We start from the raw sequence: 230686 nt of genomic DNA, 5'->3' as shown, positions 1-230686 counted from the left end.
ATCTTTATAATCAAATCGTTCTTTTTGGCCGGTTAATTCATTAACAGCATTAATAAGACCAATCACCCCTGAAGTTAAAACCTCTTGATAATTCATATTTTTATAAATTGAATCATCGAAAGCATCACGAAAGGCAAGTAACGTATTTTGATTTAATAAATCATTTGCAAATCTTAAGATTGTTGGTGATAAAAACTCTGACAATAAGTTTCCATCAACAACTAATGATAAAACCCCCGCTAAACCTTGTTTCGCAATCATGTCTAAAACTGTTGATCCCAATGATGCAATTTGATTGATTGTGCTATTTGCACTCTCAGGTTTAACAGTATTTGTTAAAACTAAGTTAGTTGTTAAATCATTTTTTAAATAACTTTCATCATAATAACGGTTAAACAATTCAGCATAACGATTATAGTCATGGAGATTTTCAATTTCATCAGGTTGTTGTGGCAAATCTTTTAAATACATTGGTTGAACAAAATTATTCATTAAGTAATTAAAATCATACTTATTTTCATTACTAATATAAGCAACTTTAGCAATTTGACTATTTAAAGCCAACAAACTAGTTTGTGAATGATAAACATTTGAATTAATAATTTCATCAATTTGTACAAGCAACAACTGGCACCGTTGAAGTTGTTAATAACGAAATGGTCCCTAAATATGCTAATAACTTCTTCATCTTATGTTCACCCCTTTACCATCGCATAATAATGCTCCATTGCTAACTGGTGAACTTTACTAGTTGGATGAACATTATCAAAAAAGAAATAATTATTAATATTTGCATCCACGGGGATATTAACATTTCGTTTCGCATTCAAAAGACCTGTTGCTAAAATATTCATAAAATCCATATCTAAGGTATTAAAATTAACCTTAAGTTCTGCTTGTGCCTGCTTAGTTTTAAATTCTTCCATTAAAACTGGTAAATTATTATACAATCCTCATTCACGCACAGCATGTTCATAATAACGATTAGCTACTTCAATCACATTCTTAACCCGGAAATGAAATTCTGTTGAAAGATCATTTGCCCGTTGTTTTAGTTTAGGAGAACTATTAACATATCGTGGTACTAAACTAACGTTTGGCGCATCAGAAAAAATAATTTTTCGAATCCCATTATTTAATAAAGTAAATAAGGCTTCTTGAACACGTTCAACACTTTGTTCCATTAATGCCAACTCTGTCTAGGGATCAGTAGTATCAATTAATTGAAATAAATCATTCCCACCAATTTCCATAAAAACTAAGTTGGAATGGCAACACTTTTTAGGACACTTTTTATGTAGACTTCTGATTTCTAAATTCAACTGGAGTTAAGTAATTCAAACTACCATGAATTCGAATATTGTTGTATCAATTAATGAAATTAAATAGTTCCAACTTTAATTGTTCTAAATTTTTAAATTTTCGACCATTAATAAATTCAGTTTTAAAAGCTTTATAGGTTGTTTCAGCTACTGCGTTATCGTAAGGGCAACCTTTTGCACTTAATGATCTTTAAATATTAAATGTTAATAAAATTTCTTCAATAATTTTATTTTTAAATTCATTACCACGATCTGTATGAAACAACCTAATTTAATTTAGTGGTCATGTTATTTTATAAAATGCCTGCTGAACTAGTTCAGCAGTTTTATTTGTTCCAGCGCTATAGCCAATTACTTCACGGTTAAATAAATCAATTAGTAAGCAAATATAATGTCATTTTGAACCAACTTGAACATAGGTTAAATCGCTCACAATAACTTCATTTTGTCTTTTATTACTAAACTCACGATTTAGAATATTACTATTTTGATCATTATTTACAGGAGATTTATGATTGCGATATTTTAATTTAGTATATTTTGATACTAAATTATTTATTGCCATAATTCTTCTAATTTTTTGTCGAGATAAAATAATGTTCTTTCTTGCTAAAATAATTTTAATTTTTCTAGCACCATAAACTTTATAGCTTTCTTTAAATGTACTGATAACTTCATTTTCATAAATATTAATTTCAGTTTTAGTGATCTTATTAATTTGATAATAATACTTTGATTTTGCTATCTTTAATATTTGACACATTTTCCTCACTGAATATTTGTCTTTATTGTTAGTAATTAATATTACTTTTTGCCGATTATCAGTGCTGCTTGCTTTAAAATATCATTTTCCATTCGTAATTGTTTGTTTTCTTTTCGCAACTGAATAAGTTCATTTTCTTCAACAGAGCGATTGTCTTTAGCTTTAAAAGAACCAGAATTCTCATTTTTTTACTCATTGATAAAGAACTGCCTTTGAAATTTTATATTCGTTAACAATTTCAATATTACTTTTACCATTTTTATATAACATTACGATTTGTTTCTTGAATTCATCGGTGTACTGGTTTTTTGCCATTTTTATATTCCTGCTTTCCTAATAATTTTAGCTTATTTTTTTACAGTCTACATAAATATGGTCCAAGTTATTGTAACCTATCCATTAATTATAAATTATTAATTTTATATTTTAATAAATATTATTAAAAATTAAATAGTATTTTTCAGTGGCACACTAGCTTTTATGTGAATTGAATAAATAATTTTGTTATTTATTTTTGCATTATACACTGTCTACAAAGTTAACAAGATGAAAAATCCTGTTTAAAGAAACTAAGGCACACTAGTTTTTTATGTGATATTTAAGGTATTATTATGGTTTTCTCTCTGTATAAAATATTTATAAATTTGTTAATTTATTAAAAATTCAAATAATAAAGTTAAAAGTTGTTATTAAAACTATTATTATTGAAATAATTGTTTTAATTGGTGATACCATTCATGATAAGCAAAAAATAGATGGTATCACGTTTGTAAAAAATGAATTTATTAAATAGAAAAATGAATTTATTATTTCTTCGATATTTTATTTCTCCTTTCTATTTAAAATAATTTATACAGAGTGGATAGGTTACAATAACTTGGACCATATTTATGTAGACTGTAAAAAAATAAGTTAAAATTATTAGGAAAGCAGGAATATAAAAATGGCAAAAAACCAGTACACCGATGAATTCAAGAAACAAATCGTAATGTTATATAAAAATGGTAAAAGTAATATTGAAATTGTTAACGAATATAAAATTTCAAAGGCAGTTCTTTATCAATGAGTAAAAAAATGAGAATTCTGGTTCTTTTAAAGCTAAAGACAATCGCTCTGTTGAAGAAAATGAACTTATTCAGTTGCGAAAAGAAAACAAACAATTACGAATGGAAAATGATATTTTAAAGCAAGCAGCACTGATAATCGGCAAAAAGTAATATTAATTACTAACAATAAAGACAAATATTCAGTGAGGAAAATGTGTCAAATATTAAAGATAGCAAAATCAAAGTATTATTATCAAATTAATAAGATCACTAAAACTGAAATTAATATTTATGAAAATGAAGTTATCAGTACATTTAAAGAAAGCTATAAAGTTTATGGTGCTAGAAAAATTAAAATTATTTTAGCAAGAAAGAACATTATTTTATCTCGACAAAAAATTAGAAGAATTATGGCAATAAATAATTTAGTATCAAAATATACTAAATTAAAATATCGCAATCATAAATCTCCTGTAAATAATGATCAAAATAGTAATATTCTAAATCGTGAGTTTAGTAATAAAAGACAAAATGAAGTTATTGTGAGCGATTTAACCTATGTTCAAGTTGGTTCAAAATGACATTATATTTGCTTACTAATTGATTTATTTAACCGTGAAGTAATTGGCTATAGCGCTGGAACAAATAAAACTGCTGAACTAGTTCAGCAGGCATTTTATAAAATAACACGACCACTAAATCAAATTAGGTTGTTTCATACAGATCGTGGTAATGAATTTAAAAATAAAATTATTGAAGAAATTTTATTAACATTTAATATTAAAAGATCATTAAGTGCAAAAGGTTGCCCTTACGATAACGCAGTAGCTGAAACAACCTATAAAGCTTTTAAAACTGAATTTATTAATGGTCGAAAATTTAAAAATTTAGAACAATTAAAGTTGGAACTATTTAATTTCATTAATTGATACAACAATATTCGAATTCATGGTAGTTTGAATTATTTAACTCCAGTTGAATTTAGAAATCAGAAGTCTACATAAAAAGTGTCCTAAAAAGTGTTGCCATTCCACTCTTGGTTTTGAGACAGGTGTAAATTCTTTTTAATGGCACTATAATGATGTTTTTGAAAAAAAAGCTACTGTTGGCAAATAAGCATCAACAGTAAGATCTAAAAAACCATTTGCTTGTGCAGCTGTTTCTAATTGTTGCAACATTTTTTTGCAGCTAAAATTTTATTGTCAAAGACAATAAAATAACCTTCTTCTTCACTTAACACTTTACAAAAATCTTCGTTTTGTCATTGTTGTAAAATTGCTGTCTGTTGTAACAAACTATAGTCCTCAATGCTAATTTTACTCAATGCTTTTTGTCCTAATTCTTCAATTTGTTTTTAATCTAAGATTGTTGCGCGTCGAATCATTATCTCTTACCCCTTATTGATTATTTCTATTTAAAATTTTTGGTTATTAAAATCATCTGTAAAATTTTATCCTTTTTTACATTAAATTTTACTCTTAATAATCATAACACAAAATTATCTAATCCTAATGGCATAAAAAAATAGCACCTGATAAGGAACTATTTTTTTTCTTTATGTAAAGTATGTTGGTTACATTTTGAACAATATTTTTTTACTTCTAATTTTTCTTGTTGTTTCTTTTTATCACGTTTTGCAATATAGTTTTCTTCTTTACATTGTTCACAACGTAAAATTATTCCTTCGCGCATTTACTTACTCCTCTTTTCTGTTTAAACATAATTCTTTGCTAAATTTTGCAACAAATATATCATAGCAAAATAATTTCCTTTTGCCAATTAATTTTGACTTCTTTTTTTGCAATATTTTAATTATCTCATCGAAAAATCCTAATAATTAACCATGTTAAAAGTCCTGTTATAAGGATTGATCCTAAAATAATTCCCAAACTAATACTTAAACCAGTTAAGGATAATAAAGCGTGCTTATAATTGCTACCAAATAAAGCTGGAATAAAAGCTGCGATAATAAATGATCCTCCAACGAACAAAATACTAAAAATTCCTGTCACTAATGATTGCACAGTTCGTGAATTTATTAAAATGACAGCAATCATCATTAAACTAACTGCAAGAGCAGTAATAAAAATTGAGATAAAGAAAAAGAGAAAAATAACAAAATTATAAATCTCTCCAAAATCAATTTTTAAAGCAGCAGTAATAATAAAACTAGCAATTAACACTAACAAATCAGCAATTAATACCAAAGTAAAACAATAGGCATAAACAATAACAATAAATCCAAAAGGCTTAATACCTAATAGCCCAATTCGTTTATAAACAACAGACATTTTTAAATCAATTAAAAATCCCATCATCATATACATTGCAACACTAGCACCAGTTGCAATAAAAGTAATTCCAATTGATAAAGCCATTACTTCTGGACCATGACGATTAGCAAAAATTGCTTGACAAAGAATTCCAATTGGAATAATAACAATGGCAAAAGCCAGAACTAATTTTTGGCGGCGTAAATAATTTAGAAAAAAACTATATAGTGAAAATAAATTAATTTTTTCACTAACTAAGCAATTATTTTTTGTTTTTATCGATGTATTTTGCTCAGTTTTTTGCTCATTTGTCATTTTCTATTGCTCCTGTTCTATAATTTTGATTGTAAGCACCAATTTGATATTCTTTAAATTGATCTTTAACAAATTTTTCAACATTACCATATTCAGCAATAATTTCATCAACTTTTGATATTTTTATAATTTCGCCATCAATCATAAAAATTAAAGTGTCACAAAATTTCTCAATTTCTTCCATATTATGTGAGATTAATAATAATGCTTTATCTTGATTTGCTAAAAAGGTACTTAATATCTCATATATTTTATCTTTAATTTCTAAATCTAATCCCGTTGCTAATTCATCAAGAATAATTAAGTCTGGTTCAATAATTAAGGCTAATAAAATATTAATTTTTTGTTGTTGTCCACCAGATAATTTAGTAATATCTTTATTCATTATTTTTTCTATTTGTAAGTCTAATAACAATTGATAAATTTCATTTGGTGAAATAAATAAATTATAAGCTTTTAAATATAAATTTAAAATATTATAACCAGTAACTCCTTTTGGATATTTTGATTCTTGTAATTGCATCCCAATGCGAACACCAAATTTCTTTTCACTAGTCCCATCCGAAACACGACGAAGTTGTGCTAAAATTTCACATAAAGTTGTTTTTCCAGTTCCATTTGGGCCAACAATTCCAATTCGATCGCCGGTTTTAACCGTTAAATTAACATTTTTTAAAACATGTTGTTTGCGATAAAATTTATTGATATTAACACCTTTGACTAAAAAGTCTTCTGTTAAATTAGCCATTTCTGATCGCTCCCATTTCTATTTATCAGATTATTAAAATTATATAATAAAAATCAGTCATAATTTGACTGATTTTTATTATTTTTTATTTTTATCAAGAAGATCATTCATTGTTATTTTTAATTCTTTTGTTTCCTCAATTTCCAAATCCTTTTTGAATTTATTTTTATCAATTTGTTTCTTTTTTGGTTTAGTAAAATCAACTTTTTGCATTGTTTGTTGTTGATTACTTGTCTTAACATCTTTTAATCCAACAATGATTGTTCCTGGTGGTGCTTTTTCAATGGCCTTTAATCGGGCTAAACGAGAATCATCTTTTTGTAATGGTTCTTGTTTGATTAATGTTGTTGGTGATAAATGATCCAAGTTTTTACTTTCGGCTTCTTTATCGTTTTTCTTTTTAATTAAAGTTTCAACAATAGTAACTGTTTTGCCAAGATTTGGTTTTATATTCTGATTAGCATTTTGAACTGGTTTGTTTTTCAATACCTGTTTATTTTGTTCTTCCTCTTCTTGTTTTTTCAATGCTATTTGTGCTTTTGCTAATTCTTTTTTCTCAAGTAAGATATCAACTGTTGTTTTAATCTTACCAAAAGTTTTCAAAGGAAAAGATGATAATTGTGTTTCAACAAGGATTGGTTCGTTTTCCTTCGTAACTATTGGTAGTTCTTTTGATGTTTGTTTCACACTTGCTTTTTTTTGAACTGATTTTTTCTTTTTCTTTTGTGATGGTTTAGTAATTTTTAATTCAGGTTCTGGTTTTGTTTGATTTTCTTGGATATCAGGCGTTAATAAATTTATTGTAGTTTCATCAGTAGAAATTGGATCTATTTTTTCTGCTGGTGGCTCCAAACTTGGCACTAAAACTGGGTTTATTGCAATAACGAGGTGACTTTCATCATCGTTAGTACTATCGTTTAATGTTTTTTCTTTTTCCTTACTTTCTTGGACAGGAGCTGTTTTATTAACCACGGAATTAACTGTTTTAGGTATATTATCTACTATTTTGAAATTATGATGTTGCTTTTTCTGGCCATGATGAAAAAGATGATTTTTTGTTGGTTTTTCATCATGATGTTCTACCATCTTTTTAGAATGAATTAATTTTAAATTATAATATTGTGGAATGACAATATCAACAATATTTTCAAAACCTAATGCATCTGTTGTGCGATCTAATTTATGAACATGTAATTTATCGGTATTAAATAAGACAATTTCATCTTGTTGATTTAACATATGTAAAGTATCATTTGGTTTTGCAATAAAAATTCATTTTACCAATTCTGTTACTTTTTTATTAATTATAAACATCCTTGTTCCTTTAACTGGTCGTGTTGATACTGGTAAGTCTTTTATTATAATTTTCTTACCAGTATTAAGATTTGTAATTAAGACAAGATTATCTTCTTTACAATAGCCAGCCCCAACAACAGTATCATCACGTAGATTAATTGATTTAACTCCTGCTGTTCGTAATCCTAATGCTGGGATTTCTTTTGCCTTATATTTAACAATAAAACCATTTGCTGTTGTTATAACAACAAATGAATGTTTATCAACTAATTGGCTAGCAATAACTTCATCATCACCTTTTAGATTAATCGCTTTAATTGTTTTACTAATTCGTGTTGCTTCAAAATCTTTTACTGCTGTTTTTTTAATCATTCCATTTTTTGTTGCTAACATAATATATTGCTCTGGTTTATTAAAGTCGTTTAGTAAAAAGGCACTAATAATTTTTTCTTCGCCAGGTAATTCAGAAATAGTGTTAACATGTTCACCAATATCTTTAATTCGAACTGATTTAATTTTATAAACGGGAATAATAACATAATTTCCTTTTGAAGTGATTAATAAAATTTTATCTAAACTATTAGCTTGAAAATCAGCAATTCATAAATCACCTGGTTTACGTTTAAATTCTTCTGTTGTTAATTTTACAAGTTGGTTATTTTCTAACGCTTTTAAATAACCATCACGAGAAACTCAAATATTTAAATCTTTTTCAATAATTGTTTCTGTCTTTTCAAGTTCGATTGCTTCAATTTCATCTTCAATAACACTACGACGAGGACTATGAAATCGTTTTCTAATTAATTCTAATTGGTGAATAATCACCTGGTTTAATTTATTAATATCACTTAAAATTGCTTTTAAATTAGCGATTGTGGCAATTAATTCTTTTTGTTCTGCTTCTAATTGTAAAATGTCTGTTGAAGTTAAACGATATAAACGTAATTGGACAATAGCTTCTGCTTGTACTTTACTAAAGGCAAATTTGGCAACCAAATTATTTATCGCATCCGTACGGTCCTTTGAGTGGCGAATTGTGGCAATAACTTCATCTAAAATACTAATTGTTTTAATTAATCCTGCCACAATCTCTAAACGTTTTTCAGCACAAGCTAATTCAAATTGTGATCGATTAGTGACAACTTCATGTTGATGTTCAACATAATAAGTTAAGATTTCTTTTAATCCTAATTGTAATGGTTGTTTTTTAGCAATTCCAACAATATTAAAATTATATGAAATTTGTAAATTAGTATTTTTTAATAAGAATTTACGAACAATTTCAAAATTAGCTTGTTTTCCTAGTTCAACAACAATTCGCAATCCTTCACGGTCAGTTTCATCACGAACTTCTTTAATATTTAACCCCGGTTCATTATATTTAATATCATCAATTTTTTTAACTAAATCTTGTTTAACAACTTCATATGGAATTTCAGTAATAACTAAGGTATTATTCTCATTTTTAATTTTGCTTCGAATAATAATTTTTCCTTTTCCAGTTTGATAGGCTTCTAAAATTCCATTTTTTCCTTGAATAATACCACCCGTTGGAAAATCTGGACCTTTAATATATTTTATTAAGTCAGTAATTTTACTTTTTGGTTTTGTAATAAAATGAATTGTTGCGTCAATGATTTCATGTAAATTATGTGGTGGAATATTTGTGGCATAACCAGCTGCAATTCCAGTCGAACCATTAACTAATAAATTTGGAAATAACGCAGGTAAAACAACTGGTTCTTGTTCCGAATCATCAAAATTGGGAGCAAAAGCGACTGTTTTTTTATCAAGATCTTGTAATAAAAATGATGAAATTTCACTTAACCGTGTTTCAGTATAACGCATTGCCGCAGCAGGGTCACCATCAATTGAACCATTATTACCATGCATATCAATTAACGGATAACGTACTTTTCAATTTTGTGATAATCGAACCATGGCATCATAAACAGAAGTATCACCATGGGGATGATACTTCCCAATTACTTCTCCAACAATCCGTGCTGATTTTTTATAACTACTATTAAAAGTTAACCGTAATTCATTCATAGCAAATAAAATTCGCCGCTGCACTGGTTTTAAACCATCACGAACATCAGGCAAAGCACGGTCCTGAATAATATATTTTGCATAACGACCAAAACGTTCAGCCATAATATCATTTAAGGTATAAATTAATTCATTTGTCTTTTCACTATTGCTCATGTTTATATTCCTTTCTCTAATTTAAATTTCATCATGTCCTGATTAATGACAAATTTTGGATAATCAATCTGATAAAATAATTTTTGTCCTAGGGTTGTTAAGGCTCAACAATCTGACTGCTTGTGATAAATAAATAGTTGTTGGTTATGTGTTAACAATAATAATGTTCGAAAATATTCTAATGTTTGTTCATTGACCGTATTAATTAACCTAATTAAAGACAGTGACTAAGTTTGACATTAGTTTGATTCAAATCAGTAATTAATGTTTTAATTGCTGGTAGTAACATCATCACCCTTATCGATTGATAATTGGTTGAAAATCATCTTCTAACGTAAACTTAACATTTTCATCAATTCAATCTTTTCGTTTTCTAGCATCATCACCCATTAAAGTTACAATTCGTTTTTCAGCCATAAGAGCATCATCAATTGTTACTAAAATTAATTGGCGTGTTTCAGGGTCCATTGTTGTTTCTCATAACTGTTCAGCATTCATTTCCCCTAATCCTTTGTAACGTTGTAATTCAAACTTATCTTTTAAAGTACTTAGTTTTGTTTTCAATTCATTTTCATCTCAAGCATAATCAATTTTTTTATTTTTAGTATTCAAAATTTTAAATAATGGTGGTAAGGCAATATAAACACGATGATTTTCAATTAATGGACGCATATAACGATAAAAGAATGTTAATAATAATGTTTGAATATGAGCCCCATCGGTATCAGCATCGGTCATAATAATAACTTTCCCATAATTAGCATCTTCAATATCAAAGGCATTTCCAACGCCAGCGCCAATGGCATTAATCATTACATTAATTTCTTCATTATTCATTAAGTCTTGCATTTTTGCTTTTTCAGCATTAATAACTTTTCCTCGCAACGGTAAAATTGCTTGGAAACGACGATCACGTCCTAATTTTGCACTTCCGCCGGCTGAATCTCCTTCCACTAAAAAGATTTCATTGCTTAATTTATTCCGGTTTTGGGCTGGTGTTAATTTTCCAGTTAATAATCGATCACTATTCCCCCGTTTTTTATTGTTTCGTGCTGCTTCACGAGCTTTTCGCGCTTCTTCACGAACATTTCGTGCTAATAATGCCTTTTCAATAATGGCATAAGCACTTGTTTTATTTTCTGTTAATCAAAAACCAAATTGTTTTGTGACAATTATTTCTACCGCTGTTCGTGCATCATAAGTTCCTAATTTTCCTTTTGTTTGTCCTTCATATTGAATTAAACTTTCTGGTACTTTTACGGAAATAATTGCTGTTAAACCCTCGCGAGTATCGGTTGAATCCAAGTTTTTATCTTTTTCTTTTAATAATCCTTCTTTTCGCGCATAATCATTAATAACTTTTGTTAGTCCGCTACGGAACCCAACAACATGACTTCCTCCTTCACTTGTTTTAACATTATTGGCAAAACTAAGTAAATTTTCATTAAATTCAGTTGAATATTGTAAAGCAACTTCAACTTCAATTTCCTTTTCGAGACCTTTCATCATTACAATTGGGGTAATGTTTTTCCCCCCTTCATTCATATAACTGATGAATTCTTCTAAACCATTATTAAATAAATATTCTACTGTTTTGTCAGCGCGATCATCAGTTAACGTAATTTTAACCCCACTATTTAAAAATGCTGATTCACGAATTCGTTCTGAAATTGTTGAAAAAGAAAAATCAATTACTTTAAAAATCTTTGAATCAGGTAAAAAAGTAACCGTTGTTCCTGTTTCATTTGTTGTCCCAATTTGTGTTAATGGTTGTTTTACTTGACCACCATTACCAAATTTAATATGTCAAATTTTTTGATCACGATAAATTTTAACATCAAAAACGGATGATAAGGCATTAACAACCGAAGAACCAACCCCATGTAATCCTCCCGATGTTTTATATCCGTCACCACCAAATTTTCCCCCAGCATGAAGAACTGAAAAAATAATTTCAGGGGTTGATTTTCCCGAAACATGTTTTCCCGTTGGCACACCACGACCATTGTCTTGAACGGTAATGGCATTGTTTTTATGAATAGTAACATTAATTTCAGTACAATACCCGGCTAATGCTTCATCAATTGAATTATCAACAATTTCTCATACTAAATGATGTAATCCACGTACATCAGTTGACCCAATATACATCCCAGGACGTTTCCGAACAGCATCTAATCCTTCTAGAATTTGAATTGATGATTCATCATATTTTAAAGTGTTATTTTCTGTACTCATATTTTAATCATTCCTTTTAATTCTAATTTTCACTATAACTATCATATATTATAATAGTTTTATTTACAATTATTTACAAAATTATTTCTAATATACTATATAATAGTAAAAGAGAGGTGACAAAATGACATTATATGGATATCTAGGAACAATAATTGCTGCAATTATTGGATACTTAATTGGATCTTTTAGTTGATCAATTTTTATTAGTAAAACCCTTTATAAAATTGATGTTCGAAAATATCATTCAAAAAATGCTGGAGCCACAAATACTAGTCGTGTCCTAGGCAAAAAATGAGGTTTTGGGATTATGTTTTTAGACATGTTAAAAGTGACAATAACAATGTTTATTGCGTTTGGAATTAGTTGTATTAATATTAACGGTGTTAATTTTGGGTCAACTAGTTATTATATTCCAGCTTTTTTTGTTTTAATTGGACATTCATATCCAATTTATTATAAGTTTAAAGGAGGGAAAACAGTTTCTTCTTTTTTGGGGTTATTATGAATGACTAATCCTTACTATTTTTTAATTGCAACTGTCGTATGATGAACTACAATCTTTATTTGAAAACGTGTTTCTGTTTCTTCAATTTTAGCTGCTTTATTTACGGATGCTTTATGCTGAATTCCTCAATTAAGTGGAATTGATATCATTAATTTTAATGGTGATTTATTACAGAATTCACATGTTGTTTGAATGAATTACTTACATTATGTTAATTATCATAATTATTATGATAGTTTAGCATTAATTAATATTGTTATTACTTTAAGTGCTATTTTCTTAATTTTTAAACATCATCAAAATATTGTTTGTTTATTCAAAGGAACTGAAAAGCCTTATGATTTTAAAGGTAAATCTGATTTGGCAGCAGGAAATATTACAACCAATAATGAGAATAATTCGGTAAAAAAAGCATAATTAATAATTGTAAATTACTTAGTAATTTACAATTATTTTTTTGGACTGTAGTTTTATCACCATAATGATAAAATGGCGTATAATGAAACACTGCTTTGCCAAAAGTAAAAGTACCATCATAGCCCCCACCATTAGCAAAAATACGATCAATACCATTATAATTTTAATCGGTATTGTATTATCCTGTTACTTGCTGATAATTAAATAAATTAAGATCTAATATTTTTTATTCTTTTTAGTTAAAAACAAGATATAATCTTGTTTTTTCTTTTATTGGAATGGCAACACTTTTTAGAACACTTTTTATGTAGACTTCTGATTTCTAAATTCAACTGGAGTTAAGTAATTCAAACTACCATGAATTCGAATATTGTTGTATCAATTAATGAAATTAAATAGTTCCAACTTTAATTGTTCTAAATTTTTAAATTTTCGACCATTAATAAATTCAGTTTTAAAAGCTTTATAGGTTGTTTCAGCTACTGCGTTATCGTAAGGGCAACCTTTTGCACTTAAAATTTCTTCAATAATTTTATTTTTAAATTCATTACCACGATCTGTATGAAACAACCTAATTTGATTTAGTGGTCATGTTATTTTATAAAATGCCTGCTGAACTAGTTCAGCAGTTTTATTTGTTCCAGCGCTATAGCCAATTACTTCACGGTTAAATAAATCAATTAGTAAGCAAATATAATGTCATTTTGAACCAACTTGAACATAGGTTAAATCGCTCACAATAACTTCATTTTGTCTTTTATTACTAAACTCACGATTTAGAATATTACTAATTTGATCATTATTTACAGGAGATTTATGATTGCGATATTTTAATTTAGTATATTTTGATACTAAATTATTTATTGCCATAATTCTTCTAATTTTTTGTCGAGATAAAATAATGTTCTTTCTTGCTAAAATAATTTTAATTTTTCTAGCACCATAAACTTTATAGCTTTCTTTAAATGCACTGATAACTTCATTTTCATAAATATTAATTTCAGTTTTAGTGATCTTATTAATTTGATAATAATACTTTGATTTTGCTATTTTTAATATTTGACACATTTTCCTCACTGAATATTTGTCTTTATTGTTAGTAATTAATATTACTTTTTGCCGATTATCAGTGCTGCTTGCTTTAAAATATCATTTTCCATTCGTAATTGTTTGTTTTCTTTTCGCAACTGAATAAGTTCATTTTCTTCAACAGAGCGATTGTCTTTAGCTTTAAAAGAACCAGAATTCTCAAATTTTTTTACTCATTGATAAAGAACTGCCTTTGAAATTTTATATTCGTTAACAATTTCAATATTACTTTTACCATTTTTATATAACATTACGATTTGTTTCTTGAATTCATCGGTGTACTGGTTTTTTGCCATTTTTATATTCCTGCTTTCCTAATAATTTTAGCTTATTTTTTTACAGTCTACATAAATATGGTCCAAGTTATTGTAACCTATCCAAAAAATCTTTACTCTATATAAAATTTGTCCAAAAAACCCTTGCCATTCCAATTAGAATTTTAATTTTATTACAAATAATTTGATATAACAAATCTAATTTATTTAAGTCAAGTTTAACTTTATTTTATTTAACTATAGAGCATTTTCAATTGCTGTTAATAAATATTGTTTCAATGTTGTTTGATTTTCATAAGTATTTTGAAGTGTACTAGAAAAAGTATTCATTCCAATGGGAGGATGATTATCAATTCCATCCTTATATGCTTGTTGCAATACGTTTACCATTTTATCAAACGAAGTATTTTTTGTCTGATCATCAGTTACATTATGCAAAAAATTAACTAAGTTTGTTTTGACTCACTTTGTTGTTTCAATTCTCGTTCATGATGGATGGTCAATAGAACTTTGGTCAGTATTAATTCAACAATTTTTTGTACGATTATTTTCATTTCAATCATTATTTTTTGGATCATAACCACATTCTGATGAATAAATATTTTCTAAAGCATCAAAAGTTGAGGTTGAAATTTGTTTTAATGCACTTGTTACAACAATATCTTCACCATAAATTTTTGATTGTTCAGTATCAACGCCAACAATCTTTGCATTAATTTTATTAATCCTAATTTGATTAACAGTATCTTGAACTTGTGCACCAGCAACAGGAAAAATAATTTTAGCACCACGAGATAATAATTCATCACTAATAATTTTCCCATCCCCAGCTTGAAACGATTGTGAAAACCATGATTCATTTTTATTTAAAACGTTTTGAACTTTAGCAACTGGTTGTAAATTAGTAATATTGCTATTAATAACTTGAACCTGCTTTAAAATTTCATCTTTTAAATAATTCATTTTTTCGCCTGGCACCGAATTAATAATTGCATTAAAAACATCAGCGCCAACTAAAAACCCTCACATATAATTTGAAACGGCAATTGGATTATCCATTCCACCATAACTTCCAATTTTTAATTGATTATCATATTCTTTTTGATGCGCATTCAAATAAATACTTGCTGCTAAACTCGCATAAAACCCTGACGCCTCTGCTTGATAAGTAATGCCAATAATATTTTTTGCTAATGGTCCACTTGGATCCATATTAATATGAACACCTTGACCACTTCCATCAATATAAATAATATTATCAACCAAACCTGCTGCTCAACCAATTGTATTGCCATGATTAAAACCAGGCAACACTAATGTCTTTGCACCAGCAATAGATGAAGTAATATAAGCACTTTTAAAATCTCCCGGAGTTTGACTAACTGGTTCAAAATAGCTTGCTCGTCATTTTGAGTTCTTTCATTGTGCTAATGGTGTTGTTGGGTTTACTCTTGAAACAACATACTTACTAGCACCTTCTCATGTTGCTTGGTTAAAAGCAAGATCACTTGTGGTTCCACCATCAGTGATGACTCAAATGCTACTATCAAAAATATATTTCTTTGCACAAGCAACAACACTAACAATAGATGTTCCAACAACAACAATTGTTGCAAAAATTTGTAAAAGCCTTTTCATTTCTTTGCTCCTTTTTTAAATTTAATATTTCTAAAAAAATAAAAAACATTAGCCCGTTATTTTCAATTAAAATGTGAAGGGTTAATGTTTAAAAAGCAAAACCATTAACCTATAGAGTCTTTTTCCCATGGTAAGACGTAGAAACGCTAGACCATATTTCTAGCATATACAGGTATATTATTTATTTTCATATCTACATCATAACTCTTTTTCTTATAAAATGCAATTTAAAAAAACAAAAATTAAAATAGAAATGAAAAAAACAATCCGGGTGAGATTGTTTTTTTAGGGTATCCATGAAGTATAAGATAAATATAATACAAAGTATGGTCATATTGATAGGGCTAAACTTGTGCTATTTATTATAATTAATAAATGTACAAATTCTTATACTTCTCTAGACATTTATAATTATATAGTTCAAAAAATAAAATTCAACAATATTCAATTAACTTTTTATATTTTTTTCCATATTTGGAAAAAAATGGAATATAATTGGAATAACATAAAAAACCCTGATTTTACTGGGTTTTAATAATATTTAAAATACCTAATAATGCTTCTATTTCGGCTAACATCTAAAATAATTAATTTGAGCAAACGATCAAAAAGAACCAGAATAACACAAAAACTAACTTTAATATTGAATTTATCTGCTTTTAGTCGTATGATTATTGTGAAATTATCTAAAGGGATAATCCAATAATTATAATTTATGTAAAACTTAAAAACCCTGATTTTACTGGGTTTTTTCAACTCCCCTACCGATAGACCCAACTCCCCTACCGTTCTACTTTTACATAAATATATTATTGCAAAGATAAGGAATGTTTAAACAATGAATAAACGAAATAACACGAGAAAAGTAATGATTGGTAATGTCCAAATTGGTGGGCAAAATAAAGTTGTTATTCAATCAATGACCAATACAAAAACACATGATATTAACGCTACATTAGCTCAAATTAACCAATTATATCAAGAAGGCTGTGAAATTGTTCGAGTAGCAGTATTAGGAAAAAATGATGCGGCAGCGCTAAAAACAATTGCTGAACATGCTCCGTGTCCTTTAGTGGCAGATATTCACTTTAACCATGAATTTGCTTTAATTGCAGCTGATGCTGGAATTAGTAAAATTCGAATTAATCCTGGAAATATTGGCAGTATTGAAAATACCAAAAAAGTTGTTGCAAAATGTCAAGAAAAAAAGATTCCAATTCGAATTGGTGTTAACTCAGGGAGTCTCCCTTTAGATCTAGTCAACAAATACGGTTGAACTCCAAAAGCAATGATTGAAAGTGCTCGACGTCATATTGAAATTTTAGAAAATCTAGGATTTTATGATATTATTTTATCGTTAAAAGCAACCGAGGCATTAATGGCAATTGAAGCTTATACCTTAGCTAGTCAAGAATGAAACTATCCACTCCATTTGGGAATTACTGAAGCTGGTAGCCATCATACCGGAACAATTAAGTCATGTAGTGGATTATCGCCCCTTCTCTTTAATGGTATTGGTGATACAATTCGGATTAGTTTATCAACCGACCCAATTGCTGAAGTTGAAGTTGCAAAACGAATGTTAAATGCGCTTGGACTTTATGACAATGTTGTTGATGTCATTGCTTGTCCAACTTGTGGACGTCTTGAATATAATCTCTTTCCTGTTGTAAAGGAAATTGAAGAATATACCAAAGATATGAAGTTCCCATTAAAAATCGCCATCTTAGGTTGTGTTGTTAATGGTCCTGGTGAAGCAAAACAAGCTGATCTTGGAATTGCTGGGGGAAAAAACGGTGGCATTATTTTTAAAAAAGGTAAGATTTATAAATCATGTAAACAAGAAGAACTTGTTCCTGAATTAAAATTACTTATTGATGAATATCATCGGGACTGACAAGAAAAAAATCAGTCTAATAAAACTAAGTTATAATTTATGTTACAATTAAAAAGTGGTAAAGAAAATAGAGGTGAAGAATAATGGATGTATGTTGTCCCACAAAAAACCATGATTGTATGTCATGTCGTACCTGTAGTAAACCAAAAGTAGGATGTCGTTCTTGTTTAATTTGTATTTCTTGCACAGATTGTGTTAATAAGAAATGTGAGTGTTGTAAAGACAAACGTTAATAAAATAAAAATCTAAGTGAATATCACTTAGATTTTTATTTTATTAATTTGAAATTAAATGCGTATAAGGAAATTCATTAAGTAAAAAATCAAATCATCCTGGATTTGGATTAATATATGGATAGATTCGTTCAAACTGTTCTAAAGCACTATCAAAATAATCATCATTAATATATCCTTTGGCAACTAAGTACATAAAAACAATTGAAGCACTACGATTAACACCCCAAATACAATGAACATAAATTTTTTTAGTCTTAATATTATTATCAATAACTTTTAATGCTTGAATGACAACATTAACATCTAACTCTTGCAAAGTTGGATAATCTTTAAAATTAAAATAAATATGTTGGTCATCAATTCAAATAAATTCTTGATTATCATTTTTGATATTGTGCTTTTGAATTTGCTCACGATAAATTTCAGCCGCACAACCAATTACTAAGTTTGCATCTTGTGGAATACTATGACGGTCACCAAGATATAAATTGGTGATAATTTTTTTTGCTGACATTTTTTATTCTCCTACATCTATTATTACTTTACCATTTACTTGAAACGGGTCTGTAAACTGTTTTGCCTTTATCATTGCAATTTCAGCTCTATATGGCGCAAAAGCTTTTCCTTTTTCGCCAACATATGGTGTTTCTAAAATTTTTATCATTCCATTTAACTTTGGATGATAAATAATTTTTAAAATTATCTCAAATCCTAAATAACCATAACCAATGTTCTCATGTCGATCTTTATGTGCATTCAAAGGATTTTTACTATCATTAATATGTAAACATAACAAACGGTCTAAACCAATTAATTGGTCAAATTGATTGATAATATCATCCAAGTCTTCTTTAAACTGATAACCAGCATCATGCATATGACAAGTATCTCAACAAACCCCAATTTTATCCTTCAGTGTTACATTATCAATAATATATTTTAATTGCTCAAAGGTAGTCCCTAATTCACTACCCTTTCCAGCCATTGTCTCTAAAGCAATTTTTGCTTTTTGATTTGGACTTAACACTAAGTTTAAACCTTCAACAATTCGGTCTAAACCAACTTGCTCTGGAGCACCAACAGCACTACCTGGGTGCAAAACAATTGTTTTAATTCCCATTTCATCAGCACGAATAATTTCTTTTTTTAAGAACTCAACAGCAATTTCAAATGTACTAGGATTTGTTGTATTACCTAAATTAATAATATATGGGGCATGAATAATAACATTATCAATTGAAAAATGTTGTACCGCTAATTGCTGATAAAATTCTGAAATAAAAAAATGATCAGTACTAACACGAATCGTGTTTTGAGGTGGTCCAGTATAAATCATCATCGCATTAGCATCATTATTTAAACTTTCTGTTAATGCACCTAACAAATAATCTTGTTGTTTGTTCATACTAACATGACTTCCAATAATTAAATTATAATCTTTCATTTTTTAATTTCTCCCTTTCTTTCTCGTTGATTTTATAATATCATATATAAAGATAAGAAAAAATAATTTATTAATAATGAAAGAATTATAATGGTTAACGAAGAAAATATTAAACAAATTGAAGCAACAATTGATAATGTTTATCAAAAAGTAATTACAAAAAAGAAAGATAAAATTGTTACTTGACAATGAATTAATTTATTTTGTTATCTTTTCATTATGGTTAGTTTATTTCTTGCTATTTTTAGCTTTGTTGTTACATATGATTTTCATTTTCAACTAAAAAAAGCATTTTGTTACCAGTTGGAATTGTGGCGTTACTTTGTTTTATAGCAAGTACTATTCTCATTATTTTTATTAAAAAACAACAAAAACATTTAACACAACAAATTAGAAACAATATTGACATTAAATTGTTAATTAACTTATATAATGATATTTTTAGCAAAATAATACCCGATTTAACAATTAGCGACATTACAACAGCATTAACAATCACCCCCACTAATCATTATCCAATTAACGAATTTAAAGTGAATGATAAAATTATGGTTGGACAATATCAAAAATTAAACTTTAATATTGGTTCTATTAGTCAAGCAACAACAACCGTTGTTGATAACTTGCAACCAAATTTAATACCAAAACCATATAACATTCAATACTACCGTTATTTATTTTTAACAATCACAACACCACAACTTCAAAATAATAATTTTGAAATTAATCGAAAAAATAAATATCATAAAAATAATTTAACCTTTGATATTTTTTTTTGATATGATCAAACTAATCCAAATATTACTACAAGTTTAAAAAAACTTATTTTCGATAATATGGTGACTACTAACTTAATTCCAAATATTAAAGTTGCAGCACAGACATTGTCACTACAATTAGCAACCATTTCAACAAATAGTTGAATTGATAACTACGATAGTTTTTTTAATTTTAATATTAGTTTAAATAAAAACGTCATGCTTGATAATATGATTGAAACCATTAAGCATGACTATCAAACTTTACAAAAAAGTTTTGTTTGATTAAATTTAATTTTAGAAAATAATTAATATTTATCAACTTTATAATTGGCAATAATCTTATCTAATTTATGCGATAAGATTTTAGCATCTGGATCAGAAACAACAATTGCGGCTTTGACCCATTTATATTCTAACAAAGATGTTGAAACAATAATTACTTCATTATTGATATCATTTCCTTCATAATGATCACGAGCAGGAATACGAACAATATCATTTGGATAACGAACATACTGTAACCCCGAAACAACCGCATCCCCTTTTGAAGTAATAATCATTAAACTACGATATTTAAATTTTGGGAAAATAATGTCAATTGTAATTGATTGAACCACCACAAATAAGTATGACGCAAATAAAACTGGTCCAAAGAAGTATTTCGCTTTATGACTTGCAAAATCAAGACCATACAACCCATTTTCATCAATATTAAAACCAAGTTTTTTAATTGCATCAAGATGGCTTGCTCAATCTTTTCCGAAATAAACCCTAGTAATTTCACTACGATTTAACAGTACCGTATGAATTGCTAACATTACAATAACAATAATATAATTAACAATGCGATTATAATTTGCAATTGATGTTTTCTTTTTCACAGAATAATAAGCTAAGACAAAGTCCGTTCCAGCCGTTGAAGCACCACCCTTATAAACTAATCCATAAGCTATTCCGTTTAAAATCCCAGCCACCGCGGCAAAGACAAATAATCAAATTTGATACATTCCACCATAATTACTAAAAACATTTAAACTATTATAATTAGTAATAAAAAACAGTTCTTGTGGATTAATCAGTGGGATGTAAGCAAAAGCAAAGTGAAAACCATTTTGTAATGCAATATAAACAATTGTTCGAATCGAAAACCGAATCCCAACTTTAATTACTCCAAAAATAAATAATGGTAAATTAAGAATAAAGAAAAAAGCTCAATACATGCTTGTTTGAAATGCCAGTTGATCTTGGCTTGGCCAAATTGCAACGACAACCCCCCTTGCAATCGCTCCAATTCCACTTGGCATAATTCCGTAACTTGTTGTTGCGGCAATAAAATAATCATAACTAACCATTGCTAAAAACGCGGCAAAAGTAATATAACCATAATCACGAAATAATCGTGATTTAAAATAAGATTTAAATCGTAAATTAAATTCTTTTCGTGAAATCCGTTCACGACTTCTTGTTTTCCGATGGCCCTCTTTATATGCGTCGATTGTTTTACTTTCAACATCTTCTGGGCCAACTCCCGAGGTATTATTATTTTGTACTACATCTGTTTCTTCATCATATGTCATACTTTACATTTCCTTATCCTTTCTTAACCTTAATTACAAATAAGTATAACACTATCTTACAAAATAAAAACAACCCTTGGGTTGTTTTTTAATAAAATTAATAATTATTCACTTCTTAAACGAATTGTAACTTTGAATGAACCAACTTTAATTGGATCATAATCGTTTCTAGTAATATCCACAACTGTATAATCTTTTTGTAATTTTTGGTTTAAGTTTCCAAATTTAACTCCTCTGTTTGCTCCTTTATTTGAAGGAATAAACACTGGGATTTTACGATAGTCTAATGCTGGGATTGTCATATAAACAACGATTTGTTGATATGGTGAGTCAACATCTTTTAATGCTTCATTTAAATACTTAATAAATTCATTGCTTACTAATTGTGCACCAAAGTTTTTATCTTCAACAAATTCATGTGATTGGTTATGTGTAATGTAAAATGAAATTCTAGCATCAACATTTACTAATAAATATTTTTCTTGTACTGTTGCACCATTATATGTATATGATGATTTATCTTGACATTTTTCAGCAACTGCGGCTGCAATTTCATTAGCAACTGTTTCAATTTTATATAATTTTTCATTATTTAAATCATATTTTGCTGATTTATTTCATAATAATTCATCATCATTAACACGAACTTGTTCTAAGAATAATAATTTACGTAATCATTTTTTCGGAGCATTTTTTCATTCATCTTCTCCTAAGATTACTTTACTTGGTCCTTCGTTTTCCTTAGTTTTTGATCTCATTACTTGAATGATATCTAACGCAACAGGCGTTCTTTCTTGTTTATCAACTAGCATTAATGAAGGTCCAAATCCCGATAATACTTTATGCGTATTTAGTTTAAATAATTTAATTCATTGGTCATGTTTGATTTCAAATAATTCATTAATTGAATCTAAATCATCTTGTGATGATTGTGATAAATCAATAATGTAATTTGAACTTAATAAGTTAAATAATCTTCTTAATAAGTATTTTAAAGTATTTACTGTTTCATACATTTTAAATTTATGAATTGGATCATTATCTCATGGTGATAATGCGTTATTGTAAATAATTTTTAAAGCAATATAATTAATGCTTGATTTTTTAGCAACTTGTGCAATTGCACCAGCTTCAGTATCAATCACATCAATTGTGTGACCATATTTGTCAACCATTTCTTTAAATTGTTTTGAGTTATAAATCAACATATCTGCTGTTCCAGTAACTCCTTCATTCAACCCTAATTTAAAGTCTTTAACAACCTTAGCAAATTCACCATCGAATTGGAATGACTCAGGTTCATTAACAATTTGTCCATATTTAATATCTTTGAAAACTGTTAAGTCTGCATCACGATAAATAAATTTTGTTGAAATTGTTGTATCTCCTGTATCATGTTTGTCATTTGTTGACAAGGCTAAATCTATGTTTAAAATTGTTTGTAAGCCAGGATATTTTTCTAATAAGTAAGTAATAGCCATTGCAGCATTTGCTTTACCATAACCTACTGTTGCAATAATGAAAGTTTTTCCATGGTACTTAACATGTTGGATAACACAGTTTTTTCATCAATATTTTTTTACTGTTTTGATACTGTGCTTATCTTTCATTGTAAAATATGCCGTTGAAATAACACCGATCATTTAATTTCCACCTCTATTTTCTTAATAATTAATTTCCAAAATTGATTATTTTTAGTGTATCTTACTATAATTAATATTTGACTATATGCAAAATACAACTAAAATCATTGTATCGTATTTTTAATAAATTAGCAATGGATAATGTTAAAATGTTAAAAATTATTAAATTAATAAAAATTATTTTGTTTTTTATTTTTAAAATCAATAAAAATTATTTTCTATAAAGAATATTAAAATAACAATTATTTTTATTTAATATTTAACATTAAACATTAAACATAAAGAATATCTCATTTCTGTCTTAAACTTCTTGTTCCTGTTTCTTCAATTCCCTTCGTTATTTCATTTTGATTTGGTTGTTATGAATGTTGAGCAATCTGATAACTATCTAAACTAATTTTAACAATATCAAAAAAACTAATTAAAACTAACGCTCCAATAATTCAAGCCGCTCCACCTGTAGTTTCTTTTTGTTCTTTTATCGTTAATAGTTTCATAAAATTAGGGGAGTGTTGCATATAAACGGGTATTATTTAATTTATTTAAAAACAAGAAACTTTTTTCTTTTATAAAAATATAATAACACAAAAAAATAAAAATACAAAAAATAATTTCATATTTTAACATACTAAAAAATAATAACTTTAATATTAATAATTTCTATGTATAAAAGAAAAAACAAGATTATATCTTGTTTTTAACTAAAACCCGTATCTTTGCAACGGGCCCAAAATTAGACAAATAAGATTTGTCCATAATTAGCATGATTTAAATTATTATGTTTATCTGATCAAGTAAGATGAGACCCGTTTGTTGCTTTATAACCACCTTCAGTGCCGGTTAAAAAAGCACCCGAAATTTTTCCTCCAGATAGTTGTTTCGTTTGTTTTATTGTTAATTTTGTCATTTCGTTTCCTCCTTGTTAATACTTAACCTTTTTTTGAATAAATTCCTTGTAAAAAAAGTAATTATTTAATTACTTTCCATTATTCCACAGTTACAATTTTAACTTTATATGGGGCTTGAATTCCTTTAATTTCAACTAAATCGCCTGCTTTTTGACCAATAATAGCTTTGGCAATCGGGGATTCATTTGAAATCGTATTTTCAAATGGATTTGCTTCAACAGCACCTACAATTTTAATTTCAAAATTTTTGTTAATTAATAAATTAGTAAAAATAACTTTACTTCCTAATTTAATAATTCCTGTTTTTGATTTTACTTCTTTAATTTCTTTTGCTTTTGTTAATAACGATTCAATCTCTTTAATTCGTCCTTCAACTTCAGCTTGTCGATTTCGTGCTGCATCATAGTCAGCATTTTCTGATAAGTCCCCTTGTGCACGGGCTTCTTTTAGTTCTTCAATAACTTCTGGTCGAACGACATTAATTAAATTATCTAATTCTTCTTGTAAATCCTTAATTCCCTCTTTGGTCAATAAAATTTCTTCATTCATTTGATATTCCCGTTCCTCTCCACTTTTGATTACAACAATAATTATTATACCTTAAAAAATAAGATAGTTAAGATTTTTTTACTTTTTGCCAGCTTGTTCTGTTAATAAAGTTTTAATTTTAGTTGCAATCATATCAATTGCAATTTCGTTACCTTCATAATATGGCACAATAATATCCGCATATTTAATGCTTGGTTCAACAAAATATTCATACATTGGTTTAACCGTTGTTAAATATTGGGTAATAATATTATCAATTGTTCGTGCACGTTCATTTAAATCTCGGGTTAAACGCCGAATAAAACGAATGTCATCTTCGGTTTTAATAAATATTTTAATATCTGATAATTGCCGAATTTCTTCTAATGCTAAACCTAAAATCCCATCTAAGATAATAACATCACCAGCCACAACACTATTTGTTGTTTCTAACCGATTATAGACAGTAAAATCATAAATGGGTGTTTCAATTAATTGATGTTGTTTTAATAATGTTAAATGTTCTACTAGTAAGTCTAAATCAAGCGCATTGGGATGATCAAAGTTAATTTGCTGACGTTCTGCTAAAGTTAAATGATCTAACTTTTTATAATAATGATCCATTTTTAAGTAAGCAATTTTTTGCCTCGTAAGATTTCAGCAATTTTAGTTGCAACTGTTGTCTTTCCACTCGCTATTCCCCCAGCAATTGTTACTAACTGAACGTTATTTTCCTTTTTTAGTTTCATTATCTACCCTCCCCCGCTGGTTCTCTAATGTTAGTATATCACAAAGAAAAACAACTTAACTATTGTTAAGTTGTTTTATTGATAATGTTCTTCTGCGTCTTCATCAATCTCAAGTTGCTTATATTTATCAAATCCTGTTATCGTAACGATATTATTAATCAAACTATTAGTAATGTCAAACAAAGACAAAACACAAAATAATAAATACTATTGGAAAAGCAATATGCTCTCATAATCGCATTTTAATTTTTTGTTGATATCCCAACTTCAAAGTAACCGCAATTACCATTGCATAAATAAAAATTGTAATTGCTGAAGAAGCTTCTGTTAACGAAGAAATATCAAATGGCTGTTTATATGTCATTGCTTGACCGGGGGTTGCCATAAACCCAAATTCTTTTGTTAAACTAATTCCTTTAATAATATCTGGAATTGCTAATCAAATGATAACGGTTATAAGGAAGTTCCCCCATACAATGCATTTTGCATTGCAACATTAACCTTTAATGCCAAAGCACTAATAATCATAATAATAGGACCACCATATAAAATAATTTTATTATTAAATCCTAAACTTCATGTCCCCATGTTCATATTTTGCACAAAGTGATTAAAAGCAGCAAAGAAAATAATTGAAATAACAATATAGAAAATTGTGCTAATTAACATAATTAAAATAATTCCGCGCCCAATATTTTTTTCTGGATTACTAATATTTCATCCTGCTGTTGAAAATACTTCAAAACCAGCAAAGAAGAAAAAGCAAGAATTAAAAGCTTTAATAAATCCTGGTAATGAAAATTTAGTATTATATCCTCAATAACTTAAGTTCTCGCCACCATGTTGAACAGCTAAAACTAATCCAGCTAGAATTAAAAAACCAGCGGTAATTCATTTAATAATTCCTGTCCCATTTGCTAGTTTTTTATATAATTTAATACCCCCAAAGATAATTGCCGCCGCTGCCATATAAATGGCAATCCCAATAAAATCTAACCATAAGTCCCCAAATGATCCTCAATCAGCAGCATATCACGGAACACTAACACTTCCATCAGGATTGACTTGTGAAATTCAATCCGCTCCAAATGAACCACAAATCAACATCATTACTTGAATCGTAATTAAAAATGGTAATGAAACATATTGCATAAAAGCAACAAAAATTCCTCAAAACTTTCCGAAAGTTGTTCGAACATAAATATATGAGGCTCCATTATTGTTTGAATGATGAATTCGTGCCATTTTAGCAAATGCTCATGCACATATTCCAGCAATTAGTCCTTCCACTGCAAATAACCATACAGCATGAATCCCAATTGAGTCAGGTTCTGAAATATTTGCTAAAATAGCAAAATTACCGATAAAACTAATTCCAACAGTATAATTAAAGCCTAATCAAACAAAATCCGCCAAACTGAATTTTTTGTTTTGTTCTTTTTTAAGCATAAAATAATTTTTTCCTTCCTAGTTAAAAAACAGCGTTAATATTTAATTGATGATATTTACATAAAAATTAAAGGGAGTGTTGCAAAGATACGGGTTTTAGTTAAAAACAAGATTATATCTTGTTTTTTCTTTTATACATAGAAATTATTAATATTAAAGTTATTATTTTTTAAAAATTTTAAGGAGTTGAAATTATGCAAACAAAGCAATATTTTATTTTGCGGTCGTTAGTGAAAAAGTATGGTAAAGATAATGTTATTAATACTGTCAATAAGATTGCAAATGATATTGAAATTAAAAAGTAAAAGAATAAATTATTCCGCGTAATTTATTAGCGGATAATTTATTCAATAATGTTTTTTAAGTGGAGCAAAGCGACAACGAGCGGAGCGAGTTTGCAAATTTCAATTTTTTAATTTATTGAAAGGAGATATATTATGCCAGTTTGATTAACGACAATATTTAGTGTTGTTATTATATTAGGTATTTTTGCTTGAATTGGTTTGTCAATTTATCAAAAAATTCGCCAAATTCGAGGAAAGAAAAAAGATAAAAAAGAAATTGAAAATAAGGAGGATAAGAAATAATGTTAGGGATGTATTTAACAACAGCAATTAATTTTTTAGCAGTTGGTGATAAACCTACTATTCCAGATGGAATGGGTTCTATTTGAACTGGATTGGGTAATGCAATGATGAAAGTTAAAGAAGCAATTTATGCTGTATTACCACAATTAATGACCTTTTTAGGTGATGCGTGAATTATTTTAATTCCATTTGGTATTTTTGTTATTGTTAAGATATTAAACTTTTTCCGTGTTATGGTTAAAGGATTTTAATATTTATTATAATCAATGATATATCTTAGCTGTACACTGTCTACAAAGTTAACAAGATGAAAAATCCTGTTTAAAGAAACTAAGGCACACTAGTTTTTTATGTGATATTTAAGGTATTATTATGGTTTTCTCTCTGTATAAAATATTTATAAATTTGTTAATTTATTAAAAATTCAAATAATAAAGTTAAAAGTTGTTATTAAAACTATTATTATTGAAATAATTGTTTTAATTGGTGATACCATTCATGATAAGCAAAAAATAGTTGGTATCACGTTTGTAAAAAATGAATTTATTAAATAGAAAAATGAATTTATTATTTCTTCGATATTTTATTTCTCCTTTCTATTTAAAATAATTTATACAGAGAGAAAACCATAATAATATCAACTTAATTATAAACTTATGATTTTATATTTTAATAGTTATTGTTAAAAATTAAATAGTATTTTTCAGTGTGCCAATTTTGTATTTTTGTTTTTTATTACATTGTTTATTAACATTGTTTATTAAACATTAAATAAACAATATATTAACATTATGTATAACATTGTTAATAATCAATGTTTTTATCAATAAATAAGCAATATATAAACATTAAATATAACATTGTTAATTAGAAACAATGTTTATTAAGGAGTTGATAAAATTGAGTAGTTTTGTTAAGAAAAATCAAAATATAGAAAATTATTTTATTAGCAAGGAACTTATTCCTTTTGAAACAGATAAAGCAAGTTTTATAAATTTACCTAATCATAATCGTCATATTGGTTTTTGACTAAGTAATAAGTTTATTTATCCGAGTGAAAAACATTCTGATCAAGTAGCTATTGGTTTGATTTATGATAATTCTTATCCTATTGTAAAATATGATGAAAATTTAAAACGTCATATTTGAAAGTATTTAACTGGAACAGAATTAATTAATTTGTATAATCAATATAAACAAAATTATTTTAATCGTATGCACAAAGCATTATTTTCAAATGAACCTAAAAAAGTAAAAGTAAATAATAACAATAATAATTTAACAAATTGAAGTGTTGAAAAAGAGCAAGAATTAATTAATGATTTAGAAAGTTTAAATTAAATGAGTTTATATGACTATTGAGTTCAATTTGTTAGTTATATTATTGGTTCAAATGCTCCTGAATTTTTATATGTTATATCGTTTGTATTATTTATTGTTTTATTTTTTGGGATGTTTTTTAAACTTATTCAAAAAATGTGGAGTTTTTAAAAATGCAAAATGATTGAGAAAAATTAAAAGAGTTTTTTATTCATATATTTTTGTTTATAGATAAAATAAATGTTGAAACTATTACAACTTGGACTTTGACACAGAATGAATATTTAACTTTGATGGTTGGTGTTTGAATTGTTATATTATTTTTAACTTGGTTTTTGTTATGAATGGTTTTTAAAATAGTTGGGTATTTTAAGTAATGAAAAAGTTTGTATTTTTCTTAAAAAATTATTGTTATATTAGTGGTTCAATGATTTTGTTTAGTTTAATTGATTTATTATTTTGAATAATTTCATTAAATTATACTGGTTTAGTATTCTGATTATTGTTTGCTTTGCAGTGTGTTTATTTTGTGTGATGAGTATGAAAAAACATATTTTATCAGTTAAATGCTTTTCGACTAGTAAATTTTGTTTGAGATAATCCGTTATCAGTTATTATTGGTAAATTAGGAACCGGAAAAACATTACTTTTAACTTATTTATCACAAACTATGAAATTATTAACAGATAAAATTTATAGTAATTATCCGTTAGAAGATGAGAAAGTTAAAGTTTTAACATTTAAAAATTTAGATTTTACCGATAGAACAAAACCAGTTCCCCCTGATGATAGTGTTATTTTATTTGATGAAAGTTATTTATATATTGATGGAACTAGTCCTCACGATGAGAAAAAAAGTTCATAGTGGTAAGATACCGTGAATTGTTTTAGCAAGACATTTTGGTAATCGTGCTTTGTTTACAGCACAGCGTGAGGGTATGATTTGAAATAATATTCGCCAATTAGCAAGTGGTATTATTATTCCAATTTCACTGAAAAAACCGATTGCTAAAAAAGGATTTAATTTTTTTAATCGTTTCTTTATTATGCGAATTGGTATTTTTCAAGATATTACTGATTATGAAATTTGAAAAACAAAATCAGTAGAACGAACAGCAGAAGGTAAACGAGCAAAACATAAGTCAGATGTCGGGTTAGGAATTCGGTTTTTTAAAATAATTATTCCGTTAGAATTTGCACAGAAATATGATAGTCAATGATTAAAGTTTGTGCGTGATTTAAAAAATGATGAAATAGTTAATTATAAAGAATATTACTGGTCAGAAATTACTAAATTGAGTGTTAAAGAGCGTTTAGAATTGTTTGATATTGATATTTTGAAAAAGAATTTAAAACCTAAAAAAGAAAAAGGAAGTGGTAAAAATGATTAATTTATTATCAGAAAGTAGTAATTGAGATAAGATTTTTAGTTTTATTTTTGATGTATTTTTGTTTATTTTTGATGTAATTTGAAATACAAAATTACCAATGACAAATACAACGATTGCTTATTTTATTATCTTTTTTATGGTTGTTAAGTTATCGATTTATGCAATTCACGGTACAAGAACTCAATACAACGAATTAGGTTCAACAGTACAAACAGGTGTATCAAATATTTATTCTGCAACTGCTCGTGGAGTTTCAGATACTAAACAAGGTATGCAAAAACATATTAAAGAGCGTAAACAGTTTAAAATTAATCGTAATAAACAACAATTATCGAATTTAGCAAAACAAGCAAAAACAAGAGAACAAGGATATCGGAGAGTAAATAAATAATGATTAGATTAGTTTTATTAGTTGCGGCAATCGCTATTTTTGGTACAGGTTTTATAACAGTTATTATAAATCAACTTACATCAGCAAAAAATATTATTATGGATTTATATAACTCAGATACTTTTTTACTTTCTTTGTTTGGTAAAATGGCAATTTTGTTTAGTCATCCATTAATGTTAACGATATCAAGTTTATATATTGTTGGGTTTATTGTTTCAAAAACATTGTATAGTTAGGAGTTGAATTTATGAAAAATAAAATTTTAAAGTTTTTAAAAGAAAAATGATGAAAAGTATTATTATATTTTTTGATAATCAGTTTAGGAATGTTTGTACCTTTTCTTTATATTGATATTAAAGAATTTCAATTATTTTTGAGTAAATTTGGTTCAGTTTCTTCAATTATGTGTATCGGATATATAATTTTTTGAATTTTAACTGCTGCGGGAATTATTGATTTAATATTATGAATTAAGAAAAAAATTAATAAAGATATAGTTAAAGGTGGTAAAGAATAATGCGTAAGTCATTATCTTTATTTGCGATATCTATTTTAGGGATTTTAGGGTTAATTATTCCTTTTATTACTTTAACAGCATTTAAGCCATTACATCAGCAAAATTATACTGTTAATCAACAAACAACGGGAATGAATGAAACTGATTTTATTAATACAATGTTTTTACGCAGTAGTTTTTTTTGAAAATTGGTCTGAAACAAATTATTTTATTAATCCGACTTTAAAAACATCACAATCATTAACTTATAATGATAAGTGATATTTAGATTTTTTAAAGGATAGTTATTCAACGGGAATTTCATTTGATAAACCTAGTGATGAATTTATGGATTTATATAAAAATTGAGATACTTATACTAAACAATATAACATTGATAAATTTTATGACGTTGATAAAAAACAATTTTTAAAAGAATTAACTAATTTTTCTTATTCATTTGCTAAGTATTTTAATACAATTGAAGTTATTAATAAGTTAGAAAAAAGTGTTGATAATTTACAACAAGTTAATTTAAAGTTTCAAAATTGAAAGTTAATTCCATTAGATAAATTGAATAGGAATCCAGATAATAAATGATATATTGGAATTGTAAAAAAGAAACAAAATGATAATTTTTCTATTATAAAATTTAATTTTTCAAATAAATCAATTTGAAATAATAGTGGTGTACCTTATCATATTATTAATGGAGTATGATATTTTTTTAAATCATATTACTGTTGAGATGGTTTAAATGAACCTGAAACGCCAGAAATAGATATTAATGACAATCTAATTTTTTGAACTAATAATGAATATCAAAATGTTCGTTCTTGATATTATTGTGCAAGAAAATATTCGAGTTCAGCAAGGTGGTAACCCCGATTATGATGATCCAAATTTAGGTAGTCAAAGAATAATTTTTGATTTTGAAATTATTAATAATATGGAAAAATTAGATTGAAAACTTGATATTATTTTAACTAGAAAATTAATTTATCGAATGATTTTAACGATTGATGAACAAAAAAAATATTATTGCTGGTAGTTTAGAGTTGACACACTTTAAAAAATATTGGAATGGATATGATTATAATAGTTATCGATATACTGATGATTTAGGGTTTTTATTTTCTTTTATGAAAGAAAAAGAAAATATCTTTAATTTTAGTGCTGAAACTTATAATTATAATCAAAGTAGTACTCCTAATACTGGTAAAAAGGTTTTTGAATGGATGAAAGGTCAAATTGATATTAATAAGTTTTTAAAAGCATTTTTTGCACATGCTTTGGTGCCTGTATTTCAAAATCGTAGTAATTTTATTGAAAGTGGGTATATTGATAATTTACAATATGATACGGTTTTAATTAACTTTTTTGGTTTGAAATTAGTTAATTTTAAAAATGTTTTAATTGATGAAAATAATACTAATAAAAATCAATTTGAAAGATTATTAAATAGTATGTTTACAGTTTCGCAGAACTTTTATAAAGATTATTTACGAACAATTTTTGACTTGGAAAATAATACTTATGTACAAGGATATAATAAAAAGTATGGTTTATTAGCAAATAATGGTTTTAAGATTTATCCTCGTTATTTTTATTTTTCTGATAAATATAAGCAATTAGATATTAAATTGTATTCAGCATTTAAAAATCGGTTTTATAACACAAATTATGGTAATGTATTTAATTATGATTTTTCAGTTGCAAATGATTATAATATTAATCAAAATGAGGGTTATATTTTTGAAGGTGCTTTAAAAGATAAATATGGTTTAAAATATAAAAAGATTGAAGAACAAAAAATTGGTTATAATGTTTTTGAATTGCAAGCACAAAAAGAAAATGATATGTATCGTTATTATGATTTTAATTTTGGAATTTATAACTGACAAGAGATTAATAATGGTGGGTTGTTTCCAGACGGTCAATGATGACAAGCACAATATGAAAGTTGTAGTTGATATAATATTGCGTGTCATATCAGAAATACTGCAATTTGAGTTGTAAATAATATTCCCGGTGTTAAACAAGTGAATGAATTAGCAAGTGGTGTTGGTCAAATTTTTCAAACAATATATAGTTTTTTTAATCAAACATTTGAGGTGTGAAAATTTAGTCCAGCATTATATAACACAATAACAAATATATTCCTATTAATTATTTTTATGAAATTTGTACGATTAATATAAATAAAAGGAACTACAAAGTTCCTTTTATTCTTTTCAATCAGTAATTTTACCTGTTTTATTATCAATTGTTGGTATTTCTGGTTCACTATTGCCATCTCAACAGTAATATGATTTAAAAAAATATCATACTCCATTAATAATATGATAAGGTACACCACTATTATTTCAAATTGATTTATTTGAAAAATTAAATTTTATAATAGAAAAATTATCATTTTGTTTCTTTTTTACAATTCCAATATATCATTTATTATCTGGATTCCTATTCAATTTATCTAATGGAATTAACTTTCAATTACTTCCAATTGGCGGTTGTTGTGGATTATATGGTAGTTCTGGTTTATTGCCCTCGTTTTCATTGTTATTTGGTTTTTCACAACTAATTAATGTTGTTGTACTTGTTGCTGTTAATCCGATTACTCCTAAAATACTTAATAACTTTTTCATATATTTATTCCTTTCTGTGAAATGTTATAATTAACATAATTATACTATACATTTTTTAAGTATGTGTAAATTTATGAAATATATTAATTAATAATTTTAATTTAATAAAGAAAGGAAATAATAAAATGTTTAATTTTAATAAATTTAGTGAAAATATTTATGAAAATGCTTTAAATCAGTTAAAAGAAAAGATAGAAAGAACTGATGATATAATTTTTAAAAAACGAGATAAAACAAAATATTTTGTAAAAGAAATAAAAACTAGAAAAATTAAAACAGAATTTGGAATATTAATTTATAAGAGAAGAATTTACAAATATCTTTATAAGGGTAAGTGAAAATATGTTTCTCTTGTTGATAAACAATTTGGAGTTAAAAAATGGCAAAGAATAATTAATGATTTAAAACTAAAAATAACTGCTGAAATAGTAAAAAATAAAAGATATAATGATATATTAGATATGTTTAATTGCAAATTACATTGTTCATCTATTTCGCGTATTTTACGAAAAGCATTAATAAAAAGAAAAGATAAAAGAATAGATTGGAATTATATAAAATGAAGTGCAATAAATCTTATTAAAAAAATCAATTATAAATTTTCAAAAATTAAAATATTTATAATTTTTATTTTATTTTAAACACAACTTAACCATACTAAAAAATAATTTATTAAGTTAAGTAATAAATTTATTTAAAAATTCTGTAAAAATATTTCTTTTGCACTTATTCAATTTAAACAAGGCCTTAATTTATCATTTATAACATTAACTACTCAATTTATTTTTTGTTGACTAACATTATTAAAATCAGTTCCCTTAGGATATCATTCTCTAAGTTCAGAATTCATATATTCAATTAAAGGTTTTTGTTGTGGTTTACCAGGATCACAAAAATAAACTTGTGTTTCAACAAATATTTCTAATTCTCTTCATTTACTAAATTCTTTTCCTCTATCTGTTATTATTCCTTTAATTTTTCCAATTAAATTATTACTTATAACAATATCTTTAAACTTTTCCACAACTTCATTAGCAGTATGATTTTTTAATTTCATTACAAAGTAATTTTTACTTAATTTTTCAACCAAAACTAAACAACTAGATTGATGATTTTTACCAACTACAGTGTCCATTTCAAATCAACCAGCATCAGATTTTTTATTTTCAATATCTCACATATTGATTTAAAATTATTTAATTTACCACGATTATCAAATTTTCCTTTTGTTTTATATTTTTTACCACGATGACGTAAATTCTGTTTTAAAAAACCATAAAAACCCAAATAAATTCATTTATACAATGTTTTAACACAAACAGGAAATTTAATACCAAACTTTATAAAATAACGATGAATAAGTTGTGATGGAGAATCACGATAAACATTAAATCTTATATTAATAAATTTTAATTGTTCTTCTGTAAACTTATATCTTTTATTATTCTTTTTTCTTTTCTCATAATACATTTTATCTGACTTATAAGCACTATATTCATCAATAGTTTTAAAACGCTTAATTTCTCGTAAAATAGTACTACGATTTTTGTTCAAACATTTAGCAATTTGTGAAATATTTATTTCACCATTCTTTTTTAAAAATAATTTTGATAATAATAATTTTTCCAATTTAACCTTATCAATAAAACTTAAATGACTATACATAACATTTATATACCTTTCATTAATTTATAAATTTAATATTAAAATTATTTAATACATTATTGATATATGATAAGATTAATTATAGCATTCAAGTAATTTTAATAAAGGAGAAGTAAAATATATAAAGGAGAAGTAAAATATGAAAAAATGACTTAGCATTTTAGGAACAATCGGATTAACAGCAACAAGTACAACAACATTAATTAGTTGTGAAAAACCAAATAACAATAAAAACGGTGTGGGTAATAAACCCGAACCTTGAAATCCACAACAACCACCAGAAAATAGTAATTGAAAGTTGATTACTGATGTTGAAAGAGAAAAAAAGAAGGACGTTGAACAAAAACTTATATAAAAATTTTTAGACGTTATTCGAATGTAAATTATGAAATTTTAAATAGTAAAGGAATATCTGGCACATATACTAATTTAAAAGCGGTTTATCGATGAGATGGAACTGATGAACCCCAAACACCAACAATTAATCCTAATACTGGTGAAATTACAAATTGAAAAGATTAAAAAGGAACTATTTTTAAGTTCCTTTTTATATTAATCTTACAAATTTCATAAAAATAATTAATAGGAATATATTTGTTATTGTGTTATATAATGCTGGACTAAATTTTCACACCTCAAATGTTTGATTAAAAAAACTATATATTGTTTGAAAAATTTTACCAACACCACTTGCTAATTCATTCACTTGTTTAACACCGGGAATATTATTTACAACTCAAATTGCAGCATTTCTGATATGACACGCAATATTATATCAACTACAACTTTCATATTGTGCTTGTCATCATTGACCGTCTGGAAACAACCCACCATTATTAATCTCTTGTCAGTTATAAATACCAAAATTAAAATCATAATAACGATAGATATCATTTTCTTTTTGTGCTTGCAATTCAAAAACATTATAACCAATTTTTTGTTCTTCAATCTTTTTATATTTTAAACCATATTTATCTTTTAAAGCACCTTCAAAAATATAACCCTCATTTTGATTAATATTATAATCATTTGCAACTGAAAAATCATAATTAAATACATTACCATAATTTGTGTTATAAAACCGATTTTTAAATGCTGAATACAATTTAATATCTAATTGCTTATATTTATCAGAAAAATAAAAATAACGAGGATAAATCTTAAAACCATTATTTGCTAATAAACCATATTTTTTATTATATCCTTGTACATAAGTATTATTTTCCAAGTCAAAAATTGTTCGTAAATAATCTTTATAAAAGTTCTGCGAAACTGTAAACATACTATTTAATAATTTTTCAAATTGACTTTTATTAGTATTATTTTCTTCAATTAATACATCTCTAAAATTAACTAATTTTAAACCAAAAAAGTTAATTAAAACAGTATCATATTGTAAATTATCAATATATCCACTTTCAATAAAATTACTACGATTTTGAAAGACAGGAACTAAAGCATGAGCAAAAAAAGATTTTAGAAATTTATTAATATCAATTTGTCCATTCATTTTTTCATAATATTTAATATTTCCACTTTCCAAATACGAATTAGTATTTGCATCAAAATTAAATATATTATCTTTTTCTTTCATCAATTGTTAAAATCATCCGATAAATTGACTTAAAACTGTTTCTTACTAAACTTTCATCTATAATTTCAAAATCAAAAATAATTCTTTCACTACCTAAATTTGGATCATCATAATCAGGGTTACCACCTTGTTGAACTCTAATATTTTCTTGAATAATAACATCTAAATATAGATTTAAAAAATCCTTAACTTTATTTTGATTTTCAACACTTCAATCTGTAATTTCACCAGTATTAGGATTAATTGTTGGTGTTTGGGGTTCATCAGTTCCATCTCATCGATAAACCGCTTTTAAATTAGTATATGTGCCAGATATTCCTTTACTATTTAAAATTTCATAATTTACATTCGAATAACGTCTAAAAATTTTTATATAAGTTTTTGTTCAACGTCCTTCTTTTTTTCTCTTTCAACATCAGTAATCAACTTTCAATTATCTTCAATTAAATTAACTACTTGTAAATCAGTTATATTTGTTTTTAATTTATTTAACATTTGCATTAAATTATATTTATTTGCAAATGAATAAACAAAATTAGTTAATTCTTTTAAAAATTGTTTTTTGTCAGCATCATAAAATTTATCAATACTATATTGTTTAGCATAACTATCTCAATTTTTATATAAGTCCATAAACTCATCACTAGACTTATCAAATGAAATTCCTGTTGAATAACTATCTTTCAAAAAATCTAAATACCATTTATCATTGTAAGTTAATGTTTGTGATGTTTTTAAAGTCGGATTAATAAAATAATTTGTTTCAGACCAATTTTCAAAAAAAGTACTACGTAAAAACATTGTATTAATAAAATCAGTTTCATTCATTCCCGTTGTTTGTTGATTAACAGTATAATTTTGCTGATTTAAGGGTTTAAATGCTGTTAAAGTAATAAAAGGAATAATTAAACCTAAAATACCTAAAATAGATATTGCAAATAAAGATAATGATTTTTTCATATTTATAATTCAACTCCTAACTATACAATGTTTTTGAAACAATAAACCCAACTATATATAAACTTGATATCGTTAAGATTAATGGATGACTAAACAAAATTGCCATTTTGCCAAACAAAGAAAGTAAAAAAATATCTGAGTTATATAAATCCATAATGATATTTTTTGCTGATGTAAGTTGGTTTATAATAACTGTTATAAAACCTGTACCAAAAATAGCGATTGCTGCAACTAATAAAACTAATCTAATCATTATTTATTCACTCTCCGATATCCTTGTTCTCTTGTTTTTGCTTGTTTTGCTAAACTTGATAATTGCTGTTTATTACGATTAATTTTAAACTGTTTACGCTCTTTAAAATGTTTTTGCATACCTTGTTTAGTATCTGAAACTCCACGAGCAGTCGCAGAATAAATACTTGATACACCCGTTTGTACTGTTGACCCTAATTCGTTATATTGTGTTCTTGTGCCGTGAATTGCATAAATAGATAACTTAACAACCATAAAAAAGATAATAAAATAAGCAATCGTTGTATTTGTCATTGGTAATTTTGTATTTCAAATTACATCAAAAATAAACAAAAATACATCAAAAATAAAACTAAAAATCTTATCTCAATTACTACTTTCTGATAATAAATTAATCATTTTTACCACTTCCTTTTTCTTTTTTAGGTTTTAAATTCTTTTTCAAAATATCAATATCAAACAATTCTAAACGCTCTTTAACACTCAATTTAGTAATTTCTGACCAGTAATATTCTTTATAATTAACTATTTCATCATTTTTTAAATCACGAACAAACTTTAATCATTGACTATCATATTTCTGTGCAAATTCTAAAGGAATAATTATCTTAAAAAACCGAATTCCTAACCCAACATCCGACTTATGTTTTGCTCGTTTACCTTCTGCTGTTCTTTCTACTGATTTTGTTTTTCAAATTTCATAATCCGTAATATCTTGAAAAATACCAATTCGCATAATAAAGAAACGATTAAAAAAATTAAATCCTTTTTTAGCAATCGGTTTTTTCAATGAAATAGGAATAATAATACCACTTGCTAATTGTCGGATATTATTTCAAATCATACCCTCACGCTGTGCTGTAAACAAAGCACGATTACCAAAATGTCTTGCTAAAACAATTCACGGAATTTTACCACTATGAACTTTTTTCTCATCGTGCGGACTAGTTCCATCAATATATAAATAACTTTCATCAAATAAAATAACACTATCATCAGGGGGAACTGGTTTTGTTCGATCGGTAAAATCTAAATTTTTAAATGTTAAAACTTTAACTTTATCATCTTCTAACGGATAATTACTATAAATTTTATCTGTTAATAATTTCATAGTTTGTGATAAATAAGTTAAAAGTAAAGTTTTTCCAGTTCCTAATTTACCAATAATAACTGATAACGGATTATCTCAAACAAAATTAACTAACCGAAAAGCATTTAACTGATAAAATATGTTTTTTCAAACTCATCATACAAAATAAACACATTGCAAAGCAAACAATAATCAGAATACTAAACCAGTATAATTTAATGAAATTATTCAAAGTAATAAATCAATTAAACTAAACAAAATCATTGAACCACTAATATAACAATAATTTTTTAAGAAAAATATAAACTTTTTCATTACTTAAAATACCCAACTATTTTAAAAATCATTCATAACAAAAACCAAGTTAAAAACAAAATCACAATTCAAACACCAACAGTTATTAAAAAAGCAATAAAAATAATTAATATTGTTAAAATACTAAAAAATATTTGTTCTCTTTAATAATATTCTTTCAATTAGAAATTTGCATAATTAATGAATTCTACTTTAAATATTTTTTTAATAATTAAATTGTTATTAAAGAACATATTATAACGATAATACAAAAAGTTATTATTAATTTGTTGAGTAATAACTCTATTTTTTCTTTGATCATTTTTATTAATTTTCCTTTCTCCTTAAACATGATTTGTTTTATCTTCTTTAAAATTTTAAATATTATTTCTTCATTAGTTATTTCTAAGTATAAGTAATTGATACTTACACAATTATATTATAATGAAAAAAGAAAAATTTTTAGACTTTATAAAAAATTATTTTTAATATAAATACAAAAAAAAAAAAAAAAATCTGAAGATTTTCGTAAATAATAATTTATCTGCTAATTTTTTAAAACTATAACTTAGTGACGATAAGCAATACTAATATTTTTTGGTTTAATTTGTAATGAGTAACTTAATTCTTTCATAATTGCTTCATTAATTTCTTCGGTTAACTCATTTAAGCCTTCTTCTCGTAATATTTTTCCACTAATATAAATGTGTAAAATTGAATTATCAATCATTCGGCATTCAACTTTATCAACAAAATATTGATGGGTAATATTACGAATTGCATATAAAATAATTTTTTTAATTGTCAACAAACTAACAACAATGCTACCACGATAATTACTATCAATTGTTAACTCATTAAAATTATTAGTCATTTTAATCACTCCTTACATTTATTTTATTTTTTCTGCTCGACCAGAATATTTCCCATCACTTGTTGAAACAGTAATTAGTTCCCCTTCTTTAATAAACAACGGTACTTGTAATTCTAATCCGGTTTCTAAAACAGCCTTTTTCATTGCTCCAGAACTAGTATCACCTTTGACTGCCGCTTCAGCTTCCGTAATTATTAAATCAACTTTATCAGGTAAAATAATTCCTAAAACTTCCCCATCATATTTTGTTACCGAAACCATTATGCCTTCTTTTAAAAAGTTTTTTTCTCATGTTAATCTGCTTGATGGCACTTCTAATTGTTCATAACTTTGGGTATCCATAAAAATAACATTGGCCCCATCGTCATATAAATATTGCATTTCAACCTTGTCAATCATTGCTTTCTCAACTTTATCGCCCCCTGTAAAGGTAATCATTGTTGTAGCATTGCTACGAAGATTTTTTACTTTTGTTTTAACATGTGCTTGCCCACGCCCCGACTTTGAATGTTGGGCTTCAACTACAGCATAAATATTGCCTTCATATTGAAACGTTAACCCTGGACGGAAATCATTTACACTAATCATTTTCTTCTTCCTTTTCTATCTTATCTTTTTTATAACAATGATTATAACCTAATTGTTATAATCTTAATAATAAATAAAGATAGTAAGACAACTTGTTAATTTTTTTCTTATCTTTTTAAGCCCTAATTTTTTAAAAAAGAAAAAGATGTTAATTCTTGCATTGAATTGCACCAACATGGGTTAACTTCAAGTAATAACACTTGTCCCAATATAACGTTCTGAATTTTTAGCAGCACTAATCTCAACAGCGGTTGCTGTTTTTTTAATCTCAAAATGACGAGCCGTAAAATAAAAGGTTGGATTTAAAACAGCAAAATATTGCATCATTTCCGTAACTGGTAATGTTTTTAAAATTTTTTCTTCATAATTAAATTTAATTGTTGCTAAATCAGTTGGTTGTGTTCGATATAATGCCATTGTAATAATTTCAGTTGAATTAGCAAAATGAACACTCGTTGCCGTTGCCGTAATCTTTACCTTAATTAAAGTTGTCTTTTCTCTCCCATTAGGGATTGCCTGTCAACTTAAATCAGTTCAACTAGTTGGGGTTGTTCCTTGTTTATAATAAGTAAATTCTAATTCATTACTAACCACTTCGCCACGATATTCATTTGTTTCTAACGCTCCATAAATTGCGTTTTGAAAAATTGGTTCAGTTACGGTTGTAATTGTTCCGGTTTTATCAAAAACAGGAATTAATGCTAATTGTGTTTTAAATAACGTTAATGAAATCTTACTACGATCACGAGTTTCAAAATTGCCACAACTAACAGCTGTTATCGGAGCACTGAACACCGTTAAAGCACTAAACATTGTTAATAACTTTTTCATTCTAATAATCCTCCCTAAAAGCAGCATAATCAGTTTGAATAATTGCTAATTGTTGTTGATAACGTGCCTCAATAATTTGACGTTCACGAGCAGTTAATAAGTACCAATTTAATTCCATTCCTCAGTGTTTATATTTTGAACTTCCATATCCAACAGTAATTTGTGTGCGAGGGGTAACATATGAAATTCGAATTTGATATGAACCATTGGGAACATAAGCTGGAATAAAGATAAAATCCGTATAAATTGAATTAAACTCTGCTTTGGCAAAACCTTTATAACGATCAGTTAGCAATTTTGGATCAGTAATATGACCAGCATCTGTAACTTCATTTGTATAATTTTTAAAAACATTATAAAAACTTTCAATTGCTGTGGTGTTTTTTAACTGATTTCAATATGGATTATTTAATTTATTTTTAATATCAGCAAAATCAGGGGCTTGATTATTTACTAATTTTAAATCGCTAAAGATTCGTGATGTTCCTGAATAATATTGTAAATCCCCCCCCAGAGAAAATGTATGTAAGTAGGTATATGGATCAGCATAATCTGGTGACCAACCTCCAATAAGCATATCTCAATCTGCTTTTTTTGTTCGACTATTATATTCTGTTGCATCAACGGTAATATCAGGAATAATTTTAATGACATTATTTTCCGCATTAAACGAATCAATCATATTTAATAAAAAACGATTAGTTGTTAAAGTTGATGCTCCGTTCATTAAAATTTTAATTGCCACACTTGATGAACCAGTGTTTTGTTGTAACCAAGTTCGAATTTCATCTAAAATGTTCTGATCATTTTTTAACAAATCTTGGTTAAGATACAAGGCATCACTGCCATCTTTTAATAACTGGCTGCTTGCTTGCTTATCACTATTTAAATACTTATTAGCATATTCTTCTTCAACATAGCTAGCATAATCAACATTACCATTCTTAACAAAATAACGGGCAGTATAAACATTTCGTAAAAATTTTGATGTTGGTGAATCATCTAAGGCTTCTGAATAATATTTTACAAACTTACTACGGTCTAAATGAGTTGCTAAGTATTTTCGAATTTTATCATATTGTAGTGCTTTACTAGCATTTAAGGCTTGTTGCACCAAACTACTGTTATTACTTAAAATATTAGCATTAGCATAATTAAACATTATGGTATAAGTTGTTGGATCCGGATTAATAATACTTGAAGCACCACTAAAGATTGGATTAGCTGGATTTGGACCAACATATTTCCCTCACCCATTCGTATCAGTTGGTTGAACAATAAAATCATTAACATCACCTGATTCAAATAACACTCGTTCACGCGAAACATCATTGTTTGCTAAATATGTATAATTTAACTTATCAATATAAGTTAAATTTGCATGGCGGTATTCAGAGTTTTTTCGTAATAAAATTTGCGAAGTTGAACTATATTTTTCAACTAAATATGCTCCCGAATATCAAATATTTTTAAAGTTTGTTCCATAATTATAACCTTGTAATACTGCTTTTTCTGGCATTGGCGCAAATGCTAAATAAGTCATCAAAGTATCAAAATACTCTGCTGGTTTTGCTAATTTAATTGTAATTTCATCATCTGTCGCATTAACACTCATCCCTAATTTACTTCAAATTGGGTCATTATAATAATCAGGTTGATATTTACCAGCTTGAAAATAATCTCAAATTTCTTGTGCTCCAGCGATAAAAGTTCGTCAAATCCCAGCTGTTGCGGATAAGTTTTTTGGAAATAAAACAAACTTAGCGGTATTAATCATATCGCTTGCTTTAATATTGCGTTGAAAATTACCGCGATAATCAAACCATTTTGCTGCAGAAGAAATTTGATATTTTCATTCACTCGCATTAGCATTTGGTTGGCCAACATATTTTGATGATTTATCTGTTTGAACAGCAATGTCCCCAAAACTACGATTATACTTATCTGTTGCGACTAGGGTTCCAACTAAATCTGCTAAAATTTTGTTATCTTCTACTTTCATTGTTGTCCCACTTGATCATGATGTTAAAGGATATTTAAACATCGAACGAAAAACATTATCATAATTTAAACGATTAGCTAACCGATCCAAACTAATTCCACATGATACTACCAAGGGAGTTACAGTTGTAATTGCTGTTAAACTTGCAAAAAGCGCTAATTTCTTTTTTAACATGGTTATGCCTCCTTCTCTTTTGCGACAATTATTTTATTTTTTGCCGCAGCAATTTCACGAGAGTTACCAAATAAATAATGCCCTGTTTTAATTTCAGTAAACTCGGGTAAATCAAACAAATAATCTCAATGTTCTTTTTCTGGTTCATAAATAAAATGAACTTTCTCCTTTTCATAATTTGGATTAGGTAATGGAATTGCTGATAATAATGCTCGAGTGTAAGGATGCAATGGATTTGCAAATAATTCTTCTGCTGGCGCTAATTCAACTAACTGACCATGATAAATTACCGCAATCCGATCAGCAACAAAGCGAACAACAGATAAATCATGAGCAACAAAAATATAAGTTAAATTATATTTTTGTTGAAATTTTTTTAATAAATTTAAAACTTGGGCACGAATTGAAACATCTAACGCTGAGATTGGTTCATCAGCAATAATAAATTGTGGTTTCATAATTAAAGCTCGTGCAATCCCAATTCGTTGGCGTTGTCCACCAGAAAATTCATGTGAATAACGTGATAAGTGTTCTGGTAGTAAACCAACTTCTTTTAAAATATTTAAAATTAAAAAATTCTTTACATTCTTATCATTAACCGCTTCTAATGTTAATGGTTTTTCGTTTTTACCTAAATTATTATTATAATAATTTAAATATAAATTTCGAGCTTCATCAGTTTTATATAATTCAGGAAAATTAGTTAACCCTTCACCAACAATTTCAGCAACAGAAATCCGATCGTTTAATGACGAGGATGGATCTTGAAAAATCATTTGAATTTTTTTCTTCTGTTCACGATTTTCACGTTGTGTTGGTAATTTAAAAAGTTCAGATTCCTTCACAATTTCATCAATTAATGGTAAATCTAATAAATCTAACAATCGATTTGAATCAGCAATTTCAGCACCTGAATATTTATATTCCTTTTTAATTCATGAATAATATAATTTAATTGTTGCTTGATCACGAAAAACATCATGTCTGGCTAAATAAGATAAATCATTTAACGTTACTTGTAATTGGTCCTTATCTTTTATCGCTGTCAAAATATCTTTTAACGCCAAACTACACTCATCATCAGATAGTGCAACTAACGTTGTTTTAAAATCAGAGGCTGTTAATAAATTGGCACAAGCAGATACTGAAATAGATGTTTTTACCAAACTATTAGCATATTTTTCTTGTAAACTATTAATTGCTTGTGCATTTGCTACTGAATCTAGTTGTAACTTTTTTAACTGTTTCAAGTATTCTTTTTCAAAATCTTTTTTAAAAACATTATAACGTTTATTATAAGCAAAAATATATTTCATTCGTTTTGATATTGGAACAAAAAGAATAAAAGCTTTACGTTGATTTTTAGTAATATTTTTAACATTATCTAATAACTTATTATGAACTGGCAACAACTTTTCTAATTCTTGAAAAGATTCGTCATAATATTTTTTTGTTTGGATAAGAACAAAGTTATCTTTTAATTCATTTCGAATTTGATCTAATTTTAATAGAATTTTATAAATTTGATGTCCTAATAAAATACATTTTTCAATAATTTCAATATTTTCTTGTACTCGCATTTTAATTTCTGTTTCTAACTCTAACGATAAAGTTGGAATTCATTCGTATAAATTAGTAACAAATCGTAAAATTCGTTGGTAGTTTTTTAAAATTTCTTTTAATAAAATTAAATTATTTTCATACATTTCTTTTAATAAAATTAAATTATTTTTACTATGATTAAAATTTAATAAATCAACTTTACTTAAAACATTATCACTAGTAATTGTATGTTGCTTTGCTTCATAAGGAATTAATTCCTTTGTACTAACCACATAGTGCTTATTTTCAAAATAGCGATAATAACTAATTTTTAAATTATTAATATAATTACTTAAGTTTTTATTTAGTAACATATTATTACTTTTTAAAAGACGAAATTGTTCATTAATATGTAAATTAATTTTATATAATTGCGGTGGTTTTCCTCGTAGTACTCGACGATTCATATAAACAGTTCCATCTTTAATTGCCTGAACCCCAGCAATGGCACGACCAATTGTTGTCTTACCACTTCCCGATTCTCCAACAATACTAAAAACTTCCCCCCGATAAATATCAAAATTTGCTCTTTTAACAGCATTTACTTTTTTATTTTTTTGGCGAAATTGAATTAACAAATCGCGAACCATAATAAATTGTTCTTGTTCGTTCCTGTTCATCTTAATCACCTACCTTTGCATCATTTTTAAGTTCTTCCAACTGTCGTAATTGTTTTGGTTTTTCCACTTTTGTTGCTCGTGGATCTAATAATCATGTTTTTGCATAATGAGTTTCAGTTACTTTAAACATTGGTGGTTCTAATAAATAATCAATTTTCATCGCATATTGATTTCGTGGTGCAAAGGGGTCACCATAAACTTTAGCATATAGCGACGGTGGTGAACCAGGAATTGAATAAAGTTCTTCACCTTTTTCTCCAAATTGTGGTAATGAAGATAATAAAGCTCATGTATAAGGATGTTTTGGATCAAAAAAGATTTCATTAACAGTACCATATTCAATAATTTGTCCAGCATACATTACAGCTACCCGATCAGCGATATTCGCAACAACTCCTAAGTCATGAGTAATAAAAATAATTGTAAATTTATACTCTTTTTGTAATTCTTTAATTAAATCTAAAATTTGAGCTTGAATTGTTACATCCAAAGCAGTTGTTGGTTCATCACAAATTAAAACCTTTGGTTGACAAGCTAATGCAATCGCAATAACAACCCGTTGACGCATTCCCCCTGAATACATTCCTGGAATATCATAGTAACGTTTTTTTGCATTTGGAATTCCAACTTTTTGTAATAATTCAATCACAAGTTTTTTTGCTGCTGTCCGAGAAAACTTACGATGTTTTCGTAATACTTCTGAAATTTGAAACCCAACCGATAATAATGGGTTCAAAGATGTCATTGGATCTTGAAAAATTGTTGCAATTGTTTGTCCTCGTAACTTACTAATTTGTTTTGCCGCTTTTAATTTATTAATAAATCCAAAATTTTTAATTAGACTTCATTCTTCTCACAAATTATTAAAATCACGAACATTTAATGGTTGTTCTGAAAACATTAAAAGATTCATTTTATTAATTCGATAACGAACACCATCAGTAAAAATTGTTTTACTAAAATAAGTTCTAATATTTTTAAATTCTTCATCGGTTGGAACTATTTGCTCTTCAAAATATTTTTTTAAAAACAACATATTTTTATTTAATAAATGTTTTTCTGCTCATGTTAAATTTTTCATTTTACTAATTTCATTAGCATAATCAGTAATTCGACTTTGCAATAATTCAATATTTTTCGCTTTAAGTTCAGAATCCAATAACATTGTTTGATTCTTTTGCATACTTTTTAATTGAGTACTAATTTTTACTAATTTATTATTCAAACGATTTGAATGTGTAAAATTAATTTGCTTTTTTAATTCTTGCTCTTTTGTTTTTAACTGTGTAAGTTCTGTTTTAACTGTCTCTAATTGTAAACTATTGATTATTTTAATCTTTTGTTCTGTTTTTGCAATTAATTTTTTATTATATTTAATAATACTTTTTCGTAAGCTACTATCCAATAAAATTTTATGAAAATCAACTAAGTGGACTGGTTTTTTAAAGTAAGTTAACTCGTCGGCTAAAATATTAGTTGATGGTGAATATACAATTGCCCCATTACTAATTCAGCCATTATTTTCTAACATATTTGTAAAAGTTTTTGTCATTACTGACTTTCCACTTCCCGATTCTCCAACAATTGCCAATGTTTCACCATCATAAATATCAAATGAAATGTTACGAATTGCTGTTAAAACATTCGCTCGAGTTTTAAACTTTATAACTAATTTTTTAATTGAAATTACAATTTCTTTTTTCATAACGCGATATCTCCTTTAATACTTTTTTATTTATAATGGTTTTTTGGATCTAGTGAATCAGCAAATACTTTCCCAAATAAGAAAAATAAAACCGATGTTCCAGCAATGAAACAAACTGGAATAATTAATAAATGGGAAAAATCTTGTCATTTATTTGACGCTAATACTTCGTTTAAAATAAATCCTAATGTTGTATTTTCACGTCCTTGAATAAAGCCAAAATTAAAGTAATTTAAAGTTGAATCAATTGCAATTGCCATTGGCACAGCAAATGATGCAGTTTGAATAATTAATGGCAAAATACGAGGCATAATATTTTTTGCGACAATTTTTGGCCCTGATGTTCCTAACATCTTTGAAGCAAGATTATACTCTGTATTACGAACTAGAATAATTTGAATCCTAATAACTTCGGCCAAAGTAATCCAGCTCGTCAAGGATACAGCAAAGATAATTATAATCATTGATTTCCCTAAGGCAAAAATAATAATTAATCATAAAATTAAAGTTGGTACTAAATTTAAAAATCTAGTAATTTCAATAAATAAAATATCAAATTTTTTATAAAATCCTCAAATTGAACCAATAATGACTCCTAATAAAATTTGGATTAAGGCAATAATTAAAGTAAATAATAAAGTAGTCCGCATTCCAATTCAGATTTTATCTCAATAATTTTCTCCATTCATTCCTAAACCAAATAAATAAGTCACACTTGGTGCTAATGGTTGTTGATAATTTGGAATTGGTAAATCCGCTGGTAACGGATTAGCAATTTTGCCAATTGGGACAATTGCAGTTAATAAAACAATAGCAATTAATAATAATAAACAAATAATAAATGTTTTTTTAGCAATTAAGATTCTTCCAACGACTTTTCAATAACTATATGACTTCGTTGAAATTCGTTCATTTTCTTCGATTTGAGGACCGACAATTTCAAATAAACTTGAATCTAAATTATCCACATCATAGTTTTGAAAATCAAATAATTCTTCGTCTGTAATTCTTTTCATCATCTTGTTCCTCTCTCTATTTTGTTAATTTTACACGGGGATCTAAAACCGCCATAATGATATCTGCTAATAAACTAGTAACAATTCCAGAAGTTGCTGTTAATAAGATATAACCCATGACGACAAAGGAGTCTTTATTTCCGACTCCAGAAACAATGAATTTACTCATTCCCGGAATTGATCAGTTTTGTTCTGCAAAAATACTTGCTCCAAAAATAGTTGTTACAAAAGCAGTTGGTAATAATCGAAAGATTCGAATTCCAGCATTACGGAAAATATGAATATAAAAAATATAACGATTAGTCATCCCTTTTGATAACGCAAAATTGGTATAATCAGCGGTCATTTCATCAATGACATACCGTCTTGTGTTAAGTACAATTGGCGGTGTAATCATTAGAAAAATCGCAAAAACTGGTCAAAATTTAGTATCAAAAGTGCCTGAACTAAATAATCCATGAGCATAGAAAACATTAATTGAAATTAGATAAACCCCCACCACCAAAACAACTGGCGGAATTGCTAAAAAGATAATCGAAGCAGCATTAATGGTATTATCAACGCTACGTTCCTTATGTTTAGCAGAAATGATTCCTAATGGAACACCAATTAAATAAGCTAATAAAACGGCAATTGAACCAAAAGCAAACGAATATGGAATTGCTCTAGCAAAAATTTCGGATACTAATTCACCTGGTTGTGCAACAGCAGTTGAAAAAACTACCCCCAAGTAAAAAAATGTTGTAATTTTATCCCCAACTAATTGTCCAGTTACTGGGTCAAAAGCACTATTAACAATAATTGTTTTTTTAATAAAAGGCATAATATTATATAAATATGTCCCTAATTGGGTCCAAATTGAACCATATACACCAAAGATTTTCATTCTTTGCTCTAATAAATTATTATATTCTGGCGTTCCTGGTAGAATATTTAATTTATTAATATCAATATCGGAAATATAAATATCATCTGGTGTTACTAATCGTAATAAAATAAAAATAACACAAATTGCTAATAATAATGTAATGATGGCAAAAAAGATTCTTTTTAACGAATAACCTAATAATGGAAAATGATCAAAAAACTCACGCCGATGATGATTAAACATAGTAGTTCTATATTTCATCTCAGCAAGCCACGACGTTCGTTTATCTACCCTTTGATAATCTAACTCAACATTACTAAATTTTTGGTCATACTCTTTTGCAACTAAAATATTGGTTTCGGAAATATTTTTCCTCGTGTTAATCCCTTTCATATATTTTTTCCCCTCCTTATATTAAGGAAAAATAAAATGTCCCTTTTTTAAATTTTTAATAAAATAATGTACTTAAAATAATTCGTTCAAATAATGTGCTTGATACAAAATATAATTTTATATTATGTTATTATATTTTACTTTTGTAAAAAATACAATATAATTTAATAATAAATTTAAAAAATATTAATAAAGAGGGATAAAATGGCAAAAAAGAAAAATATTTTTAAACAATTACACGAATTAAAGCAAGAACAAAAAAAAAACCACCAAAAAGAAGTGGCAGAAATTGTTGACGATACATATCAAAATCACACTTTAAAATTAGAAACTTATCAAAAACTAAAAAGAATCACTTGATTTCATTGCTTAATTGCTGTGCTAATTAGTGCAATTATTGTTTGTTTTAGTTTTTTATTAGGTATTTTTGCATTTAAAGACATTAAAAAAACTGAATGAATTGTTGTTAGTTTTTTAGTTATTATTCTCTTGATTTGATTTATCTTAGGATGATATAAAAATAAAACAGCTGCTGGTTATTTTAATGATCATCGCCGTCGTTATCAACCAACTTTAACTGATGATGAAGCAAACATTAAAAAAATTCGTAATATTTTATTGATTATTGCCGCAATCTTATTAATTTCCTCGTTAATTATCTTTTTTACCGTATAATTGAATTAAAAAACCTTGCTTATAAGCAAGGTTTTTTAAAACCAAATCAATCATTAAAAAGTTGATTAATAATTCTTAAAAGTTGTTTTTTAAGTTCACACCAATAATTTAACATTATACATTTTCATTTTTTATTGTTCTTTTAACATATCATCAGTGTGCATTCAACTAATACTTACCATTTTTTCAAGAAGCATTTTATTAAACTTCTCTTTATATTTCTGATAATAATTTTCTGTCTGGGTCCTATTTAAATTAATATTTTCTTTCCGTAAATCTAAGTATTTCTTAAATAACATAAATGCGGCATAGTACATAACCCCAACGGCGAATCATTTTAAGTAATAGATAAAATCATTCATTTTAACGCCTAATCCACCTTGAATTCCGACAAAAACAACGAAGAAAGCCGTAACAGTTCCAGCAACGCCGCCAAGTAAAAGACCATAAGCAACTTTCGGACTATAATTATTATCACGATGAAATGTTCACGCTGTTGTTGGTAATGCAAACCCAGCTGCACAAGTCATAATTGGAAAAACAATAATTGTTTCCATTCCTAATAATGACACAATTGCTAAAGCTGGTGCATACAATCCAACCCCAAAACTTTGTAATCCACCAATGACAAAAAAAGCAATAATACCAACGGCTAATTTTCAACCGCTAAGTCCTTTTGTCCCAACAGTATTAAATAACCCAACTTGGCCTAAAATCATTAAAATTCCAGCCGCTGCTAAGGAAACAGCTACGAATAAAGCAACAAATTTTTTATTAACTTTATTAACAATTTTTGCGGCACAAAACGCACCAACCATTGCTGCGATTACTAAAGTCACTAAGGTTACTAGTTCAACTTGAATAGCACTAACAAACAATGTTCCTGCTAATAAATTAGGAATTGTTAAACCAACATTTAATGTTCCTGGTAACTTCTTAACATCGGGAACACTATTTGTCGCATTTAAAGCAGCAACTGTTACAACAAAACTACCAACACCAATCGTATCAGTAAAACTACCAAAAAAACCAATTGTTGAAGTTTTAAAAAGGTTCTCTTGTTTATCTAAGAAAATTCGTTTTGTTGTATTACAAACAATAAATCCTAAAAATCCTAAAATTAAAACAATTCCAATACACATAAAAATAAAGGCTGTTAAATGGTTTTTATTAGTAAAAGTGAACTCCTGTCCATCATTTGCAATTTTAAAATAAAATAAGTAATTTACTAATAAACTAACTAATAATAACAATAATGTTAAGCTAACCGCAATTATCGCAATTGTTTTGCCACTTAAGCTTCGTTTCATCATGTTATATTCTGTTTTAATATTTTTTAATTGTTGCTTTTTGTCTTGTTTAGTTTCTGTCTCATCTTGCAAAACACTAGTGATTTTTGTTTTAAATTCTTGGTGTAATGCTCAATAGTCCAAATCACTTTTTAACTTGTTTGTTTCTTGATATTCTCACATTGCCAATGAATAATTTAAATTTAAATATTCTTGGATCTTTTAGCAATATTCATGATAAGCTTCTTTAATATATTTTTCTTTTAATTCAAAATCAGCTTTGGTAAGATTATTTTTTTTAAGCGCTTGTTTTAAAAACGAAATTTGTTGCTTATAAAACGTTTCCAACTCCCCTTGCCGACCAGTTCATTGATAAATATTTTCTGTGTGATGAAATAAATCATTCTCATTTTTAATAATTTTTGCTAATTGAGCTTGATTTTCCATATTTTATTTAAAAGCGATAATTTCAATTTCAACAAGGCCAGCTTTTGGTAAGTCTTTCACCACAAAAGTACTTCTTGCTGATTTATGTAAACCAAAGAATGTTTCATAAACTTCATTAACAACAGAAAAATCATTAATATCTTTTAATAAAATTGTTGTCTTAACAACATTATTTTTATTATAGTTTGCTGCGATTAAGATCGCATTAATATTTGCTAAAACTTGGCTAGCCTGAGTTTGAATATCAGTTCCTAACACCATTGTTTTCGGGTCAAAACCTAATTGTCCCGAAATATATAAAAAACCATTAGAAAGTTGTACTGCTTGAGAATATGGACCCACTGCTGCGGGTGCTTGATCCGTATAAATTAATTTCATTATTATTTAGTAATTAAATTAATAAATTCTTTTTTCATAACAGTATATCCTAAATTCTCTAAGTCAGTAACAATGTTTGCTAATTCAGCTTTTATATTAATATCAACTACTAATCGAATAATTTCGCGATTAATTTCTAAACTATTTTCTAATTGTGAATCAGAAATTTTATGAATTTGAACTCCATGGGAATCAACAACATTAGTAATTTTTGTTAAATGTCTTCCCCTAACGGAGCATCAATTTTTAAAATAACCCGACGGCGTTGATTAATCAAAGCACGGTTTATAATATTTAAAAAGGTTGTTACATCAATATTTCCGCCTGATAAAACACAAACAATTTTTTTATTTTTAACATTTAATTTATTAAATAACATTGCCGCAGTTGTTACTGCTCCTGCTCCTTCAACAACAATTTTACAATTTTCAAATAAAAATAAAATTGTTTCAGCAATTTCGGCTTCTGATACAAGGATAACATCATCAACATATTTATTTAAAATATTAAAGGTAATATCCCCAGTTTGCTTAACCGCAATCCCATCGGCAATTGATAATTTACCGTGAACTGAAAACGATTTATTGGTTTTCCTTGCTTCATAATAACTCGGAACATTTTGACTTTGCACACCGATTAATTTACAATTGGGATTTACAGCTTTGACATAGCTTGCAATTCCTGAAAGAATTCCCCCCCCCCGCCAATTGGGACGAGAATATAATCAACATCTTTCAATTCTTCTAATATTTCTATTGCAATTGTTCCCTGACCAATAATAACATCGAGATCATTAAAAGCATAGACAAATACTTTATCTTCTGCTTTTGCAATCTCTAACGCTTTTTTATTGGCATCGTCAAAAAAATCACCATGCAAAATCACTTCTACACCATAATTTTTAGTTGCATTAATTTTACTAATTGGAGCTGTTTTTGGCATCACAATTGTTGCTGGAACATTTAATAAATTAGCTTCAAAACTAACTCCTTGGGAATGATTTCCAGCGCTTGCCGTAACAACACCCTTTTTAATTGTTGCTGGCTCAAGAGCCATCATTTTTGACAAGGCCCCCCGTAATTTAAATGAGCCTGCACGTTGTAAGTTTTCTAATTTTAAATAGACATCGTTATCAGTAATATTACTTAATTTCGTTGCATAAATTACTGGAGTTTTAATAATATGATTTTTAATTTTGTTATATGTACTTTCAATTTGTTCTCTTGAAATATCATATTCCATTATTGTTCCTTCTTTCTTCGAATTTGTTTGGACCTAATTTAATTATAAACAAAAAAAAAAAAAAAATTCTTAAATTTTTTTGATTCCTTTAAAAATATTTCGCTTAACTTTAATATCTGCTATCGCCCATACCCACCAGGGCCTTGGCCGGGACCCATTCCCGGTCCTGGAAAAAATTTTTGACTCTTTTGAATTTGTTTTTTTCGTAATTTTCGGTTTGTTGTTATATTGGGCGGCAAAGTAATATTTAATTTTTGTAGTAAGAAGTCAAATGAAAACTCAACTTCACTAATTTTTGTAATCTTAATTCGTTTCTTTAAAGCATATTGCGTAACATAATATAAATGCAACGGTGAATTTAAAACAAAATTTAAATAATTATTGGCCTTGTCATATCAATTTGGCACCCGATTAGAGTTAAAATAGCGCATCATCGCCGGTGGATTATTAGTAACAAGATAATAACTGTTTTTAATATTAAAAGCCGCTAATTGACCGCTATAAATTTGGGTCCCATTCATTACCATTGTAAATTCATCAATATATTCTTTAATTTCATCTAGTAAATGCGATGAAAAAAAGACTGTTTTTCCTCGTAAGGTTAATTGTTTTAAATAAAAAATAATTTTTTTTCGATTATTAATATCTAATCCAGCTTCAGGTTCATCTAAAATTAAAATCTCTGGATCATGGATAATTCCTTGAATAATCATAACTCGTTTTTTCATTCCTGATGAAAAAGAATTAACATCTTTATCACGGTGTTCTCAAATTTCTAAGGACTTCATTAAGTATTCAATTCGCTCACGTAAATATCTTCCTCGTAAACCATTTGTTTTCCCCATATATTTTAAAAAATTATAAGAACTAATGTTTTCTGGAAAAGTAATAAATTCTGGAACATAACCAATCATTTTTTTCATCCCAACTTTGGTTGCTTTTTTTCCAAAAATAGAAATATCACCCTTAAAACCTTTTAATCCACCAATTAAAGATTTAATAAAAACGGTTTTTCCACTCCCAGAAGCTCCTAAAATTGCATGCAATTTACCCCGTCCAACATTAAAATTAAAAGGACCAACAATACTATTTTTAAATTTTTTGGTAAAATTTCGTGATGAAATTGCAACTTCACTAACTACTAATGCATTATTATTCATTTTTGAGCATCCCCCCTTTCACCTTTTAAGTAATATTTTTACGACGTAAGATTAAATAAGAACATATTAAGAAAACCCCAGATAAAGCTAAATAAATGTATTTAATTAAACTAATGTTTAAGAATGGCGCTGGGTTAACATCAATTTTCTTATCAGCTCCTAAAGATAACCGGAAATCTTGATAACTCATTAAATAGTTATTTTGAACTTCAAAGTCAATGTTACTTCGCTGTAATGGTTCAAATCAATATGGTGTGAAGTTTAACGAAGCAGTTCAAATTTGGTTTCAATGTTCAATGATATTAAACTTCGAAATTAACCCATAAGTGTTCATTAAATCATCATATTTAATTCACTCAGAGGTAATTTTTATTGGTTGTTCTTCAAGTAATTTATAGTCCATTATTTTCTTTAAAAGATCAATTTCAATTTCACGAAGAACAAAAAGGGTTGGAATATCAAAATAATCTAAGATTCATCCTCTAAAATCACTACTATTGTTGTAATCTGACAATTGTCCTTTATATTCATTATTATATTCTTGTGTAAAAACATCCGTTGGATTAAATGCATTTCCTTCTGATAATTTACGATCAACTGATACTAATTTACTATCACCCGGAGCTGATAAACTATAATATGAAGTTTCACGATTAAAATAAAATAACGATGATGCTCCACTATAAAGATTCATACTAATATAAGGTTGTCATGAATGAGCTGCTTTTAAAACAACTTTCATATAATCTGCAAGTTCTTTTTGGATTGGGTCATTTTGGTCTAATTCTTGCTCTGATTTAAAAAAATAATCTGTTGCAAAATTAACTTTCATTGAAACATCTTTCCCAGTCGCTGATCCAACATTAAGGATAATTGTTTTAAGATCTTGAAGTTTGTTATCATAAAGATACCTTGTTGATGAATCTCATACTTTAAGGGTTTTAATTTCAAATTCTTCTTCCTTTGGAACAGTTAACCCTAAACTTTTATAAAATTCTAATCGACGAACTCGTAATGTTGGATCAATAGTAATATCTTTATAATCATCATTTTTAAAGACTGTATTTAAATCATTATAACTTCATTGATCATAAAAGTTTCAAATCGCATTTGTTAAATGGGGATATTTAATTAAATCCTTTTTAAAATTCTTTTTAAAATTAATCGTACTTTTAATAATTGGAACTGGATAGTTTTGAGTAATACTATCATTAGCAAATGATAATTCAACTGTTTTTGCTAAACTCATAATTAATGAATATGGCATCCCACCAACTAAAAACAAACTACAGAAAATAACAACAATTAATAAAACAACTTGTGAGTTTAAAAATGTTACCGCAAATAAAATCCCACTTGAAGCAAAAAATGATAATGTCATTGAATAAAGAAATAATTTTAGTAATAAGTTTTGATAAACGCGTAAATATTCAGGATCCTTATTAAATATATTGCCTAAATAACCAATTCCAAAGGCAAAAAGAATAATTGTTCCTAAAAAAAGAATAATTAAGATTCAAAGTGCAATTAATTTTAATAAAAATAGAACAAAACGTGAGTATGGTTTTGAAATTAATAATAAATATGTTCCATCTTCAAATTCACGACCAAAAATCTTAATAATTACTAATAAAATAAATAACAATAATAAAATATTATTAAAAATAAAAACTCCATACTGAAAATTCTTAAAAAATTCGTAAACATTTTTTGAAGAAGAAAATAAAGTAATGGCAATTGCTCCAAACAAAACAACTGATAAAATAAATAAAACTCAAACCGCCATTGAACGACGTATTTTAAAAATTGAAAAAGAAATCAATGACCATCATGAATTTGATTTGCCTGATCTTAATACTCTATTTGTCACCTACACCCCTCAAATCTTTTAATACGTATATATTATATAACATTTTAATGATTTTTAATACTGCTTTTTTACTTCAAAAAAACAAAGCCAAAATCAAAGAAAAATAAAAAATATTACCTAAAGAGTAATATTTTCTGTGTATTTAATTTTCAAATTATATTTAAAATCTAATTGAAAATGTGATTGATCAAAAGGTTGTTCTGAAGCATATGGCATAAGTTCAATAATTTTGTCTTTATTGTTTTCTTTGCTAAATATTCATTGAATTCGTAAATTTTGAATATTTCCATTTTTACGAATTTGAACAATCTCACGAATTGGAAGGTATCTCTCATTTAAAGCTGACATTAAAACATTTTTTTTAGTTTTGGGACAGGGCAATTGGTAATCCAAGTGTAGGTAAATATCCAGTTCATGTTTCAACTGTAAATTTAACTGGTTTTTCATATAAATTTAATAATGGTTCAAAATGTTTTTTAAAATTAGTTGTTTCATAAACATCATTAACACCTTTATTTAAATTAGTAATACCCTTAATTTGAATAGCACCATTAAGCACTTCTTGCTTGATTTTAACTGCAAGACGAAGAATAGCTTGTCCAGTATAACCTTCTAGTTCTGTAGCATCTAATTGTAAATTAACAACAATTACATCCTTTTCTGCTAATATTTCATGTTCTTGCGCTAAAACTATTTTAAGGTTATTATTTTTAAATAAGTTTTGTAATGAATCAGAAACATCTTCTAATTTTAATAATTTTGGTTTAATTAAATTAATTTCTAATTTTTCTACTTCAATCAAGTTACTTTTATTTTGGGTAAAATCAAAACTATATTTTGAAATATCGATATCTTGAATTTGTTTTTGAATCTCCTTGCTGTCTTTATTATCTTTGTCTTGTTCATCCTTGTTATCTTGAATTTGATTATCTTTGTCATCTTGATCATCTTTATTCTTTTTGATAACTTGGTCCTGACCATCCTTAGGATCTTTAGCATCCTGATCTTGTCCCTCTTTATTATCTTGGATTTGATCATCATTATTATCTTTAATAATTTGATCTTGACCATCAACATCAATTTCAATCACAACATCTCCAATAATGTTAGAATTAATTAAACTAGTACGCGCTGATATACGATAAAACTCATATCCAATTGCATCACCACCAGCTAATAATATTAATAATAAAATAGCAAGAATGATTCATACTCAACGATAGATCTTTCTTTTTGAATCCTTAATTTGTACTAATTGTTGGTTTGAGTTTGCAATTGGGTACGATGATGATCCTACATTTTTTATCGCAAGTTTTTGATCGGCTGCAAAAACATCCGTCAATCTTTCATTATTAAAATAATATAAACTATTATTACTTTAACTAGCTGTTGTCATCCCATTTGCTAACATTTTATTAAAAGCTAAAACTTCAGCAACATATTCTGGTTTAATTTCGCTATCTTCAAAAGATGCATCTTTTGATTTTAATAAATCTTGTTTTCAAAACAAAGCATAAAACTTATTACGACATTTTATGACAAGAACTGTATCAGTCGTAATTGTTGGCATTTATAAAAGCCTCCTTAAATAATTAAATCAAATAAAATCTCTCAAAAAGTGCCTTATATTTTGCTATCATAGTATTTTTTGTATAAATGTTTTTCTTATAATACATTATATCATATTTTTAAATAAAAAAAATAAAAAAACCTTAAAATTAAGATTTTTTTTAAAATACTTTTTCCTAATTAACTAAAAGTTACGTTAACCTCACCAATATAATATTGTGATTTATCATAAGCCCAAATTTCTGCTCCTGTTTTATCATCATTAACTGTAACATATAAATCATTTAATAAAGCACTTAAGCGGTTTAACTGGCTAACAAAGTTAGCACTAATAAACATCATCATTATTTGCAAAATTGTAACTTTTGGTAATTTTCCTAAATCTGTCGTTAATTTCATTGTACCTAAATCTTCTTTTTCGGTTGGAGGAACTGGTGTTTTAACCGTAAAATGAATAGCCACTGATCCATAATATTCCTTCGTTGGATCATCATGTTCGGTTCAATGGTCTTTCCCTGTTTTTAAAGTAGCTCCACTTTGATCTTTATTAACTGTGATTTTTGGTACTGATGCAATTTGTTGATTTCAAACATCACTTTCTTGTGGACCAATAAAAAATTCTCCAAATTTGTCTAATTCTGAAATAAGTTGCATATTGTTAAAAACAATTGCAATTAAAATTGTTTTTGGTCGTCTATCATCAATAACCCCCAAATCAGTACTTTTGATTTTATCAACAAGATGATTTGAAGTTATAACCGTCTTATTAATCTTTAAAGTATTAACTGTTGTTCCATCATTAAAATTTAATTCATAATCACCATTTCGATATAAATCAATCTCGGTTGGTGATTTTGTCTGATTATTAAATTTATATTTTTTAGCTAATTGATTAAAATCTCATTTTGATCCTTGAAATAACTGTGCTAACTGATTTAATAATTTGGGAATTGTTTGTTTAGAATCTTGCGGATTGATTGTTTTAAAATTAATGCCTTCAAATCCAGTTACTTCTAATGGCAATACCGGTGGGTCAACTGGAATATTATTTCAATCATTATTTTTATTGCAACTAATGATTGTTGTTACTGGTGTTATTACTAAAACACTAGTTGTTAAAATTGCTAACAGTTTTTTCATCCTAATCCCCTCCTTAATCCGCATTCATAATCGCAATTAATGGATTAATCCGATTCATACTAAATCAACTAATTAAATAAGCAATAAAGTACAGTAATAACCCACTCCCAATTGCAATAATTGGAATAACTATATTCATAAATAATGGTAGTACTAACCCAATTTTAATCAAAATCATATTGGAAATCGTTAAGAAAAGTCACCCAAAACCAAATCCGGCAATTGTCATAATGATAATGATTGGAATATACATTCCAATAACTAATTTTGTAATATACCGATTACGATATCCTAAAACTTTCATTGTTGCAATAATGGTTTGGTTTTCAGCAATTACAATATTACTTGTTAAAATAATAATCATAAAACTTAACACAAAGGAAATTCCAATAATAAAGAATACAACTCCGTTAACAGCTTTTGCAATATTTCCTAAGATTTCTTTCGCTTGCTCAATTGGCATTAAAGTGCCAAACGCACTATTTGAATATGATGGATAAGAAATTCCTGTTACTGGTTTAATTCCACCATTTAGACCATAGAAACTATAATCACCAAATAATTGACTTGTTCCTAAACCCGCTTCAATATCATCAACTTTACTACTATTTGAAATTTTATAGTTAAAAATAGGATATTCATTTTGAAAAACAGCAATTCAATCAATCTTACTTGGCACTGTTTTTCAATATTTGACAAATTCATCTCATAAATGATTATTCCCTGCTGTAGCAGGATGTTGTTGAATAAAAGTTTCTAACATATTTAAACTAGCTTTATTTGCTGGTGAAAACTCCTTATCTGTAGCAAATTTAACAAAAGAATTTGTTCACTCATTTAAGAATAACCGTAATAAATAATCCCTGGTTTTATCATATCCCAACAATTGTTGAGCACGTTCTTCGTTAACTCAAGCACGAGCGGCACCAAATTGATTAGTAATCCCAGTAACCTTAAATTGTGATGAATTCGTTTGATTAGTAATTGTGTAACTTCCATTAACAATTTTATCGTTTAAAATTGTTGATTTTGTAAAGTTAGGGTCAGTTATATCAATGCCACTTTTTAAAACATATTCATTAGTGTTTTCTTTTAAAACACTATTTTTATAGTTATTATCTCCATTAAACATTAATTTTCCGACATTACCAACAGCACTAGTCCCGGTTACCTCACTTGCGTCTCATTCTTGTAAAATACTATCAGCTGTGACACTAGGATCACTTGCCAGCAATGCTCTTTGAATAATACGCGGTTCAATCGTATCTCCAACTTTAACTCCTAATCGTTTTGCTAATGTTTCGTTTAAAATGATGTTATTATTTGATTCTAATAGTTTTTGTTTTAAATCTTCCTTATTTTTATTAGTTAATACTTGATTTTTAAAGGTTTGATTAATTCCATAAATTTTAAAATCAATGCTGTTAAGTTCAGCATTAACCATTGTTCCTCGATCATCAAATAATGGGTTAAAAGGAATTACCCCAAAAGTTAAGTTAAAATTACTGTTTGGTGTTTTAAAAGCTTCTTGCATTTTAACACGAACTATTTGTGGTGAACGTGAATAAACTCCTTGAATAAAACATTGATTAACATTGTCAACAAAATAAGCATAAATTCAATTATATAAATCATACATTGGTTTTTTTAAACGAGTATTAAAGTCACTTCCTGTTCCTGAATCTAACACATCATAAAATGACGTTGATAAGGGTTGTTCTAAAGCTGGACGAAAATGATTATTATCTAATACAATAACAGCATTTCCTTGCCCAAAATCTCTTTGATAATCACTTTGTGTAAACATTTCTTGGTCTAGAGTATTATTTAAACTAATATTTCCAGTTTGATCAAAATACTTGTCGCGTTTAATATTTAAAGCTACCGTATCTCGATATTTTCAATAAAATAATCGATAATTTTCTAAAGCACTAATATTTTCGCGTGCCGTTTCTGTTGTTCGTAAATATTGTTCAATTGTTGTTTTTGTTAAACTATTTAAACCATAATCCTTATAATCACCTCATGATGTTGTACAAATTGCTCTTGATAAACCAGCATCCTTTGATTGTAGTTTTTTACTTTCTAAAAACTCTTTTGAAATGTTACGATATAATAATGACCGCATATCTTCAGCATCATATGTTGGCGCATAATTTTCAGGATTAATTTGACCAGTTTCAAAATCTCTTAAATATTGGTTTAAATCACTTGTCATATTCGTATTTGGTAAAAAACTATTTTTACTATCTCATGATTTTTGACTTGGATCATAAGTTTTTAAAAAAGTTGTTGGTAAATTATAAATTGGACTATTATATTCAACTAATGTTTTGTAATTATCTCCTTCATATGAGTAACGAATATTGTTTTGTAAAATAATTGGAATTGTCGTTGACATTGTAATCATAATCGTACTAATAATCATTGTTAACGAAACACCAACCATTTTTCCTAATGAATTTGATAATTGCACCGCTTGAAAACGAGCATCAAATGTTTTACGAATTGCAAACATTTTATAAACTGCTTTTTTCAACCGTCCATTTGAAAACGATTTTTCCTTACGAATTAATTGTAATGGTGTTCGTGATACCATCATAATTGTCCCACTAATCATTGTGACACAAGTCAATAAAACAAAGATAAACAAAACACAAGTTAATAATGCCATTGGTGCAAAAACAAAATTGCCATATGGTAAATTAAAATATGAACCAAATAAGTATTTAATTGTAAATTGGCCGCTAATTCCACTGGCATAACCAATTACACCACCAATTAATGCAATCATTAATGGATATGAAATATAACTAAGGGTTAATACTCGACGACGATATCCTAATGCCCGTAATAACCCGTTCTGCGGTCCGGTTGCATCAATTTGACGACGAACAACTAAGATTAAGACAAAAAAGCAAATAATTAATAAAACGGTAATTAAAATATATGACCCATTAATAAAGGCATTTAGTGTTGTTGTAAAATAAGTAATCCGTTTTGCAAATTCATAACGGTTATCAGTTCGAAAAGTAGCAACTGGCAAACCAATTGATAATGTTTTAACATAATATGAATGTAACCCAATATGTTGACCCTGCTCACTATTAAGATAATTATTAATCGTTTGACTATAGACGCTGCGAATTTGATCTTTGTTAGTCTGTTTAAATTTTCCAACATAATAAATTTCACGATCTAACTGACTTTCTGGAATTAACACCTGTCTTGTTAAATCTAACGCTGTTACTTGATAATGTTTTCCTGTTGTATCAGTCGCTTCTGTTTCAACTAGTCCAAATAACCGCGGATCCAAATAAGCAATTCCTTCGTTGTGCATGTTCGGAAATGGATGAGATGCATCAATGATTGGCGTAATATAATCTGCAGATTGACCAAGACCAACCACCCGAAATCAATTCTCATTACTATATGGTGATGTTGGCAATCATTTATTAATATCTTGATGCGCATATGGCTCTAAATTAACTTTTTGCAGTTCACTATCCGCAACTTTAATTGTCGTTCCATAACGATCTGTTTGTAACCGAATAATATCATTAATTTTAATATTATTTTTCTGCGCAAATTGTGGCGTTAAATAAATTCAATGCATTGTTTCACGATTAATTGATTCTCAATATTGTTCATAAAAAGCGATTGGCATTCCATCAGAAACAACAAACCGGTCAATTGTTTGCTTCGGATTTAATGTTACCGCTTTAATAACCTTATTATTCCCCAAACTAAATGTCCGTGCTTCAACACGATTATAAGAAAAACTTTCATCCTTATTATTAACTTGTTGTTTAATAAACTCTAAAATAGCATTCTGACGAATATTCCCATCAGTAATATTTTCAAACTGATCAGCACCCCCATTCAGATTTTTAACATAATTAGTTTCATTAAAATTAACAACAAAATCATGTTGATTACTTACTTGTTCAGAAATAAAATTATTATAATTATTTCCAACACGCTGTTTTGAAACTTCAATAATTGTAAAAATAAAACTAGTTAAAAACACCAAAATAACTAATCCAACAAACTGAATTTTATTTTTAACTGTGTTTTTAAAATTGTTTTTAAATAATAACTTAAAACCAGGCATTTTTTCACACTCTTTCTTTTATTTTTTGATATTTGAATTTAGTTAAAAATAAAACTAGGTGGTGTTGATTGTTTTTTAAATTGTGTTAGTAACTCTGTTTTACGCAAATTATCAATAAGACAAGTGCATTTCAAAAATCAGCAATTTCGTACAAACCCTTTAAATAATAACATTAATAAAAAAGAAAATGACAATTGTTGATTCTGATAAAAAATATTATTTGCTAATGTTATTTCTCAAAAGGTTTGATAACTAGAAAAAATAATATCATTAATGTTTTTTAAATAACCAATATATAGACGAAACAGTAATAACATTGCAATAAAACTAAGGGTAAAAATCGCATAAAAGACATAACAAAAAATTATAAGAAAAGAATATATCGCTTTATAACTAATTATTATTTTTAATTGCATCATTAATGAAGTTTCGCCAAAAAATAAAAAACCAGAAATTAAGAAGATATTTCCTAATCATAAAATAATAATTTGTCAATTTGAATATAAGATTACTTTTCAAGTAAAAAGCGTTTCTCTTTTAATTTGTTGAAAATTAACTAAGATTTGTGCTAGAATTCCAATAAAAAAAAGAAAAATAATACTTGATAAAAATAAATATAATAAATTTAAAGTAATATTTAAGAAACTATAATTATTTTCAAGGTTAATAATTGAAAAAGATGATGAGAAAAAAATATATCCTAAAAAAAGAATAAAGAAAGCATTAATAAATTTCTGATATTTTGTAATAAAATTTATCTTCATTTTCATCACCATTGCTTTCATCGTATTTTGCTCATTTTATTATAACATTATTTTCCCCTTTAAAACCGCAGTGCATAACACTATTGGTGCAATTTGAACTGATCCGATTAGTAAGTACAAAATGGCAGCTAATGTTCCAAAAGGAGCAAAATAACCAGTTGTCATAACAAAAGACAATAATGCAAAAAGAACAAAAAGTCCCAATACTATTGATGATATAACAATTGATAAAATACAACCAGCACGACATAAACTATCTGGTTTTTTCCCTTCAAAAGAATTTTCTGAATTTCCTTGGATATAATTTGAATCCATTTATTTTTAATATCCTCCTTTAATATTTTCTAATTTATAAATTAAAAGTTTAATTTATTCCTATTCTATTTTTTGTTTATTGTTTATCAATATTATTTAAATAATGACATTAAAATAACTTAAACAATTGATGAAAATTAGTTTTTTCATAATTAATTTGTAATCAAATGTTTGACACAATTAAACCATAACATTTTAACATTAAAAAAGCAATATTTTATTTTTTTAATTCTAAAATATTGCTTTTTATTTAAATAATTTTACTTTAAAACAACTAAGTTAAATATGACAATCAAAGCCATGATACAATTTATCTTCTTTAAAGATTTCTTTTATATCATATTTCTGGCGATAATTTGTTATATCTCCTGTTTCAATTGCTTTAATTGCCGCACATGCCATTGCATGTGAACTACATAAAGTAATTTGTGGAACATTGCCACTATTTAACTGTTCATAATATAATGCTCCAGTTAGCATTTCATTTAAACCGAAACCAGGGCATTCTCCTCTTAAAATCCCCTGTTGTAATCGAAAATCAGAAATAATTGGAAATAGATATTTTTTCTTATTATGGATTGCTTGTTCTACCATTAATCCAAATTCCATATGCGTTCCAGAATCTCAGCCATCTAATTCAAAAATAACATAATCAGCGGCGGTCAAACCAGCATAATCTAATTCAAAAATTGCTTTATTAGTTGGACGAACTGTTTGATTTGTTTCAAAATCAACTGGATTTCCAATAATAAAATCTGGAAACATTGCTCGTAACCGATCTCCTTCTGTTTTTCGTGTATTTCATTGTGCTTCAGTGAACATACTCCCAGCATTATAAATTACTTTTTTATTATCTTGCATTATTATCCTCCTTCTTGGCTAATTGTGCTAATCATTGTTTGTATTTTTTCTTGTTCAAGAATTTTGGTATTAATATCACCCGTTACAAAAGCACCAACCGCTACTAAGTCATACCCCAAATCTTTTGCTTCTTTTAAATTTGTTAAATTAATCCCACCAGAAGCCATATATATTTTTGTTGGAAAAAAGGTTTTTAACGTTTGAATAAAATTTAATTTAAAAGCATTTGCTGGAAAAATTTTAATAATTTCTCAATTGGCATTAACAATATTTGTGACTTCTTGTAACGTCATTGCTCCAGGAATATATAATAATCCTTTTTGATGACAAAAATCACTAACCGCACGGTTAAAAACGGGCCCGACTAAAAAGTGTGCTCCTGCTTCTGCCGCTAATATTGCCTCTGCTAATGTTAAAACGGTCCCAGCCCCAATTAAAATTGTTGGGTATTTTTTACGTAATGCTTTAATTAATAATTCAACCTTTGGAATTGTAAAAGTTAATTCTAAACATGTTACTTGCAAATTTATTAGCATTTCACAAATTTGTTGAGCAACATTATAATCTTGATTACGAATAACATAAAAAACTTTCTGTTCTAAAACTTTGGGTAAATTATTCATGGTCTAACCTAAATATTTTTCAATTCTTTGAATAATAGCACCTTGATCTAAACCCTTGTATTTAATAACAGCATCAGCACTACCTGATAAACCATAATCATTAACACCAATCACTAAACCAGTTTTACCAACAAATTTATATCAAACATAATCATTAGAAAACTCAATGGCAATAACTTTTGAAAAGTTTTTTGGAATTACTTTTTCTTGATAAGCTGGTGGCTGTTGTTCAAATAATTCAACACAAGGCATTGAAACAACACGAATATTCGCTTTCATTGTTTTAGCAGCAGTAATAGCAATCGGCACTTCTGTCCCCGTTGCAATAATAATTGCCGTTAATGGTTTTGCCTTATCTTCTTCAACAATAATATATCCTCCTTGTAAGGTTTGTTTATAACAAGTTTCAGCTAATTGATATGGGGTATCTTGTCGCGATAAAATTAATGCTGAAGGTGTTGTTTTTGTTTCCACAACAAGTTTTAAACAACCAATTGCTTCATTAATATCGGCTGGTCGCAAAACATTTAAATTTGGACAATTTCGTAACATTGCTAATTGTTCAACTGGTTGGTGTGACTTCCCATCAAAACCAACCCCAATTGAGTCATGTGAAAAAGCAAAAATAACGGGTAAGTTTTGAATACACGCCATTCTAATACATGGTTTCATATAATCAGAAAAAATTAGAAACGTTGAATTAAAACTTTTTAAACCTTGATGTAATTCAATCCCAATGCTAATTGTTCCAGCCGCAAATTCTCGAACACCAAAATGAATGTTATTATTTTGGGGACTATTAATTGTTCATGACCCATTATAACCAATAATTTTTGTCGCTGTGCCCAAATCAGCACTACCACCAAACATATTATTATGACATTTTTGTTGATAATATTTAAAAACATCACCCATAATAATTCTTGTTCCTGCTTTTTTATTTTTATCAGTTGTTAACAAAGACTGAAAAGCATCTAATTCAACAACGGGAATAGCAAATAGTTGTTCGTATTCTTTTGGAAAAGCAGTTTGATAAGCTGCTAATTTTGTTGATCATGTTTGATATACTTCTTGACCACGTTTAATAAAAGTATCTTTTCAATAAGTTTTTACATCCGGGTCAACATAAAATTGGGGATGTTCAAAATCATAGAAAGTTTGAACTTGTTGCATTTCCTCGGGAGTAAATGGTGACGAATGCATTGGTGAACCTTGTTTTGGATGACCATAACCAATAATTGTTTTACACTCAATTAAAGTTGGTTTATCACTCTTTTGCGCTGTTGCAATTGCTTTTTTAATTGCTGTCAAATTTTCATCAGCATTATCCACTCGAATATAATTTCAATTTTGTGCTTCAAAAAACTGTTGATAGTTTACTTTTAAAACTTCATCACACTTTGTATCTAGTTGACAATCGTTTGAATCATACAACATAATTAACTTATTTAACTTTCATACCCCAGCTAGTTGGATTGCCTCAAGCGCTCCCCCCTCTTGTAAGTCACCATCACTACACAAAACATAAGTATAGTGATCAATAATGTCATATCCTGGTTTATTAAATTTTGCTGCTAAATGTTGTTCTGCTAATGCCATCCCAACACCATAACCAACACCTTGTCCTAATGGCCCCGATGAGTTATCAACTCCTGGTGTTATTCCATATTCGGGATGAGCTGGTGTTTTTGAATTAATATGACGATAATTTTTTAAGTCATCAATTGATAAATCATAACCAGCAAAGTGTAAAATGGCATATTGAAGCGTTGAAGCATGCCCTGGTGATAAAACAAAACGATCACGGTTAATTCAATCAGGGACAGCTGGATTAGCAATTAAATTGTTTAAGTAAATTGCTTGTATCATTGGGGCCGCACTTAAAACAATTCCCGGGTGGCCAGTTTTATTATAAATGATTGGATCTAAGCCTAAAATTCGTAAATTACTTAGGCTTTTTGTTTCAATATTATTATTTGTATCTTTCATTTAATTTTCCTCCTAATAAATTTAAAATATCAACGATAATTATTTTTAAATTAAACAAGGAACTTTATTATCTATCATTAATAATTTCTGCATAATAAAGGTCATCTTTTCCGCAAAATTATCGTTATCAGCATCAACAACAATGAAATAATAATCATCCTTTAGTTCATCATATAAGACCTCATATTGTTCATTTAATTTTTCCCAATAATGGTATGGTGTTTCTAATTCTAATATCCGGCCACGTTTATTAATCCGTTCAACTGCTTTTGCTGTTGAGACTTTTAAATAAATAATGACATCAAAGCCTAATTTTTGTTTTAAAATTGGCGTAATAACATTTTGAAAAAAACGATTGTAAACTTTAAAATCAACATCATTCATAATTTCTAACAAATGTGAAACCCGAACAAAAACAGGATCTTCTAAAATTGTGCGGTCAAAAACAGTATCTGCTAAATTATCAATTTCAAAAAATTGTTCAATTCTGGTTGTTAACATATAAATTTGCATCTTAAATGCAAATCCCTTCATATCCTGATAAAAATCATTAAAATATGGGTTTTCTTCTAAGGGTTCTTTAAATAAATTATAGTTTAACTGTTGACATAATGCTTCACTAACTTTTGTTTTACCAGCACCAACAGTACCAAAAACAGCGATTTTCATCTTTTCTCCTCCATTAGGCTATTTAATTAATTGCACTGCCGTTGCTAATGCTAATTGCACCATTGCCATAAAATTATTTTGACGTTCCATTGCTGAAGCTGCTTGTTTTGTAACAAGATTGTCAGAAATAGTTAGCAATGTTGCTGCTTGTTTTTTTAGTAACAATTGCATTAGCAAACAAGGCATATGTTTCCATTTCAACAACATCTAAATTATGTTTTTCGGTAAATGATAATGAATCATCATAACGATAAAAAACATCAGCAGCATGGGCAATACCAGTATGTGTCTTAATTCCTTGCTTTAGCGCCACTTCTTCAATGGTGTTAAATAAGTTTTCACTTGCTGAAATCAGATTATCATCAATATTTGCGGCAATCTTTGCATAATTACTTTCCCCAAACGCTGCACGAACATTAAAAATATCATATAGTTTAAGTTCTGACTTATAACTACCTGCTGAGCCAATGCGAATAATATAGTCAACATCATAAAATTTAAATAATTCATATGAATAAATTCCAATACTTGGACAACCCATCCCACTTCCAGCAATTGTAATTTCAATGTTCTGATATTTCCCCGTATACATAAACATATTCCGAACCTCATTATCTAACTTATAATCTGTTAAATATTTTTCAGCAATTGCTTTTGCTCGTAGCGGGTCACCAGGCATTAAAACAACCTTTGCAATATCAGTTTGTTTTGCATTAATATGTGGTGTCATTTTTTATTTCCTTCCTTTATTGGATTTACGTTCCTATTAATTAGGTTATTATTTAAAATGTTTTTTATTAAAAATAAATTTAAACAAAACGAAAAGGAATATTTTAATATATTCATATAAGAAATGTTTAATTAAGAATTTTATTTAATAAATTAAGTTAACAAAAAATTAAAATTATAAAATATTTTAAAATTAGTTTTATTAACTTAAAAATTTTTTAATTATTATTATTTCAAATAATGCCCTAATAGGATTATCGCTTTAAATTAACAACTAAAAAACGCTTTTTGACGTCTTTCAAATTATTATTTAATAGTTTTCCACTAATAAATAATTAATTATCCAACCCCAGGGATAATAACTATAAAGGCAGCACCGATAAATATCAATGTTTTTTAGATCGGTCTACTGGCTCAGTTTCACTTTACTCGCTATTCCTTCTCAAGAAGTATCTTCTCAATGGCATATGTTAGCTTTCATCCACTTTACAGTTGCTGGGACAGCCTAGGATTTGCACCTAATTCCCGTAACATCCAAAATTGCTTTTTAAAGTTGTTAAAGTAATAATATAAAGTTTAATTTTAAAATGCAAGTTAAAATTAAACTTTTTCCTAAAACAAAAAACTTATTTTAAAATTATTTATTACTTATCAAATATTCATACGAAACAACTAGTTTTATTTTAAATAAATAAAAAAGCAAGAATTTTCTTGCTTTTTTAGGTTATCCTTATTTTTTAGTAAATTGCAATATAAATAATGTTGATGTTCAACCCGTATAATACACAGCATTATTTGTTCCAAATATTAAATCAAAATTTCAATCAGCACGACGACGCAATGAAAAAGTATCTTTGGCATCATTTAAAGTAAGATTATACTGTTTTTTTGCTCAATTACCCGTTGTAAAAATATTTAATCCTGATAAATTTTTGGCAGCATCAGTTGCTTTAAAATCATCAATTAAAATTTTTAAGACTTTTCGATAATCATATTTTGGTAAAGCTAAGATCTTATTAAATGCATCCTTACTAAGATGCCAAACCCCTGAATTTTTATTTGATTCAAGACGGAAATGTTTATAGAAAGCAGTTACTAACTTACCATATTCCATTAATTTTTTATCCAAACCATCTTTTGGAATTTCAACTTGAACTTTTAAAGCTTCACCATTATTCATAACGGCGCCAGATAATGGAAATCCAGCAACTTGGATTTTTGCTAAATTAACATTAAAATATGCTAAATTCAAATTATTATCCCCGGTATTAAAAATATTAACTAATGAACGATAAAATTTAACAAAATTTTCTGGCGTAATTTTATCTGGTTGATAACCCATTCCGGTTCAAACATAAGAAGCTGTTTTTTCATTCACAACATCAACCCCATTTGTAGTATTGTTAATAGCACTTGTTAATAACGTTAATAATGATATTGAAGAATTATATTTAATACTTTCAACAAGGTTCTTTAAATCAGGATCTTGCTCAATTGCTGTTTTTAATTTATTAAAAATAATACTATCTAAATCAGCAAATCCTTGTGTATAATTAATATTAAAATTATCATAAATTGATTTAAAACCATCAGTTTTATCAATTTGAAATGTTCCTTCATTAATGAAAAAATTCACAATTACTTTCGACAGTTTTTGTACAATCCCATTTAAGACGTCTTTCATTATTTTTGGATTATCAGTAATAACATATTGAATAAAGTAATTTGAAGTTGTTGATAAATTTTTAAAATTAACCTTAAAATTAAAACTAAAATCTAAGCGCGCCGCCTTAGTATCTTTCACAGTTGAATTATTAGATACCTTTGCCAATTCTTCTGTATCAATAAAATTCAAATTATATTTGAAACTATCTTCAAATAAATCAATTGGTTTTGTATCAATATAATAATTTGAATAATCATTAATAATTTGCTGACTTACATTATTTAAAGTTGCCATAAAACTAGTTTTTAAAATTTGTAAAGCAGCAACAACTTTGGAATCAGTTGGATCCAAGTCTTTACTTTGGCTGTCCTTATTCACCATGGCATATAACTCATCAAATGTTGTTTGATAATCTTTACTATCAATTGTATTTTTAGTACGTGCATATTCTAAAAAGGCATTTGAAACCCGTTGCGAAATTTTATTTAAAGTCTCAGCATCCTTTGCCGCTCCAGTATTTGAATCATCTGATTCGTTCCCATGGTGACAACTAACAATTGTGCTAGCCCCCGTTACAGTAAAAGCAGAAATACCCAACACCGCCAATAGTTTTTTTATTTTTTAACTCTCCTCTTTGTATATATTTTCGCTATATAATCATTAATTATGACCCAAAAAAAAAAAAAAAAAGCAAGTAGGTAGGTCCCTATCTTGCTAGCAATATTACTGCGCCCAATTTTGTTCAATTCCATAATACTAAAAGACGAGAAGTATCTCATTTCATCTAGTACAAATTCACACATAATTATAGAAAAATATTAGAATTGAAATCCCTTTTGCTTTTTGTTACTTGCTTTAATAATAAAAAAATACATTATATTAGTTAAATAGCGCATAAGGAAAAATAATATCATAGGGAATATTTTTCAGTAACGGATCATTTAAGTACATTCCAAATCGAGACGATAAATAACCAGTATATAAAAGCGGATAAATTAAATAAAGACAAAAGACTTTCTTAAAATATTGGCGATTAGTCATTGTTATTTTTTCTTGATGCATAAATAAATAAACAATCATTAGGATTGGTGTTATTAAGTGAAAAAATAACCCCCCTAAAATACCACCAACATTAATTGTCTTGGCTATTAATTCAATATAATTTTAAAAAGTAAACTAACTTATCTTTTAATAGTTTTTAATAACTTCTTGTAATGTTGTTCGTCGTTTTTGTGGCAAATTATTAACTCCATACAAAAAAGCATTTTGCTGTCCAATTAAATATAAGTTTGTTTTTGCTCGGGTAATTGCAGTATATATTAGATTTCGTTTTAACATAATTCAAAAACTTTTGGTAATAACAAAAATAATATTATCGTACTCACTTCCTTGTAATTTATGAACACTACATGCATAAGCTAAAGTAATATCATAGTACATTTCTTTATTATATTCAACAATGTTGTCATATTTTACTAGTAAAACATCATTAAAGTTTTTATCTTTTTTAATATCAATAATAACGCCAACATCACCATTATAAATTTCTAATTCGGGACGATTTTTCAATTGCATTACTTTATCATTAACACGAAAAGTTCGATAACCAATTTTAAGTTCTTTTTGACCATAAGAACGATTTAGTTTATCTTGTAAATAAGTGTTTAACATGTTAATGCCAACAGGACCATTATACATTGGAGCAATCACTTGAATTGCATTATAATCTCCCGCTTTTTCTTCATTAAGTTTTTGATATAAATCACCAATTGTCGTTAATAATAAATGGGGATCAGTTTCTTCAATAAAAGTTAAGTCTCTTTTATTTAATAAATCATATTCAAAATGATCTTGTTCAATCGCATAACTTAATTCTAAAATATCGTTCCCCGCCTCTTGCCGATAAACTTCTTCTAACTTAATAACATTAAAAGCATCACTCTGGATAATATCACGTAAAATATCACCGCAAGCAACAGAAGGTAACTGATTTGGATCACCAATTAAAATTAATTTTCGTAAATTTAAACTAGCTTTAGCAATCTGAGATAATAATAAACTATCAACCATACTAACTTCATCTAAAATTAAAATGTCATTTTCTAATGGATTATTTTCATTATAAAAAAACTGATTTGTAATTGCATCATATTTTAATAACTTATGAATTGTTAATGCTTTTTGTCCTGTTTTCTCTCGTAATCGTTTTGCTGCTTTTCCGGTTGGGGCTGCTAAAACAATTTTTGATTGTTGATAAACTTTTTTTAAAATGTTAACAATTCCATCAACGACAGTTGTTTTTCCAGTTCCTGGGCCACCAATAATTACTAAAAAATTCGAATCAACAGCAGCTTTAATCGCCTTCGTTTGATTTATATTGTAACTAATTTGTTTTTTACTTGTTAACTCCTGAACATATTTTTCTAGTTTTTCTTCATCATATTGTTCTGTTGAATTTAAACCGCCTAACATTGCGGAAATATTTAGTTCACTATGATATATTTCAGCAACATAAATTTTATCGTTTTTAAAAATTAATAAATTAATTTCTTTACTATATTTTAATCCAGTTAAAATAGATTCCTTTGTTAAATTATCAAAATGTTTTTGCAAAATAGTTGTTAATTGTTCTAATGTTAAATAAGTATCCCCAGTATTATTACAAAATTCTTTTGCTAAATACCAAGCATAATAAGCAATTCGAATATTACTAAGCGGATTTTGTTCAAATGCCAAGTAGATTTTATCAATTGTTTTAAACGAAATATTATCTTTTAATAACAATGAATAAGGGTCCTTTGTTAATAACGCATAAATTTGGTCAACATTGTACTTTGTCTTTAATAATGACAAAACTTGTAAAGATAACCCTTTTTGATTAAACTGATGATTTAATTCATCATCCCGACTCATTGTCTGAAATGCTTTTGCTATAATATCGGCTTGCTTAGAAGTAACCCCCGGGATTTGCTTTAACGCTAATACATTTGCTTTAATTTTACTAACAACATCGTTTTCATAATAATCAATAATACTTTGTGCTGTCTTTGGCCCAATCGTTGGAAACAAACTACTTGTTAAATATTTTAAAACTTCATCATTACTTTGAGGAGCAATTTGTTTTAATTCGTTAACTTCAAAACTTTCTCCATAACGATTATTATAAACAAATTCACCAGTTAATTCATATAATTGATCAGGTTGTAAAGCTGATAAAAACCCTTTAATAAAAATAAAATGTGTTTTATCTTTTTCTAATTGAAATTTACAAATCCGATAACCATTCTTTGATTCAAAAACAATTAATTTTAAATAACCACGTAACTTTTCAGCCATTACAAAACTCCTTTCTTATAAATAACATAGTTTTTGATCATCTAAATAAACTTCATCGATTATTCCCCCGCCAAGACAAACATCACCATTATAAAAAACAGCCGCTTGTCCAGGAGTTATTGCTTTAACTTTACTATCAAAATGAACAAGACATTTATCATCACTTAAAATTGTTACTTTCACTGGAATATCTTTTTGACGATAACGAAATTTCGCCGTACAATTAAATTCATTAGTTTTAAGAGTGTTAATTCAATTAACATCTGTTACAAAACAACTAGTTGAATATAATCATTTTTCTTCACTACTTTTTGCAACATATAAAATATTTTTCTCAACATTTTTCCCAGCAACAAAATATGGTTCTGTCATGCCACCTAAATTTAGTCCTCGTCGTTGACCAATTGTATAATACATAATACCATTATGGGTTCCAACAACTTCTTTTGTTTCAATATCAACAATTTCACCATTTTGATTTGGAATATAATTTTGTAAAAAACTTTTAAAATCACGTTCACCAATAAAACAAATTCCTGTTGAATCTTTTTTATTTGCTGTTATTAAATTTTGACTATTAGCAATTGCTCGAACTTCTTTTTTTGTTAAATTTCCTAACGGAAAAATTGTTTTTGCTAATTGTTGTTGATTTAATTGACTTAAAAAATAAGTCTGATCTTTATCAGCATCAACTCCCCGTAATAATTGATATTCATTTATGGTTTCATTAAATTGCACTCGTGCATAATGTCCCATTGCAATAAAATCAGCTTGATAATTATTAATCGCATATTTTAAAAAATAATCAAATTTAATATATTTATTACATAAAATATCTGGATTTGGAGTACGCCCCTTTTGATATTCACTAATAAAATATTTAAAGACATATTCTCAATACTCTTTAATAAAATCAACACGATGCAATGGAACTTTCAAAGCATCGCTAACTTTTGCAGCATCATTATAATCAACTTCTTGTGGACAAATCGGATTATTAATTGCTTTATTCCCTAAGATATCATTATTTAATTGACTATCCCAATTTCGCATAAACAGACCCTTAACTTGATAGCCTGCTTGTTGTAACAAATATAGGCTGACAGAAGAATCAACGCCTCCTGACAAGCCAACAACAACTTTTTGCATTTATATTCACTTCCCTTATTAATAATATAATTAGCAATATTATTTTAACATTATAACACTAAGTTTAAAAAACTTAGTGTTATCTTTTTTGACGTTTTAAGTATAAAATTTCTATTAGCATCAGGATATTTGCTAATATTAAAAAACTATAACTAACAATTTGCATAATACTACTTGTTAAAACAAAATTATTATTCTTATAAAAATAACCATACAAGGCGATTCCCATTATTGCTCCTAAAAATAATAAACCAAGCGGTAAAAAAAGAAACAATTGGATTTTAAAGTTAGGAATAACACTAAATGGCAAAATAATCACAATAGCATAAACACTAAGTAATATAATCATAAACAACCGATTACTCAAAAGATAATCTTCGTTAGTTTGAATAAAATCAAATTTGCCAAAAGTTGTTGTAATAAAATTATATAAATCCAATGATGAATTATTAATTCAATTATTAAATATTAAAAAAGTACTACATAAAAGAATTAGACCAACAATAGCGATAATCCGTGCCGTTAAAATAACTGGATTTCGTCAAGTAATAATATTGTTTTTTCTAATTTTGCTAATTTTTTGCCTTTCGTTTGGGAGTTGTTGAATTTTATAACTATTACTAAAAAATGTTGTTGCTTGAACAGTATTTTTTTTATTTTCTTGCGTTAGTTCTTCATCATTAGAATTAACATGCTTGTCTTGCTTTTTTCCGCGGATTCGTTTAATTTTAACATTTGCAGCTGGTTTTACTGATTTAGCAGCAGGCAACGGGGTATCAAATAAACTAGTATAAAAATTATTTATTCGATAACTTCCTACTGGTTCATCAATTTCAATTGCTCGTGATGTTTCAGAATCATCTTTTTGCTCTAACGACAAATCAGTTACCGTATCTTCTTCTTTTTTAGGAGTTTCCTCTTGATGATAATATTTATTAGTAGTGTGATCAAGACCTAAATTTGGACGTTTTGTAATATCTCATTCCATAACATCAGTCTCATCATAAACCTGTGAAGCACAATCAAGTGAAACTTTTAAATTAATGCCCTTATCTTCTGGCTTAGCTGTTGATTGTTCAGAGGTATTTGTCTGCTCAAATTTTGGTTCTTGTTTACCTAAATTTATTGTATTAGCAAAAAAGGGTTGTGATTTTGCTCAAGAAGAATTTTGTTGCTTTTGCGTTTTATTATTATAGCTTTGTGTTACAATGATATCTTTTTTGGGCGCTGGGTTTATAGTTGTAACCTTAGGAAAATGCGCTGCTAAAATTGATTTTGGTTCTGAAACAGTTTCATTTTTAACAACTATTTCAGTTGTTTTATCAGGTGATTCCTGCTCAGTTTTTTGTACAATTTTTTGTGCAATAGCACGTGCTTGTGCTTTTAACAATGTACGATCAACATTAATCCGTTCATCTTTAAGAGGACGATGGCCTGGATTATAATTAAAATGATTTAAATCAACCTTTTTGGTTATTACTGGTGGTTCTTGCAAATAACTGTCATAATGAAAAAGTGCTTTTTCATCAAATGTTGCTTTAATTTTATCTAACCGCTGATGAAAATTTGTTTTTTCTTGTTCTAACTTCTTTACTTGATTATGTAACACTCTTAATGCATCAGGGTTATCAAGATTTAAATTTAATTCTCGACATTGGGTTAATGAAAAAGAATAATTTTGTTCAAGCATTTGTTTTTGAAGAGATGGTTTTGTTGCAAAAAAACCATTATTAAAAAAATGGCTATTTTCACCACTAAAAAAATGCGACTTAGTAATTAAAGAAGGCTCTTGATAATCAGTATCCTGATTATCAAGAAGGCCTTGCTTAATTGGTTTAATTTTTAAAATTTTAATGTCATTGCTCTTCATTATTTAGCACCCACTTTAATTAACCCCAAAATCTATATAATAATTATATCCTAAAACCACTAAAAAATAAAGCGTTATTAGTGTTTTAAACGCTTTATTGTTATCCTTAATTATGTCACAATTATTTTTAATAATTTAGATTTTTAGTTTAATAAAATCTAATTATAAACAATTTTTGTCATTTCATTATTAAATATTAAAGTAACTATTATCGATAATGATGTTCATTTTTTATTTAATTTTTTAATTTGAAATGAAAGTTTAAAATAAGTTGCTGTCCATGGTGTATAAAAAATTGAATTTCTATCATATTTATTTTTTGATTAATAGATTATTGCTTTAAAAAATAAAAAAAGTGGTTTGGAATGGCAAGGGTTTTTTGGACAAATTTTATATAGAGTAAAGATTTTTATATCAGTATGAAATATTTTAATATTTTCTAAAGAAAAATTAAGTTTGTTAAAAGTACTCTCAACTAATTTTGCATCTTTATGAGAACTAACATCATAGCTAATAATTTCACGATTAAACAAATCAATCAATAAACATACATAATATCATTGATTATTAATTCAAACATAAGTTAAATCACTAACAACAACTTCATGTAATTTATAATTATCAAAATCTTGATTTAACAAATTATTATATTTGTAAGTGATATCTTTGTTATTATGATGTTTATATTTAATTTTTGTATAATTTGAAATTAAATTATATTTTTGCATTATTTGACTAATTTTTATTCGTGACAATATAATATTTTGTTGTGCTAACATAACTTTAATTTTTCTTGTACCATAGTTTTTTCTACTTTTTAAGAAAATACTGATAATAGTATTATCAATATGTTGGGCTTGACTAAGTTTATTTGATTTTAATTGATAATAAAATGTTGATCTAGCAACTTTTAGTGTTTTACATAAATTAGTAATTTTATACTTTTCTTTGTTATTTTTTATAATTACTATTTTTTGCCTATTATCAGTGCTGCTTGCTTTAAAATATCATTTTCCATTCGTAATTGTTTGTTTTCTTTTCGCAACTGAATAAGTTCATTTTCTTCAACAGAGCAATTGTCTTTAGCTTTAAAAGAACCTGAATTGTTAAATTCATGCACTCATTTTCAAACAGTGGATTTACCAATTTGATAGTCATTAGATAATTGACCAGATGTTTTGCCTGATTTATAAAGACCAACAATTTGTTGTTTAAAATTGTAACTTAATTATAATCTTTTACTCTACATTATTGTTGTCCAATTTATCTTAACTCATCCAATATAATAATACTCGTATTCATAGCAAATTAAATTATTTATCACCAATCCAATATAAAAATCTTTACTCTATATAAAATTTGTCCAAAAAACCCTTGTCATTCCAGATCCTGAATTGTTAAATTCATGCACTCATTTTCAAACAGTGGATTTACCAATTTGATAGTCATTAGATAATTGACCAGATGTTTTGCCTGATTTATAAAGACCAACAATTTGTTGTTTAAATTCATCGGTATAATGATTCTTTGCCATATAATTACACCTCCATTGTAACTTAATTATAATCTTTTACTCTACATTATTGTTGTCCAATTTATCTTAACCCATCCAATATCCATTTTTATTTAATCATAGTTTTTTAAATTATTTAGATGAAACAGATTATAACTTCCAGGTTAAACTTTCGAAAAAAAACACTAATAAAATATCAGTGTAAGTTGTTAATTAATGTGAAACTTGATCTAATAATTTTTGTCATTTTTGTGACTCTTTTTCTCATGATTCTTTTGACAAAATCACTTTTCGATCACGCATTGCACTTTTAACTCGGGCAATATTTGTTAAACGTACTTGTTTTTTAGCACGTTCTTCATATAATGCATTATTTTTTACAATTTCTTCTTTGCGTTTTTGTTCTAATATATGAATTCGTTCTTGTTCAATTTTATCAACATCTTTTATTTTTGCCGAAGCTTTAATTTCTTTTTGCTTTGCTAAAGCAATTTTTGCTTCTCATTTCTTTGCAGCCGCAATAGATGCTTCATTATTTCTTTTGATTCATTCTTCACGGATTACTTTTTCTTTTGCTTCTTTTTCATCAGTTTTAGTAGTTAAATCTTTTCCCTCTTCAAGAATTTGTTTTATTAAATCAACTACTGGTAACTCTTCTTGCATAACAACTTTCTTTTTTACTGTCATAAATAAACTCCTCATCTTTTTATGTTTCGTTCCTATATAAGAATACTTCTTGATATTTTTACATAGACTATTCTAATTATATCAAAAAATGACAAAAATTAAAGAAAAATACCCATTTTAACAAAATAAAGTTTTAAAAAAATATTTTGATTAAGTAAAAAATGATAAAATTATTCTTAGTAAGAAGGAGATAAATTATGTTAAATTTTAACGATGAAAAACTAAATAAGTTAGTAGCAAATTTTATTCATTATATGGTCGACCCAAAACATGATGATGGAAAGCAATTTATTGAAATTGATTATAAAAATTTCTTTCATCACATTGATTCGCGTGAATCAAAAAGTAATTTAAATATTGTTATTAGTTCTCACTTAACAACTGCCGACCAGTTTGCTAAAGCAGGTGAAATTATTGATCAATATCACGTTAATAAAACCCCTTTTACTTGATGTACGATTACAGTTGACAATAACCAAGTTGAAAAATCATTTTTTGAAAAAAGTGGTTTACAACACTTTGAAACCGCACTAGGAATGCTAATTGATTTAGCAACTTTTAACACACCTAATCGTGAAAACTCTGATGAACAATTCCAGGAAGTAACATCACAAACAACCGTTCATGATGTTGTCAAAGTTGTTAATGATGCCTTTGATTTATCACTAATTGACCTGGCAAAATACCAATCAATTTGAGAATTAAATCAAGTACAAAAAATTAGTTACTTAACAATTTTAACAAAAAATAACATTCCAGTTTCAACCGGAAACTTATACTTTGAACCGGAATTAGCAATTATTGATGATATTGCAACCCATAGTGATCATCAAAAACAAGGTTATGCAAAGGAAATGTTAATTCATTTATTAAACCAAGCAAAACAAGCAAATTATCAAACTGCTGGTTTAGTTGCCACTCCCGATGGGCTACCATTATATGAAAAACTTGGTTTTAAAACTCAAAAGTTATATTTTAATGTTTATACAATGCATTATTCAAAATAATAATGCATTTTTTAATGCCAAATTTATCAAATTAAAAAAGGCTTTAAATAAGCCTTTTTTAACCTGGCACTGCCCTATTTTCACCTTGCGGCTATCGTCGGCGTGATAGTGCTTAACTTCCGTGTTCGGGATGGGAACGGGTGTGTCCACTATGCCATAAGCACCAGATCACTTGAGTGGAATTATCCTCTCAAAACTAGATAATAAACATTCTAAAATTTGTAAATAAGCTCTCGCTTGTTTGAAGTCCTCGACCTATTAGTATTGGTTAGCTGAACACGTCACCGTGCTTACACACCCAACCTATCAACCTTGTCGTCTTCAAGGGGTCTTACTCCATAAAGGATGGGAAATCTCATCTTAAAGTATGCTTCTCGCTTAGATGCCTTCAGCGATTATCATTTCCACACATAGCTACCCAGCTGTGCCACTGGCGTGACAACTGGAGCACCAGAGGTGTGTCCATCCCGGTCCTCTCGTACTAGGGACAGATCTCTTCAAATTTCCTACGCCCACAACAGATAGGGACCAAACTGTCTCACGACGTTCTGAACCCAGCTCGCGTACCGCTTTAATGGGCGAACAGCCCAACCCTTGGAACCAACTTCAGCTCCAGGATGCGATGAGCCGACATCGAGGTGCCAAACCTCCCCGTCGATGTGAACTCTTGGGGGAGATCAGCCTGTTATCCCCAGGGTAACTTTTATCCGTTGAGCGACGGCCCTTCCACACGGGACCGCCGGATCACTAAGCCCAGCTTTCGCTCCTGTTCGACTTGTAAGTCTCACAGTCAAGCACCCTTCTACCTTTGCGCTCTATGTATGATTTCCGACCATACTGAGGGTACCTTTGGGCGCCTCCGTTACATTTTAGGAGGCGACCGCCCCAGTCAAACTACCCACCTGACACTGTCTCTGATCTGGCTTACAGATCTAGGTTAGGATTTCGACATAGCAAGGGTGGTATTCCAAGGATAACTCCACAACAACTAGCGTCGCTGCTTCAAAGTCTCCCACCTATCCTATACATGCTATATCAAAACCCAATATCAAGCTATAGTAAAGCTCCATGGGGTCTTTCCGTCTAGTTGCGGGTAACCTGCATCTTCACAGGTACTAAAATTTCACCGAGTCTGCAGCCGAGACAGCGAAGGGATCATTACGCCTTTCGTGCGGGTCAGAACTTACCTGACAAGGAATTTCGCTACCTTAGGACCGTTATAGTTACGGCCGCCGTTCACTGGGGCTTCGGTTCAAAGCTTCGCTAATGCTAACTAATCCCCTTAACCTTCCAGCACTGGGCAGGCGTCACCCCCTATACGTCGTCTTACGACTTTGCAGAGAGCTGTGTTTTTGCTAAACAGTTGCCCCTTCCTCTTCACTGCGGCTCATATTGCTATGAGCACCCCTTCTCGCTAACTTACGGGGTTATTTTGCAGAGTTCCTTAGCTACAGTTATCTCGCTTGCCTTAGGATTCTCTCCTTGACCACGTGTGTTCGTTCTAGGTACAGGCACCATATAAATAGTGCTAGAAGCTTTTCTTGGAAGCATGGAGTCATATACTTCGCTACTAGGCGAACCGTTCGCTCCCCATCACACTTCAAGGTTATGCAAGGCGGATTTGCCAACCTTACCCTCTTTGTGCTTAGCCCGGAATCCAATAACCGGGATATACTATCCTTCTCCGTCACTCCATCGCTCTATATGGTGGTACAGGAATATCAACCTGTTGTCCATCGACTACGCCTTTCGGCCTCGCCTTAGGTCCTGACTAACCCTGGGTGGACGAACCTTGCCCAGGAAACCTTGGTCAAACGGCATGAGGGATTCTCACCCTCAAACGTTACTCATGCCGGCATTCTCACTTCTAACCAGTCCAGCAGTCCTCACGGTCTACCTTCATCCCTGTTAGAACGCTCCCCTACCGCCCTGTATATAAATATACAAAACCCATAGCTTCGGTATTATGCTTAGCCCCGGTACATTTTCGGCGCAAAGTTACTCGACTAGTGAGCTGTTACGCACTCTTTAAAGGGTGGCTGCTTCTAAGCCAACCTCCTAGCTGTCTAAGCGACTTCACATCCTTACACACTTAGCATAAATTTTGGGACCTTAGCTGATGATCTGGGCTGTTTCCCTCACGTACACGGACCTTATCACCCATGTACTGACTGCCGAGTATACAAAATTGGCATTCGGAGTTTAATTGCATTCAGTACCCCTAGGTGGGGCCATCATACATTTAGTGCTCTACCTCCAACTTGCTAACCTCGACGCTAGCCCTAAAGCTATATCGGGGAGAACCAGCTATCTCCAGGTTCGATTGGAATTTCACCCCTAGCCACAAGTCATCCGCGGTCTTTTCAACGAACGTCGGTTCGGTCCTCCATTAAGTTTTACCTCAACTTCAACCTGCTCATGGCTAGATCACCTGGTTTCGGGTCTATGACAACATACTAAACGCCCTATTAAGGCTCGCTTTCACTACGGCTCCGTATCTTCTACTTAACCTTGCATGCTATCATAACTCGCCGGCTCATTCTACAAAAGGCACGCCGTCACCCATTAACGGGCTCCGACTTCTTGTAGGCATATGGTTTCAGGTACTATTTCACTCCCCTCCCGGGGTGCTTTTCACCTTTCCCTCACGGTACTGGTTCACTATCGGTGAATAGGTAGTATTTAGCCTTACGCGGTGGTCCGCGTTGATTCCGACAAGATTTCACGTGTCTCGCCGTACTCAGGATTCCATTTCGAGTCTTGTTCATTTCGTATACGGGGCTATCACCCTCTGTGGCATGGTTTCCCAACCATTTCTACTATAAACAAGTTTTGTAACTCTACTCATATGGTCCTACAACCCCAGATAAATCTGGTTTGGGCTGTTCCCCGTTCGCTCGCCGCTACTAAGAGAATCGCATTCGCTTTCTTTTCCTCTAGGTACTGAGATGTTTCAATTCCCTAGGTATACCTTCACTATAACTATTTATTCATTATAGGATGATGAGAGATTAATCTCACCGGGTTTCCCCATTCGGACATGTCCGGATCAAAGCTTACTTCCAGCTCCCCGAACCTTATCGCAGGTAGTCACGTCCTTCATCGTCTCCTATTCCCAAGGCATTCACCATACGCCCTTTGTAACTTCAAAGTTTTATTAATTTAATTATTTGACCTGATTTTAAATCAGTTTTGAGAATCATTTACAAATATAACTGTGAAATTTTAGTTATTTTTTTAAAAATAACAGAAATTTTGAATTATTGTTATTTTAATCATATGATTAAAATAACTAGATGTCTATTATCCAGTTTTCAAAGAACAATTTCAATAACATTTTTCTTGTTATTGTCAGAGAAACTAACCTCTGAAAACTAAACATAACGGTCATTAAAACTAATTAAATTACTATAAAGTAATAACTCCATAGAAAGGAGGTGATCCATCCGCACGTTCTCGTACGGATACCTTGTTACGACTTCACCCTAATCATCAATCCTACCTTGGGCGGCTTCCTCCTTACGGTTAGAATATCGACTTCTGGTATTATCAACTCTCATGGTGTGACGGGCGGTGTGTACAAGACCCGAGAACGTATTCACCGCGACATTGCTGATTCGCGATTACTAGCGATTCCGGCTTCATGAGGGCAAGTTGCAGCCCTCAATCCGAACTGAGACCGGCTTTTTCAGATTAGCTCCCCCTTACGAGATCGCAACTGTTTGTACCGGCCATTGTAGCACGTGTGTAGCCCAAGACATAAGGGGCATGATGATTTGACGTCATCCCCACCTTCCTCTAGCTTACACTAGCAGTCCCGTTAGAGTATCTCAACTTAATGGAGTAACTAACGGCAAGGGTTGCGCTCGTTACTGGACTTAACCAAACACCTCACGGCACGAGCTGACGACAACCATGCACCACCTGTCTCAATGTTAACCTCCACTGTATTTCTACAGCTTTGCACTGGATGTCAAGCCTTGGTAAGGTTCTTCGCGTTGCTTCGAATTAAACCACATGCTCCACCGCTTGTGCGGGTCCCCGTCAATTCCTTTGAGTTTCACTCTTGCGAGCATACTACTCAGGCGGAGTACTTAATGCGTTAGCTGCAGCACCGAACTTAGTCCGACACTTAGTACTCATCGTTTACGGCGTAGACTACTAGGGTATCTAATCCTATTTGCTCCCTACGCTTTCGTGCCTAAACGTCAGTAATAGGCCAGTCGACCGCCTTCGCCACTGGTGTTCCTCCATATATCTACGCATTTCACCGCTACACATGGAATTCCATCGACCTCTCCTACACTCTAGCTTAACAGTTTTCAAGGCGAACTGGAGTTAAGCTCCAGAATTTGACCCCAAACTTGTTAAACCGTCTGCGCACGCTTTACGCCCAATAAATCCGGATAACGCTTGCCACCTATGTATTACCGCGGCTGCTGGCACATAGTTAGCCGTGGCTTTCTGGTAAGGTACCGTCAAATAAGTATCATTTCCTATACTTACTGTTCTTCCCTTACAACAGACCTTTACAATCCGAAGACCGTCTTCAGTCACGCGGCATTGCTCCATCAGGCTTTCGCCCATTGTGAAAAATTCCCTACTGCTGCCTCCCGTAGGAGTTCAGGCCGTGTCTCAGTCCCGATGTGGCCGTTCAACCTCTCAGTTCGGCTACGTATCATTGTCTTGGTAGGCCATTACCCCACCAACTAACTAATACGCCGCACCCTCATCCATTAGTGGTCCAAACGGACCTTTTAACATTCTCTGATGCCAGAAAATGTCGTATGCGGTATTAGCAGTCGTTTCCAACTGTTATCCCCCGCTAATGGGTAGATTAGATACGTGTTACTCACCCGTTCGCCACTGGGTGCAAGCACCCCGTTCGACTTGCATGTATTAGGCATGCCGCCAGCGTTCATCCTGAGCCAGGATCAAACTCTCATTAAAAAAATCTTGATTTTGTTCCTAGCTTTAATGACGGATATTCATTGATTAAATGATTATCTTTGTTGTTGTTATGTTTAGTTTTCAAAGATCGTTTTTGTGTCAACAAAACACCTTTCAAATCATACAAAAATTACTGATTATTGTCAATAACTTTTACCTTTTTTTGCAATAATTTTTTACGATATTGTGTGAAAATATTCATTCTTCATTAATAATAAGTATTACTAACTGACACCTTTATAAGTATATAAAATCCATATTTTTTTGCAAGTGTTTTTACTAAAAATATTAATATTTTTTTCATAAAAAATAACTACTTAACAATAGTTATTTTAATCTTGTTTTTTCCGAAAAATCTTAGTTATTCCTTTTCATCATGATGCTGTTAAATAGCGTTCTAAACGACTAAAGGTAATAAAGATAATTGCTGAAAAAAATAGTAAATATAAATATCAAGCATATTTTCAAACATCAAGAAAGGAAATTGTCATTTGATTAACACCAACATAGTTATTTGCCATACTAACTAAAATTAACATTTGTGCCCCATATGGAATTAGACCTTGAAACACAGCTGGAAAAATTGATACAAAAGCAGCAACCTTATTTTTATTTAAATCATATTTTTGACGAATCTCTTTTACCATTGGTCCAACAACAATAATAGCAATAGTATTATTAGCCAAAGCAATATCAACAACACTTGTTAAAGTTGCAATCCCAAATTGAGCACTTTTTTTGCCTTTAATTCTTTGATTAATTTTCGCTGTTGCTCATTCCAGACCCCCAGATAGTTCGCTTAAACCTGCTAACCCACCAGTAAAAAGCGCTAAAAAGGCAATTTCCGCCATTGATAACATTCCGGATTTAATCGCATCAGTTGCTACTAAAAACTTATCTAAACCGCTTAGTAAATGACCATTTGGATTTAAATTACCATTTAGCATATGAGCTAGTGTTAAACTTGGTAAATAAGAGGATGTTAAATCACCAGTTGCTGTTACCCATTGATTAAATTGGCTTAAACTAAAACCAACAATAATTGCACAAAAAATACCACTAATTAAAACAATAAAAACATTAACCCCACATAGAGCAACAACCAATACAACTAAGAATGGTAAAATTGTTAACAATGCTCGCCATCAAATTCATGTTTCACTATTTACTTTTGCATCTTTGACATAAGTAACCGTAAAGAAAAGAATAATGGTAATAATTGCGGCAAAAAGGAGAATTTTTCAATTAAATAAAAACCGACTTTGTGGCGTAACATCTTGTGTTCGACATGATGCAATTGCTGTATCAGATATAATTGACAAATCATCACCAAACATTGCTCCACATAATAGTGCTCCACCAATCATTGCTAAATTTAAATTTGCTTGCGACGCCATTCCAAACGCAATTGGTCCAAATGCAACAATTGTTCCAACACTAGTTCCCATTGCGGTTGAAATAACAGCACTAATTAGAAAAACACCTCCAACTAAAATTGCTGGGGGAATAACCTTAAACCCTAAAAAGGCAATTGCGGAAGAAGCCCCAATTGTGTTCATTAATTGTGCAAATGAACCAGATAATAAGTAAATAAAAACCATAATTAAAATGTTCTGATCAGCACTTCCTTTTAAAAAGGCATTTAATTTGGTTGTAAAATTCCCTTTAATAATTAAAAAACCAATAATCGTTGGAATTAAAATAATAATTGGAGCAAATATTAAATAAAACCCCATTGAATTGTTTTTTGAAAAAATTTCTTTTTTAAAAATATCTAAAATAATTCCCACTAAAATAAATAACATAACAAATAATAACAATGGTACTAAACCACAAAAAGAAACTTCTTTCTTTAAGTCTAATAAATTTGTTGTTAAGGTTTGCTCTTGTAATAATTTTTCAACTTTTTTTTGTTTTTTCTTCATATTAATCAACTACTTTCTTTTTTTAAAATAATTGATTATTGATTTTTAACATTATTAAATTTATGTAAATTAACGGCACATCATCATGTTATTGGTGCGAGCAGAAAATAATCATTTATGAAAATCTTGATTTTTAGTATTACTTAATGCCATTGTTCTGCTCCTTTACCTAATTTCTTCTTTATTTATTATATTATAAATTTATTAAATTTTTAAAATAAAAAAGCCATTATCTGAAAAATGGCTAATTTGTATTAAGTTAATAATGTTAAGTAATTCTAGTTAAAACTGCTTAAATAAGTGACACGATCAGCAATTATATCGTTATAATAATTTTCTTCATCAAAATTATTGGAACGAAACGATTGAATCCGTTCTTTAACTGCAATAATTGCTTTATCTCGTAAACTAATATCTAAATCATCAATATTATTTGTTCATACTTTAACATTAACTAAATCACTATCATAGTTACCATCTTTATTTTTAAAAAGGCGTTGAATCTTTAGCAAAAATTTCATTAGTTTTCTTTCTGCTTCTTTTTTATCATAAATAATCTCATAAGTTCCTTCTACTTGCCCAACCAACATCACTTGATTCATTTTTTAATCATCCTTTCTAAAAACATCAATATAACTCAATACTAAAAGAATTATAAGAAAATTTTTTCAAAAACAAGAAAAAAATTCACAAAGTGCATTCTTAATCTTGTTCTAAGAAATCAGCCCCTTTTTGAATTTCAACTTTTGATAAACCGGGATAATCTAACTGACGCATTATTTCATAACCAACAATCCCAACCGTATTGGCAATATTTAAACTACGCACATGTTTAGACATTGGAATTCGAAAAGTTCGGTTTAAATTTGCCTTTAATATTGCGGTTGGAATCCCCGTTGATTCTCGTCCAAACAGAACAAAAATATTTTCATCTTTGGTAAAATCAACATCACTATGTGGTTGTTTTGCATAACGAGTTGCACAATATAAATTTAAGTTCGGATTCAACTGCAAAAAATGGTTTCAATCATTATATAACTCATAATCAGCGTACTCAATATAATTTGCGCTACTACGTGCAATAAAGCGTTCATCAAAGATAAAACCAAATGGTTCAATTAAATATAGTTTCGCATTTATTGCAACACATGTTCGCATAATGGCCCCAACATTTTGGGCAATTTCTGGTTCAAATAAAACAATGTTAATTTTTTTAGTTGTCTTCATCTTACTCTCCTAATCATCATTTTTTAAAAGCATAAAATGCTTTTGCTCGATGAGAATATTTATTTTTTTCTGGTAAAGTTAATTCGGCATATGTTTGACCAATTTCTGGTAATAAAAAAATTGGATCGGAAGCAAAAGCATTCGCTCCAACTGGCTTATCAGTAATAACCCCTTTTGTAACTCCCCGAAAGTACATCGTTACTTTTTTAACTGGGTCAATATAACATAAGACACAAACAGCTTGTGCATCACGGCGCTCTAATGGTTTACATTTTTCAATTAATAAATCATTAATAATTCTACTGTCAGTAATTGGATATGCTCATCGACGTGTATTAACACCCGGAAAATGATCTAACTCAATAATCTCTAAACCAGAGTCATCAGCTAAGACTGGTTGATTAATCATTCGGCTCAAAAAATCTGCTTTATAAAAAGCATTTTCTTCAAAGGTAGTTCCTGTTTCTGGAATGTCAGGAATAAGATTTTCTAAGTCTAATAATGATTTAACTGTTATATTGGCATCTTGAAACATTTCTTTAAATTCTCGAACTTTATTTTTATTACTAGTTGCAATTCAAATCTCTTTCATTTCCTACTTCCTCACTTTTCTTAATTATAAATATTGTATAATAAAATTAGAAAATCGCAGAATGGAAGTTAAGGAAATGATGAAATACAAAATTAAAACAAAATTAAATTTAGGAATTACTAATCAAAATTATCAAACAGTTGATAACCTTTTTATTCGATATAGTAACCCTTTTACCAATTTATTTATTGATCATCAAAATGAAATGCTAGTGTTAGAAAAAATTAAAAATAGCAAGTTAACTCTTCCAATTATTGATTATGGTTATGATAATGACCACTTTTTCTTAGTAACACCATACTATTCAACATTACAACCAATTAGTGCTGTTAAACTTACTAAAGAAGTTCTCAAAAGCATTGCAACAATAATTAAACAGTTATGAGAAATTAAAATTACTCCAAATGATCAAATTAAGATTTTTCAACCACAACAATTTTTAGAAACTTTTAAAAATGCTATAAAAAAACCATTAGTAGACTTACAACGATATGAAGCAAACCTTGATTATATTAAATTGCAAACAGATGATCTTGTTTTATGTCATAATGACTTAAATGGTGGCAATTTAGTTTTTGTTGAGCAAAACCTGTATTTAATTGATTTTGAATATGCAATGCAAAATGATAAGTTTTTTGATATTGCTTCTTTTGCTTCCGAAACTTTAACAACTAAAGCAAAACAAACATATTGGTTTAGTCTCTTTAAGCTAACACCAACACAACAACAAAAAGTTAATGCATGAATGTATTATCAAAATATTGTATGAATTGCTTGAGCTAACTATATGTATGAACAAACAAACAATGACATTTTCTTAGCAATTATTGATTTAAAATTACTTAATTTACAAAACAATAATTAGGGACCAAGTGTTGAGGATGGTGGAACTTGTTCTTCATCCTTTTCTTTTTTCTTTTTAGCATCAATTGCTAGTTCTTGGGGACTAGTCTTTTTCATTTGTAAATAACCGCGTAAATTGCGCATTCATACTGTTATAAAAGTTCCAAAAAAAATAGCAAACAATAAGAACAATAAGGCAACTAAACAACGGTATAAAATCTTATCTCATCCTCATCAATAACCAGTTAAATAAATTCCATATAAAGTTCAAGATAACGTAATTGTATAAGTAAATTGATCAGCTTGATGAAACTTTAGTCAAAAACCAGCACAAGTTAATAGAAAGACTCCTAGAACCATTGCTAAACCAAAACCAATCCCCGCTCCAACATCATAATGGCGGGTAAAATTCAAATCTGGTGAAGTTAAAAAAAACAATAACAAAAATGGTCCTACTGCTTCAATGATTAAAAATAAAAAACTTTTTCAAAAAACAGTTCGTGAAGCATGAAACTCTAAATCATTTTGTACTTCCGGTGGTAAATGTTCTCAATTATTATCAGTAACACCGCTTTTGTTATCCTTCTTAATTACTTTCATATTATTAATTACTCCTCTTAAGATTATTGTATTCCTATTTTAGCATAAAAAAATTGTTAAACTAACAACTTATATTTTAATGGAGCGGGTGAAGGGAATCGAACCCTCACAGTCAGCTTGGAAGGCTGAAGTTCTACCATTAAACTACACCCGCATTTTTAATTTTTATAATTAATGACAATAATATATATACCACTGTCTTAATTTGATGTCAATTGTTTTTAAATAAAATGGTACCCGAGACCGGACTTGAACCGGTACAGTTGTAAAACCGACGGATTTTAAGTCCGTTGCGTCTACCTATTCCGCCACTCGGGCATATATATCTAATAAATGGTCTCCTGTAAAGGACTTGAACCTTTGACCCACTGGTTAAAAGCCAGATGCTCTACCAACTGAGCTAACAGGAGACTTAAATGGCTGGGCTAGCTGGATTTGAACCAGCGCATGAAGGAGTCAAAGTCCTTTGCCTTACCGCTTGGCTATAGCCCAATGTTTTAACAAAGATGGTGGAGGGGGAGGGATTCGAACCCCCGAACCCGAAGGAGCTGAGTTACAGTCAGATGTGTTTGGCCACTTCACTACCCCTCCAAAAATGGTGCTGGCTAGAAGAATCGAACTCCCAACCTACTGATTACAAGTCAGTTGCTCTACCAGTTGAGCTAAGCCAGCTTATCATTAAAAATGGTCGGGTGTAACGGACTTGAACCGCTGACCACCTGCTTGTAAGGCAGACGCTCCCCCAACTGAGCTAACACCCGATTACACAATACATGTATTGTGTTAAAACCTTTATAATTTTATATAAAACAATAATTTTTGTCAATTAAAATAATTACTAATTAATTATTTTTTTAAAAAAGACAAAGACTCTATTGAAAAAAATAAAAAAGACAAAAGTTTAAAATGCAATATATAAATATTATTGAAAGTTAGATAATAATTATTGTTATACTATAAATGGTTATAAAATAAAGACCATATATTTCCAATGCTTTTTATTTAAACATCCCAGTTTCTAATATTAAAAGGTTTTTGTTTTATTACTAAAAGAAGCGGAAAATTAATATCATAAATTGCAATATGGTGGTTATTACTTTTAAAATTAATAAAAGCTTCAAATATGAGGCTCATCTCTTTTTGCAAAATATTAAAATAACTAAAACTTTTATAAAAAATTAAAAACAAGATTTCTTAAAATAACATTACAATAGTAACATAATTAATTCCAAAATATTACAAATGCCTCGGAACCTACCATTCCAACCACCTAACTATTTATTGTAAAAAAGTAAGGAATGGTTAAGAAAAAAAGAATGTATTTAATAAATACATTCTTTTTTATACTTAATAATGTGTTAAATATCTTGGTTATTAATTTAAATAAAATAATTACTAATTATTTTGTTTCTTGTAATAATTAATTTTCTGAAAGGTTTTTTGATTAAAAATGGATTTTATTAATTAATAAAATCCATTGTTTTAAGTTTCATTAAAATTGACGTTGCGCACGATCTTCGGTTTTATATTGGGGGATATTAACCATATATCCATCTTCACGGCGTCATAATCCTTTAATTACTTTTGTTATTAAGTAAACCATAAAGATTGTCCCAATTAGGGTTGACGTAAAGTTTAAGATGTTAGCAAAAATTGATAGACCATTTTGTCCCTTTTGAAACATACGGCCAAATGCTTCAATTAGTTTTAATAATGCGGTAATAATTTGAATTATTAACATTATTGTTACTAAAACAGTATAAACAGTTGACACAAAGCGTAATCATTTTCCAAAAGAAGTTTCTGCCATCATATTAACAACAACTCTACTACTATAAAATCCAGGAACTAAAATTAAGCTTATAACACTAACGGCAGCTAACACTCCCATCATAATCGCAAAATTTCGCTGTGAGTCGCCTACTCAAACTTTATTTGTTGCTGAATTATAAAAAATCATAACTGCAGCAATACTAACAAGCGCTGATACTAATCACGCAGTTCCTAAATAACGGACAATTACAACACGAGCATTTTTTGTTGCTTTAACATCAGTATCTGGTAATCATGTTAAGGCAAAAGGTGCAAAAAATCCACCAAGTGATAATGATAGTACAGCTAAACTTCATTTGTTAGCACATAATTCAGCATCATTACTGCCAATTGCATAACGGATTAACCCAATATTACAGATAATTGTTGTAAAAAACGAGAAGATTACAGCAAGTAAAATTACTACCTTATAACTTGCTAAATCTGCATATGAATTCATTAATCAAGTATTTGCGGTATCTATGTCGCCAACAAAAGTTCCATTGTTATATTTACCTAAGAAATAAAAATAAGCACTTGCAGCAATGGTAATTCCAACAATACCGACGATACTTGACAATACAATTCAAAAACGAGTAAATCCAAAATTTCTTGTCATCATTTGTATAATCACTGTTCCTTTCTAGAATTATGTAAATAATTATATGCTTTTCTAGTTTTATTACAAGATGTTTTTTTAAATATTTTTAAAAATAAAACTAACCTTTTCCCCTTGCTTTTATGATACATTTAAATAGTGAGGTGAAATAAATAGTGAAAGCATTTGATTATGAAGACATTCAATTAATTCCAGAATTATGTGTTGTTGATTCTCGAAAAGAATGTGATACAACCGTTAAACTAGGAAAACATACTTTTAATTTACCTGTTGTGCCATCAAATATGGCAACAGTGGTAAATGAAGAATTATGCGAAAAACTAGCTGAAAAAAACTACTTTTACATTATGCATCGGTTTAATGTTGATCAAGTTAAATTTATTAAACATATGAAAAGTAAAAACTTAATTACTTCGATTTCAGTTGGAGTTAAACCAAATGATTTTGAATTAATTGAAACATTAAAAAAAGAACAGTTAATTCCCGATTATATTACAATCGACATTGCTCATGGCCATACCTTTAGTGTTAAAAAAATGATCGAACATATCCGCACCCATTTAGGCCACGAAACCTTTATTATTGCCGGAAATGTTGGAACACCAAAAACAGTTCGTGATTTGGAACAATGAGGTGCTGATGCAACCAAAGTTGGAATTGGACCAGGAAAAGTATGTATTACCAAACTAAAAACAGGATTTGGAAATGGTGGCTGACAATTCTCGGCTGTTAAATGATGCAGTAAAGGAAGCTCAAAACCAATTATTGCTGATGGTGGATTACGCGTTAACGGTGACATTGCTAAATCAATTCGGATGGGAGCCACAATGTGTATGGTTGGTAGTTTATTTGCTGCCCACCAAGAATCACCCGGAAAACAGGTTGAAATTGATGGTGTTAAATATAAAGAATACTTTGGATCGGCCAGTGAATACAATAAAAGGGGAAAAACGCTATGTTGAAGGAAAAAAAGAATTAATTGAAATTCGTGGTAGCATTTTTGAAACCCTTCGAGAAATGACTGAAGATTTACAATCATCAATTTCTTATGCTGGTGGCAAAGATTTGGACGCAATTAAAAAAGTTGATTATGTTATTTTAAAAGAAAGTAATTTTTAAGAAAAAAATCCCATTTATATGGGATTTTTTTAACGAAAACTACGAGATTGCTCTTGTTTATAGCGTCTTTTTTCCTTTTTGCTCATTCAGTGCTCTCGCTTACGGGCTTCTTTTCGTTTTACCGAAGAAACCTTGTTAAAACGCTTTAAAGCTTTGTCTAGCGGTTCTCCTGCTTTGACAACAACAGTAGCCATAATATTTCAACTCCTAAAACTATATAAATTAACAATACTATATTATCATATTTTTTGAGACAAAACAAATTTTTATTATTTATCTCTAAATTAATCACATTTTCTTTTAATTTCCCCCATTTCTTCCAAATTATTAATATTATTTTAAATATTTGTTAAAAGATTATAATTACTATTCCCAACAGTTGATGCATCCTTCGTTAATGTTGTAGAATAAAGGATGAAGTAGGAAAAATCAACTCTTATTAAAGAGTTGATTTTTTTATTTGAAAATTAACTCTAAAAATTAAATATATTGGCTCTACAAGTGTTTAATTTTACAATTACATATTTTTTAAGGGAAGATTCCCCAGCAAGGCATTTTGCCGGTATGAAATCATTAGAGCTGTTAACTTGTTTTTTTGCGATTTTGTAAATTATTAATAACTTTGATTAAGATAAACAGATAGTGCTGTATTCATAACTTTTAATTAACAAGAAAAAAATAAAATCGTGTGCGTAGAGGTTGAAGAACTTTTAAGAACTGGGCAAGGATTTCTTAATTAATCTACTAGTGGGGACTTGATGAGGAGGTACTTACAACTACAAACAACTACAAATTGTAGAACATTGTAGTTAATTTAAAAAGTCGGAGGTATATATGAAAAAGTTAAATAAAAAAACTATTAATAAATTAAATGAATTAATGCTTAAAAGTTATTCAGTATCATTTGAAGATATGACTGATGAACATTAAGCATTAGGTAAACAGAATTAGGAGAATTAAATTATGAATAAAAGATATTTATTAGTAATTAAACAAGCATATAGCATTGATACTTTATCATTTTATACAAAAAAAAGAAGCTGAAATTAATAGCAAAAATTATAACCTTTATGGAAATAAGGTTGTGATTTTAGATTTAGAAGATAAAAATATTGAATGATTATGTGAAAAAGGATGTGAATAATATGAACTTAAAAGATTTATTAAATGAAATGTTTGATAATTACCCAGATTGTTATAGAGATTATGGTTTAGCAATTATGGATCGTTATGAAATTGAAGTTGAAAAGAAAAAATTAACACCTGAAGAAAATGAGTTAATTGAACTAAGAAAACGAAATAAGCAACTAGAAATGGAAAATGATATTTTAAAGCAAGCAGCACTGATAATCGGCAAAAAGTAATATTAATTACTAACAATAAAGACAAATATTCAGTGAGGAAAATGTGTCAAATATTAAAGATAGCAAAATCAAAGTATTATTATCAAATTAATAAGAACACTAAAACTGAAATTAATATTTATGAAAATGAAGTTATCAGTGCATTTAAAGAAAGCTATAAAGTTTATGGTGCTAGAAAAATTAAAATTATTTTAGCACGAAAGAACATTATTTTATCTCGACAAAAAATTAGAAGAATTATGGCAATAAATAATTTAGTATCAAAATATACTAAATTAAAATATCGCAATCATAAATCTCCTGTAAATAATGATCAAATTAGTAATATTCTAAATCGTGAGTTTAGTAATAAAAGACAAAATGAAGTTATTGTCAGCGATTTAACCTATGTTCAAGTTGGTCCAAAATGACATTATATTTGCTTACTAATTGATTTATTTAACCGTGAAGTAATTGGCTATAGCGCTGGAACAAATAAAACTGCTGAACTAGTTCAGCAGGCATTTTATAAAATAACACGACCACTAAATTAAATTAGGTTGTTTCATACAGATCGTGGTAATGAATTTAAAAATAAAATTATTGAAGAAATTTTATTAACATTTAATATTTAAAGATCATTAAGTGCAAAAGGTTGCCCTTACGATAACGCAGTAGCTGAAACAACCTATAAAGCTTTTAAAACTGAATTTATTAATGGTCGAAAATTTAAAAATTTAGAACAATTAAAGTTGGAACTATTTAATTTCATTAATTGATACAACAATATTCGAATTCATGGTAGTTTGAATTACTTAACTCCAGTTGAATTTAGAAATCAGAAGTCTACATAAAAAGTGTCCTAAAAAGTGTTGTCATTCCAATATAAATGTTATGTATAGTCATTTAAGTTTTATTGATAAGGTTAAATTGGAAAAATTATTATTATCCAAATTATTTTTAAAAAAGAATGGTGAAATAAATATTTCACAAATTGCTAAATGTTTGAACAGACATCGTAGTACTATTTTACGAGAAATTAAGCGTTTTAAAACTATTGATGAATATAGTGCTTATAAGTCAGATAAAATGTATTATGAGAAAAGAAAAAAGAATAATAAAAGATATAAGTTTACAGAAAAACAATTAAATTTTATTAATATAAGATTTAATGTTTATCGTGATTCTCCATCACAACTTATCCATCGTTATTTTTTAAAGTTTGGTATTAAATTTCCTGTTTGTGTTAAAACATTGTATAAATGAATTTATTTAGGTTTTTATGGTTTTTTAAAACAGAATTTACGTCATCATGGTAAAAAATATAAAACAAAAGGAAAATTTGATAATCGTGGTAAATTAACTAATTTTAAATCAATATGAGATATTGAAAATAAAAAAATTAATGCTGGTTGATTTGAAATGGATACAGTAGTTGGTAAAGACCATCAATCTAGTAATTTAGTTTTAGTAGAACAATTAAGTAAAAATTACTTTGTAATGAAATTAAAAAATCATACTGCTAATGAAGTTGTAGAAAAGTTTAAAGATATTGTTATAAGTAATAATTTAATTGGGAAAATTAAAGGAATAATAACCGATAGAGGAAAAGAATTTAGTAAATGAAGAGAATTAGAAATATTTGCTGAAACACAAGTTTATTTTTGCGATCCGGGTTCACCACAGCAAAAACCACTAATTGAATATATGAATTCTGAACTTAGAGAATGATATCCTAAGGGAACTGATTTTAATAATGTTAGTCAACAAAAAATAAATTGAGTAGTTAATGTTATAAATGATAAATTAAGGCCTATTTTAAATTGAAGAACATCAAAAGAGGTATTTTTAGAGAATTTTTAAATAAATTTATTACTTAACTTAATAAATTATTTTTTAGTATGGCTAAGTGTGCTTAAAATAAAGTAAAAATTATAAATATTTTAATTTTTGAAAATTTATAATTGATTTTTTATGATTTTTATTATATTATTTGATTAATAAGATTTGTTGCATTTCATTTTACATGATTCCTATTCATTCCTAACAAATGTCACCGGAAGATTTCATTAAACATGTTAATATAGTAGCGACGACCACAATAAAATAAAATAATTGTCGCAAAAGTTAATTGTAATCATTGGTTATGTAAAATACTTAAACTGGGAATCATCCCCAACAATAACGGTATATCTAAGATAATCGCAATAATTAATTCATATAAATCACGAATTTGCCGTTTTGTTAATTTTGTTTTTGGTTGTTTTTTCATTTGTCAAAACTAAATTACAACTGTTCAGTTGCAATTTCATCAAAATCATAACCAGCTTTTTTAATTTGTTGAAAAATCACTTCTTTTGTAACAAGAGTTTCATCATAAGTAATTTTAACAGTTCGTGTTACAATCCCAATTTGAAATTCAATATTAGGAATTTTTTTAATCTTTTTTCAATTGCCATTGAACAACTACTACATATAAGTTCAGGCACATGAATTTTAACGAGTGTCATTATCCTCATCTCCATTTCTAATACCTTAATTTTAACACTGCTAAAAAATAAACCAAGAAGTTACTTTAAAGTAACTTCTTGGTTTTATTCCTAAAACGATGATATAACTCATTGATTCGTTTCTCATACACACTATGTAATTTGGGATGATAATAAACAGTTCCTAGCATTTCTTTTGGCAAGTATTGCTGAACAACATAATCATTTGGAAAATCATGGGGATATTGATAACCAACCCCATTTCCTAATTTTACTGCTGAAGCGTAACTTGTATCACGTAAATGATGCGAAATTGGATAAATTTTACCATTTAAAACATCGTCATAAGCTTGGTCCGTTGCTAAATAAGCACTATTTGATTTTTCACTTAAACACATTTCAACAATTGCTAATCCTAATGGAATTCGTCCTTCGGGTAACCCAATTTGACGAAAACTATCAACAGCAGCTTTCACATGAATTGCAATCGAGGGATTAGCTAAGCCAATATCTTCATACGCAATAATTAGCATTCGTCGTAACAAAGCTTCATGATCCCCACTTGCCAATAAGCGAGCAAAATAATACAATGCCGCATCAACATCACTGCCATGAATTGCTTTCTGTAACGCTGATTTTAAATCATGGTGTTTATCACCATTGGCAAAATTAATTAAATTTGCTGTTGGTGCAATACTTGTAATAATTGCGGTGGTAATTTCTTCTTTAGGGTATAAGTTTAAACATAATTCTAAGATATTAATTGCAATCCGTAAATCATCACTAGCTAATTGGCAAATTAATTCCAATGCTTCAGTGGTAATTGTTAATGCTAATTTTTTTGTGGCAATTAACTTTTTTAACTCGATTAACATTTCATCAGTAGTAATCCGCTCTAATTTAATAATATTTGCCCGTGATCGTAACGCTGGATTAATGACAAAATAGGAATTCTCAGTCGTACAAGCAAACATAATTAAGTGCCCATTTTCTAAATATTGTAACAAAATATCTTGGCGATCTTTATTCATTCGGTGAACTTCTTCAACAATAATAATAAAACGATCAACATTTTGAGCTTTTTTAATTATGTTTTCTAAATCTTGTTTCTTATCAATTTCAGCATTAAAAACAGCATATTCTAATTGCAAATCATTTGCCAAAGCACGCGCAATACTACTTTTCCCAACACCAGGATCACCATAAAAAATTAATGAACTAGCATAGTTATATTTTAACATTCGAGAAATAAGACCATTTTGATCATTAATAATATGACTTTGTCCAATAATATCAGTAATTGCTGTTGGGCGTAACAAAAACGCTAACGGTTGTTGCATTAATCTTCCCTCCTATTTTTTAAATCATAACATAAAAAACTGATAATAAATCAGTTTTATTGAATCCCAATTGCTTGAAAAGCAACAATTACGGCCTCATGAATTTTTTGACAAGATTTATTAAATTGTTCTTGTTCTTCATTATTAATATGTAATTTAATAATTCGTTCCCACCCATAGTTGCTAACCACAGCTGGAACACCGGTATAAATTCCATTCTGCCCATATTCGCCGCTTAAGTATGCACCAATTAAGATTGCTTGGTTCTCCCCACGAATAATAATACGAGCAATATGGGCTAAAACAACACCAATGCCATAAAAAGTTGATTTTTTCTTTTCAATAATTTTGTATGCCATGTTAATGACATCACTTTGACATTCTTTTAGATCTTCAAGTGTTAAGCGTCCTTCTTCTACATAGTCGCTAATTCGTTTCCCTAAAATTGAAGCGCAGCTTCACGCTGTCATTGCTGAATCGCCATGTTCACCCATAATATAAGCGTGAACTGAACTAGGATGGACATTTAACTTTTTTCCAATCAGACGACGTAAACGAGCAGAATCCAAACTAGTCCCCGACCCTAAAATTGTGTGCGGATTAAAACCAGTTACCTTTTGATATACAGTAGTTAAAATATCTACGGGATTAGATGCAATTAAAGAAATGCCCTCAAAACCAGAAGCTTTAATTGCTAAAGCAACTTCTTGCATAATCTTAGCATTATCAGCAATCATTTCTAATCTTGTTTCACCTTCTTTTTGTGGACGTCCCGCCGTTACCACAACCATATCAGCATCAGCACAGTCTTGATAAGTACCGGCATTAACGCTATAAAATGGTCGCTCTAAGACAGGATTACAATCATCTAAATCCAAGGCGTGCCCTTCTGCTCATTCATAATTAATATCAATTAAAACATATTCTTGAGCTAAACCTTGATTGATTGCAGCATAAAGGAACGATGTCCCTACTGCGCCACAACCGACTAAAACAATTTTACGATTCTTCATTATTAACTTCAGCCAATAACAATTAATAATCCAATTCTTTTGTTTTTTGGTGCTCTTGACGAATAATGTCATAAATATCTGATTCAAATTTTTTTGTTCCATTAATAACCGCTAATAATGGTTGTTCTCCAATTTTAGCTGGTAATTGTAAAGTTTCTTCAAAGTAGTGGTCAATTCCTTTGATTAAACCACCACCACCACAGATAGTAATTCCGTTTCGGAAGATGTCTCCCGCTAGTTCTGGTGGTGTTTCTTCTAAGACTTGGACGGCTAAATCAATAATCCGTGAGACTGGAACTTTTAACACTTCACGAACTTCTTCTGGCGTTAATTCAATTTCACGTGGTAACCCTGAAACAACATCTCGTCCATATACTTTCATTTTACGTTCATCGCCATGTTTTGCTAATGAACCAATTTCAATTTTAATCATTTCTGCTGTTTTAATTCCAATTTCTAAACCATATTGTGAACGAACATATTTTAAAATTTCATCGTTTAAATAGTTCCCAGCAACTTTTACTGATTTTGATAACACAATATCTCCTGAAGCAAGAACAGCAATATCAGTGGTTCCTCCACCCATATCAATAACTAAGTTTCCAAAAGGTTTATAAATATCAACCCCGCCACCTAAAGCAGCCATTTTAACTTCTTCTTCAACAAAAACCCTTGTTGCACCTAAATTCATTGCAATTTTCTTTAAAGCATTTTTTTCTAATTCCGTAATTACTGACGGAGTAGCTAATAACATAATTGAATTAGCTAATTGTTTACTAATCCGTAAACGGTTAAAAATATATTTTAATTGGGCTTCTGTTGCACGAATATCGGTAATAACCCCATCGACCATTGGCCGCACAATTCTAATTGTCTTATTTCCTTTTCCAATCATCTTATATGCTTCATTTCCAACAGCAATAATTCTATTTTCTTTAATTTTATAAGCCACAATCGATGGTTCATTATAAACAATTCCGCTTCCTGATATATAAACCAAGGTATAAGCTGTTCCTAAATCCATTGATATGAAAGTTGGCTTTTTATTATTAAACATCGCCATATCCAATCCTCCTTAATAGTAATTATATGCTTTTTAAAAAATAAAAACAATAATTAATACTAATGTTCCGATATTATTTTAATCTCCAAGTTAATAAAATTTTTTTCTGGAATGGCAACACTTTTTAGGACACTTTTTATGTAGACTTCTGATTTTTAAATTCAACTGGAGTTAAGTAATTCAAACTACCATGAATTCGAATATTGTTGTATCAATTAATGAAATTAAATAGTTCCAACTTTAATTGTTCTAAATTTTTAAATTTTCGACCATTAATAAATTCAGTTTTAAAAGCTTTATAGGTTGTTTCAGCTACTGCGTTATCGTAAGGGCAACCTTTTGCACTTAATGATCTTTTAATATTAAATGTTAATAAAATTTCTTCAATAATTTTATTTTTAAATTCATTACCACGATCTGTATGAAACAACCTAATTTGATTTAGTGGTCATGTTATTTTATAAAATGCCTGCTGAACTAGTTCAGCAGTTTTATTTGTTCCAGCGCTATAGCCAATTACTTCACGGTTAAATAAATCAATTAGTAAGCAAATATAATGTCATTTTGAACCAACTTGAACATAGGTTAAATCGCTCACAATAACTTCATTTTGTCTTTTATTACTAAACTCACGATTTAGAATATTACTAATTTGATCATTATTTACAGGAGATTTATGATTGCGATATTTTAATTTAGTATATTTTGATACTAAATTATTTATTGCCATAATTCTTCTAATTTTTCGTCGAGATAAAATAATGTTCTTTCTTGCTAAAATAATTTTAATTTTTCTAGCACCATAAACTTTATAGCTTTCTTTAAATGCACTGATAACTTCATTTTCATAAATATTAATTTCAGTTTTAGTGATCTTATTAATTTGATAATAATACTTTGATTTTGCTATCTTTAATATTTGACACATTTTCCTCACTGAATATTTGTCTTTATTATTAGTAATTAATATTACTTTTTGCCGATTATCAGTGCTGCTTGCTTTAAAATATCATTTTCCATTCGTAATTGTTTGTTTTCTTTTCGCAACTGAATAAGTTCATTTTCTTCAACAGAACGATTGTCTTTAGCTTTAAAAGAACCAGAATTCTCAAATTTTTTTACTCATGGAATCATGTAAAATGAAATGCAACAAATCTTATTAATCAAATAATATGGAATCATGTAAAATGAAATGCAACAAATCTTATTAATCAAATAATATAATAAAAATCATAAAAAATCAATTATAAATTTTCAAAAATTAAAATATTTATAATTTTTACTTTATTTTAAGCACACTTAGCCATACTAAAAAATAATTTATTAAGTTAAGTAATAAATTTATTTAAAAATTCTCTAAAAATACCTCTTTTGATGTTCTTCAATTTAAAATAGGCCTTAATTTATCATTTATAACATTAACTACTCAATTTATTTTTTGTTGACTAACATTATTAAAATCAGTTCCCTTAGGATATCATTCTCTAAGTTCAGAATTCATATATTCAATTAGTGGTTTTTGCTGTGGTGAACCCGGATCGCAAAAATAAACTTGTGTTTCAGCAAATATTTCTAATTCTCTTCATTTACTAAATTCTTTTCCTCTATCGGTTATTATTCCTTTAATTTTCCCAATTAAATTATTACTTATAACAATATCTTTAAACTTTTCTACAACTTCATTAGCAGTATGATTTTTTAATTTAATTACAAAGTAATTTTTACTTAATTGTTCTACTAAAACTAAATTACTAGATTGATGGTCTTTACCAACTACTGTATCCATTTCAAATCAACCAGCATTAATTTTTTTATTTTCAATATCTCATATTGATTTAAAATTAGTTAATTTACCACGATTATCAAATTTTCCTTTTGTTTTATATTTTTTACCATGATGACGTAAATTCTGCTTTAAAAAACCATAAAAACCTAAATAAATTCATTTATACAATGTTTTAACACAAACAGGAAATTTAATACCAAACTTTAAAAAATAACGATGGATAAGTTGTGATGGAGAATCACGATAAACATTAAATCTTATATTAATAAAATTTAATTGTTTTTCTGTAAACTTATATCTTTTATTATTCTTTTTTCTTTTCTCATAATACATTTTATCTGACTTATAAGCACTATATTCATCAATAGTTTTAAAACGCTTAATTTCTCGTAAAATAGTACTACGATGTCTGTTCAAACATTTAGCAATTTGTGAAATATTTATTTCACCATTCTTTTTTAAAAATAATTTGGATAATAATAATTTTTCCAATTTAACCTTATCAATAAAACTTAAATGACTATACATAACATTTATATACCTTTCATTAATTTATAAATTTAATATTAAAATTATTTAATACATTATTGATATATGATATAATTAATTATAGTATTCAAGTAATTTTAATAAAGGAGAAGTAAAATATGAAAAAATGACTTAGCATTTTAGGAACAATCGGATTAACAGCAACAAGTACAACAACATTAATTAGTTGTGAAAAACCAAATAACAATGAAAACGGGGGCAATAAACCAGAACTACCATATAATCCACAACAACCACCAGAAAATAGTAATTGAAAGTTAATAACATCTGTTATTGGTGAAGGAAATACTGGTAAAACTTATATTGGTATTTTTGGAAGTAAAACAAACTGAAATATTATAGATTGAAAAGGAATTGAAGGAGAAGGAAAATGACATTTATATGAGTATAAATCAATTTATCGTTGAGATGGTGAAGGTGAGCCTGAAATACCAACAGTTGACAATAAAACAGGAAAAATTACAGATTGAAAAGAATAAAAGGAACTTAATAGTTCCTTTTTAAATTAATCGTACAAATTTCATAAATATAATTAATAGGAATATATTTGTTATTGTGTTATATAATGCTGGACTAAATTTTCATACCTCAAATGTTTGATTAAAAAAACTATATATTGTTTGAAAAATCTTACCAACACCACTTGCTAATTCATTCACTTGTTTAACACCGGGAATATTATTTACAACTCAAATTGCAGCATTTCTGATATGACACGCAATATTATATCAACTACAACTTTCATATTGTGCTTGTCATCATTGACCGTCTGGAAACAACCCACCATTATTAATCTCTTGTCAGTTATAAATTCCAAAATTAAAATCATAATAACGATACATATCATTTTCTTTTTGTGCTTGCAATTCAAAAACATTATAACCAATTTTTTGTTCTTCAATCTTTTTATATTTTAAACCATATTTATCTTTTAAAGCACCTTCAAAAATATAACCCTCATTTTGATTAATATTATAATCATTTGCAACTGAAAAATCATAATTAAATACATTACCATAATTTGTGTTATAAAACCGATTTTTAAATGCTGAATACAATTTAATATCTAATTGCTTATATTTATCAGAAAAATAAAAATAACGAGGATAAATCTTAAAACCATTATTTGCTAATAAACCATATTTTTTATTATATCCTTGTACATAAGTATTATTTTCCAAGTCAAAAATTGTTCGTAAATAATCTTTATAAAAGTTCTGCGAAACTGTAAACATACTATTTAATAATCTTTCAAATTGATTTTTATTAGTATTTTTTTCATCAATTAAAACATTTTTAAAATTAACTAATTTCAAACCAAAAAAGTTAATTAAAACCGTATCATATTGTAAATTATCAATATACCCACTTTCAATAAAATTACTACGATTTTGAAATACAGGCACCAAAGCATGTGCAAAAAATGCTTTTAAAAACTTATTAATATCAATTTGACCTTTCATCCATTCAAAAACCTTTTTACCAGTATTAGGAGTACTACTTTGATTATAATTATAAGTTTCAGCACTAAAATTAAAGATATTTTCTTTTTCTTTCATAAAAGAAAATAAAAACCCTAAATCATCAGTATATCGATAACTATTATAATCATATCCATTCCAATATTTTTTAAAGTGTGTCAACTCTAAACTACCAGCAATAATATTTTTTTGTTCATCAATCGTTAAAATCATTCGATAAATTAATTTTCTAGTTAAAATAATATCAAGTTTTCAATCTAATTTTTCCATATTATTAATAATTTCAAAATCAAAAATTATTCTTTGACTACCTAAATTTGGATCATCATAATCAGGGTTACCACCTTGCTGAACTCGAATATTTTCTTGCACAATAATATCAATATATTTTAATAAAAAAGAACGAGTATTTTGATATTGATTGTCAGTCCAAAAACTAGGATTGCCATTATTGTCAACTGTTGGTATTTCAGGCTCACCTTCACCATCTCAACGATAAATTGATTTATACTCATATAAATGTCATTTTCCTTCTCCTTCAATTCCTTTTCAATCTATAATATTTCAGTTTGTTTTACTTCCAAAAATACCAATATAAGTTTTACCAGTATTTCCTTCACCAATAACAGATGTTATTAACTTTCAATTTTGAAACTTTAAATTAACTTGTTGTAAATTATCAACACTTTTTTCTAACTTATTAATAACTTCAATTGTATTAAAATACTTAGCAAATGAATAAGAAAAATTAGTTAATTCTTTTAAAAATTGTTTTTTATCAGCATCATAAAATTTATCAATACTATATTGTTTAGCATAACTATCTCAATTTTTATATAAATCCATAAATTCATCACTAGGTTTATCAAATGAAATTCCCGTTGAATAACTATCCTTTAAAAAATCTAAATACCATTTATCATTGTAAGTTAATGTTTGTGATGTTTTTAAAGTCGGATTAATAAAATAATTTGTTTCAGACCAATTTTCAAAAAAAGTACTACGTAAAAACATTGTATTAATAAAATCAGTTTCATTCATTCCCGTTGTTTGTTGATTAACAGTATAATTTTGCTGATTTAAGGGTTTAAATGCTGTTAAAGTAATAAAAGGAATAATTAAACCTAAAATACCTAAAATAGATATTGCAAATAAAGATAATGATTTTTTCATATTTATAATTCAACTCCTAACTATACAATGTTTTTGAAACAATAAACCCAACAATATATAAACTTGATATCGTTAACATTAACGGATGAGAAAACAAAATTGCCATTTTGCCAAACAACGAAAGCAAAAAAGTGTCTGAGTTATATAAATCCATAATGATATTTTTTGCTGATGTTAATTGATTTATGATTACTGTTATAAAACCAGTACCAAAAATAGCGATTGCCGCAACTAATAAAACTAATCTAATCATTATTTATTCACTCTCCGATATCCTTGTTCTCTTGTTTTTGCTTGTTTTGCTAAATTTGATAATTGTTGTTTATTACGATTAATTTTAAACTGTTTACGATCTTTAATATGTTTTTGCATACCTTGTTTAGTATCTGAAACTCCACGAGCAGTTGCAGAATAAATATTTGATACACCACTTTGTACTGTTGAACCTAATTCGTTGTATTGAGTTCTTGTACCGTGAATTGCATAAATCGATAACTTAACAACCATAAAAAAGATAATAAAATAAGCAATTGTCGTATTTGTCATTGGTAATTTTGTATTTCAAATTACATCAAAAATAAACAAAAATACATCAAAAATAAAACTAAAAATCTTATCTCAATTACTACTTTCTGATAATAAATTAATCATCTTTACCACTTCCTTTTTCTTTTTTAGGTTTTAAATTTTTTTTCAAAATATCAATATCAAACAATTCTAAACGCTCTTTAACACTCAATTTAGTAATTTCTGACCAGTAATATTCTTTATAATTAACTATTTCATCATTTTTTAAATCACGAACAAACTTTAATCATTGACTATCATATTTCTGTGCAAATTCTAACGGAATAATTATCTTAAAAAACCGAATTCCTAACCCAACATCCGACTTATGTTTTGCTCGTTTACCTTCTGCTGTTCTTTCTACTAATTTTGTTTTTCAAATTTCATAATCCGTAATATCTTGAAAAATACCAATTCGCATAATAAAGAAACGATTAAAAAAATTAAATCCTTTTTTAGCAATTGGTTTTTTCAATGAAATAGGAATAATAATACCACTTGCTAATTGTCGGATATTATTTCAAATCATACCCTCACGCTGTGCTGTAAACAAAGCACGATTACCAAAATGTCTTGCTAAAACAATTCACGGAATTTTACCACTATGAACTTTTTTCTCATCGTGCGGACTAGTTCCATCAATATATAAATAACTTTCATCAAATAAAATAACACTATCATCAGGGGGAACTGGTTTTGTTCGATCGGTAAACTCTAAATTTTTAAATGTTAAAACTTTAACTTTATCATCTTCTAACGGATAATTACTATAAATTTTATCTGTTAATAATTTCATAGTTTGTGATAAATAAGTTAAAAGTAAAGTTTTTCCCGTTCCTAATTTACCAATAATAACTGATAACGGATTATCTCAAACAAAATTAACTAACCGAAAAGCATTTAACTGATAAAATATGTTTTTTCAAACTCATCATACAAAATAAACACATTGCAAAGCAAACAATAATCAGAATACTAAACCAGTATAATTTAATGAAATTATTCAAAGTAATAAATCAATTAAACTAAACAAAATCATTGAACCACTAATATAACAATAATTTTTTAAGAAAAATATAAACTTTTTCATTACTTAAAATACCCAACTATTTTAAAAATCATTCATAACAAAAACCAAGTTAAAAACAAAATCACAATTCAAACACCAACCATCAGAGTTAAATATTCATTTTGAGTCAAAGTCCAAGTTGTAATACTTTCAACATTTATTTTATCTATAAACAAAAATATATGAATAAAAAACTCTTTTAATTTTTCTCAATCATTTTGCATATTTAAAAACTCCACATTTTTTGAATAAGTTTAAAAAACATCCCAAAAAATAAAACAATAAATAATACAAACGATATCACATATAAAAATTCAGGGGCATTTGAACCAATAATATAACTAACAAATTGAACTCAATAGTCATATAAACTCATTTAATTTAAATCTTTCAAATCATTAATCAATTCTTGTTCTTTTTCAACAGTTCAATTTGTTAAATTATTTTTAGTTGTTTTTACTTTTTTAGGTTCATTTGAAAATAATGCTTTGTGCATATTGTTAAAATAATTTTGTTTATATTGATTATACAAATTAATTAATTCTGTTCCAGTTAAATATTTTCAAATATGGCGTTTTAAATTTTCATCATATTTTACAATAGGATAAGAATTATCATAAATTAAACCAATAGCAACTTGATCAGAATGTTTTTCACTCGGATAAATAAACTTATTACTTAATCAAAAACCAATATGGCGATTATGATTAGGCAAATTTATAAAACTTGCTTTATCTGTTTCAAAAACTATTAACTCTTTACGAATAAAATAATTTTCTATATTTTTATTTTTCTTAACAAAATTACTCAATTTTATCAACTCCTTAATAAACATTGTTTCTAATTAACAATGTTATATTTAATGTTCATATATTGCTTATTTATTGATAAAAACATTGATTATTAACAATGTTATACATAATGCTAATATATTGTTTATTTAATGTTTAATAAACAATGTTATTAACAATGTTAAATATATAAAATAGTAAAAATTGGCACACTGAAAAATACTATTTAATTTATAACAATAACTATTAAAATATAAAATCATAAGTTTATAATTAAGTTGATATTATTATGGTTTTCTCTCTGTATAAATTATTTTAAATAGAAAGGAGAAATAAAATATCGAAGAAATAATAAATTCATTTTTCTATTTAATAAATTCATTTTTTACAAACGTGATACCATCTATTTTTTGCTTATCATAATGGTATCACCAATTAAAACAATTATTTCAATAATAATAGTTTTAATAACAACTTTTAACTTTATTATTTGAATTTTTAATAAATTAACAAATTTATAAATATTTTATACAGAGAGAAAACCATAATAATACCTTAAATATCACATAAAAAACTAGTGTGCCTTAGTTTCTTTAAACAGGATTTTTCATCTTGTTAACTTTGTAGACAGTGTATAATGCAAAAATAAACAACAAAATTATTTATTCAATTCACATAAAAACTAGTGTGCCACTGAAAAATACTATTTAATTTTTAATAATATTTATTAAAATATAAAATTAATAATTTATAATTAAATTGATATTTTTACACTATACACTGTTTACAAATTTTAAAGAAAGTAGGTGTATTTATAAAAAATATTATAAAAATTTATTTTCCAAATCTATTACTAATATGACCTTTAATAGAAATATTCTTATTTTTATTAAATCCTACTAAAAAAATATTTTTCATAATAGACTCAATATTATGAATAATAAACAATATAGATTTATCCACTATAGAAAATATAGTTAAACTTATATGTATAATAGGAATTTTTATTATTCCAATATTAACAATAATAAAGTTTATTAAAAAATAAATTTGTAAACAGTGTATAGTGTAAAAATAAACAATAAAATTATTTAATAAAATCACATAACAAAGTTAGTGTGCCACAGCTAAAATATATAATCAGTTATACTAAATATTAAAATCCTTTAACCATAACACGGAAAAAGTTTAATATCTTAACAATAACAAAAATACCAAATGGAATTAAAATAATTCACGCATCACCTAAAAAGGTCATTAATTGTGGTAATACAGCATAAATTGCTTCTTTAACTTTCATCATTGCTTGTCCTAAACCACTTCAAATCGAACCCATTCCATCTGAAATAGTAGGCTTATCACCAACTGCTAAAAAATTAATTGCTGTTGTTAAATACATCCCTAACATTATTTTTTATCCTCCTTGTTTTCAATTTCTTTTTTATCTTTTTTCTTACCTCGAATTTGGCAAATTTTTTGATAAATTGACAAACCAATTCAAGCAAAAATCCCTAATATAATAACAACACTAAATATTGTCGTTAATCAAAATGGCATAATTTAATCCTCCTAAAAATCTAATTTTACGACACGCTTCGCGTGTTCGCTACGCTCAAAATAAACAATATTGAATAAATTACCGCTAATAAATTACGCGGATAATTTATTCATCTTCTTTTTCATTATTAATTACAATGTTATTAACAGTATTAATAACATTATCTTTCCCATACCTAGTTACTAAGGACCGCAAAATAAAATAATGTTTCTTTTCAATAAAAAATCAACCCCTTTCTGAGTTGATTTGTTGCACTTCACTTACACGATGCCAAATAAAAAATGTATCAAAACTGATACATTTTATCCTTTAGTTTGTGCCAAAAACATTATTAAAGACTTCATCATATGTTGCAACAGGAATTATTTTTAAAGTCTCTTGAACTTCTTTTGGAATATCTTCAATATCTTTAATGTTTTTATTTGGAATTAAAATTGTTTTTAAACCACTTCGGTTAGCTGAGATTGATTTTTCTCGTAATCCCCCGATCGGTAAGACTTGTCCTCGTAAGGTAATTTCACCAGTCATTCCAATATCTTTTGAAACCGGGCGATTACTTAAAGCACTAATAATTGCCGTTGTTAAAGTAATTCCTGCTGATGGACCATCTTTTGGTACTGCTCCTTCTGGAACATGAATATGAATATCATGGGTTTCAAAGAATTTTGCACTAATGCCAAATTTATCAGAATTTGCTTTAACATAATCTAAGGCAATTGAGGCTGATTCTTTCATTACATCCCCCAGTTTTCCAGTTAGAACTAATGAACCTTTTCCTAAAAAACTATTAACTTCAATTGGCAGAATATCACCCCCAAATTGAGTATATGCTAAGCCAGTAACAACCCCAACTTGTGATTCTTTTTCTTTTTCGGTATGTTCAAATCGACGTTTTCCTAGTAACTCATTAACAATTTTAGCTGTGACAGTTAAATTAGTCATTTCTTTATTTAAAAATTTAACAATAAATTTCCGGGCAATCGCATTTAAATCTCGTTCTAACTGACGAACTCCAGCTTCACGAGTATAATGTTTAATTACTTCGTTAACTGCATCATCAGTAATAGTTAATTGGCCATCGGCTAACCCATTATTGCTTAATACTTTTGGTACTAAATAATCTCTTGCAATATGGAATTTTTCTAATTCAGTATATAATGATAACTGAATAATTTCCATACGATCAATTAATGCTTCTGGAATATTATCATAATAATTTGCTGTTGCAATAAACATAACATTACTTAAATCATAATTTTCTTCTAAATAATGGTCAGAAAATGTTGCGTTTTGTTCGGGATCTAGTACTTCTAACATTGCACTAGCTGGGTCACCACGATAGTCAGATGCCATTTTATCAATTTCATCTAATAAAAATAATGGATTTGTTGTTTTAGCACGTTTCATTGATTGAATAATTCGTCCTGGCATTGCCCCAATATATGTTTTACGATGTCCACGAATTTCTGATTCGTCTTTCACACCACCCAAGGCCATTTTAACAAAATTACGACCAGTTGCTTCCGCAATTGATTTTGCTAAACTAGTTTTTCCAACCCCTGGTGGGCCAACTAAACAAATAATTTGTCCTTTTAAAGAATTAGTCATTGTTTTTACTGCTAAGTATTCAATAATACGTTCTTTAACTTTGTCTAAACCAAAGTGATATTTATCTAACACTTCTTGTGCAAATTTTAAATCATTTTTTTCTTCAGTTTTTTCTCATCATGGCACTTGCATCATTCAGTCAATGTAAGTTCGAATAATATTTGATTCACTCGATGCTTGTGGCAATGCTTCATAACGCGTAATTTCTTGCTCAATTCGTTCTTTAATATTTTTAGGGAATGGTTCTTTTGCTAAACGTTCTTTGTATGTTTTCATTTCATCAGCAGCATCATCAAATTCGCCTAATTCATCTTTAATAGCTTTCAACTTTTCACGTAAATAATATTCTCGTTGTTGTTCATCAACACGTTCCTTAATTTTTTTGCTAATTTTATTATCAATATCATTTGCTTGTTGTTTATTAACTAAATGATCAAAAATAATTTGTAATCTTTTTTCAACATCTAATTGTTCTAAGATTTCTTGTTTTTTCGCCACGGGAATAAATGGTAAAAATTGGGCAATTGTATCAACAACTTCATTACCATCAACTGAATCACCAATTTGATCTAATAAATCTTCTGGTAAAATATCTTGTAATTCCATTAACTCTTTAATGTTAGCGGTAATTTTTTCTGCAATTTTATCTTCTGATTTAACAATTGATTTTAAAATATCAATGTCCGCAATATACAGTTCACCTTCACGTAGGTCTAAAATTTTTACCCGATCAACTGCTTTAAAGTTAACAGTTAAACTACCATCTTCTCATACCTTCCGAATTTTTAATTCCGTCAAAATTCCAATTCGATAAATTTCAGATAATTTTAGATCATCCTCTAGTGGCTTTTTTTGACTAACTAAAACAATATGATTATCAAAATCCTTGTTTGCTGTATTCACCGCTAAAATTGATTTATCTCGTCCTACTTCTAATACCTGTTCAAAGCCTGGAAAAATATAACTACCACGTGTTACTAAAACTGGTACATTTTTTAATTGGGTTATCTTTGAATCCATCTTCAAAACACCTCCTGTTTCTTTCCTTCACTTTATATTGACAATATCTTATCACATTTTAAAGCATATCGGAATATAATTTGAACTACAAAAAGATTATAACAAAAAAAATAGCACTTGCAATAGATAAGTGCTAATTTTTATAAATTATTGTATTTATTTATTATGCCTCTAAAAATACCATTTTTTAAAGTTTTAACCTCAATAATGATAAGATTATCCTAATCAAAGAAAGAAGGATCGCAATGAAAAAACCTTGAACCACAATACAAATTGCTAATTTAACACCATTAGAATATGAAGTAACCCAAAATGCCGGAACAGAACCGCCTTTTCAAAATAAGTACTGAAATAATCAAGAAAAAGGCATTTATGTTGATATTTTATCAGGAGAACCCCTATTTGTTTCTTCTGATCAATATGATGCTGGTTGTGGTTGACCCAGTTTTACCAAACCAATTGATAAAACCGTACTCCAAGAAAAACCAGATCATTCTTTGCGAATATCACGAACAGAAGTCCGTACTAACAAAACAAATATTCATTTAGGCCATGTTTTTAATGATGGCCCCCAAGCTGATGGTGGTTTACGCTATTGTATTAATTCTGCTGCTTTACGTTTTATTCCCTTATCAAAAATGATTGATGCTGGTTATGAAGAATATCTTCCTTTAATAAAATAAAACTAACAATCTGTTAGTTTTATTTTATTCACCGTTATTTTCATATAAAAAGGCAAATACTTTATCATGAATAACTTGCTCTTTCACTTGTTGTTCTGATACTAATTTTGTTTCTTTTAAGGTTTTACCATCAATCCCAAATTGTTTTCCTAATTTTTCGTATTGGACTTCACATTCGGCAGGAGTTGCTGTAATTTTTTCTGCTTGAACAACAGCATCAACAATAACCCCATTCTCTAACCGATTTTTAGCATCTTTAAATAATTCTTCAAAAATATCTTCTTCCACCATTCCTGTTCGTTTTTTATAAGTCTTCATATCCATTTGTTGAGCTTGTAATTTTTGTTCAAACTCATGTTTTAACTGGTTAGCTTCTTTTCGAATAATTGATTCTGGCAACGCAATTTCAGAATCTTCCGCAATTAAACGGAATAAGTGTCCAATAAAATGATCATATTCTTGTTTTAATAATTGTTCTCGAATATTATTTTTAACATGGTCTTCTAATTTAGCTAAAGTATCAATTCCTTTTAAATTAATATCTTTTGCTAATTCATCATTTAATTCTGGTAATTCTTTGGCCTTTACTTCTTTAATATTTAATTTAAAAACTGCAGGAGTTGATTTCAATTCTTCAACTTGATAATCGGCAGGAAAAGTAACATTAATATCTTTTTGATCTCCTGTTTTTAACCCAATCATTGCATCTTCAAAACCAGGAATAAATTGACCACTACCAATTTCTAAGGTAAAATCAGTCGCTTTTCCCCCTTTAAATGGTTTACCATCAACAAATCCTTCAAAATCAAAAATAACTGTATCTCCTTTTGCAATTGCGGTTGTTTTTGGTTTAAAAATTGCAAAACGATTCCGTAATTGATCAATATTATTTTCAATATCTTCTTTTTTAATTTTAATTTCTTCTTTTTTTAAGTGGTCATGCTTAAACCCAGTATATTTATTAATTTTAACTTCTGGTTTCAAGTCAAATTCTAATTCTAAAATATATTCTGTTTTAGTAATTTTTTTAACTCTTGGTGTTGGCGAAGAAAATGGTTCAATCTCTGATTTTTGGTCAAAAGCAAATTGGTAAGCTTTATTAACAACTGAATGATGCGCTGCATCTAAAATTTTTGCCTCTGTTAAATGTTTTTTTAGTAAATCAGTTGGAACTTTTCCTTTTCGAAAACCAGGGACTTCTAATTCATTAGCTGCCTTGGTTTCTGCTTTTTTAACACAATCTGTTCATTCTGCCCCATCAATAGTTACATATCATTTTCCAATTCCTTTATCTTGAATTTTTTCTGCTTTAAATTTCATATTTTACTCCTTACCTAACTATTTTCACATAAACCATTATAACAAAAAGAATGGTTTAAAATACTTTTTTATATATTTTTCTTTTATTTTTATTTGTTTTATTGCAATATTTCGCCTACAAATTTTTATTATTTAAGTATAATAAATATTTTTGAACTGTTGGAACAACAACATCAAATTGTCGTGCTAATTCTTCAACATTAATTTTTTCATTATACATTACTTGCCCCTGATAAATAATTGCAACCGCTAACGCTTGAATTTCATTATCTACAATAAAATATGGATATAAATCATAATAATATGTTTCTAATAAATACAAGCAAGTATGATATAAACTAGGATTATCATTATAGACTCATTGATCTAATAATTGTATCACTAACTTAACTTGTTTTTCTTCTTTATAAGGAATCATTTCCTGTGGATTTAGTTTAAAAAAACCATTTGTTTTTTGAACCTGAAAGACTTCGTTAATTTCTTGTTCTTTTAATAAATATAATAAATAAATCTTAGTGAAATTTGAAACCTTTTTATTAACAAAATATTTTCGAATTATTGGTAAAATTTTACGTAAATTTTGATCTTTTAAATAATGAAAGGCCAATAATTGTGTTTCTTCATCAGTTGGATGTGTTAAAATTTCACTAATCTTTGCTAATGATCAAACTGAATTAGGTTTTGGCTGTTGTTCAATCATTTTCGCAGCAACATCTTTTAATAGTGTTTCTAACATCTTTTCAATATGTTGAGGAATATATGGCATTGTTAACTCCGTTTTAAGTTTAATCAGAGCTTCATTATAATCATTATTATCAATTAATCCTTCAATCTCATTAATTAATTCATCGTAATAATTTAATGATGTTGACATTTAATACCTCCTCCTTATATTATTGATTCTTTAGTAATATTATTATAACAATTTTAAAAAAATAAAACCTTATTTAAATTATTAAATAAGGTACTCTTTATTGCAATTTAAATGGCGCCCACGGAGAGATTCGAACTCACGACCCTACGCTTAGAAGGCGCATGCTCTATCCTATTGAGCTACGTGGGCATACCATAAAAATTATAACATATATTAAAGATTATTTTCAATAAAATAAATTTGCTTTTTAAAAATAAATTTCATCAACAATATCAAAATCATAAAATGGTTGTTTTAGTTTCATACTTTCTTTTACAACAGCAAATTGTTTTTCCAAATGAATAACAGCACGATAAATTGCAATAAAAATTGCGCCATTAATTGTAAATTTTAATAAATTAAATGAAATAATTATTGGAACTAAAATACTTTTAAATCATTGAATTGCCTCTGGTGTATAATTTAAGAAACGTGCGTACATATCATAAATAAATAATCAATTAAACAAAGTCATTAAGAATGAAACAATTATAATTGCTAAAATAACATTGCTTGTTGTTATTAAATAATCCACCTTTTTTGAAGTTTTATTTTTAATTAAACGATTAATTCCTTTGCGAAGAAAAATATCGCCTAATCAAAACACAATTAAAAAGATTAAATCAGCTAACATTAAAGCAAAAACATCGATTGGGCCATTACCTAAATAAGCCATTCGTAATCAACTAACACTAATTGTTAAAAGACTAGCATAAATAATTCCAACCAACCGCACAGCTAATAACATTAAAAAATCAGTTAATTCTATTTTTAAAAATGGAGCAACAGGAAAAACTGCTAAGTTTAATATTTTACTTAGCCATGATAGCAAAATATACAACGCAATAATAATTGCCATTGCTGCAACTCTTTTAGTATCTAAATAGAATAATCTTTTTGTTCTTGCTTGCATTTTATCACCTTATATAATTATAAATTGTTTTAAAAAATAAGCAAAATAAAATGTAATGTCCGAATATTATTTTAGATACCAGTTTAACAACAATTTTAAACTATTTTCAAAAATAGTTAATCATTAAACCGCTTAATTTAAAAGTGGAATGGCAAGGGTTTTTTGGACAAATTTTATATAGAGTAAAGATTTTTATATTGGATTGGTGATAAATAATTTAATTTGCTATGAATACGAGTATTATTATATCAATTAACATAATCAAATAATTCTAATTTAAATTCTTCAATACTTTTAAATTTTTTATTTTTGACTAATTCAGTTTTTAAAATTTTATAAGTAGATTCAGCTACTGCATTGTCATAAAGATATCCAGGTTTACTATAAGATTTTTGTACATTGTTCTTAGTCAAAAGTTTATAAATAGTACTATTGTTAAATTCACTTTCTTGGTCAGTATGAAATATTTTAATATTTTCTAAAGAAAAATTAAGTTTGTTAAAAGTACTTTCAACTAATTTTGCATCTTTATGAGAACTAACATCATAGCTAATAATTTCACGATTAAACAAATCAATCAATAAACATACATAATATCATTGATTATTAATTCAAACATAAGTTAAATCACTAACAACAACTTCATGTAATTTATAATTATCAAAATCTTGATTTAACAAATTATTATATTTGTAAGTGATATCTTTGTTATTATGATGTTTATATTTAATTTTTGTATAATTTGAAATTAAATTATATTTTTGCATTATTTGACTAATTTTTATTCGTGACAATATAATATTTTGTTGTGCTAACATAACTTTAATTTTTCTTGTACCATAGTTTTTTCTACTTTTTAAGAAAATACTGATAATAGTATTATCAATATGTTGGGCTTGACTAAGTTTATTTGATTTTAATTGATAATAAAATGTTGATCTAGCAACTTTTAGTGTTTTACATAAATTAGTAATTTTATACTTTTCTTTGTTATTTTTTATAATTACTATTTTTTGCCTATTATCAGTGCTGCTTGCTTTAAAATATCATTTTCCATTCGTAATTGTTTGTTTTCTTTTCGCAACTGAATAAGTTCATTTTCTTCAACAGAGCAATTGTCTTTAGCTTTAAATGATCCTGAATTGTTAAATTCATGCACTCATTTTCAAACAGTGGATTTACCAATTTGATAGTCATTAGATAATCGACCAGATGTTTTGCCTGATTTATAAAGACCAACAATTTGTTGTTTAAATTCATCGGTATAATGATTCTTTGCCATATAATTACACCTCCATTGTAACTTAATTATAATCTTTTACTCTACATTATTGTTGTCCAATTTATCTTAACCCATCCAATATAGTAATTTTTAAACCTATAGACCAAAGAAATTATATTGTTAAATTTAATTCAAAATGAGATGTTTTAACTCCTGGTGGTAATATATCTTTTCAGAATTATTATATTAATTTTGAATATATTAAATCTCTTTATCGTTATGATAATAATACTAATGAACCTGAATTACCCGAAATTGATAATAACGGTAAATTAATTTTTTATACTCATAACAATTATCAAAATATTTGTTCTTTTTTATTAAAATATATTGATGTTATTGTACAAGAAAATATTAGAGTTCAGCAAGGTGGAAATCCAAATTATGATGATACAAATTTGGGTAGTCAAATAATTTATTTTTATGTTTCATATCATAAATTTTTTCTCATTCAATTTGAAAAAAATTACTAAACAAATTTTTAATATATTCACAATTATTTAAACTTAAAATAAATTTTCCTTTTATATTTTTTAAATAATACAATAATTCTTTATAATCAAATTTATAATGCTTATATATTGCAGAAATATTCGCAATATAATAAGGCGGATCTAAATAAAAAAAGTATTCTCATCATCATAAATTTTAATAATTTCAAAATAATTTTTATTTTCTAAAATTGCATTATATTTATTTAGTAAATATTCACATAATTTAACACGCTCTAAACAATCATAATATTTTAATTCATAACGTGTAATTGAAAAAGTAGTATTTTCACGGCCACTTCAACCCAAACAATTTTGAAATAAAGTTTCTCATCCTTTTTTGCCAAATTTAGGTAATGAATTATAAATATTTTTAGCTTCTTCAACAGAATTTAATTTGGGATATTTATTAATAATATTATTGGTTTTTACATCATTTCAAAAAGCCATTAAATCAGAATTAATATCATTTAATATTACTTCATCTACTTTGTCATTAAACATTAAACGCAAACCAATCGCAGCTGAACCAGCAAATAATTCTACATATCTTTTTATTTTGTTGGGGAAAAAGGAAGATATAAATTTATCAGCTTCAGTTTTTCCACCAACTCATGATAAAGGACTTAAAAATTGCATAAACTATTTCACAATATTACTTTCTAACTGTTCTGCAATATGCTGATAAAAACTCATTTCTTTTCGAATAATATTTATTGATTCATGATGAATTTCATACTCATTTAATTGAATTAAAGTAGCTTGCATTGTCTTAATCTTCATTTTAATTACATCTAATAAATCTTGCATTATATTTTTATAAAAATTTTTTACTTTCTCTAAAATATTTTCACGCTCTTGTCGAGAAAATATTTTATCATTACCAACATTTATTTTTTTCATAAATACTCCTTTACTGTTACTGAAAAAAACATTGTTATATCTAATGTCTAAAAAATGTATATGTACTGTAATAAACACTGTTAATTACATTGTTAAATATATAAAAATAAAAATTAAGGCACACTGAAAAATACTATTAACAACGTTAATAGAAAATATAAAATTAGTAAATCAAATATACAAAACTAGTGTGCCACAGCTAAGATATATGATCGATTATAATAAATATTAAAATCCTTTAACCATAACACGGAAAAAGTTTAATATTTTAATAATTACTCAAATTCCAAATGGAATTAAAATAATTCACGCATCACCTAAAAAAGTCATTAATTGTGGTAACACAGCATAAACAGCGTCTTTAACTTTCATCATAGCTTGTCCTAAACCGCTTCAAATAGAATCCATTCCACCTGAAATAGTAGGAGTATCTGCAGCTAGAAAATTAACAGCTGTTGTTAAATACATCCCTAACATTATTTCTTATCCTCCTTATTTTTAATTTCTTTTTTATTTTTTTCTTTCCTTGAATTTGACGAATTTTTTGATAAATCGATAGACCAATTCAAGCAAGAATTCCTAAAATAATAACAATACTAAATATTCATGTTAACCATACTGGCATAACTTAATTCCTCCTAGAAATTTAGTTCGCGCGGCACGCTTCGCGTGTTCGCTACGCTCAAAATAAACAATATTGAATAAATTACCGCTAATAAATTACGCGGATAATTTATTCATTTTCTTTTACATTATTAGTTACTAGCTTATTAACAGTATTAATAACATTATCTTTTCCATACTTAGTTACTAAGGACCGCAAAATAAAATAATGTTTTCTTTCCATTAAAAAATCAACTCCTTTCTGAGTTGATTTGTTGCACTTCATATTACAGTTTACATTATATATAAAAGCAAGTAAAAAAAGATAATAATAAAAATAATAACATTATTATTTTTTCTATGTTATATTAATAATTAGGAAATTAATGAAAGGAAGAAAACAATGAGTAAAAATAATGTTTTACCAATTATAGTCGAAATTCCAAAAGGAAGCAGTAATAAATATGAATACGATCTTAAAACTGGGCGCATTACCTTAGATCGTGTTTTATATGGAGCTAATTTTTATCCTGGTGAATATGGTTTTATTGAGAATACTTTAGATTGAGATGGTGATCCACTAGATGTTATTTCGCTAATTACATATCCAACAATGCCAGGATGTCAAATTAATGTTCGCGTTTTGGGAACAATTAATATGATTGATAATGGTGAAATTGATACCAAATTAATGGCAGTTGCTGCTGATGACCCTCGTTTTAACCATATTCAAACATTAGAAGATGTACCACAACATCTTCGTGATGAAATTGAAAACTTCTTTTTACAATATAAAGCATTGCAAAAAAAAGCAGTTAAAATTAATGGGTGAAGTGGTTTAGACCAGGCTTTAAAAGAAATTAAAGAATGTCAAGAACGATACATTGAATATAAAGACCTCTTAGAAACAAAAGGAAAAGATGCTGTAATGCAAATTTGAAAAGAAAAAGGATTGGGGCAAGCCTAATAAAAAAATACTATTTTTGATAATAGTATTTTTTTATTATCAAATTAAGCAGTTAACTTTTCTGAAATTATTGCCACAATTTCTTCTGGCGTTTTATTGTTTGCATCAATTACCAAAAAATTAAACTTATCTTTTACCCGTTCATATCATTCCTCATATTTGCGATTTAACAATGTTCAATAAGCACTGTTAACATTTTGTTCACTAGCTCGTCCCCTTTTAATAATTCGTTCCATTGCTATTTCGGGGTCAACTCGTAAATAAACCACTAATTCTGGTTTAATATTTTCATCCAAATATAAACTTTGTAAAACAACAACATCATAAAATTCTTTATATACTTTATAATCTGTATTATTCATATATCCTAATTCATATAAAACATCAACAAAAATTGGGTCTTCTAGAATACTTCGATCAAAAATAATATTTGATGTTATTTTTGCTTGTTTTAATTGTTTGCTGCGCGCCATTATCATATACACTTGCATTTTAAAAGCCATATCCTTGGGGTCTGCGTAATATTGATCTAAATATGGATTTTCTTCAACTGGCTCATCCATCACCATATATTGATGTTTTTTTCCTAACATTTTACTAACAGTTGATTTTCCAACTCCAACAACTCCAGCTAAGGTAATTCGCATTGTGTTTTCTCTCCTTTATTTTGTTTTTAATTGTGATGCTATCCCAAAAAAACGTTTAATTTCTTTGGGTTTTAAGTAGCGCCACTCGCCTGGTTTTAAAGCTTCATCTAATTGTAAAAAACCAATAGCAATTCGTTTTAATTTAAGAACTTCATGGCCAACTGCTTGAATCATTTTTTTAACTTGATGTTTTCTTCCTTCATAAATTGTTAATAACAAAATTGAAACATCTTTATCTTCTTGGTATTTTACTAATTTTGCTTGGGCAGAACTTGTCATAATACCTGGTTCAATTTCCACCCCAGCTGCTAATTGGTGCAACTGGTGTTTTGCAAGACAACCAGAAATTAAAACATGATAGGTCTTATTAATAATATGACTCGGGTGTGTAATAATATTAGTAAATTCACCATCATTAGTCAATAGTAATAAACCACTAGTATCATAGTCTAATCGGCCAACAGGATAGATTCGTTGGGGAACACCCTTAATATAATTTAAAACAGTTTTACGATGTTGAGGATCAGACATTGTTGAAACACAATTTCGGGGTTTATTTAACATTAAATAAACCTTCTCATTATTTTCATCAATAAGAAGCTTGTTATTAATATAAATTTTATCATCCTTGCTAACTTTTGTTCCTAATGTTGTCACAACAATATTGTTGACCTTCACTTGTCCTTGGACAATTAACTCTTCTGCCTTACGACGAGAACAATAACCTCTTGCAGCAATAACTTTTTGTAATCGTTCCATTATTTAAATAAGTCCTGATCATTATCAATAATTGCTTCTTTAATTTGTGGTAAATCTGCTAATGAAGTTAAATTAAAAACTTTTAAAAACTCATTTGTAATTTGATAAGTCATTGGTTTTCCTGGTAATTCACTTTTCCCAGCTTCTTCAATCAATTCTCGTGCTCGTAATTTTTGAATCACATTATCAGAATTAACCCCCCGTAATTCTTCAATTTCTGGTTTACTAATTGGTCCCCGGTAAGCAATAATTGCTAATGTTTCTAATGCTGCTTGTGATAAACGTGCTTCATTCTTATTATTTGCCAGCTTTAAATAAAAACTATAGTATTCTTTTTTCGTTGTTAAACGATATTTATCGGCGAATGCTGTAATCGTTAGTCCCCGCATCTTATTTGTTTGATATTCTGTTTTTAAGTTTAGTAACAATTCATCAACCTCTGCTTCGGAAATTTCAAGAATATGGGCAATTTCTTTTAAACTAATTCCTTCATCACCGCTAATAAATAATAAGCCTTCTAATAAGGCTATTTTTTCATTTAAATTCATTAAGTTAAATTCCCTTCTTTTTTCATATATTTTCGAATATAAATTGCTTCTAAATGTTGATACTGTTCAATCTCAATTTTTTGATGACGAGCTAAATCTAATAAAGCAATAAAACAAGCAACAAAAACTTGTAATGATATTTCAAAATTACCTAATAAATCTTCTAATAACCACTCTTTGTCTTCATTTGAAAGGAAAAACATAATACGATCTGCCATTTCCTCTGGCGAAACCTCAGTAATAACAACATTTGATTCTAATGGTTTTGTTGCATTAATTCGCTCTAACATTTTTAAAAAACTATTTGTTAATTTATCAATATTAATTTTTGGTGACAATGGTAAATCTTCTTCTTTCATTAAATGGTCCTTAATAATTGTTCGTGGTTTTGATAAATATTGAATTCCTTCTTGATGTTGGTCCTTAAAATACTGACTAACTTCCTTAATTTTTTTGTATTCTAATAAACGATTAATTAATTCATTACGCGAATCTTTTTCATAGTTATCATCAATTTCAACTTCTTCTTTTGGCAAGACTAACTTTGTTTTTGTTTCAACCAAATAACTTGCCATAGTTAAATATTCTGATGCAATTTCAATGTTCAATTGTTCCATTTTACGAATATAATCCAAAAATTGATCAGTAATTTCTGTTAACTTAATATTAAAAAGGTCCATTTCCTTTTCTTTTACTAAGTGCAGTAGTAAATCTAATGGTCCTGAAAAATTATCAAGTTTTACTTCATAACGTGAAAAATTTAGCATTCTCTTTCTCCTGTTTTTTATACTCTTAATTAATAATAACGATATTTTAAAAAAATTAAAGATGTTATAACAAAAAAAGTGATTAATTTAAAATCACTTTTTTACTGAATTATTTCATAAATTAATTCTTGCTCACGTGGTTTTGTGGCGACAATTTTAAAAGTTTGTTTTGCTCATTCATAAACTGGGTCAGTAACATAACGGTTAGTATACAAAGTCATTACAACATCACCAGCGACAACTTGTTCACCTGTTTTTTTATTAAGATAAATCCCAGCATGATAATCAATTTCTTCATCTTTTGTTGTTCGACCCGCTCCCAAGCGAACGGCTAATAAACCCAATTCATTTGTATCAATAATTTCCATATATCCAGCTTGGTCTGCCTTAATTTCAATAATATTTTTTACTTTTAAAATATCCTTTAAAGGTAAATCATTATCAATAAAACTTAAATCACCACCTTGTGCCTTAATAAAAGCACGAAAATAATTTAGTAGTTTTTCAGTTTGCATTTTTTTTTGACAAGCATTAACAGCTGATGCTAAATCCGGAAACAAACCAGCTTGGCATAAACTTAAGGCTGCTGATTCACACACAATATAGTTTAAATCATCAGGTCCTCCCCCTTTTAATGTTTGCAAAACTTCATAGATTTCAATGGCATTACCAATTGCACGTCCTAATGGTTGTGACATATTAGTGATCTCTGCTGCAATTTTCTTATTAAATTTAATTCCTAATTCAACCATAATTTGAGCTAATTTTCGTGCTTCTGAAATTGTTTTCATAAAAGCTCCACTTCCGCACTTAACATCTAAGACAATGCCATCACTTCCTGTTGCAATTTTTTTACACATAATACTTGCCGCAACTAATGGCAAAGAATCAACTGTTGCTGTAACATTGCGTAAAGCATAAATTTTCTTATCAGCTGGAACAATATTAGTAGATTGTGACATAATTGATAAATTTGTTTGATTAATAATTTTAACAAATTCAGAAAAAGAAATTTCAACTCTAAAACCTGGTATACTCTCTAATTTATCAATTGTCCCACCAGTTTGTCCCAAACCACGACCAGACATTTTGGCAACTTTCAAACCAAAAGCAGCAACTAATGGTGCATAAATTAAACTAACTTTATCGCCAACCCCACCAGAAGAATGTTTATCAACCTTAAACCCTGAAATTGATGATAGATCATAAATTTCACCCGAATTAATCATCGCTTCTGTTAAAAATGAAATTTCAGAAATAGACATCGTTTGAAAATAAATTGTCATTAAAAAAGCTGACATTTGATAATCGGGAATTAATCCTGTCGTATAACCTTCGACAATAAAATTAATTTCTTCACGAGTTAATTCCTGACCATGTTTCTTTTTATCAATTAAAACTAAAATATTCATAATTACTTGTTCCTTTTACTTTACGTGTTTTTTTTCTTTAATGAAGCTTTATATTCTAAATAAGCTTTTTTGTGATCAACATCACGGTATTGTTCAATCCCCTTTTGAATAATTTGTTTTACATTATTCGCAATTAACTCTGTTGGCTTTGTCATAAAAGTATCTGGTTTGATTGGTTTATGGAAAACAATATGAACATATTTTTTCCCCTTCTTTTTATATTCCTTGTTAAAAATTGGATGAGAATTAATTATTGAAACCGGAATAATTGGTGCATGTGCTTTCTGAGCAATCTTAAAACTACCCGCATGAAATTCTCCCATTTCTTGATTACGACTACGAGTTCCTTCTGGAAAAACAACCATTGTTCTTGGTACACGAATTAAATCATTAGCTTCTTTCATTAACTCTAAAGCTTGCCGTGGATTATCGCGGTCTAAAAATAAAACATCAATTAATGTTAAAAAGTTTTTAAATGTCTTATCATTTGCTAATTCTTTTTTGGCAATAAAAGCACATGGTGCTGTTTTATTAAAATCATTTAAAACAAATAATAAGGCTGGATCAACATTTGATTGATGATTAGCCACCATTAAACAACCTTTATCAATTCAATTGTCACGATCATGAACAATTATTTTAACATCGTATACTCATAACATATAACGTGCTCGTTTTTGCAACCAATGGTAACGATATTCTTCAGAAATAATATTTGGATCTCGTTTAATTTTTTTACTAATGCTTTTTGCTTTCGTAATTGTTCGTAAAAATCGTGGTCATGTAAGAATAATTTTTCAAATATTTAACATACTAATTTTGTTCCTTTCTCTTATAATATTTTATTACAAATTGCTCTAATTCAGTGGTTTTAGTTAAGATAAATTGTGTTAAATCAAATGCTGGAAAATAAGTATCCCCCTCATATTTTCCTTTGATATAACTAATAATTAATTCATCAGCATATGGTAATGTTGCTTCATAAATTTTTTTTCCTCCACAAATATAAATATCATCTGTTAAATTCTGTTGATAAGTGTTAATAATATCATTCAAGTTTGTTACTACTTTAACATCAAGATGATTAATAATATAATCTTTTTTCGTTGTTAAAACTAATATTTTTCGATTTGGGAGTGGCCCACCAATTCCTTCATAAGTTAAACGACCAAATAATATTGTTTGTCCAACTGTTGTTCTTTTAAAATGTTGTAACTCCTCTTTTAAATGTCACGGTAAATGATTATTTTTCCCAATTAAATTATTCTCATCCATTGCTCATAATAACTTAATCATTAGACAGCAACAACTCCTTTAATTAATGAGGCTGGGTCATAATTTTCAAGGGTAATATCCTCATAAACAAAATCAAATAAAGAATTAATTGTTGGATTTAATTTTAAAGTTGGTAATTTGCGTGGTGTTCTTGTTAACTGTTCATTAACTTGTGTAAAATGGTTTTTATAAATATGGCAATCTCCTAATGTGTAAACAAAATCACCAACTTCTAATCCTGAAACTTGCGCAATTAAATGAGTTAACAACGAATAACTTGCAATATTAAAAGGAACACCTAAAAAAACATCAGCACTACGTTGATACAATTGACAACTTAATTTATTATCTTTTGAAACATAAAATTGCATTAAAGTATGACATGGCGGCAACGCCATTTTTTCAATTTCAGCTGGATTCCAAGCACTAACAATATGGCGACGTGAATATGGATTAGTTTTTAAATTATCTAACAAAATTGCTAACTGATCAACACCATTAAAATTTCGTCATTGTTTCCCATATACAGGTCCCAAATTACCAAAAGCAGTGGCAAAAGTAGCATCAGTTTTAATTTTCTCCACAAATTCATTTAATGATTCATTTTGATATTGTGACGATGCTTTATATTTCTCGTACGGCCATTCATTTCAAATTCGAACATTATTATCCACTAAATATTTAATATTAGTATCACCTTTAATGAATCATAATAATTCATAAACAACTGATTTAAAATGAATCTTTTTCGTTGTTAATAACGGAAAACCTTCTTGTAAATTAAAACGCATTTGATAACCAAAATAAGAAATTGTACCAGTATTTGTTCGATCATCTTTTTCTTGACCGTGTTCTAAAATAAACCGCGTCATCTTAAGATATTGTTCCATTAATTTTCACCCTGTTTTCTATTTTTCCATACTTAAATCTTACCTTATTTCAAAATAAAATCATTGAAAAAAATAAAAAAAATATTAACAATATTATTTTTTGTGTTATCATATGAGTAATTATTTAAGAGGTGAATAGCAATGAATAAATTTTTAAAACATATTATTAAAAAAATTAAGTTTTCATTAAGTTTATTTATTCCTGGAACCTTTAATCCTTTACGTAGTAAATATGAAAATGAGACAGAATTTGATTATGCCTATATTTTAACTAATTCAATTCACCAAGAAAATGTTATTAGTGAAACAGAAGTTGCTTTAATCAACGAAGAAAATAATTGCCAATATAATAAACAAATTATTCGAAAAATTAATTGTTTTTCAAAACCAAATCAAAATGTTGTCTTAGTGTTATTAGGTTTTGTTGTTTGATTTTTTAAAGTTAAAAAGAATACTTGACCACCACAAGTATTATAAAATAATACAAGCAAAATAAATTAACGACCTAAAATATATAACAAAATAATTTTTTCAAATATTGGATGGGTTAAGATAAATTGGACAACAATAATGTAGAGTAAAAGATTATAATTAAGTTACAATGGAGGTGTAATTATATGGCAAAGAATCATTATACCGATGAATTTAAACAACAAATTGTTGGTCTTTATAAATCAGGCAAAACATCTGGTCAATTATCTAATGACTATCAAATTGGTAAATCCACTGTTTGAAAATGAGTGCATGAATTTAACAATTCAGGATCATTTAAAGCTAAAGACAATCGCTCTGTTGAAGAAAATGAACTTATTCAGTTGCGAAAAGAAAACAAACAATTACGAATGGAAAATGATATTTTAAAGCAAGCAGCACTGATAATCGGCAAAAAATAGTAATTATAAAAAATAACAAAGAAAAGTATAAAATTACTAATTTATGTAAAACACTAAAAGTTGCTAGATCAATATTTTATTATCAATTAAAATCAAATAAACTTAGTCAAGCCCAACATATTGATAATACTATTATCAGTATTTTCTTAAAAAGTAGAAAAAACTATGGTACAAGAAAAATTAAAGTTATGTTAGCACAACAAAATATTATATTGTCACGAATAAAAATTAGTCAAATAATGCAAAAATATAATTTAATTTCAAATTATACAAAAATTAAATATAAACATCATAATAACAAAAGAGAGGGAGTAAAATAAACGTTTGGTGATATCTTATTCTAATAAATATTTATCTACTAAAATAAAATTCCTAAGAAAAAGATAAATTTATCTTTTTTAATTAATTTAATTATAACATAAAAGTAATAATTTACAATACAAAAAAAAATCACAAATTATTTAATAAATTTATTTTAAATTATTGATTTTTACTTTAAATTTTAGACAAAACATTGTGCATGGTGAGCAACATTTTTATTTATTAAAAATTGCTGTTTATCTTTATTTTTAAAATAATAATTATATTCTTTTTCATTTTTTTTGTTTAATTTATTAAGATAAAACTCAATTAAATTAACACCATTTTCTTTTGCCATTTTCAATGCAATCATATTTTTAAAAACTTTTTCACTGTATGATTTAGCACCATATCCTTTTAATCATTTGACATTATGTGAAATTTGTGGTTCAGTACAAGACCCCATATATCAATCCTCTTTATAAACTTTAATACCCTCAGAATTATTTTTGATATATTTAATGAAATCTTTGATTTTATCTTTTTTATCTTTTAAGAATGGATATTCTTTAATATTTTTTCTTGTAATTAATTTTTTTAAATATTTTATTGCTTCATCAGGATCGCCATTTTTAAATAATTTATTCATATCTCAATAAATTTGTTTTCTTATTTTTTCATTATCGGTTAAATTTTTAGTAAGTTTTCTTCTTCGATAAGGAAATATTGTTTTTAATTCTTTCATTAAATGAAATTGATCTAAAATAAAAATTGCACCAATTTCGTTAGCAAATTTTTGGATTCATTTTGCTCCATCACCTGCTAGCGTTAACTTACAATTTTCAATATTAAAATTTTGATTTAAAAAATATAAAAATTCTTTTTTATATTTTTTAATAAGATAGTATTTATTTTTTACTGATTTCATAACAATAAAAATTCTTTTATCTTTTAGAACATTTTTACTTTTAGTGCTTTTTATTTCATCATACCCAGTATGAAAATATGCTGTTCTAAACATATTTTTTTCTATTTTGTTAAATTACTAAATGAATCATCAACCCCAGCATACAAATATGGTGTTTGGACAATTATTTTTTCTGTTTCTGTTTTTAATTGTTCTTTAAATAATTTATCAAAATCAATTTCCTTATTAATGTTTGTGATTGTCATCTTAGATATATTTAATTTTTGGTACATATCCATAATATCTCTTTGTCTTTTAGCACTATCCATTAATTTTCAAATTGCTATTTTAATAAAAATACTAATTCTACTTCGTTTTTTTCTTCCGACTTTCTTATCAAATAAGAAAACAAATTCATATTTATTAGTATCTTTATTAAAAAAACGAAATAATGTTCTAAAAAAGGTAATATCACCATACTCTGTTTTTTCTGTAAAAGGTCTTTTACCCCACATAATATATCCATTTTGGCCATTACAATTTTGTTTTCTTAATTCTTGATCAGTTCTTTCTCATTCTTCTAATATTAATTTTTTTCCTATTTCATTAACATCAGTATTTACTTTTTCTCTAAAATTAATAGTATTGAAAATATTTAACATATAATTATATTCCTTTTAAATCATCATTGCATGATAGTAAAATTTTATAATGATTCAAAATGAATGTCAGCAATAATCTCATTTAATTTTGTAGAAAATAATTGATGGTATTAATACTTTTACCATTATCAAAATATAAACACTTACAAAAATCAAAAAATTATGTAAAAGTTTTATTTTTATATAAAAATCAGATAAAAACCATAAATTAAATAAACATATTATTTAAGTAATATTGTTTTTGTTTTTCTAATAAATTTAATTGTTCCTTAATTAATTCAATTTTTCTATCAATAATAGTAAAAAAATGTGCAATCTTAGTTTGTTCATTAATATTATTTGTCAAAGAAATAAAAACATTTTTTAACATTAAAAAATGCCTTTTATATCCACTTTGTGAAACATTATTTAATAATACTGAATAATAAATAAATTTTAATTTAAAATTTCTAAAACTATTACTTAATTCTAAAAGTTTTATACCATCATCTGCAACAAAAAAATACTTATCAAGATATTTTAAAATAGTTGTATGATCACCAAAAAGAATAATTGGTAATTGTTCCACTAAATTTCCTTTTTTAATATATGAATCAATAAAATCTTTTTTTTGCGATATTAAAGGTAATTTTGTATTTGATTCAAAATTTTTTTTAATTTTTAAAGATTTTATTGTTGTTAATACTTCTTGAACTTGTTTTAAAACTCATTCATCATTAAAACCTTTAAATCTAATTTTTGGATAACTTTTTTCATTTACAAACATATTATTTAAGTAATATTGCTTTTGTTTTTCTAATAAACTTAATTGTTCTTTAATTAATTCAATTTTCCTATCAATAATAGTAAAAAAATCAGCAATTTTATTTTGTTGGATAATATTAGGAATTTTAACTTGCAAATTTAATAATAATTTTTTTGATAAATTATATCTAGTAAAACCATTAGCCATTTTAATAATTTTTTCCCTATATTGAATTGATAAAAGTAAAAAAAGTAAAAAAATTGAATTTATGGCTTTTATATTAATTATTCTAAAACCAGAACAAAAACTATTTAAGTAAACATTGTCAATATCTGAATTAAAAATAGAACAAAGTCCTACTTCATTATAAGTTTCTGAAGTCATCGTAAATAAAATATCACCTTTAATTAAACGATTTTGTTTTTCATTGTTATTAATATTTACATATTTTAAAGAATCAATTTTTATAAAGCTATTATTATAAATATTTGTATATGTAACATAGTAAAAATTAGAATTATTTATTTCAAAATCTGCTTTTGTTTTCTTATAAAGCCCACGAAAAAAAAATCCAATATCATTAAGCTTATATTTTTTTCATTCATCATTAAATCCTTTAAATCTAATTTTTGGCACCAAAGATTTATTCATTATTAATCACCAAATCTTTTAACATTAAATTAAATTCTTCATCTAATTTTTGAATTTCTTTTTCATTATTAATTAAGTTATCTTGTAATGCTTTAATATTAATAATTTCTTTTTCTTCTGTATTATCAATATAACGAGCAATATTTAAGTTATAATCATTTTCTTTAATTATTTCTATATCAACTAAATTAGAAAATTTATCAATAGTTTTTCTTTTATTAAAAATATTAATAATTTTAATAATATTTTCGTCGGTTAAAGTATTTTTATTTCCTTGCTTTTGAAATTCTTTCGAAGCATCAATAAACAAAATTGAATTATCAATTTTACATTTTTTCATCACAATAATACAAGTGGGGATTGATGTACCATAAAACATATTAACTGGTAAACTAATAATAGTATCAATTCAATTTTTTTCAATCATATATTTTCTAATAATTAATTCAGCATTACCCCTAAATAAAATTCCATGAGGAATAACAACAGCCATTACGCCATTATCAGATAATTTATAAATCATATTTTGAATAAAAGCAAAATCAGCTTTTGTTTTTGGTGCTAATTTTCCATAAGCACTAAATCTTTCATCACTTAAAAATTTTTGATTTGCCGATCAATGAGAACTATATGGCGGATTTGCAACAATTATTTCAAATTCTTGTCCTTTAAAACCATCATCTTCTAATGTGTCACCATTATAAATATCAAATTTATTATACTTTAAACCATGCAACATCATATTCATTCTTGCAATATTATATGAATTGGTTTTTAATTCTTGACCATATAAATGACCAATTTTTAATTCTTTATATACTCTTAATAATAATGAACCTGAACCACATGTTGGATCATAAACAGTTTTAATTTCCGTTTTTCCTTGACTAACTAATTTAGCTAATAATTTAGAAACAGGTTGTGGTGTATAAAATTCACCTGCTGCTTTTACTGATTCAGAAGCAAATTTACTAATTAAATATTCATAGGCATCACCTAAAATATCAATTTCTGATTCATTAATTTCAAAATTAATTTCATTAATTTTTAACATTACTTTAGCAATTATTTTACTTTTCTCTGCTTCTGTTTTTCCCAATTTACTAGAATCTAAATCAACAGAATCAAATAAATTTTCAAATTCTTTTTCTGATGAATAACCAACTGTTGATTCAATTAATTTTTTAAACGCTTTTCTTAATAAGAAAATATCAAATTTTCCAATATTAATTTTATTAATTATTTCTTGTCATAAATATTCCGGTTCAATATAATATCCAGCACTATCATTATCATATAAAACTTCTAAAAAATCATTACGATATTTTTCGTCAGTTAAAGCAGTTTGATAATCAATCCCTTCTATTTTTAAATCTTTTTCTATTATAGATTGTACATTATCTGATAAATAACGATAAAATATTAATCCTAATATATATTCTTTATATTCGGATGGCTCCATTGTCCCTCGTAGAGTATTAGAAATATCTCATAATTTAGAAAATAATTGTTGTTGTTGTACATTTTGTTTTTCATGTGTTGTCATAATATTTTTCCTAACTTTCAAACTCATTAATTAAATTAATTATATTTAATTCTAATTCTTTTTTTACTTCATTTTTTGCTTTTATTTTAGAGATATTTTTATTAATAGCTATTTTTTCAGTATATTGTTGATTAATTTTTTCTCTAATTAAATTAGAAGGCAATTGATTAGTAAAACGATATTCACTAATAATTTCATTAATATCTAATTTATCTATATTATATTTTTTACTAATTTTAATTATTTGTTGTTCATATTTTTTATCACAAAATTGTTCATATAATACTTCTAAATCTGCAGTATTTTTAAGAGTAGGAATAACTCTTTCAATAAATGAATTTATTAATTCTGATTTATATTTTAATACTGGATCAGTTGATTCTAATAATCCTTTTTTTATTTCTTTAATTTGTTTTTCTTTTCTTTTAATATTGTTTAAATCTATTTTTTTTAATAATTCTAAAATATAATGAACATTAATTTTATTACTATAAATTAATTCTAGTTCAAAATCAACATCTGCTAATACAGATAATTTTTCTTTTTTAATTTTTTCATCACTAAATGACAAATAACGAGATTTAAATTCATTATATTCATTTTCACTAAAATTATATTTACTTTGATTAATATCAAATTCAATAAATGTTTCTAATTTTAATAATATTTTTACTATTTCTTTAAATAAAAAAATAAATTCTTTAATTTTAACTTCGTCACCATCATTTCCTACATCATAAGCACAATTATAATCTTTTTTTAATTTATTCACTAACTTAATAAATTCTAGTTCATAATAATCAAATGGTTTCATTAATATTTGATCAGTAGTTGTACTATTAGAAAACAATAAAATTGCTTCATCAACAGTTTTTTTAGTAGTTTGATAACAAACAATATTACCAAATGGTTTAGTAATATTTATAATTCTGTTTGTTCGTGAAAATGCTTGGATTAATTTATGATATTTTAATAATTTATCTAAATATAATGCACTAGTTATGGGTGAATCAAAACCTGTTAAAAACATATCAACAACAATTAATAAATCAATTTCTTTGTTTTTAACTTTCTTTTGTAAATCAATAAAATATTCATTAAATCTGTTTATATTAAAATTAGTATCAAAGTTTATATTATAATCTTTAATTATTTTTTCTAATTCTATTTTAAAAGAAAAATCTTTATTATTTAAATCTTCATTTGCTTCAAATGTAAAAATTGAAGCAATTTTTAAATTATGTTTTAAATTTTTAAATGTTTTATAATATTTAATTGCCATATTAATATTTTTAACAGCAAATATAGCATTATATTTCTTTCCGTATGTTTTTTTTGAAAATGTTTCGATTATATTTTTTGAAATAGAGTTAATTCTGGAATCAACTATTAATAATTCATCATTATTAATATCTTCAATCAATTCATCATTAGTGTCTTTTTTATTTCTAATTGATTCCATATAGTCAACATTAAAACCTAAAACATTGCCATCTGCTATTGCATTATTAAGTAAATATTTATGGATACATTTATGAAATATATCTGCTGTTGTTCTTCCATCTTCTGATTTATTTTGTTCAAATCGTGGTGTGCCAGTAAATCCAAAATATTGTGCATGTTCGAAAATTTTTTTAATGCTAACATACATTTTTCCAAATTGACTTCTATGACATTCATCAATAATAAAAATCACTTTCTTATTCTTAAATTTAGCCATTATTGATTTATATTTTTCATTTTTACAAGCATTAGCCATTTTTTGAATTGTAGTTAATATTATTTTTTTAGTGGAATCTTGAATATTTTTAATTAAATTATAAGTACTTTCAGTATAATCAACACTATCTTTTTCATATTTATTGAACTCTTCAATGGTTTGAAAATCCAAATCTTTTCTATCAACTAAAAAAAATATTTTTTCTTTTTCTGGCATATATTTTAAAATTTGACTTAATTTAAAAGAAGTTAAAGTTTTTCCAGATCCAGTTGTATGTCAAACATAGGCATTATTATTAGTTTCACTTGCTATTTTAATAAGTTTTTCAACTGCATAAATTTGATAAGGTCTCATTATCATTAATTTTTTTTTACTTTCATTAATAATCATATATCTTGCAATCATTTTACTAACATGACATTTATTTAAAAAATTTTTAGTAAAATCAAATAAATTAGTTATTCTATTATTTAATTCATCAGTTCAATAAAAAGAATTTTCAAATAAAATATTACCATCATTATTTGAAAAATATTTAGTATCTATAAGATTAGAAATTATAAAAAACTGAATAAATTTTAATAATCCTTTATGAGATTCTTTTTTATATCTATTAATTTGATTTAAAGCTTCTTTAAAATTTATTCCTGGTTTTTTTAACTCAATTTGTATTAAAGGTAAACCATTAATTAAAATTGTTATATCATATCTATTTTGAAAAATACTTTTTATTGTTAATTGATTAGTAAATTGAAAAATATTATCACATCATTTATCTTTATTAAATAATTCTAAATCTACTTTTTTAAAATCATCACGCTCAATTGTAATTTTCTGTCTTAATATTTTTGCAGAATTAAAAATACTTTTACCCATAATTTTAAATAATAATTTTTCAAATTCTTTATCAGTTAATGGTTTATTATTTAATTCATTTTTATTATGATTAAAAATTTGATTTCTAAAATTAGTTTTAATATCTTCTTCATTATTTAATTTTATATATTCATAACCTTCAATTTTTAAGTTATTAATAAACTTTTTTTCTAATTCAGATTCACTAATATATTTATTTTCCATTTTTACTCCTTCGTAATAATTTTAATTATATAATAAAAAACCAAATTTTTATTAAAAGTAATAATACTTTAATTTTATTATATTAAAATTGTTAAAGAAAGATATAGAAATAAGCATTTATACTTTTCTTTTTTCTTTTATTTTTCACTAGTTATTTGTTAAATAACTTTATTGTTTTTTATCATTTAGGTAGAGTTTCCCTTAGGTATGGTTTAGTTAATCACTTGCGACTACGCTTCTGCCCCATGTAGTACTAATTTAATTAGTTGATTAACCTTACAGATATCCTTCCACTTCGTTTATTTTTAAGTGTTCCAGCTTGACCACTTTGTGAAATCTTACTATTTATAAAAAATAATTATTCCTTTTCAGAATAATTATTGGTTTCTTGTCTTTTGATTAATTCTATTTCAAGGTTTTTGATTTTTTGTAAAAGTAAATTTATCATTGTTTTATTTTGAATAGATTTGTAATTTGTATTTTCATACTCTCTTAATTGCATTTTTAAATTATTAATATTTGTCTTAATTTCTGTTGTTGTTAAATTAACAAATTCATTAATTTCATTTTCTTTTATTTCTTTTTTGTTATTTTTAATATCATAAAAATATTCTTTATTAAAATTTATATAATTAATTTCTTTTAATTGAAATATGTTTGTTTTTTCTACTAACTTTAAATCTTTTCATAGTTTTAAAGTTATTTTCATTGGGTTATAGCGTGCTATTTTAACAATTCCTTGCCCTTGTTTTAAATTTGCTAACTCACTAGTTAACATTAAGGGGTGACTTTTTAAATTTTTTGAAACACTAATATTGCTTTTATTTTCATTAATACTAATTTGTTCGATTGTTTTTGTTCCAAATAATTCACTATAATATTTTATTGTTTCTAAATCATTGGTATGTAAGAAAATATGCATTCCACAGTTATTTAAAATAATTTTTGCTATTGTATCACCATAATTTAATTTTAATTGATTGATATCTTGTAAAATAAATTGAAAAAATATGTTTCTGCTGCGCGAAATACTAACTCATTTTTCAATGTTGTTTATTTTTGTTAAATTAGCAAATTCATCTAAAATAAAATATACTGGTTTTTCTAGTTTTTGTTCGATTATTTCACTTGCTTTATTTGTTAAAAATTGATAAATTTGACTAATTAATATTGCTATTAATTTATAGTAATTATCATTTTCGTCACTAAATATAATGTATAAAACTGTTGGATATTCGATAAAATCATTGTAATTAATATCATTTTGGGATGTTAAATTACGAATAAAATCATTGTTAAATATTTCTAAACTTTTTGCAACAGTCATTAAAATAGCATCTAGTGTTCGATTTTCTTTACTATCAACTAAAACTTGGCTTGCGGTTATTTTGGCAATGCTGGTATTTTTTCGATTATTAAGTCATTCAACTAGAACTTTTTTAATACTAGCAATGGCAGCAACAGAAGCCATATTAAATTTGTTGAAAAATAATTCTTTTTTTAAAATTTCTTCTATTTCTGTTGTTAAATTATTTTTGCATATTTTATCTTCATAATCTTCTAATATTGCCAAAATAATTCCTTGAATAATCATACTTGATGAATTATTTCAAAATTCATCTTCAATATTTTTGTCAATTAACATATGACTAAGTGATCTAATTTTATCTTGATATTTTATTTTTCATCTCATTTTTTCTTTTTTGTTATTTGTCATTATCATTTTAATAAAGTCGTCATAAATTAGTTTTAGCGGATTTCAAGTATTTCCTTTCTCTAAATTACGAAAATCAATAACTTTTATTTTATAACTATTTTCTGCTAAAAACCCACTAGTTAAATTATATAATTCTCCCTTGGGGCCGGTTATGATCATAGTTGGTTTAGCAGTTGATTTTCCATTTAAATAAATTGTTGGCAATACTATGCCTTGTGTTTTTCCGCTTGCTGTTGAGCCAACAATAACACTATGAATATTGTTTTTTAAATTAAACAATAAATCTTTTTTGTTTTTATTACAATTAAAAACAAAGCCTGTATTTTTATAATTATCTTTGATATTTACTTTTTCACTAATATCATTAATTTCTTTTATACTTAATCATTTACTATCCCCAAAATCTATTTTATCGGTTGTTTTAATTGCAGTTTCTTTACTCTTCACTTTACTAAATAAAACAAAATAAAAAAACCAGCAATAAAACGCTAAACTTAATCCAACTGTTATTAATAATCCGTATTTACTTTTAATTATATAATTTCATCATGATAATATTTGAAATTGCTTAATTTCATTGATAAATATTGTAATTTCTTTTCAATTAATAAAAATTGAATAAACTATTCCAAATAATGTTAAACAAAAAATAAAAATGATTGGAACAAAACATAAACCAATCAATAAAATTATTTTTTTCTTTTTAATTTTATTTCACATATTTTTATAACTCTCTTTCTAGACTGCTCACTAAATCATATCCTTTTTGCATAATCGGATTGATTTTAAAAACCATTTCATTAAATTCTTGTTCAATTAAACTCATATTTTTAAAATCTGATTCTTTTGCACTAGGAATGGTCGTGATAATTTTGTAATATTTCATTTTTTCTGCTAAATTTAAATATTTAGTTAATTGGTTTATTTCATAATCTGTAAAATTATTTTCATATTTTAAATATTGTTTAATTTCATAAATTAAACCATCATAATCATCACTAATAATTTTAATTTTGCTAAATTCTTTAATATTGTCTTTGCTAGACTTGTATTCATCAAATAGATTATTAATTTCATTTTCTAATTTATTTCGTTCAAATTCTTTAACTTCTCGAAAATTCATTGCATTATAACTACCTTTACCACCAATTTCACCAGGTTTTATTTCATAACCTGCTTTTGTTAAATAATTAGCATGATAATTATTAAATTTTTGTAGTTGTTTTTTACCACCAAAAATCCTATTATTACTAATTATGTATCTTTCTTCATTGAGTTTTTTTGAAAAAACTTTACTAATTGGAATAAAACCAAAATGAATATGGGGTGTTGTCTCGTCCATGTGAACTGTTGAATACAAATACCCCATATCTGTTTTAAGATTATTTTTCATTCATTGTTTCATAAAATTTATTTCAATATTAACTCATTCATTTAATTTATAATAATTTATACTTTCAGGAATTAATTGTCCCATTTTACGCGTATCTGTTTTTTTGTCCCATACTTGAATATCTGTAAATTGACATATTCCCATTTTTTCAAATCATTATTGTCTTGTTGCTGGCAAAACAATTTCTATATAAGTATTATGTTTATTACAAAACTCTTTAAAAGTTGATTTTTGTGCTTCACTATATTTTTGTTGTTGTTTATTTCAATCTTCTTCTATATTTTTTAATAATTCAAATCTTTTATTATTTGTTAACTCAAAACCTTTGTCATTGCTTATTTTTGCTTTTGTATCACCAACATAATAAAAATTATATTTTGTAAACTCAGGATTAACATTTTCAGGTATTCCAATTCTAAAATTATGTCTTATTAGTTTATTGACACTTTTACTACTATATTTTTTAAAAGTTGCAATTGGTGGTGATGACCTAAATTTATTTTCTTTTTTCATCTTTTATCCTCCTTTTTTGGAAATTTTTACCCTTTAAAATTTATTAAATTTAGAAAGCCAAAATGCTTGCTCATCATACATTTTGACTTTGCCAAAATATTTCAAAAATTTTATTTTTATTTTGTCTAATTAATCATCTTTTTTTGGAAATTTATTACCATTAAAATATTTTAAATTTTCTTGGTATATTTGTTTTAGTTCTGCTTTTTTAATTAAAACTTGCTTATCCATTTCTAATAAAAAAGGGCGCAGTTTTTCTCAATTAACCTCACCCTCAATTTTTCCATCTTTATTTTTAATATAAAAGTTTTGATTTTTAAAAATTGTAATAAAACAATAATCTTTGTTATATTGTAATTTAAAATATTTGCTATTTATATTAATACTTGCATAAGGATACAATAAACTTTTTATCCTTAACTCAATTCATTTATTACCTTTAATATCATAATAAGGTTTTGTTAAAATTAAATTATTTGCCATAACTTGATAACTTATATATTTTTCTGTTTCTTTCATTTTGATAGTTCCTTTCTCTATAAAATTATTTTTAATCTTTTTTTAATTTTTAATGTTATAAAATAAAAAATTGTTAAACATATTGTGTTTGTAATTAATATTCCGATAATTATTTGTTCTATACTTAAAACTCCAAGATTTAATCAAAAAAGAACAAAATCAATCGGAAGATAAATAATTATATTTGATAATAAAATAAAAATAATTTTAATACTATGATTTATTTTTATTCAATTAATTAGTTTAATTAAAACTGCTAATAAACCTGTCCCAATATTTCAACATAATGATCCCAAAGTAAAACCTCATAATGTTAAATCAGATAGAAAATGTCCCATAATTCCAATTAAGAAACACCAATATCAATTTAAAATAAAACCGCTTATAAAAATGGGGATTAAAAATAATGGAATTGATGTTCTTGGAATAATTTGGATTCGCATAGTTTGCGATAATACAACCATCATTGCAATTAAAAGTGCCACATAATTTATATTTTTAATTAATTGAAAATTATTCATTTTTTAAAAATTTAATTTAAGTTGTATTTTCTTTAATCGTTTTTGTATCATTGCAAAATAATTATTATTTATTTCACACCCTAGTCATCTTCGATTTAACTGTTCACAAGCATACGCAGTTGTACCACTTCCCATAAAAGGATCAAAAATTAAATCATTTTGTTTGCTATATTTTTGAATTAAATTGTAAAATATATTTAGTGGTTTTTCTGTTGGATGTTCTGTTATTTTATAAGCTGATCCTGTTGAATTTTTAAATATTGTTTTTTTATTTTCATAGTTATTTTGATAATTTGGAATTGAATGTTTTTTAGAGTAAATAATCATACAATATTCTTTATCTTGCAAAATAAAATTATTAGTTGGCATTGGGTTTGTTTTTTCTCATAAATAAAAATCAAAATTCATATTATTTTTATAAATTCAATCTAAATAATCTTTAATTTGTCATCTATTCATTCAAATTAACATAAATTTAGTTTTTGAAATTCGATAAAACTCATCTAAATAATTATTTATATCAAATGAATTATGTAAATTATTATCATAGATAGCATTAATATATTTATTTATACTTTTTGATATATTATTTTTATTTATTTGCTCGTTTTTTCTTTTTGGTAAATTATATAAATAGGGTGGATCAGTTAAAATTAAATCAACGCTATCATTTTCTAAACTTTTAATAAAAGTTAATGCGTCACCATTTATTAATTTTCCTAAATTCGTTTTAAACATTTTTTCCTCCTTTTTTATTTTTTGCTAAAAAAGCAAAAATTTAATAAAATTCTTCATAAAAATTAAAAAAAACAAGTAAATTTACTTGTTTTTTTTAATTATCTTTTTTTCCAAACCCTGCTTTTTCTTTTTTGTTTGCTTGAATTTCAATACGATATCTTTCAAATCCAGAAACAAAAAATAGCCCTTGTCCTTTTACGCTACGAGCAATATAATCTTGTTCTGCTGGTGTTAATCCGCCATAACTTTTATATAAATTAATAACTTTTTCTAGGTCATTAGATTTTAACCCCATAATAAACGAATATTGACTATTATTAATAATTGCTGTTGTTTTCTTTAAAATTGTTTCATTTTCTACAAAATCAGCGATGTTTTGTGTTGCCACAACCAAAGCACCATTATATTTCCGAATTCGCTTTGTCATTTGATACATAAAATTTAAGGCAACTGGATTATCTTTATCGATTGCTAAATGAGCCTCATCAACAATTATTACAATTTGATTATTATCTTTAAAACGATTTTCTTTTATTTCTTTTTTAATAATATTTAGCATTAAAATTAATTGTGCTGCGTTTGTTTTTTTGTCATCTAAATCAAACAAATTATAAACATCATAAACAATAAAGTTGTTATTAAATTTTATTGTTGTGTGACCATTTCAAAGTGCTTGATATTTTCCATCATTTAAAAAATCAGTTGCTATTAAATCCATAAATTCTTTTAAAAGTTGATTTTTATTGTTTTTATATTCTTTTTCTAATAAATAATAAAAATCATTCATAATTGGAAAATTATTATTATTAATTTTATTAATGTCATTATTATTTGTAATTTTAAATTGATGATATAATAATTTCAAATATTTTGTTAATAAATTAATTTCTCGCCCGTTAAAATCAGGATAAAGCGTTTTGAATCATTGTTCTAAAAATCGTAAATGATTTGATAGGGGCGATGAATTGATATTTTCTAATTCATCAATAAAGTTATTATCTAAAATTTGTAGGGGGTTTATTTTTCCTATCGAAGCATCTCCTGCATCAATTCAATTTCCATTATAATATTTGCATAATTCTTGGTATTCTCTTTCGGGGTCAATAACAATCACTTTTCGCCCCATCTGAATATGATAATTTATTATTTTTTTTAACAAATATGTTTTTCCCATTCCTGATGAACCAAGAATAAACATATTATGGTTTGTTCTTTTACTGGTAATTTTAAATTGATCTCACAATACAACATTTCCCATATTATTTGTTCCTAATCACATTCCTTGTTTATCATATAAGCCACTATCAATAAATGGAAATGATGCTGCTAAGGTATTTGTTGGCATTTCTCGGCCATATTTTTTTATTATGACCTTATTGTTATAGGATATAAAACCTTTTAAACCATTAAATTGTTGATATCACAATGGATTAAGTTTAATATCCATTTCTTTTAATGCTTTTGTTAATCATGTTTGTGCTTGTAGTAATGTTTTTTTATTTGTTCCATAATTTAAAAATAAAATATTAACATTTTTTAATAATTCCCCACCACCATTAACCTCATCAATTAAATGGTAGTATGTTTCTAATTCATAGTTATTTTCATTTGTATTAACATATGATTTTGTCATTACTTGTCTTGTTTGGGTTGTTTGAATGGCACTGTTGATTGCTTTTTTTGTTTCATCATAATTTAAAGGATTTATATTTCAAATAATAGTTTGCTCATTTGAAAATAAACATGCTCCTCATAAATCGTTAATAAATAAAGGATAGTCCTGAATGGTATTAATTGAATAATATAAATCATTTGCTATAAAATAATTTTGTTTAATATTTAGATATTTAAATTGCAATAATTTTGCTAAATTATCTTTATTTTTATTAAAATCTGTTTTATTTAATGGTTTTTCATACGGATTTCACATTAATTTTAAGATTTTTGTTATTTCGTAATTAGATAAAGTATTACAATTAATTTTTCCTTTATATAATTTATCTTCTAAAAATAATATTTTTTCATTTAAATCTTTTTGATTATTTCCATATACAAAAATAAAAAAACATTTTTCAGTTTTAATTTCATCGTTTATTTTAATTAATTCTTTTTTTAAAAAAGCAATATTATTTTTAATTTGTTTTGTAATTTTTACAAATTGATTAAAACTAATTTCATTGTTTTTATAACGAATTTGTGTTTTATTAATTTGTTTTTGTAAATATTTAATGTTGTCATCAAAATTTAATGGTAATTCTAACTTTAAAAAAGTTATTGGAAAATTAGCAAATTTAAAAACATCTTGCAAATCTCGTAATCTTAATATTTGTTCTTTGCTACTTAATAAAGTGATATCGAATCCCTTTATTTTAATTGCTCCAATTAAAGTCTTTTTTAAAGTACCCTTTAAAATTCCGTGTGTTGCAATATAATTATCATCAATAACTTTATTATATGGCACCAGTAAACTGGTTTTGTTTTTACTATATTTCTTATAACTAAATAGGAAATTTATTTTATAATACAAGTATTGTCATCCTTTTAAATTAGTCTTTTTATTTGTAATAATTAGTGGTAAGCTAATTAAAATCATGATTGATGATGATAATAATTTTATTCATAGTTTTCATTGAAAACCAAATATAAACATAATTGTTAATCCAATTCAAACAGCAATTATCAAAACATCTGTTATTGTTATATTCCGTCAAAATCGATATTTGGCGTCTTTTAGTTTTTTTGGTATTACATTTTTCATATTTTGCACCTCTTTCTTTAAAATAAAAAACGGCATTTTAAATGCCATTTTAAAAACTATTTTCATATTTAAAATAATTATTTATAAGGGATAATATAATAAAATTAAATAATATAACTTTCATTGATAATTTGCCCCTTAAAATGCGTAATAAGGGTATTTAAATAAAGAAAAAATAAAACAATATTTTATTTGTTTTTTTCCTTCATTATCGATTTTATTTTTTTCAACTTTTTGCCCCCAATTTTTTTATTTAATTGATTTTTAATGATAATTCAAATTATAAATCCACCAACTATCCCACAACTAATCAAAGTCATAAAAAATAAATTAACTGGTTTTTTAAAAAACTTTTTTCAACCACTTTCATTATTTTTATTAGGATCGGGTAGTTTGTTTGGTTTTTCTGGTTTATTTGGATTATTATTCTTTTCATTCCCATTATTTTCGTTATTTCCATTTGGTTTATTAGGAGTGTTCGGTATTATTCCCTCTGTTGGGGGAATTTCATTTGGTTTGTTGGGGGCATTTTCTGTTATTGGGTTGTTTATTAATTTATATGAAACATTCCCAACTGCTTTTAAACTATTATCCAAAGCATAAATAGTAATTTTTAGCTCACTATATTTAGTTTCTTGAATTTTTTTCATAAATTCCTGTAATTCATTATCATTAATATTAATCTTTTGCCCATTTAATCCTTGTAATGATATTTGATAATCAATATCTTGTTTCAAGATTTCATCTAATTTATTAATTTTAAAACCTTGCTTAATATATTTCATAATATAATTATTAAAAATATCATCTTTTGTTTTATCTTTAAAATTATATTCTTGATTTTGATATTTAATTTTACTTAAATCAATCACTTTATTTTCATCATAATTTAAGTTATTAATAACTTTAAATTGGTTTGTTTCACCAAATAACAACATTGATGTATTTAGTGCTTTGATTTTTAGCATTATTTCTTTTGTTTGTTCTTGTTGATTAGTTATTAATTGGTTTAAATCATCATCAGTTAATTTTTGTCATTCGCTATTTTTATATATTTGAATAATATAATCTTTGTTTATTATTGCTAATAAACTAAGTTTATTTATTTCTTTTCAAACAAAGTTTTCAATTTTATTTCTAATAGTTTTCATATCTTTGGCATTCATTTTCAAAGCACTAATATTTAAATCATTTAATGACTTAAAATTATTGATGCTTTCATTAACCGCTAAATGATTACGAATATCTGAAACATAATCTCGTCAATATGATAAAACTGCTTCATAAGTTAATTTTGATAAATCATTATCTGAATTTCACTTTTTATAGTTAATCATATAATTTTTTAAATGTTTTCCTTGTGTTGTATTTCAAAAATCACTAGCATTTTGGTTATTAACTGAATTTAAAAAATATCCATAATTTGAACTTTTATTTTTATCAACATAAATAAATTTGTGTTGATAAAATAGTGTTTGTGTATTTCCGTTTAAATCATTAAAGCGTTTTTGTTGAATAATAAAATGAAATCACCCAGCACTAGTATTAACATCTCCCGTTTTGTTTTTTTCTAATTCGTAACCATTTTCAAATTTAGTCTCTAAATTTTCATTTGATAAATAACGAATAACTTTTTCAATGTTGTCATTATTGTAAAAGTTTTCAAATCCTGCTCCAACTGCACTGGCTTCTGCTAAATAACCAATATCATAATCATTAATACTACTACTTTTTATTAAATTTCCATCTCTATCAAGTGGATCTAACGGAAATGGGGTGTTAGATTGATGGCGAACCCATATTAATTGTTTTTTTGTTCCTGTTTCTTTATTTATTTCTTGATCATAATTGGGGTTTTTAATTGTTTTATTTTCATTACTTGGGTCTTTGATAAATTCACTTGTTAATTTTTCATAATCAATATTTTTTGGCCCTCACCCCATTAATTTTAATTGTAATGATGGAGTAATTGTTTCAATTAAAATTGTTAACTTAAAATTACCACCAACATCTCCCTCAATTTTAGGGTTTGGTCGGTGGATAATTTCAATTTCATATTTATTAACTTTTTCTTTATCATCAAAAGTATATGTGTATAAACCATTAACAGCGTTTAAATTAACCCCATTTATTTTAACAATATCATAATCAGGATCATTGTTATTTTCCTTTGGTTCGATGTATTGAAAAAATGTTGTTGTATGATATTTTATTATTCCTTTATTGTATTTATTTTCTTTTCCTTCACCGTTATTAATAACTTCTTCAATATCATTAATCATTGCAACACCATTTTCATCACTAATTTTTCCTGGTGTTATTAAAATTCGTTCTTGTAATTTACTTTTTCAATATTTTGCACTTAATGAAAAATTGAGTTTTGTTTTAAAAACTCAATTTTCTCATTGTTCTGTTAAATAATTAAAAATATTAAAACTTGTTTTAAGATAATAATTATTATTTTCTGTTATTAAGGCATAATTAGGATTGATAAGTTTTTTTCATTCCATTATGTTTCCTTTTTTTCCTAAAACACTAAATATTTTATTATCTAAGATAGTTTTAATTGCATTTCAATTACTTTCATCTAAAATATTGGTTGATGTATCGCTTTGATAAATAATTGTTTGGTTTAACTCGTTTTCGATTCTATTTTTAGCATTAAAAATATTATAATCACTATCAAAATTTAGTGGTGTTTTAAATTCTCACATTTCATAATTACTACTTTGATTATTATGGATGTTAATTATTGTTTTTATAAAATAACCATTATTGCTTTTTTCTAACTGATAATTTGGGTTTAAAAAGTCAATTCATCCTTGGGTATCATTATTATCATTTAGTGCTTTTTTGATTTTGTTATCCATTTGTGCCTTAATTTGGTTTCAATTATAAAAACTTTGTGGATTATTATTAATATTAGAATAATAATTAATTTCTTTATTTAATTCTCTTGTTAAATTACTTTTCATATCATTAAAACTAAAACTTGTATTAAAAATTAGTTTATTAACTTTTAATCATGTTTTAGCTCATGTATTACTTGAATTTCATCCGTTTTTCGCTCGTGCATAAATTAGAAAATCAACTTTAATTTGATTATTTTCTAATTGATATCTTACATCTGTTCAACCTCACTCTTCATTTTGAGTATAACCTTGATAGTGATAAAAAAGCCGCGATGTTTTTGCCGTGCTACTTATTTGATTTAGATTGATATAGTGATAAGAATTATAATCAACTTTTGCTGCTTTGTTATGATCAACATAACCCTCAAAATCTATTTTAATCTGTTTGTATTTATTTTTAAAATCATTTCAACTACTAGCATAATCTAGTATATTAAAATAATAATATGATGACTCTACTTTTTCTGTATAATCACCACCCCAAGTTCCACCCGTTTCAACATCAATATCATCATTTCAATTAATATTTTTTGTAAAACTTGGTGCTGTTGGATTAAAACTTTTCTTTGCATTTTTACTGATAACTTGTTCTTGTTTTAGAAACAAAAAATTATCATTGATGGATGATTTGACAATAAGTGGTTCACTTACACCAATCAACGATGTTAATAAACATGATAATATAATCTTTTTCACAGGATATAACCTCCTTTCTATTTAAAAAAACAATTTTTATTGAAATATTAAAATATAATATATAATGAAAAGAAATTGTAAAAAAATATGAAATATTAATACGAAACCATAAAAGAAGTATCACAATATATATTTTTTTACACTTGTTCTTATTTTCTTTTCAGTAAATAAAATAAATGTAATAAAACTTATAATCCAAAAAATGTGAAATGAAACTAATAAATAGATAGATAACATTATATAACCTCCTTTCTGTTTTAAAAATATTTTATAAATTGCTTTTAAATATTTTTTATATTAAAATACAAAAAAAGGAAGTTTAATAATGGTAATTATAAATACTTTTTTATGGACGATATTTTTATTATTTTTATATAAATTAGTTCTTTCTTTTTTATCTATTGTAATTAAAAAAGAAAATAAATTAAAAAAGTGAATGAATAACTATCAAATAACATACATTAAAAATGTTTTTCTAACTTTTTTAATGTATTTAACTTTATTTATTTTTTCATTAATACTAAAAGCAACAACAGATAAAGAGGGGGTTGGTTTAAATTTATTATTATATTCAAAAATATCGCCCATTATTCAAATTCCAATTTTTTCATTTTCATTTACTTTAATAAAAATTATTTGATTTTTAAATAAAAATAATTCCAAAGCAAAGAAATTTATTTTATAAAATTTCTTATTTTATATAAAATATAATCTATGAAATAAAAAAGTATTAAATGAATTGGCATAATAACAAATCAAATTAATCATTCACTCGTATTGTAATTTTTAATTAAATATATTGAATTTGTTAAGAAAAAATATATCCCAGTTAAATAATTGCCAATTCGAAAAACAAATATTAAAAATATGAATATTTTTTTCATTTTATTTCAAAGTTGGATATATTAATCCAAACCATAATCCAATTACAAACAAAAATAACACAAAACAACTTATACTAACATATAATATTATTCGACAAGTTTTTTTGTATTTCGTTAACTCAATTTGTTTTTTCATTTTTTGCAATTTAATACCAAGAAACTTTCATAAAGAACCAAACAATCCAATTACGGCAATTGTTCCTATCATTCCGATTATTGTGTTTAACATTATTTACACTTCCTTTCATTTTTTATCTCTTATTTGTGGTAAATAACTTGTAAAGTATTCGTTTCAAAATGCTCATATTTTTGTTTGCATACTTTGTTTTGTTAATAACCAATATGCAAATCCCTCTGCCAATAACTCGTCATCATCACTCAATCCATAATTACTGTTAGCAAATATCTTTAACACTTTTTCTTTGTCTAATTCTGCGAATTTATTTAAGTTATTAATTTTCTGTCCTAAAAATTGCTTTAAATAAAAAATATGATTGATTTTAAATGTTTCTCAATCATAAAAATAAAAGATATGCCCTAATTCATGGATTAAAATATGAAGAAAGTTATTGGTTGTAAATTGTCCTTTGTGTCATTCACTATTTATTATTTTTTCAAACGCACAAGATAAAACCTTTTTGTTTAGTAAAATAGTTTGGTGATTATTTGTTTGTCCTAAGACATTATTATCACCATCAATCACATTTTTAATTTCTATTTTTTTTAAAATTTCATTAATATTTGTTTTATTTCAAATAATAGCAACAAAATTATAAAATAATAAAATAAGTTGTTTTAAATTATCTTGGTATTTTTGACAAATATTATCAAGTAAATTTTGTCAGTAATTTTGTTGTTCTATTTTTAAATAATTTTGTAATTGTTGATAAGTACTAAATTCTGTTTTAAATTTAATTGTTAAATTATTATCTGCTTTGCTTAAAAAAGCATCTGTTAAATTTTTGATTATATCTTTTTTATATTGATTAAAGAAAGTTCCTTTATAACCTCGCTGTTGCATTAAAACAGGGTGGGGCAAGTATATTTTTTCTAAATCAATATTTGTTTTTGAATCAATTTTTAATTTATTATCGGAATTAGGTGGTTGTAAATGTGGGGATTTGTTATTAGCAATATTTCTACAACTAATTAATGTCATTGTGTTTGCACAAAACAAAGAAAATATTACCAACAAACTAAGTATTTTTTTCATCCATTTTTGTATTCCTTTCTATTTTGGCAAAATAAAAAAACAGTAATTTTACTTTAATTTCTGTTTATTTTTAATGTATATTTAATTTTTATTAAGGTAATAATTTTTTATTATTTTTTATCTTTAATTTTTTAATAAAAATATAAATAGAAAATAATGTAATTGTTAATAATATAGCAATTATAATAAAACAAATTCAATTTGTTTTTCTTTTTAAATATTTTTTTTCTTCTAATGATAAGATATCTGTTCCTCAATAACTTATTATTTGTGTTTTAGTTTTTTTAAAGTGAATAAAACAAAAACAATGCAAAACAAAAAATAATAATATTAATGAACTAGTTATTATTATTTCTGTTTGCAAATTTTTTATTGTTCCTATTTTTCAAAAACCTAAATAAAAAATATTTTTATTATTAATATACTGATATTGTAATCATATTAATATAGACAATGTAATTACACCAACTATATAAGAAAAACTGCAAAATCAATTAGCAATAATTTTATATACAATACTTTTCTTATATACACTATATATAAATTCTGGAATAGTATTTTCATCATTTTTTAATCATAATTTATATTTTTTTGCTTGTTTTTTTATCATTGTTAAATTAAAACAACCATATATAAATACAATAAAAAAGATTATTAATAAAAAAATTAATAAAAATGGATAGGGAATTAATTCTATTTCAAGGGATTTAACAATCTTATTAAAGATAAAATTAATATTTGTATTTAATTTAAAAATTTTATTTTTATAATCAATATTATAATATAAAAATAATATGAAAGATAAAAACAAGAATAAAAATAAAGAAAGTAATACTTGAAAAAACGAAATTACTTTAATAAAAATAATTTTATTTTTAATAAATCTAGGAATTGTTTTTTTATTTTCAAAATAATTCATTATTAATTTAACTCCTTTACTTTTTATATTTTTTCTTATTTTCTTGTTGTTTAATTCCACCAGGACAACAAATTTCTAACATATTTTTCTCCCTTTACATTTAATTATTTTTACTATTTTATTCGTTTTCAGTTGTTTTACTAATATTTTCAATATTGTCTGTTTTATTTTGTTTTTTATTTAAACTTTTAAAAGCTGCTTTTATTTCTTGAATTTCTTTATCATCATTTTTTAATAGTTCAGGGTGACACTTTTTATAACTTAATTTAAGATGTTTCCTAACTGAATCAAAATCAAGTACCTCAACTTCAATTTCATCACCAACATCAAAAAAATCTTTAATATCTTTAACAAAATAATCTGAAACTTCACTAATATGGATTAAACCATCAGCTCTTTCTGCTCTACAAAAAGCACCATACGGAGTAATATTTGTTATTTTAACATTAATTTTTTTTCCTTTTTCATACATAAATAAAATATATCTCCTTTTCTAAATTAAATTTTGATAAGTTAATATTTGATACATTTTATCTTTGTTTATTTGCTTCTTTTAATTTTAGTTCCATTTCTAAAATTTCTTTTTTTAAGCGTAAATTTTCATTTTCAAGTGATAAGTCAGGTTGTTTTTCCATTTCTTTTGCTTTCAGAGATTCTAATTCACTTTTTAACTTAGCAATTTCTGCTTTTTGTTCAGGAATATTTTTTTCATAAGCTTTAAGCAAATATTTTGCATCTCTAGTAAGTTTTTCTCTTGATTTAATTTGTTTTAATTTACTTTCATCTTCTTCCAATTCTTTTTCGCGAATTTGAATGCGATATTCGAGAAATGGAATTGCACCTTTTTTATATTTGTCGTATCATTCTCAAACTTGATCTCAGTCTTTTTGATTTATGTTTTCTCTTTTTTGATGTAAATTTCCAATACCATCAACTGGTTTTAATCATGGATATTTAGTAGTTGTTGGAACACTACGACCAAATTTTTCTAATACTCACATGACATTATTTTTGTCATCATCATTTAATCTATCAATACTTAGAGCAACATTGATTGATGTTCCTCCCCCGAGTGCATCAATAATTGCAGCATGAATTTCTCTCAAATGTTCTTTATTTTGCATTTTGGCAACACGTTCTCAGTTGACTTCGCCGCCTAATAATCGTCATAATCCCATCATTTATCACTCCTTTTATTTACATTATACCAAATTTATAATTTTTGCCAGGTGTTTTTTATTTATGACTTTTTCTTTTCTGCTTTTTTGGCAGCTTTTTCATCTCATTTTTTCTGTCGAGTATTTTGGGCTTTACTATGTTTATCAATAGTATCATTAATATTTATTTGTTTCTCATTTATTTTTCGTAATGAATTTCTTAAACTTAAATATTTTTTATTTTTAATTCTTTCTTTTATTGTTGTTCCGTTGGTAATTAATTTATTCAGCATATTCATTTTTGCTTTTTCTGTTGTTGTTTTTATTTTGTTTACTTTTCCTAGTTTTTTATTTAAAAATCCTTCTCTTAATCTACTAGAATCTATTGTATTTCTTTTGTTTTCTTGATTTCCTTTGCTAGCCAATTGTGGGTTAAATCTTTTTCCAATTACCTTAAATGGTGTTGCAATCCCAGTTCCAATTTGGCGGAAAAATCCTTTTGCTCCACCTCCGCGAGCTGCACCAACTAGTTTACTTGTGGCAAGTGTTGTGACCCCAAGTCCAAAGCCCGCTAAACCAACAATCCCAGCTCTTGAACTCATTCCCTCAGTCGCGTGTCAGAAATGACGAAAGTCTAGTGGTTTTTCTTGGCGAGATTGATTGTTTGATGTTTCATTATCACCTCAATCACCAGCACCGCCAGAACCCATCGCGTTCATTGTTTTTTCGCTCATGCTAGAACCACCCATTGCCATTGCTCGTTTGGCTCTTTTGCTTTTGGCAAATCCAAATGCTTTTCCTGCCATTTTAGCAGCTCCCATTGCCATCATTCCACCAGCAACAGTTGATTTCATTGAACTCATTCCCTCACGAACACTAGCTGCTTCACCAATTAAGTTGGCAACAACATCCGAAAACGCCATTACTGCCAAGCCACCACCGCACATAAACAGAATAACAAACAATGATTTTCCAATTCCCTCAATACCTAATCCTGCTAAATTAGTGCTTAAAATTGTTTGGATTGTTGTCATAAAAATAAAATATCCTGTTAAAGTAGCTGTTGATGCTAGAAATTTTGCAATTACCATATCTTTTCAAATAAATGCTCCTTTACCATTGTCAATTGTCATAATAACCATTACTCATGGCGAAATAATAAATAAGAAAAACAATTCGATTATTTTTTGTACCAAAGCAATTCCAATCATAAACATTGCAAATAGCATAAATCACACTCCAAAAACTTCGGCAATCATATTAAAATCACGGATATTGTCAGGATAAGAATAATTGCTTGATATATTATCACCACTACCATCTCAATTCGCGTTTCCAATATTGTATAGATAGTTTGCAATATTTCCATTTTCACCGCCAAATCCCGATGTAATCATTTTGGCAATATTGGCAATTGCAAAATTAGCCAAAAAGAAAAAGATTGGAATTAAAAAGATAAAAACAAACGCTTTACTACCATTTTGTAAAGCAACAATAAATTTTGTTTTTGTTTCGGTAGCATCTTGAAACAAAATTTTAATCATAGTAATTGTAAATATTAAAGAAAATAAACACAAAGCCGTAATGACAAAATATCAAAATGCCATTGGGATATTTTGAAAACTAAATTCTTGTTTTGATCCAAACATTAAATCACCAACCACACCACCTGTTAAATAATTTAAAACGGTATTGAATGATGCGATTAATTGCAATGGCCCTTGTACAAAAATTGATCATATTAGTTTATACAGTGCATTAAGTATCATAATTTTTCACTTCCTTTCATTTTTTTATCAACTATGTTCCAATACTAGGATTATATGTTTTGATAACTTGTAAAATAACATTCATAACAGCAATCATAACCAATATTATAATAATTGCTATAATCGGCCATTTTAAAGCACTTAAATCATTTCCTCTCGCTTCGGGATTATCAGCATTTCGCATTATTGAAATTAAAATAATAATTAATTTTCAAATTGCAAAAACAACCGCTAAACCCATAAATACCCCCAAAACAACATTACTTCATAATATAACAACATCCATTATTTCACTAAAATCTGCTGTGTTGCTTGATTTCATATTTTCGTCCTCCTTTGTTATTTTAAAAATTTACTTTTACTGAATTTTTTTCTTTTTTGATTATAAATATTTTTCTTTTTTTGATAATATTGCTGTTGATTATTAAAGTAATTTTTAATATTGTTTTTCTTAGTCATTTTTTTCTTTCCTTTCGAAAGGTAAGTAAAATAAATGCAATAATAAATCACCAATCATAAAATCACAATCAATTCCAAGGGCAATTAAAAATAAAATAGGGGAAATTAATAGCAACAAAATTCCAATAATAATTGTTAAAGGATATAAAAGTCATTTTCACCAAACTTTTCTCTTATTTTTCATCTTTAATTTTTCCTTTCTATTTGAAATATTGCTATAAATATTTTTTCTAACACATCAACAACAATGCTATTACCAGCTTGTTTATAAAGTTGGGTTTCTGAAACAACTTTGCTTGCTTTATCAAAGTCTTTATTACTAAATCCCATTAATAATCAACATTCTCGTGGAGTTAATACTCGTAAAAAGTATTCTTTTTCATCAATTAAAAAAGATAGTATTTTACTACTATCTTGTTGTTGTCTTTTATTATCAATCATAATTTTATTGACATTACTTGCTGCAATTGTTCCCATATAATTATTTTCTGTTTTTCAAAACCGATTATATGATCCATTAATTAGCAAACCATCTTTTGCTCGTGGTAAAACAATAAAATTACCATAATCCTTAATTGGCAATGCAATTTGTGGTGGTCTCCCGTGTCCTGTTGTAATGGTTGGAATAAGATTATTTTTTGTTATATCATTAAAAATATTAACTTGATTATAATTTCTCAGATTAATCATTAATTTTCCATCATTAAGTTTTTTTATATCATTGGGAATTGCAATAATTCCTGCGTTTCCTCATCGCATTTGTTTTGTTGTAATTGTATAAAAACATTGTTGAATGATTTTAAGTTTATTGTTTTCAATTGCTTTTTTCATTGATTCTTGTCTAATAAAATATTTTTCATTTACATTGTTTTCTAAAATATCTTTTACTAAAAATTTTAAATTACAAGGTTGGGGATATTGAAATTTAAAGTCTTGCTTTAATGTTGAAATCATAAATAATCGTTTTCTATTTTGGGGAATTCCATAATCTTTGGCATTCATTGTAAAATATTGGTTATGATATCCTAATTTATTAATTTGATTTTGTAAATTTTGAAATCCAACAAAAAACTTTTTACTTAATAAATTTGGTACATTTTCCATTAAAAGATATTGCGGTTTTATTGCCATTGTGCTTATTAAATCAACAACTTTGTAAGCCAAACCACTTCGTTTGCCATTTAATCCTTGGCCATTATTATTGGCATTTGATATGTCTTGGCATGGAAATGATCAAGTTATTAAATCAGCATACGGTAAAGTTTCTAATTTAGTAATATCACTTAAATTAGGGGTTTCATAATCATTAAAAATCGCTCGATATGATTTTTCAGCGTATTTATCGTTATCACAAAATGCAATTACTTTGTGGTTAATTCCAATCTTTTCTAATGCTTTTCTTTGACTCCCAATCCCAGCAAATAATTCAATTACTTTAAGCATAATAAACAATCATTCTTCTAATTTTTCTTTTATCTAAAACGATTCATGGATTGGGATACCTATAAGAACAAAAAAATAAAATATTAATATTGTTTTCATTATAAATATTATGAATATATTTACAAAATGGGCAATTAATCATTTCTGCACCTCTTTCTAAAAAACAAGATATTAATTATCTTGTTTTGTGTTATTTTAATTATTTATGTTGTTTTTCTTTTTTATTTTCAATTAGTTCTCAGATTGAACAACTAATATTTCATATAAGTGTTAAACTAAAAATAATATCAAAAATACAAAACATAACATATGCAACAAAACCCAAACCATCATTTATTCATTCTCTACACAAAATTAAAAATGTAGTTGTTAAAACACACATTATAATTGATAAGCAATTAAAAAATAATCTTAATTTATTAATTTCTTTAAAAAGTTTTTTCACATTAAATCATTCCTTTCTTAATTATTTATAATTTCGTCTAAAATTGTTTTTATCTTTTTAATTTTTGTATTTATTTTTTCTAGATCTTTCTGGTCAAAATCACTATTTTTAATTTCGCTTAATAAATTTAAAGCACTATTTAAGTTGTTTATTTGTTTTTCTAACAACTTAATTACTTGTTGTTTTTGTTCGTCTGTAAAATCATTTTCTTTTTGACATAGTAAAATTTGATATTCGCAATTATTTAGTTCAGACATTTTAATAAATTTTTCTGCTTGCGTTTGTTTTAGTTCTGTTTGATATTCTTCTTCATTTTCATAATCATTTTTACTATTTTCAATTTCTTTAATTACTTCATCATATTCTTTAATTTCTGCTGTAATTTCTTGTTTTAATTTTTCATAGTAAAAAACATCTTTGATTAGTGGTTCTTTTGGTTTGGCTGGTGGTAAGTGTGGTTTGTTATTTGCAATATTACCACAACTAATCAAATTCACTGTGTTTGTACACGATAACAAAAATATTGATAACAAACTAATTATTTTTTTCATATTTGTTGTATCCTAAATAAAAACCATTATCTCAATAATTGGGATTATCAATATTTTCTAAATCTTCTATTAATTGTTTTAATTCTTCTGATGTTAATTTTTGTTGTTGTATTTTATTATTTTTATAATAATTATCATATTTATTTAATAAATCATTATTAGCATCATTTTTGTTTTGCGAATTAAACTGTTTTTTGTTTTCTTGTTTTAATTTTTCAAAAGATAAAATTAAATTTTTTCCCACAATATTACCACTTTTATTATTAATGCTACTATTGACTACATATTTTTTATTTTCATCAATTTTTAAACTAAAATAATTTTGATAACTTGATAAACCTAAACAATTTTTATCCAAAACAACACAATCTTTTTGTTTGTTTATTAAAATATGTGTTTTATTATTTATTTCTTGTGAAATTAAATTTTGGTTTAAATAAATTTTTTTTATCATATTTAATTACTTCACTTTATTTTTTTTACATTTTTGGCATTTATAAAATTTATTCATCGTTAATCATTCTGAATTTAAAATAGTGAACTCTTGTTCACATCTAATACAGTCAATAATTATATTTCCATTTAATCTTGCTTTGGGTTTTGAATAATCTTTTTTTATGATAATCACCTCGCTTTTTTTGCTTTTAATTTTATTTTTCCTAAAATTAATATCCAATAGTAGTTTAAAAATAATTAATTAAACCATAGAACCACTTCTTAACGAAGTGGTTCTATATTTTTGTCTGGCTCTTTTTTTCAATTAATATCAGATAAATGATTTACCATTGTATAACCAAATTTATCTTCAACATAATTTTCTATAATTTCATTTCACGATTTTTCTTTTAATTCTTTAAACTTTCTTTTTCTAAATATGCTTTAATTTGTTCTTTTTCAATAGTAATATTTGTTAAATCTTTAATTATATTTTGCAATGTTTTTTTCATTATTTGCCCTCCCATCCATTAGCTTTAAATGTTTCTTCTTTATTTACAAAAAAGATAATACAATATTCTTGATCTTTTAAAGATTTATCAAATAATCAATATTTATTTTCTAGCATCCATCCTAATTCTTTAAATAATCAACTTGGAAAATCTTTTGGAATTGTTGTGTCAAGTATTCATCTTTTTAAATCTTTTACTTTTACTCTATGGAAACCATCAAAGATTAATTTGTAATGGTGTTCTATTTCGGAATGTTGTAATTCTATGTGAGATTGATAATAACAATCACAATCAACAATTTCCATATCAACTGTTAATAAACCTTTCGGAGACACTACAAAATTAGCATTTCCTAAACCAATACTCATATTTTGTTGTAAAACTTTTTGTAAACTATCTTCTTTCATAATTTCAATAGTTTTAATAAAATTATCTTTTGTTTGCATATCAGCAAAAACTTTTTTTGTTTCAAATACCATTATTCTTCTACTTTGCTTTCTAACTTACTTGGTAAATCATTAATATCTTTAATTAGACAATATTTATGATTATTGCTTTCACAATATTCTAAGTGCATTTCAATTGTTATTTCATCAGTTTGTAAACTTTCTCAATCATAAGTAATTCCATCTTCTTCACAAAGTAAATAAAAATCTTCTTTAAATAATTGATGTTGTTTAGTTTCAAATTTATACTGATTAATTTCAAATTCTTTATCTTGTTGAAATTGGTCATACATTCTTTTAAATTGTTTTTTATGTTCTTTATCTTTTTTAGCAAGTTCTTTTTTAAGTTTTTCGTTTTCTTCTTGTAGTTTGTTAAATTTAATTGATTCTGTTATATTCATTTTCTTCCTCCTTTTTAAAATCAATCACCACATAAACATTGTTGTCTTCTATCACATTTACATTTAAAATCTCTCTTTCATATTCTTTAATATCCTTAATTGGTAAATTGTTTAAATAATTATTAAGTGTTTGATTTAATTGTTCTTCATTTTTATAATCATAAACTCTTTTAAAATATCTAAATATTTCATCTCAACTTAAATATTTAGATAATATGATTCATTCTTTATATTGCTTTTTATCAAACATATTAAATTTTCGCCAAATTTTCTAATATTTCACAACATTTTAAATAACTAATCGATCATCTAAAAACTTAAATAAAAAACAAAATAAAATAAGAGTCACAAACAAACATATTTATCTATTTTTTCTTTTTAAAAATATATGGGTTTTTTGCAAAAATACAATAAACATTTGTGCATCATAAATGTTTATTATCACCATCTATTTTTGATCTACATTTAGGACAAATTTTCCTCATTATTTTTATCTCCTTTATTTTTTATTTATCAAAAATAAAAAACCAACTAATTTTAATAAATAGTTGGTTTAATTTTTTTATCGTATTTGATTTAAAATATTTTCAATATTATTAACTTTATCAATTAAAGCTTCCATAATTTGTTCTAAATTGCTTAAATTGTTTTCTGTTGTTGTTTTAATTTCGTTAATTAAATCGCTAATTGTATTTTTGATATTATTTTCAACCATATAATTTCTCCTTTCTAATTTTTAATATTAATAATTCATCATTTATTTTTCTTAAAAATTAATTTTTTAATAATTTGATGGTTATTTTTGCATTGTAAAGTCAAAAATCAAAGATTATAACTTATTTTTTGTTTGTTAATAAATTCTAATCTTGCTAAACAATGTCGAGTATACTTTTTACAATATCAATCACCTTTTTTATTTTTGGTTAATTTTGTAAAGTACTCATTAATATAACACTGACATTTATTAATTAATACTGTCTTATTTGCTAATTTAATTTTTAACTCTTTTCAACAGAGTTCTTTTAAACACACTTTCAAATCCTCCTTATAAATAGTAAGATTTCTAAAATTTTTTTATTGTGGAACACTTACTCTTTAACCATTGCAGGTTAAAGATTTATCCCCAAACCACGATAACTCTTTTATATTGCCTAAAAGAATTGCCTCCATTATGTCGTAGCGGTACGGCCACCCCTGCTGTATTGTTTATCCTCGCTTGCTTGGTTTTACGACATTCCAAGTAGGGGAGTTTTATTTAGTTGGTTTTGCTGTTATTTTTTTAAACTAAGCAAGGTTAACGACAATTTTAACCTAATTAAAAAAGATAGAATTTTATATCTATCTTTTTCTTATTTTTTGAAAATTTTATACCAAACGATAACTTTACGCGGTCTAACAAAGATATCACTTACAAATATAATAATTTGTTAAATCAAGATTTTGATAATTATAAATTACATGAAGTTGTTGTCAGTGATTTAACTTATGTTTGAATTAATAATCAATGATATTATGTATGTTTATTGATTGATTTGTTTAATCGTGAAATTATTAGCTATGATATTAGTTCTCATAAAGATGCAAAATTAGTTGAGAGTACTTTTAACAAACTTAATTTTTCTTTAGAAAATATTAAAATATTTCATACTGACCAAGGAAGTGAATTTAACAATAGTACTATTTATAAACTTTTGACTAAGAACAATGTACAAAAATCTTATAGTAAACCTGGATATCCTTATGACAATGCAGTAGCTGAATCTACTTATAAAATTTTAAAAACTGAATTAGTCAAAAATAAAAAATTTAAAAGTATTGAAGAATTTAAATTAGAATTATTTGATTATGTTAATTGATATAATAATACTCGTATTCATAGCAAATTAAATTATTTATCACCAATCCAATATAAAAATCTTTACTCTATATAAAATTTGTCCAAAAAACCCTTGCCATTCCAAAACCCAAAGTTGAAAGAATGAATAGAGATATTAGAGAATATTTACCAAAAGGAACAGATTTTAACAATATTACTCAAAAAGAAATTAATAAAATTATGAAAATTATTAATGAAAAACCACGACCGAGCTTAGGCTGATTATCCTCCAAAGAGGTATTTTTACAAAATATTTAATAGTTTAACTTTTAATTTTAGATTTTTAACAAAAATCATTTTTCGTGGTGCTGAAATAACTACATAATTTAAAAAAATTATTTTTTTCAAAAAAGTATTGCAATTTTTAATAAAAGATATACTATTGGATTAATAAGGGTTAAAAATCCTACTTGCATCTTTACTTTACACATTTCATTTATTTCCTTCCTACATTGTATTATTTTAAAATAATAACATAATCAATTGGAATACAATTAAAGTCAATCATTAAATTATATGGTTTTAAATAGTCTTTACTATGTGTAATATGTTCCAATTTAATAATAAAAAACATAAAAACAAGGAGTAATTCCTTGTTTTTATGTTTTTTTAAAATCAGGGGTCAAACGGAACATCAAGTCCAAATCAACCATTAATTAAATCGTGAACTGCTTCTAAGTTAAAGTACAACATAACAATTGCTACTACTGCAACAATTAAAATAGTCAAGATAACAATTAACACTATTGCTCATATTGGTAATCTTCGTTTTTGTGAATCTTCTTCATATCCCTCAAGATTTGAATTATTCATTGTTTGATTAAGATTATTACCTTGTGCAAACGGCATTTTAACTGGATCAATTTTCCCCAAGACCGCATTATTTGGATTAAATTCTGAGGTTGGATTAAAATCAGATGGCGAATTAAAACTAGGCGCAGCATTAAAGTCTGGCGTTGGTCCAAAACTTTGTCCTTGATCATTAAAATCATTTGTTGACCCAAAATTTGGATTTAATTGTCCGAAATTATTTTCAGTATTAAAACCTGGAGCTGAACCAAAGTCATTATTGTTATTTTTTGAAAATGGTGCAATATCATCATCAAAATCGTCATCGAAACCACCAAAATCACCGCTGTTTTTATGATGTTGCTTCATTAAATCTGGATTCATAATTGCGAAATGAGAACCATCATCGTGCCCTTGTTTTCCTACTCCTGAATGATTAGCTTCCTGAGGCGTTTGTTGTGGCATTGGTGGATATTGCTGTGTTAAATCTGGTCCTGCCAATGGCGGATATCCCATTATCATTCCTGAAAATTGCGGTACTTGTGGATATCACATCATCCCTGGAAATTGCGGTACTTGTGAATACCCCATCATCCCCGGATATTGTGGCATCATTCCATACTGATTCATTCCCAAATTAGGATTATTATTCACAACTGGCATTACATATGGTTGATATATGATTGGTTGATAAATTGGTTTGTTATATTGTGCTTGCAATGTTGTTCCATTAATTCCTAATGATTGTGAAATATATGATGGATTAAAAGCCGGATTAGGCCCCGATTTAAAACCATCTTTGTCTAATGGAACCTTAATTGGCTTTGACAATGGTGTTAACGGAGGTATTTGATTAAATAAACTATCACTAGGTGTACTATTGTTAGGACAAAAAGAAATCGAATGATTGTCTGTTTCTTCAGTAGTTTTTATTCCACTATTATTCATGTGATACCCCCCACTTTAATATACCCACTTTGTTTGATAAGTATATTATACTATAAATTTGCAAAAAAATAAATAAAATTATTGTCAAAAATAAAAGAAAAGTATATAATTATTATATTTTATTTTTATCTTGACGGGTTTTATTTCGTAAATATTCTTGATCCCTTTTATTTACTTCATTAAAAATACTATGACGGTTTTTATGCCAGAATACATATAAAATAATACCCACAATACACCCCGAAATTAAGTCATTAAAACCCAACATAAGGAAATAATAAATATTATTTTTTGTTGTTCCATCAGCTAAACCACGAACAATAAAGGCTCCCACTAACATCAAAATTGGCAATACAATAAGCGTTCGGAACGCAGAACATAATGCTGCCTTTCGAGCATTATTCATCCCCTGAAATAACGAAACACCCATAAAAGAAATAGCAGCACACGGATAACTCATTAGCATTAACACTGATGTTCACCGATATTGCTCAACTAGCGATGATGGAAAAGCAAAAGTCATTAATAATTGTGGTCCAATACCAATAAATAATAAAAGCACAAAAAACAATCAACTTCCAATGATAATTAATCCATATCAACAGGTTTGGTACATCCGCAAGTATTTCTTTGCCCCATAATTATATCCAATAATTGTTTTAATTCCTTGCGCAATCCCTAACGCAATTGCTGTAAAAAAAGCAACTCATGGCGTCATTGCACTATTAAATAACTGGAAGGCTGATAAACCACTTCTTTGTTTTTCATCAAATTGTCCCGGCAAATATGACATAATTGTTGATGATAAAATAGAAACCAAAACAATACCTAAATTATTAATAAATGATGAAAATCCTAATCGAAAAATTTCTTTTACAGTTGATTTTCGAAAATAAAACAAGTCTTTTCAATAAAATCGTAAATATGGATCGTTGTTTCAATAAATACAAATTAGTGAAACAACAATAATAAAAATTCATGAAATAATAGTATCAAAGACTGTTCCTTCTAACAACAAATTAGCATACTTAACTAATATAATTGAAGAACAAACATTAACTAAAATCGATCCAATCGTAATATAAACTGCAATCCGTCCCTTCCCATCAGTACGTAATAAAGTTAATAGTAAATAACTAACAAACATTAAAGGGCTTGCTAGTAACATTGGAAAGACATAACGTCAAGTCAAATCTTGTGTAATTCATGACCCTTTTTTACTTAATTGAATAAAAATCATAATATTATCTCATTTAGGAAAGACTAAACAGAAGACAAAAAATACCGCAACAATTGAAAATAAAATTGTAATTGTTAAGGCATTTCCCGCTAAAGATTGCGTTTGTTGTTTATTATTTTGTCCATACTTAATTGCAAAAGTAATTGATGTTCCAATTGCAATTAAAACAGCAAAAGATAGAAGGAGGTTATAAATTTGACCTGAAAAATGGGTTGCTAAATTAACAAAAATCTTTGCCCCTTCATAAGTTAAAACGCCATTATTGTTGTTAATATTTTCTTTATATCAATCTAAATATGGTTGATAATGAAAAACATTAGGAGTTACAAACGTTAAAGCAATTAGTTTATCTAAAATCGGATAGGAAGCTGAGATTGCCATCACAAAAACAGTTGGCAATGAAAAAACAAAAATTATTTTTCATAAATTATCATAACGCAACTTAATCTCATTTTTTGAAAAAACATTATTGTTCATTAACAGCTGTTCCCTTCTGTAAATTCCTTTACTATTAATTTTATCGTATTTTCAAAAACATTACTAGAAAAAATAAAGTGATATTAAATCATTTTTTATTTAATATCACTTTCTAACGAAATTTTATCAACAACATTATCTTGTAAATTATTACGATTTTGTTGTTCAAAATCATCGGGATGATCAATTAATTTTGTTTTATTTTTCCGTCAAATTGAGATTAACATTGGACCAATAATAAAAGCACAAATTAAATCGTTTAATCCAATTAGGATAAAGTAATCAATATTGTTGCCAGTTAATAAACTAATCCCATAACCAATAAATGATAATGGAACCATAACAATTAATGAACGTAACATTGAACAAATTAGAGTTTGTGTTGATTTTCCAATCGCTGAATATAGGGCCATTGAAGTATAAGTTACTGATGCAAAAATATAAGTTGAAAATGCCAAAACAGTATATCAACGATAATGGCTAACGAGTTCTTGCGGAAAGTTATAAATTAACATCATTTTATCAGCAAATACTAAAATTAGTAGAAAAACAAAAGTAAACCATGCTAATTCCAGAATTGCAACTCTAAAAATAATTCGTTCAATTCGTTTATATTTTTTTGCCCCAAAAGCATAAGCACAAATAGCGGTTGCCCCTTGAGCCAAACCAACACCAGCTGAAGTGAAAATAACAATAAACGGCGAAACGGTTGAGTAGACTAACTGACAAATATAAATTCCAGCTGAAGTTGCCGATACTTTTTGACCATTAACAGTAATTAAAACATCATCTTGACCTGGCAAATGCACTACTAAAATCGTTGAGATTAAAACTTGAATTGCCATAGCAAAATTAAGAAAGAAGGCACCAATTCCAATTGGAAATGACCGTTTAATAATTTCGCGAGATCACAACATTTCCTTTCAACTAAATTTACAATATGAATTCTTCGAAAAAAAAATAACACAAGCAGAAAATACAATATTAAAAATCCATGCCATCATACTTCCCATCATTACCCCTGACATTTGCAAATGTGCTAATTTTGCAAAAATAAACGAAAATAAAACATTAATCGGAATTGAAATAATTTGCATTATTAAAACAATAAATACTTTCCCCTCTGTTCGAAGAAAAGTTGGTAAAGCAAATGATAAAAACAACAGTGGCGCACAGAAAATGAACACTCGTGAATATTCTCACGATAAAGTAATATAGCGACTTTGCGCTAAACCTGACATTCCCCCATTCATTTGAACTTTTACTAATAATGCTCCAAAATGTTCATTCATCAAAAAGAATAATACTAAGGCAACAAGAATTGATAAAACAATTTGTAAACCAACCATGTTCCCAACAATTCGTCGCATTTGAGCAATATTACGTCGCCCATATTCCATTGAAAAGACAATTGATGCTCCAACACCAAATAATGCTGCAAAAGCAAATAAAGTATAAAATGCAGTCATTGTATAACCAGTTGTAATATTTACTAAATTATTTGCTGTATGCTCATCAATATTAAAACGCTTCATAATATCTGAGCTTGTAAAATTTTGGGCCATATTTTTATCAATAATATTATATAACCCTTGAATAAGCATAATTAAAACCATTGGACCACAAAAATACCAAATTGCAGATCATGGTTTAGCATAACGTAACTTATGTTCACGTTTTGTCATTATTAATTTTTCTTCCATTATGTTTCCTCATTGTTCTTTCTATTTTTATAAGTAAAATCTAATTTAACTATTAATAATAAATTAGATTTTTACAATTGGGCTAATCATCTGTTGTTGAGATTGTTAGTTAATATATATCCTAAATATAATACCTAGTTGATTACAATACGCTTGATAAAACGGTTTTAATGTGTTCAACTGGCGCTACTTTTCGTCATTCTTCAATAATTACAAAATCATTGTTTAACAAAAAAGTACTACGTTCAATCCCCATATAAACATTATTAAACATTTTCTTTTGTTTTAAGACATTAAACATTTTACATAGTTTCTCATCAACATCACAAATCATCGGAAATTCAACAGCATGATCTTTTTGGAATTTGGTTTGTTTTTTTAAATTATCCCGGCTAATACCAATAACATTATAACCTGCCGTTAAGAATTTTTGATAATAACGATTATAAGCAACCGTTTCTAACGTACAACCCGTTGTTGCTGCTTTTGGAAAAAAATAAAAGATATAACCCTTTTCTTTTTGAAAATCAGAAATTAGATGTTCCTTTCCATCAGTAAATAAAAATTTTTCTTGCTTTAAATTCATTTAAGATATCCTCCCCACCCATTACTACTATAATATAAAAGACAATAATAATTGATTACTGTCTTTTAAAAAGTTCTATTAAATATTTTGTTACTTCTAATTTATTTTTTAAAATATTAAATGATAGTTTTAAATCTAAAAATATCAAATATAACGAAATTTCAGTGATATCAAACTTATATTCTAATTCACAAATCTCTTTTTCAATATTTTTTATTTGGTCGGTAATATTTTCATAATCATCAACAACGGCACTATTATTTAAACTCGCTCGTTCTTGTAATTCACTAAGATCTAAATTGACATCTTGAACTGTTAACATTAGTTCATTTAGTGATTGCTCAATTTTTTCTTCGCGTAAGGACATTTGTTCCTCTTTTTTTCCATATTATTCTCCCCCTACTTTACAAGTATAATATATCATAAAAAAAGAATAAAATGAAAAAAGGTTCTTTAAAATTACTTTAGTAATTAATTACTAAACCTTTAAAACGAGTAACAGAATTAATAGTTTCACGAATGCCCTGCACTCCTTGTCCTGAATCATGAATTCCTAAAAATGGGAATGAATCAGGGCCACGTTGTGTTCGACCATTAATATTAACAGTTCCTGTTTCTAATTCACCAGCAATTTTAAAAGCAATATTAATATCATTAGTAAAAATACATGCTTGTAATTTAAAGTTTGATTTATTTGCTAGCATAATCATTTCTTCAACATTTTTACAACGAATAATTGGCAAAACAGGTCCGAATGGTTCTTCTCAAGCTAATCGCATATCTGCTGTAACATAGTCAATTAAAGTTGCACTAAGTAAATTATCTTTTCGATGATTTCCAACAACTAAAGTTGCTTTTTTGGCCAAAGCATCATCAATTAATCCTTGAACAAATTCAGCAGCCTTAATATCAATTACTGGAATAATTGCCTTGTTTTCTAATGGTGAACCCATCTCTAACTTACTGACTTCTGTTTTTAATAAGGCAACTAATTCATCAGCAATTGCTTCATCAACTAAAACACGCTTAATTGCTGTACAACGCTGCCCCGAATAAGAATAAGCCCCTCCAATAATTTCTTTCACTGTTTTAGTTAAATCAGCATCTTTTAATACTAAGGCCGGGTCTTTTCCACCTAATTCTAAAACTAAATCTTTCCCATGTCCTAATTTACGAATGTGATTCCCAACAGCAACTGAGCCAGTAAAAGAAATTACATCAATTTCTGGATTTAAAACTAATAAGTCCCCAATATCACGGCCGCGGCCCGTTACAACATTAATAACTCCTTTCGGAAAACCAACTTCATGTGCTAACTTTGCCATATATAATCCAGTTAAACTGCCATTTGTTGCTGGTTTAAAAACCACACTATTTCCAACAATTAAACTTGGAGCAATTTTAGCAATACTTAAGTTAACAGGATAATTAAATGGTGAAATTGCTAAGACTACGCCCTTAGGAACACGTGAAAAAATTCCAAGTTTATTTTTGACATTTCAACCATCTCCAGTTAAAGTTTCTGGAAAAACTCGTTTTGCTTCTTCAATTGTATAATCAATATATTCAATACTTCGTTCAACTTCAACTTGACCATCTTTCAAACTTTTCCCAACTTCATAAGCCATAATTTTTGCCAACTCTGTTTTATGAATTAACAATAATTCTGCTCATTTTCGTAAGTAAATAATTCGTTCAAACAAAGTTAATTTTGCTCATTTTTTTTGTGCTTGTCGTGCTGTCTGAAAAGCCTTATTAATTTCTTTTTCTTTTAAAGCTGGAACACGACCATAAGGTTTATTATCAATTGGTGAAATTATTTCTAACCAATCACCATTATTTATTAATTCGCCATCAATTAATGCATTTAATTCTAAGTTCATTTTTCACTGCCTCTTTTCTTTTCATATCATTCTACTTCTATTTTATGCTTTTTTAAAATTATTAAAAGTTAATTTCATCATTTAACCGATTGTTTTTAATAAAATTGGCTAATTCTGTTAAAGCCCGATCAGTATATGCTAAGTATTTATCGGCCTTTGCTTTAAAATGCTGTTCAAGACTAGGCACGATCCCAAAGTTAGCTTTCATTGGTTGAAAATTAGTTGGTGAAGCATTAATAATATACTTAACTAATGCACCCATCATTGTTTCGGGAGGAAAAGTTAACATTGCTTTGTTGTTTAAAAAATTCGCAATATTAAGAGCACTAATAATCCCAGTTGCCGCTGATTCAACGTAACCTTCAACCCCTGTAATCTGACCAACAAAAAAAATATTTTGCTGTGATTTTAATTGTAAAAATTGATTCAATAACACTGGTGAATTAATAAAATTATTTTTATGAATAACACCATAGCGAACAATATTAGCATTTTCTAATCCCGGAACCATTGCAAAAAGACGTTTTTGTTCTGAAAATTTTAAATTAGTTTGAAATCCTACGACATTATATAAAGTATCAACTGCATCATCTTGGCGTAATTGGATTACAGCATATGGTCGTTCGCCATTTGGTTTTTCTAAACCAACTGGTTTTAATGGTCCAAACAATAATGATTTAACTCCCCGCTTTGCCATCACTTCGATTGGCATACATCCTTCAAAATAAATTTCTTTTTCAAATTCACGCAAAGCAACTGTTTCAGCCGTAATTAATTCTTGCACTCACATTTCAAATTCTGTTTTTGTCATGGGACAATTAATATAATCTTTACTTTCACCTTTATCATAGCGTGACTTATAATAAACCTTCTGAAAATCAATACTTTCTTTTGTAATAACTGGTTCTGCTGCATCATAAAAATAAAAGTATTCTCTTCCTAGTAACTGTTGAATCTCATTTTGTAAACTTGTTGTTGTTAATGGTCCTGACGCAATTAAGGTAATTGCTGTTAAATCAATCTTTGTAACTTCTTGATCAATTATGGTTATATTAGGATGTTTTGTTAAACAACCTGTAATATAATCTGAAAATTGTTGACGGTCAACCGCTAAAGCGCCACCGGCAGGAACCCGACTAGCATAAGCGGCTTTGATAATTAATGAATCAAAAGCTAACATTTCTTGTTTTAATAAGCCAACACCATTTGTTAAACTATCACTTCGTAACGAATTTGAACAAACTAATTCAGCAAAAGTATCTTGTTTTTGAACAGGGTTTTTATTAATCCGTTTACTTTCATATAAGTTAACTTGAAGTCCTCTTCTTGCCAACTGATAAGCTGCTTCAGTCCCAGCCAAACCATCACCAATAATATTAATTTTTTGTTTTGCCATCGTTTACTTTTTCTTTTACTTGTTCATATTGCTCTAAATATTTTGCATATTTTTCTTGTTCAATTTGGATTTTTGCTGAACTTGCTTTTGTTAAAAAGTCCTGATTATGCAAAAGATTTTTACTACGAATAAGTTCTTGTTCTAAACGTTTTAATTCAACTGTCATTTTTGTTTGTTCTGTTGTTAAATAAATAATATCATTAGCAACTACTTCTAAAATCATATTTGTTAATGGAATTGTAACATATGTTTGTTGATCATCTTTTTCTTTTAAAATCCCTTTAATTTCACTATTTACCATTTTCACAATAAAATCATTAATTAATGGAATTATCGTCGCATTAATTTTCGTTTTGTCAGTTCCTAAATCTAATCAAATTTCAATTAATTGATACTTTTTAATTTGATAATTACTACGTAATTCTCGTATTGCAGCAATAATTTCTGTTACTAAATTTAAATATTCAACATCATAATTAAAATTAGTTGTCGGATATGCTTCTACCATAATTGATGCTTTTAAATTTAATTTTTGATAAATTTCTTCTGTTACAAATGGAATAAAGGGGTGTGACATCACTAAAATTTGTTTTAAAACATAAAATAATGTTTGCATTGTTGTTGCTCTAATTGTTTGATTATCACTTTGTAAATTAACTTTTGTCAACTCAATATATCATGAACAAAACTTATTTCAAACAAAATCATATAAATCCTTACCAACTAAAACAAACTCATATCTTTCCATATTAACTTTAACTTTGTTAATTGTTTTTGTTAACTCTGTTAAAATTCATTGGTCAATCGCATTTTCTTGATGCTTAATTAATAATTTTCTAATTTCTTGATCAAAATTTATTAATGGTTTAAAATCACTTGATAAATTCATTTCAAGATAACGTGCAGCATTTCATAACTTGTTAATAAAATTTCAAGCACCATTAATTTTTTCTTGCGAATATCGTAAATCTTGCCCAGGAGCACTATTTGTAACTAAAAAGTAGCGTAAGGCATCAGCACCATAATCATTAATAACATCCATTGGATTAATCCCGTTTCCTAATGATTTACTCATTTTACGGCCTTCTTCATCACGAATTAAACCATGAATTAAAACATCATTAAAAGGTTTCTTATTAGTAAATTCTAATGCATCAAACATCATTCTTGAAACTCAAAAGAAAATAATATCATAACCGGTTACTAAAACACTGGTTGGAAAATAACGTTGAAATAATGTTTCATCTCAAGTTCACCCTAATGTTGTCATTGGTCATAATGCTGATGAAAATCATGTATCTAAGACATCTTCATCTTGTAATCAATTATTTGTATTATCTGGTGGAGTTAATCCAACATGAATTTTAGTAGGGTCATTTTTCATATATCATGCTGGGATTTGATGCCCTCATCATAGTTGCCGTGAAATACATCAATCTTGAATCTTTTCCATTCAATTAATTAATGCTGTATTAAACCGTGGCGGATAAAATTTAATTTGATTATTTGTTTCTTGAAATTTAATAATTTTTTTAGCAAAATAATCCATTTTAACAAATCATTGGTCAGATAAATATGGTTCAACAATTGCACCACTTCGTTCTGAAAAACCAACTTGATGAAGGTGTTCCTTTATTTCAACTACTAAATTTTGTTTTGTTAAAGCAACTACTAAATTTTGTCGCGCAACAAAGCGATCCTGATTGACATATTTTCCTGCCATCTCGTTCATTGTTCCATCAGTATTCATACAAATTGGCATTGCTAAATTATGACGTAACGCAATTTCAAAATCATTGGCATCATGTGCTGGCGTACATTTCATTGCTCCTGTCCCAAATTCCTGATCAACATAATCATCACAAAGAACAGGAATTAATTCACCATTGGCAGGGTTAATAACTTTTTTATTTCAATATTGACGATAACGTTCATCATTTGGATTAACAACGACACATTGATCAGCAAACATTGTTTCTGGACGCGTTGTAGCAATTGTCAAATATTCACTAGTACTATTTTCTAAAAAATATTTAAAATAATACATTTTCCCTTGTTGTTCTTGGTATAAAACTTCAATATTTGATAACGCTGTTTTTTGGACTGGATCTCACGAAATAATTCGCTTCCCACGATAAATTAATCCTTTCTGATATAAATCAATAAAAACTTTTTGAACTGCGGCTGATAAATTATCGTTTAAAGTAAATTGCTCGCGCGAATAATCTAACGCTAAACCCAATTTGCTTCATTGTTCACGAATAACTTCCGCATATTCTTCTTTTCATTCTCAAACTTGTTCAATGAATTTTTCACGCCCCAAATCATGACGTAAAACATTATTTGTTATTCGTAACCGTTCTTCAACTTTTGCCTGTGTTGCAATCCCAGCATGATCCATTCCTGGTAAATATAAAGTATCAAATCCCATTAACTTTTTATAACGAATAATTAAATCCTGTAAAGTTGTATCTCACGCATGGCCTAAATGTAACTTTCCAGTTACATTTGGCGGTGGAATAACAATACTAAAACTTGGTTTATTACTTTTAACGTCTGCGGTAAAATATCCGGCATCTTTCCAAAATTGATATTTTCCTTTTTCAACAAGATTATGATCATATTTTTTGTTTAATTCCCTTGCCATTAAATCTCCTATCTAAATAAAAACTCCTATTATTTTAACAAAATAATAGGAGCAATTATTATTTAATAATTACGGTACCATCCTTTTTTAATAAGTGCAAACTTATTATCTTAATTAAAATATCAAGTTAAAATATTAGTAACCTTCATTAAATAAATAGATTAATTTCTCATCGCCAATTAACTCTCTGAACTATTTTTTTAATTACTCCTCTAATATTTATGGTCTTATTATAATTCTTTTTTTATTAATTGCAACAATTTTTGTGGTTTTGTCCTAAATATGTGATTATTGATTATTGGAATGGCAACACTTTTTAGGACACTTTTTATGTAGACTTCTGATTTCTAAATTCAACTGGAGTTAAGTAATTCAAACTACCATGAATTCGAATATTGTTGTATCAATTAATGAAATTAAATAGTTCCAACTTTAATTGTTCTAAATTTTTAAATTTTCGACCATTAATAAATTCAGTTTTAAAAGCTTTATAGGTTGTTTCAGCTACTGCGTTATCGTAAGGGCAACCTTTTGCACTTAATGATCTTTTAATCTTAAATGTTAATAAAATTTCTTCAATAATTTTATTTTTAAATTCATTACCACGATCTGTATGAAACAACCTAATTTGATTTAGTGGTCATGTTATTTTATAAAATGCCTGCTGAACTAGTTCAGCAGTTTTATTTGTTCCAGCGCTATAGCCAATTACTTCACGGTTAAATAAATCAATTAGTAAGCAAATATAATGTCATTTTGAACCAACTTGAACATAGGTTAAATCGCTCACAATAACTTCATTTTGTCTTTTATTACTAAACTCACGATTTAGAATATTACTAATTTGATCATTATTTACAGGAGATTTATGATTGCGATATTTTAATTTAGTATATTTTGATACTAAATTATTTATTGCCATAATTCTTCTAATTTTTCGTCGAGATAAAATAATGTTCTTTCTTGCTAAAATAATTTTAATTTTTCTAGCACCATAAACTTTATAGCTTTCTTTAAATGCACTGATAACTTCATTTTCATAAATATTAATTTCAGTTTTAGTGTTCTTATTAATTTGATAATAATACTTTGATTTTGCTATCTTTAATATTTGACACATTTTCCTCACTGAATATTTGTCTTTATTGTTAGTAATTAATATTACTTTTTGCCGATTATCAGTGCTGCTTGCTTTAAAATATCATTTTCCATTCGTAATTGTTTGTTTTCTTTTCGCAACTGAATAAGTTCATTTTCTTCAACAGAGCGATTGTCTTTAGCTTTAAAAGAACCAGAATTCTCAAATTTTTTTACTCATTGATAAAGAACTGCCTTTGAAATTTTATATTCGTTAACAATTTCAATATTACTTTTACCATTTTTATATAACATTACGATTTGTTTCTTGAATTCATCGGTGTACTGGTTTTTTGCCATTTTTATATTCCTGCTTTCCTAATAATTTTAGCTTATTTTTTTACAGTCTACATAAATATGGTCCAAGTTATTGTAACCTATCCAAATTCTAATTTAAATTCTTCAATACTTTTAAATTTTTTATTTTTGACTAATTCAGTTTTTAAAATTACATGAAATAATTCAATAACAGTATTATCTAAGCAATTGCCGACCCTGTACATACTAATCAAAACTGGAATTTTATTAGATAATTTCATAATATATTTTCCTTTCTAATTTTAAAATAATTAATAAATAAAATTTATAATTTTGCATAAAACTTAATATAATCTAATTTTAATTCTATACCATTGGTATTACGTCCCTTAAAATATGCTTTTCATTGTCATTTAATACTATCATCATCGCATCATAAAGTTAATGTAATTGCTGTATATTTGGTACCTGTTATATATATATATATATATATATATATATATATAAAAAAAAAAAAAAAAAACAAGCCATTTGCACTCCACCAGGAAAACCTATATTTTGTGTTAATACTACAGGATTAGAAACAACACGTCCAGATTCTCCTACTATTTCAGCTTTTAAAAAACCATTTATTGCAAAAAATGGATATTTATAAACAAAATCCTCTCAAGTATGCGCATATTTAGTTCATTTAAATACTGAATATATACCTGAGTCATCCCTACTTCAAACTACATAAGATTCAGAAAAATGATAATTAATATCAGTTGAAATTAAACCATGAGTTAAAGAACAAACATCACTATTCAAACTTGAAGAATTAATTGCGTCGGTGGTAAAATTTGTTTTTGAACATTTATTTAAGGATTTACTTATAAGAATACTTAAAATAAGAATTTGATTTGTTAAATCTCAGTTTTTTAAGTCTCCATATTTGCTTATTCATTCAATTGCATTCTTTGTTCAAGTTGCTCAACTAGTTACTATTGGATAAAAGTCATTTCAAGTTAAATTGGTTGCTGCATCGGAACCTTCAATCATTCCTCTTACTTCTCTAAAGCCTAATGTTTCGGCAGTTGCTACAATAGCACGCCCAAAATCTTGGGAACTAATAGCTGTGTTATCATAAATATTAACATTTGCAATATTATTAAAAGATGGAAGAATATTTGTACTTCAATTAAAATGTATATCTCTCTTTTCTTCTTTCATTAAAAAATTATAGTTAGATCCACGAACAATTGTTATTAACCCATTTTCATTAATTTTTTCTTGTGGATCCAAACTTCTAATAGATGCATCTTGAAAATAATTATATGTTTGTTGCCCATGTTGAAGATTAATTATCCCTTGAACATAAAAGTCACTAACTCTAAAAACAAGACTAAATTCTTGTCCATAAATAGACATAGGAACAATAAAATAACTTGTTTGATCATCTTCAAATTTTGAATTTATTGTAAAAAGATTTTTACTAGTATTATAATTTTGGATCTGTTCAATTACATCATTTCTTCGTAAAACTGCTAAAACTGCATTAATTAATATAACAACATATTGTTTTGCATTGGAATGGCAAGGGTTTTTTGGACAAATTTTATATAAAGTAAAGATTTTTATATTGGATTGGTGATAAATAATTTAATTTGCTATGAATACGAGTATTATTATATCAATTAACATAATCAAATAATTCTAATTTAAATTCTTCAATACTTTTAAATTTTTTATTTTTGACTAATTCAGTTTTTAAAATTTTATAAGTAGATTCAGCTACTGCATTGTCATAAGGATATCCAGGTTTACTATAAGATTTTTGTACATTGTTCTTAGTCAAAAGTTTATAAATAGTACTATTGTTAAATTCACTTCCTTGGTCAGTATGAAATATTTTAATATTTTCTAAAGAAAAATTAAGTTTGTTAAAAGTACTCTCAACTAATTTTGCATCTTTATGAGAACTAACATCATAGCTAATAATTTCACGATTAAACAAAGCAATCAATAAACATACATAATATCATTGATTATTAATTCAAACATAAGTTAAATCACTAACAACAACTTCATGTAATTTATAATTATCAAAATCTTGATTTAACAAATTATTATATTTGTAAGTGATATCTTTGTTATTATGATGTTTATATTTAATTTTTGTATAATTTGAAATTAAATTATATTTTTGCATTATTTGACTAATTTTTATTCGTGACAATATAATATTTTGTTGTGCTAACATAACTTTAATTTTTCTTGTACCATAGTTTTTTCTACTTTTTAAGAAAATACTGATAATAGTATTATCAATATGTTGGACTTGACTAAGTTTATTTGATTTTAATTGATAATAAAATGTTGATCTAGCAACTTTTAGTGTTTTACATAAATTAGTAATTTTATACTTTTTTGCCTATTATCAGTGTTGCTTGCTTTAAAATATCATTTTCCATTCGTAATTGTTTGTTTTCTTTTCGCAACTGAATAAGTTCATTTTCTTCAACAGAGCAATTGTCTTTAGCTTTAAATGATCCTGAATTGTTAAATTCATGCACTCATTTTCAAACAGTGGATTTACCAATTTGATAGTCATTAGATAATTGACCAGATGTTTTGCCTGATTTATAAAGACCAACAATTTGTTGTTTAAATTCATCGGTATAATGATTCTTTGCCATATAATTACACCTCCATTGTAACTTAATTATAATCTTTTACTCTACATTATTGTTGTCCAATTTATCTTAACCCATCCAATTAAAAAAGTAATACTAATATAAATTGTAATTGCTAATGTCATATTGTAGCCTAATCACTTGTTTTTTCCCTCATACTTAGGAAATAACCCTGCTCCAACTAGTCAGGCAAGTACTAACAGATTTGATTGAATTGTAAAATAACTAAAATAGTTAAAAGTATAATCACCTTTATCATTAATAAAGTTTTTTGTTGCTTCTTCTGATCATGCCGGATTTTTCACAGTAATCGTAATTCCATGCACATAACTTTCAATTAATGCCGCAAAAATACCACAGCCAATTAAAATTGCAAAAAATAATTTATAATAAACTCGATTAAATATATAATATTATATAATTAAAAAAATACTAATGCTACCTTTTGGGATAAATTAGTATTTTTATTTTTGTTTATTTCGCTGCTTTTTGATAAACTGATGCTTTTGTTTTGTTTCGTCCAAATTTTTCAAACTTAACAATCCCATCAATTAAGGCAAATAAGGTATCATCACCACCACGCCCAACATTTACTCCTGGGTGAACTTTTGTTCCATGTTGACGATAAATTATTGATCCAGCTCGAATTGCTTGACCATCAGCTCTTTTTGCGCCTAAACGTTTTGAATGTGAATCACGACCATTTTTAGTCGATCCTACTCCTTTTTTTGAAGCAAATAACTGTAAGCCTAATAAGAACTTCATCATTATTCTTCAACCTCCTTTACACTAATAAATTCTTGGTATTGCTGATAAATTGTTAAAAATTGATAATACATTGTTTGTAAAATAACTTGTAAATCAGAACTATTTTCTTTTACTATGATAGTAATTAATCCTTCATTAATAACAAATTCACAACTATTTGGTTTAATTTGATCAATTGCATTTAAACCTCCTGTTGCAATTCCTGTTATTGCTGCACAAACAAGGTCTTTACCATATTCGCCTGCCTGTGCATGACCAGTAATTTCAATTTTCATAAATTTTTGTTCAGTTTTATTAATTACAATTTTAATCATAATTATTTATCATTTTTTTCTGTTTTTGTTACTGGTTTTTTGCTGATGTTGTTGTTGAAGTTTTTGCCACAGGTTTTGCGGCAATTGTTGGTTTTACTGTTGCAGGTTTCGCAGCAGTTGCCGGTTTACTTACAACTGGCTTTGCTGCAGGTTTTTGTTCAGCACTTGTTGCAGCTTTTGCAACAGTTGATGGTTTAACCACAGGTTTAACTGCTGTTGGTTTAGTTTCTGCTGTTGCAGCTGGCTTTGCTGTTCCTGACAATAAAATTTGATCAATTTTAATTTTGGTATATGGCTGACGATGTCCATATTTCTTATGTTGTGTTTTCTTTGGTTTATAATGAAACACAACAATTTTCTTTTGTTTTCCTTGCTTTAAAATTGTCCCGGTTACTGACGCCCCTTTTAAAAAGGGTGCTCCTACTTTACCATCAATCATTAGAACTTCGGTAAAGTTAACTTTTTCACCTTCGTTACCGTTTAACATTTCAACAAATATTTCATCACCTTGAGAAACACGTAATTGTTTCCCTCCAGTTTTAATTATTGCAAACATTTTTACACCTCCAGTTTAGACTCGCCTTGTAAGTAGATAAGTATTGCATATCCTTTAGGTACTTAAAAGTCAAAGAGCGGTTGAAACTGAAACAACCATAATTAATTATATCGTTATCTTAAAAAAATTCAATAAATTTTTTAGTTTTTAATTTTTCTTATGCTTTTTTAATTAAAAATTAATAAATAGTTTGTTAATTTAATAATTCCAAATATGATCCTATCCCAAGTTGTACCATTCCACCACTAAAAGATGATATAGCGCCAGCATACTGTCCTATCAAAATTTGAAGATGATATGCTTCTTCTGCTGGATCATAGTAATATGTTAATCCTGCTCTTTGGGAAACATTTAAATATGCAAGTCCTTCTTTATAATCCTTGACATATTGCAGTGGTGACAAATGTAAATATTTTGAAATATCATCTCAATTATCTTCTACTTTAATTTCAGTCATAAGGTCTTTTAAATCACCATATAGTACTTGATTAATTTTCTTTCCATAAAGTCTGGTATTTCCCCACGTTGCAAATGTAAATTGATCCTCAAAATTATCACGAACGTAAAAAATAATTCTATTATAATTAGAAGGATTAATTTCTTCAATGTTTATATCAATCATATAATAACATGTGGTATCAATATTATAATAGTATTGTAAAGTAAATGCCATATCTTTATGTTCAAAATTAAATCAAATTGGACCAGATGAATTTAAGCGCCGTTGACTACTATTCATATTATCCACATTATCTCTTTTAGGTTTTTTAGAAATATAAATTGTATTGCATCTTTTTGTTTTTGAAGCAATTTGAATATTTTCCTTATTTATACTTGAATTTTGTTCTTGTTTTTGATAAGTGCTTACAACAATTCCAATTGGTATTGCAGTTGCGCTAGTGGTTAATAAAAATGTGTAAATTGTAAATACCAACCGATAAAAAGTTAACTATTAATTTAGTTAACTTTTTTAAGTTAATTATAGGAGGTTAAAATTATGCAAACAAAGCAATATTTAATTTTGCGGTCGTTAGTGAAAAAGTATGGTAAAGATATTGTTATTAATATTGTCAATAAGATTGTAAAAGATATTGAAATTAAAAAGTAAAAGAATAAATTATTCCGCGTAATTTATTAGCGGGGTAATTTATTCAATAATGTTTTTTAAGTGAAGCAAAGCGACAACGAGCGGAGCGAGTTTGCAAATTTCAATTTTTTAATTTATTGAAAGGAGATATATTATGCCAGTTTGATTAACGACAATATTTAGTATTGTTATTATATTAGGTATTTTTGCGTGAATTGGTTTATCAATTTATCAGAAAATTCGCCAAATTCGAGGTAAGAAAAAAGATAAAAAAGAAATTGAAAACAAGGAGGATAAAAAATAATGTTAGGGATGTATTTAACAACAGCAATTAATTTTTTAGCAGCAGATACGCCACCTACTATTTCAGATGGAATGGTTTCTATTTGAAGTGGTTTAGGACAAGCAATGATGAAAGTTAAAGATGCTGTTTATGCTGTATTACCACAATTAATGACCTTTTTAGGTGATGCATGAATTATTTTAATTCCATTTGGTATTTTCGTTATTGTTAAGATATTAAACTTTTTCCGTATTATGTATGGTTAAAGGATTTTAATATTTATTACAACTAATCATATATTTTAGCTGTGGCACACTAGCTTTTATGTGAGTTGAATAAATAATTTTGTTGTTTATTTTTGCACTATACACTGTCTACAAATTTATTTTTAAATAAATTTAATTATTTTGGTTATTATTGATAATGTTAACTGAAATAAATATGACTATATCGCCAATAGTAGTTACATTTATATTGTTTATTAGTAGGATTTAATATAAATAATGTTGTAAAAAATATTTCTTTTTCTAAAAACTTGTAGGCAGTATATAGTGTAAAAATATCGACTTAATTATAAATTATTAATTTTATATTTTAATAACTATTAGTTATAAATTAAATAGTATTTTTTAGTGTGTCAATTTTTATTATTTTATATATTTAACAATGTTTATTAACAGTGTTTATTTAGCAATATATAAACATTATTAAACATTAGATATAACAATGTTTATTTAACAACAGATAAGCAATATTTTAACAATATTTATAACATTGTTAATTAGAAACAATGTTTATTAAGGAGTTGATAAAATTGAGTAATTTTGTTAAGAAAAATCAAAATGTAGAAAATTATTTTATTTGTAAAGAGTTGATAGTTTTTGAAACAGATAAAGCAAGTTTTATAAATTTACCTAATCATAATCGCCATATTGGTTTTTGACTGAGTAATAAGTTTATTTATCCGAGTGAAAAACATTCAGAACAAGTATCAATCGATTTGATTTATGATAATTCTTATCCTATTGTAAAATATAATGAAAATTTAAAACGTTGTGTGTGAAAATATTTAACCGGAACAGAATTGATTAATTTGTATAATCAATATAAACAAAATTATTTTAACAGTATGCACAAAGCATTATTTTTAAATGAACCTAAAAAAGTAAAAGCAAATAATAACAATAATAATTTAACAAATTGAAGTGTTGAAAAAGAGCAAGAATTAATTAATGATTTAGAAAGTTTAAATTAAATGAGTTTATATAATTATTGAGTTCAATTTGTTAGTTATATTATTGGTTCAAATGCCCCTGAATTTTTATATGTTATATCGTTTGTATTATTTATCGTTTTATTTTTTGGGATATTTTTTAAACTTATTCAAAAAATGTGGAGTTTTTAAATATGCAAAATGATTGAGAAAAACTAAAAGAGTTTTTTATTCATATATTTTTGTTTATAGATAAAATAAATGTTGAAACTATTACAACTTGGACTTTGACACAGAATGAATATTTAACTTTGATGGTTGGTGTTTGAATTGTTATTTTATTTTTAACTTGGTTTTTGTTATGAATGATTTTTAAAATAGTTGGGTATTTTAAATAATGAAAAAGTTTGTATTTTTCTTAAAAAATTATTGTTATATTAATGGTTCAATGATTTTGTTTAGTTTAATTGATTTGTTATTTTGAATAATTTCATTAAATTATACTGGTTTAGTATTCTGATTATTGTTTGCTTTGCAATGTGTTTATTTTCTATGATGAGTTTGAAAAAACATATTTTATCAGTTAAATGCTTTTCGGTTAGTAAGTTTTGTTTGAGATAATCCGTTATCAGTTATTATTGGTAAATTAGGAACCGGAAAAAGTTTACTTTTAACTTATTTATCACAAACTATGAAATTATTAACAGATAAAATTTATAGTAATTATCCGTTAGAAGATGATAAAGTTAAAGTTTTAACATTTAAAAATTTAGATTTTACAGATAGAACAAAACCAATTCCCCCTGATGATAGTGTTATTTTATTTGATGAAAGTTATTTATATATTGATGGAACTAGTACTCACGATGAGAAAAAAGTCCACAGTGGTAAAATTCCGTGAATTGTTTTAACAAAACATTTTGGTAATCGTGCTTTGTTTACAGCTCAGCGTGAGGGTATGATTTGAAATAATATCCGACAATTAGCAAGTGGTATTATTATTCCTATTTCATTGAAAAAACCGATTGCTAAAAAAGGATTTAATTTTTTTAATCGTTTCTTTATTATGCGAATTGGTATTTTTCAAGATATTACTGATTATGAAATTTGAAAAACAAAATCAGTAGAACGAACAACAGAAGGCAAACGTGCAAAACATAGATCTGATGTTGGATTAGGAATTCGGTTTTTTAAAATAATTATTCCGTTGGAATTTGCACAAAAATATGATAGTCAATGATTAAAGTTTGTGCGTGATTTAAAAAATGATGAAATAGTTAATTATAAAGAATATTATTGGTCAGAAATTACTAAATTAAGTGTTAAAGAGCGTTTAGAATTGTTTGATATTGATATTTTGAAAAAGAATTTAAAACCTAAAAAAGAAAAAGGAAGTGGTAAAGATGATTAATTTATTATCAGAAAGTAGTAATTGGGATAAGATTTTTAGTTTTATTTTTGATGTATTTTTGTTTATTTTTGATGTAATTTGAAATACTAAATTACCAATGACAAATACAACAATTGCTTATTTTATTATCTTTTTTATGGTTGTTAAGTTATCGATTTATGCAATTCACGGCACAAGAACACAATATAACGAATTAGGTTCAACAGTACAAACGGGTGTATCAAATATTTATTCTACGACTGTTCGTGGAGTTTCAGATACTAAATAGGGTATGCAAAAACATATTAAAGAGCGTAAACAGTTTAAAATTAATCGTAATAAACAACAATTATCAAGTTTAGCAAAACAAGCAAAAACAAGAGAACAAGGATATAGGAGAGTGCATAAATAATGATTAGATTAGTTTTATTAGTTGCAGCAATCGCTATTTTTGGTACAGATTTTATAACAGTTATTATTAATCAATTAACATCAGCGAAAAATATTATTATGGATTTATATAATTCAGACACTTTTTTACTTTCTTTATTTGGTAAAATGGCAATTTTGTTTAGTCATCCGTTAATGCTAACAATATCAAGTTTATATATTGTTGGGTTTATTGTTTCAAAAACATTGTATAGTTAGGAGTTAAGTTTATGGATAATAAAAATGAAAAGAAACATAAAAATGGTTTATTTATTTCTTGGGTTGATTTAATTTTGTATCTTATTATAAGTTTTTCATTAACACTTGTATGTGTATTAGATACAGTTTCAAATATTGATGAATTAAAAGAGAAATATGCTGGTATAAATGGTTATATAATTTATGGTTTATGATTTGATATATTATGATATATTTTAGTAATTCATTATTTTTATGGTTATCTATTTAATCAAATTATCAAATTAATAAAAGAAAATAAAAAAGAAAAGGTGGCAAAAAATAATGCGTAAGTCATTATCTTTATTTGCGATATCTATTTTAGGGATTTTAGGGTTAATTATTCCTTTTATTACTTTAACAGCATTTAAACCATTAAATCAGCAAAATTATACTGTTAATCAACAAACAACGGGAATGAATGAAATTGATTTTATTAATACAATGTTTTTACGCAGTAGTTTCTTTGAAAATTGGTGAGAAACAAATTATTTTATTAATCCTACTTTAAAAACATCACAATCATTAACTTATAATGATAAGTGATATTTAGATTTTTTAAAGGATAGTTATTCAACGGGAATTTCATTTGATAAACCTAGTGATGAGTTTATGGATTTATATAAAAATTGATATAATTATGCTAAACAGTATAATATTGATAAATTTTATGACATTGATAGAAAACAATTTTTAAAAGAATTAACTAATTTTTCTTATTCTTTTGCAAAGTATTTTAATACTGTTGAAGTTATTAATAAATTAGAAAAAACTGTTGATAATTTACAACAAGTTAATTTAAAGTTTCAAAATTGAAAATTAGATAATAATCCAAATTTTATTAATTATAAAGTTGATAATAAATAATATATTGCAATTTTTAAAAATTATACAAAAGATTGATATATTGTTAATTTTTTAAATGATAGTAGAAATGATAAAATTTTAGGTGAATTTTGTTTTGATGATACTTGTCAAAATCTTTATTTATCTAGTCTTAGAGAATTTTTTAAACGGAGTGATGTAAAAACAGTTTATCAATGAAATGGTATTAATAATCCAAATACGCCAGAAATCAACAAAAATACTGGTGATGTTATTTTTTGAACTGATAATGAATATCAAAATATCCGTTCTTTTTTATTAAAGTATATTATTGCTATTGTACAAGAAAATATTCGAATACAGCAAGGTGGTAGTCCTGATTATGATGATCCAAATTTAGGTAGTCAAAGAATAATATTTGATTTTGAAATTATTAATAATTTAGATAAAGCTAGTACTGGTACTATTTTAACTAAAAAATCAATTTATCGGATGATTTTAACAATTGATAAAAGTAATAATATTATTGCAGGTAGTTTAGAACTAACACATCTTAAACAATATTGAAATGGTAGTAATTATAATAATTATCGGTATACTGATGATTTAGGTTTTTTATTTTCTTTTATGAAAGAAAAAGACGATATTTTTAATTTTAGTGCTGAAACTTATAATTATTATCAGGGTAATTCACCTAATACTGGTAAAAAGGTTTTTGAATGGATGAAAGGTCAAATTGATATTAATAAGTTTTTAAAAGCATTTTTTGCACATGCTTTGGTGCCTGTATTTCAAAATCGTAGTAATTTTATTGAAAGTGGGTATATTGATAATTTACAATATGATACGGTTTTAATTGATGAAAAAAATACTAATAAAAATCAATTTGAAAGATTATTAAATAGTATGTTTACAGTTTCTCAAAATTTTTATAAAGATTATTTACGAACGATTTTTGATTTAGAAAATAATACTTATGTACAAGGATATAATAAAAAAATATAGTTTATTAGCGAATAATGGTTTTAAGATTTATCCTCGTTATTTTTATTTTTCAGATAAATATAATCAGTCGGATATTAAATTATATTCAGCATTTAAAAATCGATTTTATAATACAAATTATGGTAATGTATTTAATTATGATTTTTCAGTTGCAAATGATTATAATATTAATCAAAATGAGGGTTATATTTTTGAAGGTGCTTTAAAAGATAAATATGGTTTAAAATATAAGAAAATTGAAGAACAAAAAATCGGTTATAATGTTTTTGAATTACAAGCACAAAAAGAAAATGATATGTATCGACATTATGATTTTAATTTTGGAATTTATAATTGACAAGAAATAGACAATGGTGGATTATTTCCTGATGGGCAATGATGACAAGCTCAATATGAAAGTTGTAGTTGATATAATTTAGCGTGTTATATGAAAAATGCGGCAATTTGAATTGTGAATAATATTTCTGGTGTAAAACAAGTAAATGAATTAGCAAGTGGTGTTGGTAAGATTTTTCAAACAATATATAGTTTTTTTAGTCAAACATTTGAAGTATGAAAATTTAGTCCAGCATTATACAATACAATAACAAATATATTCCTATTAATTATTTTTATGAAATTTGTAAGATTAATATAAAAAGGAACTTTGTAGTTCCTTTTATTCTTTTCAATTGGTAATTTTACCTGTATCTTTATCAATTATTGGTATTGTTGGTTCATTATTTTCATCTCAATGATAATGGATAGGTTACAATAACTTGGACCATATTTATGTAGACTGTAAAAAAATAAGCTAAAATTATTAGGAAAGCAGGAATATAAAAATGGCAAAAAACCAGTACACCGATGAATTCAAGAAACAAATCGTAATGTTATATAAAAATGGTAAAAGTAATATTGAAATTGTTAACGAATATAAAATTTCAAAGGCAGTTCTTTATCAATGAGTAAAAAAATTTGAGAATTCTGGTTCTTTTAAAGCTAAAGACAATCGCTCTGTTGAAGAAAATGAACTTATTCAGTTGCGAAAAGAAAACAAACAATTACGAATGGAAAATGATATTTTAAAGCAAGCAGCACTGATAATCGGCAAAAAGTAATATTAATTACTAACAATAAAGACAAATATTCAGTGAGGAAAATGTGTCAAATATTAAAAATAGCAAAATCAAAGTATTATTATCAAATTAATAAGAACACTAAAACTGAAATTAATATTTATGAAAATGAAGTTATCAGTGCATTTAAAGAAAGCTATAAAGTTTATGGTGCTAGAAAAATTAAAATTATTTTAGCAAGAAAGAACATTATTTTATCTCGACGAAAAATTAGAAGAATTATGGCAATAAATAATTTAGTATCAAAATATACTAAATTAAAATATCGCAATCATAAATCTCCTGTAAATAATGATCAAATTAGTAATATTCTAAATCGTGAGTTTAGTAATAAAAGACAAAATGAAGTTATTGTGAACGATTTAACCTATGTTCAAGTTGGTTCAAAATGACATTATATTTGCTTACTAATTGATTTATTTAACCGTGAAGTAATTGGCTATAGCGCTGGAACAAATAAAACTGCTGAACTAGTTCAGCAGGCATTTTATAAAATAACACGACCACTAAATCAAATTAGATTGTTTCATACAGATCGTGGTAATGAATTTAAAAATAAAATTATTGAAGAAATTTTATTAACATTTAATATTAAAAGATCATTAAGTGCAAAAGGTTGCCCTTACGATAACGCAGTAGCTGAAACAACCTATAAAGCTTTTAAAACTGAATTTATTAATGGTCGAAAATTTAAAAATTTAGAACAATTAAAGTTGGAACTATTTAATTTCATTAATTGATACAACAATATTCGAATTCATGGTAGTTTGAATTACTTAACTCCAGTTGAATTTAGAAATCAGAAGTCTACATAAAAAGTGTCCTAAAAAGTGTTGCCATTCCATGCCATTATTGATGATATTTCAACACACCAAAATTTTCGCCGCCAAGGACTAGCAAAATTAATGATGAATCATTTAATTAACCGTGTTTATAATCAAGATTATGATTTAGTTGGTTTAATTGCTACCCCAGAAGGATATAATGTTTATCGCAAATTAGGTTTCCGCCCAATTAATTTATATTTAAGTGAATATGTCACAAAAACAAAGGGAAACGATTTAAGTCAAATTGCAACTAAAATTAGTAAAGGTAAAATTAAAAATATTCAAACCATTCAACAAACGACAATTAATTATATGGTTAATAATTTAACTTGTAAAAAATGTAATAGTGAAATCCTTGATCAAAAATATCTGATGGCTATTACCCCTTTAAATGATTTTGTTATTAATAATTATCATCAAAATTGTTATAGTTTTTCAACAAAGGATAAATGAGTAATCCTTGTTGACAGAAATAACGACGAAATAACATAAAAAGAATTAGGAAATTACCTAATTCTTATTTTTCTTACGACTTAATTTTAATCCTTTTTTTAATTATAAATCTTCTTGGTATTCATTGAAATATGGATCTGGTTCATCAATTAATTTCGTACGATATTTTTTTCAAAAATAAACTAAAATTGGAATAATAATTGCTGCTGCAATTAAATCATTTAAACCAATAAAAACATAATAGAAAATTGGATTACCAGTTGCTTGGCTAACCCCATATCCAATACCAATCAAAGGTAATATGACAACAATTGAACGTAAACTACTTGTAAAAGTTGCTAAAATTGAACGATTAATTCCTTGGAACAATGTTAAAGCAATATAAGTCAACGAACAAAATGGATATGTCATAAAGTTTAGAACAATTCATCAACGATATTGAGTCGCATACTCTGGTGGAAAAGCAAACAGAATCATCATATCTTTTCCAAACAAAATGAAAACAACTAACATTAGACTAAAGCAAATAATAATCAATAAACTAACTCGCTTTAAAACTTCTCAAATCCGAGCATTTTTCTTCGCCCCATAATTATAAGCAATAATACTCCGCGCCCCTTGGGTGACTCCAATCCCGGCGGATAAAACTAATGTCATTCATGGCACAATTGAAGAATAAAGTTCTTGCAAAACAGGGACACGATTATGAATGACTTGATTTGGTAATTGCCCAACAAGTGATGTTGCAACATATGATGTAATAACTAAAGCAGCATTATTAATAAAATTTGGTAACCCCGCCTTTGCAAAATCAGCAACATTTCTACCTTCAATGTGGAGTAAATCACTTCAATAAAATTTTGAATAACTATTTTTTGTTTTAAAAACAATAATTAAGCCCCATATTACTTGCACTGTTCAAGAAAAAACTGTTCCCAACATTGCACCAGCCATTCCTAAATGACAAACTTTCATAAAGAAAATTGCAGCAACAGAATTAATAACAATTGAACTTAAAATCATTATTGTTACTCATTTCATTCGCCCTTCACTACGAATTAATGACATAAAATAATAACTTAAGAACATCATTGGGGCTGCTGCTAACATTGGATATGAATATTCCCAACATAGTCGTTCTGTAATTGGATTATAATTTTCCCCCATTTGAGAAGTAATGAAAACAGCATTTCATCCGGGGTACACAATACAAAAAATTGCAAATGCTATTATTATCGAAAAAAGCACCGTTGTTGAAAACCCATTTCCAGCAATCCGACGCATTTTGGGAATGTCACGTTGACCATAGGCAATTGAAAAATTCATTGCACAACCCATTCCAATCATAATACTAAATGATCATTGTAAATTATACGTTTGTGAAGCATATTGTGTTGCTACATTAATAAATGAATGCATATCAGCTAATGGAACAACAGAAACAGCACTTCCTGTTATTTGATTATAAGCATCAATATAAAATTGATCATAAATTGCATCAGGTGCAACAAATGCTAAAGCTAATTTTTTATCAATAATATTATATAATCCTTGGACAACCATTAAAAAAACTGTTGGAATACAAAAGTATGCAATTGTTTTTCATGGTTGTTCAAACCGTAATTTTTTCTCACGAACCGTTAAAACTTCTGACAACTTAATCCCCCTCTACTACAAAAAACAAAAAACCTTACTAAGTAAAGTAATTTATGAAACTATATTTATAATCCATTTTATATTATAGCTCAAAAAAATAATTTATTAAGGTTTTTTAAGAAAAGATATCTTTAATTAATTAGTTAATGCACTTGCATGCCCAAAATTTTTATTAACTGAAAAAACAACTTTCCCATAATTTAAAATTGTAATTTCATCTGCAATATCTTGTAATTCTGTTAAAATATGCGAACATATCAAAATTGTTTTGCCCTAATTTTTAATTCGAATCAAATCATTAAATAATTCTTGGCGTGCAGTTGGAGCTAAATTAGCGGCAGGTTCATCTAAAATTAACACTTTTGGATCAGCAATTAAAGCTTGAGCTAATAAAACTTTTTTCTTCATTCCTGATGAAAAAAGTATTAGGATTTTTACTGCGAAATTTTCATAAATTTAAATTCTCTAAAATTTTCTTTGCCTTTACTTTAGCATCTTTAAAAGGAATATCACGTAAATAACTCATTTCAACTAAGTATTGATAAACATTTAAATGCTTTGGAAAACGAGCATTTTCAGGAATATATCCAATAATTTTTTTAGCTGCTGGAGAATTAGCTTTCAAACCATCAATATTAAAATTACCAATGGTAGGAATAATTGCTCCAACCAACGATTTAATTGTTGTTGTTTTCCCACTACCATTTGGCCCAATAAAACCATGAATTTTTCCCTTTGCAACTTTCATATCAATATTATCAGGATCTAAACCATATTTTTTAAATCTTTTTGTAAATCCATGAATTTCAATTGCTAAATTAGGATCTGGTGTAAAATCATTTTTCTTTGTTTTCATAACTATACAAAATCCTTTCTTGTAATTCATCATAATGTTATTGCTGCTAATCCACCAGTTACTAATAAATAACCAGCATACATTCCTGTTAAACTAGTTAAAGTTACCGATTTATTAAAATCAGCCATTAAGAAATATCCTTTTTGTGTGGCATTACTATTAACTTTATATTCAACATTATTAACTTTTGCTTCTAAATAATTATTTAATGGTAATAACATTGATGACACAATATTATCTTGTCCTGTCAAACTCGCGCGGGCATCACCAGTTCACATAATAACTCATTGTTGCCAAATATTTAAATAAGCCATTAATTTATATTCTGTTTGAGCATTTGTAATACTTTGCAATTCTGATGTTGCTTTAGTATTATCATCAAAAATAGAACTATCTGAAAATCTTAAATATGCTCCTTGATTCAACCAATAATACATTTGTGAAACAAATTGATAATAGATTGACATTACAGGATCATCAAGATAGACATTTTGCAAATACAAATTATTTGTTAAAAAGTTTATTAAATTATCTCTAAAATCATTAAAATGTTTATGACTATCAGCTGATAAGTTTTCATTAATAGAACCTGCAATTACATTTGGTGAAAGTAAACCACCATATCGTCCAGAACTGTATTTATTATCATAACCAATAATTGTTGGTGAAAATACTCCTTTATCATACATTGTTTTCATAATTTTATAAATTTGTTTTGAAGTATTGGTTGTTAATTTACTTTCATCTAATTCATTTAAATTAATTTTTGCTGATGATGGTTTTGTTGATGAAACAATAAGGGGATTCCCACTTGCTAACTCTTGATAAAATTGCCCTAAAATATTAATTCCTTTATCAGTATTATTGAAAAATTGAACTTTATCAATTCCACTTTCAGTTTCAGTAAATGGCTTTGGATTATAACCATCAAATTCTAAAACATAATTGTTAATTAATTTTGCTAAATTTGGATAATTAGTTGGATTTTTTTAACTTCTGCTACAAACTGTTCTCAATTAATTGTTGGTGTTCCTGCAGTTGCTATGGCGCTTTGAATTGCCACATTAATATTATTAGCTAAACTAGTAACATTAAATGAACCAACTGTTTGGCTATCTAAATTAGAATTAATGTTAAGTTGAAGTTTGTTATTGTAATAATTTCAAGTTGGTCATCCAACACGATCAAGCATATTATGATATGTTTTAATAAGTTCAGAATCATTAAATTTGACGGGGCTTTTTGCTAAGTCCGTTGTTTTCATTAAATATGCTGAAAAATTATCAGAAAGTTTCGTTGAATTATAAATAAACGGAATCATTGCACCAATTACAGTTAAAAAACCAATTGTAAATAAAATTCCAATAACTCCTTTTACATTTAATCCTAATGAAATTAAAATTCCAATTGTTGTTAAAAATAATTGTAAAATAAAACTTGTTAAAATCATAAAATTAACTTTGCTTAAGATTGCTTTTCCTAAGGCAAGTCCTTTTAGTCCCATTCCTAATGAAATTAAAGGTCGCACTAACAAAATTATTACTGAATATATTAAACATAAAAATTGTAATGCTAATCATTTTTCAATAATCATTCTTGTTCGTGAAATTGGAATTGATGAAAAAATTAGTAATGTTCCATCATCAATTTCATCGCGAACTAGTTGGACGGCTTTAAATCCAATAAACATTGATGTTAAGCCAAACTATAGCATATATCAAATTCATGCATAAATGTTAAATGTTGATTTTGCATTCTCACTATATTCGCCACTAGGATTATCCATCATTGATGTTGACATCGAAATAATAATAATTAATCCTACTGCAAATGTTAAAACAAACATTACATATGTTGATGGTGATTTTAACATTTTAATTAAAGTATAACGAAGCATTTTTATTGAAAAAAACGAACTATTTTTTTTCTTTAGATCTGATTTTTTCTTAATACGTGTTGTCTTTGTCGCCTCATTATAAGTCATATTTTTCCTCCTATTTATTTAATCAATAATTTCTAATTTTAGAAATTATGAAATAATTAAAAAAAAAAAAAAAAAGGTTTTGTTGTTTTTTTTAAATTAAATTTTTAAACCTTACCTTATTATTCTTTATCAAATAATTTAATCCCCCGTTCTTTTGATTTTTCTTTTTTAATTTTCTTAATTGATGCTTTTATATGATCACGACGAATTTGTTTCTTTAACGCCGCGATTTCTTCTTTTCGTTTCTTTTTATAACCAGGTTTAATTTTTTTATTATTATCTTTTGTTTTATAACGATGAATAATTTTATTAATTTCATTATTAACTTGTTCTGAATTTTGTTTTTTTGGTTTATTAATCACTAAATCAATATCAACTAATTCATTCACCTGATTTCATTTTTGATACTTAAAAGCAATTCCCTTTGCAATTAATTGTTCAACCAGCGTTAAATTTTTTGTATCATACAAAGCATAACTATAACCAGTATAATTTGCCCGTCCAGTTCGCCCACTACGATGAATATAATATTCTAAGTCATTTGGTAAATAAATTGAAATAATATGACTTACTCCAACAAAATCAATTCCTCGCGCCGCAATATCACTAGCAATAACATACTTATATTCTAAATTACGAATTCGTTTTACAACTTGAGTTCGTAACCGTGGTTCTAAACCAGCATGCAATTGGGTTACTGAATAATTATGTTCTAATAATAAATCATAATATTTATTAATTTCTTCTTTCTTATTAACAAAAATCAAACACAAATAAGGATCAAATGTTTTTAAAAGTTTCAATAAAATAGTACTTCGTTCTTGATGCTTAGTTGGAATTAAAATATGCGTAATATTTTGGTTAGTTATTTGATTAGCATTTAAATCCAAATAATGCGGATTTTTTAAATATTTTATTAAAAATGGTTTTAACACTTCTGGAATTGTTGCTGAAAATACAGAAACTTGAACGTTAGGATTAACTTTACTTAAAAGATAATCAACATTTTCAATAAAACCTAAATCAAAAATCATATCACATTCATCAATAATAAATATTGTTAACTTTCCTAATTTTAAACTTTGTTGATCAAACAAATCCTTTAACCGTGTTGGTGTTACAACCATGATATGCGGTTGACTTCGTTCTAACTGTTCTATTTGCCGTTTAATGTCTTCTCCCCCAACAAAGCAATTAACTTGTAATGCTAGTTGAAATGTTTTAAAAAAACGAATGTTATCATAAATTTGTTTTGCTAACTCACGGGTTGGTGTCACAATAATTGACTGAATGCTTGATTGCTCATAATCTAAATTATTTAAAATCGGTAAACAAAATGCAAAAGTTTTGCCAGTTCCAGTATGAGCTTTGCAAATAACATTTTGATGTTTTAATAACAATGGAATAACTTTTTCTTGTACCATTGTTGGTTCTGTAAAATTTAATTGTTCCAAACCTAAATTTAGAAATCGTTTTAAACCTAACTTATCAAAATTATTCATTATTAGCACCCTCTCAATATCAAAATTATAACATAAATAAAAAATGAAATTATTGCTAATTTCACTATTTAAACTGCTATTTTCCAGCAATAACATTTAGCTTTCTGATCGTAGTTTTTTTATTATATTTAATTTTAAAAAGATCTTTTTCTTTGTTAAAAGCAGTTTGTGCTTGGTCTAATAAATTAGTTCAATATTCTTTTTCTTTTGCAAAATTGGTTGGTTGCTCTTGACCCTTTTTAACGGCTTTTGTCATTTTTGCTAATGCTTTTTTAGCATGCGTTTTTGTTTTTTTAAGATTTTTTTGAGCATCTAAATATTCGATTGAATATGGGCGAGTCATTGCTTTAACCATTTTTGCAGTTATATAAAAACCAACAAGACTTAAAACTGGGATGGCAACTAACAAGGCAACAACAATGCTTCCAGTCACTGTTGCAAAATTTGTTCCAATTTCAGGTTCATAGTCTGATGGTCATTGAATGACACCATTTATAACACTTCCTGGATGTTTTAATCATTCCATCAAATCAATTGCTGAACCATTAACAGTAACATAATTGGAATATCCTCAAATAAAACTGCCGCTTGTTGCTAATCGCATTACTTTTCCAAGTCCTAATTCAGCAATTAATTGATAACCATTCCCATCGAATGTTTTAATATCCTTAACATTAACAGGTAGTTCTTTACCTTCCCAATAATAACCATTATAATGAACAGCTAAAAAAGCTAACGCTAAGACTAAAATAAATAAAACAATAATTCAAATTAAAGCAATACTTCATTTTGCAAATGTTTTCATAATTTAACCTCTTCCCCCTCATTTAAGTTTATTATAGTCCTAATTATTTAAAATTCTTAATTTTATTTTTCTATTTTCAATAAAACAGGAAAAATATTAATAAAAACTTTAAATAAAACAATAACTAGTTAAACTAGTTATTGTCACTATCTCTATTTTTTCTCTTATTTTTTTAACGAAGATTTTTTCCCTGTCGTTTTTTTGCACCATTGCTTTTTGGGGTTGCTTTTTTGGCAGGGTTCCCATTTCCAAATGCTTCTAATTTTTCATTTGCTTCTTTACGATTTTTTGCTTCAAGTGCTTTACGTTGTGCTGTTGATTTTCCTAATCTCTCTGCAATTAATCTTTGTGCAGTAATTGCGGTAGTAATTGCTGAACCATCTTTGGCGCGATAATCCGCAGCAGTTTTAGTATAAACATCTCCAACCGAACGATCAATTGATCTTTTCATTGCTGGAGTTGAATCTACTACTGCTTGTTCCTTAATAAATAGTCATTTTTCTTCCACACCATTTTTTACTACTTGTTTTTTAGGCGCTGATGCCTTGCTAGTTTTCACAGTTTTTGAGCTTGCCATACTCAATCTCCTTTCATATAATGCTCTTAGCGCTATATATTTAATTAAATTATTTTTATCCTAAAGTATTACTAATTTAAGATAAATGTAATATTTTAAGGAAAATCATATCCTTTACCTTAAAATAGACTATATAATAGTATCAAATTTAACCAAATTAATAAATACCTTTAATAGATTATTTTAAAATGATAAAACTAACATTTTTTAGTTGTGTTATCATATAAATAGATAAAATGGACGGTGAAAAAATGAAAGTTGTCAAAGTAACACCACGCGGATATTGCCTTGGTGTTGTCAAATCAATTAAATGAGCAAAAGAAGCAGCAATAAAATATGCTGGTCGCGAAATTTATATGTTAGGTTATTTGGTTCATAATCGTCATGTCATTGAAGAAATTGTTAACTTAGGTGTAATTCCTGTCAATGATTTTAAACTTGATCGGTTAGAGTTAATTAAGACATTACCAGATAATGCTGTTGTCATATTAAGCGCCCACGGCAGCGATGATCGAATTAAAACTGTTGCTGCTGAAAAAAATATTACGCTTGTTGATACCGAGTGTGAATGAGTAACAGTAACTAAGGACCTAATTAAAGAATACTTATTAAAAGACGACTATCAAATTATTTTTATTGGAAAGCACTTTCATCCAGAGACAAATACAATGTTAGCAATTAGTTCAACCATCAAACTTGTTACAAACGAAGAAGAAGTTGATGCAATTCTTCCCAGTCTTGATCCGAATAAAAAAATCTTAATTACTAATCAAACAACTTTATCAAAAATTGATATTGAAGCAATTGTTGAAAAAATTAAAAGATTAATTCCTAATGAAATTACTTTTAAAAACGACTTATGTAACGCAACATTAGAACGACAAAATGCAGTTTTGAATTTAGACCCAACCAGTATTGATCTTTTATTAGTCGTTGGTGATGAACGCAGCAGCAACACTTTAAAATTAGTAGAAATGGGAGAACAAATTGGCATTAAATCATATCGTATTAATGATAAAAATGATATTGACCTGGCATGACTCGCAAACAAAAGTTGTGTTGCTGTTACTGCTGGTGCTTCAACACCAAGTATTATTCAATTAGAAGTAATTCGCTTTTTAGAAACCATCTAAAAAATAAATAGGAATCTTTTTATAACAAAAAGATTCCTATTTATTTTTATTATCTTAAAATTATACCTTAGATTTTTCAAACCGAAGTTCAAAATATCATGAGGTCCAAGCAGTATAAAAAATCGCATTATTTGTTCCAAAATGAAAATCAAAGTTTCAAATTAAACGCCGCCCTAAAATAAAACTAGTTTTATTGACATTTAATTGAAGATTATGATTTCTACTTAAATTTCCTAAACTAAAGATATTTAAACCCGGTAAATCTTTTGCTTCCTCAGAGGCCTTAAAATCATTAAGTAAAATACGTAAAACCTTTCTATAATCATATTGTGACAAAGCTAAAACTTTATCAAACGTTGCTTGGTTAAGATAAAACACTCCCGAGTTTTTATTTGATTCAATTTGAAAATGTTTAAAAAAAGCAATTATTAAATTTCCAAATTGCATTAATTTATTTGTTAAACCTTCCTCTGTAATTTCAACTTGGACTTTTAACGGATGTTCGTCGCTAACAACAGCGCCTGATAATGGCAAGCCAGCAACAATTATTTTTCCTAAATTAATATTAAAAGTTGCTAAATTTAAATTATTACCCCCGGTATCAAAAACATTAATAAACGAACGATAAAATTTAACAAAATGTTCTGATGTAATTTGACTTACCTGATAATTTTCACCAGCCCAATTATATGAAGCTGTTTCGAAACGGACAACAACTTGGACTTGGCCATTTGTTTTATCATTAACCGCACTAGTTAACAAAGTTAATAATGGAATTGCTGAATTATATTTAATATTATCACTAAAAGTTTTTAAATTAACATCTTCTGTTAAAACCTTTTTTAATTTTGTAAAAATAATATTATCTAAATCGGTAAAATTACTTGTATAATTAACATTAAAATTATCATAAACTGATTTAAAATCATTATTCTTATCAATTTGGAATGTTCCTTCTTTATTAAAAAAAGCAACAACTACTTTTGAAATTTTACTAATGAACCCCGCTAAAACTTTTTTCATTACTGTTGGATTATCAGTGATAATATATTGCATTGAATACTCCGAAAATGATGTTAACGTTTTAAAATGAACTTCAAATTTAAAATTAAAATTAACTCGAACAGCATGGACATTTTTAATCGTTGGATCAGAAATAACTGCCAATTGTTCAACGTCAATAAAATTTAGATGGTATGTTAAACTATTGGGCACTATGGCTAATGGTGTTGTATTAATATAATAATTTGAATAATCATTAATAATTGCATTATTAATATTATTAAAACTTGCCATAAAACCAGTACTTAAAATTGATAAAGCTGGTTCAACTTTTGGGTCAGTTAGCATAATGGGCACATTTTGTTTATCTTTATCAACCATTGTATATAAATTATCAAATTGAGTTTGATATTCAGTACTATCAATAATGTTTTTAGTTCGAATATAATCTAAAAAACCATTAGAAGCACGTTGTGAAATTTTGTTTAAAATTTCAACATCTTTAGCGATCCCAATATTGGGGTCTTCTTCTAGTTGAGAATACTGATGACATCCAACAATTGTACTAACTCCTGTTGTTGTCAAAGCAGAAATTCCCAACAATGTTAATAGTTTTTTCATTTTTATATAGACATCTCCTTTTTTAATTGACTTATTAATTATGACTTAAAAAAAGAATAATCAAATAAAAATATGATTTAATTTTGCAAAATATTGCAATATTTTGCAAAATTAAAAAATATTACTAACGGTAGTTAATAATATTTTTAATATGATAACCTATAACTGATAAAGTTGGAAATTTACGTTTTAAATAACTAGCAAAAGCGTTACTAAAAAAATCTTCCATATAGTGGTTAAAACAGACAACTGAAAGTCGTTTCTCATTTGCTAGCACTCACTGGTCTCACTTTACTTCGCCGGTAATAAAAAGGTCAACTTCATTATCAAGTTTAGCAATAACATCCCCACCAGCACCAGCTGCTAAAGCAACCGTTGTTATTGGCTGCTGATAATTTGTTAAATTATGTTGCACTGTTACAATGTTAAAAATTGTTTTTAACTTGGTAATAATTTCATCAACCGTTAATGTAACATAACCAATTTTAGTAAAAGGATCACCTATAAACGAAGTAATTTTTTGAGCATTTATTTCTTGTAAAATTAGTTCATTCATTAAACCATCATAATTAGTATGGAGAGCATAAACTGAAATTTGGTGTTCTTTCAAACGTTTTAAAATTTCTTGTTTATAGCCAATTTGATATAATGTTTTTTTCTTCCCAAAACAAAACGGATGATGTGTAATAATCACATTCGCTTTTTGAGCAATGGCTTCATCAATCACTTCTGTAGTTAAATCCAAACTAACAAAAATTTGTGTTACTTCATTATTTTTAACTCCCCATTGATAACCACTGTAATCTCATTTCGCTACTGTTTTTAATGGAAAGTCAGTTTCAATTTCTTGATATAATTTTTTAATTAGCATTAAATCACCTTATTTATCATTTTCAATTTTGTTTTAATTTCTTGATAGCGTTTTGTTTTTACTGGAATTTTATTTAATAATGTTTGAAAATAATCATTTTTTAATAATCATTTTTCTTGAAAAAGTTTAGTTTGTTCTTTTTGTAATAATGGTCCAAAAAGAATATCTTTCTTATTTTTAACTTTTTGTCCAGCAACTTTATTAATAACAATAATTTCATAAATAATTTCATTTTCTTTAATCAAAAGTTCTTTTTCAATAAAATACTTTTTTTCCTTAACTCATTGACGCAAAATAATTGGATCATCATTTGAACACAAAATATAGCGGTCAATTAAATCTGAATCTTGCTGTAAAATTTCAAGGATGCTAGCACTACCTAACCCCGAAATAATACCCGAATCAATTTTAATATTTGCAAGTCCTTGCAATCCATCGGCTAAAATCGGAGTAATAATTTCCCCAACCTGATATTTAGCAATATTCTTTTTTGCTTGCTCCAATGGTTTTTCCGCAATATCACAAGCATACGCTTTGGTAATTAAATTTCCTTTTGCCAAATAAATTGGAATCATTGCATGATCAGTTCCAATATCACAAATAACGTCTTTATCATTAACTTGTTTTGCAATTAATAATAAACGTTCTGATAATCTATCCATGGTTTAAAACACCTATCCTTTAAAAAAGTCTTTTAATACTTTTGCTTTTGAATTAGCTTGGTTTGGTTTAAATTTTCGAATTGTCTTTGCCTCAATTTGGCGAATTCGTTCACGAGTAACTTTAAATTCTTTTCCTACTTCTTCTAATGTTTTTGGTGAATCATATTTTGACAAATGTTTATCAATTAGTTTATTTTTTCGACTTTGAACTTTTTCAATTGGGGTATCATAGTGAATATCTAATGCTTTCACTGTTTGCACCAATTCCGGGAAAGTTTCATCTTCACATTCTTTTGCTAATCTTAAAACTGTTCTTAATTTTGTTGGTAAAATTCCAAACCGCATTCTAATTACTTTTTCCTCACGTGCTGATAAAATTTCATGAAAAATTTCATCAATTACTTCCCGTAATGACTCTTTTTCAGCATATTCATCCGGTGTAAAAATGTCTTTATCATCAACAAAGTCACCAAAATGAGTATCATCTTCATCTCCAATTGGTTTTTCCAATGAAACTGGTTCAATTGATAATCGTTTAATTTCACGTACTTTTTCACCAGTCATTCCTTGCCCCATTCGTTCAGCAATTTCATTAAAACTTGGTTCACGACCCAACTCTTGTGTTAACTGACGTTCAATCCTTGTTAATTTATTAATTGTTTCAACCATGTGGACTGGAATTCGAATTGTTCGAGCTTGATCAGCAATTGCTCGTGTAATAGCTTGACGAATCCATCATGTTGCATACGTTGAAAACTTAAAACCACGGGTATAATCAAACTTATCAACTGCTTTCATTAAGCCAATATTTCCTTCTTCAATTAAATCTGAAAAATCTAGTCCTCGGTTTAAATGCTTACGGGCAACCGATACGACTAACTTTAAGTTTGAAGTAATTAATTTTTCACGACCATATCGTTTTTCTTCAGGATCTGATGATTCCAATATTTTAGCATATTTAATTTCTTCTTCACGCGTTAGAATTTTACTTGTTCCTAAAACATTAAAATACGCTTTAATAATATCTTGAATTTTAGTTTCGTTTGAAATTCCCCCAACTTTATAACGTAACTTATCTTCACTTTGTTTTTTTCCTGGTTTAACTACTTCTTCAACCTCTTCCAAATTAATATCACTAAATTCGACTCCATTTGCAACAAGTTCTTCAAAATACTCGTCAACATCATTATCATCAATCTCAAAATGATCATTAATTAAAGTAATTAATTTTTCTTGTTCAATTTCATTGTTATTTTCTTCTAAAAATTTATTAATATAATCTTTAAATTCATCAAAAGTTTTCATTTCTCTAATGTCTTTTTTTGATAATCCCATTTTCTCTACCCCTTTTTAAATTTTAACCGTTGGTTCATCTTATCAATTTCCATCGAAATGGTTTGTTGTTCAATCAGATTATTTGCTTTTTCTAGTTTATTTCATAGCATTGCAATCTCTTTTTCATTGGCAAAATCATCAATTAGCAGCGCATAGTCTTCTAATTCTTTCTTATTATATTTAGTTTTAATCGTTGATTTATCAATAATGTCCATTAACATTTTTTTTAAATCCGGATCATTTATTTCATCACACAACATACTAATATTAACATTTTCTGCCCCTAAATGTCTATTATAATATATAATTATATCATTTGCTAGTAATCGGTAACCATTAAAATTTAAATTTGCTATTTTTGTTTGATAAAAATCAGCTGCTTTTCTAGAAGCAAGCAATTGTAACAACATTTTTTGTTCCGCTAATATATAACGTTTTAAACTTTTAATCTTATATTTTGTTTTTGTAACAGCATTAGAATCTTTAATAATTACTGTTGCTGATTTTTCCCTCTTTTTTGCTAATTCAGAAGAATCAGTCGAGAGCATTGGCTCTGAAACTGACGCATTTGCTAAGGGTTTATGATACACTTTAATTTGATTAATTTTAGTTTGAATTGTTTCGCTTGAAATACCAGTAATTTTTACCAAATTATTAATTGCTAATTCTTGTTCTAATGGATCAGGACTTGCTTTAATTAAGGTTCCAACAACATTAATGAATTCTTCTAACTCATTTGCTGCTTCTAAATTAAATTTATTTTTAAAATAATCAACTGCAAAATTAATTGGATGCATAGCGTGCGTTAACATTGTATGAATTAATTCCCCTTGGCCACTATTAACTAATTCATCGGGATCTTGTTGTGTTTCATTTAACACAATTTTAGCTTTCAAATTATTAACTAATAACTTTGCAACAACTTTTAAACTAGCATTAATTCCTGCTTGATCACCATCTAAAAAGACTAGACATTCACCTGTTAACTTTTTAATTTCCTTAATGTGATAATCACTTAAATTAGTTCCCATTAAAGCAACCGTATTTTTAATATCCAATTTATCTAAACTAATAACATCCATATATCCTTCTAACAAAATCAAGTTATTTTGTTGGCGAATGAATGGTTTTGCTCGTTGAATATTATACATTAATTGTTCTTTTTTAAAGACTTTTGTTTCTGGACTATTTAAGTATTTGGCAACTTTATCATCTTGGCCAATCACCCGACCAGAAAATCCAATAATATAACTATCCTCATTTTTAATTGAAAACATAACACGATTATTGAAATAATCATAAACATTCCCATTTTTAATAGTAATTAATCCAGTTTGTTGAATGTCATTAATAGAATATCCTTTTTTTATTAAAAAATGATATAAATGATCAAAGCCACTTTCAGCATAACCAATATTAAACAACTCAATCTCTTGTTGTGTAATCTTTCTTGTTGCTAAATATTCTTTTGCATTATAGGCTTTTTTTGTTGCCAAACTATTACTAAAATAAGCTTGTGCTAAAGCATTAATTTCAAAAATTAATTTATCAATTTCATCATATTTTGCTTTTTCTTGATAAGTTGTTAATTCATCTAAGGAGATATTAGCCATTACAGCAACTTTTTTCAACGCTTCAATAAAACTAATATTTTCATATTCTTGTAAAAAAGTAAAAACATTCCCACCAGCTGAACAAGCAAAACAACGATAGATTTGCTTTTCTGGTGAAATGCTCATTGAAGGATGTGAATCTTGATGGAAAGGACAAACAGCTCAGTAATTCCGCCCCCGCTTTTCCAGTGATAAATACTCTGACATTACTGTAACAATATTTACTTTTGACCGAATTAAATCAATCTTTTCATTACTAATTAATGCCATACCTTCCTCCTCCTTTTAATTATTTTAATAATGCTCTAAAATAATCTTCGAAATTTGCAATATCAATTCGTTCTTGAACCATTGTATCTCGATTCCGAACAGTAACTTTTTGGTCTTCTAATGATTCAAAGTCAAAAGTGACACAAAATGGAGTTCCAATTGCATCTTGCCGACGATAACGTTTCCCAATGTTTCCTGTTTCATCATAAGTACATTGAAACTGATTTAATAATTTTTCATATAATTGATAAGCTGCTTCATTTAATTGTTTACTTAATGGAATAACAGCAAGTTGATATGGTGCTAACAATGGACTTAATTTCAAAACAATTCGTGAATCATTATCACCAATTTTTTCAACATGATAAGCATCATATAATATTGCTAGCATTAAACGCCCAACCCCAACTGACGGTTCAATAACATGTGGCAAAATTTTTTCGTTTGTTTCTTGGTTTAAATAACTTAAATCTTGTTTACTCATTCTGCTGTGTTGACGTAAATCAAAATCACCACGATCAGCAACTCCTCATAATTCACCCGTTCCAAACGGAAACTTATATTCAACATCAATTGTGCGTTTAGCATAATGTGCTAATTCACTCGCTTCATGGTTACGAAAAAGATAATTCTTAGGATTTAGATTAATTAAATTTAAAAACTTAGTAACTTCTTTAACTCAATATTCAAACCAATCTGTTTGGTCATCCGGATGATAGAAAAATTCTAGTTCCATTTGTTCAAATTCGCGTGTCCGAAAAATAAAATTTCCCGGCGTAATTTCATTTCGAAATGACTTTCCAATTTGGCCAATTCCAAAAGGCAATTTTTTTCGTAATGAACGTTGAACATTTTTAAAATTAACAAAAATTCCTTGTGCTGTTTCTGGTCGTAAATAAACAATCGATTTTTCATCTTCCAGTACCCCTTGGTTCGTCTTAAACATTAATTCAAACTGACGAATATCAGTAAAATCATGTGCACCACAATTTGGACATAACAAATTTTTTTCGTCAATAAAACTTTTTAATTGTTCATTACTTCATCCCCCACAATTAAGATCAGGATAATTATCTTCAATTAATTTATCTGCTCGCATACGAGTTTTACATTTTCTACAATCTAATAATGGATCAGCAAAATTTCCTAAATGGCCTGAGGCTTTTCACACATTATTATTCATTAAAATTGTACTATCCAGACCAACATTATATTTTGATTTTATAATAAAATGTTGTCATCATAAATTTTTTAAATTTCGTTCTAACTCAACACCTAATGGACCAAAATCTCAACTATTTGCTAAACTGCCATAAATTTCACTCCCTTGAAAAACAAAGCCTTGTGATTTTAAATGATTAACAACTTCTTCTAATGTATATCGCATTAAATATAACTCCTTTTTATTTCTCTACCCTCAATTATACTATGTTATTATTTAAAATAAATTAATTTTTTCTGCATTTCATAAATACTATAAGAAAAAATCCCAACTTTCGTTAAATAATACTCACATAACATTTTAAATAAAACAATCATTTCTTTGACATTAATTTTATTATGAAAATAAAAATTATCTAGGGGTGTCATACTAAAAATTTTAACTAATTCAATTGAAAAAAGATAATCCGTTGATAAATAACAGTTTTTACAAATATATCCTTCTTCAATGAAACTAATTGTTTTAATATTACTTTTTCCATCGCAACGTTTACACATTGTTAAATTCCATTGTAAACCATACCATTTTAAAACCTGGAACATAAAAACAATCACAACAGTTAAATTATCTTCTCAAGCAAGTAAATTATTTAATGCTGTTGATGTTGTCATTATTACTTAGTAACTTTCTTTGTTATATCATAAACGAGCAATCATTGATGATTTATCACGTCATTTTTCAACCACTTTGACAAATAACTCTAAAAATATTTTTGTTCCTAAAATTTGTTCTAATTCTAAACGAGCTTGAGTTCCAATTTCCTTAATTAGTCGTCCATTTTTGCCAATCACAATCCCCTTTTGAGAATCACGTTCAACACAAATTGAGGCCATAATTTTTAACAATGTTCGTTGTTCGTCAACCTTATCAATTAAAATTGCTACACTATGCGGAATTTCATTTTCAGTTAAAAGTAAAATTTTTTCTCGAATAATTTCACGAATTAAAAATTTTTCAGGCTGGTCAGTTAACATGTCATCAGGATAATATTGTGGTCCCTCTGTTAAATGATCTTTTAATAATGTTAGCAACTTAGGAACATTTTCATGTTTTAACGCTGAGATTGGAATTACAGCAGTAAAATTATGAACCTTTTCTCATTCCGCAATTTTAACCATTAAATCCCCTTTTGATACTAAATCAATTTTAGTAACAACTAAAATAATGGGAACCCCTCGTTCTTCTAGTGCTTTAATAATATAGCGATCATTATCGCCAATATGCTCATTGACGGGTGCTAAAAATAAAATAACATCCGCTGCTTTTGTCGTGGATAAAGCAACTTTATTCATAAATTTCCCCATTTCATGATGTGCTTTATGAATTCCTGGTGTATCCATAAAAACAATTTGTGCTTCATTGTCATTATAAATCCCTTGAATTCGATTACGTGTTGTTTGAGCTTTCGCAGTAACAATTGCCACTTTATTATTTAAAATTGTATTTAATAATGTTGACTTTCCAACATTCGGGCGGCCAACAATTGCCACAAATCCCGATTTAATTGTCATTTTTATCACCTCGTAATTAATTTAATTATAAAGGAAAATAAGATAAAAGATTATTATTTTAAAATTCAAATGCAATTTGATCATCTAATGATAAATCTTTTAAAATTCCAAGTTCTTCAAAAGATTCCAAATGCGCTTTTGTGATATTTGTTCGTTTTTGCAAATCAGTAATTGATAAGAAAGGTTTTTCTTTCCGAGCATTAATGATACTATCTCCAACAGCACCTCCTAAACCATCAATCGCTGAAAATGGTGGTAAAATAATTTTTTCATTATTATCATTTTCAACAACGGTAAAGTTTTTATTCATACTTGTTTTTAAATCAATATTACTCATTTTAATACCCCGAGCATACATTTCTAACGCAATTTCATAAACGGGAATCAAATCCTTTTCTTTTTGCGATGGTTTATTTGGTGCATTAAAATCTTTATTATCCAAACGAACTTGAATATCGCGTAAAACTTGTTTAATTGTTTCTGCTCCTTTTAAAATTGTTTTAATATCAAAAACATCAGTTCTGGTTGAAAAGAATGTTGCATAATATTCAACAGGATAATTTATTTTAAACCACGCCACTCGTCATGCCATTAAAACATAAGCTGTTGCATGTGCTTTAGGAAACATATATTTAATCTTATTACATGAATCAATATATCATTGTTCAACATTATTTTCTCGCATTAATTGCTCTTGTTCTGGAGTTAACCCTTTTCCCTTCCGAACATCTTCCATAATTTTAAAAGCACTTTGCGCTGGTAACCCTTTATAAATTAAGTTAACCATAATATCATCACGACACCCAATAACATCAGAAATTCGAATATTTTGATTTCGAATTAGATCTTGTGCATTACCAATTCAAACATCTGTTCCATGTGATAATCCTGAAATTTGAACTAAATCAGCAAAAGACGTTGGTTTAGTATCTAATAACATTTTCCGAACAAAAAAAGTCCCAAACTCTGGAATTCCAATTGCTCCTGTTTTTTCACCATTAATATCTTCTGGTTTAATTTTTAAAACATCTAGACTACGAAAAAGACTTAACACTGCTTCGTCATTGGTTGGAATTGTTTTTGGATTAATTCCTGTTAAATCTTCTAACATTCGTAATGCTGTTGGATCAACATGCCCTAAAATATCTAATTTTAAAACATTATCGTGAATAGCGTGGAAATCAAAGTGTGTTGTCAATCAATTTGATTTGATATCATCAGCGGGAAAATTAACGGGCGTAAATTCTTCAACTTGATATTCTTTTGGAATAACAACAATTCCCCCCGGATGTTGCCCCGTTGTTCGTTTAACTCCTTCACACCCCTTTGCAATTCGTTCTAATTCAGCCCGGCGTTTTAAATGCAAGGTATTCTTATTTTCAAAATAACCTTTAACATATCCATAAGCAGTTTTTTCTGCCACAGTTGAAATTGTACCAGCACGATAAACATTCCGCTCTCCAAACATTTCTTTCGTAAAATCATGGGCAACTGGTTGATATTCACCAGAAAAGTTTAAGTCAATATCAGGAACTTTATCTGCTTCAAATCCTAAAAATGTTTCAAAAGGAATATCATGGCCCTCTCCTTTTAATGGTTGTTGACACTTTGGACAATTACGTGATGGTAAATCATAACCACATTTTACTGACCCATCAACAATAAACTCACTATAACTACAATTTGAACATAAATAATGTGGCTGCAAGGGATTCACTTCCGTAATATTACTCATTGTTGCAACAAAACTACTCCCAACACTTCCTCGCGATCCAACTAAATAACCATCTTGTAATGATTTATCAACTAATTTATGAGCAATTCAATAAATAACGGCAAAACCATGTTTAATAATTGCACTTAATTCTCGTTCTAACCGTTTTGCAACAATTTCTGGCAATGGATTTCCATAAATCTTATAAGCATTTTGATAACATAATTCTCTTAAAAGTTCATCACTGCCATCAATTTTGGGAGTGTATAATTTATCCTTAATAATTTCAACTTTTTCAATTTGGTTTGTAATAAGATTTGGATTTGTAACAACAATTTCGTGAATTAATGTATCATCATTTAAAAATTTAAACTCATGCAGCATTTCCGTTGTTGTTCGTAAAAATTGATCAGGGTAATCAGTCACCCGTTGTTTATAATCATACAATGGATGCGGTCTTCCCCCAATTCCTTTCGCATTAATATAAACCTCACGAAAAATTTTATCTTCTGGATTAAGATAATGAACATCACCAGTTGCAACAACTAATTTATTTAATTTTTTTGCAGCATAAATAATATCTTTAATAACTGTTAACAACCGGTCCTCTGATAAATCACCCATTTGAACCAAGTGTTTATAAACACTTGGGGGTTGAATTTCAATGTAATCATAAAAACTAATAACTTCTGTTAACTCACTAAGATCTTTATTCCTTGCTACTTCAAAAACATCACCATGAACACACGATGAACCAATTAACAAATTAGCACGATGTTCATTAATTACACTGCGTAATAATTTTGGTGACGAATAAAAATAGGTTGTATGTGCCGCTGTAATTAATTTAAATAATTCCAATAATCCTTGTTGATTTTTGGCAAGAATCGTCATATGTTTTGGTCGTAACTTTTTATAAACAGCAGAATTATGAATTTGATCAATATCATCATCAAATTCAACCCCATAAACATTAATCATTTTGCGTAACTGGTGTTCATAAACATCAGTTAAAACAATCGCATCATAATCTCCACGGTGCGCTACTTCTTCATTGTAAATAACATTATAACAACGAGCAATCGTTCCTAAACGGTAGTTCTTTAACGTTGGTTCTAAAATCCTTGATATTTGCAAGGTATCAATAACAGTATTATTAATTTTAGAACGACCCGCTTTTTCTAACCATGATTGAATAAAACCTAAGTCAAATTCTGCATTATGGGCAATCAAAATTGCATCTTTAAAATATTCTAAAATTTGGTCAATTGATTCAATAAAAGTTGGTTTATCAGCTAATAATTCATCAGTAATTCCGGTTAATTCAATTGTAAATGAAGATAATTTAATTGTTGGTTTAAATAAGTGATTAATAATTTTTCGTTCACCACTAATCCCATCCATAATAACTGCTCCAAACTCAATAATCTCATCATAACTACTACTCAAACCAGTTGTTTCCAAGTCAAAAATAACATATTTTGCTGTTCGTAAATCATAATGATGAGGATTTTTAACATACCAAACTTTATCATCCAGCATGTCAGCTTCCACCCCATAAATAACTTTAATATCAGGATATTTCATATTAATATTATAAATTTCAGGGTAAGCTTGGGCATTTAAGTGATCAGTAAAAGCAATTGCCGAATGCTTTCAATGTTGTAATGTTTTAAAAAGGGCAGGAATATTAACAACGCCATCCATTGCACTCATTTTAGTATGTAAATGTAATTCAACACGCTTTTCATCCGCATTATCTTCACGATATAAGTCCTCGCGATCTAATCGCGCAATTTTTTTAATAAAAAGCATTTGTTCATTAGCATAAGTATCATAACGAATATCACCAAAAATGCTAACTCATTCATCATTTTTTAGTTCTTCAAAAAAATCATCTGCCTGTTCAGTACGGGTAAAAAACTTTCCAGCAATAGTATCGCTATAATCAGTTATCGTAATTGTATAAATAAATTTTTTAGTGAAAATTAATTGTCGATCCTTATTAACAATTTTCCCATAAATTGTGACATTTGGCGCATCTTGGTCAATATCAGCAAGACGTTCATAACTTACTTGCCCCATTTTTCCTTTTACATAATTATTCGTTCCATTCCGTGCCTGCTTTGTTGTAATTGCTGGTTTTAACATTAAACTTTCATTTTTCTGCTGATTTTCTTGGTATTTTATTAATTCTTGTTCATTAATTTCTAAAATATTATTTTCTTGTAAATCGACTATTAAATCTAATCGTAAATTATGAAACCCATAACGACGTAATTTGTTTTCATAATAATGACAATGTTCACTAACAAGTTTTTTTTCACTATCTGAATGAACTGTAATTTTTAAAATATTATCTGCTAACATAAAACGTGATGGTGGTAATTTACTAAAAAAACTATTTTTTAATTCTGATTTATTAAAACGAATATATTCTAAATAAGTAAAAATAGTTTCTAATTGATAATTTTTATTCCGTACTAGGAACGAAACTTTCGTTGGTAATGTTGGGTTTGCTAATAACGTTGTTTCTAATTTTAATAAAACATCAGTTGGCAAAAAATCATTAATTTCAATAATGACACGAAAAAACGATTCTCCTGTACTATACTCGCTTTTAATAATTTTTGCATCAGCAAAATAATTATCAGGAAATTCTAAGTTGTTAACTGTAAATAGTTTTACCAATTGTTGATCCATTTGCCATCCCTAATCTATCTCTCTTCTTTAAAAAAAGACATCTTTAATTGTTATTCCAATAAATAATAAAATAAAAAGCACTGCCCCCGTGACATTAATAATAATTTTTGCCTTGTGCGGAAGCTGCCAATTTTGTTCTTTTACCTGATATTCTTCTAATAATAATTTTTGCTGTGCTGGATTATGACGCTGTTTTCAAATTTGGAAACGCCCTTTGAGGCGTTTCCCACCACCAACAATTCCTTCAATTAATGTTTCTAAGAATTTGTATCCATCCAATGGTGGAATCGGAATTAAATTTAAAACAAATAAATTTGCTGATAACATTGCGACATACATAAAAAATAATGCCGGTCCTTCCGTTAAAATTGAAGAAACTGTTTTTGCAATTCCAACTGGTCCTGATAATTGTCCTCATTGACCAGTAAATAATAAACCAAATGATTTTAAAATTGTTACTGATTCAGTAAAGGTTTCACGTCAACCATGACCATAAGCCTGTGCTGTTGTAGCAAACTGGCGATCAGGTGCACGAATCCCAACGGTATAAGTACTGCCAGTTATTTTTAATTCAACTGGTTCAGTTTGAAACAATCGATTCTTTGAATCGGTTGTTACCTCTTTTTTATTGTTCACCCGAACAAAATCTAATGTAATAAAATTAGCGCTCTGATGTTCATCGCTTTGATTATATTGTTTTTTTAAATTATTGATAAAATTATAAACTGTTGTTTGATAATTTGGAATATTATTAATAGTTCCAAGATGACTAACTAAAATCTTATTAGCTTCATTATATTTTTCATCATCCTTTTCATGATTACGATAATAATTTTGCGCCACTTTAAGAGTGGCTTGGTTCAAACCTAATCAATAATTTAAAATAACAATATCCTGTCCAATTGGTTCTTTACTTGTTTTTAGAGCATTATATGCTGCTCCTCCAACATCATATTTTGCTCCTCAATATGTCATATCTGATGGTTTGGCATTTAAAGCAGCAAAAGTTGTTGTAAAAATGAAAACAGCAATAAAAAAATTCATTAAAGCTCCCGCCACAATAAAAATTAATCGTTTTCATTTAGCAATGTTCTCCATTTTTCGTTCTTTTGAAACTTCCTCTTCTTCGCGCCCTTTTGGCGCATCAACTAATTCACTGGCAATATACACATAACCACCAAAAGGAAAAATTCGAATTGAATAACGCGTTTCTTTTTTCCCTCAAGAAAAAATCTTTGGGCCAAACCCAATTGCAAACTCATAAACATATGCTCCCGATAATTTTGCAATAACAAAATGGGCAAATTCATGAACTGTAACTAGCATTAATAAAATTATAATGCCAATTACAAATCCTAAAACTATCATTCCCGCTGACATTTATCGACCAACTCCTAACTTACCTTTTCATAACATTATTTTTCGGAAAAATAATTAATAATTTCTCTTTTAATAGTATCATTTAATTGTTTTATTTGCTGATAATTAAATAGTTTTTGTGGCTTAATTTTATCCATAAAAAACTCAATATAATCAACAATTTGATAAAATTTAATTTTTCCCGCTAAGAATAACGCTCGTAACTGTTCATTTGCTGTATGAAAAGCAACAGCCAAAGCGTTGTTTTCATTCAAACAACGATAAGCTAATTTTAGCGCCTTTCATCGTGATAAATCTGCTTTTTGAAATGTTAAAGTAATTAAATCACTAAAATCTAATGGTTTTAATAAAGGATTTTTTTTCCGCAGCGGATAATAGAAAAAATAATTTAAAACTTGAATCATTGATGGTGGTGATAACTGTGCTAAAATTGAGTAATCTTCATACTGCACCGCTGAATGCAAAATTGATTGGGGATGCAACACAACAGTAATATTTTTTGTTTTAAATAAATGATATGCTTCAATAACTTCAAAAGCTTTATTAACCATTGTTGAAGAATCAATGGTAATATTTTGTCCCATTTGTCAGTTTGGATGACACAAAGCTTGGCTTTCATCAATTGTTGTTAATTGAGCTAATGTTTTATCAGCAAACATTCCTCCTGAAGCAGTTAAAATAATCTCTTGCACCGGATTATCTTGCTCTAAACATTGAAAAATTGCACAATGCTCAGAATCAATTGGAAACAACTGATTTTGATGTTCTTCTAATAAGTTATTAATTAAATCACCCGCTAATACTAGTGATTCTTTATTTGCCAATAATAAGGTACGGTGATATCCTTGCAATGTTTGCAAAGTTGGGTACAATCCTGCAAACCCCCCAATAGCATTAAGAACCATTGCTGATGGGAATGTTGTTAAAATTTGATCAAAACCCGCTTCTTCAGTAACAAAAGTAATTGTTGGATACTTAACAGTAAATGCTGCTTGTTGTGTTGCATCAGCAACATAAACCATCTTAATTGTTGGTGATGTTGGTAATATTTCATCAAGAACGGTCACATTATGATAGACGCTAATCGCCCTAAGGATAAAATCATTTGGATTGGTTTTTATAATCTGTAAGGCTTGTTGCCCAATGCTCCCTGAAGCCCCAAAAATAATAAGTTCTCGCATCATTAATTAGCGTTGCAATGCCACATTTGAAATAATAAACATTACAAAAAATACTAACGAAAATGAATCCAAACGATCTAGCACCCCACCATGGCCAGGTAATAAATTACTAAAATCTTTAATATCATAACGACGTTTAATTCATGAAAACGATAAATCACCTAATTGTGATAAAATACTTAACACAAAAGCTAATAAAACATAAATAACATAACGCATTACATGTTTATCATTATCATTTGAAAAGAAATTAAAAACTCAGTGTTTTTCATTTTCGTTTAAATTGAACATTAAAACAGCGTAAGTAATAGCAATTCCAGCCGCCATTATTGTTCCTGTCGCAGCTCCTTCTCAAGTTTTGTTTGGTGAAACATTTGGTGCTAATTTGTGTTTTCCATAACTAACCCCTCCCACAAAAGCAAAAGTATCAGTTAAAATAATAATTAAAGCTAATCAAACAACACTGCTTCAACCATAATCAGGATTTAACATAAATTTATTCATTGCTTTAAAAGCAAAAATTAAATATAACGTAAAAATCAATACTAAAGTCATTTTACCAAAGGTAATTTCTTTTGAACTAAAAACTAGGCAATAATATACTAAAATCGCACATAAATAGATAACAAAAATAATTCATGGTTTCAACCAATTTCAATTTAATAAAGTATAAAACGGATAATTAATAGCGCCGATTCCACCATAATTTTCCGCAACAGATTCAACTGAAAATAAAAATAAAAACACCATTAATAAATAAGTAATAACTTGAGTATAAATTGGTCACTTTGTTCCCCCCACTAACCGTAAAATCTCATAGTTAACTAACCCCAAAATTACGACATTAATGCCAATAAAAACATAATCAGCAATATCAATATGAGCAACTTTACCTTGTCATTCTGTTGCAATTGCCCCAGTAAACAAATATAATCCCAAAAAAATTAATAAAACATAAAATGTAATATGCCGTGCAACATATTTTTTTTGAAACATTCCTTTTTTTTGTTCCACTTTCTTTGTTACGGTAATATTATTACCATTTGTATCTGATGGTGCATTTGTTTCATCAACAAGAACATTATCTTGCTTATTATTCATCACTTTTAACCCCTCCAAATCTTCTATTTCTATTATTATAATCTAATATTGCTGTTAACAAAGCATTTTCATCAAATTCTGGCCAAAATTTATCAGTAAAATATAACTCAGCATAACGATTTTGCAACAGTAAAAAATTACTTAAGCGTTGTTCACCACCACAACGAATCATTAAATCAACAGCTGGTAGATTTTTAGTATATAAATAATTAAACAAAGTTTTCTCATCAACTTCAGACAATTGCGCTACTAACATTTCGTTAATAGCAGTGACAATTTCTTCAATTGCCCCATAATCAAAGGCAAAGGTTAATACTAAACCATTGTTATCCTTCGTTTGCTTAATAGCGTCATTAATAGCATCTAACGTTTTTGCTGGCATTTTTGTTTTACGACCAATATGGTTTAAAACAATATTTTCATTTTTAAAATTACTTACTTCTTTATTATTTAATAATCGTTCTGGCATTTCCATCAAATAAGCAACTTCCTTTTTATTACGCTTTCAATTCTCTGTTGAAAAACAATAAAGTGTTAAATATTTAACTCCTAATGCATTTGCTTTTAAAGCAACTTCTTTAATTCGTTTTGCTCCCTCTTCATGACCAGCTGTTCGCTTTAAACCTTGTTTTGTTGCTCAACGACCATTGCCATCTAAAATAATTGCAATATGTTGTGGTACATTCATATTCCTTGTTCTCTCTTTCTTGTTTTGTCTATTATTTATTATATCTGGCATAATAAAAAATGAAAGTTTATACTTCCATTAGTTCCTTTTCCTTTAATGTCCCTTTTTCATCAAGCTGTTTAATAAAATTATCTGTTAATTTCTGAATTTCACCTTCATAGTATTTTTTATCATCATCGGTTAAATTGGGATCTTTTTTAATTTGTTCATTACTATCGCGGCGTTCATTACGAATTGCAATTTTAAAATGTTCAACTTCTTTTCACATATCTTTTACTAACATTTTACGACGTTCTTCTGTTAAAGGAGGAATATTTAAACGAATTAAATCTGCTTCTGAATTTGGTGATAATCCTAAATCTGACTTATTAATTGCCATAACAATTAAACTAATTGTTCCGCGATCATAAGGTTTAATTACTAATTGGCGCGCCTCAGGAACCATAATATTTGCTAATTGATGAATTGGCGTTAGTGTTCCATAATAATCAATCATAATATGTGCTAACATATTTGGATTAGCACGACCAGTACGAATTTTTACTAATTCATTTTCAAATGTTCCTAATACTTTTGTCATTTTTTCTTTTGTTTGATTAATAATTTCTTGTGACATTTATTTTCTTCCTCCTGTAACAACTGTTGAACGAGCACTTCCGTGTGCTGCCTTATAAATATTATCTGGTTCATTAATGTCAAAAACAACAATTTTAACATTATCTTCCATTGCTAAACTTGATGCTGTTAAGTCCATCACTTTTAATTGTTTTTCTTGTAATTCATTTAAACTAATATTATCAAATCGAATTGCATCAGAATTTTCGCGCGGATCTTTGTCATAAATGCCATCAACACCGTTCTTTGCCATTAACATAACATCAGCATCAATTTCAATTGTTCGAATTGTTGCCGCAGTATCAGTTGTAAATTTTGGTTGGCCAGTTCCACCAGCCATAATAACAATTGCTCCCTTTTCCAAAGCAGCTTTTGCTTTTTTAAATAAATATGGCGATGCTACTTCTGGAACTTGAATTTTTGAAGTTACAACAACATTTTCACTTCCTTCATTTTTTAAGACTGCTTCTAATGCTAGTGCATTCATTACGGTTGCTAACATTCCCATATAATCCGCACTAATCGGATTCATATTAATACTATCAGCACGATTACCACGCCAAATATTGCCACCACCAACAACAATCGCAATTTGAAGTCCTTCTCTTTGTAATTTAACAATTTGTCTAGCGATATCATGAATTCTCTTTGAATCATACAAATCATCAGGGTTTCCTAATGCTTCGCCAGACAATTTTAATAAAACACGCTTATATTGTAATGCCATTATAACATTCCTTTCTTTTTCTTGTTTATTCCTAATATATTATAAATTGTTTTAAAAAATAAGCAAAATAAAATGTAATGTCCAAATATTATTTTAGGTACCAGTTTAACAATAATTTTAGACTATTTTTAAAAATAGTTAATCATTAAACCGCTTAATTTAAAAGTATCTTATTTACACATTTATTAAAACACACTTTGGAATGGCAAGGGTTTTTTGGACAAATTTTATATAGAGTAAAGATTTTTATATTGGATTGGTGATAAATAATTTAATTTGCTATGAATACGAGTATTATTATATCAATTAACATAATCAAATAATTCTAATTTAAATTCTTCAATACTTTTAAATTTTTTATTTTTGACTAATTCAGTTTTTAAAATTTTATAAGTAGATTCAGCTACTGCATTGTCATAAGGATATCCAGGTTTACTATAAGATTTTTGTACATTGTTCTTAGTCAAAAGTTTATAAATAGTACTATTGTTAAATTCACTTCCTTGGTCAGTATGAAATATTTTAATATTTTCTAAAGAAAAATTAAGTTTGTTAAAAGTACTCTCAACTAATTTTGCATCTTTATGAGAACTAACATCATAGCTAATAATTTCACGATTAAACAAATCAATCAATAAACATACATAATATCATTGATTATTAATTCAAACATAAGTTAAATCACTGACAACAACTTCATGTAATTTATAATTATCAAAATCTTGATTTAACAAATTATTATATTTGTAAGTGATATCTTTGTTATTATGATGTTTATATTTAATTTTTGTATAATTTGAAATTAAATTATATTTTTGCATTATTTGACTAATTTTTATTCGTGACAATATAATATTTTGTTGTGCTAACATAACTTTAATTTTTCTTGTACCATAGTTTTTTCTACTTTTTAAGAAAATACTGATAATAGTATTATCAATATGTTGGGCTTGACTAAGTTTATTTGATTTTAATTGATAATAAAATGTTGATCTAGCAACTTTTAGTGTTTTACATAAATTAGTAATTTTATACTTTTCTTTGTTATTTTTTATAATTACTATTTTTTGCCTATTATCAGTGCTGCTTGCTTTAAAATATCATTTTCCATTCGTAATTGTTTGTTTTCTTTTCGCAACTGAATAAGTTCATTTTTTTCAACAGAGCGATTGTCTTTAGCTTTAAAAGAACCAGAATTCTCAAATTTTTTTACTCATTGATAAAGAACTGCCTTTGAAATTTTATATTCGTTAACAATTTCAATATTACTTTTACCATTTTTATATAACATTACGATTTGTTTCTTGAATTCATCGGTGTACTGGTTTTTTGCCATTTTTATATTCCTGCTTTCCTAATAATTTTAGCTTATTTTTTTACAGTCTACATAAATATGGTCCAAGTTATTGTAACCTATCCAAAATGGGAATGGAATTTTCTATAGCAGAAAGAACTAAAATAGAATAAGAAAGAAATTAAATAATAATAAAAACAAGTTTAAGTTACAACATTTAATTGTCCTTAAACTTTTTTTATTTGATTCACAATTTTTTATAATAAAACTTTGAAATATTGTCTTAATTAAAACCCATTCCGCTTAAACCACCCATTCCTGGAATGTTTGGCATACGACCAGATTTAATTTGGCGAGCAATCTCATCAACTTGTTTTTTTGTTTTTTCAAATTGATTAATTAACTCATTATATTCTTTTTCTGTTCGCCCCGAACCTTTTAAAATCCGATTTTTGCGTGATAAGTGTTTTAACAACCGCGGTTCACGACGTTCTTTAACTGTCATTGAAGATAATAAGACTTCTGTTGCTTTTAATTTACGTTCTGCATCAGCAATTTTTTCATCACTCATTTTTGGCATTCCAGGCAGTAATTTCATAATTCCACCCATTTTTCCCATTTTTGAGATTTGTCGCATTTGATTTAACAAATCTTGTAAATCAAATTGTCCCATCATCATTCGATTCATTGTTTTTTTAATATCACGTTCATCTAAAACATCTTTTGCCTTTTCAACTAGGGTTTGAACATCCCCCATTCCCAAAATTCGATCTGCCATTCGGTCGGGATAAAAAATTTGTAAACTACTCATTCCCTCTCCAGTACCAATAAAAGTAATTGGCAATTTGGTTAAATGAGTAATTGATAATGCTGCTCCCCCACGAGCATCACCATCTAACTTAGTAACAACAACTCCGGTTAACTTTAACAATTGATTAAATTCTGTTGCAACATTAATAATATCTTGCCCTGTCATTCCATCAACAACAAGTAAGATTTCATCAGGAGTAATATTATTTTTAATTTCTTTTAATTCTTGCATTAATTCCGCATCAATATGCAAACGACCAGCAGTATCAATTAAAATAACATCATTTTTATTTTCTTTTGCATAAGTAACTGCTTCTTGCGCTGTTTGAACGAGATTTTGTGTTCCTCGTTCAAATACTTCAATATTTAGATTCTTTCCAATTGTTTTTAACTGATCAATTGCTGCGGGACGATAAATATCACAAGCTACCAATAATGGTTTTTTTTGATATTTTTTTTCCACTAATTTGGCAATTTTACCAGTGGTTGTCGTTTTCCCACTCCCTTGTAATCCAACCATCATAACAATTGTTGGTTTTGAAGCAAAAGATAATTCCTTCGTTGTTTTCCCAAAAATATTAACCAATTCTTCATGAACAATTTTAACCATCATCTGTGATGCATTCAAACCATCGGAAATATATTCTCCGCGGGCTTTTGTTTCTACTGCCTTAATAAAATCTTTTACCACTTCATTATTAACATCCGCTTCTAATAATGCCAATCTAATTTCACGCATTGTTTCACTAATAGCATCACTAGTTAAAGTTGATTTTTTCATATTTTTTTTAATTGATTTTTTCAATTGATTTGCTAAAAAGTCTCCAATCATCACTAATTCTCCTTTATTTTTTATAACAAAATCTTTCCTAATAATTATAATACTAAAATTTCCATAAAAAAAGAATAAAAAATTATTCTTTTAAATAACAGTTTCTGTTATTCGTAACTCTCTAATTACTGTAATAACAATGTCCCCTGGAATTGCCTTTGTTTTTTTAATTTTTTCTTTAATATCAATTGCAATTTTGTGTGTACGGTCATCATCACTAATAACTGGATTAACAATAACACGAATTTGACGTCCTGCTTGTAAAGCATAAACCGATTGAACACCAACTACTGTTTGACAGATTTTTTCTAATTCAGACATACGGGAAATATAATTTTCAAGATTATTATTACGGCTCCCTGGTCGTGCTGCTGATAATGTATCAGCGGCATAAACCAAAACTGAATATGGATTATTAGCAGAGACTTCACCATGATGTGAAGCAATCGCATTAATGATAATTGGATTCTCATCACATTTTGTTGCTAACTTAACTCCCAAGGTAACATGGCTTCCTTCGTTATCAAAATCAACTGCTTTTCCAATATCATGTAATAGACCAGCTCGCATTGCAATCGTTGCGTCTAAACCTAATTCACTAGCCATCATTGCCGTTAATTTAGCAACTTCAATTGAATGCAATAAAACATTTTGCCCATAACTAGTTCGGTATTTTAAAATTCCTAGATGGCGAATTAATTCAATGTCTAAATTATCTAATTCTAATTCAGCAACAACTTCTTTTCCTGTTTCCAAAATTGTCATTTCAATTTCTTCTTGCTCTAACTTGATTGTTTCTTCAATCCGATTTGGTTGAATCCGTCCATCAATTAATAGCTTTTCTAATGTTTTTTTGGCAATTTCACGGCGAATGGGGTTAAAAGATGAAATTTGAACAACATTTGGAGTATCATCAATGATTAGATCCACTCCAGCGGCTACTTCAAAAGTTCGAATATTACGGCCGTCTTTCCCAATAATCCGTCCTTTCATATTATCATCTTCCAAATAAACAGAAGTAGTTGTTTTTTCTGCCACAATATTAACAGCATAACGTTCAATTGCGCTAGTAACAATATTAATAGCTGTTTCTTTGGCGTTAATTTTTGCTGTATTCTCAGCATTTTTTAAAAATTCACCAATTTCTTTTTGGTAACGGTCACTTATTTCTTTAAAAAGTACATCTTTCGCTTCTTCAAGAGAATAACCAGTAACTTTTTCAAGCTGTTGAAGATTATGTTCAACTAGTTCTTGATAATAGTTAATCTTTCCTTGTAATTCTTCTTTCTTCCGAAACGTTTCTTGCTCTTTACTATGTAATACTTCTTCGCGTTCAATAATTAAACGCTCCCTATTTGTTAAAAACTTTTCCGTTTCTAAAAATTCTTCTCGTTTCCGAGCTAATTCATTATTCATTTCTTGTCTAATTTGTGCTGCTTCAACTTTTCCATCTGCTTTTGCAGCATTAATAATTTTTTTTGCCTTTTCTTCAGCTTGTTTTATTTTTAACTTTGTTTTTTTAATTAATTTAAATCTTAGATATTTTTCACATAAAAATCCAAAAAAGTAAAAGCCAATTGCAACAGCAATAATGATTATTACTCATATAGATATTTCCATAATTATGTCCCTCTACTTAGAGTATTAAGCAAGAAGTATTAATTTAAGTGTATAAGTGGAATAATGGCAATAAATAATTACCACATATATTATACTCTTTTTTAAAGGAAAAAATGGAAATATTAACTATTTTACAACATAACTGTGCTTTGATGAAATATTAAACTTTTGATTTTGATAAGTAATTATAATTAAATTTTTGTTAAGTTTAAACTTTAATTCGTATTTTGATGGTAATGTTCCATAAAGATTTAATTCTAATGAAACAGTGTCTAATTGTTCAAAATGATAATTATCTTCTGTAATAGTTGGAATAATAATGTTTCCTTTTACAAAAAGCAAAATTTCATCTGCCGAACAAGACAATAAATAAGATTGCTTTCCAAGATATTTCTTTTCTTTTTGGCCAAACAAAAACCATTCTCCTGCAGGTAAATAAACTTCTCGTTTCATTGTTTGTGGTGTTAAAATCGGAGCTATTAATAAATTACTCCCTAAATAAAATTGATTATCAATTATTTGTGCAATTGAATCATCCTCATTTTCTAAAACCATTGCTCGTAAAATTGGCACCCCTGTTGTCACTGCTTCTAATTCACACATTTTAAAATACGGTAATAGTTTGCGTTTTAACTTTGCATATTTGATTGCATTAGCTAATACCCTTGACGAAAAATTTCATGGTTCACGCGGACCAATTCCGTGAAAACGTAATAAAGGACATAACATTCCAACTTGTGTTCAACGCATATATAAGTCTTCATCAAATGCTTCTTCACTATAAAAACCACCAATATCGGTCCCTCACGCCATTTCACCGCTCATTCCTAAGGATAACCCGGCATTTAAATGAATTTTTTTAATTCAGTAAAATTTGAATAACTATCGCCAGATCATTTCCCTGAAAAACGTTGTGTTCCAATATATCCCGGCCGACAAAAAGTTAAGCTCTCGTTTGGTCCAAAATATTTGGCACTAGCATCATATGCTGTTTTACAATATAAAAAATGATAATATTGGCGAAACTCTTTTCCCGTTAATCCATTACTAAAATAAGCATTAGGTGGAACACCATCACCATAATCTGGTTTAATAAAACGCAATCCTAAGTTAAATAATTTTTGTAATTCATCTTGATATCATTTCACAGCAGCTGGATTAGTAAAATCAACAATCCCACAATTTGTTTGATAAGTTTCTGTTCCTGTTAGTGGATGCGCATATGAATTGTCATCAGTTGTTTTTACTAAATAATTATTTTTAAAGGCAATTTGTCAATTTGTACTATTATCAGCTTGTAAATAAGGATTTATTCAAAAACAAACAGCAATGTTTTTTGCTTTTAATTGCGCAAATAATTCTTGAAAAGACCCAAAAGCATTTTCGTTATATTCAAAATTACAACTTTTTGTATAACGATTTTCTAATCATTTTGGATCTAAGCAAATAACATCTAATGGAAAATTAGCCCTGTTGCTTTTTTCAACTTCTGCTCACAATTCATCTTTATTATGATAATACAAACGATTGCATCATATTCCATAACTTAAATCAGGAATTTCTGTTGGTTTACCAGTTAAGTCCGTGTATTGATTAATTAATTCCTTCATTGTTTGCCCCGTAAAAAAATAAAGATCTAAACAGGATTCAAAACTAAGAAAACTAATGGCATCAGTTACTGGTGATCCAATTTCAAAACTAGTTTGTTCACCAGTATTAACTAATACTCCTCATTTTTTGGTTGAATAAAATAATGGTAATCCGTTGTATCCTAAATCATGATTTGCAACACAAGAATTATCACTATTTCAAATTGTTGTTTCAATCCCATTTTTAACTAAAAAACAAAACTTTTCTCCTAACCCATATATTTTTTCATCATTCATTAACCAAAATGACATAAATGGTTGTCATTCATTACTTTTATCAAGTTTTCATCCCAATGGTGGGGTACGATAACTTTCAAACATTTCATACCCTTTGCGAGTATTAGTTTTAAATTTAATGGTATCATTACAATCAAGCAATGTTATGCAAAAAGGTTCTTTTTGAATTAATAACTTTTCATTATTTAATAATTTTATTTCAAAATAATTAAGGTGATTAATTAAATCAATTTTCTTAATACTCAATGGTTCTAGATGTTCATCAAAACGATTGTTGCTGATCTTTTTTTGATAATACTGTAAATTAATAATTCCATTAACATATAATGTTATTTTTAAAGTTGATTTCTGTAAATTACTTAACGTAACTTCAAGATATAAACTATCATCTTGTCATCAAAAATCACTAATCCTTTTAACAACAGCATAATCATAGTTGAGATCAAAAATTGGTTGCTTTTGTGGAAATGAATATGCTAATAAGTTCGGGAGTGTTGCATATAAACGGGTATTATTTAATTTATTTAAAAACAAGAAACTTTTTTCTTTTATAAAAACAAAATAACACAAAAAAATAAAAATACAAAAAAATAATTTCATATTTTAACATACTAAAAAATAGTTTAAAAACTAAAATTAAATTATTTTAAATTAACTAAAATTAAATCTCATAATTTTTAAATCCAAAATATTTTTAAATGTTGAAAATAAAAATGTTTTATTCCCATATCCCAAACAAGATTTTACAATTCTTGAAACATCACTTTCAGCAGATACGCCAATATTTCAGTCTTTATTTTGATTTAAAATACCATTTTTTAAATTAATAAAATACCTTAATTTAATTCTTTCATTCTGTAATGATTTTAAAAAAGTTATAAATTCGTCGTATTTTCCTTGTAAAAATAATTCCTTTGCGTGTAAATAATTTTTAAAGGATTCTTTACTACGATTACCACAATATATATTATTCTTTAATTCTCTTATTGCATGAAATCTATCAAATATAAACATACCATCTAAAATTTTAGCAGTTTTTTTAATCCATTTAGCACTATCCCCACCAATAATTAATTTAATATTTTCATAATTTTTAAAAAATTTCTGAATTTGTTTTTTAATAAAGAACGCATTAAATTCCGCACCCCAAGTTTTCTTATTAAGAAAAAAATAACAATATTTTTTATTTAAAAATTTATTATTTTCTTTTCCAGTATTAAATGAAATTATTCTAACAGTTTGCAAATAAGATTTATTATTTTTATTTTTTAAAGTTACATGGGCATCATCTAAATTAATATATAAATTTTTACAATATCTTTTCTTTTTATTAATGCTTTTCGTAAAATACGCGAAACAGATGAACAATGTAATTTGCAATTAAACATATCTAATATATCACTATATCTTTTATTTTTTACTATTTCAGCAGTTATTTTTAGTTTTAAATCATTAATTATTCTTTGCCATTTTTTAACTCCAAATTGTTTATCAACAAGAGAAACATATTTTCACTTACCCTTATAAAGATATTTATAAATTCTTCTCTTATAAATTAATATTCCAAATTCTGTTTTAATTTTTCTAGTTTTTATTTCTTTTACAAAATATTTTGTTTTATCTCGTTTTTTAAAAATTATATCATCAGTTCCTTCTATCTTTTCTTTTAACTGATTTAAAGCATTTTCATAAATATTTACACTAAATTTATTAAAATTAAACATTTTATTATTTCCTTTCGTTATTAAATTAAAATTATTAGTTAATATATTTCATAAATTTACACCTACTTTAAAAAAGGTATAGTATAATTAAAAAAATTATAACATTTCACAGAAAGGAATAAATATATAAAAAAATGACTTAGCATTTTAGGAGCAATCGGATTAACAACAACATTAATTAGTTGTGAAAAACCAAATAACAATGAAAACGGGGGTAATAAACCAGAACCTAATAAACCACAACAACCACCAGAAAATAGTAAATGAACTAATATTCCTAGAACACAGGCACCTAATAAAGAATTTTTAATTGCTACTAATAAATGATATTTTTATATAAATAAATATGAAAATAATTATATAACAACAAGATTTTATTTTGATAATAATTTTATTAATAACCAAAATACTTGATGACAACACTTAAAAAATGATTCAGATTTTATTTGAAACTATAATTTAGTATATCGTTGAAACGGAAACAGTGAACCACAAATACCAGAAATTAATAAAGATACAGGTAAAATTACAGATTGAAAAGAATAAAAGGAACTTTGTAGTTCCTTTTATTTATATTAATCGTACAAATTTCATAAAAATAATTAATAGGAATATATCTGTTATTGTGTTATATAATGCTGGACTAAATTTTCATACTTCAAATGTTTGACTAAAAAAACTATATATTGTTTGAAAAATCTTGCCAACACCACTTGCTAATTCATTAACTTGTTTAACACCAGGAATATTATTTACAACTCAAATTGCCGCATTTTTTATATGACAAGCTAAATTATATCAAGTACAACTTTCATACTGAGCTTGTCATCATTGTCCGTCAGGAAATAATCCGCCATTATTTATTTCTTGTCAATTATAAATTCCAAAATTAAAATCATAATAACGATACATATCATTTTCTTTTTGGGCTTGTAATTCAAAAACATTATAACCGATTTTTTGTTCTTCTATTTTCTTGTATTTTAAACCATATTTATCTTTTAAAGCACCTTCAAAAACATAACCCTCATTTTGATTAATATTATAGTCATTTGAAACTGAAAAATCATAATTAAACACATTACCATAATTAGTGTTATAAAATCGATTTTTAAATGCTGAATACAATTTAATATCTAACTGATTATATTTATCTGAAAAATAAAAATAACGCGGATAAATTTTAAAACCATTATTTGCTAATAAACCATATTTTTTATTATAACCTTGCACATAAGTATTATTTTCTAAATCAAAAATCGTTCGTAAATAATCTTTATAAAAATTTTGAGAAACCGTAAACATACTATTTAATAATTTTTCAAATTGACTTTTATTAGTATTATTTTCATCAATTAAAACATCTCTAAAATTAACTAACTTTAAACCAAAAAAGTTAATTAAAACAGTATCATATTGTAAATTATTAATATAACCACTTTCAATAAAATTACTCCGATTTTGAAATACAGGCACCAAAGCGTATGCAAAAAATGCTTTTAAAAACTTATTAATATCAATTTGACCTTTAATTTGTTCAAAAACTTGTTTACCAAAATTAGGTGAATTACCCTGATAATAATTATAAGTTTCAGCACTAAAATTAAAAATATTTTCTTTTTCTTTCATAAAAGAAAATAAAAAACCCAAATCATCAGTATACCGTTAACTATTATAATCATATCCATTTCAATATTGTTTAAAATGTGTTAACTCTAAACTGCCAGCAATCATAATCAGGACTACCACCTTGCTGTATTCGAATATTTTCTTGTACAATAGCAATAATATACTTTAATAAAAAAGTACGAACATTTTGATAATATTCAGTATATCATTTTAATTTACCATCATTATCAACAACAGGTAATTTTGGTTCACCGCTTCCGTTTCAACGATATACTAAATTATAGTTTCAAATAAAATCTGAATCATTTTTTAAGTGTTGCCATAATAAATTTTGATTTTTAATAAAATTATTATCAAAATAAAATTTTGTAAGCAAATATTGACCATTTCTTTTTTCTCCATAAAAATATCATTTATTAGTAGCAGTTAAAAATTCTTTATTAGGTGCCTGTGTTCTAGGAATTTGTATTCAAAACTCATTAATCATCTTAACTAATTGTAAATTATCAATACTTTTTTCTAATTTATTAATAACTTCAACAGTATTAAAATATTTTGTAAATGAATAAGAAAAATTATTTAATTCTCTTAAAAATTGTTTTTTATCAAGATCATAGAATTTATCAATATTATACTGTTTAGCATAAATATCTCAATTTTTATATAAATCCATAAATTCATCACTAGGCTTATCAAGTGAAATCCCCGTTGAATAACTATCTTTTAGAAAATCTAAATATCACTTATCATTATAAGTTAATGATTGTGATGTTTTTAAAGTGGAGTTAATAAAGTAATTTGTTTCTGACCAATTTTCAAAAAAACTACTGCGTAAAAACATTGTATTAATAAAATCAGTTTCATTCATTCCCGTTGTTTGTTGATTAACAGTATAATTTTGCTGATTTAATGGTTTAAATGCTGTTAAAGTAATAAAAGGAATAATTAAACCTAAAATACCTAAAATAGATATTGCAAATAAAGATAATGACTTACGCATTATTCTTTACTACCTTTAACTATATCTTTATTAATTTTTTTCTTAATTCATAATATTAAATCAATAATTCCCGCAGCAGTTAAAATTCAAAAAATTATATATCCAATACACATAATTGAAGAAACTGAACCAAATTTACTCAAAAACAATTGAAATTCTTTAATATCAATATAAAGAAAAGGTACGAACATTCCTAAACTAATTACCAAAAAATATAATAATATTTTTCATCATTTTTCTTTTAAAAACTTTAAAATTTTACTTTTCATAAATTCAACTCCTAACTATACAATGTTTTTGAAACAATAAACCCAACAATATATAAACTTGATATTGTTAACATTAATGGATGACTAAACAAAATTGCCATTTTACCAAACAACGAAAGCAAAAAAGTATCTGAGTTATATAAAACCATAATAATATTTTTTGCTGATGTTAATTGATTTATAATGACTGTAATAAATCCTGTTCCAAAAATAGCGATTGCCGCCACCAATAAAACTAATTTAATCATTATTTATTCACTCTCCGATATCCTTGTTCTCTTGTTTTTGCTTGTTTTACTAAATTTGATAATTGTTGTTTATTACGATTAATTTTAAACTGTTTACGATCTTTAATATGTTTTTTCATACCTTGTTTAGTATCTGAAACTCCACGAGCAGTTGCAGAATAAATATTTGATACACCTGTTTGTACTGTTGAACCTAATTCGTTGTATTGAGTTCTTGTACCGTGAATTGCATAAATAGATAACTTAACAACCATAAAAAAGATAATAAAATAAGCAATTGTCGTATTTGTCATTGGTAATTTTGTATTTCAAATAACATCAAAAATAAACAAAAATACATCAAAAATAAAACTAAAAATCTTATCTCAATTACTACTTTCTGATAATAAATTAATCATCTTTACCACTTCCTTTTTCTTTTTTAGGTTTTAAATTCTTTTTCAAAATATCAATATCAAACAATTCTAAACGCTCTTTAACACTCAATTTAGTAATTTCTGACCAGTAATATTCTTTATAATTAACTATTTCATCATTTTTTAAATCACGAACAAACTTTAATCATTGACTATCATATTTCTGTGCAAATTCTAACAGAATAATTATTTTAAAAAACCGAATTCCTAACCCAACATCCGACTTATGTTTTGCTCGTTTACCTTCTGCTGTTCGTTCTACTGATTTTGTTTTTCAAATTTCATAATCAGTAATATCTTGAAAAATGCCAATTCGCATAATAAAGAAACGATTAAAAAAATTAAATCCTTTTTTAGCAATCGGCTTTTTCAGTGAAATTGGAATAATAATACCACTTGCTAATTGGCGAATATTATTTCAAATCATACCCTCACGCTGAGCTGTAAACAAAGCACGATTACCAAAATGTCTTGCTAAAACAATTCACGGAATTTTACCACTGTGAACTTTTTTCTCATCATGGGGACTAGTTCCATCAATATATAAATAACTGGATAGGTTACAATAACTTGGACCATATTTATGTAGACTGTAAAAAAATAAGCTAAAATTATTAGGAAAGCAGGAATATAAAAATGGCAAAAAACCAGTACACCGATGAATTCAAGAAACAAATCGTAATGTTATATAAAAATGGTAAAAGTAATATTGAAATTGTTAACGAATATAAAATTTCAAAGGCAGTTCTTTATCAATGAGTAAAAAAATTGAGAATTCTGGTTCTTTTAAAGCTAAAGACAATCGCTCTGTTGAAGAAAATGAACTTATTCAGTTGCGAAAAGAAAACAAACAATTACGAATGGAAAATGATATTTTAAAGCAAGCAGCACTGATAATCGGCAAAAAGTAATATTAATTACTAATAATAAAGACAAATATTCAGTGAGGAAAATGTGTCAAATATTAAAGATAGCAAAATCAAAGTATTATTATCAAATTAATAAGAACACTAAAACTGAAATTAATATTTATGAAAATGAAGTTATCAGTGCATTTAAAGAAAGCTATAAAGTTTATGGTGCTAGAAAAATTAAAATTATTTTAGCAAGAAAGAACATTATTTTATCTCGACAAAAAATTAGAAGAATTATGGCAATAAATAATTTAGTATCAAAATATACTAAATTAAAATATCGCAATCATAAATCTCCTGTAAATAATGATCAAATTAGTAATATTCTAAATCGTGAGTTTAGTAATAAAAGACAAAATGAAGTTATTGTGAGCGATTTAACCTATGTTCAAGTTGGTTCAAAATGACATTATATTTGCTTACTAATTGATTTATTTAACCGTGAAGTAATTGGCTATAGCGCTGGAACAAATAAAACTGCTGAACTAGTTCAGCAGGCATTTTATAAAATAACATGACCACTAAATCAAATTAGGTTGTTTCATACAGATCGTGGTAATGAATTTAAAAATAAAATTATTGAAGAAATTTTATTAACATTTAATATTAAAAGATCATTAAGTGCAAAAGGTTGCCCTTACGATAACGCAGTAGCTGAAACAACCTATAAAGCTTTTAAAACTGAATTTATTAATGGCCGAAAATTTAAAAATTTAGAACAATTAAAGTTGGAACTATTTAATTTCATTAATTGATACAACAATATTCGAATTCATGGTAGTTTGAATTACTTAACTCCAGTTGAATTTAGAAATCAGAAGTCTACATAAAAAGTGTCCTAAAAAGTGTTGCCATTCCAATCGCTATTTTTGGAACAGGATTTATTACAGTCATTATAAATCAATTAACATCAGCAAAAAATATTATTATGGATTTATATAATTCAGACACTTTTTTACTTTCTTTATTTGGTAAGATGGCAATTTTGTTTAGTCATCCATTAATGTTAACGATATCAAGTTTATATATAGTTGGGTTTATTGTTTCAAAAACATTGTATAGTTAGGAGTTAAGTTTATGGATTGTATTATGTAAATCTAAGCTCCAAATTTATCTCTTGTTATTTTGATAATAACACTCTTTTAAAGAAATGCAACTATTTTTTAAAAAAAATAAATTATTTGTTAAATTATTTGTAAATTTATCTTAATTTTAACACACTGAAAAATAGTTTATTAAATTATTCAAATAAACTTATTTAAAATTCTCTGAAAATACCTCTTTTGCCGTTCTTCAATTTAAAACAGGCCTTAATTTTTCATTTATAATATCAACTACTAAATTTATTTCTTGTTGCGTAACAAGATTAAAATCTGTTCCTTTACCATATCGTTTTCTAAATTCACGGTTCATTCTTTCAATTAAGGGTTTTTGTTTAGGTGAACCTGGGTCACAATAATAAATATTAGAACTAGTAATCTTTTCCATTTCTTCAAACTTACTAAATTCTCTTCCTCTATCTGTTATTATTCCTTTAATTTTTCCAACTAAACCATTAATTCTAACTAATTCTTCAAGTTTTTTTAAAACTTCATTAGCAGTATGTTCTTCTAATTTCATAGCAAAATAATTTTTACTATTTTGTTCAACTAATACTAAACAACTAGATTGATGGTCTTTACCAACTACTGTATCCATTTCAAATCAACCAGTATTAGTTTTTTTATTTTCAATATCTCATATTGATTTAAATCTTTCATCTAATTTTCCACGATTATCAGGTCTTTTCTTTGTTCTATTTCTTCTACCACCATTTAATAAATTTTTCTTTAACAAACCCAAAAGACCTAAAAAAATTCATTTATAAAATGTTTTAAGGCAAGCGGGAAATTTGATACCAAATTTTATTAAAAATCGCTGAATAATTTCTGCTGGTGAATCACCCAAAATATTAAATCTTAAATTTAAAAATTCTTGTTGTTCTTCTGTAAATGTAGGTAGTTTTTTAATAGATTTTTTTCGTTTTTTATAGTAATCATCATGTGCCTCACGGGCATTATAATCTTCTATATTTGTAAATCTATTAATTTCTCTTTTAACAGTATTAATATCTCTTCCTATTTGTCTTGATATTTCAGATAAATTAAGTGTGCCATTTTTCTTTTTGCAACTATCAGATAAAAATAAATCCTTAAAAAATTTTCGTTCATCATATTTTACATGTGTATAATCTTTCATTACTCTATATTTCCTCCAATTCTTTTATAAAAATAGTTATACATTAAATTTATAAAAAAGATAAATTTTCACATTTTTTTAAATTAAAATTATTGACAAATATATTATTAATTATATAATTATATTGTAACAAGCTCCAATTTATCTCTATATGCTTGTATACTAAAATAAAAAGTAAAGTAATTTACTTTTTTTTAATTTTGATGTAAAATATAGATAATAAAAAAGAACAAAATATTATATTAAGTTCTTTTATATATTGATACAGTTTTATAGGTTTTATTACTCTTTTATTTAATCATATTCGTTAAATAATAGCAATTTTAATATGCAAAAAGGAGTAAAAATGAAAGAATTTAATCCAAATAAAGCAAGTTTACGAACATTCTAT

At 27.0% G+C, this 230686-nt stretch carries 223 protein-coding genes, 8 tRNA genes, 3 rRNA genes, 21 pseudogenes and 2 riboswitches (2 of these 257 only partly in view); of the genes and pseudogenes, 50 read left to right on the top strand and 205 right to left on the bottom strand.

Annotation, left to right across the window (positions count from 1 at the left end; translation table 4 throughout):
* From ACOBWH_RS03990 to ACOBWH_RS03975, 4 genes and pseudogenes are all read right to left on the bottom strand, one after another.
* Window positions 1–624 carry the 5' portion of an MOLPALP family lipoprotein gene (locus tag ACOBWH_RS03990; RefSeq protein WP_424527258.1) on the bottom strand. It extends 1290 nt beyond the left edge of the window, so the window shows 624 of its 1914 coding nt (coding positions 1–624); it begins with the start codon at window positions 622–624; its stop codon lies beyond the left edge, outside the window.
* Window positions 596–688 carry a lipoprotein gene (locus ACOBWH_RS03985; protein WP_424527256.1) on the bottom strand — a complete coding sequence of 31 codons (93 nt, stop codon included), beginning with the start codon at window positions 686–688 and terminating at the stop codon, window positions 596–598. Before ACOBWH_RS03985 ends, ACOBWH_RS03990 begins: the two co-directional genes overlap by 29 nt.
* A 1-nt stretch (window position 689) precedes the next feature.
* Window positions 690–1184 (bottom strand): hypothetical protein, encoded by a 495-nt coding sequence (locus ACOBWH_RS03980; protein ID WP_424527254.1) that lies wholly within the window; start codon window positions 1182–1184, stop codon window positions 690–692.
* Between the two features lie 109 nt (window positions 1185–1293).
* Window positions 1294–2400 (bottom strand): annotated as a pseudogene (locus ACOBWH_RS03975) (IS3 family transposase).
* Between the two features lie 628 nt (window positions 2401–3028).
* On the opposite strand from ACOBWH_RS03975, the pseudogene ACOBWH_RS03970 reads away from it, so the two are divergent.
* A pseudogene (locus ACOBWH_RS03970) lies at window positions 3029–4135 on the top strand (IS3 family transposase).
* Between the two features lie 158 nt (window positions 4136–4293).
* Here ACOBWH_RS03970 and ACOBWH_RS03965 read toward each other — a convergent pair.
* From ACOBWH_RS03965 to parE, 6 genes are all read right to left on the bottom strand, one after another.
* Window positions 4294–4455, bottom strand: coding sequence for a hypothetical protein (locus tag ACOBWH_RS03965; protein WP_424527252.1), 162 nt, complete (start codon window positions 4453–4455; stop codon window positions 4294–4296).
* Window positions 4456–4673: 218 nt separating this feature from the next.
* Entirely contained in the window at window positions 4674–4823 is a 150-nt protein-coding gene (rpmG, locus tag ACOBWH_RS03960) for a 50S ribosomal protein L33 (protein WP_070406773.1), read from the bottom strand.
* Between the two features lie 116 nt (window positions 4824–4939).
* Complete coding sequence (locus tag ACOBWH_RS03955) at window positions 4940–5719, bottom strand: hypothetical protein (RefSeq protein ID WP_424527250.1); 780 nt, start codon at window positions 5717–5719, stop codon at window positions 4940–4942.
* The gene (locus ACOBWH_RS03950; RefSeq protein WP_424527248.1) at window positions 5667–6467 is read right to left on the bottom strand and encodes an ATP-binding cassette domain-containing protein; all 801 of its coding nucleotides are present in this window, start codon (window positions 6465–6467) and stop codon (window positions 5667–5669) included. The genes ACOBWH_RS03955 and ACOBWH_RS03950 overlap by 53 nt, the downstream gene beginning before the upstream one ends.
* Before the next feature lie 78 nt (window positions 6468–6545).
* Window positions 6546–9971, bottom strand: a complete 3426-nt coding sequence (gene parC, locus ACOBWH_RS03945; RefSeq protein WP_424527246.1) for a DNA topoisomerase IV subunit A — start codon at window positions 9969–9971, stop codon at window positions 6546–6548.
* 297 nt (window positions 9972–10268) lie between these two features.
* Window positions 10269–12209 (bottom strand): DNA topoisomerase IV subunit B, encoded by a 1941-nt coding sequence (parE, locus tag ACOBWH_RS03940; RefSeq protein WP_424527244.1) that lies wholly within the window; start codon window positions 12207–12209, stop codon window positions 10269–10271.
* Between the two features lie 124 nt (window positions 12210–12333).
* On the opposite strand from parE, the gene plsY reads away from it, so the two are divergent.
* The gene (gene plsY, locus ACOBWH_RS03935) at window positions 12334–13134 is read left to right on the top strand and encodes a glycerol-3-phosphate 1-O-acyltransferase PlsY (protein WP_424527242.1); all 801 of its coding nucleotides are present in this window, start codon (window positions 12334–12336) and stop codon (window positions 13132–13134) included.
* A 303-nt stretch (window positions 13135–13437) separates the two neighbouring features.
* Here plsY and ACOBWH_RS03930 read toward each other — a convergent pair.
* Window positions 13438–14519 (bottom strand): IS3 family transposase gene (locus ACOBWH_RS03930; RefSeq protein ID WP_424525752.1). Its coding sequence is split into 2 segments (ribosomal slippage): window positions 13438–14279 and window positions 14279–14519, totalling 1083 coding nucleotides; the frame shifts between segments, so codons are not numbered across the junction.
* A 216-nt stretch (window positions 14520–14735) separates the two neighbouring features.
* Window positions 14736–16136: a BMP family ABC transporter substrate-binding protein gene (locus ACOBWH_RS03925; protein ID WP_424527240.1), complete on the bottom strand. Its 1401-nt coding sequence runs from the start codon at window positions 16134–16136 to the stop codon at window positions 14736–14738.
* A 92-nt stretch (window positions 16137–16228) separates the two neighbouring features.
* A riboswitch (purine riboswitch) is annotated at window positions 16229–16328 on the bottom strand.
* A gap of 646 nt (window positions 16329–16974) precedes the next feature.
* On the opposite strand from ACOBWH_RS03925, the gene ispG reads away from it, so the two are divergent.
* Window positions 16975–18069 carry a flavodoxin-dependent (E)-4-hydroxy-3-methylbut-2-enyl-diphosphate synthase gene (gene ispG / locus ACOBWH_RS03920; protein WP_424527238.1) on the top strand — a complete coding sequence of 365 codons (1095 nt, stop codon included), beginning with the start codon at window positions 16975–16977 and terminating at the stop codon, window positions 18067–18069.
* A 240-nt stretch (window positions 18070–18309) separates the two neighbouring features.
* Here the strand turns inward: ispG and ACOBWH_RS03915 are convergent, their stop codons facing one another.
* Window positions 18310–18783 (bottom strand): protein-tyrosine phosphatase family protein, encoded by a 474-nt coding sequence (locus ACOBWH_RS03915; RefSeq protein ID WP_424527236.1) that lies wholly within the window; start codon window positions 18781–18783, stop codon window positions 18310–18312.
* A 3-nt stretch (window positions 18784–18786) separates the two neighbouring features.
* Window positions 18787–19713, bottom strand: coding sequence for a deoxyribonuclease IV (locus tag ACOBWH_RS03910; protein ID WP_424527234.1), 927 nt, complete (start codon window positions 19711–19713; stop codon window positions 18787–18789).
* 90 nt (window positions 19714–19803) lie between these two features.
* On the opposite strand from ACOBWH_RS03910, the gene ACOBWH_RS03905 reads away from it, so the two are divergent.
* Both ACOBWH_RS03905 and ACOBWH_RS03900 read left to right on the top strand, forming a co-directional pair.
* Entirely contained in the window at window positions 19804–20046 is a 243-nt protein-coding gene (locus ACOBWH_RS03905; RefSeq protein ID WP_424527232.1) for a hypothetical protein, read from the top strand.
* Window positions 20007–20783: a hypothetical protein gene (locus ACOBWH_RS03900; RefSeq protein ID WP_424527230.1), complete on the top strand. Its 777-nt coding sequence runs from the start codon at window positions 20007–20009 to the stop codon at window positions 20781–20783. Before ACOBWH_RS03905 ends, ACOBWH_RS03900 begins: the two co-directional genes overlap by 40 nt.
* Here the strand turns inward: ACOBWH_RS03900 and ACOBWH_RS03895 are convergent.
* From ACOBWH_RS03895 to ACOBWH_RS03860, 8 genes and pseudogenes are all read right to left on the bottom strand, one after another.
* Complete coding sequence (locus tag ACOBWH_RS03895) at window positions 20780–22051, bottom strand: YitT family protein (protein ID WP_424527228.1); 1272 nt, start codon at window positions 22049–22051, stop codon at window positions 20780–20782. The genes ACOBWH_RS03900 and ACOBWH_RS03895 overlap by 4 nt on opposite strands.
* A gap of 104 nt (window positions 22052–22155) precedes the next feature.
* Window positions 22156–23694: a cytoskeletal motor fibril protein Fib gene (fib, locus tag ACOBWH_RS03890; RefSeq protein ID WP_424527226.1), complete on the bottom strand. Its 1539-nt coding sequence runs from the start codon at window positions 23692–23694 to the stop codon at window positions 22156–22158.
* Between the two features lie 359 nt (window positions 23695–24053).
* Window positions 24054–24191 carry a hypothetical protein gene (locus ACOBWH_RS03885; RefSeq protein ID WP_424527224.1) on the bottom strand — a complete coding sequence of 46 codons (138 nt, stop codon included), beginning with the start codon at window positions 24189–24191 and terminating at the stop codon, window positions 24054–24056.
* A gap of 236 nt (window positions 24192–24427) precedes the next feature.
* The gene (locus ACOBWH_RS03880) at window positions 24428–24601 is read right to left on the bottom strand and encodes a hypothetical protein (protein ID WP_424527222.1); all 174 of its coding nucleotides are present in this window, start codon (window positions 24599–24601) and stop codon (window positions 24428–24430) included.
* Window positions 24602–24680: 79 nt separating this feature from the next.
* The gene (gene greA / locus ACOBWH_RS03875) at window positions 24681–25151 is read right to left on the bottom strand and encodes a transcription elongation factor GreA (protein ID WP_424527220.1); all 471 of its coding nucleotides are present in this window, start codon (window positions 25149–25151) and stop codon (window positions 24681–24683) included.
* A 78-nt stretch (window positions 25152–25229) separates the two neighbouring features.
* Window positions 25230–25879 (bottom strand): annotated as a pseudogene (gene udk, locus ACOBWH_RS03870) (uridine kinase).
* 166 nt (window positions 25880–26045) lie between these two features.
* Window positions 26046–26264 (bottom strand): hypothetical protein, encoded by a 219-nt coding sequence (locus ACOBWH_RS03865; RefSeq protein WP_424527218.1) that lies wholly within the window; start codon window positions 26262–26264, stop codon window positions 26046–26048.
* Window positions 26265–26332: 68 nt separating this feature from the next.
* The gene (locus ACOBWH_RS03860) at window positions 26333–27328 is read right to left on the bottom strand and encodes an amino acid permease (protein ID WP_424527216.1); all 996 of its coding nucleotides are present in this window, start codon (window positions 27326–27328) and stop codon (window positions 26333–26335) included.
* Between the two features lie 437 nt (window positions 27329–27765).
* Here ACOBWH_RS03860 and ACOBWH_RS03855 point away from each other — a divergent pair, with 437 nt between their 5' ends.
* The 9 genes and pseudogenes from ACOBWH_RS03855 (at window position 27766) to ACOBWH_RS03815 (ending at window position 33714) form a co-directional block, all read left to right on the top strand.
* Window positions 27766–27915 carry a hypothetical protein gene (locus ACOBWH_RS03855; RefSeq protein WP_004027793.1) on the top strand — a complete coding sequence of 50 codons (150 nt, stop codon included), beginning with the start codon at window positions 27766–27768 and terminating at the stop codon, window positions 27913–27915.
* On the top strand, window positions 27915–28166 hold the full coding sequence (locus tag ACOBWH_RS03850) for a hypothetical protein (RefSeq protein ID WP_424527214.1): 252 nt from the start codon (window positions 27915–27917) through the stop codon (window positions 28164–28166). The genes ACOBWH_RS03855 and ACOBWH_RS03850 overlap by 1 nt, the downstream gene beginning before the upstream one ends.
* A gap of 649 nt (window positions 28167–28815) precedes the next feature.
* Window positions 28816–29256: a DUF3627 domain-containing protein gene (locus ACOBWH_RS03845; RefSeq protein WP_424527212.1), complete on the top strand. Its 441-nt coding sequence runs from the start codon at window positions 28816–28818 to the stop codon at window positions 29254–29256.
* 152 nt (window positions 29257–29408) lie between these two features.
* Window positions 29409–29612 (top strand): DUF2649 family protein, encoded by a 204-nt coding sequence (locus tag ACOBWH_RS03840; RefSeq protein ID WP_424527210.1) that lies wholly within the window; start codon window positions 29409–29411, stop codon window positions 29610–29612.
* Window positions 29612–30626: pseudogene (locus ACOBWH_RS03835) on the top strand (hypothetical protein). The gene ACOBWH_RS03840 and the pseudogene ACOBWH_RS03835 overlap by 1 nt, the downstream one beginning before the upstream one ends.
* Window positions 30619–31017, top strand: coding sequence for a hypothetical protein (locus ACOBWH_RS03830; protein ID WP_424527208.1), 399 nt, complete (start codon window positions 30619–30621; stop codon window positions 31015–31017). Before ACOBWH_RS03835 ends, ACOBWH_RS03830 begins: the two are co-directional and overlap by 8 nt.
* Entirely contained in the window at window positions 31017–31253 is a 237-nt protein-coding gene (locus ACOBWH_RS03825; protein WP_004027616.1) for a hypothetical protein, read from the top strand. Before ACOBWH_RS03830 ends, ACOBWH_RS03825 begins: the two co-directional genes overlap by 1 nt.
* An 11-nt stretch (window positions 31254–31264) precedes the next feature.
* A complete protein-coding gene (locus ACOBWH_RS03820; RefSeq protein WP_424527206.1) occupies window positions 31265–31534 on the top strand; it encodes a hypothetical protein in 270 nt (89 codons plus the stop codon).
* A pseudogene (locus ACOBWH_RS03815) lies at window positions 31534–33714 on the top strand (spiroplasma phage ORF1-like family protein). The gene ACOBWH_RS03820 and the pseudogene ACOBWH_RS03815 overlap by 1 nt, the downstream one beginning before the upstream one ends.
* A gap of 24 nt (window positions 33715–33738) precedes the next feature.
* Here ACOBWH_RS03815 and ACOBWH_RS03810 read toward each other — a convergent pair.
* Window positions 33739–34161, bottom strand: a complete 423-nt coding sequence (locus tag ACOBWH_RS03810) for a lipoprotein (protein WP_424527204.1) — start codon at window positions 34159–34161, stop codon at window positions 33739–33741.
* 125 nt (window positions 34162–34286) lie between these two features.
* Here ACOBWH_RS03810 and ACOBWH_RS03805 point away from each other — a divergent pair, with 125 nt between their 5' ends.
* A complete protein-coding gene (locus tag ACOBWH_RS03805) occupies window positions 34287–34802 on the top strand; it encodes a UPF0236 family transposase-like protein (RefSeq protein ID WP_424527202.1) in 516 nt (171 codons plus the stop codon).
* Window positions 34803–34855: 53 nt separating this feature from the next.
* Here the strand turns inward: ACOBWH_RS03805 and ACOBWH_RS03800 are convergent.
* Window positions 34856–35826, bottom strand: a pseudogene (locus ACOBWH_RS03800) (IS30 family transposase).
* 139 nt (window positions 35827–35965) lie between these two features.
* Between ACOBWH_RS03800 and ACOBWH_RS03795 the strand changes: the two are divergent.
* Window positions 35966–36181, top strand: coding sequence for a lipoprotein (locus ACOBWH_RS03795; protein WP_424526298.1), 216 nt, complete (start codon window positions 35966–35968; stop codon window positions 36179–36181).
* Window positions 36118–36348 carry a hypothetical protein gene (locus ACOBWH_RS03790; protein ID WP_424527200.1) on the top strand — a complete coding sequence of 77 codons (231 nt, stop codon included), beginning with the start codon at window positions 36118–36120 and terminating at the stop codon, window positions 36346–36348. The genes ACOBWH_RS03795 and ACOBWH_RS03790 overlap by 64 nt, the downstream gene beginning before the upstream one ends.
* Window positions 36349–36373: 25 nt before the next feature.
* Here ACOBWH_RS03790 and ACOBWH_RS03785 read toward each other — a convergent pair.
* The 14 genes and pseudogenes from ACOBWH_RS03785 to oppB all read right to left on the bottom strand — a co-directional run bounded on the left by ACOBWH_RS03785 (window position 36374) and on the right by oppB (window position 50689).
* Window positions 36374–37853 (bottom strand): annotated as a pseudogene (locus ACOBWH_RS03785) (spiroplasma phage ORF1-like family protein).
* Complete coding sequence (locus ACOBWH_RS03780; RefSeq protein ID WP_424526300.1) at window positions 37790–38380, bottom strand: spiroplasma phage ORF1-like family protein; 591 nt, start codon at window positions 38378–38380, stop codon at window positions 37790–37792. The pseudogene ACOBWH_RS03785 and the gene ACOBWH_RS03780 overlap by 64 nt, the downstream one beginning before the upstream one ends.
* Window positions 38381–38396: 16 nt before the next feature.
* Window positions 38397–38633, bottom strand: coding sequence for a hypothetical protein (locus ACOBWH_RS03775; RefSeq protein ID WP_424526301.1), 237 nt, complete (start codon window positions 38631–38633; stop codon window positions 38397–38399).
* Entirely contained in the window at window positions 38633–39031 is a 399-nt protein-coding gene (locus ACOBWH_RS03770; RefSeq protein WP_424526302.1) for a hypothetical protein, read from the bottom strand. Before ACOBWH_RS03770 ends, ACOBWH_RS03775 begins: the two co-directional genes overlap by 1 nt.
* Window positions 39024–40037 (bottom strand): hypothetical protein, encoded by a 1014-nt coding sequence (locus ACOBWH_RS03765; RefSeq protein ID WP_424527199.1) that lies wholly within the window; start codon window positions 40035–40037, stop codon window positions 39024–39026. Before ACOBWH_RS03765 ends, ACOBWH_RS03770 begins: the two co-directional genes overlap by 8 nt.
* Window positions 40037–40123: pseudogene (locus tag ACOBWH_RS03760) on the bottom strand (DUF2649 family protein); the annotation flags it as partial. The gene ACOBWH_RS03765 and the pseudogene ACOBWH_RS03760, both read right to left, overlap by 1 nt.
* Window positions 40124–40584: 461 nt before the next feature.
* Window positions 40585–40890 (bottom strand): MMB_0454 family protein, encoded by a 306-nt coding sequence (locus ACOBWH_RS03755; RefSeq protein WP_070406692.1) that lies wholly within the window; start codon window positions 40888–40890, stop codon window positions 40585–40587.
* A gap of 18 nt (window positions 40891–40908) precedes the next feature.
* Window positions 40909–41478: an elongation factor P gene (gene efp, locus ACOBWH_RS03750; protein WP_070406691.1), complete on the bottom strand. Its 570-nt coding sequence runs from the start codon at window positions 41476–41478 to the stop codon at window positions 40909–40911.
* 180 nt (window positions 41479–41658) lie between these two features.
* Entirely contained in the window at window positions 41659–42309 is a 651-nt protein-coding gene (locus ACOBWH_RS03745) for a hypothetical protein (RefSeq protein ID WP_424527197.1), read from the bottom strand.
* Window position 42310: 1 nt separating this feature from the next.
* Complete coding sequence (locus tag ACOBWH_RS03740) at window positions 42311–44485, bottom strand: ABC transporter substrate-binding protein (protein WP_424527195.1); 2175 nt, start codon at window positions 44483–44485, stop codon at window positions 42311–42313.
* Between the two features lie 2 nt (window positions 44486–44487).
* Window positions 44488–46707: an oligopeptide ABC transporter ATP-binding protein OppF gene (gene oppF, locus ACOBWH_RS03735; RefSeq protein ID WP_424527193.1), complete on the bottom strand. Its 2220-nt coding sequence runs from the start codon at window positions 46705–46707 to the stop codon at window positions 44488–44490.
* 1 nt (window position 46708) lies between these two features.
* Window positions 46709–48412 carry an oligopeptide ABC transporter ATP-binding protein OppD gene (oppD, locus tag ACOBWH_RS03730; RefSeq protein ID WP_424527191.1) on the bottom strand — a complete coding sequence of 568 codons (1704 nt, stop codon included), beginning with the start codon at window positions 48410–48412 and terminating at the stop codon, window positions 46709–46711.
* 26 nt (window positions 48413–48438) lie between these two features.
* Window positions 48439–49431: an oligopeptide ABC transporter permease OppC gene (gene oppC, locus ACOBWH_RS03725; RefSeq protein ID WP_424527189.1), complete on the bottom strand. Its 993-nt coding sequence runs from the start codon at window positions 49429–49431 to the stop codon at window positions 48439–48441.
* A gap of 13 nt (window positions 49432–49444) precedes the next feature.
* On the bottom strand, window positions 49445–50689 hold the full coding sequence (gene oppB / locus ACOBWH_RS03720; RefSeq protein ID WP_424527187.1) for an oligopeptide ABC transporter permease OppB: 1245 nt from the start codon (window positions 50687–50689) through the stop codon (window positions 49445–49447).
* A 204-nt stretch (window positions 50690–50893) separates the two neighbouring features.
* On the opposite strand from oppB, the gene ACOBWH_RS03715 reads away from it, so the two are divergent.
* On the top strand, window positions 50894–51364 hold the full coding sequence (locus ACOBWH_RS03715; RefSeq protein ID WP_424527185.1) for a hypothetical protein: 471 nt from the start codon (window positions 50894–50896) through the stop codon (window positions 51362–51364).
* 131 nt (window positions 51365–51495) lie between these two features.
* Here ACOBWH_RS03715 and ACOBWH_RS03710 read toward each other — a convergent pair whose 3' ends face one another.
* The 26 genes and pseudogenes from ACOBWH_RS03710 to ACOBWH_RS03585 all read right to left on the bottom strand — a co-directional run bounded on the left by ACOBWH_RS03710 (window position 51496) and on the right by ACOBWH_RS03585 (window position 79664).
* Window positions 51496–52842 (bottom strand): hypothetical protein, encoded by a 1347-nt coding sequence (locus ACOBWH_RS03710; RefSeq protein WP_424527183.1) that lies wholly within the window; start codon window positions 52840–52842, stop codon window positions 51496–51498.
* Window positions 52843–52875: 33 nt separating this feature from the next.
* Complete coding sequence (locus tag ACOBWH_RS03705) at window positions 52876–53100, bottom strand: hypothetical protein (protein ID WP_424527181.1); 225 nt, start codon at window positions 53098–53100, stop codon at window positions 52876–52878.
* Window positions 53101–53103: 3 nt separating this feature from the next.
* Window positions 53104–53478: a Rid family detoxifying hydrolase gene (locus ACOBWH_RS03700; protein WP_424527179.1), complete on the bottom strand. Its 375-nt coding sequence runs from the start codon at window positions 53476–53478 to the stop codon at window positions 53104–53106.
* A gap of 214 nt (window positions 53479–53692) precedes the next feature.
* Window positions 53693–54118, bottom strand: a complete 426-nt coding sequence (locus ACOBWH_RS03695; protein WP_424527403.1) for a pyridoxal-phosphate dependent enzyme — start codon at window positions 54116–54118, stop codon at window positions 53693–53695.
* 14 nt (window positions 54119–54132) lie between these two features.
* Window positions 54133–54720 (bottom strand): pyridoxal-phosphate dependent enzyme, encoded by a 588-nt coding sequence (locus tag ACOBWH_RS03690; RefSeq protein ID WP_424527177.1) that lies wholly within the window; start codon window positions 54718–54720, stop codon window positions 54133–54135.
* Window positions 54721–54839: 119 nt separating this feature from the next.
* On the bottom strand, window positions 54840–55880 hold the full coding sequence (locus ACOBWH_RS03685; protein ID WP_424527175.1) for an ABC transporter ATP-binding protein: 1041 nt from the start codon (window positions 55878–55880) through the stop codon (window positions 54840–54842).
* A 25-nt stretch (window positions 55881–55905) separates the two neighbouring features.
* A complete protein-coding gene (locus tag ACOBWH_RS03680) occupies window positions 55906–57666 on the bottom strand; it encodes an ABC transporter permease (RefSeq protein ID WP_424527173.1) in 1761 nt (586 codons plus the stop codon).
* Window positions 57667–57867: 201 nt separating this feature from the next.
* Window positions 57868–58098 (bottom strand): hypothetical protein, encoded by a 231-nt coding sequence (locus ACOBWH_RS03675; RefSeq protein ID WP_424527171.1) that lies wholly within the window; start codon window positions 58096–58098, stop codon window positions 57868–57870.
* A 13-nt stretch (window positions 58099–58111) separates the two neighbouring features.
* Complete coding sequence (locus tag ACOBWH_RS03670; RefSeq protein WP_424527169.1) at window positions 58112–59092, bottom strand: hypothetical protein; 981 nt, start codon at window positions 59090–59092, stop codon at window positions 58112–58114.
* Window positions 59093–59128: 36 nt separating this feature from the next.
* Entirely contained in the window at window positions 59129–59320 is a 192-nt protein-coding gene (locus ACOBWH_RS03665) for a hypothetical protein (protein ID WP_424527167.1), read from the bottom strand.
* Window positions 59321–59499: 179 nt separating this feature from the next.
* Window positions 59500–60459 (bottom strand): lipoprotein, encoded by a 960-nt coding sequence (locus ACOBWH_RS03660; protein ID WP_424527165.1) that lies wholly within the window; start codon window positions 60457–60459, stop codon window positions 59500–59502.
* A 13-nt stretch (window positions 60460–60472) separates the two neighbouring features.
* Complete coding sequence (locus tag ACOBWH_RS03655) at window positions 60473–64573, bottom strand: FtsX-like permease family protein (RefSeq protein ID WP_424527163.1); 4101 nt, start codon at window positions 64571–64573, stop codon at window positions 60473–60475.
* A 38-nt stretch (window positions 64574–64611) separates the two neighbouring features.
* Entirely contained in the window at window positions 64612–65358 is a 747-nt protein-coding gene (locus tag ACOBWH_RS03650) for a hypothetical protein (RefSeq protein WP_424527161.1), read from the bottom strand.
* Window positions 65359–65376: 18 nt separating this feature from the next.
* A complete protein-coding gene (locus ACOBWH_RS03645) occupies window positions 65377–65652 on the bottom strand; it encodes a hypothetical protein (protein WP_424527159.1) in 276 nt (91 codons plus the stop codon).
* A gap of 279 nt (window positions 65653–65931) precedes the next feature.
* Window positions 65932–66513 carry a nucleoside 2-deoxyribosyltransferase gene (locus ACOBWH_RS03640; protein ID WP_424527157.1) on the bottom strand — a complete coding sequence of 194 codons (582 nt, stop codon included), beginning with the start codon at window positions 66511–66513 and terminating at the stop codon, window positions 65932–65934.
* Window positions 66514–66515: 2 nt separating this feature from the next.
* Entirely contained in the window at window positions 66516–67136 is a 621-nt protein-coding gene (locus ACOBWH_RS03635) for a bifunctional 4-hydroxy-2-oxoglutarate aldolase/2-dehydro-3-deoxy-phosphogluconate aldolase (RefSeq protein WP_070406673.1), read from the bottom strand.
* Window positions 67137–67139: 3 nt separating this feature from the next.
* Entirely contained in the window at window positions 67140–69125 is a 1986-nt protein-coding gene (tkt, locus tag ACOBWH_RS03630; RefSeq protein WP_424527156.1) for a transketolase, read from the bottom strand.
* Between the two features lie 45 nt (window positions 69126–69170).
* A complete protein-coding gene (locus ACOBWH_RS03625; RefSeq protein WP_424527154.1) occupies window positions 69171–69794 on the bottom strand; it encodes a deoxynucleoside kinase in 624 nt (207 codons plus the stop codon).
* Between the two features lie 18 nt (window positions 69795–69812).
* Window positions 69813–70524: pseudogene (gene deoD / locus ACOBWH_RS03620) on the bottom strand (purine-nucleoside phosphorylase).
* Window positions 70525–70905: 381 nt separating this feature from the next.
* Window positions 70906–71076, bottom strand: a riboswitch (cobalamin riboswitch).
* 177 nt (window positions 71077–71253) lie between these two features.
* Complete coding sequence (locus tag ACOBWH_RS03615) at window positions 71254–72789, bottom strand: hypothetical protein (RefSeq protein ID WP_424527401.1); 1536 nt, start codon at window positions 72787–72789, stop codon at window positions 71254–71256.
* 279 nt (window positions 72790–73068) lie between these two features.
* The gene (locus ACOBWH_RS03610) at window positions 73069–73269 is read right to left on the bottom strand and encodes a hypothetical protein (protein ID WP_424527152.1); all 201 of its coding nucleotides are present in this window, start codon (window positions 73267–73269) and stop codon (window positions 73069–73071) included.
* A 108-nt stretch (window positions 73270–73377) separates the two neighbouring features.
* A complete protein-coding gene (locus tag ACOBWH_RS03605; RefSeq protein WP_424527150.1) occupies window positions 73378–75525 on the bottom strand; it encodes an ATP-dependent RecD-like DNA helicase in 2148 nt (715 codons plus the stop codon).
* A 15-nt stretch (window positions 75526–75540) separates the two neighbouring features.
* The gene (mnmA, locus tag ACOBWH_RS03600) at window positions 75541–76674 is read right to left on the bottom strand and encodes a tRNA 2-thiouridine(34) synthase MnmA (protein ID WP_424527148.1); all 1134 of its coding nucleotides are present in this window, start codon (window positions 76672–76674) and stop codon (window positions 75541–75543) included.
* A gap of 79 nt (window positions 76675–76753) precedes the next feature.
* Entirely contained in the window at window positions 76754–78544 is a 1791-nt protein-coding gene (locus ACOBWH_RS03595; RefSeq protein WP_424527146.1) for an ABC transporter permease, read from the bottom strand.
* A gap of 323 nt (window positions 78545–78867) precedes the next feature.
* The gene (locus ACOBWH_RS03590; protein WP_424527399.1) at window positions 78868–79392 is read right to left on the bottom strand and encodes a DDE-type integrase/transposase/recombinase; all 525 of its coding nucleotides are present in this window, start codon (window positions 79390–79392) and stop codon (window positions 78868–78870) included.
* Window positions 79393–79511: 119 nt separating this feature from the next.
* Window positions 79512–79664 (bottom strand): hypothetical protein, encoded by a 153-nt coding sequence (locus ACOBWH_RS03585; RefSeq protein ID WP_424527144.1) that lies wholly within the window; start codon window positions 79662–79664, stop codon window positions 79512–79514.
* Between the two features lie 155 nt (window positions 79665–79819).
* Here ACOBWH_RS03585 and ACOBWH_RS03580 point away from each other — a divergent pair, with 155 nt between their 5' ends.
* Entirely contained in the window at window positions 79820–79900 is an 81-nt protein-coding gene (locus ACOBWH_RS03580) for an IS3 family transposase (protein ID WP_424527397.1), read from the top strand.
* Here ACOBWH_RS03580 and ACOBWH_RS03575 read toward each other — a convergent pair.
* Together ACOBWH_RS03575 and ACOBWH_RS03570 are read right to left on the bottom strand one after the other, a co-directional pair.
* Window positions 79893–80078, bottom strand: a complete 186-nt coding sequence (locus ACOBWH_RS03575) for a transposase (RefSeq protein WP_424527142.1) — start codon at window positions 80076–80078, stop codon at window positions 79893–79895. The two genes, ACOBWH_RS03580 and ACOBWH_RS03575, sit on opposite strands and share 8 nt — an antisense overlap.
* Window positions 80079–80270: 192 nt before the next feature.
* Complete coding sequence (locus tag ACOBWH_RS03570; RefSeq protein WP_424527140.1) at window positions 80271–80744, bottom strand: hypothetical protein; 474 nt, start codon at window positions 80742–80744, stop codon at window positions 80271–80273.
* A gap of 197 nt (window positions 80745–80941) precedes the next feature.
* Here ACOBWH_RS03570 and ACOBWH_RS03565 point away from each other — a divergent pair, with 197 nt between their 5' ends.
* A complete protein-coding gene (locus tag ACOBWH_RS03565; RefSeq protein ID WP_424527138.1) occupies window positions 80942–81751 on the top strand; it encodes a GNAT family N-acetyltransferase in 810 nt (269 codons plus the stop codon).
* Window positions 81752–81812: 61 nt separating this feature from the next.
* Here ACOBWH_RS03565 and rrf read toward each other — a convergent pair.
* From rrf to rdgB, 7 genes are all read right to left on the bottom strand, one after another.
* Window positions 81813–81919, bottom strand: a 5S ribosomal RNA gene (rrf, locus tag ACOBWH_RS03560).
* A 70-nt stretch (window positions 81920–81989) separates the two neighbouring features.
* Window positions 81990–84902, bottom strand: a 23S ribosomal RNA gene (locus ACOBWH_RS03555).
* 279 nt (window positions 84903–85181) lie between these two features.
* A 16S ribosomal RNA gene (locus tag ACOBWH_RS03550) occupies window positions 85182–86701 on the bottom strand.
* The 16S, 23S and 5S rRNA genes sit together here, the layout of an rRNA operon.
* 332 nt (window positions 86702–87033) lie before the next feature.
* Window positions 87034–88626: a Na+/H+ antiporter NhaC family protein gene (locus ACOBWH_RS03545; protein WP_424527136.1), complete on the bottom strand. Its 1593-nt coding sequence runs from the start codon at window positions 88624–88626 to the stop codon at window positions 87034–87036.
* 278 nt (window positions 88627–88904) lie between these two features.
* Window positions 88905–89228 (bottom strand): single-stranded DNA-binding protein, encoded by a 324-nt coding sequence (locus tag ACOBWH_RS03540; protein WP_424527134.1) that lies wholly within the window; start codon window positions 89226–89228, stop codon window positions 88905–88907.
* 100 nt (window positions 89229–89328) lie between these two features.
* Window positions 89329–89853 carry a tRNA (cytidine(34)-2'-O)-methyltransferase gene (locus ACOBWH_RS03535; protein ID WP_424527132.1) on the bottom strand — a complete coding sequence of 175 codons (525 nt, stop codon included), beginning with the start codon at window positions 89851–89853 and terminating at the stop codon, window positions 89329–89331.
* Window position 89854: 1 nt separating this feature from the next.
* Window positions 89855–90445: an RdgB/HAM1 family non-canonical purine NTP pyrophosphatase gene (gene rdgB, locus ACOBWH_RS03530; RefSeq protein ID WP_424527130.1), complete on the bottom strand. Its 591-nt coding sequence runs from the start codon at window positions 90443–90445 to the stop codon at window positions 89855–89857.
* 76 nt (window positions 90446–90521) lie between these two features.
* Between rdgB and ACOBWH_RS03525 the strand changes: the two genes are divergently transcribed.
* Complete coding sequence (locus ACOBWH_RS03525; RefSeq protein ID WP_424527128.1) at window positions 90522–91310, top strand: phosphotransferase; 789 nt, start codon at window positions 90522–90524, stop codon at window positions 91308–91310.
* On the opposite strand, the gene ACOBWH_RS03520 is transcribed toward ACOBWH_RS03525, so the two are convergent.
* From ACOBWH_RS03520 to ACOBWH_RS03480, 9 genes are all read right to left on the bottom strand, one after another.
* Window positions 91307–91888: a DxFTY motif-containing membrane protein gene (locus tag ACOBWH_RS03520; protein ID WP_424527126.1), complete on the bottom strand. Its 582-nt coding sequence runs from the start codon at window positions 91886–91888 to the stop codon at window positions 91307–91309. The genes ACOBWH_RS03525 and ACOBWH_RS03520 overlap by 4 nt on opposite strands.
* 80 nt (window positions 91889–91968) lie before the next feature.
* Window positions 91969–92042: transfer RNA gene (locus ACOBWH_RS03515), tRNA-Gly, on the bottom strand.
* 77 nt (window positions 92043–92119) lie between these two features.
* Window positions 92120–92206 (bottom strand) — tRNA-Leu (locus ACOBWH_RS03510).
* A gap of 16 nt (window positions 92207–92222) precedes the next feature.
* Window positions 92223–92298: transfer RNA gene (locus ACOBWH_RS03505), tRNA-Lys, on the bottom strand.
* Between the two features lie 7 nt (window positions 92299–92305).
* Window positions 92306–92380: transfer RNA gene (locus ACOBWH_RS03500), tRNA-Gln, on the bottom strand.
* A 15-nt stretch (window positions 92381–92395) separates the two neighbouring features.
* Window positions 92396–92479, bottom strand: a tRNA-Tyr gene (locus tag ACOBWH_RS03495).
* A gap of 5 nt (window positions 92480–92484) precedes the next feature.
* Window positions 92485–92560: transfer RNA gene (locus ACOBWH_RS03490), tRNA-Thr, on the bottom strand.
* A 13-nt stretch (window positions 92561–92573) separates the two neighbouring features.
* Window positions 92574–92649 (bottom strand) — tRNA-Val (locus ACOBWH_RS03485).
* Window positions 92650–93380: 731 nt separating this feature from the next.
* Window positions 93381–94322 carry a hypothetical protein gene (locus tag ACOBWH_RS03480; protein ID WP_424527124.1) on the bottom strand — a complete coding sequence of 314 codons (942 nt, stop codon included), beginning with the start codon at window positions 94320–94322 and terminating at the stop codon, window positions 93381–93383.
* 149 nt (window positions 94323–94471) lie between these two features.
* On the opposite strand from ACOBWH_RS03480, the pseudogene ACOBWH_RS03475 reads away from it, so the two are divergent.
* Window positions 94472–95438 (top strand): annotated as a pseudogene (locus tag ACOBWH_RS03475) (GMP reductase).
* A gap of 29 nt (window positions 95439–95467) precedes the next feature.
* Here the strand turns inward: ACOBWH_RS03475 and rpsU are convergent.
* On the bottom strand, window positions 95468–95632 hold the full coding sequence (rpsU, locus tag ACOBWH_RS03470) for a 30S ribosomal protein S21 (RefSeq protein ID WP_004028656.1): 165 nt from the start codon (window positions 95630–95632) through the stop codon (window positions 95468–95470).
* A gap of 951 nt (window positions 95633–96583) precedes the next feature.
* Between rpsU and ACOBWH_RS03465 the strand changes: the two genes are divergently transcribed.
* The 4 genes and pseudogenes from ACOBWH_RS03465 to ACOBWH_RS03450 all read left to right on the top strand — a co-directional run bounded on the left by ACOBWH_RS03465 (window position 96584) and on the right by ACOBWH_RS03450 (window position 98644).
* Window positions 96584–96802 carry a transposase gene (locus ACOBWH_RS03465; RefSeq protein ID WP_424527122.1) on the top strand — a complete coding sequence of 73 codons (219 nt, stop codon included), beginning with the start codon at window positions 96584–96586 and terminating at the stop codon, window positions 96800–96802.
* Window positions 96803–96843: 41 nt separating this feature from the next.
* A pseudogene (locus tag ACOBWH_RS03460) lies at window positions 96844–97065 on the top strand (IS3 family transposase); the annotation flags it as partial.
* 102 nt (window positions 97066–97167) lie between these two features.
* Window positions 97168–97635: pseudogene (locus ACOBWH_RS03455) on the top strand (IS3 family transposase); the annotation flags it as partial.
* Between the two features lie 40 nt (window positions 97636–97675).
* A complete protein-coding gene (locus ACOBWH_RS03450; RefSeq protein ID WP_424527120.1) occupies window positions 97676–98644 on the top strand; it encodes an IS30 family transposase in 969 nt (322 codons plus the stop codon).
* A gap of 121 nt (window positions 98645–98765) precedes the next feature.
* Here the strand turns inward: ACOBWH_RS03450 and ACOBWH_RS03445 are convergent, their stop codons facing one another.
* The 8 genes from ACOBWH_RS03445 to ACOBWH_RS03410 form a co-directional block, all read right to left on the bottom strand.
* Window positions 98766–99053: a hypothetical protein gene (locus ACOBWH_RS03445; protein WP_424527118.1), complete on the bottom strand. Its 288-nt coding sequence runs from the start codon at window positions 99051–99053 to the stop codon at window positions 98766–98768.
* A gap of 14 nt (window positions 99054–99067) precedes the next feature.
* Window positions 99068–99247, bottom strand: a complete 180-nt coding sequence (locus ACOBWH_RS03440; RefSeq protein WP_424527116.1) for a copper chaperone — start codon at window positions 99245–99247, stop codon at window positions 99068–99070.
* A gap of 109 nt (window positions 99248–99356) precedes the next feature.
* Window positions 99357–100610: a replication-associated recombination protein A gene (locus ACOBWH_RS03435; protein ID WP_424527114.1), complete on the bottom strand. Its 1254-nt coding sequence runs from the start codon at window positions 100608–100610 to the stop codon at window positions 99357–99359.
* A 56-nt stretch (window positions 100611–100666) separates the two neighbouring features.
* Window positions 100667–101623, bottom strand: coding sequence for an L-lactate dehydrogenase (locus tag ACOBWH_RS03430; protein WP_424527112.1), 957 nt, complete (start codon window positions 101621–101623; stop codon window positions 100667–100669).
* A 22-nt stretch (window positions 101624–101645) separates the two neighbouring features.
* Entirely contained in the window at window positions 101646–102686 is a 1041-nt protein-coding gene (locus tag ACOBWH_RS03425) for a rod shape-determining protein (RefSeq protein ID WP_070406641.1), read from the bottom strand.
* A gap of 136 nt (window positions 102687–102822) precedes the next feature.
* Window positions 102823–103623 carry an IS3 family transposase gene (locus ACOBWH_RS03420; RefSeq protein ID WP_424527110.1) on the bottom strand — a complete coding sequence of 267 codons (801 nt, stop codon included), beginning with the start codon at window positions 103621–103623 and terminating at the stop codon, window positions 102823–102825.
* A 32-nt stretch (window positions 103624–103655) separates the two neighbouring features.
* Window positions 103656–103820 carry a hypothetical protein gene (locus ACOBWH_RS03415; RefSeq protein ID WP_424527108.1) on the bottom strand — a complete coding sequence of 55 codons (165 nt, stop codon included), beginning with the start codon at window positions 103818–103820 and terminating at the stop codon, window positions 103656–103658.
* 211 nt (window positions 103821–104031) lie between these two features.
* On the bottom strand, window positions 104032–105000 hold the full coding sequence (locus ACOBWH_RS03410) for an IS30 family transposase (protein ID WP_424525629.1): 969 nt from the start codon (window positions 104998–105000) through the stop codon (window positions 104032–104034).
* A gap of 119 nt (window positions 105001–105119) precedes the next feature.
* Here ACOBWH_RS03410 and ACOBWH_RS03405 point away from each other — a divergent pair, with 119 nt between their 5' ends.
* Window positions 105120–105500, top strand: a complete 381-nt coding sequence (locus ACOBWH_RS03405; protein WP_424525631.1) for a lipoprotein — start codon at window positions 105120–105122, stop codon at window positions 105498–105500.
* Between the two features lie 21 nt (window positions 105501–105521).
* Here ACOBWH_RS03405 and ACOBWH_RS03400 read toward each other — a convergent pair whose 3' ends face one another.
* The 10 genes from ACOBWH_RS03400 to lon all read right to left on the bottom strand — a co-directional run bounded on the left by ACOBWH_RS03400 (window position 105522) and on the right by lon (window position 114288).
* Window positions 105522–107675, bottom strand: a complete 2154-nt coding sequence (locus ACOBWH_RS03400; RefSeq protein WP_424525633.1) for a spiroplasma phage ORF1-like family protein — start codon at window positions 107673–107675, stop codon at window positions 105522–105524.
* 16 nt (window positions 107676–107691) lie between these two features.
* Entirely contained in the window at window positions 107692–107928 is a 237-nt protein-coding gene (locus tag ACOBWH_RS03395; protein WP_004027616.1) for a hypothetical protein, read from the bottom strand.
* Window positions 107928–108326 carry a hypothetical protein gene (locus ACOBWH_RS03390; protein ID WP_004027786.1) on the bottom strand — a complete coding sequence of 133 codons (399 nt, stop codon included), beginning with the start codon at window positions 108324–108326 and terminating at the stop codon, window positions 107928–107930. Before ACOBWH_RS03390 ends, ACOBWH_RS03395 begins: the two co-directional genes overlap by 1 nt.
* The gene (locus ACOBWH_RS03385) at window positions 108319–109332 is read right to left on the bottom strand and encodes a hypothetical protein (RefSeq protein WP_424527106.1); all 1014 of its coding nucleotides are present in this window, start codon (window positions 109330–109332) and stop codon (window positions 108319–108321) included. The genes ACOBWH_RS03390 and ACOBWH_RS03385 overlap by 8 nt, the downstream gene beginning before the upstream one ends.
* A complete protein-coding gene (locus tag ACOBWH_RS03380; RefSeq protein ID WP_004028252.1) occupies window positions 109332–109535 on the bottom strand; it encodes a DUF2649 family protein in 204 nt (67 codons plus the stop codon). The genes ACOBWH_RS03385 and ACOBWH_RS03380 overlap by 1 nt, the downstream gene beginning before the upstream one ends.
* Before the next feature lie 152 nt (window positions 109536–109687).
* On the bottom strand, window positions 109688–110122 hold the full coding sequence (locus ACOBWH_RS03375; protein ID WP_424527104.1) for a DUF3627 domain-containing protein: 435 nt from the start codon (window positions 110120–110122) through the stop codon (window positions 109688–109690).
* A 1136-nt stretch (window positions 110123–111258) separates the two neighbouring features.
* Window positions 111259–111510, bottom strand: a complete 252-nt coding sequence (locus tag ACOBWH_RS03370; protein WP_126821177.1) for a hypothetical protein — start codon at window positions 111508–111510, stop codon at window positions 111259–111261.
* Window positions 111510–111659: a hypothetical protein gene (locus tag ACOBWH_RS03365; protein ID WP_424525639.1), complete on the bottom strand. Its 150-nt coding sequence runs from the start codon at window positions 111657–111659 to the stop codon at window positions 111510–111512. Before ACOBWH_RS03365 ends, ACOBWH_RS03370 begins: the two co-directional genes overlap by 1 nt.
* A 106-nt stretch (window positions 111660–111765) precedes the next feature.
* Window positions 111766–111915 carry a hypothetical protein gene (locus ACOBWH_RS03360; protein ID WP_424527474.1) on the bottom strand — a complete coding sequence of 50 codons (150 nt, stop codon included), beginning with the start codon at window positions 111913–111915 and terminating at the stop codon, window positions 111766–111768.
* Between the two features lie 54 nt (window positions 111916–111969).
* Window positions 111970–114288 carry an endopeptidase La gene (gene lon / locus ACOBWH_RS03355; protein WP_424527102.1) on the bottom strand — a complete coding sequence of 773 codons (2319 nt, stop codon included), beginning with the start codon at window positions 114286–114288 and terminating at the stop codon, window positions 111970–111972.
* Between the two features lie 245 nt (window positions 114289–114533).
* Here lon and msrB point away from each other — a divergent pair, with 245 nt between their 5' ends.
* Window positions 114534–114971, top strand: coding sequence for a peptide-methionine (R)-S-oxide reductase MsrB (gene msrB, locus ACOBWH_RS03350; RefSeq protein ID WP_070406632.1), 438 nt, complete (start codon window positions 114534–114536; stop codon window positions 114969–114971).
* A gap of 24 nt (window positions 114972–114995) precedes the next feature.
* Here the strand turns inward: msrB and tig are convergent, their stop codons facing one another.
* The 6 genes from tig to ACOBWH_RS03320 form a co-directional block, all read right to left on the bottom strand.
* On the bottom strand, window positions 114996–116291 hold the full coding sequence (tig, locus tag ACOBWH_RS03345; protein WP_424527100.1) for a trigger factor: 1296 nt from the start codon (window positions 116289–116291) through the stop codon (window positions 114996–114998).
* Between the two features lie 115 nt (window positions 116292–116406).
* Window positions 116407–117165 (bottom strand): DUF3196 family protein, encoded by a 759-nt coding sequence (locus ACOBWH_RS03340; protein WP_424527098.1) that lies wholly within the window; start codon window positions 117163–117165, stop codon window positions 116407–116409.
* Between the two features lie 112 nt (window positions 117166–117277).
* Window positions 117278–117354: transfer RNA gene (locus tag ACOBWH_RS03335), tRNA-Arg, on the bottom strand.
* A gap of 58 nt (window positions 117355–117412) precedes the next feature.
* On the bottom strand, window positions 117413–118117 hold the full coding sequence (locus ACOBWH_RS03330; protein ID WP_424527096.1) for an ECF transporter S component: 705 nt from the start codon (window positions 118115–118117) through the stop codon (window positions 117413–117415).
* 173 nt (window positions 118118–118290) lie between these two features.
* Window positions 118291–119232 carry an IS3 family transposase gene (locus ACOBWH_RS03325; RefSeq protein ID WP_424527094.1) on the bottom strand — a complete coding sequence of 314 codons (942 nt, stop codon included), beginning with the start codon at window positions 119230–119232 and terminating at the stop codon, window positions 118291–118293.
* A complete protein-coding gene (locus ACOBWH_RS03320) occupies window positions 119124–119399 on the bottom strand; it encodes a transposase (RefSeq protein WP_424527092.1) in 276 nt (91 codons plus the stop codon). Before ACOBWH_RS03320 ends, ACOBWH_RS03325 begins: the two co-directional genes overlap by 109 nt.
* Window positions 119400–119458: 59 nt before the next feature.
* On the opposite strand from ACOBWH_RS03320, the gene ACOBWH_RS03315 reads away from it, so the two are divergent.
* On the top strand, window positions 119459–119872 hold the full coding sequence (locus ACOBWH_RS03315; RefSeq protein ID WP_424527395.1) for a spiroplasma phage ORF1-like family protein: 414 nt from the start codon (window positions 119459–119461) through the stop codon (window positions 119870–119872).
* 141 nt (window positions 119873–120013) lie between these two features.
* Here the strand turns inward: ACOBWH_RS03315 and ACOBWH_RS03310 are convergent, their stop codons facing one another.
* The 4 genes and pseudogenes from ACOBWH_RS03310 to ACOBWH_RS03295 all read right to left on the bottom strand — a co-directional run bounded on the left by ACOBWH_RS03310 (window position 120014) and on the right by ACOBWH_RS03295 (window position 121418).
* A complete protein-coding gene (locus tag ACOBWH_RS03310; RefSeq protein ID WP_424527090.1) occupies window positions 120014–120529 on the bottom strand; it encodes a DNA adenine methylase in 516 nt (171 codons plus the stop codon).
* A gap of 3 nt (window positions 120530–120532) precedes the next feature.
* Entirely contained in the window at window positions 120533–120793 is a 261-nt protein-coding gene (locus ACOBWH_RS03305; RefSeq protein ID WP_424527088.1) for a hypothetical protein, read from the bottom strand.
* Between the two features lie 228 nt (window positions 120794–121021).
* The gene (locus ACOBWH_RS03300) at window positions 121022–121270 is read right to left on the bottom strand and encodes a hypothetical protein (RefSeq protein ID WP_004028750.1); all 249 of its coding nucleotides are present in this window, start codon (window positions 121268–121270) and stop codon (window positions 121022–121024) included.
* A pseudogene (locus tag ACOBWH_RS03295) lies at window positions 121270–121418 on the bottom strand (hypothetical protein). The gene ACOBWH_RS03300 and the pseudogene ACOBWH_RS03295 overlap by 1 nt, the downstream one beginning before the upstream one ends.
* Before the next feature lie 381 nt (window positions 121419–121799).
* Between ACOBWH_RS03295 and ACOBWH_RS03290 the strand changes: the two are divergent.
* A complete protein-coding gene (locus ACOBWH_RS03290) occupies window positions 121800–122363 on the top strand; it encodes an inorganic diphosphatase (RefSeq protein WP_424527086.1) in 564 nt (187 codons plus the stop codon).
* 44 nt (window positions 122364–122407) lie between these two features.
* On the opposite strand, the gene ACOBWH_RS03285 is transcribed toward ACOBWH_RS03290, so the two are convergent.
* From ACOBWH_RS03285 to thyA, 8 genes are all read right to left on the bottom strand, one after another.
* Entirely contained in the window at window positions 122408–123010 is a 603-nt protein-coding gene (locus tag ACOBWH_RS03285) for a deoxynucleoside kinase (protein ID WP_070406621.1), read from the bottom strand.
* A 15-nt stretch (window positions 123011–123025) separates the two neighbouring features.
* On the bottom strand, window positions 123026–123769 hold the full coding sequence (locus ACOBWH_RS03280; RefSeq protein WP_424527084.1) for a pseudouridine synthase: 744 nt from the start codon (window positions 123767–123769) through the stop codon (window positions 123026–123028).
* Window positions 123769–124317: an SMC-Scp complex subunit ScpB gene (gene scpB / locus ACOBWH_RS03275; protein ID WP_424527082.1), complete on the bottom strand. Its 549-nt coding sequence runs from the start codon at window positions 124315–124317 to the stop codon at window positions 123769–123771. The genes ACOBWH_RS03280 and scpB overlap by 1 nt, the downstream gene beginning before the upstream one ends.
* Window positions 124317–125084, bottom strand: coding sequence for a segregation and condensation protein A (locus tag ACOBWH_RS03270; RefSeq protein ID WP_424527080.1), 768 nt, complete (start codon window positions 125082–125084; stop codon window positions 124317–124319). Before ACOBWH_RS03270 ends, scpB begins: the two co-directional genes overlap by 1 nt.
* Window positions 125085–125185: 101 nt before the next feature.
* Window positions 125186–126496 carry a thymidine phosphorylase gene (locus tag ACOBWH_RS03265; protein WP_424527078.1) on the bottom strand — a complete coding sequence of 437 codons (1311 nt, stop codon included), beginning with the start codon at window positions 126494–126496 and terminating at the stop codon, window positions 125186–125188.
* 20 nt (window positions 126497–126516) lie between these two features.
* Window positions 126517–127308: a lysophospholipid acyltransferase family protein gene (locus ACOBWH_RS03260; protein WP_070406616.1), complete on the bottom strand. Its 792-nt coding sequence runs from the start codon at window positions 127306–127308 to the stop codon at window positions 126517–126519.
* A gap of 1 nt (window position 127309) precedes the next feature.
* Window positions 127310–127792 (bottom strand): dihydrofolate reductase, encoded by a 483-nt coding sequence (locus ACOBWH_RS03255; protein ID WP_424527076.1) that lies wholly within the window; start codon window positions 127790–127792, stop codon window positions 127310–127312.
* Entirely contained in the window at window positions 127792–128661 is an 870-nt protein-coding gene (thyA, locus tag ACOBWH_RS03250; RefSeq protein ID WP_424527074.1) for a thymidylate synthase, read from the bottom strand. The genes ACOBWH_RS03255 and thyA overlap by 1 nt, the downstream gene beginning before the upstream one ends.
* Before the next feature lie 141 nt (window positions 128662–128802).
* On the opposite strand from thyA, the gene ACOBWH_RS03245 reads away from it, so the two are divergent.
* The 3 genes from ACOBWH_RS03245 (at window position 128803) to ACOBWH_RS03235 (ending at window position 129874) form a co-directional block, all read left to right on the top strand.
* A complete protein-coding gene (locus ACOBWH_RS03245; protein ID WP_070406613.1) occupies window positions 128803–129138 on the top strand; it encodes a hypothetical protein in 336 nt (111 codons plus the stop codon).
* Window positions 129139–129278: 140 nt separating this feature from the next.
* Window positions 129279–129554 (top strand): transposase, encoded by a 276-nt coding sequence (locus ACOBWH_RS03240; RefSeq protein WP_424526188.1) that lies wholly within the window; start codon window positions 129279–129281, stop codon window positions 129552–129554.
* A complete protein-coding gene (locus tag ACOBWH_RS03235) occupies window positions 129497–129874 on the top strand; it encodes an IS3 family transposase (RefSeq protein ID WP_424527393.1) in 378 nt (125 codons plus the stop codon). The genes ACOBWH_RS03240 and ACOBWH_RS03235 overlap by 58 nt, the downstream gene beginning before the upstream one ends.
* 182 nt (window positions 129875–130056) lie before the next feature.
* On the opposite strand, the gene ACOBWH_RS03230 is transcribed toward ACOBWH_RS03235, so the two are convergent.
* From ACOBWH_RS03230 to ACOBWH_RS03090, 29 genes are all read right to left on the bottom strand, one after another.
* Window positions 130057–130875 carry an Mbov_0401 family ICE element transposase-like protein gene (locus tag ACOBWH_RS03230; RefSeq protein ID WP_424527072.1) on the bottom strand — a complete coding sequence of 273 codons (819 nt, stop codon included), beginning with the start codon at window positions 130873–130875 and terminating at the stop codon, window positions 130057–130059.
* Window positions 130876–130883: 8 nt separating this feature from the next.
* Window positions 130884–131423, bottom strand: coding sequence for a UPF0236 family transposase-like protein (locus tag ACOBWH_RS03225; RefSeq protein WP_424527070.1), 540 nt, complete (start codon window positions 131421–131423; stop codon window positions 130884–130886).
* A gap of 208 nt (window positions 131424–131631) precedes the next feature.
* Complete coding sequence (locus ACOBWH_RS03220) at window positions 131632–132819, bottom strand: restriction endonuclease subunit S (RefSeq protein ID WP_424527068.1); 1188 nt, start codon at window positions 132817–132819, stop codon at window positions 131632–131634.
* Window positions 132812–134365 (bottom strand): type I restriction-modification system subunit M, encoded by a 1554-nt coding sequence (locus ACOBWH_RS03215; RefSeq protein WP_424527066.1) that lies wholly within the window; start codon window positions 134363–134365, stop codon window positions 132812–132814. Before ACOBWH_RS03215 ends, ACOBWH_RS03220 begins: the two co-directional genes overlap by 8 nt.
* A gap of 10 nt (window positions 134366–134375) precedes the next feature.
* Window positions 134376–137165, bottom strand: a complete 2790-nt coding sequence (locus ACOBWH_RS03210) for a type I restriction endonuclease subunit R (RefSeq protein ID WP_424527064.1) — start codon at window positions 137163–137165, stop codon at window positions 134376–134378.
* 358 nt (window positions 137166–137523) lie between these two features.
* On the bottom strand, window positions 137524–139602 hold the full coding sequence (locus ACOBWH_RS03205; RefSeq protein ID WP_424527062.1) for a VirD4-like conjugal transfer protein, CD1115 family: 2079 nt from the start codon (window positions 139600–139602) through the stop codon (window positions 137524–137526).
* Between the two features lie 4 nt (window positions 139603–139606).
* Window positions 139607–140419 carry a plasmid recombination protein gene (locus ACOBWH_RS03200; RefSeq protein WP_424527060.1) on the bottom strand — a complete coding sequence of 271 codons (813 nt, stop codon included), beginning with the start codon at window positions 140417–140419 and terminating at the stop codon, window positions 139607–139609.
* A 12-nt stretch (window positions 140420–140431) separates the two neighbouring features.
* Window positions 140432–140788, bottom strand: coding sequence for a hypothetical protein (locus tag ACOBWH_RS03195; RefSeq protein ID WP_424527058.1), 357 nt, complete (start codon window positions 140786–140788; stop codon window positions 140432–140434).
* Between the two features lie 129 nt (window positions 140789–140917).
* The gene (locus ACOBWH_RS03190; protein WP_424527056.1) at window positions 140918–141307 is read right to left on the bottom strand and encodes a hypothetical protein; all 390 of its coding nucleotides are present in this window, start codon (window positions 141305–141307) and stop codon (window positions 140918–140920) included.
* Between the two features lie 17 nt (window positions 141308–141324).
* The gene (locus ACOBWH_RS03185; protein ID WP_424527054.1) at window positions 141325–141792 is read right to left on the bottom strand and encodes a hypothetical protein; all 468 of its coding nucleotides are present in this window, start codon (window positions 141790–141792) and stop codon (window positions 141325–141327) included.
* Between the two features lie 39 nt (window positions 141793–141831).
* Window positions 141832–142566 (bottom strand): DNA-methyltransferase, encoded by a 735-nt coding sequence (locus ACOBWH_RS03180; protein WP_424527052.1) that lies wholly within the window; start codon window positions 142564–142566, stop codon window positions 141832–141834.
* Between the two features lie 94 nt (window positions 142567–142660).
* Complete coding sequence (locus ACOBWH_RS03175; RefSeq protein ID WP_424527050.1) at window positions 142661–145324, bottom strand: Mbov_0397 family ICE element conjugal transfer ATPase; 2664 nt, start codon at window positions 145322–145324, stop codon at window positions 142661–142663.
* A gap of 188 nt (window positions 145325–145512) precedes the next feature.
* Entirely contained in the window at window positions 145513–148932 is a 3420-nt protein-coding gene (locus ACOBWH_RS03170) for an Mbov_0399 family ICE element protein (RefSeq protein ID WP_424527048.1), read from the bottom strand.
* 444 nt (window positions 148933–149376) lie between these two features.
* Window positions 149377–149595, bottom strand: a complete 219-nt coding sequence (locus ACOBWH_RS03165) for a hypothetical protein (RefSeq protein ID WP_424527046.1) — start codon at window positions 149593–149595, stop codon at window positions 149377–149379.
* A 222-nt stretch (window positions 149596–149817) separates the two neighbouring features.
* Window positions 149818–150045 carry a hypothetical protein gene (locus ACOBWH_RS03160; protein ID WP_424527044.1) on the bottom strand — a complete coding sequence of 76 codons (228 nt, stop codon included), beginning with the start codon at window positions 150043–150045 and terminating at the stop codon, window positions 149818–149820.
* A gap of 3 nt (window positions 150046–150048) precedes the next feature.
* Entirely contained in the window at window positions 150049–151029 is a 981-nt protein-coding gene (locus ACOBWH_RS03155; protein WP_424527042.1) for a hypothetical protein, read from the bottom strand.
* Between the two features lie 1037 nt (window positions 151030–152066).
* Window positions 152067–152420 carry a S1 RNA-binding domain-containing protein gene (locus tag ACOBWH_RS03150; RefSeq protein ID WP_424527040.1) on the bottom strand — a complete coding sequence of 118 codons (354 nt, stop codon included), beginning with the start codon at window positions 152418–152420 and terminating at the stop codon, window positions 152067–152069.
* A 58-nt stretch (window positions 152421–152478) separates the two neighbouring features.
* A complete protein-coding gene (locus ACOBWH_RS03145; RefSeq protein WP_424527038.1) occupies window positions 152479–153129 on the bottom strand; it encodes a hypothetical protein in 651 nt (216 codons plus the stop codon).
* 59 nt (window positions 153130–153188) lie between these two features.
* Window positions 153189–154874, bottom strand: coding sequence for an Mbov_0396 family ICE element transmembrane protein (locus ACOBWH_RS03140; protein WP_424527036.1), 1686 nt, complete (start codon window positions 154872–154874; stop codon window positions 153189–153191).
* Between the two features lie 31 nt (window positions 154875–154905).
* Window positions 154906–155196 (bottom strand): Mbov_0395 family pilin-like conjugal transfer protein, encoded by a 291-nt coding sequence (locus ACOBWH_RS03135; RefSeq protein ID WP_424527034.1) that lies wholly within the window; start codon window positions 155194–155196, stop codon window positions 154906–154908.
* Between the two features lie 323 nt (window positions 155197–155519).
* Window positions 155520–156776: a DNA cytosine methyltransferase gene (locus tag ACOBWH_RS03130; protein ID WP_424527032.1), complete on the bottom strand. Its 1257-nt coding sequence runs from the start codon at window positions 156774–156776 to the stop codon at window positions 155520–155522.
* Between the two features lie 199 nt (window positions 156777–156975).
* Complete coding sequence (locus ACOBWH_RS03125; protein WP_424527030.1) at window positions 156976–157221, bottom strand: hypothetical protein; 246 nt, start codon at window positions 157219–157221, stop codon at window positions 156976–156978.
* 17 nt (window positions 157222–157238) lie between these two features.
* A complete protein-coding gene (locus ACOBWH_RS03120; RefSeq protein WP_424527028.1) occupies window positions 157239–157772 on the bottom strand; it encodes a hypothetical protein in 534 nt (177 codons plus the stop codon).
* Window positions 157756–158226 (bottom strand): hypothetical protein, encoded by a 471-nt coding sequence (locus ACOBWH_RS03115; protein ID WP_424527026.1) that lies wholly within the window; start codon window positions 158224–158226, stop codon window positions 157756–157758. The genes ACOBWH_RS03120 and ACOBWH_RS03115 overlap by 17 nt, the downstream gene beginning before the upstream one ends.
* Window positions 158227–158718: 492 nt before the next feature.
* A complete protein-coding gene (locus ACOBWH_RS03110; RefSeq protein ID WP_424527024.1) occupies window positions 158719–159198 on the bottom strand; it encodes a hypothetical protein in 480 nt (159 codons plus the stop codon).
* Window positions 159198–159566 carry a hypothetical protein gene (locus ACOBWH_RS03105; protein WP_424527022.1) on the bottom strand — a complete coding sequence of 123 codons (369 nt, stop codon included), beginning with the start codon at window positions 159564–159566 and terminating at the stop codon, window positions 159198–159200. The genes ACOBWH_RS03110 and ACOBWH_RS03105 overlap by 1 nt, the downstream gene beginning before the upstream one ends.
* A complete protein-coding gene (locus ACOBWH_RS03100) occupies window positions 159544–159816 on the bottom strand; it encodes a hypothetical protein (RefSeq protein WP_424527020.1) in 273 nt (90 codons plus the stop codon). The genes ACOBWH_RS03105 and ACOBWH_RS03100 overlap by 23 nt, the downstream gene beginning before the upstream one ends.
* Before the next feature lie 312 nt (window positions 159817–160128).
* Window positions 160129–160281 (bottom strand): hypothetical protein, encoded by a 153-nt coding sequence (locus tag ACOBWH_RS03095; RefSeq protein WP_158500808.1) that lies wholly within the window; start codon window positions 160279–160281, stop codon window positions 160129–160131.
* A 14-nt stretch (window positions 160282–160295) separates the two neighbouring features.
* Complete coding sequence (locus tag ACOBWH_RS03090; RefSeq protein WP_424527018.1) at window positions 160296–160598, bottom strand: hypothetical protein; 303 nt, start codon at window positions 160596–160598, stop codon at window positions 160296–160298.
* A gap of 392 nt (window positions 160599–160990) precedes the next feature.
* Between ACOBWH_RS03090 and ACOBWH_RS03085 the strand changes: the two genes are divergently transcribed.
* Window positions 160991–161497 carry an IS3 family transposase gene (locus tag ACOBWH_RS03085; protein ID WP_424527016.1) on the top strand — a complete coding sequence of 169 codons (507 nt, stop codon included), beginning with the start codon at window positions 160991–160993 and terminating at the stop codon, window positions 161495–161497.
* 29 nt (window positions 161498–161526) lie between these two features.
* A pseudogene (locus ACOBWH_RS03080) lies at window positions 161527–161700 on the top strand (IS30 family transposase); the annotation flags it as partial.
* Window positions 161701–162051: 351 nt separating this feature from the next.
* On the opposite strand, the gene ACOBWH_RS03075 reads toward ACOBWH_RS03080, so the two are convergent.
* From ACOBWH_RS03075 to ACOBWH_RS02990, 18 genes and pseudogenes are all read right to left on the bottom strand, one after another.
* On the bottom strand, window positions 162052–163179 hold the full coding sequence (locus ACOBWH_RS03075) for a hypothetical protein (RefSeq protein WP_424527014.1): 1128 nt from the start codon (window positions 163177–163179) through the stop codon (window positions 162052–162054).
* A 112-nt stretch (window positions 163180–163291) separates the two neighbouring features.
* Window positions 163292–164896, bottom strand: a complete 1605-nt coding sequence (locus ACOBWH_RS03070) for an MATE family efflux transporter (RefSeq protein WP_424527012.1) — start codon at window positions 164894–164896, stop codon at window positions 163292–163294.
* 95 nt (window positions 164897–164991) lie between these two features.
* On the bottom strand, window positions 164992–166599 hold the full coding sequence (locus tag ACOBWH_RS03065) for an MATE family efflux transporter (RefSeq protein ID WP_424527010.1): 1608 nt from the start codon (window positions 166597–166599) through the stop codon (window positions 164992–164994).
* 142 nt (window positions 166600–166741) lie between these two features.
* Window positions 166742–167185, bottom strand: coding sequence for a peroxiredoxin (locus tag ACOBWH_RS03060; protein WP_424527008.1), 444 nt, complete (start codon window positions 167183–167185; stop codon window positions 166742–166744).
* Window positions 167186–167240: 55 nt separating this feature from the next.
* Window positions 167241–167552, bottom strand: coding sequence for a hypothetical protein (locus ACOBWH_RS03055; protein ID WP_424527006.1), 312 nt, complete (start codon window positions 167550–167552; stop codon window positions 167241–167243).
* Between the two features lie 97 nt (window positions 167553–167649).
* Window positions 167650–169068, bottom strand: coding sequence for an NADP-dependent glyceraldehyde-3-phosphate dehydrogenase (locus tag ACOBWH_RS03050; protein WP_424527004.1), 1419 nt, complete (start codon window positions 169066–169068; stop codon window positions 167650–167652).
* A 61-nt stretch (window positions 169069–169129) separates the two neighbouring features.
* Window positions 169130–170464: a methylenetetrahydrofolate--tRNA-(uracil(54)-C(5))-methyltransferase (FADH(2)-oxidizing) TrmFO gene (trmFO, locus tag ACOBWH_RS03045; protein WP_424527002.1), complete on the bottom strand. Its 1335-nt coding sequence runs from the start codon at window positions 170462–170464 to the stop codon at window positions 169130–169132.
* Window positions 170445–173111 (bottom strand): valine--tRNA ligase, encoded by a 2667-nt coding sequence (locus ACOBWH_RS03040; protein WP_424527000.1) that lies wholly within the window; start codon window positions 173109–173111, stop codon window positions 170445–170447. The genes trmFO and ACOBWH_RS03040 overlap by 20 nt, the downstream gene beginning before the upstream one ends.
* 328 nt (window positions 173112–173439) lie before the next feature.
* A protein-coding gene (locus ACOBWH_RS03035; protein WP_424526998.1) for an IS3 family transposase occupies window positions 173440–174548 on the bottom strand; the annotation gives its coding sequence in 2 pieces (ribosomal slippage) (window positions 173440–174308 and window positions 174308–174548; 1110 coding nt in all).
* 77 nt (window positions 174549–174625) lie between these two features.
* Entirely contained in the window at window positions 174626–174787 is a 162-nt protein-coding gene (locus ACOBWH_RS03030) for a hypothetical protein (protein ID WP_424526997.1), read from the bottom strand.
* A 190-nt stretch (window positions 174788–174977) separates the two neighbouring features.
* Window positions 174978–175916 carry a hypothetical protein gene (locus ACOBWH_RS03025; protein WP_424526995.1) on the bottom strand — a complete coding sequence of 313 codons (939 nt, stop codon included), beginning with the start codon at window positions 175914–175916 and terminating at the stop codon, window positions 174978–174980.
* A gap of 187 nt (window positions 175917–176103) precedes the next feature.
* Window positions 176104–176895 (bottom strand): IS3 family transposase, encoded by a 792-nt coding sequence (locus ACOBWH_RS03020; protein WP_424527391.1) that lies wholly within the window; start codon window positions 176893–176895, stop codon window positions 176104–176106.
* A gap of 10 nt (window positions 176896–176905) precedes the next feature.
* A complete protein-coding gene (locus ACOBWH_RS03015; protein ID WP_424526993.1) occupies window positions 176906–177184 on the bottom strand; it encodes a transposase in 279 nt (92 codons plus the stop codon).
* Between the two features lie 41 nt (window positions 177185–177225).
* Window positions 177226–177507 carry a hypothetical protein gene (locus ACOBWH_RS03010; RefSeq protein WP_424526991.1) on the bottom strand — a complete coding sequence of 94 codons (282 nt, stop codon included), beginning with the start codon at window positions 177505–177507 and terminating at the stop codon, window positions 177226–177228.
* A 148-nt stretch (window positions 177508–177655) separates the two neighbouring features.
* The gene (gene rpmA / locus ACOBWH_RS03005) at window positions 177656–177946 is read right to left on the bottom strand and encodes a 50S ribosomal protein L27 (RefSeq protein ID WP_424527389.1); all 291 of its coding nucleotides are present in this window, start codon (window positions 177944–177946) and stop codon (window positions 177656–177658) included.
* Window positions 177947–177948: 2 nt separating this feature from the next.
* On the bottom strand, window positions 177949–178263 hold the full coding sequence (locus tag ACOBWH_RS03000; RefSeq protein WP_424526989.1) for a ribosomal-processing cysteine protease Prp: 315 nt from the start codon (window positions 178261–178263) through the stop codon (window positions 177949–177951).
* A 265-nt stretch (window positions 178264–178528) separates the two neighbouring features.
* Window positions 178529–178819 (bottom strand): annotated as a pseudogene (rplU, locus tag ACOBWH_RS02995) (50S ribosomal protein L21); the annotation flags it as partial.
* Between the two features lie 193 nt (window positions 178820–179012).
* Window positions 179013–179753 (bottom strand): hypothetical protein, encoded by a 741-nt coding sequence (locus ACOBWH_RS02990; RefSeq protein WP_424526987.1) that lies wholly within the window; start codon window positions 179751–179753, stop codon window positions 179013–179015.
* Between the two features lie 307 nt (window positions 179754–180060).
* Between ACOBWH_RS02990 and ACOBWH_RS02985 the strand changes: the two genes are divergently transcribed.
* From ACOBWH_RS02985 to ACOBWH_RS02935, 11 genes and pseudogenes are all read left to right on the top strand, one after another.
* Complete coding sequence (locus ACOBWH_RS02985; RefSeq protein ID WP_424526985.1) at window positions 180061–180210, top strand: hypothetical protein; 150 nt, start codon at window positions 180061–180063, stop codon at window positions 180208–180210.
* Window positions 180210–180455, top strand: coding sequence for a hypothetical protein (locus ACOBWH_RS02980; RefSeq protein WP_424526983.1), 246 nt, complete (start codon window positions 180210–180212; stop codon window positions 180453–180455). Before ACOBWH_RS02985 ends, ACOBWH_RS02980 begins: the two co-directional genes overlap by 1 nt.
* Window positions 180456–181003: 548 nt before the next feature.
* Window positions 181004–181444: a DUF3627 domain-containing protein gene (locus ACOBWH_RS02975; protein WP_424526981.1), complete on the top strand. Its 441-nt coding sequence runs from the start codon at window positions 181004–181006 to the stop codon at window positions 181442–181444.
* 152 nt (window positions 181445–181596) lie between these two features.
* Window positions 181597–181800, top strand: a complete 204-nt coding sequence (locus tag ACOBWH_RS02970) for a DUF2649 family protein (protein WP_424526253.1) — start codon at window positions 181597–181599, stop codon at window positions 181798–181800.
* A complete protein-coding gene (locus ACOBWH_RS02965; RefSeq protein WP_424526980.1) occupies window positions 181800–182813 on the top strand; it encodes a hypothetical protein in 1014 nt (337 codons plus the stop codon). Before ACOBWH_RS02970 ends, ACOBWH_RS02965 begins: the two co-directional genes overlap by 1 nt.
* Window positions 182806–183204, top strand: a pseudogene (locus tag ACOBWH_RS02960) (hypothetical protein). The gene ACOBWH_RS02965 and the pseudogene ACOBWH_RS02960 overlap by 8 nt, the downstream one beginning before the upstream one ends.
* Complete coding sequence (locus tag ACOBWH_RS02955) at window positions 183204–183440, top strand: hypothetical protein (protein ID WP_424526979.1); 237 nt, start codon at window positions 183204–183206, stop codon at window positions 183438–183440. The pseudogene ACOBWH_RS02960 and the gene ACOBWH_RS02955 overlap by 1 nt, the downstream one beginning before the upstream one ends.
* Window positions 183441–183451: 11 nt before the next feature.
* Window positions 183452–183751 carry a hypothetical protein gene (locus ACOBWH_RS02950; RefSeq protein WP_424526978.1) on the top strand — a complete coding sequence of 100 codons (300 nt, stop codon included), beginning with the start codon at window positions 183452–183454 and terminating at the stop codon, window positions 183749–183751.
* A pseudogene (locus tag ACOBWH_RS02945) lies at window positions 183744–185925 on the top strand (spiroplasma phage ORF1-like family protein). The gene ACOBWH_RS02950 and the pseudogene ACOBWH_RS02945 overlap by 8 nt, the downstream one beginning before the upstream one ends.
* 187 nt (window positions 185926–186112) lie before the next feature.
* Window positions 186113–187221, top strand: a protein-coding gene (locus tag ACOBWH_RS02940) for an IS3 family transposase (protein WP_424526976.1) whose coding sequence is annotated in 2 segments (ribosomal slippage) — window positions 186113–186353 and window positions 186353–187221 — 1110 coding nt in all. Because the reading frame shifts where the segments join, the coding sequence is not laid out codon by codon here.
* A 15-nt stretch (window positions 187222–187236) separates the two neighbouring features.
* The gene (locus ACOBWH_RS02935; RefSeq protein ID WP_424526974.1) at window positions 187237–187725 is read left to right on the top strand and encodes a GNAT family N-acetyltransferase; all 489 of its coding nucleotides are present in this window, start codon (window positions 187237–187239) and stop codon (window positions 187723–187725) included.
* A 63-nt stretch (window positions 187726–187788) separates the two neighbouring features.
* Here the strand turns inward: ACOBWH_RS02935 and ACOBWH_RS02930 are convergent, their stop codons facing one another.
* From ACOBWH_RS02930 to ACOBWH_RS02885, 10 genes and pseudogenes are all read right to left on the bottom strand, one after another.
* On the bottom strand, window positions 187789–189342 hold the full coding sequence (locus ACOBWH_RS02930; protein ID WP_424526972.1) for an MATE family efflux transporter: 1554 nt from the start codon (window positions 189340–189342) through the stop codon (window positions 187789–187791).
* 135 nt (window positions 189343–189477) lie between these two features.
* Window positions 189478–189603 (bottom strand): hypothetical protein, encoded by a 126-nt coding sequence (locus ACOBWH_RS02925; RefSeq protein ID WP_424526970.1) that lies wholly within the window; start codon window positions 189601–189603, stop codon window positions 189478–189480.
* A 12-nt stretch (window positions 189604–189615) separates the two neighbouring features.
* Window positions 189616–189750 carry a hypothetical protein gene (locus ACOBWH_RS02920; RefSeq protein WP_424526969.1) on the bottom strand — a complete coding sequence of 45 codons (135 nt, stop codon included), beginning with the start codon at window positions 189748–189750 and terminating at the stop codon, window positions 189616–189618.
* A gap of 106 nt (window positions 189751–189856) precedes the next feature.
* Window positions 189857–190090, bottom strand: a pseudogene (locus tag ACOBWH_RS02915) (ATP-binding cassette domain-containing protein); the annotation flags it as partial.
* Window positions 190091–190200: 110 nt separating this feature from the next.
* Window positions 190201–190896, bottom strand: coding sequence for a hypothetical protein (locus ACOBWH_RS02910; protein ID WP_424526968.1), 696 nt, complete (start codon window positions 190894–190896; stop codon window positions 190201–190203).
* A 263-nt stretch (window positions 190897–191159) separates the two neighbouring features.
* Window positions 191160–191888: a hypothetical protein gene (locus tag ACOBWH_RS02905; protein WP_424526967.1), complete on the bottom strand. Its 729-nt coding sequence runs from the start codon at window positions 191886–191888 to the stop codon at window positions 191160–191162.
* 15 nt (window positions 191889–191903) lie between these two features.
* Window positions 191904–192182, bottom strand: a complete 279-nt coding sequence (locus ACOBWH_RS02900) for a hypothetical protein (RefSeq protein ID WP_424526966.1) — start codon at window positions 192180–192182, stop codon at window positions 191904–191906.
* Between the two features lie 119 nt (window positions 192183–192301).
* On the bottom strand, window positions 192302–193684 hold the full coding sequence (locus ACOBWH_RS02895; RefSeq protein WP_424526965.1) for a DEAD/DEAH box helicase: 1383 nt from the start codon (window positions 193682–193684) through the stop codon (window positions 192302–192304).
* A gap of 76 nt (window positions 193685–193760) precedes the next feature.
* Window positions 193761–194489, bottom strand: a complete 729-nt coding sequence (locus ACOBWH_RS02890; RefSeq protein WP_424526964.1) for a hypothetical protein — start codon at window positions 194487–194489, stop codon at window positions 193761–193763.
* A 172-nt stretch (window positions 194490–194661) separates the two neighbouring features.
* On the bottom strand, window positions 194662–195066 hold the full coding sequence (locus tag ACOBWH_RS02885; protein WP_424526963.1) for a hypothetical protein: 405 nt from the start codon (window positions 195064–195066) through the stop codon (window positions 194662–194664).
* A 236-nt stretch (window positions 195067–195302) separates the two neighbouring features.
* Here ACOBWH_RS02885 and ispH point away from each other — a divergent pair, with 236 nt between their 5' ends.
* Window positions 195303–196199 (top strand): 4-hydroxy-3-methylbut-2-enyl diphosphate reductase, encoded by an 897-nt coding sequence (gene ispH, locus ACOBWH_RS02880; RefSeq protein ID WP_424526962.1) that lies wholly within the window; start codon window positions 195303–195305, stop codon window positions 196197–196199.
* A 60-nt stretch (window positions 196200–196259) separates the two neighbouring features.
* Here the strand turns inward: ispH and ACOBWH_RS02875 are convergent, their stop codons facing one another.
* The 28 genes and pseudogenes from ACOBWH_RS02875 to ACOBWH_RS02740 all read right to left on the bottom strand — a co-directional run.
* A complete protein-coding gene (locus ACOBWH_RS02875) occupies window positions 196260–197822 on the bottom strand; it encodes a hypothetical protein (RefSeq protein WP_424526961.1) in 1563 nt (520 codons plus the stop codon).
* Between the two features lie 124 nt (window positions 197823–197946).
* Window positions 197947–198693, bottom strand: a complete 747-nt coding sequence (locus ACOBWH_RS02870; protein WP_424526960.1) for a Nif3-like dinuclear metal center hexameric protein — start codon at window positions 198691–198693, stop codon at window positions 197947–197949.
* The gene (locus ACOBWH_RS02865; RefSeq protein WP_424526959.1) at window positions 198693–199355 is read right to left on the bottom strand and encodes a tRNA (adenine(22)-N(1))-methyltransferase; all 663 of its coding nucleotides are present in this window, start codon (window positions 199353–199355) and stop codon (window positions 198693–198695) included. Before ACOBWH_RS02865 ends, ACOBWH_RS02870 begins: the two co-directional genes overlap by 1 nt.
* A 12-nt stretch (window positions 199356–199367) precedes the next feature.
* Complete coding sequence (locus tag ACOBWH_RS02860) at window positions 199368–200690, bottom strand: sigma-70 family RNA polymerase sigma factor (RefSeq protein ID WP_424526958.1); 1323 nt, start codon at window positions 200688–200690, stop codon at window positions 199368–199370.
* 5 nt (window positions 200691–200695) lie between these two features.
* Complete coding sequence (gene dnaG, locus ACOBWH_RS02855) at window positions 200696–202573, bottom strand: DNA primase (RefSeq protein WP_424526957.1); 1878 nt, start codon at window positions 202571–202573, stop codon at window positions 200696–200698.
* Window positions 202574–202592: 19 nt separating this feature from the next.
* Complete coding sequence (locus ACOBWH_RS02850) at window positions 202593–203960, bottom strand: glycine--tRNA ligase (RefSeq protein ID WP_424526956.1); 1368 nt, start codon at window positions 203958–203960, stop codon at window positions 202593–202595.
* Window positions 203961–204007: 47 nt separating this feature from the next.
* On the bottom strand, window positions 204008–204406 hold the full coding sequence (locus tag ACOBWH_RS02845) for a DNA repair protein RecO C-terminal domain-containing protein (RefSeq protein WP_424526955.1): 399 nt from the start codon (window positions 204404–204406) through the stop codon (window positions 204008–204010).
* A 6-nt stretch (window positions 204407–204412) separates the two neighbouring features.
* On the bottom strand, window positions 204413–205306 hold the full coding sequence (era, locus tag ACOBWH_RS02840) for a GTPase Era (RefSeq protein WP_424526954.1): 894 nt from the start codon (window positions 205304–205306) through the stop codon (window positions 204413–204415).
* A gap of 58 nt (window positions 205307–205364) precedes the next feature.
* Window positions 205365–209723 carry a PolC-type DNA polymerase III gene (locus ACOBWH_RS02835; RefSeq protein WP_424526953.1) on the bottom strand — a complete coding sequence of 1453 codons (4359 nt, stop codon included), beginning with the start codon at window positions 209721–209723 and terminating at the stop codon, window positions 205365–205367.
* Between the two features lie 27 nt (window positions 209724–209750).
* Window positions 209751–211103, bottom strand: a complete 1353-nt coding sequence (locus ACOBWH_RS02830) for a site-2 protease family protein (RefSeq protein WP_424526952.1) — start codon at window positions 211101–211103, stop codon at window positions 209751–209753.
* A gap of 35 nt (window positions 211104–211138) precedes the next feature.
* Window positions 211139–212287 (bottom strand): 1-deoxy-D-xylulose-5-phosphate reductoisomerase, encoded by a 1149-nt coding sequence (gene dxr / locus ACOBWH_RS02825; protein ID WP_424526951.1) that lies wholly within the window; start codon window positions 212285–212287, stop codon window positions 211139–211141.
* Between the two features lie 3 nt (window positions 212288–212290).
* Window positions 212291–213385, bottom strand: coding sequence for a phosphatidate cytidylyltransferase (locus ACOBWH_RS02820; protein WP_424527387.1), 1095 nt, complete (start codon window positions 213383–213385; stop codon window positions 212291–212293).
* On the bottom strand, window positions 213378–214073 hold the full coding sequence (uppS, locus tag ACOBWH_RS02815) for a polyprenyl diphosphate synthase (RefSeq protein ID WP_424526950.1): 696 nt from the start codon (window positions 214071–214073) through the stop codon (window positions 213378–213380). Before uppS ends, ACOBWH_RS02820 begins: the two co-directional genes overlap by 8 nt.
* A gap of 67 nt (window positions 214074–214140) precedes the next feature.
* Window positions 214141–214689 carry a ribosome recycling factor gene (frr, locus tag ACOBWH_RS02810; RefSeq protein ID WP_070406573.1) on the bottom strand — a complete coding sequence of 183 codons (549 nt, stop codon included), beginning with the start codon at window positions 214687–214689 and terminating at the stop codon, window positions 214141–214143.
* On the bottom strand, window positions 214690–215415 hold the full coding sequence (gene pyrH / locus ACOBWH_RS02805; protein ID WP_424526949.1) for a UMP kinase: 726 nt from the start codon (window positions 215413–215415) through the stop codon (window positions 214690–214692).
* Window positions 215416–215642: 227 nt separating this feature from the next.
* Window positions 215643–216443: an IS3 family transposase gene (locus tag ACOBWH_RS02800; RefSeq protein WP_424527367.1), complete on the bottom strand. Its 801-nt coding sequence runs from the start codon at window positions 216441–216443 to the stop codon at window positions 215643–215645.
* Window positions 216444–216475: 32 nt separating this feature from the next.
* A complete protein-coding gene (locus ACOBWH_RS02795) occupies window positions 216476–216751 on the bottom strand; it encodes a transposase (RefSeq protein ID WP_424526948.1) in 276 nt (91 codons plus the stop codon).
* A gap of 241 nt (window positions 216752–216992) precedes the next feature.
* The gene (gene ffh / locus ACOBWH_RS02790) at window positions 216993–218354 is read right to left on the bottom strand and encodes a signal recognition particle protein (RefSeq protein WP_424526947.1); all 1362 of its coding nucleotides are present in this window, start codon (window positions 218352–218354) and stop codon (window positions 216993–216995) included.
* A gap of 87 nt (window positions 218355–218441) precedes the next feature.
* Entirely contained in the window at window positions 218442–219971 is a 1530-nt protein-coding gene (gene rny / locus ACOBWH_RS02785; protein WP_424526946.1) for a ribonuclease Y, read from the bottom strand.
* Window positions 219972–220097: 126 nt separating this feature from the next.
* Window positions 220098–220796: a TIM-barrel domain-containing protein gene (locus tag ACOBWH_RS02780; protein WP_424526945.1), complete on the bottom strand. Its 699-nt coding sequence runs from the start codon at window positions 220794–220796 to the stop codon at window positions 220098–220100.
* 20 nt (window positions 220797–220816) lie between these two features.
* Window positions 220817–222391, bottom strand: coding sequence for a TIM-barrel domain-containing protein (locus ACOBWH_RS02775; RefSeq protein ID WP_424526944.1), 1575 nt, complete (start codon window positions 222389–222391; stop codon window positions 220817–220819).
* Between the two features lie 117 nt (window positions 222392–222508).
* Window positions 222509–223225: an Mbov_0401 family ICE element transposase-like protein gene (locus ACOBWH_RS02770; protein WP_424527385.1), complete on the bottom strand. Its 717-nt coding sequence runs from the start codon at window positions 223223–223225 to the stop codon at window positions 222509–222511.
* Window positions 223147–223581: a UPF0236 family transposase-like protein gene (locus tag ACOBWH_RS02765; RefSeq protein ID WP_424526943.1), complete on the bottom strand. Its 435-nt coding sequence runs from the start codon at window positions 223579–223581 to the stop codon at window positions 223147–223149. Before ACOBWH_RS02765 ends, ACOBWH_RS02770 begins: the two co-directional genes overlap by 79 nt.
* Before the next feature lie 570 nt (window positions 223582–224151).
* A pseudogene (locus ACOBWH_RS02760) lies at window positions 224152–226210 on the bottom strand (spiroplasma phage ORF1-like family protein).
* Entirely contained in the window at window positions 226210–226479 is a 270-nt protein-coding gene (locus ACOBWH_RS02755; protein WP_004027785.1) for a hypothetical protein, read from the bottom strand. Before ACOBWH_RS02755 ends, ACOBWH_RS02760 begins: the two are co-directional and overlap by 1 nt.
* 11 nt (window positions 226480–226490) lie before the next feature.
* Window positions 226491–226727 (bottom strand): hypothetical protein, encoded by a 237-nt coding sequence (locus ACOBWH_RS02750; protein WP_424526942.1) that lies wholly within the window; start codon window positions 226725–226727, stop codon window positions 226491–226493.
* Window positions 226727–227125 carry a hypothetical protein gene (locus ACOBWH_RS02745; RefSeq protein WP_424526941.1) on the bottom strand — a complete coding sequence of 133 codons (399 nt, stop codon included), beginning with the start codon at window positions 227123–227125 and terminating at the stop codon, window positions 226727–226729. The genes ACOBWH_RS02750 and ACOBWH_RS02745 overlap by 1 nt, the downstream gene beginning before the upstream one ends.
* A pseudogene (locus ACOBWH_RS02740) lies at window positions 227118–227696 on the bottom strand (hypothetical protein); the annotation flags it as partial. The gene ACOBWH_RS02745 and the pseudogene ACOBWH_RS02740, both read right to left, overlap by 8 nt.
* An 83-nt stretch (window positions 227697–227779) precedes the next feature.
* On the opposite strand from ACOBWH_RS02740, the pseudogene ACOBWH_RS02735 reads away from it, so the two are divergent.
* A pseudogene (locus tag ACOBWH_RS02735) lies at window positions 227780–228887 on the top strand (IS3 family transposase).
* 98 nt (window positions 228888–228985) lie between these two features.
* Window positions 228986–229123 (top strand): hypothetical protein, encoded by a 138-nt coding sequence (locus tag ACOBWH_RS02730; RefSeq protein ID WP_424526940.1) that lies wholly within the window; start codon window positions 228986–228988, stop codon window positions 229121–229123.
* A 188-nt stretch (window positions 229124–229311) separates the two neighbouring features.
* Here the strand turns inward: ACOBWH_RS02730 and ACOBWH_RS02725 are convergent, their stop codons facing one another.
* Window positions 229312–230295 (bottom strand): IS30 family transposase, encoded by a 984-nt coding sequence (locus ACOBWH_RS02725; protein ID WP_424525641.1) that lies wholly within the window; start codon window positions 230293–230295, stop codon window positions 229312–229314.
* Between the two features lie 328 nt (window positions 230296–230623).
* On the opposite strand from ACOBWH_RS02725, the gene ACOBWH_RS02720 reads away from it, so the two are divergent.
* Window positions 230624–230686, top strand: partial view of a hypothetical protein gene (locus ACOBWH_RS02720; protein WP_424525643.1) — the start only. 354 nt of this gene lie beyond the right edge of the window; only the first 63 of its 417 coding nucleotides appear in the window; the start codon lies at window positions 230624–230626; its stop codon lies off the right edge, out of view.

The sequence above is a fragment of the Spiroplasma endosymbiont of Glossina fuscipes fuscipes genome (assembly GCF_049669535.1).
In the GTDB taxonomy this organism is placed as follows: domain Bacteria; phylum Bacillota_I; class Bacilli_A; order Mycoplasmatales; family Mycoplasmataceae; genus Spiroplasma.
Note: the sequence above shows the minus strand (reverse complement) of the source record. Positions and strands in the feature narration are given on the sequence as shown.